At 69.3% G+C, this 219,947-nt stretch carries 215 protein-coding genes and 1 tRNA gene (2 of these 216 only partly in view); 112 read left to right on the forward strand and 104 right to left on the reverse strand.

The window, feature by feature from the left end; all coding sequences use genetic code 11:
• Both epsC and ACG01O_RS11950 read right to left on the reverse strand, forming a co-directional pair.
• Positions 1–221: the start of a serine O-acetyltransferase EpsC gene (gene epsC, locus ACG01O_RS11945; protein ID WP_394384803.1), read on the reverse strand. Its footprint begins 712 nt before the window's first position; only the first 221 of its 933 coding nucleotides appear in the window; the start codon lies at positions 219–221; its stop codon lies beyond the left edge, outside the window.
• Positions 222–293: 72 nt separating this feature from the next.
• Positions 294–785 (reverse strand): MOSC domain-containing protein, encoded by a 492-nt coding sequence (locus tag ACG01O_RS11950; RefSeq protein ID WP_394384804.1) that lies wholly within the window; start codon positions 783–785, stop codon positions 294–296.
• A gap of 117 nt (positions 786–902) precedes the next feature.
• On the opposite strand from ACG01O_RS11950, the gene ACG01O_RS11955 reads away from it, so the two are divergent.
• The 6 genes from ACG01O_RS11955 (at position 903) to ACG01O_RS11980 (ending at position 5,658) form a co-directional block, all read left to right on the forward strand.
• Entirely contained in the window at positions 903–1,748 is an 846-nt protein-coding gene (locus tag ACG01O_RS11955; protein ID WP_394384806.1) for an SOS response-associated peptidase family protein, read from the forward strand.
• Between the two features lie 212 nt (positions 1,749–1,960).
• Complete coding sequence (udk, locus tag ACG01O_RS11960; protein ID WP_394384808.1) at positions 1,961–2,602, forward strand: uridine kinase; 642 nt, start codon at positions 1,961–1,963, stop codon at positions 2,600–2,602.
• 58 nt (positions 2,603–2,660) lie between these two features.
• Positions 2,661–3,206 carry a hypothetical protein gene (locus ACG01O_RS11965; RefSeq protein ID WP_394384810.1) on the forward strand — a complete coding sequence of 182 codons (546 nt, stop codon included), beginning with the start codon at positions 2,661–2,663 and terminating at the stop codon, positions 3,204–3,206.
• Between the two features lie 339 nt (positions 3,207–3,545).
• Positions 3,546–4,187: an MBL fold metallo-hydrolase gene (locus ACG01O_RS11970; RefSeq protein WP_394384812.1), complete on the forward strand. Its 642-nt coding sequence runs from the start codon at positions 3,546–3,548 to the stop codon at positions 4,185–4,187.
• A 118-nt stretch (positions 4,188–4,305) separates the two neighbouring features.
• Entirely contained in the window at positions 4,306–4,983 is a 678-nt protein-coding gene (locus ACG01O_RS11975) for a helix-turn-helix transcriptional regulator (protein ID WP_394384814.1), read from the forward strand.
• Positions 4,984–5,025: 42 nt separating this feature from the next.
• Positions 5,026–5,658, forward strand: a complete 633-nt coding sequence (locus ACG01O_RS11980) for a Crp/Fnr family transcriptional regulator (RefSeq protein ID WP_394384816.1) — start codon at positions 5,026–5,028, stop codon at positions 5,656–5,658.
• A 4-nt stretch (positions 5,659–5,662) separates the two neighbouring features.
• Here the strand turns inward: ACG01O_RS11980 and ACG01O_RS11985 are convergent, their stop codons facing one another.
• Positions 5,663–6,637: a M48 family metallopeptidase gene (locus tag ACG01O_RS11985; RefSeq protein ID WP_394384818.1), complete on the reverse strand. Its 975-nt coding sequence runs from the start codon at positions 6,635–6,637 to the stop codon at positions 5,663–5,665.
• A gap of 121 nt (positions 6,638–6,758) precedes the next feature.
• On the opposite strand from ACG01O_RS11985, the gene ACG01O_RS11990 reads away from it, so the two are divergent.
• Together ACG01O_RS11990 and ACG01O_RS11995 are read left to right on the forward strand one after the other, a co-directional pair.
• A complete protein-coding gene (locus tag ACG01O_RS11990; protein WP_394384820.1) occupies positions 6,759–7,235 on the forward strand; it encodes a flavin reductase family protein in 477 nt (158 codons plus the stop codon).
• Positions 7,236–7,306: 71 nt separating this feature from the next.
• Positions 7,307–7,756 (forward strand): SRPBCC family protein, encoded by a 450-nt coding sequence (locus ACG01O_RS11995; protein WP_394384822.1) that lies wholly within the window; start codon positions 7,307–7,309, stop codon positions 7,754–7,756.
• 7 nt (positions 7,757–7,763) lie between these two features.
• Here the strand turns inward: ACG01O_RS11995 and ACG01O_RS12000 are convergent, their stop codons facing one another.
• The 3 genes from ACG01O_RS12000 to ACG01O_RS12010 are packed head-to-tail and all read right to left on the reverse strand — an operon-like array spanning position 7,764 to position 10,503.
• Entirely contained in the window at positions 7,764–9,224 is a 1,461-nt protein-coding gene (locus ACG01O_RS12000) for a hypothetical protein (RefSeq protein WP_394384825.1), read from the reverse strand.
• Complete coding sequence (locus ACG01O_RS12005; protein ID WP_394384827.1) at positions 9,224–10,111, reverse strand: ABC transporter ATP-binding protein; 888 nt, start codon at positions 10,109–10,111, stop codon at positions 9,224–9,226. The genes ACG01O_RS12000 and ACG01O_RS12005 overlap by 1 nt, the downstream gene beginning before the upstream one ends.
• Entirely contained in the window at positions 10,108–10,503 is a 396-nt protein-coding gene (locus ACG01O_RS12010; RefSeq protein WP_394384829.1) for a GntR family transcriptional regulator, read from the reverse strand. Before ACG01O_RS12010 ends, ACG01O_RS12005 begins: the two co-directional genes overlap by 4 nt.
• A gap of 99 nt (positions 10,504–10,602) precedes the next feature.
• Here ACG01O_RS12010 and ACG01O_RS12015 point away from each other — a divergent pair, with 99 nt between their 5' ends.
• Both ACG01O_RS12015 and ACG01O_RS12020 read left to right on the forward strand, forming a co-directional pair.
• Positions 10,603–11,043: a copper chaperone PCu(A)C gene (locus ACG01O_RS12015; protein ID WP_394384831.1), complete on the forward strand. Its 441-nt coding sequence runs from the start codon at positions 10,603–10,605 to the stop codon at positions 11,041–11,043.
• A 70-nt stretch (positions 11,044–11,113) separates the two neighbouring features.
• Complete coding sequence (locus ACG01O_RS12020) at positions 11,114–11,722, forward strand: hypothetical protein (RefSeq protein ID WP_394384833.1); 609 nt, start codon at positions 11,114–11,116, stop codon at positions 11,720–11,722.
• A 42-nt stretch (positions 11,723–11,764) separates the two neighbouring features.
• Here the strand turns inward: ACG01O_RS12020 and ACG01O_RS12025 are convergent, their stop codons facing one another.
• On the reverse strand, positions 11,765–12,664 hold the full coding sequence (locus ACG01O_RS12025; RefSeq protein WP_394384835.1) for an alpha/beta fold hydrolase: 900 nt from the start codon (positions 12,662–12,664) through the stop codon (positions 11,765–11,767).
• A gap of 5 nt (positions 12,665–12,669) precedes the next feature.
• Complete coding sequence (locus ACG01O_RS12030; RefSeq protein ID WP_394384837.1) at positions 12,670–13,263, reverse strand: ATP-dependent Clp protease proteolytic subunit; 594 nt, start codon at positions 13,261–13,263, stop codon at positions 12,670–12,672.
• 64 nt (positions 13,264–13,327) lie between these two features.
• Here ACG01O_RS12030 and ACG01O_RS12035 point away from each other — a divergent pair, with 64 nt between their 5' ends.
• Positions 13,328–13,924: a type II secretion system protein GspG gene (locus ACG01O_RS12035; protein ID WP_394384839.1), complete on the forward strand. Its 597-nt coding sequence runs from the start codon at positions 13,328–13,330 to the stop codon at positions 13,922–13,924.
• Positions 13,925–13,949: 25 nt separating this feature from the next.
• Here ACG01O_RS12035 and ACG01O_RS12040 read toward each other — a convergent pair whose 3' ends face one another.
• The 5 genes from ACG01O_RS12040 to ACG01O_RS12060 all read right to left on the reverse strand — a co-directional run bounded on the left by ACG01O_RS12040 (position 13,950) and on the right by ACG01O_RS12060 (position 20,794).
• Positions 13,950–14,786, reverse strand: a complete 837-nt coding sequence (locus ACG01O_RS12040; protein ID WP_394384841.1) for an esterase/lipase family protein — start codon at positions 14,784–14,786, stop codon at positions 13,950–13,952.
• A gap of 72 nt (positions 14,787–14,858) precedes the next feature.
• A complete protein-coding gene (locus ACG01O_RS12045) occupies positions 14,859–16,559 on the reverse strand; it encodes a wax ester/triacylglycerol synthase family O-acyltransferase (protein WP_394384843.1) in 1,701 nt (566 codons plus the stop codon).
• A gap of 153 nt (positions 16,560–16,712) precedes the next feature.
• Positions 16,713–17,039 carry a PspC domain-containing protein gene (locus ACG01O_RS12050; protein WP_394384845.1) on the reverse strand — a complete coding sequence of 109 codons (327 nt, stop codon included), beginning with the start codon at positions 17,037–17,039 and terminating at the stop codon, positions 16,713–16,715.
• A gap of 135 nt (positions 17,040–17,174) precedes the next feature.
• Positions 17,175–18,986 carry an ABC transporter substrate-binding protein gene (locus ACG01O_RS12055; RefSeq protein ID WP_394384846.1) on the reverse strand — a complete coding sequence of 604 codons (1,812 nt, stop codon included), beginning with the start codon at positions 18,984–18,986 and terminating at the stop codon, positions 17,175–17,177.
• Complete coding sequence (locus tag ACG01O_RS12060) at positions 18,986–20,794, reverse strand: ABC transporter substrate-binding protein (protein WP_394384848.1); 1,809 nt, start codon at positions 20,792–20,794, stop codon at positions 18,986–18,988. The genes ACG01O_RS12055 and ACG01O_RS12060 overlap by 1 nt, the downstream gene beginning before the upstream one ends.
• Positions 20,795–20,945: 151 nt before the next feature.
• Here ACG01O_RS12060 and ACG01O_RS12065 point away from each other — a divergent pair, with 151 nt between their 5' ends.
• The 9 genes from ACG01O_RS12065 to ACG01O_RS12105 all read left to right on the forward strand — a co-directional run bounded on the left by ACG01O_RS12065 (position 20,946) and on the right by ACG01O_RS12105 (position 33,951).
• Positions 20,946–21,884: an ABC transporter permease gene (locus tag ACG01O_RS12065; RefSeq protein WP_394384850.1), complete on the forward strand. Its 939-nt coding sequence runs from the start codon at positions 20,946–20,948 to the stop codon at positions 21,882–21,884.
• Positions 21,881–22,906 (forward strand): ABC transporter permease, encoded by a 1,026-nt coding sequence (locus tag ACG01O_RS12070; protein WP_394384852.1) that lies wholly within the window; start codon positions 21,881–21,883, stop codon positions 22,904–22,906. Before ACG01O_RS12065 ends, ACG01O_RS12070 begins: the two co-directional genes overlap by 4 nt.
• Before the next feature lie 2 nt (positions 22,907–22,908).
• Positions 22,909–24,594, forward strand: a complete 1,686-nt coding sequence (locus ACG01O_RS12075) for an ABC transporter ATP-binding protein (protein ID WP_394384854.1) — start codon at positions 22,909–22,911, stop codon at positions 24,592–24,594.
• 118 nt (positions 24,595–24,712) lie between these two features.
• On the forward strand, positions 24,713–26,776 hold the full coding sequence (locus ACG01O_RS12080; RefSeq protein ID WP_394384856.1) for a GGDEF domain-containing protein: 2,064 nt from the start codon (positions 24,713–24,715) through the stop codon (positions 26,774–26,776).
• The gene (locus ACG01O_RS12085; RefSeq protein ID WP_394384858.1) at positions 26,773–28,815 is read left to right on the forward strand and encodes a GGDEF domain-containing protein; all 2,043 of its coding nucleotides are present in this window, start codon (positions 26,773–26,775) and stop codon (positions 28,813–28,815) included. The genes ACG01O_RS12080 and ACG01O_RS12085 overlap by 4 nt, the downstream gene beginning before the upstream one ends.
• Before the next feature lie 116 nt (positions 28,816–28,931).
• Positions 28,932–29,834 carry a Bug family tripartite tricarboxylate transporter substrate binding protein gene (locus tag ACG01O_RS12090; protein WP_394384859.1) on the forward strand — a complete coding sequence of 301 codons (903 nt, stop codon included), beginning with the start codon at positions 28,932–28,934 and terminating at the stop codon, positions 29,832–29,834.
• 27 nt (positions 29,835–29,861) lie between these two features.
• Positions 29,862–31,535 (forward strand): SulP family inorganic anion transporter, encoded by a 1,674-nt coding sequence (locus ACG01O_RS12095; protein ID WP_394384861.1) that lies wholly within the window; start codon positions 29,862–29,864, stop codon positions 31,533–31,535.
• A 47-nt stretch (positions 31,536–31,582) separates the two neighbouring features.
• Positions 31,583–33,076: a glutamate--cysteine ligase gene (gshA, locus tag ACG01O_RS12100; RefSeq protein WP_394384863.1), complete on the forward strand. Its 1,494-nt coding sequence runs from the start codon at positions 31,583–31,585 to the stop codon at positions 33,074–33,076.
• Positions 33,077–33,279: 203 nt separating this feature from the next.
• On the forward strand, positions 33,280–33,951 hold the full coding sequence (locus tag ACG01O_RS12105) for a YecA/YgfB family protein (protein WP_394384866.1): 672 nt from the start codon (positions 33,280–33,282) through the stop codon (positions 33,949–33,951).
• 199 nt (positions 33,952–34,150) lie between these two features.
• Here the strand turns inward: ACG01O_RS12105 and ACG01O_RS12110 are convergent, their stop codons facing one another.
• Positions 34,151–36,565, reverse strand: coding sequence for an alpha/beta hydrolase family protein (locus ACG01O_RS12110; RefSeq protein WP_394384868.1), 2,415 nt, complete (start codon positions 36,563–36,565; stop codon positions 34,151–34,153).
• A gap of 65 nt (positions 36,566–36,630) precedes the next feature.
• The gene (locus ACG01O_RS12115; protein WP_394384869.1) at positions 36,631–37,911 is read right to left on the reverse strand and encodes a heat-shock protein; all 1,281 of its coding nucleotides are present in this window, start codon (positions 37,909–37,911) and stop codon (positions 36,631–36,633) included.
• Positions 37,912–37,993: 82 nt separating this feature from the next.
• Between ACG01O_RS12115 and prsT the strand changes: the two genes are divergently transcribed.
• Positions 37,994–40,786 (forward strand): XrtA/PEP-CTERM system TPR-repeat protein PrsT, encoded by a 2,793-nt coding sequence (gene prsT, locus ACG01O_RS12120; RefSeq protein ID WP_394384871.1) that lies wholly within the window; start codon positions 37,994–37,996, stop codon positions 40,784–40,786.
• 46 nt (positions 40,787–40,832) lie between these two features.
• Here the strand turns inward: prsT and ACG01O_RS12125 are convergent, their stop codons facing one another.
• The gene (locus tag ACG01O_RS12125; protein ID WP_394384873.1) at positions 40,833–42,110 is read right to left on the reverse strand and encodes a D-amino acid dehydrogenase; all 1,278 of its coding nucleotides are present in this window, start codon (positions 42,108–42,110) and stop codon (positions 40,833–40,835) included.
• 20 nt (positions 42,111–42,130) lie between these two features.
• On the reverse strand, positions 42,131–42,769 hold the full coding sequence (locus ACG01O_RS12130) for a LysE/ArgO family amino acid transporter (RefSeq protein ID WP_394384875.1): 639 nt from the start codon (positions 42,767–42,769) through the stop codon (positions 42,131–42,133).
• Positions 42,770–42,842: 73 nt separating this feature from the next.
• Here ACG01O_RS12130 and ACG01O_RS12135 point away from each other — a divergent pair, with 73 nt between their 5' ends.
• The gene (locus tag ACG01O_RS12135) at positions 42,843–43,748 is read left to right on the forward strand and encodes a LysR family transcriptional regulator ArgP (RefSeq protein ID WP_394384877.1); all 906 of its coding nucleotides are present in this window, start codon (positions 42,843–42,845) and stop codon (positions 43,746–43,748) included.
• Between the two features lie 5 nt (positions 43,749–43,753).
• On the opposite strand, the gene ACG01O_RS12140 is transcribed toward ACG01O_RS12135, so the two are convergent.
• Entirely contained in the window at positions 43,754–43,924 is a 171-nt protein-coding gene (locus tag ACG01O_RS12140) for a hypothetical protein (protein ID WP_394384879.1), read from the reverse strand.
• A 295-nt stretch (positions 43,925–44,219) separates the two neighbouring features.
• On the opposite strand from ACG01O_RS12140, the gene ACG01O_RS12145 reads away from it, so the two are divergent.
• A complete protein-coding gene (locus tag ACG01O_RS12145; RefSeq protein ID WP_394384881.1) occupies positions 44,220–44,441 on the forward strand; it encodes a hypothetical protein in 222 nt (73 codons plus the stop codon).
• Here the strand turns inward: ACG01O_RS12145 and pssA are convergent.
• From pssA to ACG01O_RS12170, 5 genes are read right to left on the reverse strand one after another with little or no spacing between them, the layout of a single operon-like run.
• A complete protein-coding gene (pssA, locus tag ACG01O_RS12150) occupies positions 44,438–45,055 on the reverse strand; it encodes a CDP-diacylglycerol--serine O-phosphatidyltransferase (protein WP_394384882.1) in 618 nt (205 codons plus the stop codon). The two genes, ACG01O_RS12145 and pssA, sit on opposite strands and share 4 nt — an antisense overlap.
• A gap of 23 nt (positions 45,056–45,078) precedes the next feature.
• A complete protein-coding gene (locus tag ACG01O_RS12155) occupies positions 45,079–46,164 on the reverse strand; it encodes a nucleotidyltransferase domain-containing protein (RefSeq protein ID WP_394384883.1) in 1,086 nt (361 codons plus the stop codon).
• On the reverse strand, positions 46,161–47,093 hold the full coding sequence (locus ACG01O_RS12160) for an HprK-related kinase A (RefSeq protein WP_394384885.1): 933 nt from the start codon (positions 47,091–47,093) through the stop codon (positions 46,161–46,163). Before ACG01O_RS12160 ends, ACG01O_RS12155 begins: the two co-directional genes overlap by 4 nt.
• A complete protein-coding gene (locus ACG01O_RS12165) occupies positions 47,090–47,335 on the reverse strand; it encodes an HPr-rel-A system PqqD family peptide chaperone (RefSeq protein ID WP_394384887.1) in 246 nt (81 codons plus the stop codon). The genes ACG01O_RS12160 and ACG01O_RS12165 overlap by 4 nt, the downstream gene beginning before the upstream one ends.
• A gap of 58 nt (positions 47,336–47,393) precedes the next feature.
• A complete protein-coding gene (locus ACG01O_RS12170) occupies positions 47,394–48,137 on the reverse strand; it encodes a hypothetical protein (protein ID WP_394384889.1) in 744 nt (247 codons plus the stop codon).
• A gap of 326 nt (positions 48,138–48,463) precedes the next feature.
• Here ACG01O_RS12170 and ACG01O_RS12175 point away from each other — a divergent pair, with 326 nt between their 5' ends.
• Positions 48,464–49,261, forward strand: a complete 798-nt coding sequence (locus ACG01O_RS12175; RefSeq protein WP_394384891.1) for a head GIN domain-containing protein — start codon at positions 48,464–48,466, stop codon at positions 49,259–49,261.
• 32 nt (positions 49,262–49,293) lie between these two features.
• A complete protein-coding gene (locus ACG01O_RS12180; protein ID WP_394384893.1) occupies positions 49,294–49,935 on the forward strand; it encodes a PleD family two-component system response regulator in 642 nt (213 codons plus the stop codon).
• Here ACG01O_RS12180 and ACG01O_RS12185 read toward each other — a convergent pair.
• Positions 49,925–51,589 (reverse strand): alkaline phosphatase family protein, encoded by a 1,665-nt coding sequence (locus ACG01O_RS12185; RefSeq protein WP_394384894.1) that lies wholly within the window; start codon positions 51,587–51,589, stop codon positions 49,925–49,927. The genes ACG01O_RS12180 and ACG01O_RS12185 overlap by 11 nt on opposite strands.
• A gap of 62 nt (positions 51,590–51,651) precedes the next feature.
• Here ACG01O_RS12185 and ACG01O_RS12190 point away from each other — a divergent pair, with 62 nt between their 5' ends.
• Together ACG01O_RS12190 and ACG01O_RS12195 are read left to right on the forward strand one after the other, a co-directional pair.
• Positions 51,652–52,452, forward strand: coding sequence for an enoyl-CoA hydratase/isomerase family protein (locus tag ACG01O_RS12190; RefSeq protein ID WP_394384896.1), 801 nt, complete (start codon positions 51,652–51,654; stop codon positions 52,450–52,452).
• 95 nt (positions 52,453–52,547) lie between these two features.
• Positions 52,548–52,784 (forward strand): hypothetical protein, encoded by a 237-nt coding sequence (locus tag ACG01O_RS12195; protein ID WP_056266878.1) that lies wholly within the window; start codon positions 52,548–52,550, stop codon positions 52,782–52,784.
• A gap of 117 nt (positions 52,785–52,901) precedes the next feature.
• Here the strand turns inward: ACG01O_RS12195 and ACG01O_RS12200 are convergent, their stop codons facing one another.
• On the reverse strand, positions 52,902–53,462 hold the full coding sequence (locus ACG01O_RS12200; RefSeq protein WP_394384899.1) for a thymidine kinase: 561 nt from the start codon (positions 53,460–53,462) through the stop codon (positions 52,902–52,904).
• A 168-nt stretch (positions 53,463–53,630) separates the two neighbouring features.
• On the opposite strand from ACG01O_RS12200, the gene ACG01O_RS12205 reads away from it, so the two are divergent.
• The 3 genes from ACG01O_RS12205 (at position 53,631) to ACG01O_RS12215 (ending at position 55,152) form a co-directional block, all read left to right on the forward strand.
• Complete coding sequence (locus ACG01O_RS12205; protein WP_394384901.1) at positions 53,631–53,834, forward strand: hypothetical protein; 204 nt, start codon at positions 53,631–53,633, stop codon at positions 53,832–53,834.
• Between the two features lie 155 nt (positions 53,835–53,989).
• Positions 53,990–54,481, forward strand: coding sequence for a MarR family winged helix-turn-helix transcriptional regulator (locus ACG01O_RS12210; RefSeq protein ID WP_394384903.1), 492 nt, complete (start codon positions 53,990–53,992; stop codon positions 54,479–54,481).
• A complete protein-coding gene (locus ACG01O_RS12215; RefSeq protein WP_394384905.1) occupies positions 54,478–55,152 on the forward strand; it encodes a GNAT family N-acetyltransferase in 675 nt (224 codons plus the stop codon). Before ACG01O_RS12210 ends, ACG01O_RS12215 begins: the two co-directional genes overlap by 4 nt.
• Here the strand turns inward: ACG01O_RS12215 and ACG01O_RS12220 are convergent.
• The 4 genes from ACG01O_RS12220 to ACG01O_RS12235 form a co-directional block, all read right to left on the reverse strand.
• Positions 55,133–56,533 carry an efflux transporter outer membrane subunit gene (locus tag ACG01O_RS12220; RefSeq protein ID WP_394384907.1) on the reverse strand — a complete coding sequence of 467 codons (1,401 nt, stop codon included), beginning with the start codon at positions 56,531–56,533 and terminating at the stop codon, positions 55,133–55,135. The genes ACG01O_RS12215 and ACG01O_RS12220 overlap by 20 nt on opposite strands.
• Before the next feature lie 2 nt (positions 56,534–56,535).
• On the reverse strand, positions 56,536–59,760 hold the full coding sequence (locus tag ACG01O_RS12225; RefSeq protein WP_394384909.1) for an efflux RND transporter permease subunit: 3,225 nt from the start codon (positions 59,758–59,760) through the stop codon (positions 56,536–56,538).
• Positions 59,761–59,868: 108 nt separating this feature from the next.
• Entirely contained in the window at positions 59,869–61,077 is a 1,209-nt protein-coding gene (locus tag ACG01O_RS12230) for an efflux RND transporter periplasmic adaptor subunit (RefSeq protein WP_394384911.1), read from the reverse strand.
• A 19-nt stretch (positions 61,078–61,096) separates the two neighbouring features.
• Complete coding sequence (locus ACG01O_RS12235; RefSeq protein ID WP_394384913.1) at positions 61,097–61,882, reverse strand: alpha/beta hydrolase fold domain-containing protein; 786 nt, start codon at positions 61,880–61,882, stop codon at positions 61,097–61,099.
• Between the two features lie 127 nt (positions 61,883–62,009).
• On the opposite strand from ACG01O_RS12235, the gene ACG01O_RS12240 reads away from it, so the two are divergent.
• Entirely contained in the window at positions 62,010–62,942 is a 933-nt protein-coding gene (locus tag ACG01O_RS12240) for a LysR family transcriptional regulator (RefSeq protein WP_394384915.1), read from the forward strand.
• A gap of 45 nt (positions 62,943–62,987) precedes the next feature.
• Here ACG01O_RS12240 and ACG01O_RS12245 read toward each other — a convergent pair whose 3' ends face one another.
• The 10 genes from ACG01O_RS12245 to trpE all read right to left on the reverse strand — a co-directional run bounded on the left by ACG01O_RS12245 (position 62,988) and on the right by trpE (position 72,824).
• Positions 62,988–63,149: a hypothetical protein gene (locus ACG01O_RS12245; RefSeq protein ID WP_394384917.1), complete on the reverse strand. Its 162-nt coding sequence runs from the start codon at positions 63,147–63,149 to the stop codon at positions 62,988–62,990.
• A gap of 196 nt (positions 63,150–63,345) precedes the next feature.
• Positions 63,346–64,032 (reverse strand): uracil-DNA glycosylase, encoded by a 687-nt coding sequence (locus tag ACG01O_RS12250; RefSeq protein ID WP_394384918.1) that lies wholly within the window; start codon positions 64,030–64,032, stop codon positions 63,346–63,348.
• Between the two features lie 163 nt (positions 64,033–64,195).
• Positions 64,196–64,990 (reverse strand): indole-3-glycerol phosphate synthase TrpC, encoded by a 795-nt coding sequence (trpC, locus tag ACG01O_RS12255; protein ID WP_394384919.1) that lies wholly within the window; start codon positions 64,988–64,990, stop codon positions 64,196–64,198.
• Positions 64,987–66,024 (reverse strand): anthranilate phosphoribosyltransferase, encoded by a 1,038-nt coding sequence (trpD, locus tag ACG01O_RS12260; protein ID WP_394384921.1) that lies wholly within the window; start codon positions 66,022–66,024, stop codon positions 64,987–64,989. Before trpD ends, trpC begins: the two co-directional genes overlap by 4 nt.
• 4 nt (positions 66,025–66,028) lie before the next feature.
• Positions 66,029–67,081: a low-specificity L-threonine aldolase gene (gene ltaE, locus ACG01O_RS12265; protein ID WP_394384922.1), complete on the reverse strand. Its 1,053-nt coding sequence runs from the start codon at positions 67,079–67,081 to the stop codon at positions 66,029–66,031.
• Entirely contained in the window at positions 67,078–67,662 is a 585-nt protein-coding gene (locus tag ACG01O_RS12270; protein WP_394384924.1) for an anthranilate synthase component II, read from the reverse strand. The genes ltaE and ACG01O_RS12270 overlap by 4 nt, the downstream gene beginning before the upstream one ends.
• Positions 67,663–67,998: 336 nt before the next feature.
• Positions 67,999–68,409: a hypothetical protein gene (locus ACG01O_RS12275; RefSeq protein ID WP_394384926.1), complete on the reverse strand. Its 411-nt coding sequence runs from the start codon at positions 68,407–68,409 to the stop codon at positions 67,999–68,001.
• Positions 68,410–68,426: 17 nt separating this feature from the next.
• Positions 68,427–69,569 (reverse strand): porin, encoded by a 1,143-nt coding sequence (locus tag ACG01O_RS12280; RefSeq protein WP_394384927.1) that lies wholly within the window; start codon positions 69,567–69,569, stop codon positions 68,427–68,429.
• A 71-nt stretch (positions 69,570–69,640) separates the two neighbouring features.
• Positions 69,641–71,152, reverse strand: coding sequence for a methyl-accepting chemotaxis protein (locus ACG01O_RS12285; protein WP_394384929.1), 1,512 nt, complete (start codon positions 71,150–71,152; stop codon positions 69,641–69,643).
• Positions 71,153–71,336: 184 nt separating this feature from the next.
• Positions 71,337–72,824 (reverse strand): anthranilate synthase component I, encoded by a 1,488-nt coding sequence (gene trpE, locus ACG01O_RS12290; RefSeq protein ID WP_394384931.1) that lies wholly within the window; start codon positions 72,822–72,824, stop codon positions 71,337–71,339.
• 278 nt (positions 72,825–73,102) lie between these two features.
• Between trpE and ACG01O_RS12295 the strand changes: the two genes are divergently transcribed.
• Positions 73,103–73,708: a chalcone isomerase family protein gene (locus ACG01O_RS12295; protein WP_394384933.1), complete on the forward strand. Its 606-nt coding sequence runs from the start codon at positions 73,103–73,105 to the stop codon at positions 73,706–73,708.
• Positions 73,709–73,723: 15 nt separating this feature from the next.
• Here ACG01O_RS12295 and gph read toward each other — a convergent pair whose 3' ends face one another.
• Both gph and alaC read right to left on the reverse strand, forming a co-directional pair.
• Positions 73,724–74,380, reverse strand: coding sequence for a phosphoglycolate phosphatase (gph, locus tag ACG01O_RS12300; protein WP_394384935.1), 657 nt, complete (start codon positions 74,378–74,380; stop codon positions 73,724–73,726).
• Positions 74,377–75,594 (reverse strand): alanine transaminase, encoded by a 1,218-nt coding sequence (gene alaC, locus ACG01O_RS12305; protein WP_394384937.1) that lies wholly within the window; start codon positions 75,592–75,594, stop codon positions 74,377–74,379. The genes gph and alaC overlap by 4 nt, the downstream gene beginning before the upstream one ends.
• A 97-nt stretch (positions 75,595–75,691) precedes the next feature.
• Here alaC and ACG01O_RS12310 point away from each other — a divergent pair, with 97 nt between their 5' ends.
• The 4 genes from ACG01O_RS12310 to ACG01O_RS12325 all read left to right on the forward strand — a co-directional run bounded on the left by ACG01O_RS12310 (position 75,692) and on the right by ACG01O_RS12325 (position 81,937).
• Complete coding sequence (locus ACG01O_RS12310; protein WP_394384939.1) at positions 75,692–76,600, forward strand: carbohydrate kinase family protein; 909 nt, start codon at positions 75,692–75,694, stop codon at positions 76,598–76,600.
• Positions 76,597–77,529, forward strand: a complete 933-nt coding sequence (locus ACG01O_RS12315) for a pseudouridine-5'-phosphate glycosidase (RefSeq protein ID WP_394384941.1) — start codon at positions 76,597–76,599, stop codon at positions 77,527–77,529. Before ACG01O_RS12310 ends, ACG01O_RS12315 begins: the two co-directional genes overlap by 4 nt.
• Before the next feature lie 83 nt (positions 77,530–77,612).
• Positions 77,613–78,845 carry an efflux RND transporter periplasmic adaptor subunit gene (locus ACG01O_RS12320; RefSeq protein ID WP_394384943.1) on the forward strand — a complete coding sequence of 411 codons (1,233 nt, stop codon included), beginning with the start codon at positions 77,613–77,615 and terminating at the stop codon, positions 78,843–78,845.
• Entirely contained in the window at positions 78,842–81,937 is a 3,096-nt protein-coding gene (locus ACG01O_RS12325) for an efflux RND transporter permease subunit (RefSeq protein ID WP_394384945.1), read from the forward strand. The genes ACG01O_RS12320 and ACG01O_RS12325 overlap by 4 nt, the downstream gene beginning before the upstream one ends.
• A 10-nt stretch (positions 81,938–81,947) precedes the next feature.
• Here ACG01O_RS12325 and ACG01O_RS12330 read toward each other — a convergent pair whose 3' ends face one another.
• From ACG01O_RS12330 to ACG01O_RS12340, 3 genes are read right to left on the reverse strand one after another with little or no spacing between them, the layout of a single operon-like run.
• Positions 81,948–82,424: a low molecular weight protein-tyrosine-phosphatase gene (locus ACG01O_RS12330; RefSeq protein ID WP_394384947.1), complete on the reverse strand. Its 477-nt coding sequence runs from the start codon at positions 82,422–82,424 to the stop codon at positions 81,948–81,950.
• 5 nt (positions 82,425–82,429) lie between these two features.
• Positions 82,430–83,116 (reverse strand): ribulose-phosphate 3-epimerase, encoded by a 687-nt coding sequence (gene rpe / locus ACG01O_RS12335; RefSeq protein ID WP_394384949.1) that lies wholly within the window; start codon positions 83,114–83,116, stop codon positions 82,430–82,432.
• Between the two features lie 11 nt (positions 83,117–83,127).
• Positions 83,128–83,733: a TetR/AcrR family transcriptional regulator gene (locus tag ACG01O_RS12340; RefSeq protein WP_394384951.1), complete on the reverse strand. Its 606-nt coding sequence runs from the start codon at positions 83,731–83,733 to the stop codon at positions 83,128–83,130.
• Positions 83,734–83,876: 143 nt separating this feature from the next.
• Here ACG01O_RS12340 and ACG01O_RS12345 point away from each other — a divergent pair, with 143 nt between their 5' ends.
• From ACG01O_RS12345 to ACG01O_RS12360, 4 genes are all read left to right on the forward strand, one after another.
• Positions 83,877–84,737 (forward strand): fasciclin domain-containing protein, encoded by an 861-nt coding sequence (locus ACG01O_RS12345; RefSeq protein ID WP_394384953.1) that lies wholly within the window; start codon positions 83,877–83,879, stop codon positions 84,735–84,737.
• 91 nt (positions 84,738–84,828) lie between these two features.
• On the forward strand, positions 84,829–86,622 hold the full coding sequence (locus ACG01O_RS12350) for a fasciclin domain-containing protein (protein ID WP_394384955.1): 1,794 nt from the start codon (positions 84,829–84,831) through the stop codon (positions 86,620–86,622).
• A gap of 70 nt (positions 86,623–86,692) precedes the next feature.
• Entirely contained in the window at positions 86,693–87,145 is a 453-nt protein-coding gene (locus ACG01O_RS12355; protein WP_394384957.1) for a fasciclin domain-containing protein, read from the forward strand.
• A gap of 54 nt (positions 87,146–87,199) precedes the next feature.
• Entirely contained in the window at positions 87,200–87,853 is a 654-nt protein-coding gene (locus ACG01O_RS12360; RefSeq protein WP_394384959.1) for an SOUL family heme-binding protein, read from the forward strand.
• Between the two features lie 9 nt (positions 87,854–87,862).
• Here ACG01O_RS12360 and ACG01O_RS12365 read toward each other — a convergent pair whose 3' ends face one another.
• Together ACG01O_RS12365 and ACG01O_RS12370 are read right to left on the reverse strand one after the other, a co-directional pair.
• Positions 87,863–88,474, reverse strand: coding sequence for a DNA-3-methyladenine glycosylase I (locus tag ACG01O_RS12365; RefSeq protein ID WP_394384961.1), 612 nt, complete (start codon positions 88,472–88,474; stop codon positions 87,863–87,865).
• A complete protein-coding gene (locus ACG01O_RS12370; protein WP_394384963.1) occupies positions 88,471–89,235 on the reverse strand; it encodes a substrate-binding periplasmic protein in 765 nt (254 codons plus the stop codon). Before ACG01O_RS12370 ends, ACG01O_RS12365 begins: the two co-directional genes overlap by 4 nt.
• A 63-nt stretch (positions 89,236–89,298) precedes the next feature.
• Here ACG01O_RS12370 and apaG point away from each other — a divergent pair, with 63 nt between their 5' ends.
• The 3 genes from apaG to mltA all read left to right on the forward strand — a co-directional run bounded on the left by apaG (position 89,299) and on the right by mltA (position 93,082).
• Positions 89,299–89,673 carry a Co2+/Mg2+ efflux protein ApaG gene (gene apaG, locus ACG01O_RS12375; protein ID WP_394384965.1) on the forward strand — a complete coding sequence of 125 codons (375 nt, stop codon included), beginning with the start codon at positions 89,299–89,301 and terminating at the stop codon, positions 89,671–89,673.
• A 99-nt stretch (positions 89,674–89,772) separates the two neighbouring features.
• Positions 89,773–91,767, forward strand: coding sequence for a site-specific recombinase (locus tag ACG01O_RS12380; RefSeq protein ID WP_394384967.1), 1,995 nt, complete (start codon positions 89,773–89,775; stop codon positions 91,765–91,767).
• Positions 91,768–92,068: 301 nt separating this feature from the next.
• Entirely contained in the window at positions 92,069–93,082 is a 1,014-nt protein-coding gene (gene mltA / locus ACG01O_RS12385; protein WP_394384969.1) for a murein transglycosylase A, read from the forward strand.
• 12 nt (positions 93,083–93,094) lie between these two features.
• On the opposite strand, the gene ACG01O_RS12390 is transcribed toward mltA, so the two are convergent.
• The gene (locus ACG01O_RS12390) at positions 93,095–93,376 is read right to left on the reverse strand and encodes a DUF427 domain-containing protein (RefSeq protein ID WP_394384971.1); all 282 of its coding nucleotides are present in this window, start codon (positions 93,374–93,376) and stop codon (positions 93,095–93,097) included.
• A gap of 26 nt (positions 93,377–93,402) precedes the next feature.
• On the opposite strand from ACG01O_RS12390, the gene ACG01O_RS12395 reads away from it, so the two are divergent.
• On the forward strand, positions 93,403–93,654 hold the full coding sequence (locus tag ACG01O_RS12395; RefSeq protein ID WP_394384973.1) for a hypothetical protein: 252 nt from the start codon (positions 93,403–93,405) through the stop codon (positions 93,652–93,654).
• Positions 93,651–94,034 (forward strand): c-type cytochrome, encoded by a 384-nt coding sequence (locus ACG01O_RS12400; RefSeq protein ID WP_394384975.1) that lies wholly within the window; start codon positions 93,651–93,653, stop codon positions 94,032–94,034. Before ACG01O_RS12395 ends, ACG01O_RS12400 begins: the two co-directional genes overlap by 4 nt.
• 44 nt (positions 94,035–94,078) lie before the next feature.
• Here ACG01O_RS12400 and ACG01O_RS12405 read toward each other — a convergent pair whose 3' ends face one another.
• The 8 genes from ACG01O_RS12405 to ACG01O_RS12440 form a co-directional block, all read right to left on the reverse strand.
• Entirely contained in the window at positions 94,079–95,146 is a 1,068-nt protein-coding gene (locus ACG01O_RS12405) for a hypothetical protein (RefSeq protein ID WP_394384977.1), read from the reverse strand.
• Between the two features lie 229 nt (positions 95,147–95,375).
• A complete protein-coding gene (locus tag ACG01O_RS12410; RefSeq protein WP_394384979.1) occupies positions 95,376–97,076 on the reverse strand; it encodes an NAD(P)/FAD-dependent oxidoreductase in 1,701 nt (566 codons plus the stop codon).
• A gap of 165 nt (positions 97,077–97,241) precedes the next feature.
• A complete protein-coding gene (locus ACG01O_RS12415; protein ID WP_394384981.1) occupies positions 97,242–97,406 on the reverse strand; it encodes a hypothetical protein in 165 nt (54 codons plus the stop codon).
• Positions 97,407–97,512: 106 nt separating this feature from the next.
• A complete protein-coding gene (locus ACG01O_RS12420) occupies positions 97,513–97,881 on the reverse strand; it encodes a methylglyoxal synthase (protein ID WP_394384983.1) in 369 nt (122 codons plus the stop codon).
• A 169-nt stretch (positions 97,882–98,050) separates the two neighbouring features.
• Entirely contained in the window at positions 98,051–98,707 is a 657-nt protein-coding gene (locus tag ACG01O_RS12425) for a hypothetical protein (RefSeq protein WP_394384985.1), read from the reverse strand.
• A gap of 9 nt (positions 98,708–98,716) precedes the next feature.
• Positions 98,717–99,604 (reverse strand): EamA family transporter, encoded by an 888-nt coding sequence (locus ACG01O_RS12430; protein ID WP_394385647.1) that lies wholly within the window; start codon positions 99,602–99,604, stop codon positions 98,717–98,719.
• 31 nt (positions 99,605–99,635) lie between these two features.
• A complete protein-coding gene (locus ACG01O_RS12435) occupies positions 99,636–100,754 on the reverse strand; it encodes a diguanylate cyclase (RefSeq protein ID WP_394384987.1) in 1,119 nt (372 codons plus the stop codon).
• A gap of 28 nt (positions 100,755–100,782) precedes the next feature.
• Complete coding sequence (locus tag ACG01O_RS12440; RefSeq protein WP_394384989.1) at positions 100,783–101,283, reverse strand: Lrp/AsnC family transcriptional regulator; 501 nt, start codon at positions 101,281–101,283, stop codon at positions 100,783–100,785.
• Positions 101,284–101,500: 217 nt separating this feature from the next.
• Between ACG01O_RS12440 and ACG01O_RS12445 the strand changes: the two genes are divergently transcribed.
• The gene (locus ACG01O_RS12445; protein ID WP_394384991.1) at positions 101,501–105,043 is read left to right on the forward strand and encodes an indolepyruvate ferredoxin oxidoreductase family protein; all 3,543 of its coding nucleotides are present in this window, start codon (positions 101,501–101,503) and stop codon (positions 105,041–105,043) included.
• A 77-nt stretch (positions 105,044–105,120) separates the two neighbouring features.
• Here ACG01O_RS12445 and ACG01O_RS12450 read toward each other — a convergent pair whose 3' ends face one another.
• A complete protein-coding gene (locus tag ACG01O_RS12450; RefSeq protein ID WP_394384993.1) occupies positions 105,121–105,630 on the reverse strand; it encodes a YybH family protein in 510 nt (169 codons plus the stop codon).
• Between the two features lie 212 nt (positions 105,631–105,842).
• On the opposite strand from ACG01O_RS12450, the gene ACG01O_RS12455 reads away from it, so the two are divergent.
• The 8 genes from ACG01O_RS12455 to ACG01O_RS12490 all read left to right on the forward strand — a co-directional run bounded on the left by ACG01O_RS12455 (position 105,843) and on the right by ACG01O_RS12490 (position 112,646).
• The gene (locus ACG01O_RS12455) at positions 105,843–106,703 is read left to right on the forward strand and encodes a DMT family transporter (protein ID WP_394385648.1); all 861 of its coding nucleotides are present in this window, start codon (positions 105,843–105,845) and stop codon (positions 106,701–106,703) included.
• A gap of 96 nt (positions 106,704–106,799) precedes the next feature.
• Complete coding sequence (locus ACG01O_RS12460; RefSeq protein WP_394384995.1) at positions 106,800–107,342, forward strand: cytochrome b; 543 nt, start codon at positions 106,800–106,802, stop codon at positions 107,340–107,342.
• A 19-nt stretch (positions 107,343–107,361) separates the two neighbouring features.
• Complete coding sequence (locus tag ACG01O_RS12465; protein ID WP_394384997.1) at positions 107,362–107,895, forward strand: YceI family protein; 534 nt, start codon at positions 107,362–107,364, stop codon at positions 107,893–107,895.
• A 59-nt stretch (positions 107,896–107,954) separates the two neighbouring features.
• A complete protein-coding gene (locus ACG01O_RS12470) occupies positions 107,955–108,521 on the forward strand; it encodes a YceI family protein (protein ID WP_394384999.1) in 567 nt (188 codons plus the stop codon).
• A 261-nt stretch (positions 108,522–108,782) separates the two neighbouring features.
• The gene (locus ACG01O_RS12475) at positions 108,783–110,255 is read left to right on the forward strand and encodes a sensor histidine kinase (RefSeq protein ID WP_394385001.1); all 1,473 of its coding nucleotides are present in this window, start codon (positions 108,783–108,785) and stop codon (positions 110,253–110,255) included.
• The gene (locus ACG01O_RS12480; RefSeq protein ID WP_394385003.1) at positions 110,252–110,644 is read left to right on the forward strand and encodes a hypothetical protein; all 393 of its coding nucleotides are present in this window, start codon (positions 110,252–110,254) and stop codon (positions 110,642–110,644) included. The genes ACG01O_RS12475 and ACG01O_RS12480 overlap by 4 nt, the downstream gene beginning before the upstream one ends.
• A gap of 59 nt (positions 110,645–110,703) precedes the next feature.
• Positions 110,704–111,543 carry a LytR/AlgR family response regulator transcription factor gene (locus ACG01O_RS12485; protein ID WP_394385005.1) on the forward strand — a complete coding sequence of 280 codons (840 nt, stop codon included), beginning with the start codon at positions 110,704–110,706 and terminating at the stop codon, positions 111,541–111,543.
• 86 nt (positions 111,544–111,629) lie between these two features.
• Complete coding sequence (locus ACG01O_RS12490) at positions 111,630–112,646, forward strand: bile acid:sodium symporter family protein (protein WP_394385007.1); 1,017 nt, start codon at positions 111,630–111,632, stop codon at positions 112,644–112,646.
• A 4-nt stretch (positions 112,647–112,650) separates the two neighbouring features.
• Here the strand turns inward: ACG01O_RS12490 and ACG01O_RS12495 are convergent, their stop codons facing one another.
• Positions 112,651–113,427, reverse strand: a complete 777-nt coding sequence (locus ACG01O_RS12495) for a ferredoxin--NADP reductase (RefSeq protein WP_394385009.1) — start codon at positions 113,425–113,427, stop codon at positions 112,651–112,653.
• Positions 113,428–113,516: 89 nt separating this feature from the next.
• Entirely contained in the window at positions 113,517–113,951 is a 435-nt protein-coding gene (gene soxR / locus ACG01O_RS12500; RefSeq protein ID WP_394385011.1) for a redox-sensitive transcriptional activator SoxR, read from the reverse strand.
• A gap of 71 nt (positions 113,952–114,022) precedes the next feature.
• Here soxR and ACG01O_RS12505 point away from each other — a divergent pair, with 71 nt between their 5' ends.
• From ACG01O_RS12505 to ACG01O_RS12520, 4 genes are read left to right on the forward strand one after another with little or no spacing between them, the layout of a single operon-like run.
• Positions 114,023–115,063 carry a questin oxidase family protein gene (locus ACG01O_RS12505; RefSeq protein ID WP_394385013.1) on the forward strand — a complete coding sequence of 347 codons (1,041 nt, stop codon included), beginning with the start codon at positions 114,023–114,025 and terminating at the stop codon, positions 115,061–115,063.
• Positions 115,064–115,109: 46 nt separating this feature from the next.
• Positions 115,110–115,676, forward strand: coding sequence for a helix-turn-helix domain-containing protein (locus ACG01O_RS12510; protein ID WP_394385015.1), 567 nt, complete (start codon positions 115,110–115,112; stop codon positions 115,674–115,676).
• Positions 115,673–116,191, forward strand: a complete 519-nt coding sequence (locus ACG01O_RS12515; RefSeq protein ID WP_394385017.1) for a GNAT family N-acetyltransferase — start codon at positions 115,673–115,675, stop codon at positions 116,189–116,191. The genes ACG01O_RS12510 and ACG01O_RS12515 overlap by 4 nt, the downstream gene beginning before the upstream one ends.
• A gap of 15 nt (positions 116,192–116,206) precedes the next feature.
• Complete coding sequence (locus ACG01O_RS12520) at positions 116,207–116,419, forward strand: hypothetical protein (protein ID WP_394385018.1); 213 nt, start codon at positions 116,207–116,209, stop codon at positions 116,417–116,419.
• 12 nt (positions 116,420–116,431) lie between these two features.
• Here ACG01O_RS12520 and ACG01O_RS12525 read toward each other — a convergent pair whose 3' ends face one another.
• The 3 genes from ACG01O_RS12525 to ACG01O_RS12535 all read right to left on the reverse strand — a co-directional run bounded on the left by ACG01O_RS12525 (position 116,432) and on the right by ACG01O_RS12535 (position 120,411).
• Entirely contained in the window at positions 116,432–118,741 is a 2,310-nt protein-coding gene (locus ACG01O_RS12525) for an ATP-binding protein (protein ID WP_394385020.1), read from the reverse strand.
• 326 nt (positions 118,742–119,067) lie between these two features.
• Positions 119,068–119,352: a BTH_I0359 family protein gene (locus tag ACG01O_RS12530; RefSeq protein ID WP_394385022.1), complete on the reverse strand. Its 285-nt coding sequence runs from the start codon at positions 119,350–119,352 to the stop codon at positions 119,068–119,070.
• Between the two features lie 123 nt (positions 119,353–119,475).
• A complete protein-coding gene (locus ACG01O_RS12535) occupies positions 119,476–120,411 on the reverse strand; it encodes a DUF3108 domain-containing protein (protein WP_394385024.1) in 936 nt (311 codons plus the stop codon).
• Positions 120,412–120,444: 33 nt separating this feature from the next.
• Here ACG01O_RS12535 and ACG01O_RS12540 point away from each other — a divergent pair, with 33 nt between their 5' ends.
• Positions 120,445–121,230, forward strand: a complete 786-nt coding sequence (locus ACG01O_RS12540; protein ID WP_394385026.1) for a fumarylacetoacetate hydrolase — start codon at positions 120,445–120,447, stop codon at positions 121,228–121,230.
• A complete protein-coding gene (locus ACG01O_RS12545; protein WP_394385028.1) occupies positions 121,227–122,168 on the forward strand; it encodes a nucleoside hydrolase in 942 nt (313 codons plus the stop codon). The genes ACG01O_RS12540 and ACG01O_RS12545 overlap by 4 nt, the downstream gene beginning before the upstream one ends.
• Before the next feature lie 24 nt (positions 122,169–122,192).
• Here ACG01O_RS12545 and ACG01O_RS12550 read toward each other — a convergent pair whose 3' ends face one another.
• Both ACG01O_RS12550 and ACG01O_RS12555 read right to left on the reverse strand, forming a co-directional pair.
• Positions 122,193–124,901, reverse strand: coding sequence for a bifunctional acetate--CoA ligase family protein/GNAT family N-acetyltransferase (locus ACG01O_RS12550; RefSeq protein ID WP_394385030.1), 2,709 nt, complete (start codon positions 124,899–124,901; stop codon positions 122,193–122,195).
• Between the two features lie 61 nt (positions 124,902–124,962).
• Positions 124,963–125,901: a histone deacetylase family protein gene (locus ACG01O_RS12555; protein WP_394385032.1), complete on the reverse strand. Its 939-nt coding sequence runs from the start codon at positions 125,899–125,901 to the stop codon at positions 124,963–124,965.
• 114 nt (positions 125,902–126,015) lie between these two features.
• Here ACG01O_RS12555 and ACG01O_RS12560 point away from each other — a divergent pair, with 114 nt between their 5' ends.
• Positions 126,016–126,693, forward strand: a complete 678-nt coding sequence (locus tag ACG01O_RS12560; protein WP_394385034.1) for a DUF4197 domain-containing protein — start codon at positions 126,016–126,018, stop codon at positions 126,691–126,693.
• 35 nt (positions 126,694–126,728) lie between these two features.
• On the forward strand, positions 126,729–127,757 hold the full coding sequence (locus ACG01O_RS12565; RefSeq protein ID WP_394385036.1) for a ProQ/FINO family protein: 1,029 nt from the start codon (positions 126,729–126,731) through the stop codon (positions 127,755–127,757).
• A gap of 93 nt (positions 127,758–127,850) precedes the next feature.
• On the opposite strand, the gene ACG01O_RS12570 is transcribed toward ACG01O_RS12565, so the two are convergent.
• A complete protein-coding gene (locus tag ACG01O_RS12570) occupies positions 127,851–129,233 on the reverse strand; it encodes a leucyl aminopeptidase family protein (protein WP_394385038.1) in 1,383 nt (460 codons plus the stop codon).
• A gap of 150 nt (positions 129,234–129,383) precedes the next feature.
• On the opposite strand from ACG01O_RS12570, the gene ACG01O_RS12575 reads away from it, so the two are divergent.
• The 3 genes from ACG01O_RS12575 (at position 129,384) to ACG01O_RS12585 (ending at position 130,890) form a co-directional block, all read left to right on the forward strand.
• Positions 129,384–129,566 (forward strand): hypothetical protein, encoded by a 183-nt coding sequence (locus ACG01O_RS12575; protein WP_394385040.1) that lies wholly within the window; start codon positions 129,384–129,386, stop codon positions 129,564–129,566.
• 172 nt (positions 129,567–129,738) lie between these two features.
• Complete coding sequence (locus ACG01O_RS12580) at positions 129,739–130,311, forward strand: hypothetical protein (RefSeq protein WP_394385042.1); 573 nt, start codon at positions 129,739–129,741, stop codon at positions 130,309–130,311.
• A gap of 6 nt (positions 130,312–130,317) precedes the next feature.
• Positions 130,318–130,890 carry a tRNA-uridine aminocarboxypropyltransferase gene (locus tag ACG01O_RS12585; protein WP_394385044.1) on the forward strand — a complete coding sequence of 191 codons (573 nt, stop codon included), beginning with the start codon at positions 130,318–130,320 and terminating at the stop codon, positions 130,888–130,890.
• Here the strand turns inward: ACG01O_RS12585 and ACG01O_RS12590 are convergent.
• Positions 130,863–131,051, reverse strand: coding sequence for a hypothetical protein (locus tag ACG01O_RS12590; RefSeq protein WP_394385046.1), 189 nt, complete (start codon positions 131,049–131,051; stop codon positions 130,863–130,865). The two genes, ACG01O_RS12585 and ACG01O_RS12590, sit on opposite strands and share 28 nt — an antisense overlap.
• A 244-nt stretch (positions 131,052–131,295) precedes the next feature.
• Between ACG01O_RS12590 and ACG01O_RS12595 the strand changes: the two genes are divergently transcribed.
• Positions 131,296–133,401 (forward strand): protein-disulfide reductase DsbD family protein, encoded by a 2,106-nt coding sequence (locus ACG01O_RS12595; protein ID WP_394385048.1) that lies wholly within the window; start codon positions 131,296–131,298, stop codon positions 133,399–133,401.
• Between the two features lie 18 nt (positions 133,402–133,419).
• Entirely contained in the window at positions 133,420–134,031 is a 612-nt protein-coding gene (locus ACG01O_RS12600) for a redoxin domain-containing protein (RefSeq protein ID WP_394385050.1), read from the forward strand.
• Between the two features lie 44 nt (positions 134,032–134,075).
• Here ACG01O_RS12600 and ACG01O_RS12605 read toward each other — a convergent pair whose 3' ends face one another.
• The gene (locus ACG01O_RS12605) at positions 134,076–134,996 is read right to left on the reverse strand and encodes a glutaminase (protein ID WP_394385051.1); all 921 of its coding nucleotides are present in this window, start codon (positions 134,994–134,996) and stop codon (positions 134,076–134,078) included.
• 32 nt (positions 134,997–135,028) lie between these two features.
• Between ACG01O_RS12605 and ACG01O_RS12610 the strand changes: the two genes are divergently transcribed.
• Entirely contained in the window at positions 135,029–135,931 is a 903-nt protein-coding gene (locus ACG01O_RS12610) for a class I SAM-dependent methyltransferase (RefSeq protein WP_394385053.1), read from the forward strand.
• A gap of 74 nt (positions 135,932–136,005) precedes the next feature.
• Here the strand turns inward: ACG01O_RS12610 and ACG01O_RS12615 are convergent, their stop codons facing one another.
• Positions 136,006–137,520 (reverse strand): serine/threonine-protein kinase, encoded by a 1,515-nt coding sequence (locus ACG01O_RS12615; protein ID WP_394385055.1) that lies wholly within the window; start codon positions 137,518–137,520, stop codon positions 136,006–136,008.
• A gap of 102 nt (positions 137,521–137,622) precedes the next feature.
• The gene (locus tag ACG01O_RS12620; RefSeq protein ID WP_394385057.1) at positions 137,623–138,495 is read right to left on the reverse strand and encodes a c-type heme family protein; all 873 of its coding nucleotides are present in this window, start codon (positions 138,493–138,495) and stop codon (positions 137,623–137,625) included.
• A 113-nt stretch (positions 138,496–138,608) separates the two neighbouring features.
• Here ACG01O_RS12620 and ACG01O_RS12625 point away from each other — a divergent pair, with 113 nt between their 5' ends.
• A complete protein-coding gene (locus ACG01O_RS12625; protein ID WP_394385059.1) occupies positions 138,609–139,544 on the forward strand; it encodes an apurinic/apyrimidinic endonuclease family protein in 936 nt (311 codons plus the stop codon).
• A 17-nt stretch (positions 139,545–139,561) separates the two neighbouring features.
• Here the strand turns inward: ACG01O_RS12625 and ACG01O_RS12630 are convergent, their stop codons facing one another.
• Genes ACG01O_RS12630 through ACG01O_RS12640 form a run of 3 tightly spaced genes read right to left on the reverse strand, consistent with a single transcriptional unit; the run spans position 139,562 to position 141,862 of the window.
• Positions 139,562–140,782, reverse strand: a complete 1,221-nt coding sequence (locus ACG01O_RS12630; RefSeq protein ID WP_394385061.1) for a beta-ketoacyl-[acyl-carrier-protein] synthase family protein — start codon at positions 140,780–140,782, stop codon at positions 139,562–139,564.
• Positions 140,782–141,039 carry an acyl carrier protein gene (locus ACG01O_RS12635; protein ID WP_394385063.1) on the reverse strand — a complete coding sequence of 86 codons (258 nt, stop codon included), beginning with the start codon at positions 141,037–141,039 and terminating at the stop codon, positions 140,782–140,784. Before ACG01O_RS12635 ends, ACG01O_RS12630 begins: the two co-directional genes overlap by 1 nt.
• Positions 141,023–141,862, reverse strand: coding sequence for an alpha/beta hydrolase (locus ACG01O_RS12640; RefSeq protein ID WP_394385065.1), 840 nt, complete (start codon positions 141,860–141,862; stop codon positions 141,023–141,025). The genes ACG01O_RS12635 and ACG01O_RS12640 overlap by 17 nt, the downstream gene beginning before the upstream one ends.
• Before the next feature lie 119 nt (positions 141,863–141,981).
• Between ACG01O_RS12640 and ACG01O_RS12645 the strand changes: the two genes are divergently transcribed.
• A complete protein-coding gene (locus ACG01O_RS12645; RefSeq protein ID WP_394385067.1) occupies positions 141,982–142,650 on the forward strand; it encodes a response regulator in 669 nt (222 codons plus the stop codon).
• Between the two features lie 11 nt (positions 142,651–142,661).
• Complete coding sequence (locus ACG01O_RS12650; protein ID WP_394385068.1) at positions 142,662–144,053, forward strand: sensor histidine kinase; 1,392 nt, start codon at positions 142,662–142,664, stop codon at positions 144,051–144,053.
• On the opposite strand, the gene ACG01O_RS12655 is transcribed toward ACG01O_RS12650, so the two are convergent.
• Positions 144,013–144,612, reverse strand: a complete 600-nt coding sequence (locus ACG01O_RS12655; RefSeq protein WP_394385070.1) for a 2OG-Fe(II) oxygenase family protein — start codon at positions 144,610–144,612, stop codon at positions 144,013–144,015. The two genes, ACG01O_RS12650 and ACG01O_RS12655, sit on opposite strands and share 41 nt — an antisense overlap.
• A 293-nt stretch (positions 144,613–144,905) precedes the next feature.
• Between ACG01O_RS12655 and ACG01O_RS12660 the strand changes: the two genes are divergently transcribed.
• Entirely contained in the window at positions 144,906–145,388 is a 483-nt protein-coding gene (locus tag ACG01O_RS12660) for a hypothetical protein (protein WP_394385072.1), read from the forward strand.
• Positions 145,389–145,398: 10 nt separating this feature from the next.
• Positions 145,399–146,175, forward strand: coding sequence for a hypothetical protein (locus tag ACG01O_RS12665; protein ID WP_394385074.1), 777 nt, complete (start codon positions 145,399–145,401; stop codon positions 146,173–146,175).
• A 6-nt stretch (positions 146,176–146,181) separates the two neighbouring features.
• On the opposite strand, the gene ACG01O_RS12670 is transcribed toward ACG01O_RS12665, so the two are convergent.
• The 7 genes from ACG01O_RS12670 to ACG01O_RS12700 all read right to left on the reverse strand — a co-directional run bounded on the left by ACG01O_RS12670 (position 146,182) and on the right by ACG01O_RS12700 (position 153,692).
• On the reverse strand, positions 146,182–146,946 hold the full coding sequence (locus tag ACG01O_RS12670; protein ID WP_394385076.1) for a ParA family protein: 765 nt from the start codon (positions 146,944–146,946) through the stop codon (positions 146,182–146,184).
• A gap of 49 nt (positions 146,947–146,995) precedes the next feature.
• The gene (locus ACG01O_RS12675) at positions 146,996–147,574 is read right to left on the reverse strand and encodes a peptidylprolyl isomerase (protein WP_394385078.1); all 579 of its coding nucleotides are present in this window, start codon (positions 147,572–147,574) and stop codon (positions 146,996–146,998) included.
• A gap of 43 nt (positions 147,575–147,617) precedes the next feature.
• Positions 147,618–149,525 (reverse strand): B12-binding domain-containing radical SAM protein, encoded by a 1,908-nt coding sequence (locus ACG01O_RS12680; RefSeq protein WP_394385080.1) that lies wholly within the window; start codon positions 149,523–149,525, stop codon positions 147,618–147,620.
• Positions 149,526–149,560: 35 nt separating this feature from the next.
• A complete protein-coding gene (locus tag ACG01O_RS12685) occupies positions 149,561–151,219 on the reverse strand; it encodes a GMC family oxidoreductase (protein WP_394385082.1) in 1,659 nt (552 codons plus the stop codon).
• An 86-nt stretch (positions 151,220–151,305) separates the two neighbouring features.
• Complete coding sequence (locus tag ACG01O_RS12690; RefSeq protein WP_394385084.1) at positions 151,306–151,947, reverse strand: MarC family protein; 642 nt, start codon at positions 151,945–151,947, stop codon at positions 151,306–151,308.
• 18 nt (positions 151,948–151,965) lie between these two features.
• Positions 151,966–152,787 carry a helical backbone metal receptor gene (locus ACG01O_RS12695; protein ID WP_394385086.1) on the reverse strand — a complete coding sequence of 274 codons (822 nt, stop codon included), beginning with the start codon at positions 152,785–152,787 and terminating at the stop codon, positions 151,966–151,968.
• A complete protein-coding gene (locus ACG01O_RS12700) occupies positions 152,784–153,692 on the reverse strand; it encodes a hypothetical protein (RefSeq protein WP_394385087.1) in 909 nt (302 codons plus the stop codon). Before ACG01O_RS12700 ends, ACG01O_RS12695 begins: the two co-directional genes overlap by 4 nt.
• A 234-nt stretch (positions 153,693–153,926) precedes the next feature.
• On the opposite strand from ACG01O_RS12700, the gene ACG01O_RS12705 reads away from it, so the two are divergent.
• Complete coding sequence (locus tag ACG01O_RS12705; protein ID WP_394385089.1) at positions 153,927–154,436, forward strand: RNA recognition motif domain-containing protein; 510 nt, start codon at positions 153,927–153,929, stop codon at positions 154,434–154,436.
• Positions 154,437–154,571: 135 nt separating this feature from the next.
• Here ACG01O_RS12705 and ACG01O_RS12710 read toward each other — a convergent pair whose 3' ends face one another.
• The 5 genes from ACG01O_RS12710 to ACG01O_RS12730 all read right to left on the reverse strand — a co-directional run bounded on the left by ACG01O_RS12710 (position 154,572) and on the right by ACG01O_RS12730 (position 160,132).
• Positions 154,572–156,902, reverse strand: a complete 2,331-nt coding sequence (locus tag ACG01O_RS12710; protein WP_394385091.1) for a DUF5916 domain-containing protein — start codon at positions 156,900–156,902, stop codon at positions 154,572–154,574.
• A 239-nt stretch (positions 156,903–157,141) separates the two neighbouring features.
• On the reverse strand, positions 157,142–157,915 hold the full coding sequence (locus ACG01O_RS12715; RefSeq protein ID WP_394385093.1) for an SDR family oxidoreductase: 774 nt from the start codon (positions 157,913–157,915) through the stop codon (positions 157,142–157,144).
• Positions 157,912–158,571: an LPS export ABC transporter periplasmic protein LptC gene (gene lptC, locus ACG01O_RS12720; RefSeq protein WP_394385095.1), complete on the reverse strand. Its 660-nt coding sequence runs from the start codon at positions 158,569–158,571 to the stop codon at positions 157,912–157,914. Before lptC ends, ACG01O_RS12715 begins: the two co-directional genes overlap by 4 nt.
• Positions 158,568–159,146, reverse strand: coding sequence for a KdsC family phosphatase (locus tag ACG01O_RS12725; RefSeq protein WP_394385097.1), 579 nt, complete (start codon positions 159,144–159,146; stop codon positions 158,568–158,570). The genes lptC and ACG01O_RS12725 overlap by 4 nt, the downstream gene beginning before the upstream one ends.
• Complete coding sequence (locus ACG01O_RS12730; RefSeq protein ID WP_394385099.1) at positions 159,146–160,132, reverse strand: KpsF/GutQ family sugar-phosphate isomerase; 987 nt, start codon at positions 160,130–160,132, stop codon at positions 159,146–159,148. The genes ACG01O_RS12725 and ACG01O_RS12730 overlap by 1 nt, the downstream gene beginning before the upstream one ends.
• Positions 160,133–160,195: 63 nt before the next feature.
• Here ACG01O_RS12730 and ACG01O_RS12735 point away from each other — a divergent pair, with 63 nt between their 5' ends.
• Positions 160,196–160,837 (forward strand): phosphatase PAP2 family protein, encoded by a 642-nt coding sequence (locus ACG01O_RS12735; RefSeq protein ID WP_394385102.1) that lies wholly within the window; start codon positions 160,196–160,198, stop codon positions 160,835–160,837.
• A 4-nt stretch (positions 160,838–160,841) separates the two neighbouring features.
• Here the strand turns inward: ACG01O_RS12735 and ACG01O_RS12740 are convergent, their stop codons facing one another.
• Positions 160,842–161,837, reverse strand: coding sequence for a MerR family transcriptional regulator (locus ACG01O_RS12740; RefSeq protein WP_394385104.1), 996 nt, complete (start codon positions 161,835–161,837; stop codon positions 160,842–160,844).
• A gap of 156 nt (positions 161,838–161,993) precedes the next feature.
• On the opposite strand from ACG01O_RS12740, the gene ACG01O_RS12745 reads away from it, so the two are divergent.
• The gene (locus ACG01O_RS12745) at positions 161,994–162,752 is read left to right on the forward strand and encodes an SDR family NAD(P)-dependent oxidoreductase (protein ID WP_394385106.1); all 759 of its coding nucleotides are present in this window, start codon (positions 161,994–161,996) and stop codon (positions 162,750–162,752) included.
• A 53-nt stretch (positions 162,753–162,805) separates the two neighbouring features.
• Positions 162,806–163,321: a hypothetical protein gene (locus ACG01O_RS12750; protein WP_394385108.1), complete on the forward strand. Its 516-nt coding sequence runs from the start codon at positions 162,806–162,808 to the stop codon at positions 163,319–163,321.
• Between the two features lies 1 nt (position 163,322).
• On the opposite strand, the gene ACG01O_RS12755 is transcribed toward ACG01O_RS12750, so the two are convergent.
• Both ACG01O_RS12755 and ACG01O_RS12760 read right to left on the reverse strand, forming a co-directional pair.
• Positions 163,323–164,051 (reverse strand): Hcp family type VI secretion system effector, encoded by a 729-nt coding sequence (locus ACG01O_RS12755; protein ID WP_394385110.1) that lies wholly within the window; start codon positions 164,049–164,051, stop codon positions 163,323–163,325.
• 103 nt (positions 164,052–164,154) lie between these two features.
• Positions 164,155–164,763 (reverse strand): hemerythrin domain-containing protein, encoded by a 609-nt coding sequence (locus ACG01O_RS12760; protein WP_394385112.1) that lies wholly within the window; start codon positions 164,761–164,763, stop codon positions 164,155–164,157.
• A 113-nt stretch (positions 164,764–164,876) separates the two neighbouring features.
• Between ACG01O_RS12760 and tkt the strand changes: the two genes are divergently transcribed.
• From tkt to ACG01O_RS12780, 4 genes are all read left to right on the forward strand, one after another.
• The gene (gene tkt / locus ACG01O_RS12765) at positions 164,877–166,892 is read left to right on the forward strand and encodes a transketolase (RefSeq protein ID WP_394385114.1); all 2,016 of its coding nucleotides are present in this window, start codon (positions 164,877–164,879) and stop codon (positions 166,890–166,892) included.
• A 90-nt stretch (positions 166,893–166,982) separates the two neighbouring features.
• Complete coding sequence (locus ACG01O_RS12770) at positions 166,983–167,987, forward strand: hypothetical protein (RefSeq protein ID WP_394385115.1); 1,005 nt, start codon at positions 166,983–166,985, stop codon at positions 167,985–167,987.
• An 81-nt stretch (positions 167,988–168,068) separates the two neighbouring features.
• On the forward strand, positions 168,069–169,067 hold the full coding sequence (gene gap / locus ACG01O_RS12775; protein ID WP_394385117.1) for a type I glyceraldehyde-3-phosphate dehydrogenase: 999 nt from the start codon (positions 168,069–168,071) through the stop codon (positions 169,065–169,067).
• A 181-nt stretch (positions 169,068–169,248) separates the two neighbouring features.
• A complete protein-coding gene (locus tag ACG01O_RS12780) occupies positions 169,249–171,336 on the forward strand; it encodes a S8 family serine peptidase (RefSeq protein ID WP_394385119.1) in 2,088 nt (695 codons plus the stop codon).
• Here the strand turns inward: ACG01O_RS12780 and ACG01O_RS12785 are convergent.
• The 3 genes from ACG01O_RS12785 to ACG01O_RS12795 all read right to left on the reverse strand — a co-directional run bounded on the left by ACG01O_RS12785 (position 171,319) and on the right by ACG01O_RS12795 (position 173,373).
• On the reverse strand, positions 171,319–172,017 hold the full coding sequence (locus tag ACG01O_RS12785) for a hypothetical protein (RefSeq protein ID WP_394385121.1): 699 nt from the start codon (positions 172,015–172,017) through the stop codon (positions 171,319–171,321). The genes ACG01O_RS12780 and ACG01O_RS12785 overlap by 18 nt on opposite strands.
• Before the next feature lie 163 nt (positions 172,018–172,180).
• Entirely contained in the window at positions 172,181–172,903 is a 723-nt protein-coding gene (locus tag ACG01O_RS12790) for a biotin--[acetyl-CoA-carboxylase] ligase (protein WP_394385123.1), read from the reverse strand.
• A gap of 5 nt (positions 172,904–172,908) precedes the next feature.
• Positions 172,909–173,373 carry an SET domain-containing protein gene (locus tag ACG01O_RS12795; RefSeq protein WP_394385125.1) on the reverse strand — a complete coding sequence of 155 codons (465 nt, stop codon included), beginning with the start codon at positions 173,371–173,373 and terminating at the stop codon, positions 172,909–172,911.
• 117 nt (positions 173,374–173,490) lie between these two features.
• On the opposite strand from ACG01O_RS12795, the gene ACG01O_RS12800 reads away from it, so the two are divergent.
• The 8 genes from ACG01O_RS12800 to ACG01O_RS12835 all read left to right on the forward strand — a co-directional run bounded on the left by ACG01O_RS12800 (position 173,491) and on the right by ACG01O_RS12835 (position 184,801).
• Positions 173,491–176,088: a DNA topoisomerase III gene (locus ACG01O_RS12800; protein WP_394385127.1), complete on the forward strand. Its 2,598-nt coding sequence runs from the start codon at positions 173,491–173,493 to the stop codon at positions 176,086–176,088.
• Positions 176,089–176,177: 89 nt separating this feature from the next.
• Positions 176,178–178,046, forward strand: a complete 1,869-nt coding sequence (locus tag ACG01O_RS12805) for an ATP-binding protein (protein ID WP_394385129.1) — start codon at positions 176,178–176,180, stop codon at positions 178,044–178,046.
• Between the two features lie 12 nt (positions 178,047–178,058).
• Positions 178,059–179,042 carry an AEC family transporter gene (locus tag ACG01O_RS12810; protein ID WP_394385131.1) on the forward strand — a complete coding sequence of 328 codons (984 nt, stop codon included), beginning with the start codon at positions 178,059–178,061 and terminating at the stop codon, positions 179,040–179,042.
• 70 nt (positions 179,043–179,112) lie between these two features.
• Complete coding sequence (locus tag ACG01O_RS12815; protein ID WP_394385133.1) at positions 179,113–181,974, forward strand: M16 family metallopeptidase; 2,862 nt, start codon at positions 179,113–179,115, stop codon at positions 181,972–181,974.
• Between the two features lie 132 nt (positions 181,975–182,106).
• Positions 182,107–182,934 (forward strand): hypothetical protein, encoded by an 828-nt coding sequence (locus tag ACG01O_RS12820; protein WP_394385135.1) that lies wholly within the window; start codon positions 182,107–182,109, stop codon positions 182,932–182,934.
• A gap of 100 nt (positions 182,935–183,034) precedes the next feature.
• Positions 183,035–184,285: a glutamate-5-semialdehyde dehydrogenase gene (locus ACG01O_RS12825; RefSeq protein WP_394385137.1), complete on the forward strand. Its 1,251-nt coding sequence runs from the start codon at positions 183,035–183,037 to the stop codon at positions 184,283–184,285.
• Positions 184,286–184,330: 45 nt separating this feature from the next.
• Positions 184,331–184,591: a GNAT family N-acetyltransferase gene (locus ACG01O_RS12830; RefSeq protein WP_394385139.1), complete on the forward strand. Its 261-nt coding sequence runs from the start codon at positions 184,331–184,333 to the stop codon at positions 184,589–184,591.
• A 9-nt stretch (positions 184,592–184,600) separates the two neighbouring features.
• Entirely contained in the window at positions 184,601–184,801 is a 201-nt protein-coding gene (locus ACG01O_RS12835) for an N-acetyltransferase (RefSeq protein ID WP_394385649.1), read from the forward strand.
• An 817-nt stretch (positions 184,802–185,618) separates the two neighbouring features.
• Here the strand turns inward: ACG01O_RS12835 and ACG01O_RS12840 are convergent.
• Complete coding sequence (locus tag ACG01O_RS12840) at positions 185,619–187,196, reverse strand: DUF4139 domain-containing protein (protein WP_394385141.1); 1,578 nt, start codon at positions 187,194–187,196, stop codon at positions 185,619–185,621.
• Positions 187,197–187,241: 45 nt separating this feature from the next.
• Here ACG01O_RS12840 and queC point away from each other — a divergent pair, with 45 nt between their 5' ends.
• The 3 genes from queC to ACG01O_RS12855 are packed head-to-tail and all read left to right on the forward strand — an operon-like array spanning position 187,242 to position 189,074.
• Positions 187,242–187,958, forward strand: a complete 717-nt coding sequence (queC, locus tag ACG01O_RS12845) for a 7-cyano-7-deazaguanine synthase QueC (RefSeq protein WP_394385143.1) — start codon at positions 187,242–187,244, stop codon at positions 187,956–187,958.
• The gene (locus ACG01O_RS12850) at positions 187,955–188,500 is read left to right on the forward strand and encodes a LemA family protein (protein ID WP_394385145.1); all 546 of its coding nucleotides are present in this window, start codon (positions 187,955–187,957) and stop codon (positions 188,498–188,500) included. Before queC ends, ACG01O_RS12850 begins: the two co-directional genes overlap by 4 nt.
• 52 nt (positions 188,501–188,552) lie before the next feature.
• Positions 188,553–189,074, forward strand: a complete 522-nt coding sequence (locus ACG01O_RS12855; protein ID WP_394385147.1) for a TlpA family protein disulfide reductase — start codon at positions 188,553–188,555, stop codon at positions 189,072–189,074.
• A gap of 23 nt (positions 189,075–189,097) precedes the next feature.
• Here ACG01O_RS12855 and ACG01O_RS12860 read toward each other — a convergent pair whose 3' ends face one another.
• Positions 189,098–189,520: a BLUF domain-containing protein gene (locus tag ACG01O_RS12860; protein WP_394385149.1), complete on the reverse strand. Its 423-nt coding sequence runs from the start codon at positions 189,518–189,520 to the stop codon at positions 189,098–189,100.
• 3 nt (positions 189,521–189,523) lie between these two features.
• Entirely contained in the window at positions 189,524–190,216 is a 693-nt protein-coding gene (gene folE / locus ACG01O_RS12865; protein WP_394385151.1) for a GTP cyclohydrolase I, read from the reverse strand.
• A gap of 41 nt (positions 190,217–190,257) precedes the next feature.
• Here folE and rsmB point away from each other — a divergent pair, with 41 nt between their 5' ends.
• The 5 genes from rsmB to ACG01O_RS12890 all read left to right on the forward strand — a co-directional run bounded on the left by rsmB (position 190,258) and on the right by ACG01O_RS12890 (position 195,297).
• Complete coding sequence (gene rsmB, locus ACG01O_RS12870) at positions 190,258–191,598, forward strand: 16S rRNA (cytosine(967)-C(5))-methyltransferase RsmB (protein WP_394385153.1); 1,341 nt, start codon at positions 190,258–190,260, stop codon at positions 191,596–191,598.
• A gap of 1 nt (position 191,599) precedes the next feature.
• Positions 191,600–192,160 (forward strand): DUF4390 domain-containing protein, encoded by a 561-nt coding sequence (locus ACG01O_RS12875; RefSeq protein WP_394385155.1) that lies wholly within the window; start codon positions 191,600–191,602, stop codon positions 192,158–192,160.
• Entirely contained in the window at positions 192,157–194,442 is a 2,286-nt protein-coding gene (locus ACG01O_RS12880; protein ID WP_394385157.1) for a sensor histidine kinase, read from the forward strand. Before ACG01O_RS12875 ends, ACG01O_RS12880 begins: the two co-directional genes overlap by 4 nt.
• Before the next feature lie 6 nt (positions 194,443–194,448).
• Positions 194,449–195,153 carry a response regulator gene (locus tag ACG01O_RS12885; protein ID WP_394385159.1) on the forward strand — a complete coding sequence of 235 codons (705 nt, stop codon included), beginning with the start codon at positions 194,449–194,451 and terminating at the stop codon, positions 195,151–195,153.
• 68 nt (positions 195,154–195,221) lie between these two features.
• Positions 195,222–195,297: transfer RNA gene (locus tag ACG01O_RS12890), tRNA-Phe, on the forward strand.
• A 486-nt stretch (positions 195,298–195,783) separates the two neighbouring features.
• On the opposite strand, the gene ACG01O_RS12895 is transcribed toward ACG01O_RS12890, so the two are convergent.
• The 9 genes from ACG01O_RS12895 to ACG01O_RS12935 all read right to left on the reverse strand — a co-directional run bounded on the left by ACG01O_RS12895 (position 195,784) and on the right by ACG01O_RS12935 (position 204,623).
• Positions 195,784–196,035 (reverse strand): hypothetical protein, encoded by a 252-nt coding sequence (locus tag ACG01O_RS12895; protein ID WP_394385160.1) that lies wholly within the window; start codon positions 196,033–196,035, stop codon positions 195,784–195,786.
• A gap of 158 nt (positions 196,036–196,193) precedes the next feature.
• The gene (locus ACG01O_RS12900; RefSeq protein WP_394385162.1) at positions 196,194–196,730 is read right to left on the reverse strand and encodes a hypothetical protein; all 537 of its coding nucleotides are present in this window, start codon (positions 196,728–196,730) and stop codon (positions 196,194–196,196) included.
• 9 nt (positions 196,731–196,739) lie between these two features.
• Complete coding sequence (locus ACG01O_RS12905; protein WP_394385164.1) at positions 196,740–197,186, reverse strand: hypothetical protein; 447 nt, start codon at positions 197,184–197,186, stop codon at positions 196,740–196,742.
• A 1-nt stretch (position 197,187) separates the two neighbouring features.
• On the reverse strand, positions 197,188–197,652 hold the full coding sequence (locus tag ACG01O_RS12910; RefSeq protein WP_394385166.1) for a hypothetical protein: 465 nt from the start codon (positions 197,650–197,652) through the stop codon (positions 197,188–197,190).
• 209 nt (positions 197,653–197,861) lie between these two features.
• Positions 197,862–200,831 (reverse strand): LPD38 domain-containing protein, encoded by a 2,970-nt coding sequence (locus tag ACG01O_RS12915; protein ID WP_394385168.1) that lies wholly within the window; start codon positions 200,829–200,831, stop codon positions 197,862–197,864.
• Between the two features lie 17 nt (positions 200,832–200,848).
• Positions 200,849–202,105, reverse strand: coding sequence for a plasmid recombination protein (locus ACG01O_RS12920; RefSeq protein WP_394385170.1), 1,257 nt, complete (start codon positions 202,103–202,105; stop codon positions 200,849–200,851).
• A 115-nt stretch (positions 202,106–202,220) separates the two neighbouring features.
• A complete protein-coding gene (locus ACG01O_RS12925; protein ID WP_394385172.1) occupies positions 202,221–202,604 on the reverse strand; it encodes a hypothetical protein in 384 nt (127 codons plus the stop codon).
• Complete coding sequence (locus tag ACG01O_RS12930) at positions 202,601–202,789, reverse strand: hypothetical protein (protein ID WP_394385174.1); 189 nt, start codon at positions 202,787–202,789, stop codon at positions 202,601–202,603. Before ACG01O_RS12930 ends, ACG01O_RS12925 begins: the two co-directional genes overlap by 4 nt.
• A gap of 370 nt (positions 202,790–203,159) precedes the next feature.
• Complete coding sequence (locus ACG01O_RS12935; protein WP_394385176.1) at positions 203,160–204,623, reverse strand: tyrosine-type recombinase/integrase; 1,464 nt, start codon at positions 204,621–204,623, stop codon at positions 203,160–203,162.
• A gap of 302 nt (positions 204,624–204,925) precedes the next feature.
• On the opposite strand from ACG01O_RS12935, the gene ACG01O_RS12940 reads away from it, so the two are divergent.
• The 10 genes from ACG01O_RS12940 (at position 204,926) to ACG01O_RS12985 (ending at position 211,760) form a co-directional block, all read left to right on the forward strand.
• On the forward strand, positions 204,926–205,345 hold the full coding sequence (locus ACG01O_RS12940; protein WP_394385178.1) for a hypothetical protein: 420 nt from the start codon (positions 204,926–204,928) through the stop codon (positions 205,343–205,345).
• A gap of 1,091 nt (positions 205,346–206,436) precedes the next feature.
• Positions 206,437–206,658: a hypothetical protein gene (locus tag ACG01O_RS12945; protein WP_394385181.1), complete on the forward strand. Its 222-nt coding sequence runs from the start codon at positions 206,437–206,439 to the stop codon at positions 206,656–206,658.
• On the forward strand, positions 206,645–208,117 hold the full coding sequence (locus tag ACG01O_RS12950; protein WP_394385182.1) for an AAA family ATPase: 1,473 nt from the start codon (positions 206,645–206,647) through the stop codon (positions 208,115–208,117). Before ACG01O_RS12945 ends, ACG01O_RS12950 begins: the two co-directional genes overlap by 14 nt.
• Positions 208,095–208,991 carry a hypothetical protein gene (locus tag ACG01O_RS12955; protein ID WP_394385184.1) on the forward strand — a complete coding sequence of 299 codons (897 nt, stop codon included), beginning with the start codon at positions 208,095–208,097 and terminating at the stop codon, positions 208,989–208,991. The genes ACG01O_RS12950 and ACG01O_RS12955 overlap by 23 nt, the downstream gene beginning before the upstream one ends.
• A gap of 498 nt (positions 208,992–209,489) precedes the next feature.
• On the forward strand, positions 209,490–209,921 hold the full coding sequence (locus ACG01O_RS12960; protein WP_394385186.1) for a hypothetical protein: 432 nt from the start codon (positions 209,490–209,492) through the stop codon (positions 209,919–209,921).
• Between the two features lie 77 nt (positions 209,922–209,998).
• Positions 209,999–210,253 (forward strand): hypothetical protein, encoded by a 255-nt coding sequence (locus ACG01O_RS12965; RefSeq protein ID WP_394385188.1) that lies wholly within the window; start codon positions 209,999–210,001, stop codon positions 210,251–210,253.
• A gap of 77 nt (positions 210,254–210,330) precedes the next feature.
• On the forward strand, positions 210,331–210,753 hold the full coding sequence (locus ACG01O_RS12970) for a hypothetical protein (protein ID WP_394385190.1): 423 nt from the start codon (positions 210,331–210,333) through the stop codon (positions 210,751–210,753).
• 85 nt (positions 210,754–210,838) lie between these two features.
• On the forward strand, positions 210,839–211,027 hold the full coding sequence (locus ACG01O_RS12975) for a hypothetical protein (RefSeq protein ID WP_394385192.1): 189 nt from the start codon (positions 210,839–210,841) through the stop codon (positions 211,025–211,027).
• 79 nt (positions 211,028–211,106) lie between these two features.
• Positions 211,107–211,556, forward strand: a complete 450-nt coding sequence (locus ACG01O_RS12980) for a hypothetical protein (RefSeq protein ID WP_394385194.1) — start codon at positions 211,107–211,109, stop codon at positions 211,554–211,556.
• A 54-nt stretch (positions 211,557–211,610) separates the two neighbouring features.
• Positions 211,611–211,760, forward strand: a complete 150-nt coding sequence (locus tag ACG01O_RS12985; RefSeq protein ID WP_394385196.1) for a hypothetical protein — start codon at positions 211,611–211,613, stop codon at positions 211,758–211,760.
• Positions 211,761–211,972: 212 nt separating this feature from the next.
• Here ACG01O_RS12985 and ACG01O_RS12990 read toward each other — a convergent pair whose 3' ends face one another.
• Positions 211,973–212,512 carry a hypothetical protein gene (locus ACG01O_RS12990; protein WP_394385198.1) on the reverse strand — a complete coding sequence of 180 codons (540 nt, stop codon included), beginning with the start codon at positions 212,510–212,512 and terminating at the stop codon, positions 211,973–211,975.
• Positions 212,513–213,091: 579 nt separating this feature from the next.
• Between ACG01O_RS12990 and ACG01O_RS12995 the strand changes: the two genes are divergently transcribed.
• From ACG01O_RS12995 to ACG01O_RS13015, 5 genes are all read left to right on the forward strand, one after another.
• Positions 213,092–214,132 carry a bifunctional DNA primase/polymerase gene (locus tag ACG01O_RS12995; protein WP_394385200.1) on the forward strand — a complete coding sequence of 347 codons (1,041 nt, stop codon included), beginning with the start codon at positions 213,092–213,094 and terminating at the stop codon, positions 214,130–214,132.
• A gap of 23 nt (positions 214,133–214,155) precedes the next feature.
• Positions 214,156–215,676 (forward strand): DUF3631 domain-containing protein, encoded by a 1,521-nt coding sequence (locus ACG01O_RS13000; protein ID WP_394385202.1) that lies wholly within the window; start codon positions 214,156–214,158, stop codon positions 215,674–215,676.
• A 246-nt stretch (positions 215,677–215,922) separates the two neighbouring features.
• A complete protein-coding gene (locus ACG01O_RS13005) occupies positions 215,923–217,104 on the forward strand; it encodes a tyrosine-type recombinase/integrase (protein ID WP_394385203.1) in 1,182 nt (393 codons plus the stop codon).
• Between the two features lie 587 nt (positions 217,105–217,691).
• Positions 217,692–217,982 (forward strand): hypothetical protein, encoded by a 291-nt coding sequence (locus tag ACG01O_RS13010; protein WP_394385205.1) that lies wholly within the window; start codon positions 217,692–217,694, stop codon positions 217,980–217,982.
• Between the two features lie 179 nt (positions 217,983–218,161).
• Positions 218,162–219,181, forward strand: a complete 1,020-nt coding sequence (locus tag ACG01O_RS13015; RefSeq protein WP_394385207.1) for a DUF4886 domain-containing protein — start codon at positions 218,162–218,164, stop codon at positions 219,179–219,181.
• Here the strand turns inward: ACG01O_RS13015 and ACG01O_RS13020 are convergent.
• Positions 219,153–219,947: the 3' portion of an MFS transporter gene (locus ACG01O_RS13020; protein WP_394385209.1), read on the reverse strand. Its footprint extends 339 nt past the window's final position; the window shows 795 of its 1,134 coding nt (coding positions 340–1,134); its start codon lies off the right edge, out of view; its stop codon occupies positions 219,153–219,155. The two genes, ACG01O_RS13015 and ACG01O_RS13020, sit on opposite strands and share 29 nt — an antisense overlap.

The following is a 219,947-nucleotide window of genomic DNA, read 5'->3' on the forward strand; positions in this document are numbered from 1 at the left end:
CGCAGCGTGGGCGGGCCCAGCCGCATCGGGAACAGCGCGCCCGACAAACACTGCACCATGCCGGCCAGCAACTCGCGCGAGGGCAGTTCGCGGCCGTCCACACCGCGGCGGTGGGCGTCGCGCCACTGGCGGCGGGCGCTGCGCAGGGCGTCGACAACGGCGCTGAGTTCATCGCCAGGCGCCGGGGTGGGCGCGGGCGGAATGGCAGGGGCAGTGCTCATGGGAAACGAGTATAGGAAGCCCCCTGTGCCCCGGCCGTGCCAAGGCTTTCGTGGCGGGGGTCAGGGTGAGGCTCAGGCGAGCCGCACAACGTCGCCGCAGGCGATGGCGCCGGTTTGCAGCACCCGCGCTGTCATGCCGCCGTGGCCGCGCATCGCGGCATAGCCGCCCGGCCCCAGCACCTCTTCCATGCGCGAGCACGGCGCGCACGGCCCCACCAACTCCAGCACCGCGTCGCCCACGCGCAGCGGCACTTTCTTCAGCGACAGCAGGTTGATGCCCGACACCACCAGGTTGCGCCGCAGGTCCAGCGGGTCGACCGCTTCGCGGCGCACCCAGGCGGCAATCAGCGGCAGGTGCTCCCGCTGGATCAGCGTGACCTGGCGCGTGGACAGCTCCGCCTCGCCGCGCCGGCCCAGCCGGTCGTCCGCCAGGCCGATGCCCGCCAGCGCGACGGTGCGCTCCACCCGCCGGGCCGGGTCGCGCGGCGCGCCGCGCACGATGATGGTTTCAAGCCGCCCTTCGAGGTGGGCCGGGGGAATCATCAAGTCGCGCACACTTTTCATCGGCGCGAGGGTAGCGCGGCCGGGCGGTAAATTGGCAAAAAGCTGTGATTGCATACAGTATTATGCGCAGCGGTTTTCCCGCTCTCGCCTGGACCGATGCGCACCGAACCCTTCTCCGTGACGGACCCTGATGCCCTGCAGGCCTTGCGCGCGCTGGCGCCGTTCGCGCCGGGGGTTGTGCCTGGGGGGGATGAAGCTTGGGCCGCCGAGCCTGCGGAGGCTTGGGGCGCTGACTGGTCCCGCCGCCTGGAGGCCGGTCTGAGCCCGCTGCTGCGCCGCGCCGAGGGTGCCCCGGCCGGCGCGCCGCGTGACCTCGCCTTCGGCCGCGAGCACGCCCACGGCAACTGCGCGGTGGAGCGCATGAAGTCCACCCCGCGCTTTCGCGAGAGCTGGTGGGCCGGGCGCCGCGCCGTGGTGCTGGCACGGGCCGTGTCGGGCTGGACTTACGACGCCGGCCGGCCCGAGCACTGGGTCGTCCACGCACCCCACGGCCAGCCGTTGTGCCTGGCGGCGCTGTGGCAAGAACGCCCGGGCGCTGAGCTCGACAGTGAGCTCGACGTTCAGTTCGACGTTGAGGGCCGCGGGCCGTTGGAGTTCGCCTGGCTCACCCAGCCCGCCGGCGCCCACCCGGTGTTTGCCCGCTGGGGTGCGCCCGACGGCCCGCGCCGCATGCCCGCGCTGCTGGCGCCCGAGCATCTGGCCCTGTGGCTGGACGGCAGCCTGCAAGACGCCGAGCGCGCGCTGGCCCGCAGTGCCGGCCAGCCGTTGGTGGCCCACCCGCAAGCCCCGGCCACCCGCCCGCGCCGCGAACCGCGCAGCTGGGCCGCCGTGCCCGACATGTTTGCGTACGAATGGCACGTGACGGCCTGTGAGGCGCATCCGCCGCGCCGCAGCCGGCCGGCCCGCACCCCCACCGGCCCGGGCGCAGACGGCCCAGCCCCCATCTCCGGCTCGCTGTTCTAGCACGCTACCCCGGCAGTTGCCGTGGCCCCGTCGGGCCTCACGGCTTGGGGGGGCTGGCCGGCAGCGAGCCAGCCCCCATTTTTTGAGCTTTTTTGGGGGCAGGTGCGCACGCCTTGGCACCGCATGCGCCCTCGTGCGGTGGGGCGGTGCGCCCGCAGCCGCGCGCTGGCGGGAAAATACGCGGTTGTTCTCTCTGCCTGATGCACCGACCCATGCCCAAATCCCCTCAGAAGCCCTTCGTCATCGGTGTTGCAGGGGGCAGCGGCAGCGGCAAGTCGACCGTGACGCGCCAGGTGCTGGCCGCCATCGGCTCCGACAACGTGGCCGTGGTGATGCAGGACGACTACTACCGCGACCAATCCCACATGCCGCCGGAAGACCGGCGCAAGCAGAACTACGACCACCCGGACGCCTTCGACTGGCCACTGATGGCCCAACACCTGGCCGCGCTGCGCAAGGGTGAAGCCATCGAGATGCCGGTGTACGACTTCGCGGCCGACAACCGCTCCACGCAAACCATCACCGTCAAGCCCGCGCCGGTGATCGTGGTGGAAGGCCTGTTTGCCCTGTACGACACCAAGCTGCGCAACATGATGTCGCTGAAGATCTACGTGGACACCGCGTCCGACGTGCGCTTCATCCGCCGCCTGCAGCGCGACATCTCGGAGCGCGGCCGCAGCACCGAGTCGGTGGTGAACCAGTACCTGGAAACGGTGCGCCCCATGCACAAGCAGTTCATCGAGCCCACCAAGCGCAACGCCGACGTGATCCTGCCGCACGGCGCCAACGGCCCGGCGGTGGACATCATCACCACCAAGGTGCTGAGCCTGCTGGGCGACAAAGCGCGCGGTTGATGGGCGGGAATGGGAGAGGTGAGACCTACTTCGAGGCTGCGAACCAAGGACTGAGGGGATGAACCGACTCGCGCTGTGGCCCAGACTCGTTGTCGTCAGCTTCTTACTGGCAACTGCTACGCAAATACGGGCTGACGAGCCGGTTTCGATCATTCGAGAGGTGCTCTCCCTGTTCGAACACATGGTGGACCAGCGCACGGAAGCTTCCGCTGCTGGCATCGAACAGGCTTTGATTCAGAGCGAGCAAGCCAGTTGTACGGCCGAGGATGCGGAACATCGACGTAATTGCAGGATCACGTTGAGTAATCAGCGGGAGATTCTCATCCAGATCGACGTTGCCGCCGCGAATTCCCCGCGATCGTTCCTTTCGGCCACGGTGTATGTCGCCAGTGAAAAATTGAACATCAAGGAAGTGGCTGAATTGTTTTCCGATCGATGGAAGGATTTTGCGCCTGGGCGGTGCACGCGGTGTTCATTGGTATTGTCTGAAAAAGCCAAGCGGCATGTATTGGCGAAAATTGTCCTTGGCAGCCTTGATTCCCTTGTGCACTCCGTGACGTTCACATACCTTGAGGGGATTGCTCCTTCTTACCCAAAGTATTGAGAGCGATCGAGCGTCTGTCTGCATGAAACTCGATGGCACCTGGTTTCCGGTTGAGGCGTGCAACGAATTCTGTCGGCACTGAGTTCCGGAGCAGCTCCCGGTCTTTTCGTCGCTCTCGGTCGACCGGCGCAGTTTTTTTTCCAAGGGCTTGGCGAGCAAATCCAGCAGCGGGGGAACTCGACAGCTGAACCAATATTGCGGTTCACGACGTCAATAAGGTTGGCCGGGCGGATTTGATCTGCCCGGCCGTGCCGCGCCGCAAAAGGCAATGCACCATCGCCAGTCTGCCGTCGTGTGTCATCGGCATGGGGGCTGCGCTGCCAAAGCCACAATCGCTCCATGCTTCAGTACCTCATCCTGCCGGTTACCCAGTTCCAGCAAAACTGTTCGCTTGTGTGGTGCACGGCCACGAACGAGGCGGTGTTGATCGACCCGGGTGGCGAGTTGCCGCGCTTGCTGGCGGCGGTGAAGCAGCGGGGCCTGACGCTGAAGGCGATCTGGCTCACGCATGCCCACATCGACCATGCCGGCGGCACCGGCCAGTTGGCGCGCGAGCAGGGCCTGCCCATCGTGGGGCCGCACCCGGGTGACCAGTTCTGGATCGACGGGCTGCCGCAGCAGGCGCAGATGTTCGGGTTCCCGCCGGCCGAGGGCTTCAAGCCGGACCGCTGGCTCTCCGATGGCGACACCGTGCAGGTGGGCCACGAGACACTGACCGTGCGGCACTGCCCGGGCCACACGCCGGGGCATGTGGTGTTCCATTCGGCGTCGGCCCAGCGCGTGTTCGTGGGCGATGTGCTGTTCGTGGGCAGCATCGGCCGCACCGACTTCCCCGGCGGCAACCACCAGCACCTGCTGGACGCGATTCGCACCCGGCTGTGGCCGATGGGGGACGACACGGTGTTCATTCCCGGGCATGGGCCGGAAGGCACTCTCGGGCGCGAGCGAAAGAGCAATCCCTATGTTGCAGATGCCGCCTGACTGAGGGGTTCGGCGTAATTCGTTCACAACAGCCCCCCACAACATTCACGACCACGGCCGACGCTGCTCTCCTACGCTTTAAGGATGGCTCGCAAGGTGCGGGCAGAGGAGTGCAACGATGTGGATCCCCGAGGCTGTGCAGGCGGGCCAAACGCCCGGTTCCCGTCCCCGCGAGCGCCGCGCGGCGGCATCGCTGTCCAACCAATGGCTGGGTTTGGTGCTGGAAGAGTTGGACCACGGCGTGGTGCTGCTCAACGGCGCAGGCCGCGTGTTGCACACCAACCTGGCGGCGCGTGCGTCGCTGGACGACAACCACCCACTGGAGCTCGTGGGCCAGCACCTGCGCGCCCGGCTGCTGACCGACGCCGTGCCGCTGGCCGAAGCGCTGGAAGGTGCGGAAGCGAGCGGCCGCCGCTGCCTGCTGCGCCTGGGCGATGAACGCGCCGAGTGCGGTCGCGCCAACGTGGTGGTGGTGCCGCTGAACCGTGACGTCAGCCAGGCGGCGGTGCTGCTGATTCTTGAACGCCGCCAGCTGTGCGGTGACTTGGCCGCCCAGTGGTTCGCCCTGCGCTACCAGCTCACCCCGGCCGAGACGGAGGTGCTGAAAGCGCTGTCCAACGGCGTCAAGCCCAACGAGGTGGCGCAGCGCCAGGGCGTGGCCATCTCGACCGTGCGCAGCCAGATCCAGAGCATCCGTGCCAAGAGCGGGGCCGACAGCATTGGCGAGCTGATGCGCCAACTGGCGCTGCTGCCGCCGCTGGTGTCGTCGCTGCGGCCGGCCAAGGTGGTCAATTAACATCCGGCCGCGCCGCGGGCCACATGCCCCGGCGCTGCTTGGATGGCCGACGACGCACTCGACAACGAATTTCATGCCCTGCCGCCCGCATTGCGCCTGCTGGCGGCGCGCGGCATGCCACGCAGTTACCGCAAAGGGGTGGTGCTGATCGAGGAAGGCTCGGTCGGCGACAACCTCTACCTCATCCTGGCGGGTTCCCTGCGGGCGTACAGCAGCGATGTGCGCGGCCGCGAGATCACCTACGGCGTCTACGGCCCCGGTGAGTACGTGGGCGAGATGAGCCTGGACGGCGGGCCGCGTTCGGCCAGCGTCATCACCGAGGAAGCCAGCCGGCTGGTGATGGTGACCCGGGCCAGCCTGCTCACCCACATCAGCGAGCACCCCGAGTTCGCCTTTGAGCTGCTGACCAAGGTGATCCGCCGCGCGCGGGCCGCCACCTTGTCGACCAAGCAGCTGGCACTGAACGACGTGTACGGCCGCCTGAAGAACCTGGTGGATGAATCCACGGTGGACGGCCGGCAGCTGGAGCTGACCCACCAGGGCATGGCCCAGCGCCTGGGCTGCTCGCGCGAGATGGTCAGCAAGCTGATCAAGGACCTGGAGCTGGGCGGTTACCTGCAGCGCATCGCGGCCGGCAAGTACCAGCGCCTCAAGACCCTGCCGGCGCGCTGGTAAGCGCTCAGCCGTTGCCGTTGTTGCTGTTGCCCTTGCGCAGCGGCGGGGCGATAGGGAAGCGCGTGTCCGGCCGCGGTGCACGGTCGTACAGGCCCTGCACCTTGCCCAGGTTGGCCTCGATGTCGCGGATGCGCGTGCTGTTGGACGGGTGGGTGGACAGCCACTGCGGCGGCGCGCCCTTGTTGCTGGCCATCATCTTTTCCCACAGCCGCACGGCGGCGGCCGGGTCGTAGCCGGCACGGGCCGAGAGCTCGATGCCCACCAGGTCGGCCTCGCTCTCGTCACCGCGGCTGAAGCGCAGCGACAGCAGCTGGCCGCCCAGGTTGACTACGCCGCGGCTCAGGTTGCCCAGACCCAGCAGGGCCGAGAAGATTTCAATGCCGCCGTTGGTGAGGGTCGTCTTGCCCACGCGTTCACGGGCGTGTTCGCGCAGCGCATGGGCCACCTCATGGCCCATGATGGCCGCCACCTCGTCGTCCTCGAGCTTCAGCTTTTCCAGGATGCCGTAATAGAAGGCGATCTTGCCGCCGGGCATGCAGAAGGCGTTCAGCTGGTCGCTGCCGAGCAGGTTCACTTCCCATTTCCACTGGCGGGCGCGCTCGTTCCACTCGTAGCTGAACGGAATGATGCGTTTGGCGATGTAGCGCAGCCGTTGCACCTGCGGGTGGTCCATGGGCGCCAGGCCCCGCTGCTGGGCGGCCTGGCTCATCATTTGCGCGTACTGCTGGCCGCCGGCTTGTTCCAGCTGTTCGGCGGGCACCACCTGCGTGGCCCAGCTCTTGGGGCCCACGTCCACGCCTTCCCGCGCCCAGGCCGGCGTCAGCGCTGCGGCGCCCAGCAAGCCGGTGAACAGGCGCCGGCTGCGCTGCTGGGGCGGCGCGCAGCGGCCGGCGGCGCAGTCGGCACAGTGGCCGAACCCGCGCGGGGGCGTGTGGCTGAAGTGCAGGTCGTCGTGAACCTGGAAATCTCGGGCGTGCATGCCGGCATTTTGCGGTGAGGCGGGCGGCCGCGTCGTAGGACGAGGGCGGTGACAATCACCGGCATGAACCCGCTCACCCGCGCCTCCGGCCGGTTGCCTCGGCAACACCGGGCCTCCTGACATGGATTCCCAGCACTTCCGCGCGGCGCTCGGCATGTTTGCCACGGGCGTCACCATCGTCACCGCCCGTGGGGCGGACGGCAGCCTGGTCGGGCTCACGGCCAACTCGTTCAACTCCGTGTCGCTGGACCCGCCATTGGTGCTGTGGAGCCTGGCGCGCCGGGCGGGGTCCATGCCGGTGTTCAGCCAAGGGTCGCACTACGCGATCAACATCCTCGCGGCCGACCAGATGGCCCTGGCCCAGCGCTTCGCCACTCGCGACATCGACCGCTTTGCCGGCGTGCCCTGGCGCGAAGGCGCGGGCGGCGCGCCGGTGCTGGACGGCGTGGTGGCCGTGTTCGAGTGCGCCAACCGCAGCCAGTACGAGGAGGGCGACCACGTCATCTTCGTGGGCGAGGTGGAGCGCTGCGAGGCGCGCCCGGGCGCCCAGCCGCTGATCTTCCACGGCGGCCGTTACTTCACCGAACTGCCGCTGTGATGTCGAAGGCGGGCCGCGTGGCTCGTCGTGCACGCAGGGGCCGGGGCCCCGGTTTTTGAAAAAGGCTTGGCATGTCGTCCACCCACACCGTCACCTTCCACCGCGTGTTGCGCTGCCCGCCCGAGCGGCTGTGGCGCGCCTTCACCATGCCCGAGGCGTTCGCCAAGTGGTTGCCGCCGCACGGGTTTTTTGCCACGGTGCACGCCATGGACGTGCAAGTGGGCGGCGCCTGGCGCATGGCGTTCACCAACCTCACCACCGGCGGCAGCCACAGCTTTGGTGGCCGTTACCTGACGGTGGAGCCCGGCCGCCTGCTGAGCTACACCGCCACGTTTGATGACCCCCAGCTGCCGGGCGAGATGACCACCACCGTGCGCATGGAGCCGGTGTTTTGCGGCACCGAGCTGCATATTGAGCAGCGCGGTATTCCGGCCGTCATTCCGCCCCAGGCCTGCGTGATGGGCTGGCAGGAATCGCTGCAGCTGCTGGCGCAGCTGGCCGAGCCCGAGATCGCGCAGTAAGCGCGCTTCAGCCCAACCGGCCCGTCGGCAGCCCGACGGGCTCGTGCGCCAGCCGGCGCCAGCGCCACACGCCGAGCGCGGCTGAAGCCACCAGCACCGGCAGTGCCACCACCACGGGTGACCAGCCCAGCCACTGGCCGGCGAACTCCGCCACCGCGGCGGTGGGGAAGCACACCAGCATGGGCAGCGCCCCGGTCAGCGCGCTGGGGCTGCGCATGCGGGCGGTCGGGCGCGTAGCCGCCAGCACCGCCCAAGGCACGGCAGCCAGCACGGCCCAGGCAGCCAGTTGCTGGCCGGACGCCGCGGCCAGGGGCAGCAGCAGCGCCGCCAGCCCCAGGCACACCACGGCCGCTTGCCGCAGGCCCAGCCATGCCACGGCGCGGTTCAGGTCGGCCCCCTGGGGCGTGCCGGGCAGCAGGCGCAGCAGGGCTTGCTCGCGCCGGCTCTGCCACAGCGCCTGGTGGCGGGCCAGCACCGGTTGCAACAGGGCCGACAGCAGGCCGATGACGATGCCGTAATTGCCGTGCTTGAGCAGGTCGTCCCAGGTGGCCGCCGTCAGCAGCAGCACCAGGCCCAGCGCCACACCCAGAATCACGCAGGCCGCACCCAGGCCCATCAATTGGTAGGTCCAGTGCTGGTTGCCGTGCAGCACCAGTTCCAGCCGCTCGAGCACGCTGGCGCGGCGGCGGTTGTCGGCGCGCGTCACGACCCGTTCCCGCCAGGCCCACAGCACGGCGTCGAACGGGCGGGTGATGCGCCCCAGGCCGCCCAGCGCTTCGGCCGGCGTCACGGCCTTGCCTTGCAGCTGCAGGCGCTGGGCGTCGCGCATGAGGCGCTGGCGCGCATAGGCTTTGCGGTGCCGCGCGTCGCCGGTGCCGAACGCGGCCACGATCAGGCCCGCCATCGCCAACAGGGCCAGCGCCAGCATGGCGGTGGGGTGGGCGTGCCACAGGTCCAGCAGCGCCAGCCACGGGGGCTCCAGCAGCCCGCGCAGCGTGCTCACGGCCGGGCCGATGAAGGCCCCCACCACCCACATCCACCAAGCGCGCAGCGACCAGAACGTGAACACCGCCACGGCGGCGTTGCCGAACAACAGCGCTTGCCACGAGGCCGTCAGGCGCTCGGGGGGCAGCATGGCCGAGATCAGCAGCGTGCCCAGCAGCGAGGCCACGGCCCAGCCGGTGAGTGCGGCTGCCCGCAGCGCAGGCAGGTGCCCCGGCAGGTGCCGCGCGGCGTTGGGGTGGTTCTGCTCTTGCAGGTTGAAGCCCAGCACCATCCAGAAGCCGTGCACCGCCACCAGCAGGGCGCCCATGGGCAGAACCCAGCGCGCGGGCCCTTCCATCAGCACGAAGCCGATGGCCGCCAACAGCAGCAGCAGCGCGGCAATCACCCGCCGGCCCCAGGGGTGCTGGCGGTCGCGCTGGCGCCAGGCGGCCAGCAGGGTGTGGTTGAGTTGCGCGGCGGTCATCAGGTGAGCTCCGTGAACAGGTCGTCCAGGTTCAGCCGGTCCGCCGCCAGGCCCGTGGGCAGCGTGACGCCCGCTGGCAGCCGGGCCAGCAGCCGCTCGCGGCCGGCCTCCAGCGGCGTGCGCTTGAGCGGCTGCAGGCCCAGCCGGGCCATCAGGCCAGCCAGCTCGGTGACGCTGCCGGTGAAGGCGCGCACGTCGTCCAGCAGTTCGTCCAGCGGCGCCTGCAGCGCGATGCGGCCCTGGCTCAGGAAGGCCACGTTGAAGGCCACGCGCTCCAGGTCCGACAGGATGTGGGTGGAGAACACCACGGTGGCGCCGCGGTCCATCACGTCGCCCACCAGCTCGCGCAGGAAGTCGCGCCGGCCGGTGGGGTCGAGGCTGGCCACGGGCTCGTCCAGCACCAGCAGGTCGGGCTCGTGGGCCAGCGCGCGGATGATGGAGAGGCGCTGCTTCTGCCCGCCCGAGAGCTTGCGGATGATCTGGTCGCGCGGGATGGCCCAGCGCGACATCAGCCCCTCCACCTTGGCCGTGTTCCAGCGCGGGTAGAAGCTCTGGAAATACGCCAGCAGCTGCGGCGGCGTGAAGGCCTCGAACAGGTCGCTTTCCTGCGGCACGTAGCCGATGCGGGCGCGGGTGGCGTCGTCCAGGTGCTGGGCGTCCTGGCCGAACAGCGTCACCGTGCCGGCCTCGGGCTCGCGCAGCCCCAGCAGCGTTTCCAGCAGCGTGGTTTTGCCGGCGCCGTTGCGGCCCAGCAGGCCCACCACCTGACCCGGCAGCAGCTGCCAGTCCAGCGCGTTCAGCACGGTGGGGCCCTTGGGGTAGCGCAGCGTGACCTGGCTCAGTGCGGCGCTGGGGGTGTCGGTGGGGGGGAAGTGGGCGGGCGTCATGCGTTCGTCTCGTCAAGGAGTTGCGTGAGCAGGCCGATCACTTCGGCCGCCGGGAGTTGGAGCTGGCGGGCTTCGTCAGCCGCCTTTTGCAGCGTGGGGCGCAGCAGTTCGATGCGCGAGGCCCGCGGCTGGGCCTGCTGGTGCTGGGCCGCCACCACCATGGACAAGCCCCGGCGCCGCTCCAGCACCCCTTCCATTTCCAGCAGCGAATACGCCTTGGAGATGGTCATGGGGTGCACGGCCAGGGCCTGGGCCAGTTCGCGCACGGAAGGGATTTCGTCGCCCGCCATCAGCTGGCCGGCGGCCACGCGGCGGCGCACCTGTTCGACGAGCTGCCGGTAAATGGGCTCGGGCGAGCCGGTGTTGATCTGGACGAAGTGGTGGGGGTCCATGGGGTGCTGCCAATGTGTACTAGTACGATAGTACACGTAGACAGCAAAGGTCAAGCCTCGGTCGCACAATGGTCGTTTTCACCCCCCGATGTGTGTGCCATGCGCCTGCTGCTGACCGCTTCTGCCTTGTTCCTGTCTTTGGCCGCGCCCGTTCACGCCCAGGTGCAGGTGACCGACCCCTGGGTGCGCGCCACCGTGCCGGCGCAAAAGGCCACCGGCGCGTTCATGCAAATCACCTCGGCCAAAGCCGCGCAGGTGGTGGCGGTGAGTTCGCCCGTGGCCGCCGTGGTGGAAATCCATGAAATGAAGATGGACGGCGGCGTGATGAAGATGCGCGCCGTGGACGCGCTGGCCCTGCCGGCCGGCCAGGCCGTGGCGCTGAAGCCGGGCAGCTACCACGTCATGCTGATGGGCCTGAAGGCGCCCATCCAGGCCGGCGACAAGGTGCCGCTGACCCTCACGCTGCAGGGCGAGAACCAGCAGCGCACCACGCTGGAAGTGCAGGCCGAGGCCCGCAGCGGCGGCCACGCCGGTCACTGATCCGCACAACACCCCTTCAGCTGAACGCAGGTTTGGCCGAAAATAAGGGCATCTGCGCGAAAGCCCCGCCATGCTCAACACCCTGACCGCCATTTCCGGTGCCAGCCCAGCCCCCCAGGCTGCGGCGGAGCCGTCGGCGGCCAGCCCGGCGGTGACGGGGGCCGTCACGCCCGCGCCCAAGCCGGACGCGGTGGTGAGCATCTCGGCCGCCGCGGCCGAACGGGCCCAGGCGGAAGCCGCCCGCGCGGCGAGCCAGGCTGAGACTGCGACCACGGCTGAACCCGCCCAGACGGCTGACACGGCTGCTGCACTGTCGGCAGCTTCTGCAGCCTCCGCCCCCGCGCCGACGGCCACGTCCACCGCAACGGCGGAAGCGGCCCCGGCGCCGGCCCCTGCGGTCACGCTCACGCCGCCCGCCCGCACCGCCGCCACGGCCACCAAGGCTTTTGAGCCGGCCGATGCGAACGAAGACGGCTCGGTCAGCCCCAAGGAAGGGGCCGACTACACCTTGAAGCTGGTGGCCGCCAAAGCCGAGCAGCAGCGCCAGGCGCAGCTGCAAAACGAGGCCCAGCAAGCGCAAGTCCAGGCGCAGGCCCAGCAGGCGCAGCAGCAGCAATCGACGGCGGTGAACGCCGCGGCGGCACTGCAGTCCTACGCGTCCGTCAGCACCGCGCGCTGATCCACCCGGCGGCTCCCGCCGCCCCGACGGACGGCAGCGGGTTCAGTTTGCCCGGTTCGCGGCCGCGCACACCGCGCGGGTGAACTGCGGCCATAGGGGCTCGGGCAGGTCATGTCCCCAGCCCGGAATCACTTCGAGTGTGGCGCCCGGAATGCGGCGCGCCAGGTCGTGCGCTGCCGCCACCGGGATGAGCGGGTCGGCCTCGCCGTGGATCACGAGGGTGGGCGCCGTGATGCGGGGCAGCCGCTCGGCGCGGTGACGGTCGGCCGCAATCGCCACCAGCTGCCGGGCCACGGCCTGCGGACGAAACGCCCGCTTCACGCCGTGGGCGATGCGCTCGCGCAGCTGCCGCGGCTCGGCCGGGTAGCCCGGGCTGCCGATCACGCCGTACAGGCGCACGTAGTGGTCCAGCACGTTCTCGAACTTCTGTGCGGGCGTGCTGCCCGGTTTGGGGCGCGACAGCATCGCGCGGCGCACTTGCAGGCTTTCCTTGGGCAGGCTGCGGTGACCACTGGTGGTCATCATCAGCGTGAGGCTTTTGACCCGCTGGCCGTGCGCAAAGCCCAGGTGCTGGGCAATCATGCCGCCCATGGACGCGCCGCAGATGTGCGCGCGGGCAATGCCCAGTGCATCCAGCACGCCCACGGCGTCGCGCGCCAGGTCGGCAATCTGGTAGGGCGCCTGCAGGGGCAGCCGCAGGGTGTGCAGCAGCGCCGCCAGCGGGATGTTGGGCACGCCGAGCTGGTCAAACGGCTGGGACAGGCCCACGTCCCGGTTGTCGAACCGGATGACGCGAAAGCCCTGCGCCACCAGCTGTTCCACCCAGCCGTCGGGCCAGGCGATCAACTGCATGCCCAGGCCCATGATCAGCAGCAGGGGCTCGCCGTCGTCGGGCCCCTGGATGTCCACCTCGATGCGAACGCCGTTGGCGCTGACCTGCATGCGGGTCAGAGGTCGGACTGCTTCTCGATCACGCGCGACACCAGGCCGTACTCGATGGCCTCGCCGGTGCTCATCCAGAAATCGCGCTCGATGTCGGCCGCCACGCGCTCCAGCGGCTGGCCGGTGGCGGTGGCGATGGTGGCGGCGATGCGCTCACGGGTGCGGATGATTTCACGGGCCTGGATGGCGATGTCGCTGGCCTGGCCACCGGCGCCACCGGCCGGCTGGTGGATCATGAAGCGCGTGTTGGGCAGCGCCAGGCGGCGCTCTTTCGGCGCGGCCAGGTAGATGTGCGTGCCGGCGCTGGCCACCCAGCCCGTGCCCACCGTGGTGACCGGGGCGCGCACGAAGCGGATCATGTCGTGGATGGCGTCGCCGCTTTCCACGTGGCCGCCGGGGCTGGAGATCAGCAGCGTGATCGGCGCGTCCGACTCTTGCGACAGCGCCAGCAGGCGGCGGCAGGTGGCGTGCGCCATCTTGTCGTCGATCTCGCCAAAGATCATCACGTAGCGGCCCTTGAAGAGCAGCTGCTCTTCCATCTTCTCGGGGGCTTCTTTCTTGGCGGCCTTGTCTTCGGCGGCGAGGGTGTGGTGGTGCATGATCGAGTTCCGTTGAAGCCTCTACCTTACCGTGAGAACCGTGCCCCACTCGCATCGACGTGCCATGCCCCTGCTTCAAACGTTGGCCGTGCTCGCTGCGGCGGTGGCGTCGGTCGCCGCTGGCGCTGAACCTCCAAGCCCCAGCGTGCTCGGGGCTGCTGTGCAGCGCAACGACGTGGAGGCGGTCAAGGCCTACGTGGCCGCGGGTGGTGATGTGGATGCCGCAGGCTGCCGCGCGCTGTACCAGGCCTACCGCCGCCAACAGTTCGAGTTGGCGCGTTATCTGGAGAGTCAGGGCGCGCATGTCAACCCGAACCTGCTGCAGATGCACTACCTCAGTGTGAGGCAGGACCTGATCACGCTGCGCAGTGCCTTGGAAACGCACCGCTTGCAGACCCAGCGGTATCCGTCAGCAGCCGAGTTCAAGGCCGCGGTGGCCCAGGTTCTGAGCGCCGACGCGGCGAAGGACATGACCCAGGACTTCTGGGGGCGACCCGTGGTGTATCGCTTGGATGCCGGCGTGCCGACATTGATCAGCCTCGGCGCGGACGGCGCGCCCGGTGGACGCCTGTTCGGGCGTGACATTGCGGCGGACGACACGATCGAGGCGCTGGAGGCCGCCGCCAACGAGGCGGACCCGGCCGGGCGCTGCAACCGCTGAGCCGCGCGGCGGCAGGCGGTGCGGCTCAGCCGCTGTGCTGCGGCGTCTTGTAGAACCAGCGCCGCGCGCCCTTGGGCTCGAAGTGTTGCCACTGGCCTTCCGGTTGCGCCAGCCGGTCGGCCAGCGCGTACAGCGCCATGGGGTTGAAGCCCAGGCCGATGTGGCTGGCGTGCACCTCGATGTTCTCCGCCAGCGGAGAGGGCTCGTTGATGCTGCAGCGCCAGGCCACCACGCCGTCGGTCTTGGAGTAGATGGACGTGGTGGGCACGGGTGGGGGCTGGCGGATGGCTTCGATCAGCTCCGGGTCGTTGGACGCATGGCCGCTGACCATCTCGAAAAACCGCCACGCGTTGGTGGCGCGCGGGTGGCCGGTGAACGGCGTGCCCAGCGTCACCACGCAGCGCACGAGGTCCGGGCATTCCTTGGCCAGCTCGCGGGCGTAGATGCCGCCCAGGCTCCAGCCCAGCAGGCTGACCTTGCGGTGGTGGCGGCGGTAAAGGGCTTCCAGGTCGTGCTGGATGCGCTCCAGCACGCCGGCGCGCGGGCCGAAGTTGAAGCCCTGGCCCCAGGGCTGCGTGGCGTAGCCCAGCGAGTCGAGCAGGCTGCGCAGCGGCGCGGTGGTCAGGTCGTTCGCGCCCAGGCCGGGGAACACCAGCACCGGGTGGCCATCGCCCTGCGGCAGCTTGCGCAACCACGGCGTGGCGGCCAGCAGCGCGGCGTATTCCCACGGCGCGCGGCCTTCCAGCATCAGCAGCCAGGCGTTGGGGGCGCGCAGGTCCGACCAGTCAGGCGCGGTCAGGGCGGGGGCGTTTTGCCAGCGCGAGTAGCGGGACGACAGGCGCGGCGAGCGGGAGGCGGACATGCGGGTGAAACGGCAAACAACACAGCGGGCAACCCGGCAGGCCGAGGGGCCGGCCCGCCGAGACCCGAATTGTTAGGCAGCGGCCGTGCGCTTGCGGGCCGTGCTTGCCCGGGGCTGGGGTGTCGCCTTGGCGACGGGCTTGCGGGCCCGCGAGGGCTGGGCCGTTGCAGGGGCCTTCGAGGCTTGGGCGGGCGCGCGGGTCGGCTTGGAGGCCTTGGCCGCCGGCGGGGCCACGCGCTGCTTCCGGGCGGCAGGGGCACGGGCAGGGTCAGGGGTCTTAGGTGCTTCGGCCACCGGCAAGGCCTGGAATTCCAGGAAGGCGGCTTCCACGTAGGCGGCCAGTTCGGCCGTTTCGGGCAGGGCTTCGCCGCAGGCCATCAGGCCGATGTCCAGCGACTGGTTGTAGGTCTGCACCGTCACGTTCAGCGCCAGGCCGTGCACGGCAATCGACGTGGGGTAGTTCGTCAGCATCTGCGCGCCGGCCAGGTACAGCGGCACCTGCGGCCCCGGCACGTTGGAGATGACGACGTTGGCGATCACCGGCAGCTTCTCGGCCACCTTGGCGCGGCCGTAGAGCATGGCGCCGGCCTGCATCAGCCACGGGATGCCCAGGCTGGGGAAATCGGTGGGCATCAGGCTCTTGAGCTGGCTCATCTGCGCCTTCATGGCGGCGCTGGAGGCCATCACGTGGCTGAGCCGCTCGGCCGGCTGGGCGAGGTGCGTGCCCAGGCTCATGAAGGTCATGGTGGCCTGGTTGTTGGAGGTGGTGTCGCCCGCCGCGCGGGTGGACACCGGCACGGCGGCGATCAGGCTCTTGCGTGGCAGCGGGCCGTGCTTGGCAAAGTAGCGCCGCAGCGCACCGCCAATGACGAAGAGCACCGCGTCGTTCAGGCTCGCGCCATGGCGCTTGCGCGTGCGGTTGAGCTCGGCCAGCGGCAGCGTGACACCGGCAAACGAGCGCGTGGCCGACAGGCTCACGTTGAAGCGCGTGCGCGGCGCCGGGCCCAGGCTGGACACCGCCGTCTTGCCGCGCACCACCGCCGTGGTTTGCGAGGCCACGTCCGACAACAGCGTGCGCAACTTGTTGACCGAGGCCCCGGCAGCCGCGCCGCCCACGTAGCCCACCGCCATGCCGCCCAGGATGCCGGCCGCGTTGGGCAGCGAGCGCGCCAACTTGACAGTCTGCTTCCATTGCTGCGAGACGGCGGCGCGCAGCAGGCCCACGGTGCCCAACTGGCCGCGCTTCTTGCCGCGCGCGGCCAGGGTGTCGATGGCGCGCGGCTCGGGGCTCAGGTCCAGGATCACCTGGGCCAGCGCCACCGCGGCCTGGCCGTCCACGGCGGCGTGGTGCAGCTGGGTGTACAGCGCCACGCGCGGCTCACCTTCAGGGCCGGGCTCCAGGCCGGTGAACACGTGGAACTTCCACAGCGGCCGGGTGCGGTCCAGCAGCACCGGGTGCAGCGAGCCCACCTCGGCCTCCAGCGCCGCCATGCCGCTGCCTTCGGGCAGCGGGATCTCGACGATGTGCAGTTCCAGGTCGGGGTCGGCGTCCACCCAGCCCGGGTTGGACAAGCCCAGCGGCATCGCCAGCAGCTTGCGCCGCAACGCGGGCAGCAGCGGCAGCCGGGCGCGCATGTGTTCCCGCAGGTCCTCGACGAAATCGCCGTCGTAGCCCACCGGCAACTGCAGCAGGTGCAGGGCGCCGACATGCATCGGCATCTGCGGCGTTTCCAGATACAGGAAGCTGGCGTCCAGGCCGGCAAGCTGTTTCATGCGCTGTCTCCGAAGTTCTCGGACCAGCATACCCGCCGAACTACAGGAGGCCTTCAGGGCCGACCCCTCCAGCTACTGCCGTGGAACCGGCTTTGCCGGGCCACTGGCAGTGCCCCCTTGAGGGGGCGGCCGTCAGGCCGTAGGGGGGTGGGCTCACTCCTCCGGCACAAAGATCCACAGCAAGATGTACAGCAGCACGCCGCTGCCGAAGGCCAGGAACAGCACGGTGAAGATCAGCCGGCAGACCCAGGAATCCAGCCCCGTGGCGCGGGCCACGCCGCCGCACACGCCGCCCAGCCAGCGGTCCATGCGCGAGCGGCGCAGGCCGTTGAGGGTGTTCATGTTGGGGCCGCCCGTGCCGCTGGCGGGGGCCGCGCTGCCGCTCAACACGCGGGCCTTGGCCTTGGCGAATTCCTCGTCGTTCAGCACGCCGCGGGCGTGCAGGTCGGCCAGCTTGTTCAGTTCGTCGGCGTCATTCATCTCGAGCTCCTGTCGTTGTTGATGGGGTGAAGCCTACCGGCGCTGCGCGGCCTGCCCAGCGGTGTGCGACAGGCGGTGGATTTGGCGGGATGCGCCCGGGCGAATGCGCGGACAGGCTGCACGCGAGCGCGCCGCTCACGGGCGGTGCGGAGCGTGCTCGGGGTCGATGTCCACGAACTGCCAGAAGTCTTGCCAGAACAGCGGGCGGCGAAAGCCGGTCATCCAGCGCTGCTGGATGTCGGTCAGCGTGCGGTGCACGTGCAGCTTGAAGGGCATGTAGGCAATCGCCAGGCGCTTGGCCTCCTGGAACAGCGCCTCGCGCTCGGGGCCGTCGGGCAGCGACTGCATGCGCTCGTACAGCGCGTCGAAGCGCGGCTCCTTGAAGCGGGGCAGGTTTTGCGTGCCGCTGGCCGGGCCGTAGTAGCGCTGCAGGATGCCCTGGCCGTCGGGTTGCGCCGCGGTCGAGCCCACGGGCCACATCTGGTAGTTGCCGGCCTGCGCGGCCTTGAGGTTTTCGGGCCACTGCTGGATCTTGAGCTTGAGCCGGATGCCGATGGCCGCCAGCGCCTTGTCCCACAGTTCGTCGATGGCCCGGCTCAGCGAGTTGGGCTCGGTGTTGCGGGTCAGCACCAGCGGGCTGCCGTCGGGCAACTCGCGCCAGCCGTCGCCGTCGCGGTCCACGTAGCCGTAGAGGTCGAGCAGGGCTTTGGCGCGCGCCGGGTCGTAGTCGCTCATCTCGCTCTTGAACGCGGCGTCGTAGCCCGAGGTGTTGGGCTTGAGCGGGCTTTGCGCCGGCACGGCCTGGCCGCGGCGGGCGAGGCGAATTTCCTTGCGCACGTCGTAGGCCAGCGAGATGGCCCGGCGCAGCGCCACCTTCTCCGGGCTCAGGCCGCCCACCACCGGGTCTTCCATGTTGAAGCAGGTCATGGTCAGGTCCGGCGCGAGCGTCACGACCGCCTGCATGCCCCGCTTGGCGAGGTTGGGGGCCAGGTGCCCGCCCGGCGTGGCCTGGGTGATGAACTCCTCGGGCACGCGCTCGATGAAGTCGTGCTCGTTGTTCAGGAAGGCCAACCAGCGCGGCTGGTTTTCCACGATCACGTCCACCACCACGCGGTCCACCATGGGCAGGCGGCGGCCTTTCATGCGGGCGTAGATGGCCTGGGCCTCGGCGTCGTCCGGCGCGGGGTGGGCTTCGTAGTGCCGCTCGCGGTAGTCGGGGTTGCGTTCGAACACCATCTGCGAGCTGCGGCGCCAGGTCTTGAGCATGAAGGGGCCGGTGCCCACCGGGTGCTCCATGATCTTGTCGCCGTAGAACGCCACCACCTCGCGGGCCAGGGCGCCGCGCAGGTCGTTGCCGGCGAGGATGGATTCCACCAGCCGCGGCCGGGGCTCGCGGGTGCGCAGTTGCAGCGTGTAGCGGTCCAGCGCCTTCACGCCGTCGATCTCGGTGTCGTAGGGGAAGGGCTTCTTGGTCTTGATGGCCTGGGTGCGCAGCTCGGTCAGGCCCACCAGGCCCGCGTCTTCGTAGCTGCTCCAGTCTTGCGCGTTGTTGGCCGGGTCGGCGTAGCGCTTGATGCTGTAGACGAAGTCGGCCGCGGTCACCTCGCGGCGCTGGCCTTTGAAGGCCGGGTCGGCAGCGAAGTAGATGCCGGGGCGCAGCGTGATGCGAAAGGTCTTGAAATCGGCGCTGATCTCGGGCTCACCCGCGGCGATCAGCGGCACCACGCGGGCGGGGCGGGCCAGCGGGTCGTAGGTGTAAAGCGCTTCGAAGATGTGGGCGGTGATGCCGCGGGAGTAGATGTCGGACAGGCGCACCGGGTCGAACCCGGTCTCGGCCACGCGGAAGGCATACCGCAGCGTCTTGGGCGGCGTCTGACCCGGCTCGGCCGCCCGGGCCGGGGCCCACAGAGTGACGCAGACGGCGAGGGCGGCGAGCAGGGGTTTCATCAGTGGGCTTGCGGTTGGGCGGCGGGGTCGACGTCGACGTACTTCCAGAAGTCGCGCACGAAGATGTTGCGGCTGTAGCCCTTCACCCAGGGCTGGGCCATGTCCGTCCAGATGCGGTGCACGTGGAACTTGTACGGCGCGTAGGCCACCAGCAGGCGCTGGCCTTCGGTCATCAACGCCTGGCGCTCGGGGCCGTCGGGCAGGGCTTTTTGTTTGTCGTAGATGGCATCGAACGCGGCCAGCTCGAAGCGCGGCTTGTTGGCGTGGCCCTTGGCCTTGCCCGAGCCCATGGCCAGGAAAGTGTCGCCGTCCGGCGTGGTGCCCACCCAGCCGACGCCCCACATCTGCAGCTTGCCGGCGTTGGCGGCCTTGAGCTGCTCGGGAAACTTGCCGATCTTGAAGGTCATCTTGATGCCGATGGCCGCCATGTTCTTCTGCCACTGCTCGGCCAGCTGGCGGCGTTCGCCGTCGGCCAGCGTGGAGTACTCGATGGACAGCGGCTTGCCGTCGGGCAGCTCGCGCCAGCCGTCGCCGTCCACGTCCTTGTAGCCGTACATGTCCAGCAGCGCGCGGGCCTTGGCGGGGCTGTACTCGGTCATCTCGCTCTTGAAGGCCGGGTCGTGGCCGAACACGATGGTGGGGATGGGCCCCTGGCTCTTGATGGCCTGGCCGCGGCGCACCAGGCGGATCTCCTTGTCCAGGTCCACCGCGAGGTTGATCGCGCGGCGCAGCGCGATCTTCTCGGGCGTGTAGCCGCCCACCACCGGGTCTTCCATGTTGAAGTAGCTCACCGAGATGTCGGCGCGCGGGTAGCGCGTCATGGTGATGCCCTGCTTGGCGAGGTTGGGCGCGAGGTGGTTGCCGGGCATGGCCACACCGGCGAAGTCGATGGGCACTTCTTCGATGACATCGGCCTCGCCGCGCAGGAAGGACAGCCAGCGCGGCTGGGCCTCTTCGATGATGTCGATGACCACGCGGTCGGCCAGCGGCAGCTTGCGGCCTTGCAGCGCGGCCACCTGGGCCTTGAGCTGCTCGCTGGCGTCGGGTGGCGCCACCTCGGCGTAGCGCACGTCGCGGTAGCCGGGGTTCTTCTCCAGCACGATGCGCGAGCTGCGCCGCCACTCGGCCAGCCGGTAGGCGTTGGTGCCCACCGGGTGCTCCATGATCTTGTCGCCGTAGAACTCCACCACCTCGCGTGCCACCGCGCCCAGGAAGGCCGCGTCGCTGAACTGGTAGATGAAGCGCGGGTCGGGCACGCCCAGCTTGATTTGGAAGGTGTAGCGGTCCAGCGCCTTCAGGCCTTCCACCTCGCGGTCGTAGTCGAAGGGCTTCTTGGCCTTCATCAACTCGCGGCGCAGCTCCGAGAGGCCCAGGATCTTGGCGTTCTCCAGGATGTAGAGGTTGCCGCTTTTGAACTTCGGGTCGTAGTGGCGCTTGATGCTGTAGACGTAGTCGGCCGCGGTGAGTTCGCGCTTGGCGCCTTTGAAGGCGGCGTCGTCGGCGAAGTAGATGCCGGGCTTGACCCGCATCGTGATCGTCTTGAAGTCGTCGCTGACCTCGGGCATCGCGGTCAGCGTGGACGGACGCAGCTTGAACGGGCGGGCGCCGAAGTCGTACTCCAGCGGCGCATCGAAGATGCCCGCGGCGATGGCCTTGGAGTAGCTGTCGGTGATCTGCGCGGGGTCGAAGCCGGTCTCGGCCACCTTGAAGGCGTAGCGCAAGACCTTCTGAGGTGTGGGGCCTTGAGCCTGGCTTTCGGGCTGGGCGCAAGCCAGCAACAGGGCACACAGCAGGGCAGGGAACTTCATCGGTCAGGGCTTTGGCGGAGAAGTCGCGCAGTCTAGTGAAACCGGCATGCCGGCGGGGCTGGGGCTCGCATAGACTGCGCGCGGTTTCTTGGGTGACAACCCCGCGCCTGCCGCGGGGTTTGTGGTTTTTGGCGCCCCGCTGGAGTACTGAATGGCGGCCTATCTCATCCGACGCCTATGGCAAATGATCCCGACGCTGCTCGGGGTGGTGCTGCTGGTGTTCTTCCTTTTCAAATACTTCGGCAGCGACCCCGCGCTGGTGCTGGGTGGCTTGAACGCCAGCCCGGAGCAGATCGAGTCCATCCGCGAGCAGCTGGGCTTGAACAAGCCGGTGTGGGAGCAACTGTTCCTGTTCATCCAGCAAATCGTGACGTTCGACTGGGGCAAGAGCTGGGTGACCAACGAGTCGGTGGCCAACCTGTTCGCCACGCGGCTGCCGGCCACGCTGACCGTGACGGTGCCCATCCTGGTGCTGGAGGTGCTGCTGGCCATTCCGTTCGCGCTGGCCGTGGCCACGGTGCGCGGCAGCCTGACCGACCGTTCGGTGATGGTGGTGTCCACCGTGGCGGTGTCCATCTCGCTGCTGGTGTACGTGATCCTGGCGCAGTACGTGTTCGCGTTCCGGCTGGGCTGGTTCCCGGTGCAGGGCTGGACGGGCAGCACCTGGACCAACCTCACCACCTACGCCCCGCTGCCGGTGCTGGTGGCCGTGGCGGTGTCGCTGGCGCCGCAGATCCGCCTGTACCGCAGCTTCTTTCTGGACGAGATCGGGCACGACTACGTGCGCACCGCCCGCGCCAAGGGCATGACCGAGCGCACCGTGCTGCTCAAGCACGTGCTGCGCAACGCCATGATCCCCATCCTCACCAACGTGTCGGTGCTGCTGCCGGGCGTGCTGGTGGGCTCGTTCCTGTTGGAGGTGTTCTTCTCCATCCCGGGCCTGGGGCGTGAGCTGCTGCTGGCGGTGAACCGCAGCGACTACCCGGTCATCCAGGCCTTCGCCATCTACCTGGCGGCCATGACCATGACGGTCAACCTCCTGGTGGACCTGCTCTACAAGTGGGTCGACCCCCGCGTGGTTCTGAAATGAGTCCCATGTCCAACTCCTCCGGCGGCGTCTGGGCCGCATCCTGGCGGCGCTTGAAGACCGACCGCGTCGGCATGACCTGCATGGTCATCGTCGGCCTGTTCCTGGCCCTGGTGCTGGCGGCCGCCGGCAACCTGGTGGCCGCGGGTTGGCAGCGCGAGGTGGGCGTGCCCAACGCGCCGCCCACGCTGCTGGGCCCGCAGCCGGCCGAAGACACCGGCACCGTCACCGCGCCCAAGGGGCCGAACGTGGACCTGAGCGACATCGACCCGCTGGCGCCGCGCTACGCCGAATGGGCCGAACGCGCCAAGGCCTTCAAGACGGACGACATCGTGCGCGCCGAGACGCTGCCGCTGGGCGGCGACCGGCTGGGCCGCGATGTGCTGGCCAAGGTGGTCAAGGGGGCGGAGGTGTCCATCGTGGTGGGCCTGGCCGCAGCCCTCGTGGCCACGCTGATCGGCACCGTGCTGGGGGCCTTGTCGGGCTTCTTCGGCGGCAAGGTGGGTGACCTGCTGGAGTGGGTCTACAACGTGTTCACCGCCATTCCCAGCATCCTGCTGATCTTTGCGTTTGCGGCCATCTTTCCGCGCGGCATCGGGGCGGTGGTGTGCATCCTGGCCTTCACCGGCTGGACGGGCATTTACCGGCTGGTGCGGGCGGAGTTCATGAAGCACCGGGTGCGCGAGTACGTGCGCTCGGCCGAGGCCATCGGCGCGAGCCAGTTCTCGCGCATGTTCAAGCACATCCTGCCCAACGTGTCGCACGTGGCGCTGGTGCAGCTGTCGCTGCATGTGGTGAGCTTCATCAAGAGCGAGGTCATCCTGAGCTACCTGGGCCTGGGCGTGGGCGTCGATCAGGTCAGCTGGGGCACCATGCTGGCCGAGGCGCAGAACGAAATGATCCTGGGCTACTGGTGGCAGCTGGCCGCCGTGACCGCCTTCATGGCCGTGTTCGTGACGGCCTTCGCGTTGTTCACCGACGCGCTGCGCGATGCGCTGGACCCGAAGCTGCGGGGCCTGGAGTGACCATGCTGTTGTCGATTCAAGATCTCAAGGTCGCCTTCCGCATGGGCAAGCAAGGCGGCGTCATGCAGCGCCAGCTGGCCGTCAAGGGCGTGAGCTTCGACGTGCCCGAGAACAGCACGGTGGCGCTGGTGGGCGAGTCGGGCTCGGGCAAGAGCGTGACGGCCATGTCCGTGCTCAACCTGCTGCCCAGCAACGCCGAGCGCGAGGGCCGCATCCTGTTCCAGGGCCGCGACCTGCTGCAGACGGGCCTGAGCGAGTTGCAGTCGCTGCGCGGCAAAGACATCGCCTGCGTCTTCCAAGACCCGATGAGCTCGCTCAACCCTGTGCTCGACGTGGCCACGCAAATCTGCGAGCCGCTGATGAAGCACATGGGCATGACGCGCCGCCAGGCCCTGGTGCGCGCCGAAGAACTCCTGCACGAGGTGGGCATTCCCGAGCCCAAGCGGCGGCTCAAGGCCTACCCGCATGAGATGTCCGGCGGCCAGCAGCAGCGCGTGATGATCGCGGTGGCCCTGGCCTGCAGCCCGAAGCTGCTGATCGCCGACGAGCCCACCACGGCGCTGGACGTCACCATCCAGCGCCAGGTGATGGAGCTGATGGCCAAGCTCAAGCAAACCCACAAGATGAGCCTGCTGTTCATCTCACACGACCTGGGCGTGGTGGGCGAAATTTCGGACCACGTGGTGGTGATGCGCCACGGCCAGGTGCGCGAAACCGCGCCCGTGGCGCAAATCTTCAACGCGCCGCAAGACGCCTACACCAAGGCCTTGCTGGCCTGCCGCCCGTCGCTGGCCGAGAACCCGGCGCGGCTGATGGTGATCGACGATCACATCGCCGGCCGTGCTGCCGCCACCGAAGGCAGAGCCAAGGACGCGCAGGCGCCGGTGGTGCTGGAGGTGGCCGGCCTGCAAAAGAGCTTCTGGCTCAAGGAAGGCCTTTTCGGCAAGCGCGAGTTCAAGGCCGTCAAGGGTGTGAGCTTCAAGCTGAAGCGCGGCCACACGCTGGGCGTGGTGGGCGAATCGGGCTCGGGCAAAACCACCATGGGCCTCACGCTGCTGCGCCTGCACGAGCCCACCGGCGGCCAGGTGCTGTTCGAGGGGCGCGACCTGCTGAAGATGAGCGGGGCCGACTGGCAGCAGATGCGCCGGCGCATCCAGGTGGTGTTCCAGAACCCGTATGCGTCGCTGAACCCGCGCTTCACCATCGGCCAGACGCTGCGCGAGCCGATGGAAATCCACGGCATCGGCCGCGACACCGCCGAGCGTGAGGCCACGGCCATCGCCCTGCTGAAGCGCGTGGGCCTGGACGAAAGCGCCATGGCCAAGTACCCGCACGAGTTCTCGGGCGGCCAGCGCCAGCGCATTGCAATTGCGCGCTGCCTCACCTTGCAGCCCGAGGTGCTGGTGCTGGACGAAGCCGTGTCGGCGCTGGATGTGTCGGTGCAGGCCCAGGTGCTCAACCTGCTGAAAGACCTGCAGGACGAGTTCGGCCTGAGCTACATCTTCATCAGCCACGACCTCGCGGTGGTGCGCTTCATCTCCGACGAGGTGCTGGTGATGCAGAACGGCGATGTGGTGGAGCAGGCCCCCACCGAGGCCCTGATTGCTGCACCGCAGCAGGCCTACACCCAGCGTTTGTTGGGCGCGGTGCCGCGCGGTTACACCGCCAGTACGGCCCAGCCGGCCTGAGGGGGCGGGGCGGCGCCGTGCAAATTCGGCGGGCCGGCGCATCCCGATGAGCTTCCCGGTGCGAAATCGGAGTGAAATGCACGGGTTGCCACCTGTTCGAGGCGCCCGTCCCACGTCGATGCCCGCCCCCCTGGCTTTTCGCACCCTGCTCTGCACGCTCGGAACCGCGCTGTTCCTGCTGACCGGCTGTTCGCCCGGGGGCTCGGACGCGGGCGGCTCCGCCGCCTCGGCGGCGTCCGCGGTGCTGGACGAAGCCCTGGCGCAAGACCTGGTGCGGATCGAACGCGCGGCCGCTGCCAAGCCGGCGCAGCTCGAGCTGGAGTTGCGCGCGCGCGGCGAGAACCTGCCCGCAGGCAGCCCCGCCTTGCTGGAGGTGCTGGCCCTGCGCGGGCACCTGGCGGGCCTGGCACGTGACCGCAACGGGGTCGATCAGATCAACCAGCAACTGCAGGACTGGCCGGCCGGCCCCGGGCGGGCGTCCGCCGTGGTGGCGGCGGCCAGCGTGGGCGCCGATTTCCAGCGCGGGCAGGGCGACTTGCGCGAAGCCCGCAAGCTCTTGCTGGCGGTCGATCCGCAGGTGCTGGCCGCCAGCGGGCCGGTGTTCCAGTGGCGCCACCACCACCAGCTGGTGTCCATCCTGGGCGACTCCGGCGAACTCGACGCCGCGCTCACGCACGGCCACGCGGCTTTGCGCCTGGCCGAGCAACTGGCCCAGCCGTGGCGGGTGGCCCTCAGCCTGTGCGACCTGGCCTTCACGTCCGATCGGGCCGACACCCCGGCGCGTGCGCGCCAGCTCATCACGCAGGCTTTGGCCGAGGCGCAGCGCGACCCGGACCCGATGACCCTGAACCGCGTGCACACCATGCGCGGCATCATTTACGCCAACGACGCCGACCAGAGCATCACGCTGCAGTCCACCTTCGACGCGCTGGACTTCGCCACCCGCGCCGGGGCCGACTCGGTGCGCGCGCTGGGCCTGGCCAACTTTGCCGACTACCACCTGCGCCAAGGCCACCCGGCCCGGGCGCTGGAGCTGGCCGAACAGGCGCTGCCGCTGGCCCGGGCCACGCGCAACAGCAGCGCCGAGAGCCTGGCGCGCAGCAACATCGGCCTGGCCCGCATCGCCATGGGGCAGGTGGCCAAGGGCCGGGCCGACGTGCTGGCCGGCATCACGCTGGACGAGCAGCAGGGCGCGCTGGCCTATGCCTCGGCCGGTTGGGAAGAACTGGCCCAGTACCTGGAGCGTGCGGGCGACCTGAGCGGCGCGGTGTCGGCTTACCGGGAGCATCGCCGCGTCAGCGAGCGGGTGCTGCGCGACGAAACCCGCAAACTGCTGCTGGAAGCCCAGGAGCGCCAGGCCGCCGAGCAGCGGGCCCGCGAGATCGAACTGCTGAACCGCGACAACGCGCTCAAGGCCGAGCAGGTGCACCAGCGCAACCTCGCGCTCATGCTGTGGGTGGCGCTGGGCGGCTGCGTGCTGGTGTCGCTGGTGCTGCTGTGGCAGGCCTTCCGTCGCGTGCGCCGCACGAATGAGGCTCTGGCCCACAGCAACGCGTCGCTGAAGCGGCAAAGCGAAACCGACCCGCTCACCGGCCTGGCCAACCGGCGGCATTTCCAGGCGGTCATCAAGTCCATGCAGCAGGGCGACGGGCTGGCCGCGAGCCTGTTCCTGATTGACATCGACCACTTCAAGCGCATCAACGACAGCCAGGGCCATGCCGCCGGTGACGCGGTGCTCATCGACATTGCCGGCCGCCTGCGCCAGGCTGTGCGCGACGGCGACCTGGTGGTGCGCTGGGGCGGCGAGGAGTTCCTGGTGGTGGCCAACAGCCGCGACGGGCAGTTCGCCACGCAGCTGGCGCAGCGCCTGCTGGACCTCATCGGCACCCAGCCCGTGGTGCACGAGGGCCGCGCGATTGCGGTCACCGCCTCCATCGGCTTCGTCACCTTGCCCGTGCCACCCAATGCCTTGCGGCTGACCTGGGAGCGCGCCATCGACCTGGTGGACACCGTCATGTACCTGGCCAAGGCGCACGGCCGCAACAAGGCCTATGGCGTGGAGCGCATCGACGCGCCGGACGCGCTGGCGGCGGCGGAACTCACGGCGCAACTGGAAACCGCGTGGAGCGAAGGCCGCGTGGGCCTGCAGCTGCTGACCGGCCCGACGGGAGACCGCACATGACGGCCCGCCGGTGTTGGGCGATGGCCTGGGCCTGGGCAGGCGCCTTCGCGCTGGCCGTGGCGGCGCCGGCCGCGCGTGCCGACCTGGCCGCCGAAGAGCTGCAACTGGCCCAGATCAGCCGCCGGGCTTTTGATGCCCCCGAGGCCATGCTGGCCGAGTTGTCCCAACGCTGGCCTGCCGACTTTGCCGGCCAGACCCAGCGCGAATCCGCCTGGCTGATGGCGCGGGGGCGCGTGCTGCTGCAGGCCGGGCAAATCGAGGCGGTGGAGGCGGTGGCCGCCCAACTCATGGCCCGCGACGACGGCGTGGACCGCAGCTGGCTGCTGCGGGCGCTGGTGCAGGAGCGTGCGGGCAAGTCCGCCGGGGGCCTGGCCAGCCGTGCCTTCACCGGGCTGGACCGCCAATGCCCCACAGGCGACGAGGCCCGTGCCGTGGCCGCACGGCAGTGCGATTTCCGCAGTGCCTGGGAGGCCCTGCGCCTGCTGCAGCGTGACCAATACGCTCAAGGCGCTTTCGTCGATGCCGAGGCGAGTGCCCGACGCGCATTGGCCCTGGCCACGGCGGGCGACGACCGCCACCTGGTGGCGCTGAGCCACGGCATGCTGGCCGTGTCGCTGCAGGCCCTGGACCGCATGGACGCCGCCCGCGCCGAGCTGCAGCTGGGCTCGCAGGCCGCAGCGGGCGACCTGGTGGCGGCCGCACGGGTGCGCAACTTTGAGGGCGCCATCGAGCGGCGCGCCCGCGCGATGGCCGCATCCCGCGCTGCGGGCGAGGCCGCGCTGGCGCTGGCCGAGCAGGCCGATGCCCCGCACCTGGCGGCGCAGCTGCGCTCCAACCTCGTCAACGTCTACCTGCACCTGGGCCAGCTGGCCGAGGCCTTGGCGGTCGGCCGCAAGGCCTTGCCCGTGTTGCAGCGCTTTGGCGATCGGGTCTACGAGCGCAGCCTGCACCACAACCTGGCCGTCACCCACATCAAGCTGCGCCAGTTCGACGCGGCGCGCCAGGCGCTGGCCAAGGCGAGCGAGATGGGGGGCGACCCGGCCGACCTGGTGCACCGCGCCCGCGAGCTGCGTGAACTGGCCGACACCTGGGCCGATGCGGGCCAGTACCGCGAAGCCCTGGCCGCCCTGCACGACGAGCGTGAACTGAACGCACGGGCCAACGAGCGCAACCGCGCGGCAGCGCTGGAGGAACTGGGCCGCAAGTACGACAGCGCGGCCAAGCAGCGCGACCTGGAGCTGCTGGCCCGCGACGGTCAGCTTAAGGACCAGCAGCTGGCCAACCGCCAGTTGGCCCAGCAAGTGGCTGTGGCGGTGGGGGTGCTGCTGTTGCTGTCCGTGGTGCTCATCGTCGTCACGCTGCTGCGCATGCGCCGTGCGCAGGCCCGGCTCACGGCCAACCAGAGCCTGCTGCGGGCGCAAAGCGAGCGCGACCCGCTGACCGACCTCTCCAACCGCCGCCACTTCCTGGCGGTGATGGACCAGCGGGCCCGCGAAGCCGCCGGCGGGGTCTTCCGCGGCGCGTTGATGATGATCGACATCGATCACTTCAAGAACATCAACGACTGGCATGGCCATGCCGCGGGTGACGCGGTGATCGTGGAAGTGGCGCGGCGCATCCGCGCGGCGGTGCGCGACAGCGACCTCGTGGTGCGCTGGGGCGGCGAGGAGTTCCTGGTGTATTCGCCCAGCCTGGCGGCAGACGATCTGGCCCTGATGGCCGACCGGGTGCTGCGCAGCATCGGCAGTCAGCCGGTGGCCACCGCCGAGGGGCCGTTGCGGGTCACGGCCTCCATCGGCTTTGCCAGCTTCCCGCTGGGCAGCGAGGGTGGGCCGCAGCTGGACCTGCACTGGGAGCAGGCCGTGAACTGGGCCGACATGGTGCTCTACAAGGCCAAGGCCGAGGGCCGCAACCGGGGGGTGGGCATCAGCGCGGTGGACGCCCCGAACGCCGACCGTCTGGCCGTCATCCTGCAAGACTTCGACGCCGCCTGCCTGGCCGGCCAGGTGTCCCTGCGACAGTTGGCCGGGCCCGCATGAGCGCCGGTCTGCCGCGACGCACCTGGTTGGCGTGGCTGGGGGGCGTTGCAGCCCCTTCAGTCCCTTCCGCCGCTTTGGCGCAGCCGGTCAGCCCGCCGGCCTGGCCGGCGCGCGCGATGCGCATCGTTGTGCCCTATCCGGCCGGGGGCGCCAGCGACCTGGCCGCCCGCTTGCTGGCCCCGGAACTGCAGCGCAGCCTGGGCCAGCCCGTGACCGTGGACAACCGGCCGGGCGCCAACGGCAACATCGGCAGCGCCGAAGTGGCGGGCGCCAGCGACGGCCACACGCTGCTGATGGGCAGCGTGGGCACGCACGTCATCAACCCGCTGCTGTCCAGCCGCCTGCCGTACGACCCGGTGAAGGATTTCGCCCCCGTCTGCCTGGTGGGCACCGTGCCCTTGGTGCTGGTGATGAACCCCGGGTCGGCCCAGAGCCTGGGCGTGCGCAGCGTGGCCGAGCTGGTGCACGCCGCCACCGGCCAGCCGGGCCGGCTGAACATGGCATCCGGCGGCAATGGCTCGCCCACGCACCTGGCCGGCGAGCTGTTTCGCCGGCTCACGCATGCGTCGTTGCTGCACTTCCCTTACCGCAGCGCGGCCTCGGCGCTGGAGGATGTGCTGACCGGCACCATGGACCTGATGTTCGACGCCTTGCCCGCCGTGCTGCCGCACCTGCGCGCGGGGCGGCTGCTGCCGCTGGGCGTCACCAGCCTGCGCCGCAGCGCCATCCTGCCGGACCTGCCCACCGTGCACGAAGCCGGCGGGCCGGCCCTGCGCGGTTATGAAGCCAGCTCCTGGGTGGGCTTGTTTGCCCCGGCCAGCCTGCCGGCCGAGCCGCTGGCCCGGTTGCAGCGGGAGGCGAGTGCGGCACTGGTCGTGCCGGCCCTGCGCGACCGGCTCACGCAGTCGGGCCTGCTGGTGCAGGGCACCACGGCGGCCGCCCTGTCGGCACTGGTGACGGCGGAGTCCGCCAAGTGGGCGCGTGTGGTGCAACTGTCCGGGGTGAAGGTCGACCGCTGACCCGCCGGACGCAACCGATCGAGACGCATGCGAGTTGTTCTTCCCGCCACCTGGCGCGCCGACCTGATGGCCGGCGCGGTGGTGGCCGTGTTGTTGATTCCCCAGAGCCTGGCCTACGCCATGCTGGCCGGCCTGCCGCCGCAGGTGGGCCTGTACGCCAGCCTCTTGCCCCTGCTGGCGTATGCGGCGCTGGGCTCCAGCCCGGTGCTGGGCCTGGGGCCGGTGGCCGTGCTGGCGCTGATGATTGCGCAGGCCCTGGGCCAGCTGCCGCCCGAGGTGGGCCCGGTGGCCGGCGCCCTGGTGCTGGCGGCCGAGGTGGGCGGCGTGCTGGCCCTGGCCGCGCTGCTGCGGCTGGACGCGCTGGCGTCGCTGCTGTCGGTGCCCGCGCTGCGCGGCTTCGAGACCGGGGCGACGCTGATGATTGCGGCCGGCCAGCTGCCGGTGCTGCTGGGCAGCCGGGCTGCGGGCTTCACGCTGCCGGACCTGATCGCCTCGGCCCCACAAGGCGGCTGGCGGCCGGTGAGCGCCGCCTGGGGCGCGGTGGCGGTGCTGCTGCTGATGGGCGCACGCCGCCTGCCATCGCGCACCCTGGCGCGCCTGGCGCCGCTGCTGCTGTTGGTGGCGGCGATGGTGGTGTCCGCCTTCACGCCGGCCGCGCAGGGTGTGGCGCAGGTGGGGGCCCTGCCCACGCTGGCGCTGCCGCTGGGCCTGCCGATGCTGGACCCGGCCGTGTGGTGGCAGCTGCTGCCGTCGGCCGCGTTGGTGGGGCTGATGGGCTTCGTGTCCAGCCTGGCGGTGTCGGAGTCGCTCGCGCAGCGCCGTGGCGAGAAGCTTTCGCCCGCCGCAGAAATGCGCGGACTGGCGGCCGCCAACCTCGCGGCGGCTCTGAGCGGCGGCATGCCGGTGGCGGGCAGCTTCTCGCGCAGCATCCTGCTGCACGAGGCCGGTTCGCGCAGCCGCTGGAGCCTGGTGTTCGTGGCCGTGTTCATGGGCGGGGCCATGCTGATGCTGGCCGGGCCGCTGGCGCACCTGCCCAAGCCGGTGCTGGCGGCCACCATCCTGGTGGCGGTGCTGGGCGGCTTCTCGCTGCGCCCCTACCGCGAGGCCTGGGCCTATGCCCGTGCCGAGGGCCTGCTGATGGTGGCGGTGACGGTGGCGGTGCTGGGCTGGAGCATCGCGGCCGCGCTGGCCATTGGCGTGGTGGGGTCGGTGGCCTTGTTGATCCAGCGCACCGCGCAGCCGCACGTGGCCCGCATCGGCCGCGTGCCCGGCACCCAGCACTACCGCAACGTGGAGCGCTACGCGGTGGAGTGCATGCCCGAGGTGGTGGGGCTGCGGGTGGACGAGAGCCTGGTGTTCACCAACGCCCGCGGCCTGGCCGATGCGGTGCTGGCCCGCGTGCGCGAGCACCGCGAGCGGGTGGGCGAGCCCCGGCGGGTGCTGATGCTCATGGCGCCGGTCAACCACATCGACGTCTCCGGCCTGACTGCGTTGCAGGACCTGCACCACACGCTCGCGGCCGAAGGCCTGCGGCTGGAGTTCTCGGAGGTGAAGGGCCCCGTGCTGGACCGCCTGAAAGCCGTGGGCTGGCTGGAGAAGCACGACGTCTCGCTCTACCTCAGCCACCATGACGGCATCCAGGCCGGTGAACATGCCCTGAGACCCAGTCTGGCTGACCACGACGCCCCCGGGCAGCTGTAGCGCTTCTCTGCTACCGTTTCGGCCCAATCAGCGGCCCGCCAGATGCCATGAACAACAAAGAGACCCTGCTCGGCATCCGCCGCGGCATCGAAAAAGAGAGCCTGCGTGCACTGTCCGGCGGAGGCCTGGCGCTGACACCCCACCCCCTGGCGCTGGGGGCGGCGCTCACCCACCCGCACATCACCACCGACTACAGCGAGTCGCAGCTGGAGCTCATCACCGGCGTGCACGCCGGCGTGGAGGCCGTGCTGACCGAGCTGACCGAGATCCACCAAGCCGTGTACCGGGCCCTTGGCGACGAGCGGCTGTGGGTGGGCTCCATGCCCTGCGGCCTGCCGGCGGACGAAACCATTCCCATCGGCCGCTACGGGCACAGCAACGTGGGCCGCGCCAAGAGCGTCTACCGCATGGGCCTGGGCCAGCGTTACGGCCGGCGCATGCAGACGATTTCGGGCATCCACTACAACTGGTCCATCCCCGGTGTGGGCACCGAGGGCTACCTGGGCGCCATCCGCAACTTCCGCCGCGACGGCTGGCTGCTGCTGTACCTCTTCGGCGCCAGCCCGGCGCTGTGCGAGAGCTTTGTGGCCGGGCGTGAGCACGGCCTGCAGCGGCTGTCGGGCCACACGCTGTACCTGCCCCACGCCACCTCGCTGCGCATGGGGCGCCTGGGCTACCAAAGCGACGCGCAGGCCAGCATCGCCGTCAGCTACAACTGCCTGGAAAGCTACGCCGCCTCGCTGCAAGGCGCGCTGAGCACGCCGTATCCGGCGTACGAAGCCATCGGCGTGCAGACCCCGGGCGGCGACTACAACCAACTTTCCACCAGCCTGCTGCAGATCGAAAACGAGTTCTACAGCACCATCCGCGCCAAGCGCGTGATCCGCTCGGGCGAGCGCCCGCTGCACGCGCTGCGCGAGCGCGGCGTCGAGTACATCGAGGTGCGGCTGATGGACCTGGACCCCTTCGAGCCCGTGGGCATTGGCGCCGACACCATCCGCGTGCTCGACGCCTTCCTGCTGCACTGCCTGCACAGCGACAGCCCGCGCGACACCCCCGAGGAAATTGCCGCCAACGCCCGCAACCAGCACGCCGTGGCCGCGCGCGGCCGGGAGCCCGGCCTGGTGCTGGAGCACTGGCGCAGCGGCCCCAAGGCGCTGGCTGACTGGGCCGCCGACATCCTGGCCGGTTGTGCCGTGCAGGCCCAGGCGCTGGACGCCGCGCACGGGGGCAGCGCCTACAGCGACGCCCTGCGCCGCGTGGCGCAGCGCCTGCAGCACCCGGAGCAGTGCCCGTCCGCCCGCATGCTGACCGTGATGGCGCAAGACTTCGACGACAGCTACGTGGGCTTCATCCGCCGCCAAAGCGAAGCCACCCGCGAGGCGCTGCTGGCCCGGCCCTACCCGCCCGCCCTGCAACAGCGCTTCGAGCACCTGGCCGCCGAGTCGCTGGCCGAGCAGGCCCGCATCGAGGCGGCCGACACGCTGGACTTCGAGACCTTCCGCCGGCAGTACGTGTCGCCGGCCCGGATGGCCGTCTGACCCCTCCGGCTGCGCGCCTCGTCTCGCGCCGCATGGCGCGCTCGGCGCCGTGCCGGTGGAGGGACGAAAAAAAGACCCGGTCAGCAAGCTGATCGGGTCTGGAAGCCCTCAGGGTTGAGGGCGTCGTTGGGATGCAGGCACTGTAGGGGCGGCGTGCGCCGATGGGCGGGCAATATTTACAGGTGTCCACGGATAATCCCGTCATGCCCCATACCGCCTCGCGGCCTGCCGCCGACACCCTTTCCGAAGCCGACCTGGAGCGCCTGCAGGCGTTGCTGGACGCCTTGCCCGCGCCGCTGGAGCCGCTGGACGTGAGCATGCTGGACGGCTATCTGTGCGGTGTGCTGCTGCAGCCTGAGCCTGTGCCGCTCGCAGCCTGGCTGCCGCCGTTGCTGGACAGCGAGGGCCGGCCCACGCCCGCGCGGGTGAACGACGAGTTGCTGGCGCTGCTGCGCCGTCGCCACAAGGAATTGAACGTCGCGATTGCCGGCCGGCAGTGGTTCGACCCCTGGATCTTCGAACTCGACGACGACGCGGAGCCGAGCGAAACCGTGCTGCCCTGGGTGGCCGGCTTCGCCCATGCGCTGGACGCGCACCCGGCGTTGATGAAGCTGCCCGAGGAGCCCTTGCTGGAGCCGCTGGCGGCCATCTACCTGCACCTGGACCCGGACGACCTGGAAGACGCCGACACGCTGCTGGAGGAGATCGAGTCTCTGGAGCCGCCAGCCGACCTGGAGGAGGCCGTGGAAGGCTTGGTCAGCGCGGTGCTGATGCTGGCCGATGTGTCGCGCCCCTTGAAGGCGCCGCCGCGCCCAGCCGGGCGGACCGCGCCGCACGGCGCCCAGCGCCGCCGTGGCCCTCCGCCCCGCCGCTGATCTCGCTTTCGGGCCGAGCGCCGGGCCGCCCCAAGCCGGCCCGCCGGGGCGATGTTGACCGGGCTCGAAGCCCGGTCAATCGCCGTCCCCTCGGGGGCTGAGGCCGGACACGGGGAGCCCTGTGGGCTCGGCGTGCCTGCCGAAGGGCAGCGGGCTTGTCCGCTGCGCGGTCTGCAAGACCGGTCAGATGCGCCCGCGTTCAGCGTGGGGCGTCTGGACGAGGGGCTCGGGTCTGCCGCTTCATCCACCCGCTCATCTCCCACAGCGTGTGGCCGATGGACTCGCGCGCCGAGTAGCCGTGCGACTCGTGCGGCAGCACCACGTAGCGCACGTTGCCGCCGGTGCCGGCGAGTGCCTGGTAGAAGCGGGCGGACTGGATGGGGAAGGTGCCCGGGTTGTCGTCGCTTTCGCCGTGGATCAGCAGCAGCGGCTCCTTGAGCTTGTCCGCATAGTTGAACGGTGAGAGCTTGAGGTAGACGTCCTGCGCCTCCCAGAAGCTGCGGCGTTCGCTCTGGAAGCCAAACGGCGTGAGGGTGCGGTTGTAGGCGCCGCTGCGGGCAATGCCGGCCTTGAACAGGTCGGTGTGGGCCAGCAGGTTGGCCGTCATGAACGCGCCGTAGCTGTGGCCGCCCACCACCATGGCGTCGCGGTCGCTGGTGCCCAGCTCCACGGCCTTGTCGATGATGGCCTTCGCGTTGGCGGTGATCTGCTCCACGAAGCTGTCGTTCACGGTCTTGGGGTCGCCCACCACCGGCATGGTGGCGTCCATCAGCACCACGTAGCCGTCCAGCAGCAGCATCAGCGGGCTGGTGCCGGCAAAGGTGGTGAAGCGGCTGCTGGAGCCGCTGACCTGGCCGGCCGTGGAGGCGTCGGTGAACTCCAGCGGGTAGGCCCACACCAGCGTCGGGCGACGCTCGCCGGCCTTGTAGTCCGGCGGCAGGTAGCGCCAGAAGCTGAGCTCCACGCCGTCGGCCCGCTTGAACTTGATCAGCTCGCGCTGCACGCCGCGCAGCTGCGGCGTGGGGTCGGCCTGCGCGGTCAGGGCCACGGCCTGCTCGAAGCCGGCGCCGCTGCGCAGCATCAGGTTTGGCGGCTCGGTGGCGGTTTCGCGGCTGGTGAGCAGGCGGCCGTCGGCCAGCAGGGTGATGGGGCGCTCGTAGGCGCTCAGGCCGGACTGGAACAGCCGCGTGCTGCGGCGGTCGCGCAGGTTGAGGCGGTCGATGAAGGGGCGGTCGCCCTCGGGGCTGGCGCCGGCGCCGGCCAGCAGCAGGTGCTCGTCGTCCACGCGCACCACGCTGCGGCCGTTGGGCAGCATGTGGGTCAGCGGGGTGCCGAGGTCGCGGTAGCGGTCGCGCATGGAGCGGTCTTGCAGACGGGCGGGCGGCGTGCTGCCGTCCAGGGCCAGCAGGTCCACGCTGACCCACAGGCGGTCGCGGTCGAACTCGGTCACCAGCGCCCGCGGGCCGCCGTCCATGAAGGTCAGGCCGGCCAGGCGCCCGGCGGTGCGGTGCACCTCGCGCGCTTCGCCGCGGTAGGGGGCGTCCAGGCGCATCAGGCGGTCGCGGTGCGGCACCTTGGTGCGCTGATCGCCACCGTCCAGGGCTTCCACCCAGTAGACGGCGCCGTCGGCCAGCGGCGAGGCCCAGAAGCTGCGTGGGCCGGTGATGACGCCCTCGATGGGCACGCCGTCCTTGCGCTTGACGGCGCCCAGGTCGCGCACGCGCTGGCCTTGGGCGTCCAGCAGTTCCACCTGGCGGGCGAAGTCGTTCCAGGGCAGTTGGTAGCTGTAGGGCGCCACCAGCCGCTCGGTCAGCAGCAGCGGTGTGGCGCCGCCCACCACGTGCAGGTTGGCGTACAGGCCGGGCGTGCCGAACTGGCGCGAGGTGCCGGTCTTGAGGTTCACGCGGCGCAGGGCCGAGGTGGCGACGTGCGTGAACAGGGCGTCGTCCTGGCTGTTCTTCAGCAGGTCTTGCAGCGTGCGCTCAGGCGACACGCGGCCCATGGACTCCTGCACCACCGGGCCGTCCGGCGCGTCGAACACCGGCGCGGGGCCGCGGCCGTCGGGCACGGTCAGCACCACGAGTTCATCGGCCCCCAGCCAGGCCACGTCAGCCTCCAGGATGGTGTTGAGCTTCACGCCCGGCACGGGCTTGATCTGGCCGGTGGCGCTGTCGCCCACCCACAGCTCGGTGGCGTGGGCGGTGCGGCGGTTCAGCAGGAAGCGGCGGCCGTCGGGCGACCAGCGCAGCTGATGGAAGCCGCCACCCGCCGGCAGCTTGACCTCGCGCTCGGACGCGCCGGGCGTGGCCAGCGGGCGCAGGCTGAGGCGGTCGATCTGCGGGATGAGCTGCGGGCCGCTGGCGGCCGCGTCGATGCGCTTGCCGGCCAGGCGCAGGATGGGCCGCGCCAGCTCGGCCACGCTGCGGTAGCGCCGCAGGTCCATGCGGGCCAGCAGGCGCTCGTCGGGTGAGCGGCTGTACTGCGGCAGGCCGGGGGCGTCCAGCACGGCGCGCACCTCGGCAGAAGGCTGCTGGTAGGTTTGCGGCAGGTCGGCCGCGTGGGCCGGGGCGGTCAGGGCCAGCGCCAGGGCGGTGGCCAGGAGGGTTCGGATCATGGGGCGCAGGCTCCCGGTCAAGGCAAGCCGCGCAGGCTAGCAGGGGCCGCCCTGCATCCAGGAAGTCAGGCCGTGAAAACCCGGTGGGCGTGCAGGCCCAGGCCCGTGGCCACTGAGGCGAAGCGGTCGCCCGTGACGCGCGCCGCCTGCGGGAAGCCCGCCGCCATGCCGTCCACCAGCAGGCGCAGGCCGGTGGAGCCACCGGTGAAGTACAGCGCGTCGATCTGCTCGGGCTTCAGGCCGGCCAGCGTCACGGTCTCGTGGGCGGTGGCGATGATGCGGTCCAGGTCGGCCCGCAGCGCGTCCACGGCGGTCTGCTCGCTCAGCGGCAGCACCAGGCCGCGCTCGATGTGGTTCAGGTCCACCGTGGTGTCGGCCCCGCCGGCAATCGCGATCTTGGCGCCCTCGGCCCGCGCGGCGAGTTCGTGGCCCAGGCGCTCTTCCAGCACCGTCATCAGCCGCGCGTGCTGGCGCACGTCGCTGAACCAGCTTTTCATGCCGCGCCATTCGGCCACGCGCAGCGGGGCGTAGCAGCTGTTGATGAGGTGCCAGGTGGCCAGGTCGAAGTACAGCCCGCTGGGCAACTCGCGCCCGCTGGGGCCCGTGGCCCGGTAGCCGAAGGCCTGCAGCACGCCGGCAAGCTCGATGTGGCGGTCGAAGTCGGTGCCGGCAATGTGCACGCCGTGGCTGGCCAAGATGTCCTCGCGGCGCTCCAGGCGCTGCACGCGCTCGGGGCCCACGCGCACCACCGAGAAGTCGCTGGTGCCGCCGCCGATGTCGGCCACCAGCACGCGTTGCTCGCCCTTGCCCTGGCGGATGGCCTGCTGCTCAAAGTCGAACGCGGCGGCGATGGGCTCGAACTGGAACTGCACCTCGGTGAAGCCCACCGCGTGGGCGCAGGCCTCCAACTGGGCCTGGGCGGCGGCGTCGCGCTCGGGCTCGCCATCCACGAAAAACACCGGCCGGCCCAGCACCACGCGCTCGGGGTTGCCAGCCAGGCGGCGCAGGCGCTTCAAGTAGCCGGCCACGATGTCGGAGTATTTGGCGCCGCGGCCGCCGCCCACGTCGGTGGTTTGGTCGATCAGCGAGGAGCCCAGGATGCTTTTCATCGAGCGCATCAGCCGCCCGTCGTGGCCTTCCACGTAGGCGGCCACGGCGGCGCGGCCAAAGGCGCGTGGCGGGCCGTCGGCGTCGTGCGCGCCCTCGGTGAAATAGAACACCGCCGTGGGCATGGTGCGCTGGCCGGGCTCCAGCTCGACCAGGCGCATGCCACCGGTGTCGTCCGGCACGGCGACGGCGGAGTTGGAGGTGCCGAAGTCAATCGCGCAGAAAAGGGGGGCGGCCATCGTGCGTATTACCGGCGCTGGGGCCAGTCCTGAGAAGGGGCGCGGATTCTAGGAACACAATCCGCGCCGACAAGGAGAACGAATGAAATCTCGCCGCGCCCTCGCCCTGATCACGGTTGCCCTGCTGGCCGCCTGCAGCCAACGTTCCGAGCAAGACCTGCTCACCAGCGCCCAGAAGCGCCTGGAGCAGAAGGATGTGAATGGCGCGGTGATCGAGCTCAAGAACCTGCTGCAGCAAACCCCGGACAGCGCCAAGGCGCGCCAGATGCTGGGCAAGGCGCTGCTGGACAGCGGCGACATGGCGGGCGCGGAAATCGAACTGCGCCGCGCCTGGGAGCTGGGCGCGCCGCGCGATGAACTGGCCCCGATGCTGGCGCAGTCGCTGCTGCAGTCGGGCCAGGCCCGCAAGGTCATCGGCGAGTTCGGCGACCAAAGCCTGGCCGACCCCACCGCCATGGCCAGCCTGCAGCGCTCGCTGGCGCTGGCCTACCTGAGCCAAGGCAATGCCGCCCAGGCCAAGGGCGCCGCCGCCCGCGCGCTGCAGTTGCAGCCCGACGCCGAAGACTCCGTGGTGGTGGACGCCCGCGTGAAGCTGGCCGGCGGCGCCGCAGACGACGCCCTCGCCGCGCTCGACCGCTTCCTGCAGAAGGAACCCAAGTCGGCCAAGGCCGCGCTGCTGAAGGCTGAAGTGCTGATCAGCCGCCGCAAGGTCGACGAGGCCGAGCCGCTGCTGCGCCAGGTGCTGGCGCTGGAGCCGCAAAGCTTTGACGCGCGTGGCCTGCTGCTGCGCCTGGCCCTGGCCGAGAAGAAGGTGGACGTGGCCGCCAAGCTGGTGGAAGAGATGCCGGCCGACGTCGCCAAGAAGCCGCAGGGCCGCTACCTGCAGGCCCAGGTGGCCCTGGCCAAGGGCGACGCCGCCAAGGCCCGAGAGCTGGCGCTGCCGCTGCTCAAGGCCATGCCCAACTTCCTGCCGCTGCTGCGCTTGGCCTCGGGCGCGCACCAGCAGCTGGGCGAGCTGGCCGACGCCGAAAACCTGCTCAACCAGGCCGTGAAGCTGGCCCCGGACGATCTGGCACTGCGCCGCCAGTACGCCGGCCTGCAGTTGCAGCGCCGCGAAGCCGCCAAGGCGCTGGACACCCTGCGCCCGGTGCTGGAGGCCGCCAAGGGCGATGCCGAAACCCACCTGCTGGCCGGCAAGGCGCACCTGGTGCTGGGCAATTTCGAGGCGGCCGACCAGGCCTTCGCCACCGCCGCCAAGCTGCGCCCCGAGGACAGCAAGGCGGGTGCCGCGCTGGCGCTGTCGGCCATCGCGCGTGACGCCATGGCCCCCAGCGGCGCCAACCGCGCCAAGGCCGATGCCGCCGTCCAGCAGCTGCGCGACCTGGCCGCCAAAGACACGGCCGGCACCTACGACCTGATGGTGGTCAACACCCTGATGCGCCGGGGCGACCTGGCCGGAGCGGCAGCTGCCATCGACAAGCTCGCACCCAAGATGGCGGGTAGCCCGGTGCCTGACAACCTGCGCGGCCGGGTGGCCCTGGCCCGCAAGGACACCGCCGGTGCCCAGGCCGCCTTCGAGGCCGCCCTGAAGGCCGACGCCAGCTACCTGCCGGCCGCGCTCGGTCTGGTGGGCCTGGAGGTGCAGGCGGGCAAGTCTGAGGCCGGCGTGAAGCGCCTGGAGGCCTTCGTGGCCGCGCAGCCGCGTTCGGCCCAGGCCCGCCTGGCCCTGGCCGAGTTGCTGAACCAAACCCGCGCGCCGGCGGACCGCATCACCGAGGTGCTGGCCGCCGGGGTGCGCGAGGAGCCCACCGATGTGGGCCTGCGCCTGGCGCTGATCGACACCCAACTCCGCGCGGGCAATGCCGCCAAGGCCGGCCAAGCGGCCCAGGAGGCGGTGGCCGCACTGCCGCAGAACCCGGATGTGCTGGATCGCCTGGCGCGCACCCAGCTGCTGGCCGGGGACAAGGCGCAGGCCAGCAAGACCTTCACGCAACTCACGGTGCTGGCGCCCACGCGGGCCCAGGGCTGGTTGGGCCTGGCCCAGCTGCGCGTGGGTGACGGCGATTTCGCCGGGGCCGAGCGCGACGTCAAGCGTGCGCTGGAAGCCGAGCCGGGCTCGGTGATGGCGCAGCGCCTGTCCATCCAGCTGATGCTGCGCCAAGGGCGCACCGAGCAAGGCCTGGCGGCCCTGCGCGAGCGTCAGAAGGCCAACCCGCAGGAAGCGTTCGCCTGGGTGGCCGAGGCCGATGTGGAAGCGGGCCGCCAGCGTTTCGACGCCGCGATTGCCGCGCTGCGCAAGGCCACGGCCCTGGCCGACCCGGGCGAGGCCGCGCCGCGCTTGTTTGCCGTGCTGATGGCCGCCAAGAAGCGCGATGAAGCCCTGGCGTTTGAAAGCCAGTGGACGGCCTCGCACCCGCAAGACGTGCTGTTCCAGGGCGCGGTGGCCGACACCCTGCTCACCCGTGGCGAGATGGAGCCGGCGCTGAGCCGCTATGAGGCGTTGCTCAAGCGCAGCCCAGACGCGCTGCAGGTCATCAACAACGTGGCCTGGCTGCGCAGCAAGCTGGGCAAGGGCGGCGCGGTGGAACTGGCCGAACGGGGCCTGAAGCTGGCGGCCGACTACGGCCCGCTGCGCGACACCTACGCCACCGTCCTGGCCGGTGAGAAGCAATTCCCGAAGGCACTGAGCCTGCAGCGCCAGTTGGTGGCTGACCAGCCGGACCAGCCGGCCTACCGCGTGAGCCTGGCGGAAATCCTGATCCAGTCGGGCGACAAGGCCGCGGCCCGCACCGAGTTGGAAGCGCTGGCCAAGCAGGGCAGCAAGCTGCCGCAGCAGGCGCAGGTGCAGGCACTGCTGAAGTCCATCGGCGGTTGAAGCCGGGCCCGCCGTGGCGGGCCCTCGCGCACGTGCCGGCGCGGCTTCAGGCCATGCCGTAGAAGCCGAAGGCCAGGTCCGGGCGGCGCCCGGCCATCAGCTCGGCCATGGCCCGGCCGGAGCCAGCGCCATGCGTCCAGCCCAGCGTGCCGTGGCCGGCGTTCAGCCACAGGTTGCGCGCCTTGCGGCTGCGGCCGATGTACGGGATGTTGGTGGGCGTGCTGGGGCGCAGGCCGGTCCAGTAGTTCGGCTCGCTCGTGTCGGCCACGCCCGGGAAGAGTTCTTCGTAGCGCTTCACCAGCGCGGCGCAGCGCACCTGGGCGGTGGGCGAATTCAGGTTCAGGTCGAAGCCGGACAGCTCGGCCGTGCCGGCGATGCGGATGTGGTCGCCCAGGCGCGAAATCGCGATCTTGCGCGTGTCGTCCAGCAGGCTCACCACGCTGGCGGCTTCGGGCCGCTTCAGGCGCAGGGTGGCTGAGTAGCCCTTGGCCGGGTAGATGTTCAGGCACTCGCCCAGCGGCTTGACCAGCTCCGGCGTGTACGAGCCCATGGCGGCCACGAAGGCGTCAGCCTTCAGCGTCTGGCGCACGCCGGTGCGCACCTGGGCGATCTGCACCGACTCGATGCCATCCCCCGCCCGCTGCAGGCCCAGGATGTCGTGTTCGTACAGGAATTGCGCGCCGCGCTCGGCACAGCGCTGGGCGAGCTTTTGCGTGAAGTCCTTGGCGTCGCCGCTTTCGTCGCTGGGCGTGTAGGTGCCGCCGAACACGCGCGGGCCGAAGGTGGCCAGCGCGGGTTCCACCTTCAGCACCTCGTCACGCGACAGCACGCGCCGGTCCACGCCGTGGCGGCGCATGATCTCGGCGCCCGCCGCGCCGTTGTCGAAGTCGGCCTGGCTGGAGAAGAAATGCAGGATGCCGCGCTCCAGGCGGTCGTATTCGATGCCGGTCTGGCTCACCAGCGCCTTGAGCGATTCGTGCGAGTAGCGGCCCAGCTGCACCAGCTGTTCCACGTTGCGCTCGAAGGCGGCGTTCGTGCACTGGGTCAGGAAGGCCAGGCCCCAGCGCCATTGGTTGGGGTCCAGCCGCGGGCGGAACAGCAGCGGCGAGTCGTCGCGCAACAACCACTTGGCCACCTTGAACGGCGCGCCGGCGTTGGCCCAGGGCTCGCAGAAGCTCACCGAAATCTGCGCCCCGTTGGCGAAGCTGGTTTCCAGCGCGGCGTCGGGTTGGCGGTCCACCACCACCACCTCATGCCCCTCTTCGAGCAGGTACCAGGCCGTGGCGATCCCGATGATGCCGGCACCCAGGACGACGATCTTCATGGTGTTCCTTCGAGTTGTTGTCAGAGGGGTTGCAGAAGCAGTTGTAAACCCAGCGCCGCCATCAGCAAAGCCACCAGGCCATCGACGACGCGCCAGGTGTGGGGGCTGCGCAGGCGCGGTGCAGCGGCGGCGGCGCCGAAGCCCAGCAGGCTGAACCACATCGCCGAGGCCAGCCCGGCGCCGAGCGCGAAGGCGCCGCGCAGGTCTGCCGGCTGGCGCGCGCCCAGCCCGCCCAGCAGCACCACGGTGTCCAGGTAGACGTGCGGGTTGAGGTAGGTGAGGGCCAGCGCCGTGGTCAGGGTGGCACCCAAGCTGCTGCCGGGGCCGTCCGCCTGCAAGCTGCCGCCCGGTTGCCAGGCGCGCCGCGCCGCGCGGGCGGCGTAGGCCAGCAGGAAGGCCGCCCCGCCGAAGCGGAACACGTCCAGCAAGGCCGGGTGGGCCTGGATGAGCGCACCGAGCCCGAACACGCCCAGCGCGATCAGCAGCCAGTCGGACAGCGTGCACACCGCCACGACCGCCCCCACATGCTCGCGCCGCAACCCCTGGCGCAGCACCAGCGCGTTCTGCGCGCCGATGGCCAGGATGAGGCTCGCACCCAGCGTCCAGCCCTGTGCGAACACAGCGGCGGCAGACGGTGGGGGCAAGGCCTCGGCAATCATCCGCGGATTGTCTTCAGCACGGCTTCTTTCAAGAAGATTCATTCATATTCGTCGCAGTACATTAGTGGTGCTTATGAATGACCTGGACCCCGCCGCCCTGGATTGCCTGGCCGCCCTGGCCGATGAACTGGGCTTCGAGCGCGCGGCGCAGCGCCTGTCGATCACGCAAAGTGCGGTGTCACAGCGGCTGCGGGTGTTGGAGTCGCAGGTGGGCCAACCGCTGGTGGTGCGCTCGCGCCCCTTGCGACTGACGGAGGCCGGCAAGGTGCTGCTGCGGTTTGCGCGGCAGATGCAGGCCTTGCGCGTGGATGTGGCCCGGGAGCTGGGCGCCCAGGTGGCGCCGCAGTCCCGCCTGGCCATCGCCATCAATGCCGACAGCCTGGCCACCTGGGTGCTGCCGGCGCTGGACCGTCTCGTTCAACAAGGCTTGCACGAGGGCTACGGGCTGGAGTTGGTGGTGGATGACCAGGACTTCACCCACGACAGCCTGCGCCAAGGCGCGGTGCTGGGTTGCGTGTCCACCGTGGCGGAGGCGTTGCAGGGTTGCCGGGTCACGCCGCTGGGGGTGATGCGCTACGTGGCGGTGGCCAGCCCCGGGTTTCTGGCGCAGCACCTGCCCCAGGGCCTGCATGCCGGCAACTTTGCGGACACGCCGTTCCTGGTGTTCAACCGCAAGGACGACACGCAGGCGCAGTGGGTGTCGCAGGCTTTTGGTGTGCGCGCGCCACGCCTGCGGGAGCGCTTCGTGCCGTCCAGCGAGGCCTACGTGCGGGCGGCGGCCATGGGCTGGGGCGTGGGTGTGGCGCCGGAGGTGCAGGTGCGGCCGTGGGTGGCGTCAGGCGACTTGCAGGTGTTGCGGCCCGACGTCGGCGTGGATGTGGCGCTCTTCTGGCACCAGTGGCAGCTGATGGGACGCGACGCGTTGCTGGACCGCATCGGCCAGGCGCTTGCGGAGGGCGCGCGCCAGGCCTTGGCCTGACGCCGTCAGCGTGCCGCGGCCGGGGCGGAGGCGGCGTCCGCAGCCAGCGCCGCCTGGGCGACCAGCACGTGAGGCGCGGCTTGTTCGGGGTGGATGCGCAGGGCCATCCACAGTGTGCTGGCCAGCAACCCGGCAATCAGCGCACGCGCAATCCATTTCAACAGCAGGACGTTCATGCGAAGCAGGGACGGGTTGGCAGGGAGGTCAGCTTACGAGGTGCGAGGCCACACCCTATCCTCATCTTTAGGGAGTGAAGGCTAAGAATTGCAAAACACCGGGCGGTGTTGCTGGCAGCACGATTCGGGCGCAGGCCCACCGCTCAGTGGCCAAAACAGCCATCGGGCCTGTGCGGTATTGCCATCAGAGGCAATATTTACTCACAGTTGGGGCCTCCGGTTGTCACACGAATCCCGCACACTGCCTGGGCTCGTGCATGACTGTTCGCGCGAGTTCACGTCCAAGGGGTTGGCCATGCGATTCGTTCCTGCGCTGCGTTTCTTCCGCCGAGATGCTGCCGCGCGCAGCGCACCGGATCCGGCCGATTTGGGTACGGCCTTCGGGCTCGATGCCTGCCTGGATGGCGGCGTCATCGCCGAATACCGCAGCCAGCCGCCGGTGGATTTCCTGGAGTCCCAGTCGGGCCGTTCGCCGCAGGAATCGCCATTGAGCTGGTTGTCCCGTCGGTCGGCTTAAATCTTCGGAATCCGGATCCGGCTCACCATCAGCGAGCCGGACACCGCGAACATCAGCACCAGCGGGTGCAGCCGGTAGCCGCCCAGCCACCACACGCCGCCCCAGAGGCCGTCGGCCAAAGCACCCTGCGCTGCTGCAGCCCAAAGCACGGCGACGAGCACCATGGACGTTGGGATGGGCGTGCCCTCGAAGTAAGCCACCTTGTCCGATCCGGCGCTGAGCTTCTCGGCCGTCACGTTGAAGCGGGCCAAGCGGCTGACGCCGCAGGCCACGAAAAACACCAGCACGATGCGGTCGTACAGGCCCTGCATGCCGCAACCATAGGCAATCGCCGCAGGCGCCACCCCAAACGAGATCACATCGGCCAGCGAGTCCAGTTCGCGGCCCAGGGCTGAACTTTTCTGGCGCCAGCGGGCAATGCGGCCATCCAGCACGTCGAACGCCAGCGCCAACGGGATCAGGGCGCAGGCGTACTGCAGGTGCCGCGGGTCGCCGGTCTGCAGAAACGTCATCACCGAGAACAGGGCACCCATGCCCGAGCAGGCGTTGCCCAGCGTGAACCAGTCGGCGAGGTGGAACTCGCGGATCATAGAAAAGGGTTTGGGCTTGTTCATGGTCGGCCGGATTGTCCGTGGCCTCAGACCTTGAGCGCCTCGGCCGGCGGTTGCAGGCGCAGCCACGCCTTGCGCGCCAGATGCCGGGTGAGCAGGTGGGCCGGCATGCGCAGCCAGTGTGATCGCACATACAGGGCCGCGCGTGCTGCGGCGGTGAAGCGTTTGTCGCAGCTGGCGTGCACCGGCATCAGCGCGCGGTGGTAGCAGGCGTCCAGCAGGCCTTGTGCAGCCGGGGCGTCAGCGGCGGCGGCTTGCAGCACGGGGGCGGGCACGGGCGTGTCCAGCAACTGCGTAACGTAGCGCAAGGCGTGGTGCAGCGGCCGCGTCAGCCCCAGCGCCCGGGCGCGCGGCACCAGCGCAGTCCAGAAATCTGCATCCTGGCCGAAGTCGCGCAGCAGGGCGTCCAGGTCGAACAGGTCGCGCAGCCCGTTGTCGAGTTCGCCTTCATGGAACAGGTGGGCGGCGCTGTGCAGGAACATCGTGGTGGGGGCCAGCACCTTGAGCCCGGGCAGGTCGGGCACGTCCAGCAGGTCGTCGAACAGCGCCGCGGTGTTGACCTGCACCCGGGCGGTGGGCGGCAGGATGCTGTGGTGCAGGTCCAGGGCGGTGTCGCGCTGCTGGTGGTACAGCGGCGGGATCTCGTGCATCCACTCCCGGTAGTACCGGCTGTCGTACGCCGAAAGGCTGGCGTCGAAGGCCCATCCGGCGACCATCAGGCCCGCCTCGGCCGCAGCCATCTGCGACTTGGGCACCAGCAGGTCCACGTCCCCAAACAGGCGGCCCCGCGCAGCCGGAAGGTCCCGCAGCAGGTACGCCGCCCCTTTGAGCAGGATGGGCTCGATGCCCAGGGGCACCAGGGCACGGCGGATGCATTCCGCCTCCCAGCGCGTGGCCAGGCGCTGTCGCTGGGCGATCTTGAGTGCCGACGCGAGGTGCCGGGCCGGTGCGGGTGGCAGGGCGTCGAGCTGCGGCGCCAGCGCGGTGGCCAGCCGGGCGATCAGGTTCGCCCGCCGCGACTGGCGGATCAGCAAATCCCAATCGGCCGCGCTGAGCCGGGCGGCGTCATGCGGCGCGCGCAGGATCTGAAGCACCAAGGGCAGAGTCGTCATGCGGCGCCTGCCAAGTCATCGAAGACGCGGATCGCATCGTCCAGGTCGGTGTAGCTGAACGCCCAGCAGGCGGTGCGGTCCACGAGGTCGGCGGTGGCCTGGAAGCCGGCCACGCCGTGGATGTCGTAATTGAAGGCCTGGTCGGCCAGCAGCACATGGGCTTGGGCCTTGGGCAGGGGTTCCAGCGCTGCCGGTGAGCCGGGCTCGTAGCGGGGCACGACCACCCAGGTGGGCCGGGCGCCCTCACGCACGCGGGCGATGGCGTCGCCCGGCGCCTTCATCAGCGACAGCGTCCCTTTGAGGGTGTCGGGCACCGGGTCGGTCATCACGGCGTCGGGCGCGAAGGTGCGCATCAGGTCGATCGCCCGGTTCTTCAGGTTGACCGGGCGCGCCATGCCGTAGAGCAGGCCTGACCCGGCATCCAGCAGCGCCAGTTCGTCCGACAGCAAACGCCAGCCGCGGTGGGCGAGCGCTGCGGTGAGCGTGCTCTTGCCCGAGCCCGGCGGCGCCGGCAGCACCAGCGCTCGGCCGTCACGCTCCAGCACGGCGGCGTGATAGACGACGTATTGGTGGGCGTGGGCGGTCACCGCCCAGTTCAGACCCCACTCGATCATGTGGAAGGCCTGGGTGGCCCGCAAGGTGGTGAAGGCCGCCAGCCCATCGGTGGAAAAGCGGGCCTGGCGCCGGCCGGCCAGTCGGCGCCACAGCGCATGCCAGCCGCGGTCGTGGTGCACCGCGAGGTGAAAGTCGGCGAAATCCGTTTCGTCGCCCAGCTCGAACTCGCCGTACAGGCGCAGCAGGTCAGTGGCGACGCGCGGGATGTCGGACCGCAGGCGCGCCACGAAGGGCGGCAATTGCAGCGTGACGCCTGGCCCGGACAGCTGCCGCAGCAGTTCGCCGGGTTCGAGGCTGGCCAGCGGCCGGCTCATGCCGGCTTGACGAGTTCCAGCCTCGTCAACTGCTCCAGCTTGGCGGTCAACAGGCTCGGCATCTCGCCGACCGCCACGTCATCGGGCAGGCTGTGCTGCAGGTCGGTCACCAGCTCAGGCACGCTCCAGGGCCGCTGGCGCAACAAATCCAGCAGTTCGAGGGCGAGAGGATCGAGCAGGTGGGTGTTGCCGCTGATGGCGTCGTAGATCACGCCGCCATCTTCCCATTCCCGCACGTGCATGTCGTGTGGGCGGTTCAGCTGCCAGCGCGTGGCCACCGCAACGCTGCAGGCGCGCCGGTCAGGCGCAGGAATCGTCTGCGCAGGCGACGAAGTTCTTCTTCAGGTACGTGACGATCTTGGCTTGCGTCCAGGTGGCGCCGGCCGGATCGACATAGCTGGTGTTGCCGAACTTGACCAGCACGTTGGTCGCACCCGGGGCCAGGCACTTGTTCAGGGTGGAATTGAGCACCTTGAAGTTCAGCCAAGCCACCAACATCAGCTTCTGGAACTCACCGCAGGTCGACGAACCCGGGCCGTACACGCCGGGCGTGCCGGAAGGCTTCTTGGGCGAACCGTTGAGGATGCTCCAGACCGAATCGTCGGAACTCACGCCCGCAATCGTTGCGCCGGTGCCCGACAGCAACTGGCCCACCGTGTACGCCTTGTAATAGCTGGCGGTGCCGCTGGTCGCGCTGCGGCTCAGCGGCGCACGCGTCCACGGGCTCGTCGGCAGACCGGCGCGCGTGGAGTTGTTCAGCCAGCAAGCGGTGGTGTAAGTCTCGTCCGGGAACAGGCGGGTCACGTCCTGCGAGCGGGTGTACGAGCTGTTGGACATGCCCTGCGCCGAACCCCAGGTGGACGCGGTGTTGCAGTGCCAAGCCATCACCGGGCGGCTGGTCAGCGTCAGGGCGGTCGGCACCGCGGCGCCGCCGAGCTTGATGAAGCGGCGACGGCGCTCGGAGGCCAGCTGGCGTGCGGACGCATCGACGGAAGCCGGCGCTTGCGGCGTCGACTGGGAGTCGTGGAATTGGCGTTCGCTCATGACAGTGGCCTCGTGTAGGGGGTGGATTGCACCAGCATGGGGCGCAATTCCTTGTGTAACGGCAGTGCGCGGCATCTTATCGGGCGTCGCGTCGTTTGGGTGGGGAGTGTTCCACACAACGAGTTTTCAGGGGTGGCGCGGTCCCCCTTGATTGGGTGGCTCGGGGGCGTCGGGGAGGGGCTGAGCACCGCGGTTTTGGGCGGGCAGCGGCGTGAATCGCGGCCGGCGGCGGCCCATGCCGCTGTTTTTGCCGTCTGTCGCGCGGCGGCGGCGGCGCGGGCGTGAACTGCAGACACTGCGCGGCATCGACAAACCGGGAGATCGGCATGAAGCGTTGGCTGTTGTGGGTGTGTGCGGCATCGGTGTGCGCGGGCAGCGCGTGGGCGGGTGACAACGACTGGCGCCTGCGCATCAAGAAGGAAGCCGATGGCTGGACTGCCAGCTTTTCCGGCCCGATGGAGTACGGCAGCGGCAAGAACCGGGTGCGGGGCTCGGGCGTCAAGGTGGAAAAGGTGCGCGCGTTGTCCACCTTCACCAAGCTGCGCATCGACGGCCCGCTGGACGTGAAGCTGGCTCAGGGTTCCAGTGACCAGGCCACGGTGGTTGCCGACGACAACGTGGAGCCGTTGGTGGACACGGTCGTCGAGGGCGACGCGCTGGTGGTTCGGCTCAAGCGCGACGCGGGGTTTGTCACCCGGTCCGCACCGCAGGTGCGCGTCAGCGCGCGCAGCCTGCAGTCGGTGGCGATCCAGGGCTCGGGCGACTTGACGGTCGACAGCTTCAAGGGCGATGCCCTGGCGCTGAGCGTCGTGGGTTCGGGCGATGTGCGCCTGGGGTTGTTGGAGGTGAAGGACTTCAGCGTCAGCATCAGCGGGTCTGGCGACGTGCACGTGGCGGGGCGCGCGGATCAGCAGACCTGGCAGCTCAGTGGCTCGGGCGATGTGGACGCGCGCGCGCTGTCCGGCCGCGCGGCCAAGGTCAGCCTGCATGGCTCGGGCGACGTGGCTTTGGGCGTCACGGAGCAGCTCGACGCCCAGCTCAGCGGCTCGGGCGACCTGAGCTATGCCGGCCGGCCGCAGTTGCGCCAAAGCGTCAGCGGCTCGGGTGAGATTCACCGCCGGTAGGCGCTTGGGCAGCCTCGGCCCAGAATCGAGGCGTGACGGACGACAAGCTTTGGTGGGAGACGCTGCAGGGCGGGCCGGTGTTGCTGGCTCTGTTCGATGTGCACGACCAGGTGCAAAGCGCGAACGCCGCCTACCGCGAGGCTTGGGGCATGGCCCCCGGGGCCCTGCCCAGCTGGAGTGACCTGTGGGCCGCGGCCCAGGCGCAGGGACTGGGCCCGGTGGGGCCGCCGGAGCGGCGCGCCCGGTCCGGGCCGCGTGCGTTCGAGCAAGCCTGGCGAGACGGCCGCCGCTACTGGTGGGTGGAGCAACGCCTGCCGAATGGGCATTTGGCGGTGACCGGCATGGACATCACCGGCCAAGCCCGCCCACGGCCGGCGGGCGGACAGGTGCTGGACGCTCAGGTGGGCCTGGAGTTGCTGCAGTCCCTGCTGGCCGACAGTTCGGCGTGGCCGTTGTCGGTGGCCACGTTGCCCGCCACGACCGACACCGAGGCTTTGCTGGGCCGCATCCGCGGCGAGGACCGTTGCGCACGTCTGGCCGATGGCCGCTTGTTGCTGATCCTGCCGTCCACCGGGCCGGCCCAGGCCGTTGCGCTGGGTGAGCGGCTGGGCGCGGTGTCGCTGGTCGAAGCCGCCTGGGGCGACTCCGCCAGCACGCTGTTGGCTAGGGCTTGAGCTTCAGATCGCGACCCTGGGCTTGGGCCGGTGCGGGCAGCCCGGCGATGGCGGCGAGCGTGGGGGCCAGGTCAGCCACTTCCACGCGCTGCTTCATCTCACCCTGACCCACGCGGCTCGGACCCCAGAACAGCAGCGGCACGTGCGTGTCGTAGTCGTGCGGGCTGCCGTGGGTGCTGCCGCCGGGGCGGTAGCTGAAGATCCAGTGGCGCTTCAGCACGATCTGCAGCTGCGCGGCGCGGGTCGGGTCGAAGGACTTGCGCATGGCGTCCAGGTAGGGCGTGGCGGTGTCCGAGCCCAGCAGTTGCTCGCGCGTGAACACGGCGGCCACGCCGGGCAGCTTGAGCAGTTCGTCCCGTGCGGCAGCTTGCACTTCGGCGAACTTCAAGCCTTTCTCGTTCGCCAGCGCTTCATTCAGCAGCAGGCCGGAGGCGGAGAAGTCCCGCGCAAGGCGGTCCACGCCGAAGCGGGCCGACAACGCCGCATTCACCACGGCCAGCGACGGCGCGGTGTTGAAGCGGCCCGCGTCGCGGCCTTGCGTGGCGGCCCACTCCGGCGTGTCGGTGAAGCCGTGGTCGGCCGTCAGGGCCAGCACGTAGTTGCCGGCGCCCACCGTGCGGTCCAGGTGCTGGAAGAAGGCCTGCAGGTGCCGGTCCAGGTGCAGCAGGTGGTCGTGCGACAGGCGGGACTCGGGCCCGAACGCGTGGTTGATGTAGTCGTGGCTGGACAGGCTCACCGACAGGATGTCCGTCACTCCGCGCTGGCCGAGCTTCTCGTTCGTGATGGCCGCGCGGGCAAAGGCCAGCGTCAGCTCGTCACCGAAGGGCGAGGCCAGCAGGTTGCCGTAAAAGCGCGGGCCCGGGCCGTCCATCTTGTCGCCGATCACCGCGGGCAGCGTGTTCCCGTTGCCGCTGGCCACCTGCCAGGTCTGGCCGTCGGGCACCGAGCGGGCGTAGGCCGATTCGGGCAGCAGCGGGGCCCAGGTCTTCTTGAAGAAGCTGTCGGCCGGCTTGGCGGCGTTGAAGTCGGTCACCCACTGCGGGTGGCTGGGCATGTAGTAGGTGCTGGACGCGAAGCGGCCCGTCTCTGTCATGTACATGTAGGCCGTGCCCTTGTGCCCGGCCGGCAGGATGGCGCCGCGGTCTTTGCCCGAGATGCCGATGACCTTGGACGCTGGCGAGCGGGTGCGCAGCACGTCGCCCAGCGTTTCCACCTTCAGGTTGCGCGGGCTTGTGCCCGACAGAGGCGCCGTGGGGCTGTCGATGTACTGGTAGGCCGTGTCGCCGGTGTTGTAGACCTGGGCGCCGGTGGCGGGGTCGCGCCATTCGTTGCTGATGATGCCGCTGCGCTGCGGGTAGGCGCCGCTGAGCATCACCGAGTGGCCTGCGGCCGTGACGGTGTGGCCGTGGCCGTAGTGGGCGTCCGAGAACCAGCGGCCGTGGTCCAGGAAGCGCGCGAAGCCGTCGGGCGCGAGTTGGTCGCGGTAGCCGGTGACCTGCCGCATCGGCAGACCGTCGATGACGACCAGCACCACCAGTGGCGGCGCATTTGGGGTGGCAGGGGCGGGCGCGGAAGCCGGGGGCGGCGTGGTCGAGCAGGCGGTGAGGGCGCTGGCCAAAGCCAGGCCCAGCAGGTGGCGTCGGGTGGTCAACATGACGGATTCGTGACAGCGGGGTGCGCGAGCTTACGTCGTCACAATGTCTGGCTTGTAAAGCCATGCCGCCTGCCTTGACCGCGCCTGCCCCCGCTCCTTCGCTGCCGACCGGCCAGCCTCCGCGCCTCGACATCCACGGTGCCGTGGCGCGCATCACCTTGCGGCGGCCCCAACAAGCCAATCGCTTGTCTGCCGATGACCTGGAACACCTGCACGCCCACCTGGCGGCCGTTCAGGCGGACCTCGCGGTGCGCGTGCTGGTGCTGCAAGGGGAGGGGCGGTACTTTTGCAGCGGCTTCGACCTGGGCTCGCTCGGTGTGGTCGACGCCGGTGCGCGCTTCGGCGAACTGGCCGATGCCCTGGAGGCGGCGCGCCCCATCACCGTGGCCCGCCTGCACGGCGGGGTGTACGGCGGAGCGGCGGACCTGGCGCTGGCCTGCGACTTTCGCCTGGGCGTGCCGGCGGTGCAGATGTTCGTGCCGGCGGCGCGCATCGGCCTGCACTTCTATGCCGGCGGCCTGCGGCGCTTGGTCAGCCGGCTCGGGCTGGCCACGGCCAAGCAGGTCATGCTGGCGGGCCGAACGCTCGAGGCACCGGCCTTGCAGGCCTGCGGCTTTCTGGATGAACTGCTGGCGGATGAGGTGCAGCTGGACCTCGCCATTCAACAGCTGACCGACACATTGAGCGGCATGGCGCCGCTCGCACTGCTGCCGATGAAGCAGCACCTCAACGCGCTGGCGGCGGGGCAGCTGGACGCCGCACGGTTGGCCGACGACATCCGCCGGGCCCGAGATTCGGCCGATCTGGTCGAGGGCCAGGCGGCCTGGGCCCAGAAGCGAACCGCTCACTTCAAGGGGTGTTGAAAGCCCTAGGCTGAGCCGGGCGCGACATCGTGGAAAATACGGGGCCCGAACGCCTGCCCGGCGTCACCCTTACAACACTCTTCGACAGGACCAGCGTGGCCAAAGAAACCACCAAGACCACCATCGAAGCGGATGGTCTGCGCTACCGCTCCAAAGCTCCCGGCTCGCCTTTCGCGGCGACTTCCTCCTTCGGCGCGGCCACGATGTCGTGCTTCCTTTGCGGCAAGCATCGCCCCCGCGCGATGCTGAAGTCCAAGAAGTTGCTGGGCAAGTCGCAGCCGGTGTGCTCGCCGTCTTGCAAGGAACTGGACGCCCAGATCGCGGCCAAGTAACCGCCGACGCCAGTCCAAACCAAAACGCCGCTGGGGAGTGATCCTCAGCGGCGTTTGCTTTTTTGGAGCCGCCGGTTCACCCGGCCGTCACGGCGTCGCGGGCGGCCTGGCGGGTGCTCACCCCTGTCGGAAGCAGCGGCCGCACACCGAGCGGTAGCGCGCGTTGCCGCCGATTTCCACCTGCGCGCCTTCGGTCACCTTGCGGTTGTGGGCGTCCACGCGCATGTTCATGGTGGCTTTGCGGCCGCAGTCGCAGATGGTTTTCATCTCGTCCATCTCGTCGGCCAGCGCCAGCAACGTGGCCGAGCCCGGGAAGAGTTCGCCCTGGAAGTCGGTGCGCAGGCCGTAGCAGATGGCCGGCAGGTTGCGCAGGTGGGCCATCTCGTGCAGCTGCTGCACTTGTTGCTTGGACAGGAACTGCGCTTCGTCCACCAGGATGCAGGCGATGCCGGGCGTGGCGTCCATCAGGGCCACGAAGTCTGTGGTGGCGTCGAACTGTTCGACTTCCCGCTGCGGACCGAGGCGCGAGGTGACAAAGCCATGGCCGTAGCGGTCGTCCAGCCGCGCGGTGAAGATCCGCACGCGGTGGCCGCGTTCTTCGTAGTTGTGGGCCACCTGCAGCAGGGCGGTGGATTTGCCGGCATTCATCGCGGCGTAGCGGAAGAAGAGCTTGGCCATGGGGGTCTCGGGAACGGAGCGGCATTGTCCCCGCAGCCCGACCCCGCGGATCGGGGCCGGGTAAGCCCCCGATGCGCATCGATTGCAAGCCGAAACCGCGGGGTTGCGAGATGGCGCTGTCATTTTCGCCGTGCGTCAATGTCCCTTTCGCCTCGACCTGTCTGAAGAATGAGCAAAGACACCGTCACCGCGGTCCGCCAGGATGGCCTGCGCTATGCGTCGAAAGTGGGCGGATCGCCCTTCCTCGGCAGCGGCCACACCCGCTCCTGCTTCAAGTGCGGCAAGCACCGCGCGCCGGCCAGCCTGCAGTCCATCCGGCTGCTCGGTCGCAACGAGGTGGTCTGCAAGCCCAATTGCAAGGCCGAGCCCTGAGCGGCTGACGCCCCCGGCTGACGTGCCGCCGCCGTGGCGGCACGGCTCCTTCTTTCGATGCCCCCTGTGAGCCGCGGCGTGACGCCCCGGCCTGGCGTTGACGTCTCGGCATCAAATGCATAGCATGATATGTATTTGATGCCGAGGGGAGCGCCATGGTGCAGGACGTTGTCAGGGAGCTGGGCCACCTGAGCCTGGGCACGCGCTTGCGCCGCATCGGCGAGCTGCTGCAGGCCCAGACCCAGGCGGTGCTGGCGGCGCATGGCTTCGAGCAGCCGGCGGCCTACTTCCCGCTGCTGGCGGCGCTGGACCGCCTGGGCGACTTGAGCGTGGGAGAGCTCAGCCAGGCGGTGGGCGTCAGCCAGCCCGTCGTCACGCGATCATTGCGTGGGCTGGAGGCGGATGGGCTGGTCGAGTCCGCCGCCGTCGAGGGAGACCGGCGCGTGCGGCGCATCGTGCTGAGCCGCGCAGGCCGCAACCTGGTGCATCGGGCCCGGCAAGAGGCCTGGCCGGCCATCGAGGCTGCCGTGGCCCAGGCCTGCGAAGGGCTCAGTGGCCCGCTGCTCGCCCAGCTGGCAGGGCTGGAGGACGCGTTGGCCGAGGGGTCGCTGCACCACCGCGTGACGCAGGCCGGGGGCCGGGCATGACGCCGCTGGATCACCCCGTCTGGGCCAGCCTGGTGCATCAGCCCCACTGGGCCGAAGGCGGCCCGCTGGCCCGGCGCTTCAAGCCGGACATCAACCGTTTCGCCGCGGCGCTCGATGACAGCGCGGAGAGCCTCGCTGCGCTGGCCGACCTGGTGGGTGAGGGCGATGACGCGGTCTTCATCGCCCAGGTGCCGCCCGTCGTCGTGCCGACCGGCCTGGGCGTGGCCAAGGCGGCCCAGGGCGTTCAGATGCTGGCCGAACGGCTGCTGCCACCCGACGAGGATGTCCAACTGCTGGGCGAGGCGGACGCGGCGGACATGCTCGCCCTGGCCACGCTGACCGAGCCCGGGCCCTTCCTGCCGCGCACTCACACCATGGGCCGCTTCGTCGGCCTGCGCATCGACGGGCGGCTGGTGGCCATGGCCGGGCAGCGCATGCGCTTTCCCGGCCATGTGGAGGTGAGCGGCGTCTGCACTCACCCGGCTTTCCGCGGTCAGGGCCTGGCGCGGCGGTTGTCGGCGGCAGTGACGGCAGATCTGCAGGCCCGCGGCGAGCAGCCCTTTCTGCACGCTTGGGCGAGCAACACCGCCGCCATCGCCCTCTACGAAAGCCTGGGCTTCGTCACGCGGGCCACCCTGAACATCGCGGTGCTCAAACGCCTGCCAGTGTGAGCGCCGGGGTGGCACTCCAGCCGCCCCCCAGGGCGCGGATCAGGCCGACCGTCGCCTGGTACTGCGCCGACTTCACCTGCAGCGCGGCCCGCCGGTTGGCGAGCTCGCTGCGGCGGGCGTCCAGCAATTCCAGCTGGCTCACCAAGCCGTTGCGGTAGCGCGCGTCCGACAGCTTCAGCGCCTGACCGGCCGCGCTGACCGCGCGGGCGTTGGCCTCGCCTTGCGCCTGCAGCAGCGCCAGTGCGCCGAGCTGGTCTTCCACGTCCTTCAGCGCCAGCAGGAACTGCTCGCGGAACGCGATGGCGGTGCCGTCCAGCTGCGCCTGCGCGGCGTTGACGCCCGCCTCGCGCCGGCCGCCGTCGAACAGCGGCAGCGCACCCAGCAGGCCCACGCCCCAGCTGCTGGCGCCGCTCTTGAGCAGGTTGGACAGTTCGCTGGACACGCCACCGCCCTGCGCCGTCAGCGTGAGGCTGGGCCACCAGGCGGCGCGGGCCTCGCCCACGCGGGCCTGCGCGGCTTCGAGCTGGCTGCGGGCGGCGGCGAGATCCGGGCGGCGTTGCAGCAGTTCGGAGGGCAGGCCTGCCGGGACGGCGGGCAGCGCGGTCGTCCAGGTCACGGGCGCCAGGCGGAAGTTGGAGGCCGGCTCGCCCAGCAGCACGGCCAGCGCGGTTTCGAGTTCCACGCGGCGGCGGTCCAGGGACAGCGCTTCGGCCTCGTTCGCGGCCAGCTCGGCGCGCACGCGGGCCAGGTCGAGGTCGGCCACGTCACCGGCGCGGGCGCGCTTCTCGGTCAACGCCAGGGTCTCGGCGTAGGCCGCGACCGTGCCCTGCACGAGGTCGCGCTCGGCATCCAGCGCCCGCAGCGCGAGATACCCGCGGGCCACGTTGGCCTGCACCAGCAGGCGGGCATCGGCCAGCAGCTGCTCGCGGGCCTGCACGTCGAGTGCAGCGGCATTGCGCTCGTGCAGCAGGCGGCCGCCCAGGTCCAGCTCGTAGGCCAGGTTGAGGCCGGCGCTGTACTGCGTGGCGCCGGGGGCGCCCGGCGTGGGCGTGCTGCGGCTGGCGCCGGCCGAGGCGCCCAGCTGCGGCAGGCGTGCGGCCTGGGCCGAGCCCAGCGCGGCGCGGGCCTGCGCCAGCCGGTTGGCCGCCGCCTGCACGCTGGTGTTGGCGGCCATGGCGCGGGCGACGAGGTCGTCCAGCACCGGGTCGGCAAAGGGTTGCCACCAGCTGGCGGTCAGCGCAGTCGTGGCGTTGGCGACTTGGGCCGTGTGGGCCTTGTAGGTGGCCGGAGCCTGGGGCAGCTGGGCGGGGTCGACACGGCCGACCGAGGCGCAGCCGGCCAGCACCAGTGCGGCCACCAGGGAAGTCAGGGTTGCTTTCATGATCACTTTCCTCGTTGCGGCAGGGCGTCGATGACGGGGGCCGGGTGCGGGGCGGGCGCGCTCGGGGCGGCGGTCTGGCCGCCGTGGTGGCGCAGGGGCGCGTTGCCGGTCAGGCGGCGCACGATGACGTAGAACAGCGGCGTCAGGAACAGGCCGAAGAAGGTCACGCCGATCATTCCGGCGAACACCGCCACGCCCATGGCCTGGCGCATTTCGGCGCCGGCACCGGTGCTCAGCACCAGCGGCAGCACACCCATCACGAAGGCCATCGAGGTCATCAGGATGGGCCGCAGCCGCAGCCGTGCCGCCTCCAGCGCCGCCTGCACCGGCGTGCGGCCGGCGAACTCCAGCTCGCGGGCGAACTCGACGATCAGGATCGCGTTCTTCGCACTCAGGCCCACCAGCACGATGAGGCCGATCTGCGTGAACACGTTGTTGTCGCCGTGGCTGAGCCACACGCCGGTCATCGCCGCCAACAGGCCCATGGGCACGATCAGCAGGATGGCGATGGGCAGCGTCAAGCTCTCGTACTGCGCCGCCAGCACCAGGAACACCAGCAGGATGGCCAGCGGGAACACCCACACGGCGGAGTTGCCGGCGATCTTTTCCTGGTAGGTTAGGTCGGTCCACTCGTAGCCGATGCCCGGGGGCAGCGTCTCGGCGGCAATGCGCTCCACGGCGGCCTGCGCCTGGCCCGACGAGAAGCCGGGCGCGGCGCCGCCGTTGATGTCGGCGGACAGGAAGCCGTTGTAGCGCATGGCGCGTTCCGGGCCGAAGCTGGGCTGCACCTTCATCAGCGCCGACAGCGGCACCATCTCGCCCGACGACGAGCGCACCTTCAGCGCGCCGATGTCCTCGGCCCGGGCGCGGTAGGCGGCATCCGCCTGCACGCGGACCGAGTAGGTGCGGCCGAACTTGTTGAAGTCGTTCACGTACAGGCTGCCGAGGTAGATCTGCATGGTGTCGAACACGTCCGTCACGGCCACGCCCAGCTGGCGGGCGCGGGTGCGGTCGAGGTCAGCGAACAGCTGCGGCACGTTGACCTGGTAGCTCGAGAACAGACCGGCCAGTTCCGGCGTCTTGTAGGCCTTGGCCATGAAGGCCTTGGTGGCTGCGTCCAGCGCCTCGTAGCCCAGGCCGCCGCGGTCCTGCAGCTGCAGCTTGAAGCCGCCCGTCGTGCCCAGGCCCTGCACGGGCGGCGGCGGGAACATGACGATGAAGGCGTCTTCGATGGCGCCGTACTGCGCGTTCAGCTGGCCGGCAATGGCGCCGGCGGACAGGTCTTTGCTCTTGCGCTCTTCAAAGGGCTTGAGGGTCGCGAACACGATGCCCGAGCTGGAACTGTTGGTGAAACCGTTGATCGACAGGCCGGGGAAGGCCACCGCGTGTTCCACGCCCGGGGTCTTGAGCGTGATGTCGGTCATGCGGCGGATGACGTCTTCCGTGCGGTCCAGCGTGGCGCCGTCAGGCAGCTGGGCGAAGCCGATCAGGTACTGCTTGTCCTGCCCCGGCACGAAGCCGCCGGGCACGGCCTTGAACAGGCCCACCGTGGTGGCGACGAAGGCCAGGTAGATGACCATCATCACCGTCTTGCGCGACATCAGCGCTTTCACGCCGCCGCCGTACTTCTCGGAGCTGCTGGCGAAGAGCTGGTTGAAGCGACCGAAGAAGCCGCCCAGCACGCGGTCCATGGCGCGGGTCAGCGCGTCCTTCGGTGCGTGGTGGTCCTTCAGCAGCATCGCGGCCAGGGCCGGCGAGAGCGTCAGCGAGTTGATGGCCGAGATCACCGTCGAGATGGCGATGGTCAGCGCGAACTGCTTGTAGAACTGACCGGTCAGGCCGGTGATGAATGCCAGCGGCACGAACACCGAGATCAGCGTCAGCGCGATGGCGATGATGGGGCCCGAGACCTCGCGCATCGCCTGGTAGGTGGCGTCCCGTGGCGAGAGGCCGGCAGCGATGTTGCGCTCCACGTTCTCGACCACCACGATGGCGTCGTCCACCACGATGCCGATGGCCAGCACCAGGCCGAACAGGCTCAGCGCGTTGATGGAGAAGCCGAAGCCGTGCATCACCGCGAAGGTGCCGATGATGGACACCGGCACGGCCAGCAGCGGAATGATGGACGCGCGCCAGGTCTGCAGGAACAGGATGACGACCAGCACCACCAGCGCCACGGCTTCCAGCAGTGTGTGGATGACCGACTCGATGGACGCACGGACGAACTGCGTCGGGTCGTAGACGATGGTGTAGTCCACGCCTTCGGGCATGGCGGTCTTCAGGTCCGCCATCGCGGCGCGCACGTTGGTGGAGATGTCCAGTGCATTGCCACCAGGCGCCTGGAAGATGGGCACGGCGACGGCGGACTTGTTGTCCAGCAGCGAGCGCAGCGCGTATTCGCTGGCGCCCAGCTCGATGCGGCCCAGGTCACGCAGGCGCGTGACGGCACCGCCCGCGCCGGTCTTCACGATGATGTCGCCGAACTCCTCGACCGACTGCAGCCGGCCCTGGGCGTTGACCGACAGCTGCAGGTCCACACCGGCCAGGCCGGGCGAAGCGCCGACGACGCCGGCGGCGGCCTGCACGTTCTGGCCGCGGATGGCGGTCACCACGTCGCTGGCCGACAGGCCGTGCTCGGCCACCTTCTGCGGGTCCAGCCAGACGCGCATCGCGTAGTCGCCCGAACCGAACATCAGCACCTGGCCCACGCCCGGGATGCGCGCGAGGCGGTCCTTCACATTGAGCAGCGCGTAGTTGCGCAGGTAGGTCATGTCGTAGCGGCCGTTGGGCGAGGTCAGGTGCACGACCATGGTCAGGTCGGGGCTGCTCTTGACGGTCGTCACGCCCAGGCGCTTGACCTCTTCGGGCAGGCGCGCTTCGGCCTGGCTCACGCGGTTTTGCACCAGCTGCTGGGCCTTGTCGGGGTCGGTGCCGAGCTTGAAGCTGACGGTCAGCGTCATCAGGCCGTCGGTGGTGGCCTGGCTGCTCATGTAGAGCATGTCCTCGACGCCGTTGATGGCTTCTTCCAGCGGCGTGGCCACGGTTTCAGCAATCACCTTGGGGTTGGCGCCGGGGTACTGGGCGCGCACGACGACCGAGGGCGGCACGACGTCGGGGTATTCCGAGATCGGCAGCGCGCGGATCGACAGCAGGCCGCCGATGAAGATCAGCAGCGACAGCACGCCCGCGAAGATCGGGCGGTCGATGAAGAATTTGGAGAGATTCATGAGGGCTCCTGGCGCGAGCGCTGCGGTTTCAGGCGACAGCACGCCCCCCGCAGGCCGGTGATGCCGGCCCGCAGACAGCGCTCGCGGGTGGGGTTTAGGCTTCTTGGATCAGGAGGTTTTGGCGGCCGCCTGCTGGGCACTCAGCTCGGGCTTGGCGTCCATGGCGACGTCCTTGGGCGCGAGCACCGAGCCCGGTCGCACCCGCTGCACGCCACCGACGACGATGCGCTCGCCGCCCTTCAGGCCGCTGGTCACCACGCGCAGGCCGTTCACGCTGGCTCCGAGCGTCACCGGGCGCCACTCGGCCTGGTTGCCGGTGCCGACGACGATGACAAAACGCTTGTCCTGGTCGGTGCCCACAGCGCGCTCGTTCACCAGCAGCGCGGGTTCGTTCCTGGCCTGGCCCATGCGCAGCTTGGCGAACTGACCCGGAATCAGGCGGCCGTCCTTGTTGTCGAACACCGCGCGCACGCGCAGCGTGCCGCTCTTGGCGTCCACCTGGTTGTCCACCAGCTGCAGGCGGCCGGTGAGCGAATCGCTGCCGGTGGCCATCTCGACCGGGATCTTCTCCAGCCCGCGGCGGTCCCCCGGCAGCGCGGCCAGAGCGCCGGTGACGATCTTCTCGTCGGCGTCGAAGCTGGCGTAGATGGGGCTGACCGACACCAGCGTCGTCAGCACCGGCGCGCCTGCTCCCGCAGCGACGAGGTTGCCCGTCGTCACCTCGATCTTGCCGACGCGGCCGGCCACCGGGGCGCGCACTTGCGTGTAGCTCAGCGACAGCTGGGCCGTCTGCAGCGCGGCCTGGGCGGCACGCAGGTTGGCGGCGGACTCGCGGGCCGCGTTGTCCTTCTCGTCGAACTCACGCTTGGCCACGGCGCGGTCGTCCCACAGCGACTTGGCGCGCTGGGCCTCGCTCTGCGAGTAGATCACGCGGGCCTGGGCCGCAGCGACTTGCGCTTCCATGCGGGCCACCTCGGCCTGGTAGGGCGCGGGGTCGATGGTGACGAGCAGGTCGCCGGCCTTCACGAGGCTGCCCTCGCGAAAGTGCACGGCCTGCACGGCGCCCGACACGCGGGCCCGCACGTCCACGCGGTCCACGGCTTCCAGGCGGCCGGAGAACTCGTTCCAGGCGGCCACGTCCTGGCGCACGACTTGGGCGACGGAGACCGGCGTGGCGGGCGGCACGGCGGGGCCGGCGTCGGCGTCGGCTTGGGCCGGGTGGCTGAAGGGGCCGAAGCCGATGGCCGCGACAGCCACCAGCGCGGTGGCGCCGGCGATCAAGCTGAGGCGGCGGTTGAAGCGAGGGGGGGTGTTCATTTCGAGTTCTCTCCGAGGGTCATTCAGGCAGCGACAAGGCGCGGCGGGCCGCCTCGCGCAGGAAGTCGTGGATGGGGTTGAGCGTGTGTTCCGGCGCCAGCGTGGGCAGCGTCAGGTCGCGGGCACGGCCGCCGTGTTCGCGCAGGGCGGTGGCGTAGCGGCGGGCCTCGTCGTTCAGCGGGTGGCCCGTCACGCTCAGCACCAACGCGGGCGCCAGGCCGGCCAGGCGCGTGGCATTCAGTGGCGCGGCGTAGGGGTGGTCGGCGCGGATGCAGTCGCCCAGATACGCCTTCCAGCCCTTGGCGTAGTGGCACTCGCAGCCGCCGCACTCGCCCTGGCGCATGGAGGCGCTGCCGAGTTGCGGGTCCAGCATGGGTGACACGAGCAGCTGGCCGGCCAGCGCGGGGGCGTGTTGGTCCCGCGCCATCAGCGCCAGGGCGGCGGCGAGGTTGCCACCGGCTTCTTCACCGCCGACGAACAGCGCGGTGTGGGCCGAGCCGGTCAGCAGGGCGGGCCTGGCCGCCAGCGTCTGCAGGGCCTGGAACGCGGCGGTGAGACCGGTGGGGAAGGGGTGCTCCGGCGCGAGGGGGTAGTCCAGGGCCACCACGTCGGCGCCGGCCTCGGCCAGCAGCTCGTTGCGGTCCCGCGAGTCGGCCGCCGAACCCTCGGTGAAGCAGCCGGCGTGCAGCCACAGCAGCAGGGCACGGTCCTGTCCCTGCAGCGGTCTGCGGGCCTTGTAGATCTGGGCCACGCGGCCCGGCGCGGGGCCGAGGCGAACGGTGGCAGGGGTGGCGATCTTGTCCATGGCCTGAACGATAGAGATTGACGCCTTAGGGATAAACGCCCCAGAAAGTGACTCACTTTTCCTTAGCGTGGAACAATGAAGTCATCCCTTCTCGTCTTGGGGCCTTTCACGGCCCGCTGGAGCTGCCATGGACCGTCTCACCGCGATGCAAGCCTATGTCCGGGTCGTCGAGGCCGGCACCTTCACCAAGGCGGCCGACTCGCTGGACCTGCCCAAGGCCACGGTCACGCGCCTGATCCAGACGCTGGAAACCCACCTGCGCACCAAGCTGCTGAACCGCACGACGCGCCGGGTCACCGTCACGCCCGACGGGGCGGCCTACTACGAGCGCGCCACGCGCCTGCTGAGCGACCTGGAGGAACTGGAAGGCAGCATGAACCAGGCGCGGGTCACGCCGCGCGGGCGCATCCGCATCGACGTGCCCGGCGTGGTGGGGCGCGAAATGATCATTCCCCACCTGCCGGACTTCTACGCCAAGTACCCCGACATCCAGATCGAGCTGGGCGTGAGTGACCGCACGGTGGACCTCATCAGCGACAACATCGACTGCGTGATCCGCGGCGGCGAGCTGACCGACCAAAGCCTGGTGGCGCGGCGCATTGCCGAGTTCCGCTTCATCACCTGTGCCACGCCCGAGTACCTGCGTCGGCACGGCACGCCCACCCACCCCAGCCAGCTGATGGAGGCGCCGCACCGCATGGTGGGCTACTTCTCGGCGCGCACGGGCAAGGTGATGTCCGACACCTTCGTGAAGGGCGAGGAAACCGTGGAGGTGGCGGGCAACCACCTGCTGGCCGTGAACGACGCCAGCGCCTACATGAATGCGGGCCTGGCCCACCTGGGCGTGATGCAGCTGACCTGCTTCATGGCCGGGCCGCTGGTGCGCAGCGGCGCGCTGGTGCGCGTGCTGGAGGACTGGGATGCTGAAGCCATCCCGGTCTATGTGGTGTACCCGCCCAACCGCCACCTCAGCAGCAAGCTGCGGGTGTTCGTGGACTGGGTGGTGGAGTTGATCGGCCGCGAGTCACTTGGCGGCTTGAAGATGCGTTGCGCGGCCTGAGGCCGCGCGGGTGGCAGGGCGAACGGGTCGGTCGACTCGGGCGGCTCAGGCCGGCTCGCAAGCGGTGATGGCGCTGGAGCCCACCGCCGCCTGGCTGAGCTCGTCGGCACTGACCGGTGCGCTGAGCGCGAGCATCATGCCCGCCGCCAACGCCGTGACGGCCGTCGCGGCAGTGATCAGGGTGAAGAGGGATCGGGGGGTGTTCATGGTGACGCTCCTGGGCCGGCGCCTTCGCCCTCACGATGGGGACGGGGTGTGCCGACAGGTTGTCACTGTAGGAATTGCGCGCCCGGAGAAAAAGCCGGTGCCATAGAACGGCGAGTTGCTGCGGGCGGAACAATCGACCGCGCGAAGCGCCCGAAGAGGCGGCCGCAAAAGTGACCGCTCAGCCCCGTTCAGCCCCTCAGCCTCGAGCCGGCGCCCCGCGCCCGCGCGCTTCCAGCCAGGCCTTGGCCTCGGAGAAATGCCCACAGCCGATGAAGGGCCGCGGCGGCTTCAGCGCCGACAGCGGCGAGGGGTGGTTCGCCTTGAGCACCAGGTGGCCTTGGCCGGCGGCGTCGATCAGCGGCGCCTTGGCCTGCGCGTAGTTGCCCCACAGCATGAACACCTTGGGCGCCGGGTCTTCGGCCGCGGTGCGAATGAGCGCGTCGGTCAGCTGCTCCCAACCCTTGCCGGCGTGGCTGGCCGCCTGGCCGTCTTCCACGGTCAGCACCGCATTGAGCAGCAGCGTGCCGCCCTCGGCCCAACGCACCAGGCTGCCGGTGGGCGGGAAGGGCTTGCCGAGGTCGCGCTGGATCTCCTTGAAGATGTTGCGCAGGCTGGGCGGAAAGGGCACGCCCTCAGGCACGCTGAAGGACAGGCCCTCGGCTTGGCCGGGGCCGTGGTACGGGTCCTGGCCGAGGATGACGACGCGGGTTTGCGACAGCGGCGTCAGCGTCAACGCGCGCAGCGGCTCGGGCGGGTAGATGGTGGCGCCGGCGGCATGGCGCTCGGCCAGGTAGGCCAGCAGCTTCTGGCCGACGGGCGACGCCGCCCAGGCGTCCACGACGGGGCGCCAGTCGGTGTCGGGAAGTTGGAGAGGCAGCTTCATGTCGTTGGCGCCGTGAAATTTGCGGGCCGAGCGCCGGGCCGCTCCCAAGCCGGCCCACCATGGCGATGTGCTTGGCGGTCAATCCGCCAAGCGTCGCCGTCCCCTCGGGGGACCGACCAGACTCGCTCGCGTTCAGCGTAGCGAGTTTGGGCGAGGGGGCGCATCATGCGAACAGGGTCGCCAGGGCCAGGCCCGGGTCGGGCTGGCGCATGAAGGCCTCGCCCACCAGGAACGCGTTCACCTGCGCTTCGCGCATCCGCTTCACATCGGCCGCGCCCAGGATGCCGCTCTCGGTCACCAGCAGCCGGTCGGCTGGCACGCGGGGCAGCAGGTCGAGGGTCGTGTCCAGCGTCACGTCGAAGGTGCGCAGGTTGCGGTTGTTGATGCCCACCAGCGGGGTCTTGAGCTTCAGCGCCCGGTCCAGCTCGTCGCCGTCGTGCACTTCCACCAACACGTCCAGGCCGATGGCGTGGGCGGCGGCTTCGAGATCGGCCATTTGCGAGTCGGCCAGGCAGGCGGCGATCAGCAGGATGCAGTCCGCGCCCATCGCCCCGGCTTCCATCACCTGGTACTCGTCCACCATGAAGTCTTTGCGCAGCACCGGCAGCGCGCAGGCGGCACGGGCTTCTTGCAGGTAGGCGACGGAGCCTTGGAAGAAGCGCTCGTCAGTCAGCACCGAGAGGCAGGCCGCGCCATGGCGGGCGTAGCTGTCGGCGATGGCGGCGGGCCGGAAGTCGGCGCGGATCACGCCCTTGCTGGGGCTGGCCTTCTTGATCTCGGCAATGACACCGGCCTGGCCGGCCGCGAGCTTGGCGAGCAGCGCACGCTCGAAGCCGCGCTGCTCGCCTTTGCGGCCCTCGGCTTCGTCACGCAGCGAGGCCAGCGAGCGGCGCGCCTTGGCGGCGGCGATTTCTTCCCACTTGACCTCGACGATCTGCTTCAGGATGTCGGCGCTCATGCGGCACTCCCGAGGCCCTGGGTGGCCTTGACGAAGGCGTCCAGCTTGGCGCGGGCGGCGCCGCTGTCCAGCGCCTGGCGGGCGCGTTCGATGCCGTCGGGCAGGCTGCTGGCCACATTGGCCGCGTACAGCGTCGCGCCGGCGTTCAGCAGCACGATGTCGCGCGCCGGGCCGGCTTGCCCGTCGAGCACGCCAATCAGCATCTGGCGCGACTGCTCGGGGCCTTCCACCTTGAGGCTGCGGTTGCTGGCCATCTGAAAGCCGAAGTCCTCCGGGTGCACCTCGTACTCGCGGATGGCGCCGTCCTTCAACTCGCCGACCAGCGTGGTCGCGCCCAGCGAGATCTCGTCCATGCCGTCCTTGCCGTAGACGACGAGGGCATGCTCGGCGCCCAGGCGCTGCAGCACGCGCACCTGGATGCCGACGAGGTCGGGGTGGAACACGCCCATCAGGATGTTGGGTGCGCCGGCCGGGTTGGTCAGCGGGCCCAGGATGTTGAAGATGGTGCGCACGCCGAGCTCGCGGCGCACCGGGGCGATGTTCTTCATCGCCGGGTGGTGGTTGGGCGCGAACATGAAGCCGATGCCGCACTCGGCCACGCTGGCAGCCACCTGGCGCGGCGTGAGCTGGATGTTGGCGCCCAGCGCCTCCAGCACGTCGGCGCTGCCGGTCTTGCTGCTCACACTGCGGTTGCCGTGCTTGGCCACCTGCGCGCCGGCGGCGGCCGCCACGAACATCGAGCAGGTGGAGATGTTGAAGCTGTGCGCGCCGTCGCCGCCGGTGCCCACCACGTCCACGAGGTGGGGCAGGGGGCCGAGCGGCACCTTGTTGGAGAGTTCGCGCATCACCTGCGCGGCAGCGGTGATCTCGCCGATGGTTTCCTTCTTGACGCGCAGGCCGGTGATCAGCGCGGCGGCAATGACGGGCGACATCTCGCCGGCCATGATGCGGCGCATCAGCGTCAGCATCTCGTCGTGGAAGATCTCGCGGTGCTCGATGACGCGGGTGAGGGCTTCGTTGTCGGTGATCGGCATGGCTTCAGGTCTTCTCGAAGAATTCGCGGGCAGCCGCGATGGCACGGTCGATGCCGGCGGCATCGACATCCAGGTGGGTCACGAAACGCAGGCCGATGAGGCCGGTGGCCAACACGCCGCGGGCCTTCAGGTGCTCCAGCAGCGCGGCGCCCCGGCCGCCCTCGACCTGGGCGAACACGATATTCGTCTGCGGTGGCGTGACCGTGACGCCCGGCAGCGCGGCCAGGCCGTCCGCCAGCCGGCGGGCCAGCGTGTGGTCGTCGGCCAGGCGGTCCACGTGGTGGGTCAGCGCATGGTCGGCCGCGGCGGCCAGCACGCCCACCTGGCGCAGGCCCCCGCCCACCATCTTGCGGATGCGGTGGGCCCGCTGGATCAGCTCGCGCGAGCCCACCAGCATGGAGCCGATCGGCGCGCCCAGGCCCTTGCTGAAGCAGATGGACACCGAGTCGAACGGCCGGGTCAGGTCCGCCACCGTGCGGCCGGAGGCCACGGCAGCGTTGAACAGCCGGGCGCCGTCCAGGTGCGTGGCCAGGCCGCGGCTGTGGGCCAGGTCGCAGGCGGCTTCGGCATAGCCCGTGGGCAGCACGTTGCCGCCCCAGGTGTTCTCCAGCGCCAGCAGCCGCGTGCGGGCGAAGTGAGGGTCATCGGGCTTGATGGCGGCGGCGATGTCGTCGAGCTTGATCGTGCCGTCGGGCTGGTTGGGCAGGGGTTGGGGCTGGATGCTGCCCAGCACCGCCGCCCCGCCGCCCTCGTAGCGGTAGGTGTGAGCCAGTTGGCCGACGATGTACTCGTCGCCCCGGCCGCAGTGCGCGAGCAGCCCGCACAGGTTGCTCTGCGTGCCGCTGGGCATGAAGAGCGCGGCTTCCTTGCCCAGCAGCGCAGCGACGCGTTCCTGCAGCGCATTGACGGTGGGGTCGTCGCCAAAGACGTCGTCCCCCACAGCCGCGCGGGCGATGGCCTCGCGCATGGCGGCGGTGGGCTGGGTGACGGTGTCGCTGCGCAGGTCCACCACGGCACCTGTGGCGCGGCCGCCGGAGGACGGTGCGTAGTCCGTCATGCGCGCAGCTCCAGGAAGTTGCGCAGCATGGCGTGGCCGTGCTCGCTCAGGATGGATTCCGGGTGGAACTGCACACCTTCGCAGGGCGTGGCCGTGCCGGCCAGCTCGCGGTGGCGCACGCCCATGATCTCGCCGTCCTCGCTGCGGGCGGTGATGTCCAGTACGGCCGGGCAGCTCGCTTCCTCGATGACGAGGGAGTGGTAGCGGATCACCGAGAAGTCTTTCGGCAAGCCGCTGAACACGCCGCGCTGGTCAGTCGTGATGGTGCTGGCCTTGCCGTGCATCTGGCGCTGCGCGCGGATGATCTTGCCGCCCAGGGCCTGACCCATGGACTGGTGACCCAGGCACACGCCCAGCAGAGGCTTCTTGCCCAGAAAGTGCTGGATGGCCTCCACGCACACACCCGCTTCGTTGGGCGTGCAGGGGCCGGGCGAGAAGACGATGTGGTCGGGGTTCAGCGCCGCCATTTCGGCGACCGTGATTTCATCGTTGCGCACCACTTTCACATCGGCGCCCAGTTCACCGAAGTACTGGACGATGTTGAAGGTGAAGCTGTCGTAGTTGTCGATCATCAGCAGCATGAAGGCTCCAGATTTGGAAACTTGCTCGGTCCGGACCGCGGCGGGTGCGCGGCGTCCGGAAGATCCCCTCGGAGGGCCCTGGCGGTGGCGGCCCGACGGGGCTCGGGCGCGTGAGGGCGTGCGTGTCTGTTGGCGGCTAGCGCCACCAACGCTGGCGCCAGGCCAGTTGCGGTTCCGAGGTCTGCTGAGTGCGCATGGGCGCGGATTGTAGGGCGGTGATTTGCCCGGGCGCTTCGGCTCCGTGCAAGCCTGCATCCACCTTGAAAAACAGGCCGCGTGCCACGGTGGGTGGCAGGCGGCCTGAGCGCGGTGTGCAGAGCGCGGTGCGGGGGGGAGTCAGCGCTTGATGATGCGCACGCCGGCGCGCGTCTTGCCGGACTCGACGTAGCCGATGCCGCCCGGCGTTTCGGCCACGTACTTCAGCACCGCGTCGTCGCCGTCGAGTTCCTGCGGCGGCTTGGCGCCGCCGGTGAACACCTGCTGGGCCCAGTAGGCCTTGAGCTGCGAGGCGTTCTTCTTGAGCACCTGGCTGCGGAAGGCGTCGGTCACGGCGCTTTCCTTCTGGTTGACCGGGCTGGCGGGCGAGCCGTCCGGGAAGGTCTTGACCTGGCGCAGAAAGATTTTGGCGGCGGCCTCGTCGTCGATGCTCACGGTGGTGGCGGCGTTCACGGCCAGCACGGGGTCGGCCAACGTGGCGGTGGCGGCACCCGTCAGCAGGGCCGCAGCGATGAAGGGAATGAGCTTCATGGGTGGGGCCTCCGAGTTCAGAACACCGTGTCCAGCGACACGGACAGCAGGCGCGAATTGCCCACGTAGGACAGGTCGGCGCCCGACATGTCGCGGAACCGGTCCCACTGCAGCTTCACGGCGGTGGAGCCGTTGAGCTCATAACGCAGCGTGGCGGAGTAGCCGCTGTCGTGCTGCTGGCCGTTGGGCGCAAAGGTGTTGCGCTCGCGGTAGTTGGTGCGGGTGATGAGGCCGGTGAAGTCGCCCACGCGGCGGCCGATGCCCAGCATGTAGGCCTGCGAGCGGTAGCTGTAGCCGTGGCGGTCGAACACGCTGTATTCGCTGCGCACCATCCAGTCGTGCCAGTCGATGTTGGCGGACAGGCCGTAGATGCGCTGCTTCTCGGCGCTCTTGGGGCTGTCGGTGGCGGGCGTCACGCGCTCGCCGGTGCTGCGGTCCCACTGCTGCACGTCGGACTGGATGTAGGTGGCGCGGGTGGTCAGCACGCCGCGCGTGAGCACCAGGTCGCCGCCGACGATGTTCTTCCACTTCACGTTTTGCGGCGTGTCGTAGTAGATGCGCTGCATCAGGTTGTTGCGGCTGTTCTCACTGCCGAAGAAGAAGTTGGCCTTGGCGGCCCAGCCCGCCCAGTCGCCGCGGTAGGTGGCGTTGGCGCCGTTGTAGTTGACGATCTCCCAGCCGTAGAGGTCGGCCGGCGGGCGCACCCAGGTGTAGGCGAAGCCCACGTCCTGGAAGTCGGAGTAGTAGTAGATCGGCAGGCGCTTGCGGCCGACCTGCACGGTCCAGCTGTCGTTCACGTCGTAGGAGGCGTAGGCCCATTCCAGGTCGGCCTTCACGCCGTCCACGCCGCGGCCCACCACCTGCGCGGTGGCCGAGAGCTTGGGGCTGAAGGTGTAGGTGCCTTGCACGCCCACCTTGCTTTCCTGCTTGGCCTGCCAGCGCTCGCTGTAGAGCGCGCCGTGGCTGTAGTCGGCGATGAAGCAGGGGCAGTCGTAGCGGAAGTAGGGCTCGGTGCGGTCACCCGAGAGCACCTTGCCGGCCACGACCGAGGCGAAGCCGGAAAGTTGAAGGGCGTCATCCGCCAGGGCGGGCGCCGTGAAGGCCGCGGCTGCGAGGCCGACGAGGCCCGTCAGCGCAAAGCGCGAATGCAAAAGCGTCATGGAAGGGTCCAGGAAGAAAAAAGGAAGGGGCGCCGCTGCAGGCCGGGCAGCGCACGGGAACGGATGCCGGGTCAGGCGCGGGCGTCGTCCAGCCGGAAGCGGCCCACGGCCACGCCCAGTTGCTCGGCCACCTGCCGCAGCAGCTGCGAGGCTTCACCCGCCTCGGCCACCAGCTTGTGGTTGTCCTCGGTGTGGCCGCTGAGTTCGGCCACCATGGTGTTGACGTGTTCGATGCCGGAGCGCTGTTCCACCGAGGCGGTGGAGATCTGATCCACGTGGTGGCCGACCTGCTTGACCGACTCCACCAGGTGGCTCATCACGGCGCCGGCCGCATTCACGTGGCGCGAGCCGTCTTCGATGCGGTCGGCGGAGTCGTCGATCAGGGTCTTGATCTCTTTGGCTGCAGCACTGGCCCGCTGCGCGAGCGAGCGCACCTCGCCAGCCACCACGTTGAAGCCGCGGCCTTGCTCGCCAGCACGCGCCGCTTCCACGGCCGCGTTCAGCGCAAGGATGTTGGTCTGGAACGCAATGCCGTCGATCAGCGAGGTGATTTCGACGATCTTGCGGGCGCGGTCGGAAATCGCGGCCATGGCTTCCACGGCGTTGGCCACGGCCCGGCCGCCTTCGTCGGCGGCGGCGCTGGCGCGGTTGGCCAGGCGCCGGGCCTGTTCGGCGCTGTCGGCGTTGCTGCGCACCGAGGCGGTCAACTGGTCGATGCTGGCCGCGCTGGCGTGCAGGCTCTGGCGCTGGCGTTCGGAGCGCTCACTGAGCATGGCATTGCCGTCGCCGATGGCGCCGACCGCGTCGTGCACGCGGTGCACGGCGTCGCGCACTTCGCCGATCACCTCCGACAGCCGGCCCTGCATGCCGTGCATCGCAAACAGCAGGCTGCGTTGGTCCGGGGCCTTGAGTTGCACCGGCACGCTCAGGTCACCTCCAGCGATGCGCTGCACGATGTGCGTGGCCTCCTCCGGCCGACCGCCCAGTTGACGCGTCAGCGCTTTGATGGACGCCAGCGACACCCCCACCGACAGCGCCAGCATCAGCAGTGACGCCCCGAGGTTGGCCGCGAAGCCGCGCTGCACCAGGGTCTGGGTTTGGGTGATGTGGCCGTCCAGGTTGGCCTGAGCCTGGGTGATCTGGGTGTCCAGGTCTTTCTCCAGCGCAGCCAGCGCGGTTTGCATGGCCTGGGCGGAGTCGCCAATTTCGTCGGCCTTGCCGGCGATCAGAAGGCCGGCGACCTTGCTGGCGGTCTGGTGGTAGGTCTCGAACGCGCTGCTCAGTCGGGCTGCATCGTCGGTGTGACCGGGCACCTCGCCATAACTCTTCAGCCGCTGGCGCAGGCGCTGGGCCTTCTCGCGCACCGCGTCCAGCGCGGCCGCGTCGGCGGCGGCCGCCGCGCTCTTGAAGCCGTCAGCCACGCTGGTCAGGTCAAAGGCCAGGGCCTGGACCCGGCTCAAAGCCACCGAGTCGCTGCGCCCGAGGTCGTCCAGCATCTGGTTGGTGGCGCGGGAATAGACGTAACTGGTGATGGCTCCGAGGGCAATGGCCAGGAGCGGCAGCATCCACAAAAGACGTTTCATCGGGTTGGGGGTTCCTCGCCACCCCGCAAGCTCGATCCGGCCTCTGTCAGGTGTGCCGAAAAATTCTAGGAAGGCCTCTCTAACCGCCAGGCGTCAAGCAGGCCCAGGGCGCGCATTAGTTGGCGGCCCTGCCCACTTTGGAACCGGTTTCACACTTGGCGTGTCGCGCAGTGGCGACCGTCGCTCAGAAACCTTCTTCCACCAACTCGGCCGCGCGCAGCAGGGCGCGGGCCTTGGCTTCCGTTTCCTGCCATTCCAGCTCGGGCACCGAGTCGGCCACGATGCCGGCTGCCGCCTGCACGTACAGCATGCCGTTCTTCACGATGCCGGTGCGGATGGCAATCGCCAGGTCCATGTCGCCCGCAAAGCTGAGGTAGCCGCAGGCGCCGCCGTAGATGCCGCGCTGCACGGGCTCCAACTCATCGATGAGTTCCATCGCGCGCACCTTGGGCGCGCCGCTGAGCGTGCCGGCCGGAAAGGTAGCCTTGAGCACGTCGAGCTGCCCCACCTCGGGCCGCAGCGTGCCTTCCACGTTGCTGACGATGTGCATCACGTGCGAATAGCGCTCGACCTCGAACGCCTGCGTCACCTGCACGCTGCCCGTGCGGGCAATGCGGCCGATGTCGTTGCGGGCCAGGTCGATCAGCATCAGGTGCTCGGCGCGCTCCTTGGGGTCGGCCTTGAGCTCGGCCTCCAGCGCCACGTCGCGCTCGGGCGTGCCGCCGCGCGGCCGGGTGCCGGCCAGCGGGCGGATGGTGACCTTGCGGCTGCCGTCGTTGGCGTGCTCTTCGCGCACCAGGATTTCCGGGCTGGCGCCCACGACCTGGAAGTCGCCGAAGTCGTAGAAGTACATGTAGGGGCTGGGGTTCAGCGCCCGCAGCGCCCGGTACAGCGCAATCGGCTCGGCCTTGAAGGGCTTGGCCAGGCGCTGGCCGATGACGACCTGCATCAGGTCGCCGGCGGCGATGTATTCCTTGGCGCGCTCCACGGCGGCCATCAGCTCGGCCTTGGAGAAGTCGCGCTGCACCGGGTGCGATTCGCTGCGGGTCACGCGCGGCACGCTCACCGAGTAATGCAGCTTGTCGCGCAACACGCTCAGCCGCTTGGTGGCCTTGAAGTAGGCCTCGGGCTGGCGCGGGTCGGCCCAGACGATGAGGTAGAGCCGCCCGGAGAGGTTGTCGATGACGGCGACTTCCTCGCTCAGCAGCAGCAGGATGTCGGGCGTGCCCAGGCCGCCTTCCTTGCGGGTGTCGGCCAGGCGCTTTTCGATGGCGCGCACCGCCTCGTAGCCGAAGTAGCCTGCCAGGCCACCGCAAAACCGCGGCAGGCCGGCCGGGATCTTGGGCTTGATGCGCTCCTGGTAGGCCGCGATGAAGTCCAGCGGGTTGCCCTGGTGGGTCTCGACCACCTGGCCGTCCGTCACCACCTCGCACAGCGTGCCGGTGGCGCGGATGAGCGTGCGCGCGGGCAGCCCGATGAAGGAGTAGCGCCCGAAGCGCTCGCCGCCGACGACGGACTCCAGCAGGAAGCTGTTGCGGCTCTGGCCGGCGCCGGCGCAGAGCTTGAGGTACAGGGACAGCGGGGTTTCGAGATCCGCAAAGGCCTCGCTGATCAGCGGGATGCGGTTGTAGCCTTCGGCGGCCAGGCTCTGGAATTCGAGTTCAGTGATCACGACATCAAACCTTGAAACAGGGGAGTTCAGGGCTTGGCGTGCAACCCGAAGGGCTTCGGGCAACGCGGAAATTGCGCGTCAGGGCGCGCCAAGCGGCATCAGGCGGAAGCGGACCAGCGACGCCAGGGCCAGGCTCCCCGGTCACTCGACCCCGTGATGTACTTGCGCGTCACGAACATGATCGAATCAGTGTATCAGCCGGGTTTTGGGCGAGCCGCGCCATACTTCGGCACACGAAGACGCCGCCATCGCGGCACATGAACAACGGAGTGAGACACATGCGCGCTTTCATGGTGGCAGCCTGCTTGGCTGTGGCCGGCCTGGTTGGGGGAGAGGCAGCCGCCCAGACGGTTGAAGTGGCCAACGTCAAGTACGAGCCCACGGCCGACTTGGCCGGGCAGAAGTTGGTGCTCAACGGCGCCGGCATCCGCTACAAGTTCGTGGTCAAGGTCTACACGGCCGGCCTGTACCTGACGCACAAGGCCGGCTCGACGGCCGAGGTGCTGTCCACCCCGGGCCCGAAGCGCATCCACATCCAGATGCTGCGCGACATCGACGGCAACGAGCTGGGCAAGCTCTTCACCAAGGGCATGGAGTCCAACGCGCCGCGCGACGAGTTTGTGAAGTGCATCAACGGCGTGCTCAAGCTCAGCGAAGTGTTCGCGAGCCGCAAGCAGCTCAACACCGGCGACAGCTTCTCGGTGGACTACGTGCCGGGCATCGGCTCCACGCTGCTCGTCAACGGCAAGACCGCGATGCCCGAGCCCATCAAGGAGCCGGAGTTCTTCTCGGCCCTGCTGCGCATCTGGCTCGGCGACAAGCCGGCCGACGACGGGCTGAAGGATGCCCTGCTGGGCATCAAGCGCGAGCGCAGCAAGCGCTGAACCCCGGGGCGGGGCTCAGCCCTGCAGCCAGCGGAGGGCGTCCAGCCGGGCCACGTGCTCGGCCGCCGGCACCGCGAGGATGTCTTCGCCGTGGTTGTAGCCATAGGTCACCAGCACCACCGGGCAGCCGGCCGCGTGAGCGGCTTCGGCGTCATTGCGCGAGTCGCCCACCATCCAGGTTGCTGACGGCGCCGTGCCCAGCGCTTCGCAGGTCTTGAGCAGCGGCAGCGGGTCGGGCTTTTTGCGCTCGAAGCTGTCGCCGCCGAACACGTGGGTGAAAAAGCCGTCCAGGCCTTTGCGTTGCAAGAGCTCGCGGGCCGGGGCGACGGGTTTGTTGGTCAGCACAGCCAGCGGCACCCCGCGGGCGCGCAGCGCCTGCAGCCCTTCCAGCACGCCCGGGTAGACGGCGGCGTGTTCCCCGTTCACCACGGCGTAGTGCTGCTGGTAGAGCGCCCAGGCGCGGTCGAACAGCGCCGGTTCGGCGCCCACGTGCGCCAGCGTCTGCCGCACGAGGTTCTCGCCGCCGCGGCCGATGGTGTGTTCGACAAACGTGCGGCTCACCGTGGGCAGGCCCAGGTCGGCCAGGGTCACGTGCAGCACGGCGACGAAGTCGCCCAGCGTGTCGACGAGCGTGCCGTCCAGGTCGAGGATGCAAGCCTGCGGGGCGCTCACTTCAGCACCCCATCGGCCTTGAACATCGCCTTGATGCCCCGCACCGCCTGGCGGATGCGCGCTTCGTTCTCGATCAGCGCGAAGCGCACGTGGCCGTCGCCGTGGTCGCCGAAGCCGATGCCGGGCGACACGCAGACCTTGGCCTTTTCCAGCAGCTGGCGCGCGAACTCCAGCGAGCCCAGTTCGCGGTAGGGCTCGGGAATGCGCGCCCAGATGTACATGCTGGCCTTGGGGCAGTCCACCTGCCAGCCGGCTTCGGTGAGGCCCTTGTAGAGCACGTCGCGGCGGCGCTGGTAGCTGGCGGCGATGTCTTTCACGCACTGCTGGTCGCCTTCCAGCGCCGCAATCGCGGCCACTTGCAGCGGCGTGAAGGTGCCGTAGTCGTGGTAGCTCTTGATGCGGGCGAGTGCGGCGACGAGGTCGGGGTTGCCCACCATGAAGCCCACGCGCCAGCCGGCCATGTTGTAGCTCTTGCTGAGCGTGAAGAACTCCACCGCCACGTCCTTGGCGCCGGGCACCTGCATGATGGACGGGGCCTCGTAGCCGTCGAACACGATGTCGGCGTAGGCCAGGTCGTGCACGACGAGGATGTCGTGCTTCTTGGCCAGGGCCACCACGCGTTCGAAGAAGCTCAGCTCCACACACTGCGCCGTCGGGTTGGACGGGAAGCCGAACACCATCATCTTGGGCTTGGGGTAGCTGCCGCGGATGGTCTTCTCCAGCTCCGCGAAGAAGTCCACCTCGCTGCTGACCGGGATGGCGCGGATGTCGGCGCCGGCAATCACCGCGCCGTAGATGTGAATGGGGTAGCTCGGGTCGGGCACGAGCACGGTGTCGCCGCGGTCCAGCGTGGCGAGCATCAGGTGGGCCAGGCCCTCCTTGGAGCCGATCGTGACGATGGCCTCGGTGTCGGGGTTGATGTCCACGCCGTAGCGGCGCTGGTACCAGTGCGAAATGGCGCGGCGCAGGCGCGGGATGCCCTTGCTGGCCGAGTAGCCGTGGGTGTCGGGCCGCTGCGCGACCTCGGCGAGCTTGGCGACGATGTGCGGTGGCGTGGCCCCGTCGGGGTTGCCCATGCTCATGTCGATGATGTCTTCCCCGCGGCGGCGGGCGGCGAGCTTGAGCTCGGCCGTGATGTTAAAGACGTAGGGCGGGAGGCGGTCGATGCGCGCGAAGCGGCGCTTGCCGCCGGAAGCGGAAGACGGAGAAGTCATTGGCTGTGTACGTCAGCGCCCGGAACCGTCCGAGCGACGTGGGCGGCGTGGCGCCGCACCGAGGCGGAAGTTAGCACGTGTTTCCTAGAATCAGGGGATGAGTTCCCTTGCCGCCCCTATCGTCTGCATCGGCGGCTTCAACATCGACCGCAAGCTCAAGCTGCTGGCTCGACCGCTGCCCGGATCGTCCAACCCCTGCGAAGCGCATGAAACGCCCGGTGGCGTGGTGCGCAACGTGGCCGAAAACCTGGCCCGCCTGGGCCTGCCCGTCTCCCTGATCGCCGCCGTGGGCGATGACGCGGGCGGCCGCATGCTGCTCGACCAGGCGGCCACCGTGGGCATCGACACCCAGGCGGTGCTGCGCCTGCGCCGCCAGTCCAGCGACAGCTACACCGCCGTGCTGGCGCCCGACGGCAGCCTGGAGCTGGGGCTGGCGGCCATGCCGCTCGTGGAGCGGCTGAACCCCTGGGCGCTGGAGGCCAGCAAGGCGCTGCGGGCCCGGGCCGCGTTGCTGGTGGCGGATGGCAACCTGCCGCATGACGCCTGGCCGCTGCTGCTGGGCGAAGCCCGGGCGGGCGGCGCGCCGCTGGTGGGCGTGGCGGTGTCTGAGGCCAAGATGGAACGGCTGCCCCACGACCTGGCCGGGCTGCACCTGCTGATCTTGAACGCCGGTGAACTGGCCTGCGTGGCGCCCGAGCCGCTGGATGCCTTTGCCGCCTTGCACGCCCGGGGCGTGGCGCGGGTGCTGGTGTCCAAGGGCGCCGAAGGCCTGCTGCTCAGCGAGCCCGAGCGTGCGCCGCGGCACTGGCCGGCGCCGGATGTGCCGGTGGTGGATGTGACCGGCGCGGGGGACGCGCTGTCGGCCGGCGTGTGTGCGGCCCTGCTGCGCAATCCGACCGACTTCGATGCCGCCGCCCGGCTGGGCCTGGACCTGGCGGCCCTGACGCTTCAAACCGTGGACAGCGTCCACGCGGAACTGACCCCTGATTTCCTGTTGAACCGATGAACGAACTGATCGAGTTTTCGCCCGAAGTGGCGGCAGCGCGGGCGCAAGGCCTGCCGGTGGTGGCCCTGGAGTCCACCATCATTGCCCACGGCATGCCGTGGCCGCAGAACCTGGACACCGCCCGCGAGGTGGAGGCCGTGATCCGCGCCGAGGGCGCGGTGCCGGCCACGATTGCGGTGATGAACGGCCGCATCCGCGTGGGCTTGAGCGACGCCGACCTGCAGCAACTGGCGCAGGCGCCGGACGCCATGAAGCTCAGCCGCCGAGACCTGCCCTACGCCATCGCCACCGGTCGGCTGGGTGCCACCACCGTGGCGGCCACCATGATCTGCGCGCAACTGGCGGGCATCGAGGTGTTCGTGACAGGCGGCATTGGCGGCGTGCACCGGGGCGGGCACGAGAGCTTCGACATCTCGGCCGACCTGCAGGAACTGGCGCGCACCCCGGTGGCGGTGGTGTGCGCGGGGGCCAAGTCCATCCTGGACCTGGGCCTGACGCTGGAGTACCTGGAGACGCACGGCGTGCCCGTGCTCTCCATCGGGCAAGACAACTTCGCCGCCTTCTTCACGCCGGACAGCGGCTTGAAGGCCGATTTCCGCATGGACGACGCCGAAGCCCAGGCGCGCTTCATTCGTGCCAAGTGGGCGCTGGGCCTGTCGGGCGGGGTGGTGGTCAGCAACCCGGTGCCGGCGGCCCAGGCGATGCCGCGTGAAGAGATCGATGCGATCACGGCCCAGGCCCTGGCGGAGGCCGAGGCGCAGGGCATTGTGGGCAAGGCGATCACGCCCTTCCTGCTCGGTCGCATCAAGGCACTGACCGGCGGGCGCAGCCTGGCCACCAACATCGCGCTGGTCAAGCACAACGCGCAGGCCGGCGCGCGTTTGGCCCGTGCCTTGCACGCTTCTGCACGGAATACGCCCAAGCCTTGAAGGGCCAGCAACCTGCGAGCAAAACACGGCGGTTAAGCTGATCTGTTTTTTCAGTCAACCCCTATTACTTTCGGCAGGCTTGCATGCGCGCAACCCCCTCTTGGATCCTTGGCGGCCTGGTGCTGGCCGTGTTGAGTGTGTTGGCGGGATGCGGTCGCAAGGACGAAACCGGCGCGCCAGCGGCGGCCGCTTCGGCGCCGGCCGGTGCCGCCAGCGCGCTGCCGCCGCAGAACGTGGGCGTGGTGAAGGTGCGGCAGGCCGATGTGCCCATCACGCTGGAAGCCAGCGGCACCGTGACCGCATTGCAAAGCGTGGACTTGCGGGCGCAAACCACCAGCACGGTGGCGCAGGTGCTGGTGAAGGACGGCCAGAACGTCAAGAAGGGCGAGCTGTTGTTCCGCTTCGACGACCGGGCCGACCGGGCCTCGCTCGACAAAGCCCGCGCGCAACTCGCGCGTGACCGCGCCAGCCTGCTGGACCTGGAACGTCAACTGAACCGCGCCAAGGAACTGAAGGCCCAGAACTTCATCGCGCAAAACGCGGTGGACACCGCCCAGGCCAACTTCGACGCCGGCCAAGCGCTGGTGCGCAGCGACGAAGCAGCCGTGCAGGCGGCGCAGGTCAGCGCCAGCTACAACGAGCTGCGCGCGCCCATCAGCGGCCGCGCGGGCATCGTGAACGTCTACCCCGGCAGCCTGGTGCAGGCCAACGCCAGCGCCACGCCGCTGGTGAACATCGCGCAGCTGGACCCGATCGGCATCAGCTTCACCGTGCCGGAAACCCAACTGGGCGCCTTGCTGGCCGCCACGCGTGCCGGCGCGCTGGACGTGGAGGCCCTGCCGCCGCCAGGCTCGCCCAAGGGCGCGCCGTCCATCAAGGGCCGCGTCTCGGCGGTGGACAACCTCGTGGACAGCAGCACCGGCACGCTGAAGGTCAAGGCCGAGTTCGACAACAAGGCCCAGTCCCTGTGGCCCGGGCAGTACCTGCGGGTGCGTGTCACGCTGCGCACACTGCAGGGCGTGACGGTGGTGCCGCAAGCGGCCGTCATCATGCGCGGCAACGACCGCTCGGTGTACGTGGTGGGCCCGGACAACACCGCCAAGCTCGTGCCGGTGCAGCTGCGCGCGAGCCTCGGTGAGCAGGTGGTGGTGGAGGGGCTGGACGCCACCGCGCAGGTGGTGCTGGAAGGCAAGCAGAACCTGCGCCCGGGCACGCCGCTGAAGCTGCAACCCAGTGGTGGAAGTGGTGCCAGCGCGGCGGGGGCCGCCTCCGCGGCCTCGGCCGCATCGGCTGCTGCAGCAGGCGCCAGCAAATGAGGTTGACCGAGCTGTTCATCCGGCGGCCGGTCATGACCGTGCTGCTGAACCTGTCTCTGGTCATCGCCGGTCTGGCGGCCTGGAGCAAGATCCCGGTGGCGGCGCTGCCGTCGTACAACACGCCGGTCATCAATGTCGGCGCCTCGCTGCCCGGCGCGTCGCCGGAGACCATGGCGTCGTCGGTCGCGCTGCCGCTGGAAAAGCAGTTCGCCACCATCGCCGGGCTGCAAACCATCTCGTCCACCAGCACGCTGGGCAGCACTTCGCTCACGCTGGAGTTCGATCCGTCCCGCAACATCGATGCCGCCGCGGTGGACGTGCAGGCCGCGCTGTTCCGGTCTTTGCGCGCGCTGCCGGCCGAGATGACCTCGCCGCCCAGCTACCGCAAGGTGAACCCGGCGGATGCGCCGGTGCTGCTGGTGGCGCTGACCTCGCCGTCCATCGACCTGACGGAGCTGAACGACTACGCGGAGAACCTGCTGTCGCCGGGGCTGTCCACCATCGACGGCGTGGCCCAGGTGTCCATCTTTGGCCAGAAGCGTTACGCCGTGCGCATCAAGGTGCGCACCGACCTGCTCAACCAGCGCAACATCACGCTGGACGAATTGCAGACGGCCGTGAAGGCCGCCAACGCCAACACCCCGGTGGGCACGCTGGACGGCGCCCGCCAGACGCTCACCATCCAGGCCAACCGCCAGCTCAAGAACGCGGCGGAGTTTGGCCGCATCGTCGTGGCCTCTCGCAACGGCGCGCCGGTGCTGCTGCGCGATGTGGCCGAGGTGCAGGACAGCGTCGAGACGAGCAAGACCTACTCCACCTACAACGGCGAGCGTTCCATCGTGCTGGCCATCCAGCGCCAGCCCGACGCCAACACCGTGCAGGTGGTGGACAAGGTGAAGGCCTTGCTGCCGCGCTACGCCGCGCAGATGCCGGCCTCCATCAAGATGGAGACGCTGAACGACCGCTCGGTGTCCATCCGCGAATCGCTGCACGACGTCTACATGACGTTGGCCCTCACCGTGGGCCTGGTGGTGCTGGTGATCTTCATCTTCCTGCGCCGCGCGGTGGCCACGCTCATTCCCACCGCCTCGCTGCCCATCTCGCTGATCGGCGCGCTCACGCTGTTGTTCGCGCTGGGCTATTCCCTCGACAACATCTCGCTGCTGGGCATCACGCTGGCCGTTGGCCTGGTGGTGGACGACGCGATCGTGATGCTGGAGAACATCGTGCGCCACGTCGAAGACGGCATGAAGCCCTTCGACGCGGCCGTGCGCGGTGCGCGAGAGATGGCGTTCACCATCCTGTCCATCTCGATCTCGCTGGTGGCGGTGCTCATCCCCATCTTCTTCATGCCGGGCGTGATCGGCCTGCTGTTCCACGAGTTCGCGGTGGTGGTGGGGCTGTCCATCCTGGTGTCGGCGGTGGTGTCGCTGACCCTCGTGCCCATGCTGTGCAGCCGTCTGCTCAAGGCCGACGAGCACCATGAAGACGGCCCGTTGGGCCGCCTGTTCGAGCGCGGCTTCACGGCCACGCTCAATGCCTACACCCGCACGCTGGACCTGGCGCTGCGCCACCGGGTGTGGGTGCTGGGCGTTGCGGGCTTGAGCTTTGTGGCCACCGTGTGGTTCTACATGGCGATCCCGAAGGGCTTCTTCCCGGAAGAGGACATCGGCCAGATCCAGGCCAGCACCGAAGCCCCGGAAGACACCTCGTTTGCGGCCATGACCCTGCTGCAGGAGCGCGTGGCCGCCATCGTGCGCAACGACCCCAACGTCAAGGCGCTGAGTTCGGCCGTGGGTGGCGGCGGGGGCGGTGGCACCAACACCGGCCGCATGTTCATCAACCTCAAGCCCCGCGGGGACCGCGAGGCCATGCCCAAGGTGCTGGAGGGCCTGCGCAAGAAGCTGCGCGCGGTGCCCGGCATCCAGGTCTACCTGCGCCCGGTGCAGAACCTGCAGCTCGGCGGCCGCCAGAGCAAGAGCCGCTACCAGTACACGCTGCAGTCGGTGTCGGCTGGCGAGCTCAACACCTGGGCCAGCAAGCTGCAGGAAAAGCTGCGCGGCGACGAACGCTTCCGCGACGTGACCAGCGACTCCCAGATGCGCGGCCTGCAGGCCAGCCTGGTGATCGACCGCGAACGCGCGGCGCTGCTGGGCGTGCAGATGCAGGACTTGCGCAACGCGCTGTACGGCGCGTTCGGGGAGCGGCAGGTGTCCAGCATCTTTGCTGAGAGCAACACCTACCAGGTCATCATGGAAGCGGGCGACGACGACCGCAACAGCGAGACCGCATTCGACAAGATCTACCTGCGTGGCAAGAACGGCGCGCAGGTGCCGCTGACGGCCTTTGCCACGGTGCAGCGCACCTTGGGCCCCACGGCCGTGAACCACCAGGGCCAATTGCAGGCGGTCACGATCAGCTTCAACCTGGCCCCCAACGTGCCGCTGGGTGACGCCACCAAGCAGATCGACGCATTCACGCAGGAGATCAAGCTGCCCTCCAGCATCATCACCAGCTACGGCGGCGATGCGGCGGTGTTCCAGGACTCGCAAAGCGGCCAGCTGCTGCTGATCGGCCTGGCCGTGGCGGTGATCTACGTGCTGCTGGGCGTGCTGTACGAGAGCTACATCCATCCGCTGACCATCCTGGCCGGCTTGCCCTCGGCGGCGGTGGGCGCGCTCATCACGCTGCAGCTGTTCGGCATGGAGCTGACCATCATCGCCACCATCGGCATCGTGATGCTGATCGGCATCGTCAAGAAGAACGCGATCATGATGATCGACTTCGCGCTGGACGTGCAGCGCAGCCACGGCATGGCGCCGGCCGAGGCCATCCGCCAGGCCTGCATCCTGCGCTTCCGCCCCATCATGATGACGACGCTGGCCGCCTTGATGGGTGCGCTGCCCATCGCGCTGGGGCTGGGGGCGGGTGCGGAGTTGCGCCAGCCGCTGGGCCTGGCGGTGGTGGGTGGGCTGATCCTGTCGCAGGCCGTGACGCTGTACATCACGCCGGTCATCTACCTGGCGCTGGACCGCTTCAGCGGCACGGGGCCGGACGAGCGCGAGGTGGCCGAGTTCGCCACCAAGGCCTGAGCGGAAGCGGTCAGGCGCGCGGCAGCAACTGCCCGTTGCGGTGCGCTTGCAGCACGCCCGACGCGGCGCGCTCGATCATGACTATGACGGCATCGAAACCGTTCACCGGGCCGAAGTAGGGGTCCGGGATGTCCTCGCCCACCAGGTCGGGCAGGAAGTCGCTCAGCAAGCGGATGCGCCCGTGCAGCTCGGGCGCAGCCTTCTTGCGCAGGCTGGCCACGTGGTCGGCCTCCATGGCCAGCACCAGGTCATGCGCCCCCAGGCGCTCGGGCTCCACGCGCCGCGAGCGCCAGCGGCGGGGCAGTTCGTACTGGTGGCGCGCCAGCGCCGCCGCGGCGCGGGCGTCCACCGGCGCGCCGCGCGGGTCGGCATGCACGCCGGCCGAGGCCACGGTCTGGAACACCTCGGTGAGCTTCTTCTTGAAGATCGCCTCCGCCATGGGCGAGCGGCAGATGTTGGCCGTGCAGACCAGCAGGACGGAGGCCATCGCGATCAGGCCGCGAGCTGCTGGCGCATGGCGTCGATGACGGCCTTGTAGTCGGGCTTGCCGAAGATGGCCGAGCCGGCGACGAAGGTGTCGGCGCCCGCTTCGGCGATTTCGCGGATGTTGTCCACCTTCACGCCGCCGTCGATCTCCAGGCGGATGTCGCGGCCGCTCGCATCGATGATCTCGCGGACCTTCTTGAGCTTGGCCAGCGACGACGGGATGAAGCTCTGGCCGCCGAAGCCGGGGTTCACGCTCATCAGCATGATCACGTCGACCTTGTCGATCACCCACTCCAGCACGTCCAGCGGCGTGGCGGGGTTGAACACCAGGCCGGCTTGCTTGCCCTCGCTGCGGATGAGCTGCAGCGTGCGGTCCACGTGGGTGCTGGCGTCGGGGTGGAAGGTGACGATGTCGGCACCCGCGCGGCAAAACGCCTGGGCCAGGCTGTCCACGGGCTGCACCATCAGGTGCACGTCCAGCACGGCGGGCGAACCGTCGGGCTTGACCGCGTGCTTGCGCAGCGCTTCGCAAATCATCGGCCCGAAGGTCAGGTTGGGCACGTAATGGTTGTCCATCACGTCGAAGTGAATCCAGTCGGCGCCGGCCGCAAGCACGTTGCGGACCTCTTCACCCAGGCGGGCGAAATCGGCGGAGAGAAGGCTGGGAGCGATGCGGTAGTGAGGTGCGGCCATGGCCGCGGATTTTAGGAGCCGAGGCCGCGGAAGCAGGTGCGCACCAGCCAATCCACGATCTGGGCGTCGCTGTAGGCGCCGCCGGCCCGCATCACGCCCAGCACCGGGTCGCAGGCGCGGGCGAACAGGGTGTAGAGCACCAGCTCGGGCGGCAGCGTGGCGTCCAGCGCCCCTTGGCCTTGCGCCTCCACGATCCACGCGCCCAGCCCATCGGTCAGCTGCATCAGCCGCTCCATGTAGGCCTTGTCGGTGGTGAGGGCGGTGCGCAGCGTGGAGTTTTGTGCCGGCAGCGAGGGCATCTGCCCGGCCAGTTGCTGGGCGTAGGTCCACCGGGCCACGGCTTGCAGGCGGCCCAGGGCGTCCAGCGGCTCGGCCTGCAGACGCGTGATTTCATCCAGCGCCCGGTCCAGCACCTTGACCATCGCCGCCGCGGCCAGTTCTTCCTTGGACGTGAAGTGCTTGTAGAGGCTCGCCTTGGCGATGCCCACATCGGCCACCACCTCGTCCACGGTCATGGCCTCGAAGCCCTTTTCGGCCAGCAGGCGGTTGACGGACGCCACGATGGCGTCTTCCCGGGCTTGCAGGACTTGTTCTCGGAAACGGGGGCGGGCTGACATGTATGAAGTTTAGGCGCTGCGCCTGCGGCCCGTACTTGTGGGTCTACTCAAGAACTTGGAAATGCGGAAATAGACCACACAGTTGACTATGTGAACTGATGAGTTCACATTTCATCCGTTCAAGTTTTGAGCGGAGTTTCTGCATGCGCCACCTGCTGTCCCCCTGGCTGCCCCGCTGGTCGGCGGCCCTGATGCCGCCGCAGCCCAGCGCTTCCGCACCTGCACCGGCGTGCAGCTGGCTGGAGCCGCTGCTGACCCGCGCCGACCTGGGCGTGTTGCTGCAGGCGCCAGCCGGCACCACCTTGCTCGCGCCCACCGACGCCGCCCTGCAGCATGCCGGCGTGCTGCCGGGCAGCGCCAGCGCGCCGGTGTTGCAGCGTTGGTTGTTGGGCCACTTGACGCTGGGCTCGCCGCGGGACGACGGGCTGCTGCCCCTGCTCGACGGCAGCCTGCTGCGCCGGGCCGAGGGCGCCGCCGCCTGGGTGGACGCCGCCGGCCACGCGGTGCAACTGCAGGGGCGCGCGTGGTGGCGCGGCACGCTGCGGGTGCAGGCGGTGGACCGCGTGCTCAGCCCGGCCCAGTTGAGCCTCTGGGAGCAGTTGCAGGCCGATCCCACCTTGGCCCGTTGGGCCGATGCGCTCACGCGCGCCGGCCTGGAGCCGGTGTTGCGCAGCGCCGGCCCGTTCACGCTGTTCGCGCCCAGCGCGGCAGGGTTGGACCGCGCTGCCGCCCGGCTGGGTTTGCCGGCTGGCGCCCTCTGGCGCGACACCGACTCGTTGCGCGCATTGCTGCTTCGGCACATCGTGCCGGGCCGTTGGACCAGCAGTGAACTGCCCTGGCCCGGGCGACTGCGCACGCTGGCAGAGGGCGAGCTGACCTTGGACGCCGTGGGCCGCCTGCGCAGCGGCGACCTGGGCGTGCCCCTGGCCCCGGGCAGCGACACGCCGTGCACGAACGGCGTGCTGCACCGCGTGCCTGAGGTGCTGCTGCCCGCCACGGGCTGACACCGCCCGTCACCTTCCCCGTTTGCCCTGAAGCCCGCCCCCCGCTGGGGGGCGCGGATGAACTCGTCCCTGAAACCTCACGGAGACCTTGATGCAACTCTTGAACTGGCTGAAATCCTGGGGCGCTTTCGCCCTGCTGGCGGGCCTGGTGGCCTGCGGTGGCGGCAGTGGGTCGTCCCCGAACGTCGTCGATCTGACCCGCAGTGACGCGCGCTTCAGCGTGCTGGCCGAGGCCGTGGCTGCGGCCGACCTGGGCGCCACGCTCAGCGGCCCGGGCCCCTTCACGGTGCTGGCACCCACCGATGCGGCGTTTGCAGCGCTGCTGGCGGAGTTGAACCTCAGCAAAGCGCAGTTGCTGGCGGACAAGGCCCTGCTGCGCGCGGTGTTGCAGTACCACGTGCTGGGCAGCCAGGTGGCGGCCAGCCAGGTGCCGTTGGGCAAGGCCATCACGCCCTTGGCCGGCGGCATTTTCAAGATCGATGCCAATGCCGGCGCGCTGGTTGTGACCGACGGCCGCAACCGCAAGGCGACTGTCACCCAGACCGACCTGGTGGCCACCAACGGCCTGCTGCACGTGGTGGACAAGGTGCTGCTGCCGGCCAACCTCAACCTGGTGCAGACCGCACAGGCCGTGCCGGCGTTCAGCACGCTGGTGGAGGCGGTGGTGGCGGCCAACCTGCAGGGCACCCTCGCAGGCACCGGGCCGTTCACGGTCTTCGCGCCCACCAACGCCGCGTTCGCGGCAGCCCTGAGTGAACTCGGCGTCAGCAAGGCCGCGCTGTTGGCCGACACCGCGCTGCTGTCCAAGATCCTCACCTACCACGTGCTGCCGAGCCGCGTGCTCAAGGCCGAGGTGCCCGTGGGCGCGGCCATCACCACGGTCGAGGGGCAGAGCTTCAGCGTGGACGCCAGCCTGGCCATCACCGACCGGCTGGGCCGCAAGGCCCAGATCACCGGCACCGATGTGCTGGCCAGCAACGGGGTGGTGCACACGATCGACAAGGTCCTCCTGCCCAGCGACGTGACCTTGCCGGGTCAGCGCACCCTGGTGCAGCAACTGCAAGGCATGCCGCAGTTCAGCGTGCTGGTGGAGGCGGTGCTGGCCGCCAATCTGCAAGACGCCCTGTCGGGCGCCGGCCCGCTGACCGTGTTCGCCCCGACCAATGCCGCCTTCACCGCGCTGCTGGCCGAGCTGGGCGTGACCAAGGACCAGCTGCTGGCCAACAAGCCGCTGCTCACCGCGGTGCTGCAGTACCACGTGCTGGGCAGCCAGGTGCTGTCGGGCCAGGTGCCGGTGGGCAAGGCCATCACGCCGTTGGCCGGGGGCATCTTCAAGATCGACGCCAACGCCGGTGCGCTGGTCGTGACCGACGGCCGCAACCGCCGCGCCAACATCGGCTTCACCGACCTGCGGGTGAAGAACGGCGTCATCCACGCGCTGGACAAGGTGCTGCTGCCGGCCAACCAGACCGTTGTGCAAACCGCGGTGGCGCTGCCGCAGTTCAGCATCCTCGTGGAAGCCGTGGTGGCGGCAGGCCTGCAAGACGCGCTGTCTGCCCCGGGCCCGCTGACGGTCTTTGCCCCCACCAACGATGCGTTCGCCGCACTGCTGGCAGAGCTGGGCGTGACCAAGGAAGCCCTGCTGGCCAACAAGTCGCTGCTGACCCAGGTGCTGACCTACCACGTGGTCTCGGGTCGCGTGCTCAAGGCCGACGTGCCGCTGAACACGCCGATTGCCACGTTGCAGGGCGACACCTTCACGGTCAACAGCAGCCTGGCCCTCACCGACCAGCGCAACCGCCGCGCCAACCTGACCGCCACCGACGTGCTGGCCAGCAATGGCGTGATCCACGTGCTCGACAAGGTCATCTTGCCGCGCCCCTGAGGTGCCTCTCCCCGGGGCGGCCGATGTCCGGTGGCCCCGGTTTCTTCCCCTCCTTTGAAGGAACCCTGACATGAAGAAGCTGATCGCACTCGTCGCCCTGGCCGCCGCTGCCGTGGGCGCCCAGGCCAAAGACCTGGTGGACACCGCCGTGGCGGCGGGCAATTTCAAGACCCTCGCCACGGCCCTGCAGGCCGCCGGCTTGGTGGACACCCTCAAGAGCAAAGGCCCGTTCACCGTGTTCGCGCCCACCGACGCGGCCTTCGCCAAGGTGCCCAAGGCCGACCTGGACGCGCTGCTGAAGGACAAGGCCAAGCTGACCGCCGTGCTGACCTACCACGTGGTGGCCGGCCAGGTCATGGCCAAAGACGTGAAGGCCGGCAAGGTCAAGACCGTGCAGGGCAGCGAGCTCACCATCGGCACGACCGGCGGCGTGACGGTGGACAACGCCAAGGTCACGGCAACCGACATCGTGGCCGACAACGGCGTCATCCACGTCATCGACACCGTGGTCCTTCCGAAGTGAGGCCTGGGCAGCCGCTGCGCCCGATGCAGCGGCTGCACCGACTGGAGACCTGCCATGAACCGACGACACCTGATGCTGGGCGCGGCCGCCTTGGGCGCCGCCCCGGCGGTGCAGGCCATCGAGCAGCCCGCCTACGAGGTGCTGCTGCAAGACGGCGCGTTCGAGCTGCGCCAGTACGAGCCCATGTTGCTGGCCCAAGTGGAGGTGGACGGCGACGCCAGCACCGCCCGCACCGCGGGCTTTCGGCTGCTGGCGGGCTACATCTTTGGTGGCAACCAGGGGCAGCGCAAGATCGCGATGATGGCGCCCGTGACCCAGGCGCCGGCGGGCGAGAAGATCGCCATGACCGCACCGGTCACGCAGGCTGCCGTGCCACGCGACGGGCGACGCGAGGGGCAGGGTGACAGCGGCGAACCCGAACGCTGGCAGGTGACCTTCATGATGCCGCGCGCCTACACGCTGGACACCCTGCCCGTGCCGCAAGACCCGCGGGTTCGCTTCGTGATGGCGCCGGCCGAGAAGCGGGCGGTGGTGCGCTTTGCCGGGCTGTCCAGCGAATCCAACCTGGGCCAGCACCGCGCCCAACTGCAGGCCTGGGTGCAGCAGCGCGGCTTGCAGGCCGTGGGCGGCTACACCAGCGCCTTCTACAACGACCCCTTCACCCTGCCCTGGAACCGCCGCAACGAGTGGTGGGTGAGCGTCCAGTAATGTTGACCGTCAGGTGGGCCGCTGGAACGCGTCGCGGTCGCGCTGGGCGGCCGCCCAGTGGTGGCAGCCGGGCTGGTGGTCGTTGATCAGGCCCATGGCCTGCATCAGCGCGTGCATGGTCGTCGGGCCCACGAACTTCCAGCCGCGCTTCTTCAAGTCCTTGGACAGGGCTTCGGACGCCGGCGACTGCGACAGGTTGTGCGCCACCGAGTTCTTCGGCGGCTCGAAGCGCCACAGGTAAGCCGCCAGCGAGCCCTCGGCCGCCACCAACTCCACGCAGCGGGCCGCGTTGTGGATGGCAGCTTCGATCTTGCCGCGGTGCCGCACGATGCCTGGGTCGGCCAGCAGGCGGGCCACGTCGGCGGGGCCGAACTGCGCCACCTGGTGGAAGTCGAAGCCCGCGAAGGCCGCGCGAAAGGCGTCGCGCTTGTTCAGGATGGTGCGCCACGACAAGCCGCTCTGGAAGCCTTCCAGGCAAAGCTTCTCGAACAGGCGCACATCGTCGGCCACCGGGCGGCCCCATTCCTCGTCGTGATAACGCAGGTAATGAGCGTCGCCCGGTGCGGCGGCGCACCAGGCGCAGCGGGGCAGGCCGTCGGGGGGCAGGTACAGCGGTTTCATCGGTATTTGTCGGCCAGTTGGCGCAGTTGGCCGTCGCGCTCCAGTCGCTTCAAGGCTTGCAGCAGCCGCTCTTCGTGCGCGGCGGGCAGGTCGGCGCGCAAGGCGACGTACTGGGGCTCTTCATGGAAGGCATTGCGGCCCACGCGCACCTTGTCGGCCAGCCGGGTTTCGGCCACCTGGCGCTGCAGGTTGATGTCTTGCCCGTAGATCGCGTCGGCGCGGCCGCGGGTCAGCATTTCCAGCGCCTCCCGCTCGGAGCCCACCTCGTTGATGACCACGTTGGCGGCCGTCAAGCGGCGGGCCAGCGCGGTGCCGCGCATCACCAGCACGGGCTTGGTGCGGCTGGCCGCGGCCAGTTCGGTCAGGGTCTCCATGCGGCGCGTGTCGTCGCTGCGCTGCACCACCACATGCCGCACCACGTACAGCGGCACCGGCACATAGCGCCACTGTCGCTCCCGCTCGGGCGAGCGCAGCAGGCAGAAGAACACGTCCACCAGGCCGTCGGCCAGCAGGCGTTCCACGCGCTTGAGCGGCACTTGCTGGTCCAGGCCTGTGAACCGCAGCCCGGGGTCCACTTTCTCGACCGCCCGCAGGATTTCCAGGCACAAGCCCGGTCGGCTGGGGCTGCCGTCGGGGTCGTACTTCACGAGCGACCCGCTTTGCTGAACGGTGCGCAACTGCAGGGCGGGCGCCGGCGCCTGGGCCAGGGCAGGCAGCACCGTGCCGAGCAGCGGGCTCAGCAGGCAGGCACGGCGCAGCACTTAGGATCACGCTTCCCGAGGAACATGCGGCAAGCATAGCCCTCGACACCTGAGAATCCTCTGATGGCGAACCCCCGATTCAGCTGCAGCGTCACCGTCCAGGCCCTGCCCGAGCAGACCCATCTGGAACAAGGCCTGTACGCCTTCAGCTACACGATCAGTATCGAGAACACCGGCGATGTGCTGTCGCAGCTCATCGGCCGGCATTGGGAAATCACCGACGCACGCGGCCAGGTGCAAACGGTGGACGGCCTGGCCGTGGTGGGGCACCAGCCGGTGCTCGCACCCGGGCAGACCTTCCAGTACAGCTCGTGGGCGCAGATCAGCACCCCGCAAGGCACGATGCGCGGCCGCTTCTTGTGTGTGACCGAGGCCTGCGAGGTGTTCTACACCGATGTGCCCGAATTCCTGCTGGCCGACAGCGCCTCGCTGCATTGACGTCCTTCGAGTGCCTCGTCTGCGGCCTGCTGCCGCCGGGTGCGCGAAGCGACCGTCATGCGGGCGGGGCCGGCCCAGCGTGTGCCATGGACGATTGATTTGACGAACCGACACTGGGACCTTACCGCCCTGCTCAACGCCGCCGATCCCCAGGCGGCGCTTGCCGAGCGCAACCTGTGGCTGGTGCGCTTGCTGGAGTGGCTGCGACACGCACCCCCGGCCAGCCTGGCCGGCAAAGAGACGCGGGACGACAGCACCGCCGCCACGCCCCAGCCGCTGGTGCGTCTGAAGCACCTGCTCAACGTGCTGGAGCGCCACCCCGAACATGCCCGCGCGTTTGCCGAGGTCATCGGCGGCGTGTGGAACGAGGTGGACGCGGTGGCCCTGTTCGCCGAAGTGGGCTTTGCGCCGCGCATGGCGCTGTGGCACGAGGCCTTTCACCGCGTGCGCCGCCGGCTGCTGCCCGCCACCACCGACACGCGCGACCTGGCGGAACTGTTCGAGCTGCTGTTCGGCAGCGCGGCCGATGAGGATTGGATTGCCGCCATTGACGACGCGCTGCTGGCGCGGCTGAGCCTGCTCTTCGCCGCCACGCCGGACGACGGCTGGCGCGTGGAGGCCCGCGCGGCCATCACGGTGCTCATCAGCCAGGTGCATGCCGCCGGTCTCGGCAGTGCGATGCGGGTGCGCATGGATCCCACACTGTTGCAAGACCAGCCCTTCCATCAGCTGCCCGCTGCGTGGGCGGCCGTGGAGCGGGCCCTGGCAGACGGCGCCGCCGCCGGGGCACCGGCCACCGCCTACCTGCATGCGCTGCTGGACCGCTGCCGCGCCGCCGCGCAGACCGTGCCCGAGCACCTGGAGGCGCACGGCGTGTCGGTGGACCTGATGTTCTCGGTGGAGCAGCTCACCGCGCGCCTGGACCGCATCGACGCACTGCTGGCCTGCCTGCTGTCGCCCCAGCCGCCGCGCGAGCTGCTGCGCCTGGTGGCGGGCCTGGTGCGCGGCGTGCACGAGCGCCGCAGCCTGCGCACGCTGTTCGGCCGCCACTACTCGCTGCTGGCGCGCAAGGTGGCCGAGCGCAGTGCCGAAACCGGCGAGCACTACATCACCCGCAACCCTGGCGAGTACCGCGACATGCTGCGGCGCGCGGCCGGCGGCGGCGCGGTCATTGCCGGCACCACGCTGCTCAAGTTCAGCATCGCCTGGCTGGGGTTCACCGCGTTCTGGGGCGGCTTCTGGGCCGGCATGAACTACGCGGCCAGTTTCGTGCTCATCCACCTGCTGCACTGGACGGTGGCCACCAAGCAGCCCGCCATGACGGCGCCGGCCATGGCGGCCAAGCTGCAGCACATCGACCGCGAGGACGGCGTGGAGGGCTTTGTGGACGAGGTCACGCACCTCGTGCGCTCGCAGGTGGCCGGCATCGTGGGCAACCTCGCGCTGGCCGCGCCGCTGGTGCTGCTGGTGCAAGGGCTGTGCTGGTGGACGCTGGGCGCGCCGTGGGTGGGCGAGAAGGAGGCGCACTACGTGCTGCACTCGCTGAGCCTGGCCGGCCCATCGCTGCTGTTCGCTGCGTTCACCGGCACCTTGCTGTTCGCGTCCAGCCTGATCGCCGGCTGGGTGGAAAACGGCTTCGTGCTGCACCGGCTGGACAGTGCCATCGCGTGGAACCCGCGCATCGTGGCCATGCTGGGCCGCACGCGGGCGGCGGCCTGGTCGCGCTGGTGGCGGGCCAACATCTCGGGCCTCACGGCCAACATCAGCCTGGGTTTGATGTTGGGCCTGGTGCCGGCGTTGAGCAGCTTCTTCGGCCTGGGGCTGGAGGTGCGCCACGTCACGCTGTCCACCGGCCAGCTGGCCGCTGCCGTGGGCGCGCTCGGCGTGGGCGTAATGGCCACGTGGGCGTTCTGGTCCTGCGTGCTGTGCATCGCCGGCATTGGCGTGCTCAACGTGGGCGTGAGCTTTTTCTGCGCGTTTCGTGTGGCGATGCGCTCGCGCGGCATTCGCCTGGCCGACCGCCGGCGCGTCTATGCCGCCATCCGTGCGCGGCTGCGGCGCGAGCCGCTCAGCTTCCTGGTTCCACCGAAATGAATTCCCCAGCGGCCGCCGTGGAACCGGCTTTGCCGGGCCACCAGCGGCGCCCCCTTGAGGGGGCCGGCGAAGCCGGTAGGGGGCGGTCTAGTCCTTTCGTTCGCCCTTGTTGCGGCCGGCGAACATGGTCCACCAGATGATGAACACAAAGATCAGCAGCGCGCCGAGGGCTTCGAGGGCAAGGAGCAGCATGGCAGGGTGGTGGGCGCGGGGTGTGGTGGCCGCGATTCTAGGAAGCCTGGCTGCCTGCTCATCGCCGCCGGTGCAGCCGCCCGAAGCGCCACGGGCCCCGCCAACGCGGGTGACCGAGCCGGCGCGCCCCGCGCCCAGTGGCCCCCGCTGGCAGGCTGTGGACTGGCGCGAGTTGCCCGGCTGGGGCAGCGACGACCTGCTGGCGGCCTGGCCCGCCTTGCGGGCCGGCTGCCAGCGCCCTGCGCCCGGTTGGGCCGAGTTTTGCGCCCGCGTGGCCTTGCAGGCGCCGGCCGATGCGATGGAGCTGACCCTGCTGCTGATGAAGCACCTGCGCCCCTGGCGCCTGGCGGCAGACAACGGCGACACCACGGGCCTGCTCACTGGTTATTTCGAGCCCCAGCTTGCGGCCAGCCGCACCCGGCAGGGCGCGTTCCAGTGGCCGGTGCATGCGCTGCCCACCGACCCGGCCCTGCGCCGCCTGCCGCGCCGCGAGGTCGACGCCCACCCGCGCTTCGCGGCCCTGGAACTGGCCTACCTGGACGACCCCTTCGGACTGCTGCAGTTGCAGGTGCAGGGTTCGGGGCGGTTGGTGCTGCGGGACGCGAACGGCGCCGAGCGCACCAGCCGCGTGGCCTGGGCGGGCCACAACGACCAACCCTTCCTGTCGGTCGCCCGCGCCCTGCTGGACCGCGGCGAAGTGGCCGACGCCACCCCCCGCACCCTGAGCGACTGGGCGCGCCGCAACCCTTCCAAGGTGCGTGAGGCGCTGGCGGTGAACCCGCGCGTGGTGTTCTTCCGGGAAGAGCCGCTGGCCGACCCGAACGTGGGCCCGCGCGGGGCGCAAGGCGTGCCGCTCACGCCGGGCCGCTCGGTGGCGGTGGACCGCAGCGTCATCGCGCTGGGCACGCCGCTTTGGATGGACAGCACCGAGCCCTGGGCCCCCGGCGCCGCCGCCACGCCGCTGCGGCGGCTGGTGCTGGCGCAAGACACCGGCAGTGCCATCGCCGGCGCGGTGCGGGCCGATCTGTTCTGGGGCTGGGGGGAGGACGCCGCGCAGCGCGCCAGCCGCACCAAGCAACCGTTGCGGCTGTGGGCGCTGTGGCCTGAGGGCGTCAGGCCCTGATCAGGCCCGTGATCACTCGGTGACCTTCACGCCCTTCCAGAACGCGTAGCGGCCCTTGATCTCGGCGGCGGCGGGCAGCGGGTCGGGGTAGGTCCAGACGGCATCCGGGTTCATCTCGCCGTTCACCAGCAGGCTCAGGTACTTGGCCTCGCCCTTCCAGGCACAGCGGCTCACGTGGTTGGAAAAGGTCGTGTACTGCGTGTTCAGCGACGCGGCCGGGAAGTAGTGGTTGCCTTCCACCACCACGGTGTCATCGCTTTCGGCCAGGGTGATGCCGTTCCAGACTGCCTTCATGGCGGGTCTCCTTGAAAATGGGTTGGATGAAACGCTACCACTCCCACCTTGGCCGCGACATCGTGCTCACCGGCGGCAGCGCGCGCGACCTGGCGCCGGGCCAGTTCGGCGTGCTGGCCATCGACGGCGGCGCGGGCGGCTGGTCGGTCGTGCACAAGGGGCCGGACGGTGATGTGATGGAGCTCAACAACGAGATGCACTTCGAACTGCCCGAAGACGCCCTGGCGTTTGTGAAGGAGTTGATCGAGTTGATGCCGCCCGAGGCGCCCGCCGCATGAAGGCCTGGGCCTGCGCATGGCTCGGGGCCGCCGCCCTGACCGCCCACGCCGGCGGCGACCCGGTGGCGGGCCGCAAGCTGTTCTCGTCCTGCGCGAATTGCCATGCGGTTGGCCCGGCCGCGCGCCATGGGTTTGGCCCCCACCTCAACGCCCTGGTCGGCCGCCCGGCAGGCAGCTTGCCCGGTTATGCGTACTCGGCCGGCATGAAGGCGTCGGGCTTGAAGTGGGACGAGGCCACATTGACCGCGTTCCTGCGCGCCCCGAGCGACCTCGTCCCCGGCACCAAGATGCGCTACTGGGGCGTCGGGGTGAACGAGCAGAAGGTGCGTGACTTGCTGGCCTACCTGGCGCAGCAGGATGCGGCGCCCGCCCCACGCTGAGGCCCTCGCAGGGGGCTTGGGGCGCTTGGCGCAGGCCGTTCGGGTCAGCGCACGGCGGCGGTCTGGCTGCGCAGCCAGCGCAGCAAGGACTGCAGTTCCGCCTTGCTGATGGCCAGGTCCCCGATCACGATTTCCTGCGTCTCGGCATTGCCCAGCACCACCTGGTGGCTGCGGCTGGCCACCGCGCCGTGGCCCACCACCACGACGTTGTCGACGGCAGGCGCTTGGCTGGCGCCCGTCCCGGCGGTGCCGCCGATGAAGATGGAGCGCGTCAGGCTCTGCGTGCCCGCGCCGGCGTTCATGCCCACGGCCACGTTGCTGGAGCCGGTGACACCCTCCAGCGCCATGGCGCCCACCGCGACGTTGTCGTTGCCCGCGCCGGCCGACGCCATGGCGTGGGCGCCCACCACGGTGTTGTAGTCGCCCTGCGGCAGGTTCTTGGCTGCCGCCGTGCCCAGCAGCGTGTTGTGAGAACCGGCTTTGAGGTATTCCGCCGTCGTGTAGCCCAGGGCGCAGTTGGCCCAGCCGGCCTGCAGGAAGCGCAGCGTGCTGTCGCCGACGCCCGTGTTGTTGTTGGCCGAGGTGATGCTGCTGCAGGACAGCCGGCCGATGGCGGTGCCGCCCACGCCGTCGACGGCGCTGGCCAAGGCCTCCACGCCCACGGCGGTGCAGTCGATGGTGTTCACCGCGGCCATCAGGGCCAAGGAGCCCACGCCCACGTTGTCGATGCCCTCGGTCAGCCGGCCCATCACCTGGTCGCCCACGGCGGTGTTCCAGGAGCCGGTGGTGCTCAGGCTCAACACGTTTTCGCCCACACCCACGTTGGCCTTGCCCACCATGAAGTACGCGATGGCCGGGCTGAACAGGTAGTTGCGCCGGGGGTTGGCCTCGACCAGCGGGTTGCCGTAAGCGATGGCGCTGACCGCGCTGGCGGCCGAGGCCGCAGGAGTCGCAGCCGCGGCGGCCGCCCGTCGGGCGGTGTTGTCGGCCAACGCCTTGCGCAGACCATCGGCCGGCGTGGGTGCCGGGCTGCCGCCGCCACAGCCGGCCAGGTTGGCAGAGATGCCCAGGCCTGCGCACAGGAGGTTGCGGCGCCGTACAGCTTCAGTCATGCATGCCTTTCAGAAGATCGGCGCCAGCATGCGGGTTTTCCGAAGCGGGCGCGAGACCTAACAGCGTAGGCAGCAGGAAGAGGGGACTCAAGGAAAAGAACACCCCGTCACGCTTGAGGGCGCGGCGTTGAACCTTCTGCACAACGGTTCACGCACGGAAACGTTCGGGACACCCGGGCTTCACGCCGGTGCCGCAAGGCGCACGGGGCAGGGCGCGCGCGCCCGTGGGTCAGACCTGTCCGCCGGCCTTGGAGCCCTTGCCCTTCAGCACCGCGGCATCCGGCAAGCCCAGCAGGTCGGCGGCCAGGGCTTCAGCCACCTCGATGCCGTCCACGCCCGCGCTCATGATGCCGCCGGCATAGCCCGCGCCTTCACCGGCCGGGAACAGGCCGCGCACGTTGAGGCTTTGGTAGTCGCGGCCGCGGTTGATGCGCAGCGGGCTGGAGGTGCGGGTCTCCACACCCGTCAGCACCGCGTCGGCGCGGTCGAAGCCGCGGATCTGGCGGGCAAACGCGGGCAGGGCTTCGCGGATCGCCTCCAGGCAATACGTGGGCAGCGAGCCATGGCCCTTGGCTTGCAGGTTGGTCAGCGTCACGCCGGGCTTGTAGCTCGGCAGCACGTCGCCGAACTCTTTGCTGACCTGGCGCTTGATGAAGTCGCCCACCAGCGAGCCCGGCGCCAGGTAGCCGCCGCCGCCCAGTTCGTAGGCGCGGCTTTCCCAGATGCGCTGGAAGGCCATGCCGTCCAGCGGGTTCACGGGGCTGCCGTCCTTCTTGCCGTCTTGCCGGTAGTCCTCGGGCGTGAGGCCCACCACGATGCCGGCGTTGGCGTTGCGTTCATTGCGCGAGTACTGGCTCATGCCGTTGGTGACGACACGGTTCTCTTCGCTCGTGGCCGCCACCACCGTGCCGCCCGGGCACATGCAGAAGCTGTAGACCGAGCGGCCGTTCTTCGCGTGGTGCACCAGCTTGTAGTCGGCTGCGCCGAGGATCTTGTTGCCGGCGTTCGGGCCGAAGCGGGCGGCGTCGATCAGGCTTTGCGGGTGCTCGATGCGGTAGCCGATGGAGAAGGGCTTGGCCTCCATGTGCACGCCGCGCGCGTGCAGCATCTGGAAGGTGTCGCGGGCGCTGTGGCCCAGTGCGATGACCACGTGGGTGGCGGCGATTTGTTCGCCCGATTCCAGCGTCACGCCGCGCACGGCGCCGTCTTCAATCTGCAGGTCGGACACCTTCTGCTGGAAGCGGATCTCGCCGCCCAGCGCCTCGATCTCGGCACGCATCTTGATGATCATGCTCACCAGGCGGAAGGTGCCGATGTGCGGCTTGCTGACGTAGAGGATTTCTTCTGGCGCGCCCGCCTTCACGAACTCGGTCAGCACCTTGCGGGTGAGGTGGCGCGGGTCGGAGATCTGACTCCAGAGCTTGCCGTCGGAGAAGGTGCCGGCGCCGCCCTCGCCGAACTGCACGTTGCTCTCGGGGTGGAGCTTTTGCTCGCGCCACAGGCCCCAGGTGTCTTGCGTGCGCTCGCGCACGGCCTTGCCGCGCTCCAGCACCAGGGGGCGCAGGCCCATTTGCGCCAGGATGAGCGCCGCAAACAGGCCGCAGGGCCCGAAGCCGACGACGACGGGGCGCGGGCCGGTGAATTCGCCCACCTTCGCGAGGAAGTGGTAGCCCGTGTCCGGCGTGGGGCGCACGTGCGGGTCGCCGTTGAAGCGGGCCAGCACCGCGGCCTCGTCCACGCCGGTGCTGAGCGTGCAGTCCAGCGTGTAGACGAGCTGGATGTCGCTTTTCTTGCGCGCGTCGTAGCCGCGGCGGAACACATGCACGTCGGCCAGTTCGGCGTCGGCCAGCTTCAGGCGGGCCAGCACGGCCGGGCGCAGCGCGTCCTCGGCGTGGTTCAGGGGCAGGCGGAGTTCGGTGATGCGGATCATGGTCAGCGGTGCCCGGCCGCCCGAAACCGCTGACGCGCCCCCTCGGGGGGAGCGAGCGGATGCGAGCGTGGGGGCCTCATCTTTTTGGTCAGTGTCGAGCCGACAAAAACAAACAGGCCCCTGAGGGCCTGTGTGCGTGGATCGTTCAGGGCTTCAGCCCGGAAATCAACCCGAGTGCGGGCGCTTGCCCGGGTTCTTCTTGGAACGGGTGTGCGAACCGCGCTCCAGGCTGCACTTCTGGCCACGGCCAGTCGTGAAGGTGACGCCCTTGGGGGCGGCGGGACGGGGAGTGGCCTTGCGGTCCGCTTCGGTGACGATCTTGTTGCCCATGAATGGCTCTCCAGTGAAACAAAGCCCGCTTGCAGGGGCAAAACGACGAAAGCTGTGGATTTTAGCGCGGCTGGCCCGGCTGGGGGCGAAGTCGTGGTGAAGCGCGTCAGGCCTGGCTCCAGCGCTCCAGCAACAACCGGGCGGTGGACACGTTGGTGGCGCAGGGCACGTCGTGCACGTCGCAGGCACGCACCAGGGCATTGATGTCGGGCTCGTGGGGCTGCGGGGTCATGGGGTCGCGCAGGAAGATGACGCCGTCCAGGTCGCCCACGGCCAGGCGCGCGCCGATTTGCAGGTCACCGCCCATGGGGCCGCTGAGCATGCGTTCGATGGTCAGGCCGTGCGCGGCGTGCAGGCGGCCGCCGGTGGTGCCGGTGGCCATGATCTGGCAGCGGCGCAGCAGCGGCAGGAATTCAGCGGCGAGGGCGATGATGGCGTCCTTCTTGCCATCGTGAGCGATCAAGGCGAGTTTCATGGGCAGGGTCCGCGCGCTGACACCAGCGCGGCCTCACCTTACACGCTGGCCGGCGGGCTGCCCACGGTGGCACCAGAAGGGTGTGGGCGGTTTGGCACAGGCGTCGAGATGTTCTTGCGCCGTACCCGCCGGCCGTGGAAGGCGGCGCGCAGCCCGAGGTCTGGCCCGCTCAGGGCAGCACGGTCACCCGCAGCTGCAACTCGCGCTCGGTGTGGCGGGCGGCGTCCTGGCTGCTGAGCGTGCCTTTCGGGGCGGCGTCGGGCGCGGCCTCGCCGGTGCGGGCCACGGTCACCCATTGGCCGGGCGGCAGGTCCAGCGTGGACTCCAGCGCCGTGCGGTCGTCTTGCACGCTGAAGCTCACGCGCACCTGCGTGTCCTCGCCCACCCAGGTGGCCTGCACGTTGAACGACTGCGTGCTGCGCCGCTCGGTGGTTTGCGGCTTGGCGAAGGCGCCGCGCACCTTGCCGTCGGGCGCCACGTCGTAGACCGTTTCCACCGTTTGCAGCGGCTCGCGGCTGATGAGCTGGGCCCGGGCCTGCTGGCCGTTGAGCACACGCAGCTGGTGCAGCACGCGCGGCTCGGCCGTCGGTGCGCTGGAGACGGTGACGCCCGCCCCCCGAGGCGACACGGTGCCGCCCGTGCCCACCACAAACGCGCCGTCGCGCACGCCGGCCTTGGCCGCGCCGGTCAGGGGCTGCTCCACCCAGCGCAGTTCCACCAGTAGCGTGACCGGTGGCAGACGGGATGCAGCCTGGGCCTGGGCGGGTGCCTGGACTTGGGCGCAGGCGGCAGCAGCCAGCCAGACGAGCAGGGAGCGGCGTTGCATGGGGCCAGCTTAGCGCGCCGCGGCGGCTGAGCGAAGCCGCAACAGCTGGGCGCCGAACAGGTTGATCGCCAGACCCGACAGCACCAGCGCGGCCGCTGCCAGCTTCCACCCCGGCAGCGGCTCGCCCATCAGCAGGCTGGCCGAGCCCATGCCGAACACCGGCACCAGCAGCGCCATGGGCACGATGCGCCCGGCCGGGTGGCGGGCCAGCAGCCAGCTCCAGGCGCCATAGCCGAACAGCGTGTTGCCCACCGACTGCCACAGCACCGCGGCCCAGGTGCCGGCGTCCGACGCCGCCAGCCCGCTGGCCACCGCCGCCGGCCCGTCGATCAGCAGCGCCAGCACCAGCAAGGGCGGCACCGCGAAGGCGCTGCTCCACACCACGTAGGCCAGCATGTCGATGCGGCCGGCGCGCTGCGTGAGCAGGTTGGCGCAGGCCCAGCAGAACGCGGCCGTGAGCACCAGGCCCAGGCCCAGCGCGGTGGTGGTGCCGTCGGTGTGCGAGGCGATCACGCCCACGCCGCCGGCCGCCAGCGCCAGCCCCAGCCATTGCGTGGCCTGCACCCGCTCGCCGCGCACGCGCACCGCCAGCAGCAGCGTGAAGAACACCTGCGTCTGCACCACCAGCGACGCCAGCCCCGGCGAGATGTGGCTGCGCATGGCCAGGTACAGCAGGCCGAACTGGCCCACGCCGATGAAGAGCCCGTAGCCGCCGAGGTTGCGCCAGCCCACTGCCGGCCGCTTCAGGAACAGGCAGGCCGGCAGGAAGGCAAAGCTGAAGCGCAGCACTGCCAGCGTCAGCGGCGGCAGGGTGTGCAGCGCGTACTTGATGACGACGAAGTTGCTGCCCCAGATCGCCACCACGGCCAGGGCAAGCAGGAAGTGGCGCATCGGCAAAGGGGCGTGGTGCATGGGGAGGGGGATGGGTTCAGTCAGTGCAGGTGCGGTCGCGGCCTTGGTGCTTGGCCTCGTAGAGCAGCCGGTCGGCGCGCTCCAGCGTGTCGGCCAGGGCGTCGCCCGGGCGGTGGTCGGTCAGGCCGATGGACACGGTCACGCGCAGCGGGGCGCCGTCGGTCGGGGCCGGCAGGGCCTGCGCGCCGATCTGCTGGCGCAGCCGCTCCATGCCCACCAGCGCCAAGGGCATGGCGGTGTCGGGCAGCAGCACGAGGAACTCTTCGCCGCCCCAGCGGGCCAGCACATCGCTGGCGCGCAGCGCGGCCTGCCCCACCTCGGCCACGGCGCGCAGCACGGTGTCGCCCACCGCGTGGCCGTGGGTGTCGTTCACGTCCTTGAAGTGGTCCAGGTCCAGGATGGCCACGCAGAAGGCATGGCCGTGCCGCTGCGAGCGCTGCAGTTCCTGGTCCATCAGCGCCTGCATCTGGCGCCGGTTGGGCAGGCCGGTGAGCTCATCACGCGTGGCGATGGCCTGCAGCTGGGCCAGCGCCCGCGCCAGGTCTTGCTTCTGCTGCGACAGCCGGCGCCGGATGCGGCTGAGCCGCGCCGTGAGCACGGCCACCGCGGGCAGCATGCAGGCCAGCATCAGGAAGTGGCCGACCTCCACCGAGGGCGGGTAGGCCGCCGGGGCGAGCGTCGCCATCACGCCCATGACGAATGCGAACAGCACCAGCGCGAACAGGCACAGTGCGTTGGCGCTGCGGGCGCGCAGCTGGAACATGCCGAACATCAGGATCAGGTTCAGCACCGGGAACACCGCCCCCCGCAGCGCGCCGGCCTGCGCGTAGCCGAACGCGGCCGAGGTGATGGCGAAGGCGATCTGCGCGGTGGTGAGCGACGGGTCCGCCAGGCGGCGGGACCACCCGCTGCGGATGGCGGCATAGAACGCCCCCATGCCGCCCAGCGACACGGCCGTCCACACCCAGAGCAGCGCTCCGCGCTCGCCGCCGGAAATGGCCACGCAGTAGTGCAGCATGGGCGCGCACAGGGCCATCAAGGCCATGGCCAGCGAGGTCTGCCTCAGCCTCAGCCGTTGGGCCGGGTCGGTGCCCAGCCAGAGTCGCTCGAATCGCCGCACGCCTCGTCCTGTCATGCCACGAGCCTAACCCCGCCGCACGGGCTCAACCTTTCAGATGCGTCAAAGGAAGTGCGCCGCCGGCCTTGACCTCGCCCAGCGAGAAGCTGGTGTGGATGTCTTTCACGTTGGGCAGCTTGAGCAGCGTGTTGATGGAAAAGCGCGAGAACGCGTCCAGGTCGGTGGCCATGACCTGCAGCTCGAACGTGCCGGTGCCCGAGATGTAGTGGCAGGCGATGACCTCGGGCAGGCGGCGGATTTCGTCTTCCAGCGCCTTGGTGGCGGCGCCCGCGCTGCGCTCGGCGTCCACCCGCACAAAGGCCAGCACGCCCAGGCCCACCTTGCGGCGGTCCAGCTCGGCGCGGTAGCCGGTGATGTAGCCCTGGTCTTCCAGCCACTTCACCCGCCGCCACGTGGGCGCGGCGGACAGCCCGATGCGCTGCGCCAGCTCGGCGTTGGACTGCCGCGCGTCGCGTTGCAGCTCGTCCAGGATGGCGATGTGATAGCGGTCCAGCGCGCCGGGGTCGGCACTGTCATCAGCACTCATGGTTTGCCCTGATCGGCGAGTTTGCGATCAATTTCAATTGAAGTGGGGATTTTCGCGCAAGGAAATTGCTGAAGTGAGATGAATTCGGCGTGAATGAGAAAGCACCCCGCGCAGGCCTTTTCCTACACTGCCCGGTCCGGCCATACTGGCCCGACGCCCGCGCGCCCGCTTCACAAGGGTGGCCCGCGCCGGCTCCCCCGATTCAGGAGCACCCCCGATGAACGCCCCGCTGCCCGACCACATCCTGCGCGCCCTCCAAACGGTCACGCTGGATGACAAATACGCCCTCGACACCGGGCGTGCCTTCATGAGCGGCGTGCAAGCGCTGGTGCGCTTGCCCATGTTGCAACGCACACGCGATGCGATGGCGGGGCTGAACACGGCGGGCTTCATCAGCGGCTACCGCGGCTCGCCGCTGGGCGGGTACGACCAGGCCCTGTTTGCCGCCAAGAAGCACCTGGCCAAGCAGAACATCGTGTTCCAGCCGGGCGTGAACGAGGAACTCGGCGCGACGGCCGTGTGGGGCACGCAGCAACTGGACCTCTTCCCCGAGAAGGCCAAGTTCGACGGCGTCTTCGGCCTCTGGTACGGCAAGGGCCCGGGCGTGGACCGCTGCATCGACGTGTTCAAGCACGCCAACATGGCCGGCACCTCCAAGCACGGCGGCGTGATCGCCATCGCGGGTGACGACCACATCGCCAAGAGCTCTACCGCGGCCCACCAGAGCGACCACGTGTTCAAGGCGGTCGGCTTCCCGACCTTCTTCCCGAGCAGCGTCCAGGACATCCTGGACATGGGCCTGCACGCCTTCGCCATGAGCCGCTTCTCCGGCCTGTGGGCGGGCATGAAGACCATCCAGGAAATCGTCGAGTCGTCGGCCAGCATCAGCGTGGACCCGGACCGCGTGAACATCGTGCTGCCGGAAGACTTCGTCGTGCCCGAGGGCGGCCTGCACATCCGCTGGCCCGATCCGCCGCTGGAGCAAGAGTCGCGGATGATGAATTTCAAGTGGTACGCGGCGCTGGCCTACATCCGCGCCAACCGCCTGAACTACAACGTCATCGAAGGCCCGAACGACCGCTTCGGCATCATCACCAGCGGCAAGGCCTACAACGACACCCGCCAGGCGCTGCACGACCTGGGCCTGGACGACGACACCTGCCGCCGCCTGGGTATCCGCCTGCACAAGGTCAACGTGGTGTGGCCGCTGGAGGCGCAGGTGGCGCGCGAGTTCGCCAAGGGCCTGCAGGAAATTCTGGTGGTGGAAGAGAAGCGCCAGATCATCGAGTACCAGGTCAAGGAAGAGCTCTACAACTGGCGCTCGGACGTGCGGCCCAACGTGCTGGGCAAGTTCGACGCGGGTGACGGCGAGGGCGGCGAGTGGAGCGTGCCCAACCCGAGCGACCACTGGCTGCTGCGCCCGCAGGCCGACCTCACGCCGGCCATCATCGCCCGCGCCATCAGCAAGCGCCTGAAGCGCCTGGGCGTGGACGCCGACATCGTGGCCCGCCTGGACGCCCGCATGGCCATCATCGACGCCAAGGAGGCGTCGCTGAAGGCCGAGGAAAAGACGGCCGGTGGCGCCGACCGCACGCCCTGGTTCTGCTCGGGCTGCCCGCACAACACCAGCACCCGCGTGCCCGACGGCTCGCGCGCGGTGGGCGGCATCGGCTGCCACTACATGGTGACCTGGATGCCCGGCCGCAACACGGCCACCTTCACGCAGATGGGCGGCGAGGGCGTGCCTTGGGTGGGCCAGGCGCCGTTCACGAACGAGAAGCACATCTTCAGCAACCTCGGTGACGGCACCTACTTCCACAGCGGCAGCCTGGCCATCCGCCAGAGCATCGCCGCGGGCGTGAACATCACCTACAAGATCCTCTACAACGACGCCGTCGCCATGACCGGCGGCCAGCAGGTGGGCGAGCGCCCCGAGGGCCACACCGTCATCCAGATCATGAACAGCGTGATCTCGGAAGGCGTGAAGAAGCTGGTCATCGTGACCGACGAGCCCGCCAAGTACACGGGCGTGGCCCTGGCCCCGGGCGTCACGGTGCACCACCGCGACGAGCTCGACGAGATCCAGCGCCAGTTCCGCGAGATCGAGGGCGTCACGGCCATCATCTACGACCAGACCTGCGCCACCGAGAAGCGCCGCCGCCGCAAGCGCGGCAAGCTGGTGGACCCGGCCAAGCGCGTGGTCATCAACGAGCTGGTGTGCGAAGGCTGCGGCGATTGCTCGGTGCAGTCCAACTGCCTGTCCATCGAGCCGCTGGAGACCGACTTCGGCCGCAAGCGCCAGATCAACCAGAACACCTGCAACAAGGACTTCTCCTGCGTGAAGGGCTTCTGCCCCAGCTTCGTCACCGTGGAAGGCGGTGAGCTGAAGAAGCCCAAGAAGGACAGCCGCAAGAGCCCCTTCGACGCGAGCCTGGGCGCGCTGCCGCGGCCGGTGATCCCGAACGCGGAAAGCGCGTGGGGCATCGTCGTGGCCGGCGTGGGCGGCACGGGCGTCATCACCATCGGCCAGCTGCTGGGCATGGCGGCGCACCTGGAAGGCAAGGGCGTCATCACGCAAGACGCGGCGGGCCTGGCCCAGAAGGGCGGCGCCACCTGGAGCCACATCCAGATCGCCAACACGCCGGAAGCCATCCACTGCACCAAGGTCGGCACGGCCGAGGCCGACCTCGTCATCGCCTGCGACGCCATCGTGGCCGCCAACAAGGCGACTCTCGCCGTGATGCGCGAAGGCCGCACCTTCGTCGCGCTGAACACGCACGGTTCGCCCACCGCCACGCTGGTGAACAACCCCGACTGGACCTTCCCCGGCACCGCCTGCGAGCAGGCCCTGGGCAAGGCCGTGGGCGCCGGGCACCTTGGCGCGTTCGATGCCGAAGACGTGGCCGTCAAGCTGGTGGGCGACTCGCTGTACACCAACCCGCTGATGCTGGGCTACGCGTGGCAGCAGGGCCGCATCCCGCTGAGCTACGACGCGCTGATGCGCGCCATCGAACTCAACGGCGTGCAGATCGACAACAACAAGGCCGCCTTCGAGTGGGGCCGCCGCTGCGCGCACGACCTCAAGGCCGTGCAGGCCCTGTTCGCGGCCCAGGCGGTGATCCAGCTCGTCAAGCGCCAGAGCCTGGACGAGATGCTGGCCCAGCGCGTGGAGTTCCTGACGGGCTACCAGAACGCCGCCTACGCGGCCGAGTACCAGGCCTTCGTCGAGAAGGTGCGCGCGGCGGAAACCAAGCTCGGCACCAAGACGACGCTGACTGAAGCCGTGGCCCGCTACCTGTTCAAGCTCATGGCCTACAAGGACGAGTACGAGGTGGCCCGCCTGCACACCGATGCGGCCTTCACCGCCAAGATCGCCAGCCAGTTCGAGGGCAACTACAAGCTGGTGCACCACCTGGCCCCGCCGCTGCTGGCCAAGACCAACGCCAAGGGCGAACTGGTCAAGCGCCCGTTCGGCAGCTGGATCCGCCCGGCCTTTGGCCTGCTGGCCAAGATGAAGGGCCTGCGTGGCACGGCGTTCGACGTGTTCGGCCACACCGAAGAGCGCAAGATGGAGCGCCGCTGGATTGCCGACTACCGCGCCGGCGTGGAGAAGGCGCTGGCCCGCCTGACGGCCGAGTCGTTGCCCACGGCGATCGAGTTGGCCCGCGTGCCGGAAGAGATTCGCGGCTATGGCCACGTGAAGGCCCGCCACGAGAAGGCCGCCAAGGCCAAGTGGGACGCGCTGATCGCGAAGGTCTGACGTGGCCGGGCGCCGCGCGCCCGCCCTTGCATCGCCCCACCCGCCGGCTTGTCGCCGGTGCGTGGGGCGGTTTCTTTTCAGGGCCGCCGCGTGAGGTGCTGCAACACGATCAGCCAGCGCCCGTCGATGCGCTGGTAGGCCAGGCTGTAGCGCACAGCTTGTGGGTTCGGGGCCGCGGTGGCGCCGTCGACGTCGAACTCGCATTCGCCCGAGCGCACGGCCGTGTCGCCGAAGAACTGCAGGTTGCCCATCACCCAGCGCATCCGCGCGGTGGGGCGGCGGGCCATCTCGTCGAAGAACTCCGGCACCGCCTCGCCGCCCTGCGGCACGGCCACGTATTCGTCGTCGGTGATCAGCGCGCCAGGGGCGTACAGCGGCTTCAGCTGCGCGGGGTCGCGGGCGTTGTAGGCGTCTTGCCAGGCCTGCAGCGCGCGCATCAGGTCGGCCCGGCAGTCACTGTCCGGCGCGTCGCACGGGCGCGGGGGCGACACCACCACGGTGCGTGTGGCGCAGCCGCTGCCCAGCAGCGCCGTCGACAGGCTGAGGGCGATCACCCATGCCGTGCGACGCGGCAATAACGAAACCATGGCTGGAACCTCCTGAGGCGGTGCCGGCATTTCACGCGATCACGCGGGCGCCCCGCACGCGGGAAAACGCGGCGGTGCGGCGGTCGGGATTTGGCGGCTCGTCACACGACGGCCCGCTTCGCGGCACACGCAGCCGCGCCGGCCTAGACTGGCTGCATGCAGTTTCTCTCCTCGGTCCGGTGACCCCGCGCCCCCTCTGGTCCGGCCTGGTGATGGCGATGCTGGGCGCCGTCGGGTTCTCGGGCAAGGCCATCATCGTCAAGCTGGCCTACCGCTACGGCGTGGATGCCGTCACGCTGCTGATGTGGCGCATGTTGCTGGCCTTGCCGTTCTTTCTGGCGCTGGCCTGGTGGGCCGGGCGCGGGCAGCCGGCGCTGACGCGGCGGGACTGGCGCGACATCGCGGTGCTGGGCTTCACCGGCTACTACCTGGCCAGTTACCTGGACTTTGCCGGCCTGGCCTACATCTCGGCCAGCCTGGAGCGGCTCATCCTGTACCTCAACCCCACGCTGGTGCTGCTGATCTCGGTGGTGTGCTTCCACCACCGGCTGCAGGCGCGCCAGGTGCTGGCCATGGCGGTGAGCTATGCGGGCGTGGTGGCGGTGTTCGCGCACGAGTTGCACTTCGACGGCGCCAACACTGCGCTGGGCGCGGCGCTGGTGTTCGGCAGTGCGGTGAGTTACGCCATCTACCTGGCCCTCAGCGGCCGTGTGGTGCAGCGCCTGGGCGCGCTGCGCCTCACGGGCCTGGCCAGCAGCGTGGCCGGGGCGTTGTGCGTCGCGCAATTCCTGGTGTGGCGCCCGTTGGACGCGGCCTGGGTGCCGGCCCCGGTGATGGCGCTGTCGCTGCTCAACGCCACGGCCTGCACGGTGGCGCCGGTGTTGATGGTGATGCTGGCGATTGCGCGCATCGGGGCGCCGCTGTCGTCGCAGGTGGGCATGGTGGGCCCCATGAGCACGCTGCTGATGGGCTACCTCATCCTGGGCGAACCGCTGAATGGCTGGATCGCGGTGGGCACGGTGCTGGTGCTGTCCGGCGTGTTTCTGGTGGGCCGCGGGCGCGCGGCTCGATGAACGGGATTGACCCCAGCCCCGGGTCGCTGTTCAAAATCGCTGAACATTGGCATCAAGGCCCATGAACCGCCCCGGGCCGCACCCCGCACACACTCCATGTCCATGAACCGCCCTGACCGCTACACCCCCGTCGCCATCGTCCTGCACTGGCTGCTGGCCCTGGCCATCGTCGGCGCCTTCGGCGTGGGGCTGTACATGACCGAGCTGCCGTTCTCGCCGACGCGGGTCAAGCTCTACAACTGGCACAAGTGGGCGGGTGTCACCATCCTGGCGCTGTCGGCGCTGCGCCTGCTGTGGCGCCTGACGCACCGGCCGCCGGCTGACTTGCCCATGCCCGCGTGGCAGGCGCGCGTGGCCCACGGCGTGCATGTGCTGCTGTACCTCGTGTTCTTCGCGGTGCCGCTGACCGGTTGGGCCATGAGCTCGGCCAAGGGCTACCCCATCGTGTGGTTCGGCGTGCTGCCGCTGCCCGACTTCGTGCCCAAGCACGAGGGCCTGGCCGAAGTGATGGAAGAAGCCCACGAGCTGCTGGCCTGGGGCCTGGCCCTGCTGGTGCTGGCCCACGTGGCCGGCGCGCTCAAACACCATTTCGTCGACCGCGACGGGCTGCTGGCCCGCATGTCGCTGCGTCGTTCCTGAACCCACCCTGGAGTTCCCCATGACCCGATTCCTCGCGGCCCTGAGCCTGGCCGTGGCTCTGCTGCCGGCCCGCGCGGCCACGCTGCAGGCCGACAAGAGCGACCTGGCCTTCACCTTCAAGCAAATGGGCGTGCCGCTGGACGGCAAGTTCAAGAAGTTCGACGCCCAGTTGGACTTCGACACCAAGAAGCCCGAGGCCGGCAAGATCAGCTTCAGCGTGGACCTGGGCAGCGTGTCGCTGGGCGACCCGAGCTACGACAAGGAACTGGCCGCCGCCACCTGGTTCGACACCAAGCGCAACGGCCGCGCCACCTTCGTGTCCAGCAGCATCAAGCCCACCGGCGCGGGCAAGTACGACGTGGCCGGCAAGCTCACCATCAAGGGCAACAGCCACGACGTGGTGGTGCCCATCACGCTGGCCGCCGGCGTGGCCAGCGGCAGCGTGGCCATCAAGCGGCTGGATTTCAAGATCGGTGACGGCGAATGGGCCGACACCTCCATCGTCGCCAACGACGTGACCGTCAAGTTCAAGCTGGCGTTCTCGGGTCTGTGACCCGGCACCGGCCTGCCACCCCCCGTTTGTTCCTCACCCCACCCCTGGAGACCCTCCCCATGAAGAAAGCCCTGCTGCTGACCGCCCTGCTCGCCGCCGTTGGTGCTGCGCAGGCCCAAAGCGCCACCTACGCCCTGGAGCCCACGCACACCACCGTGTTCTTCGAGGCCAAGCACTTCGGCACCAGCACCAACCGCGGCCGCTGGGACAAGAAGGAAGGCACCATCGTCTACGACAAGGCCGCCAAGACCGGCAAGGTCGACGTGACGCTGGACATGAACTCCATCTCCACCGGCGTGGGCCCGTTCGACGGCCACCTCAAGAGCAAGGACTTCTTCGCCGCCGCCGAGTTCCCCACCGCCAAGTTCGTGGGCGACAAGTTCAACTTCAACGGCGACAAGCTGGTCAGCGTCAGCGGCGAGCTGACCCTGCGCGGCAAGACCAACCCGGTCACGCTCACCGCCAACGGCTTCAACTGCTACGACAACCCCATGCTCAAGCGTGAGGTGTGCGGTGGCGACTTCGAAACCACCATCCAGCGCAGCCAGTGGGGCATCACCTACGGCGTGCCGGGCATCCCGGACAGCGTGCGCATCGTGATCCAGATCGAAGCCGTCAAGCAGTAAGCGGCCGGCCTCGCGCCTGGCCTTGTGCTCGGCGTACCGCCCCCGAAAGCCCGCCTCTGGCGGGCTTTTTCGTGCGCGCTGGCTGGCGATCCGTGATCTATTGCCGCCTGCGCCGGCAGCCCCCGGGCCGACCCTGCGGTGGCCCGATGCGGCCTGTCGCCCCCCCATGCAGTTCGTCACCCGGCTCGGCCAGCGCGTCGCCTGCGCCGCGCCCGGGGCGCCGGCCCTGCGTACAGTGGGCTCCAACGACGAAAAACGGCCATGAGCACCTCCTTCACCCCCAGCCCCCAGCAAAAGCTCTGGATCGAGCGCTGGCAGCGCTTTGCCAGCACCGTGGTGCGCTACTTCCACCTGTACGCCGGCTGGCTGGTCACCATCAGCTGGCGGCGGTTTGCGCTGCTGTCGGTGGCGCTGCTGATCGGCGTGAACGTGCTCAAGGACCTGCCACCCTTCACCTGGAAGATCTCGGAGCAGATCGAGGAACCCGACCGCAAGACCCAGCGCCGCCAGGCCAAGCTGGAGGCTGACGCCAAGAAGGCCGCCGAGCAGGCCCGCAAGGCCGTGGACAAGGCCGCCGAGAAGATCGCCCGCAAGGCCGGGGGCGACTCCGGCGTGCACTACGAGGTGAAGGTGGACGAGCGCGGCATCCGCATCGTGCCGGTGCGCCCGGCGGGTGCGGCCAGTGCAGCCCCGGCCGAGGCACCCGATGTGCCGGGCGCCCCCGACGGCCCGGGCGAGCCGCCGTCGCCCCCGTCCATCCAGCTCGATTTCCCCAAGAGCGCCAAGCCCGAGGACATCCGCGCCGCCGTCGAGCAGGCCAAAGAGCAGATCGGCCAGCTCAAGCAGGAAACCGACGAGCTCAAGGAAGCCCAGCAAGCTGCCGAGGAAGCCCGCCAGGCGCTGGAAGAAGCCACCGCCGAGATGGGCAGCGCCGAAAGCCGCCGCCGCGTGACCGTGGTGCACGCCGGTGACTCGCTGATGGACCTGGCGGTGCTGTGGATCCTGGCGTCGGCCGTGATCAAGGCCATGTACAAGGGGCGCATCCAGGCCGAGGTGAAGGCCGCGCAGGCCGCCGAGAACGCCGAGAGCGAGGCCTTGAAGCGCCAGGTCGTCGAAGCCCGCATGGCCGCCATGCAGGCCCAGGTGGAGCCGCACTTCCTGTTCAACACGCTGGCCAGCATCGACCACCTGATCGAGGTCGACCCGCCCCGCGCCAGCCAGATGCAGAAGAACCTGATCGCGCTGCTGCGGGCCTCCATGCCCACCATGCGCGAGGCCAACGCCAACGGCGCGGTGCGCGACCTGGGCCGCGAGCTGGCGGTCATCCGCCCCTACCTCGAGATCCTGAAGATGCGCATGGAAGAGCGCCTGCAGACCGAGATCGACGTGCCCGAGGGCCTGATGTCGGCCGAGTTCCCGCCCATGATGATCCAGGGCCTGGTGGAGAACGCCATCAAGCACGGCCTGGAGCCCAAGGCCGAGGGTGGCTCGCTCAAGGTCAAGGCCGAGATCGTGCACGGCAAGCTGGCCGTCACCGTGGCCGACACGGGCCTGGGCTTCGGCCGCGCCGCCACCAGCGGCACCGGGGTGGGCCTGGCCAACATCCGCGAACGCCTGCAACTGCTGCATGGCCCCAAGGCCAGCGTCACCGTCACCGAGAACCAACCCTCGGGCACCGTGGTCACCATCACCGTGCCTTACCGCAGCCGCAACGACGAAGGAGCGTCAGCATGAAGACCCTGTTCAAGATCCTGTTCATCGGCACCGCGCTGATGGTGGTGATGGCGATGTTTGGCGGCTTTGCCCTGCTGAACCACCACGGCTCCGACATGCACATCGTGCTCAACGACGAGGAACTCTTCCTCGGCAGCAGCGACTTCGGCGACTGGCTGGGCGCCAGCATCGGGCTCTTCGTGGCCGGTGCGGTGTGCGTGGTGGTGGTGCCGCTGGTGTTCCTGCTGGGCGTGGCGCTGCCGCTGTTGATCGTGGGCGGCGTCATGGCCGTGGTGGTGGCCAGCCTGCTGGGCGTGGGCGCCGTGCTCGGCTCGCCGCTGATCCTGCTGTGCCTGCTGGCTTTCATCGTGCTGCGCAACCGCAGCCGGGCCCAGGCGCCTCGCGCCTGAGTCCCCCTCGCGTTTGACTCGGGTCTGCCCGCCTCGCGCTTGAACTAGCATCGCCGGCCATGAACACCGCCACCCCCATCCGTGCCGTTCTGGCCGACGACGAACGCCTGATGCGCGAGCAACTGCGCAGCCGCCTCACCGAGGTGTGGCCCGAGTTGCAGATCGTGGCCGAGGCCAAGAACGGCCTCGAGGCCGTGGAGCTCACCAAGGAGCACAAGCCCGACCTCGTGTTCCTGGACATCCGCATGCCCGGCCTCACCGGCGTGGAAGCCGCCCGCCAGATCGCCCAGCTGCCGGGCGACCTGCCGGACGACGACGACTGGGCCGTGCCCGAGATCGTGTTCATCACCGCGTACGACCAGTACGCCGTGGAAGCCTTCGAGCAGGGTGTGGCCGACTACGTGCTCAAGCCCGCCGAGCGGGACCGCCTGCAGCTGACCGTGGCCCGCATCAAAAAGCGCCTGGCCCAGCGCGAGGCCCCCACGTCGGACTTCAGCGACAGCGCGCCCGCGCCGCTGCAGCAGCTGCTGCACAAGCTGGCCGGCCAGATGAACCCGGCCGGTGCCGCGCCGCAGTACCTGCAGTGGATCCAGGCCAGCGTGGGCCAGGCCATCCAGATGATTCCGGTGGAGGACGTGCTGTTCTTCATCAGCGACGAGAAATACACCCGCGTGCAGACGGCCAAGCTCGAGGCGCTCATCCGCAAGCCCATCAAGGAGCTGGTGGACGAGCTGGACCCGCAGCTGTTTTGGCAAATCCACCGCTCCACGCTGGTGAACGCCCGGGCCATCGACGGCATCACGCGCGACTTCCGCGGCCGCCAGCTCGTGGGCGTGAAGGGCCTGACCGAAAAGCTCGAAGTCAGCCGCAGCTACACGCACCTGTTCAAGGGTATGTAAAGCCGCCGCCGCATGGGGCGTGGTGAGCGGGCCTCAGCGCCCGCGCGGTGCATGATGTGGGGCTTCGTTCGCATCGACTCCGCCCCATGACCCGCCCCGCCTGGCTGCCTGACAACTTCGTGCTTTCCTTGCTGGGCGTGGTGGGCCTGGCCTTGTTGCTGCCGGTGCAAGGGCAGGGCGTGCCGGTGCTGGATGCGCTCACGCAGGCGGCGGTGGCGCTGCTGTTCTTCCTGCACGGCAGCAAGCTCTCGCGCCGCGTGGTCTGGGAGGGGCTGCTGCACTGGCGGCTGCATGCGCTGGTGTTTGCCGCCACGTTTGTGCTGTTCCCGGTGCTGGGCCTGTTGCTGCGGCCCTGGCTGGAGCCGCTGGTGGGGCACACGCTCTACCTGGGCGTGCTGTTCATCTGCGCGCTGCCGTCCACGGTGCAGTCGTCCATCGCCTTCACGTCAGTGGCGCGCGGCAACGTGGCCGCGGCGCTGTGCAGCGCGTCCACCTCCAACATCCTCGGCATGGCCGTCACGCCGCTGCTGATGGCGGCCCTGGCGCAGTGGGCGGGCGGCGCGGCCGATGCCGGCGCGGTGAAGCTGAGCTGGCACACCTTCGAGGGCATCGTGTTCACGCTGCTGCTGCCCTTCGTGGCGGGCCAGGTGCTGCAGGGCTGGACGGGCGGCTGGGTGGCCCGCCACAAGGCGTGGATCCGCATGTCGGACCAGGGCACCATCTTGCTGGTGGTGTACGGCGCGTTCAGCGCGGCCACGGTGCAGGGGCTGTACCGGCAGCTCCCGCCGCTCACGCTGCTGGCGCTGGTGGGCATCAGCGCGCTGCTGCTGGCCCTCGTCATGCCGCTGCTGACGGTGCTGAGCCGGGTGCTGGGCTTCTCGCGCGAGGACGAGATCGCCATCGTGTTCTGCGGCTCCAAGAAGACCCTGGCCAGTGGCGTGCCCATGGCCCAGATTCTTTTTGCCGGGCAGGCCGTGGGCCTGCTGGTGCTGCCGCTGATGGTGTTCCACCAGCTGCAGCTCATGGTGTGCGCGCCGCTGGCGCGGCACTATGCAGATCGGCCGGCCGACGCGGGGGCGCCGCCGGCCACCCGCTCGACCTGACGGATCACTGCTCGACGAAAGCGCGTTCGATCACGTAGTCGCCCGGCGTCGTGGTGCTGCCTTCCTTGAAGTTGCGCAGCTCCAGCATCTGCTTCATGTCCTTCAGCAGCGCGGGGCTGCCGCACAGCATGATGCGGTCGTTCTCGGGGTTCAGCGGCGGCAGGCCCAGGTCGGCTTGCAGCTTGCCGGTCTGGATCAGGTCGGTGATGCGGCCCATGTTCTTGTACGACTCGCGGGTCACCGTCGGGTAGTACAGCAGCTGCTGGCTGGCGTATTCGCCCAGGAACTCGTGCTTGGGCAGGTCCACGGTGAGGTGGTCGTGGTAGGCCAGCTCGGCCACTTCGCGCACGCCGTGCACGATGATGACCTTCTCAAAGCGCTCGTACGTTTCCGGGTCGCGCACGATGCTGATGAACGGCGCCAGGCCCGTGCCGCTGCCCAGCAGGTACAGGTTCTTGCCCGGCAGCAGGTAGTCGATCAGCAGCGTGCCCGTGGGCTTGCGGCCGACGATGATCTTGTCGCCCGGCTTGATGTGCTGCAGCTTGGAGGTCAGCGGGCCGTCCGGCACCTTGATGCTCAGGAACTCCAGGTTCTCTTCGTAGTTCGCGCTGACGATGGAGTACGCCCGCAGCAGCGGCTTGCCGTTGTCGCCCTTCAGGCCAATCATCGTGAAATGACCGTTGGAAAAACGCAGGGCCTGGTCACGTGTCGTGGTGAAGCTGAACAGGCGGTCAGTCCAGTGATGGACGGTCAGGACGGTCTCTTCGTTGAAGGCACTCATGGGCGCTCGCTGAGGTTCGGGTGACGGGTTAACCCGACATTTTCGCCGGGAATCGAAAGGCGGCTGTCGCCCAAGGTTCAAGCTTCAGGTCAACGCTCGGTTTCGATGCGCAGAAGCCTGGGCCCGGGGCCGGTGGCGCGGGCCTCGTCCTGCGGGTTGTACAGGGCGCACGCCTTCAGCGACAGGCAGCCGCAGCCGATGCAACTCGTCAGCTGCCCGCGCAGCTTTTGCAGCGCGGCGATGCGTGCGTCCAGCAGCGGTGCCCAGGCGGCCGACAGCCGGGCCCAATCGGCCTTGGTCGGGGTTCGACTGTCCGGCAGCGTGGCCAGGGCCGCCTTGATCTGCGGCAAGCTCAGGCCCACCGCCTGCGCTGCGCGAATGAACGCCACCCGCCGCAACGCATGCCGCGGGTACTGCCGGTGCCCGCCCGCGCTGCGGCTGCCGGCCAGCAGCCCCTCAGCCTCGTAAAACCGCAAGGCGCTGGCCGCCACGCCCGCGCGCCGAGCCAGCTGGCCGATCGTCATCGGGGCAGCGCTTGACTTCAAGTTCACTTCAACTTCGACCATGGCGCCATGTTCCCATGAACGGACTCGCCATGCACCTGAACACTGCCACGCCAGACGCCCCCCGCGGCATTCCGCACGCCCCTTACCGGTTGGCCACCCCAGCCACCCGGCCCCAACTGCACCGCCTGCTGGACGCCGGCCAAGCCTGGTCGGCCACCTACGGCGGCCGCATGAGCAACCACCTGCCCATGGCGCAGCAGGCCCTGCTGGAACTGGGCGCCTCGGCCGAGCAACTGCAAGCCTTCACCGAGGCCCACGAGACCGTGCTGGAACCCCGGGCCGCCGAGCCGCCGGCGCGCATCGTGCTCGCGCGCGACCTGGGCCGCCCGGCCAGCGATGCCGCCTGGCGCGCGCACTTCACCGCACGCATGGCCGTGGCCGGCACGCCCACAGCACTGCGTGAAGCCCTGGCCCTGCTGCTGCCCGGCGCGGGCACCATCGCCTTTCATGGCCTGATCCGCACCGGCCACGCCGTGCTGGCCGGGCACGACGCCGAACTGGCCGCCGGCCTGGCGCACTGGGCCTCGCACTTCATGCCCCTGCCGGTGCTGCCGGCCGAGGAGCCGCTGCCTTGGCCTGACGCGCTGCAGGCCTTGCAGCAACTGCCCCGCCCGGCAGACGTGACCGGCCGCTTCATCGCCTGCCGCATGGAGGCCTGGGGTGCTGTGCCGGGCTTTGCGGCGGCTGCGGCGCGCCTGCCTGCCGGGCCTGACGCCTTGCGTGACCTGGCCCTGCTGGCGGCGCGCACCTACGCGGCCACCGGCAACTTCACGGTGCTGCACCTGCTCACCGCCTGCCATGCGCTCGCCGTGCTGGAGCCCTGGTGGCCCACGCCCGCCTTGGCGCCTGGTTTTGTGGTGGCCGCTGCGGCCGGTCTGCTGGCCAGCGGCGCCACGCCCGCCCTGGTGCTGGATACGCCGCCCACCCGCCCCTGGCCCACCCTCATCTCGGCCGCCTGCGCGCAGCACGATGCCCACGTCATCAAGCTCACCCACGCCGCCTGGCGCCTGGGCCGCCGCTGGCCCGACCCCGCCTGGCGCCGGGCCGTGGAGCGAGCCATTCCAGTTTGATGGAGAAGTTGTCCATAAAACCGGAAATTCCAGTAAGCTGGCGCCCATGGACCTCACCGAACGCATCGGCCGGCGCCTGCACGCGCTGCGCACCCAGGCCGGCCTGTCGCTGGACGCCCTCGCCCACAAAAGTGGCGTCAGCCGCTCCAACATCTCGCTGATCGAGCGCGGCCAAAGCAGCCCCACCGCCGTGGTGCTGGACAAGCTCTCGTCAGCGCTGGGCGTCAGCGTGGCCACGCTGTTTGAAGCCGGTGAAAGTGCGGCGCCGCCGTCGCCCCTGGCCCGCGTGGCCGATCAACCCGTGTGGAGCGACCCGGCCTCCGGCTACCGGCGCCGCAACGTGTCGCCCCCGGGCGTGTCGCCACTGCAACTCGTGGATGTGATCTTTCCGCCAGGGCAGCGCGTGCAGTTTGAAACCTCCGCCCGCGATGCCGACATCCACCAACTCGTCTGGATGATCGACGGCAGCATGGACATCACCCACGGCACCACCCAGTGGCAACTCGCCGCCGGTGACTGCCTGGCCGTGCGGCTGGACGCGCCCATCACCTTCCACAACCCCGGCCCCCGCGCCGCCCGCTACGCCGTGGCCCTGACCGGAGCCCGCGCATGACAGCCATCCGAGAACTCAACGGCGCCGAGGCCCTGGCCCGCGTGCCCGAACTGGCCGAGGTGCTGCGCGATTGCGTGGAGGGCGGCGCCTCGGTCGGCTTCATGCTGCCATTGGCCGAGGGGCGGCCGGAGGCCTTCTGGCGCAAGGTCGCGGCCGGCGTGGCCGCTGGTGAGCGCCACCTGTTCGTGGCGGAAGATGCCGCCGGCCGCCTCTGCGGCACGCTGTCCCTCGTCATCGACCTGCCGGACAACCAGCCCCACCGGGCCGATGTGTCCAAGATGCTCGTCCACCGCCGCGCCCGCCGCCAGGGCGTGGCCGAGCGGCTGCTGCGCGCGCTGGAGGTCAAGGCGCGTGAACTGGGCAAAACGACGTTGGTGCTGGACACCGTGACCGGCAGCGACGCGTCACGGCTCTACGAGCGGCTGGGGTGGCAGCGCGCCGGCGACATTCCGACCTACGCGCTGATGCCGGACGGCGAGCCGTGTTCGACGACGTATTACTTCAGGCTGTTGTGAGAGACGATGGGGGCCATGAAACCGGCGGGGTCATCGCGCTGGCACGCACTGGCAATCTTTTGGGTCGCAGTGTTGGCCTTTGCTGCCTTATTCGCCTGGTGGACCGGGATGTCCTTTTGGATTTCCGGCCTGATCTGGGTGGCGGCGATCGCAGTCAACGGCTTCGTTGCAGCCGTTGAAGACGGTGATTTCAGGCGCGACAAGACGCCGGACACCTCGGACGACTGACCCTCTGCGGATCTACCGAAACCCAATCCCCCGCCGCTCCCGCACCTCCGGCTTGGCCCGGTGCTCGCTCTCCAGCTGCGCCAGGAACTCATCCGGCGTGAAGGCTTCGCCCAGGATCTCGACCTGGTGACGCACGGCGGCGAAGTCGCCGTGGCTCAGGCAGTCCATGGCGGCCAGGCGTGAGCGCTGTTCGTCGGTCGGCACCGCGCCGGCCTCGCGTTCGAACATCGCGATGCGCTGCTCAGGCTTGAGCGCCTTGAAGCGGATCTTGAAGGCGAAGCGGCGCAGGGCGGCTTCGTCCAGGTCGTCGAAGAGGTTGGTGGTGCAGATGAACAGGCCGTTGAAGCGCTCCATGCCGGCCAGCATTTCGTTCACCTCGCTCACCTCGTAGTTCCGCTCGGCGTGCTTGCGGCTGCGCAGGAAGCTGTCGGCCTCGTCCAGCAGCAGCACGGCGCCTTCGGTTTGCGCGGCCTCGAACATCTTGGCCATGTTCTGCTCGGTCTCGCCGACGAACTTGCTGGCGATGTCGCTGGCGCGCTTGACCATCAGCGGCCGGCCCAGCGCTTGGGCGATGTGCTCGGCCAGCGCGGTCTTGCCGGTGCCGGGCGGGCCGTAGAAGCACAGCTGCCCGCGGCCGGTGCGGCGCAGGGCCTCGACGATGCGCGGAATCTCGAACCGGCTTTCGCAGTTCAGCAGGTCCAGCGTGTACTGGGTGACGCAGGGGCGGGCGAGGCTGGCGCCGTCGTCGCGGCCCAGGGCTTTGTCGGCGTTCAGCAGCTGGCGCTCGATCAGCTTTTCGGCGTCGGCCGGGTCGCCGGCCAGTTGGGCGAAGCGCACGGCGGTGCGGATCTGCGCGGGCGTCAGGCCCGGGCGCTCGGCCAGCTTGGCCACGAAGGCGTCGCTCACCGGCACATCGCCCAGCGCGCGCGACACCAGTCCGTGGCGCGCACCCGGCGGGGGCGACTTGAGTTCCAGGTGGTACTGGAAGCGCCGGCGGAAGGCGGGGTCGATCTGCTCGATGCGGTTGGTGACCCAGATCACCGGCACCGGGTTGGTTTCCAGGATCTGGTTCACCCAGGCCTTGCCGCTGACGGAGTTGCTCAAGCCGCCTTCGGCGCTGGCGTCCAGCCGGTTCAGCAGCGAGGCGGTGTCGCTGGACAGGGGCGGGAACACGTCTTCCACCTCGTCGAACAGCAGGGCCACGTTGGCGCTGGCTTTGAGGAACACCTGGCTGATCTGCAGCGAGCGGTAGCGGTCGCGCCCCGACAGGGAGTTGCCGTCGCGGTCGGCGTATTCCACCTCGTACAGGTCCAGCCCGGCGGCGGCGGCGGCCACCTTGGCCAGCTCGGTTTTGCCGGTGCCGGGCGGGCCGTAGAGCAGCACGTTCACGCCGGTGGCGTGGGTGGCCACCGCGCGGCGCAGCAGGCCTTGCAGCAGGCCCAGGTCGTCGCTGGCGAATTGGAAGTCCGAGGTGCTGAGGGTGCTGGGCGTGGCGGGCCGCGTGAACACGGCCATCAGGTCGTGCGGGCCCTGGTACTCGCGCATCAGCACCGGGGGCAGCTGGTCGCTGACCTTCATCAGGTCGGCCAGGTCGGTGATGTTGTGCTCGGAGATCAGGTTCTCCACCATGCCGATGCGTTCCAGCCGCGAGCCGGCGCGCAGCGCCTCGGCCACTTCGCGCTCGTCCACCCCGGCCACGGCGGCAATCGCTGCGAAGGCTTCCTGCGCGGTGTTCACCTTGAACTCCACCAGCGCACCGCGCAGTTCGCGCTGGTAGCGCGCCAGCGTGCCGTACAGCAGGATGGCGCGCTCGGCCGGATTCAGCTGCAGCAGCTGGCCCAGCGCGTCGATGTTTTTCTCCACCAGCGTGGACTCGCGCTTGAGCTGGCGGTCCAGGTGCTCGCAGGTGGTGGCCAGCAGGGCCATCATGTCCTTGGGCGCGTCCTTGACGTATTCGTCCAGGTAGAAGAACACGGTGGCTTCCGAGAACGGGCCGCTCCACTGGCCGAAGCGGGCCAGGAAGGCTTCGTCACTCAGCGCCTCATGGCCGCGCCACAGCTCGTTGCCGGCGCAGCGTTGCGTCAGGTAGGCGCGCAGGCGCTGCAGCACGCGGGCGGGCCACACCAGGTGGCGGCCGGTGAAGGAGAGCAGGCCGTTGAAATCGCGCCGCAGGTTGAACCGGCCGGCGTGCTTGACGGTCAGCGTCAGCACGAACTGCGAGCACATCCGGTCCAGCACCGGGGCACTGTCCAGCCCGGGCGAGGGCAGCACGCGCGCGGCGGACGCCCGGGGGGCTGTCTCTGCGGCAATTCGCTTCACCATCGATGGGCTCCTTGCGCGGTCGTCCGTGACCGGCGTTGACCCATCTTGTATCAGGCTTGGCGGCAGATCAATGCGACTTCTTGCGCGTTTACCGTCAATGCGCAAGGGCGAACCCGCTGTGCACCCGCCAAGGGTGAGGATGTGCCGGTCTGCGCCCTGGCGGCCTGTTTCAGCGGCAGGTGCGCCCGCTGGGGAAACGGGTTCGGGCGCCGACGGCCAAAGGTGGCCAGGCGCCCGAGGTGCCACTCAGCGTGTGGGCCGAGCGGTGTGGTGCGGTGTGTGGACGTCGAGAACCGGCGTGCGCTGCGGGGCGGGGCCGGTGGGCCTCAGTGCATCACCACCGGTTGCTGGCCCATCAGGGCGTAGGGCTCGATGAACGCGTCCAACTCGTCTTCCGACGGCTCGCCGTCATTGATCAGCGCTTGCACGCCTTGCTGGAACGATTCGGCCAGCGCGCCCTCGATGAAGATTTCCTTGCGGGCGAACTTGTCGACGATCTCGAACCCGCCGCGTTGCAGCTGCGGGCCTGACGCCACTGCGTGCACCTCGGCCGTGCTGGGCACGTCGAACTGGACGACGATGAAGCTGTCGGAGTTGTAGAGCATGTGCATGGTGTTCTCCTCGGGGCTTCAACTGCGGGTGAGGCTGGGGGTTTCAAGCCTCGCTCGGTACAGATACTGGCAGAAGCCCTGGCTGTTCGGGTCATCCCCGAGGCGTTCAACGTGTAGGAAGCGTCAGGAGTTCACAGCGTTGAGAACGATTTCGTAACCTCGCGTCTCCGGGTCGCCCTGGCGCAGCCGCACCGGCCAGTAGCCGCGTGCCGGGTCCAGCCACAGCTCCACGCCGGGGTCGCGCTCGCCCAGGGGCACGCGGCGCACGTGCAGGGTGCCGGCGTCGTCGGGGGCGGCGTCCACGGTTTCAAACACCCATTCGCGCAGCTCGCCGCGCAGGCCCGCCACCCACACCCGCCAGCGGCCGCCTGGGGCGGGGGCGGCCTGCACCAGGGCGGCCAGTTGCAGCCACCAGCTCAGGCGGTCTTGTGTGCCTTCGGGCAGGTCCAGGTGCGCCGGGCTGGCGGAAAAACTCACGCGGCGCTCATCGGTGTCGAAATTGATGGCCTGGCGGTCCTGTCCGCCCCGTTGCAGGGCAAAGCGCTCCGGTGCCAGGCCGGTGCTGCCGGTGCGGCCCAGGCTTTCCCAGGCGGGCAGGGTGCGTTCACCCACGCGGCGCGTCAGGCGCAGGGTGTAGCGGCCGTCGGCCTCGGGGCGCCAGTCCAGCACGGCCTCGCCGTCTTGGCCGCCCTGGCGCAGCCGGTATTGCCAGGCGGCGGGGCCGGCCAGGCGCAGCAGCGGTGTGGGGAGGGCGGCCGTGGGGGCCTCCACGGCGGGCTGGGGCGGGCGGCTGCTGTCGCGCGGCGACCTGCCCGGTGTGGCCTGCGGCGCCAGCGGCTCGGCGGGTTCCGGCAGGGCCACGGGTTGCTGCGGCAGCTGCGGCGGCGCCAACACCGCCACGCTCACCGCCCGGCTGGGTTGCGTCGGGTGGGTGCGTGGCAGGCCGGGCCACACCAGCCACCCATGCACCAGCGCACTGCCGGCCAGGGCGGCCCACGCCAGCCGGGGCAGCTTGGGCAGCCGGAGCGGGGTGAGAAGCGGTGTGAGCCGGGCGCGCATCGCACAATGCTGCCACTGCTTCCGATTGCCCCCATGAAACTCGCCAGCTACGCCGACGGCTCGCGCGACGGCCACCTCGTCGTCGTCTCGCGCGATCTGACCCAGGCGCACTTCGCCACCGGCATCGCCACCCGCCTGCAACAGGTGCTCGACGACTGGGGCTTCCTCGCCCCGCAACTCGAAGACCTGGCCGTGCAGCTCAACCACGGCAAGCTGCGCCACGCCTTTCCGTTCGACCCCGACAAATGCCTGGCCCCGCTGCCCCGCGCCAGCGGCTGGGCCGTGGTGATGGCCGACGGCGCGGTGCGCCGCGACGCCGGCCAGTTCGCCGGCCCGCACCAGCCGCTGCGCGCACCCGCCGTGGGCGAGGTGGCGCTGGCCGCCATCGCCGGAGACTTGTCCCCCGCCAGCGACACCGCCGCGTCGCTGGACGCGCTGCGCCTGTTGACCTTGGCCGTGGACTGGCGGCTGGACGATGAACTCATCGCCACCCAGGCCGCGCCGCTGGCCGTGACGCCCGATGAACTGGGCACCGCCTGGCGCACCGGCCGCGTGCAGGCCCGGCTGCATGCGCTGCACAACGGCAGCAAGCAGCCGGCGCGCGACGTCGACGCCCAGCCCGGCGCCGCGCTGGCCCGCGTGGCCCGGCTGCGGGCGCTGCGCGCCGGCCAGGTGGTGGGCGCGTCGCTCGGCGCGCTGGACCTGACGCTCACCGCGGGCGACAGCCTGCACCTGGACCTCAAAACCGCCGAAGGCAGCAGCCTCTTCGGCGCCCTCGACCTCGACATCGCGCCCCTGGCGCCCACTGACCTCTCATGACCCGCCACGCCATCATCATCGACACCGACCCCGGCCAGGACGACGCCGTAGCCCTGCTGCTGGCCGCCGCCTCGCCCGAGCTCGACCTGCTGGGCGTGACCACCGTGGCCGGCAACGTGCCGCTGTCGCTGACCACGCTGAATGCCCGCAAGGTGCTGGAATTGGCCGGCCGCAGCGACGTGCCCGTCTGCGCCGGCGCCGACCGCCCGCTGGACGTGCCGCTGGTGACGGCCGAGCACGTGCACGGTGACACCGGCCTGAACGGCGTGGACCTGCCCGAGCCCACGCTGCCCGTGGACCCGCGCCACGCGGTGGATTTCATCATCCAGACGCTGCGGGAACGCGAGCCCGGCACCGTCACCCTGTGCCCACTGGGCCCGCTGACCAACATCGCGCTGGCGCTGCGGCAGGCGCCGGACATCGCCTCGCGCATCCAGCGCATCGTGCTCATGGGCGGAGGCTTCTTCGAGGGCGGCAACGTCACGCCGGCGGCCGAGTTCAACATCTACGTGGACCCGCAGGCGGCGCACGAGGTGTTCACCAGCGGCGTGCCCATCACCATGGCGCCGCTGGACGTCACGCACGAGGTGCTCACCACCGCGAAGCGCATCGACGCCATCCGCGCGCTGCCCAACCGCGTGGGCGCCGTGGTGGCCGCGTGGATGGAGTTCTTTGAGCGCTACGACGAAGAGAAATACGGCCAGGACGGCGGCCCGCTGCACGACCCCTGCGTCATCGCCTTCCTGCTCAAGCCCGAACTCTTCACCAGCCGCGAGTGCAACGTGCGCATCGAGACGCAAAGCGAACTCACGCGCGGCATGACCGTCATCGACTGGTGGGCCGTGACCGGCCTGCCCGCCAACGCCCAGGTGCTGCGGCACGCGGACGCCGACGGGTTCTTTGCGTTGCTGACGGAGCGCTTGGCGCGCTTGAACTGAACGCGGCCTCCGCTCGTGCGTGGGTCAACTGTGCAGTGACCGCACCACCAGCTTGAAGTCCGGGTCTTCCGGGAAGGGCTTCACCGTGAAGCCCAGGCCGCGCATCAGCTTGAGCATGTCGCTGTTGTTGGTCAGCACCAGGCCTTCGATGTCGCTCAGGCCCATTTCGCGGGCCGCGTCGGTGATGCCCTCCATCAGCCGCGAGCCCAGGCCCTTGCCGCCGAAGTCGTCGGCCACCAGCAGGCTGAATTCGCAACTGGTCTGGTCGGGGTTGGTGATGATGCGGCTCACGCCGACGATGCGCTCGGCCTCGTCGAAGCCGCCGTCGTCGCGCGCGGTGCGCTGGGTGTACACGGCCACCAGGGCCATCTCGCGGTCGTAGTCGATCAGCGTGAGCCGCGCCAGCAGCCCGGGCGGCAACTCTTTGATGGCGCTGGCGAAGCGGAAGTAGCGGCTCTCGGGCTTCAGGCCGCGCACCAGGTCTTGCAGCATCTGGGCGTCGTCCGGGCGCACCGGGCGCACCGTCACCTCGCCGCCACCGGCCAGCGGCCACACCTGCTCGAAGCGGGCCGGGTAGGGCAGGATGGCCAGGTGCGGGTAGTCGAACGCCCGCGGCATGCCGGTCTGCGGGCCGGGTTGCAGCACCACGCGTGCGTCCACGGCCACGGCGCCGGTCTCATCCACGATCAGCGGGTTGATGTCCATCTCGCGCAGCTGCGGGAACTCGCACACCATTTCGCTGACGCGCAGCAGCACGCGTTCCAGCGCTTCCAGGTCGGCCGGCGGGCCGCCGGCGCGGCCTTCGGTGAGGGCTTCTGACACGCGGGCCCGTTCCACCAGGCGGCGGGCCAGGAACTGGTTCAGCGGCGGCAGCTCCATCGCACGGTCGGCGATGAGTTCGATCATGGTGCCGCCGGCGCCGAAGACGATGGTGGGCCCGAAGGCTTCGTCCGTCACCAGCCCCACGCACACCTCCTGCCCGCCGCGGCCGCGTTGGGCGCGGGCCATCTTCTGCACGGTCACGCCGTTGATGCGGGCCTGCGGCTGCAGCCGCTTCACGCGGGCCACCATCTCGTTGTAGGTGTCGCGCGCGGCCGAGCCGCTCTGGATGTTAAGCGCCACGCCCTGAACGTCGCTCTTGTGGGCGATGTCGGGCGAGTCGATCTTCAGCGCCACCGGAAAGCCCATCTGTGTGGCCAGCATCATGGCCTCGTTGGCGCTGCGGGCCAGCACGGTTTGCGTGACCGGGATGTGGAAGGCCGCCAGCAGCGCCTTGCTCTCCATTTCGGTCATGGTGCGGCGGCGCTCGGCCAGCACGCTTTCGATCAGCAGCCGCGCAGCCTCCACATCCGGCTGCGCCAGCGTGGACATGGGCGGCGGCGTTTGCAGCAGCAGCTGCTGGTTGGCGTAGAAGCTGGCGATGTTGCCGAAGGCGCCCACGGCGGCCTCGGGGGTGCGGAAGTTGGCGATGCCGGCGTCGTTCAGCACGCGGCGTGCGTCCAGCACCGAGGCGTCGCCCATCCAGCAGCCCAGCAGCGGCTTGGCCGTGGCGGCCTTAGCGGCGCCCACGGCCCGGGCGATCTCGGTGGCGTCGGAGCCGATCTGCGGGGCGTACACCACCAGCAGCCCATCCACCGCGCCGTCTTGCGCGGCGGCCTCCACGGCGGCGCGGAAGTGCTCGGGCGTGGCCGCGGCCGAGAGGTCGATGAGGTCGGACAGCGAGGCCAGGTCCGCCAGCTTTGGCGCGAGCGCGCGGGCGGTGTCGGCCGAGAGCTTGGCCAGCTGCAGCCCGATCTCGCTGACCCAGTCGGCCGCCAGCACGCCGGGGCCGCCGCCGTTGGTGATGATGGCCAGGCGCTTGCCCACCGGGCGGTAGCGCGCGGCCAGGCACTTCGCGGCCGAAAACAGCTCCACGAAGCTGCGCACCCGCACCGCACCGGCGCGGCGCAAGGCGGCGTCGAACACATCGTCGCTGCCGACGATGGCGCGGCTGTGGGTCAGCGCCGCCTCATTGCCAGCACTGCGCCGGCCGGCTTTGAGCACCACCACCGGCTTGGCGTGGGCGGCCGAGCGCAGCGCGCTCATGAAGCGGCGCGAGTTGGAGATGCCTTCCAGGTACACCACGATGCTCTGCGTGCGGGTGTCCGAGGCCAGGAAGTCCAGCACCTGCGCCAGGTCCACCGCCGCGTTGGGGCCCAGCGACACCACCTGGCTGAAGCCCACGCCGTTTTGCCGCGCCCAGTCCAGCATGGCTGAGGTCAACGCGCCGGACTGCGACACCAGCGCCAGCGACCCCTCGGCCGCCAGCGGACCGGCAGCACTCGCGTTCAGGTTCAGGTGCGGGCGCTGAAAGCCCAGGCAGTTGGGGCCGAGCAGGTGCACCCCCTCGCGGCGGGCGATGCGCTTGAGCTGCGCGGCCTCGGCCGGCTCGATGCCGTCGCTCACGATCAGCACCGAGCGGCAGGCGATGCGGCAGGCCACTTCCAGCGCCGCCGTGATTTCGTCCGCCGGCAGGGCAATGACGGCCAGGTCCGCCCGCGACCGGGCCAGCTCGCCCAGCGTGCCGGTGGTTTCGCCGTGCAGGAACTGCGGCGGGTGCGGCCCGGGGGCGGCGGCCAGTGCGGCGCGCAGCACGCGGGCCTGGCGGGTCTGGCGCTCGGGTTCGTCCGGCGGCCCGGCGAAGACGACCACGGAGCCAGGGGTGAACAGGGGGGTCAGGAAGTGGTTGTCCATGCGGGAACTCTAGAGCCTGGGGTCACAGGGAGGAAAGGGTGCGGCCCGGGTGGGGCCGGCTTCAGTCGGCGCCGATCAGCACCTTGACATGGGCCGCGGCGCTGCGGGCCAGCGGGTTGAGCACATAACCGCCTTCCAGGCAGGAAATCACGCGGCCGCGGCAGTGCCGCCAGGCCAGGTCCATCAGCTGGCGCGTCACCCAGGCGTAGTCGCCGTCCACCAGGCCAAGGTTGCCCATGTCGTCTTCGCGGTGGGCGTCGAAGCCGGCGCTGATGTAGATCAGCTCCGGCCGGAAGGCCTCCAGCGCCGGCAGCCAGTGCTGGGTGACGGCGGCGCGGAACGCCTCGCTGCCTGAGCGCGGCGGCAGGCCGACGTTGACCATGTTGGGCGCGTCCTTCAGCGAGCGGGCGTCGGGCCCGTTGAAGGGGTAGAGCCCCGTCTCGAAGATGCTGCACATCAGCACGCGCTCGTCGCCGGCCAGGATGTCTTCGCTGCCGTTGCCGTGGTGCACGTCAAAGTCGATCAGCGCCACGCGTTGCAGGCCGTGCACGTCCAGCGCGTGGCGGATGCCCACCGCCACGTTGTTGAAGAAGCAAAAGCCCATGGGCGCGTCGTGCTCGGCATGGTGGCCAGGCGGGCGCACCGCGCAGAAGGCCGACGGCGCCTCGCCGCGCAGCACCAGGTCGGTGGCCAGCACGGCCGCGCCCGCGGCGCGCAGGGCGGCGGGCACGGTGAAGCGGTTCATGCGGGTGTCCGGGTCCACCTGCGCGTAGCCCTCGCGTGGGGCGGCGTCCAGCACGCGCTGCACGTGCAGGGCCGAATGCGCGCGTTGCAGCTGGGCCGGCGTGGCGGCCGGGGCGTCGTGCGGCAGCATGTAGTCCAGCAGGCCCTGGATGAGCAGCATGTCGGCAATGGCGCCCAGCCGCTCGGGACACTCGGGGTGGCCCGGCCCCATCTCGTGGCGGGCGCAGTCGGGGTGGCTGATGTAGACGGGCAGCATGGTCTTGTCTCCTCCGGTCAGCTTAAGAAGCGCGGCTGACGCCGCCTTGACCCAGCGCAAGCGGTGGCGGTGGCAACATCACCCGTCTGCCCGCCCAGCCTCACGGAGCCCGCCATGCAACGCCGCCTTGTTCTTGCCGCCCTGCCTGCTCTCGCGTGGAGGCCGGCCCAGGCCCTCAGCCTGACCGAGGGGGATGCCAACGCCGGCATCCGCACTGCGCTGGAGCGCGGCGCCACGGCGGCGGTGTCCTTGCTCGGGCGGCCGGACGGCTTCCTGGGCAACCCGCTCGTGAAGATCGAGCTGCCCGGCCACCTGAAGGACGCCGCCAAGCTGTTGCGTGCCACCGGCCAGGGCGCGAAGCTGGATGAACTCGTGACCGCCATGAACCGCGCCGCCGAGGCCGCCGTGCCGGCCGCCAAGCCGCTGCTGGTGAAGGCCGTGAAGGACATGAGCCTGGAAGACGGCCTCAAGATCCTGCGCGGCGGGGACGACGCGGCCACGCAGTTCTTTGCGGCCAAAACGCGCGAGCCGCTGCACGCGCAGTTCCTGCCCATCGTGACGCAGGCCACCGAGAAGGTGGCGCTGGCCGACAAGTACAACGCCGTGGCGAAGAAGGCCGGCAGCTTCGGGCTGGTGAAGGGCGATGAGGCCAACCTCCAGCAGTACGTGACCGGCCGGGCGCTGGACGGGCTGTACCGCCTGATCGGCGAAGAGGAAAAGAAGATCCGCCAGGACCCGATCGGCACCGGCAGCGCCATCCTCAAGAAGGTGTTCGGGGGTTTGGGCGGCTGACGGACAATCGCGGGTTCCGCAAGCCGGCCTTTTTCATGAATTCCGATCTTCCCGAATCCGTTCCCGCACCCGCTCCTGTGGACGCTGCGCCCCTGGCTGAGGTGTCCGCTGAAGTGCCCGCTGAGGTGCCCGCCGAGGTGGCTGCTCAAGTGCCCGCCGAAACGCCGGCCGAGCTCGCGACCGCTGCGCCTGCTGCGGCGTCTGCCCCGGCTGTTGACGTGACGGCCGAACTCAAGGCCTTGTTCCCGGCGCTGTTCGGTGGCCGCGCCAAGCCGGTGAAGCTGCGCATCCAGGCCGACATCCAGGAACGCGCCCCGGGCAAGTTCAGCAAGGCGCAGCTCAGCGCCTTCCTGCGCCGCCACACCGGTGGCACGGGCTACTTGATTGCGCTGACCCAGTCCAAGACCCGCTTCGACCTGGACGGCAACCCCGCCGGCGAGATCAGCGAAGAGCACCTGGCCGTGGCCAAGGAAGAACTGGCCCGCCGCAAGGGGCTGCGCCAGGAGCGCGAGCAGCAGGTGCAGCAGCGCGAACAGCTGGAAGTGCAGCAGCGCCGCAATCGCGCCCAGCTGCTGTGGGATTTCGAGCGCACCACGCTGACCGAAGCCAACTTCTGCGTGCTCAAGGGCACCACACCCGAAGAACTGCCGGGTCTGTTGGAACTGGCCCGCAAGGAGCGCGCCGAGGCGCCGCCGGCCCCGCCGCGCGGCGAGCGCGAAGGCGGCCGCCGGGAAGCCCGGCGAGACGACCGCCGCGGCGACCGCCAAGGTGCGGGCCGTCCGGGCGGCGCGCGCCCGGCCCAGGGTCGCTCTGAAGGCCGTTCTGATGGTCGGCCCGAAGGCCGCGGCCCCCGCAACGCCGACGCCCGTCCGCAAGGCCGTGGCGACCGCCCACGCGGTGACCGCCCGGCCCGCAGCGACGCCGGCCGCAAGCCCGCCGTCGCACCGCAGGCCGATCAGCCGATGCAAAGCCAGATGGCTCAGGCCCTGCAAGCGGCAACCCGCAGCGCCAAGGCCGAGCCGGCCGTGGAGCCGACGGCCGTGAAGGATCCGGCGGCCGATTGAGTCTGCCGATGAAGCCGGCCGACTGATTCGACCGGTTGATTCGACCGGTTGAGCGCCTGATGGGCTGGCCGGGAGGTCAGCCCCCCCCCGGCGTCAGGCGGCGCTGTAGCGCTGCTCCAGGTAAGCGAGCAGGGTGCGGATGGTTTGCGCCTCGCCGCCCACCGGCCGACCGGCGCGGGGTGCGTCGTTCCAGGCGAACAGGTCCACGTGCAGCCAGTCCTGCTGCGGGGGCAGGAAGTCTTCCAGGAACAACGCAGCGTTGATGGCCCCAGCCAGCGCGCTTTTTCCGGTGTTGACGATGTCGCCCAGCGAGCTCTCGATGCCGGCGTGGTACGGCGCCCACAGGGGCATGTGCCACAGCGGGTCGTCCAGCTTCAGGCCCAGGTCCACCAGGTCGCGGGCGGTGTCCATGTGCTTGGCAAACAGCGCCGGCAACTGGGCACCCAGGGCGACGCGGGCCGCGCCGGTCAGCGTGGCCAGGTCGATGACGAGATCGGGGTTGCTCTCGGCAGCGTAGGCCAGCGCGTCGCTCAGCACCACGCGGCCTTCGGCATCGGTGTTGCCGATCTCGATGTGCAGGCCCTTGCGGGTCTTGATGACGTCGCCCGGGCGGTAGGCGTTGCCCGAGATCGAGTTCTCCACCGCGGGGATCAGCAACTGCAGGCGCACCGGCAGCTTGAAGGCCATGATCAGCGTGGCCAGGCCCAGCGCGTTGGCGGCGCCGCCCATGTCCTTCTTCATCTGGCGCATGCTCTCGCCGGGCTTGATGTTCAGGCCGCCGGTGTCAAAACACACGCCCTTGCCCACCAGGGCGAGCTTGGGGTGCTTGGGGTTGCCCCAGGTCACTTCAATCAAGCGAGGTGAGCGCGTGCTTGCGCGGCCCACCGCATGGATGCTGGGGAAGTTCTTCTTCAGCAGCGCGTCGCCGACGATTTCGGTGAACCGCGCGTCGTACTGTTTGGCCAGGGCCTTGGCGGCGCCGGCCAGTTCGGCCGGGCCCATGTGCTCGGCCGGGGTGTTGACCAGGTCGCGCGTGGCGGCGATGGCGGCCGCCAGGGCCAGGCCGCGCTCGGCGTCAGCGCCCGGCTTGAGCACCAGGGTGGCGGGTTCGCGCTTGGCGGGCTTGTAGAGGTCGAACCGGTAGCCGCCCAGCTCCCACGACATGGCGGCGGCCTCGGCGTGCAGGGCCAGGCCGGCGTCGTCGAGCTTGTAGGTGCCTTCCGGCAGGGCCAGCGGCAGCGCGCTCAGCGCGAACGGGTGCGCGGCGTGGGCCACGCCGGCGAACACCTGGGCCAGCCGGCCGTCGGCCCCCGGCAGCAGGGCGTGGCTGTCGGCCGCACCCACGAAACCGACGGTGGCGAGCCAGTTGCGGGTGGCCTCCGGCAGGCGGGCGGCCAGGGCGGGCCAGGCGGCGCGGTCCACCACCGTGATCGGGACGGCCTTGGCCGGGAGGGTCTTCTTGAGCTGGACGGTCATCGCAAGTCCTGGAATCGGAAAGCCGGCATTGTCTGTAATGCGCCTGCGCAAAGAAATGTGATCGGACTTGTCAACCGAGCAGAAATGAGCCGCGTTGTGGACCCAATCGCGCCGGTTTCCGGGCCGCGAGACAGGCAAAAGAGTGCCACCATGAAAATCCAGTCCCGTTCCGAATCGCAGACCCGCCGCCTCCCGATGCCCGAAATGGGCCTGGCCTGGAGCGCTGGCGAATCGGTCGACAAGGGTCGCAAGCACGAAGCGTTCGACACCGGTTTCTACAGCGGCGAGCGCCGCGGCCTGGCCCGCGCCCTGCGTCTGGACCGCAAGCGCTGATCGCGCCGGTCGCCGCCCGCACCACCGGCGCGCGCGGCCCCCTTGGACTCTGTCGGGGTAAACTCGGCATCTCGCACCCACGGCAGGGCACCCCCCTCGTCCGTGGGTTTTGTTTGGGCGCTGGGAATCCTTCCGCGCCACGGCGCACTGGCTGCGCTGAGAATGCGGCCCCATGAAAGCCGCCCGCCGCTCCATCGCCTTTTTCTCTGGCGTTTTGCTGTACTGCTTCGGCGCCGGCCTGGCCATGAAGTACGCCAACACCGGCCTGCCCCGCCAGATGTATGTGCAGCTCGGCGGGCGAAACAGCCTGCAGGTCATGCTGGGCGAGGCAGTGGTTCTGATGGTGCTGCTGTTTCTGATCGCCGCCGTGTGGGCCTATTTCACCCTGCGCCCCCAGCGCCGCCGGCACCGCCCGTATGTCGCCTGGATGATGTCCGGCGTGGGCACAGCCTGGGCGGGGTGGTTGATTTTTGGCGCCTTCAGCTTCGCGCTGAAGCCGCGGGCGTACTCGGCGCCGCTGCAGAACATGTTGCTGTCGTCCAACGCGGCGCCGCTGTTCGGGGCACTGAACATCTTCGGCGTGATCGCCGGGGTGTGGCTCGCGGGTTACTGGGCCAAGAAGCGTCAGCTGGCGTTGCCCAGCTCGCGCAGCCGCACGCGGCCGGCGCCGCTGTCGGGTGAGGACGCGCCGGACAGCCTGCCCCCGCTGGGTTCGCCCACGCTGACGCCGCCCAGCGGCTCCTGAAGCGCCATGGCGCGCGCGGTGTGCCCGCGCTGTGAGCGCCCGGCGCGTACCTGCCTGTGCGCCGACCTGCCACCGCCGGTGGCGACCGCCACGGAACTGCTGGTGTTGCAGCACCCGGCCGAGGCGGGCCACGCGAAGAACACGGTCCCTTTGTTGACGCTGGGCCTGCAGCGCGCCCGCTGCCTGCGGGGCGAAGTGTTCCCCGCGGCCGTGGCATCGCCCGGCGCTGCGCTGCTGTATCCCGGTGAAGGGCCGGGTGGAGACCTGGGCGCGGTGCGCCAGCTCATCCTGCTGGATGGCAGCTGGCGCCAGAGCCGGCGTTTGTTGTCCGGCAACCCGTGGCTCTTGGCCTTGCCGCGCGTGAGCCTGCCGGTGCAGCCGTCACGCTATTGCATGCGGCGGGCGCACCGGCCGGGCGAGTTGTCGACGCTGGAGGCGGGCTTGCTGGCCTTGGCCAGCCTGGAAGGTCAGCCCGAGCGCTTTGCGCCTTTGTGGGCCGCGTTCGACCGCTTTGTTGCGCGGGAACTGGCCCGCCGCCCTCAGGCTCAGGTTCAGGCGCCCTTGCCGCAGACCTGCTGATACACCAGGCTGCCGTTGGGCTGCAGCACGTAGGTGTAGTAGCACTTGATGCCGCCGCCGATGGAGCGGCTGCTGCTGCCTTCGCGGGCTTGGGCCGACGGAGCGGCCAGGGTGGCGGCGAGGACGCCAGCGGCGATGAGGGTGTGGGCGAGGTTGCGCATGGGGAGTTCCGGTCGTGGTGAACGGCGGGGCGGGTGCCGCGCCTGCACCGCTGGCACGCAGCGGGCGTGCCAGGCCCAAAATGACGGCCGATCAACGACTTGCCTGTTTTGCCGGGTGAGGGTGGGGGCAATTCGCCCATTCCGGGCCGGTGGGGTGGGGCAAATCGCCCAGTCGGTGGGCCCGCGGTGCCGCGGCATGGCCATGACCAAGCGCTGGATGCGGGCCGTGGCCTAGCATGGCGGGATGAATCAAGTTCTTCTTCGCGCGGCGGGCTGGCTCGCGGCCGCGGGCCTGTGTGCGTCGGTCGCCCAGGCGGCGCCGGCGCCGTCCGAGGCCCGCACCGAGCACGTGCAGGCCCGCCTTGTGGCCAACCAGGCCACGGTCGCCCCAGGGCAGCGCCTCACGGTGGCTTTGGAGCAGGTCATCCAGCCGCACTGGCACACCTACTGGAAAAACCCGGGCGACTCCGGCCAGGCCACCAGCCTGGACTGGCAGGGCGCGCAGGCCGAGCCCATCCAGTGGCCCACGCCTTCCATCCAGGCCATCGGCCCCATCGTCAACTACGGTTACGAAGGCCGGCCGGCGCTGCTGATGGACCTGACCGTGCCGGCCGACGCCAAGCCTGGCAGCCGCTTCAAGCCCACCGCCGAGGTGCGCTGGTTGGTGTGCAAGGACGTGTGCATTCCCGAGCAGGTGACGCTGGGCCTGGACCTGCCGGTGGGCGCCGCGGCCCAGCCGGGTGCGGACGCCGCGCAGATCGAGGAATGGCGCCGTGCCATCCCGCAGCCGGCACCGTTCGCGGTGAAGCTGACCGCCGCGCCGCAGGGTGTGCGCTGGAGCGGCCCGGGCGAGCGGGTGACCAAGGCTTATTTCTTTGCCGACACCTGGGGCGCCGTGGCGCACAGCGCGCCGCAGCCGCTGAAGGCCGACGGCGCCGGCTGGGCGCTGGACGTTCCGGCCGGCGACGAGCCGGTGAAGGCCGGCCAGCCGTTGTCGGGCGTGCTGGTGCTGACCGGCCCCGAGGGCGAGAAGGCCTGGACCGTGTCGGCGCCCATGCCGGAAGGTGCAGGCAAGGGGCCGGGGCCGGCGGATCTGTCGGCGCCTGCCGCGGAAGCCGGCGCCGCTGCACCGGCTGCGAAGGCGGACGCCGCCGGCGAACTCGGCCTGCTGCCCGCGCTGGCGCTGGCCTTGCTGGGCGGCCTGATCCTGAACCTCATGCCCTGTGTGTTCCCGGTGCTGTCCATCAAGGCGCTGGCCCTGGTGAAACAAGGCGACCACAAGGCGGAGGGTCTGGCCTACACGGCCGGCGTGCTGCTGAGCTTTGCGGCGCTGGCGGCAGTGTTGATTGCGCTGCGTGCCGGCGGCCAGCAGGTGGGCTGGGGCTTCCAGTTCCATTCGCCGGTGTTCGTGCTGGTGGTGGCGTACCTGCTGTTCCTGGTGGGCCTGAACCTGTCGGGCCTGTTCGACATCGGCGGCGGCTTCACCGGCCTGGGCTCCAGCCTGGCGGCCCAGCAGGGGCTGGCGGGCAGCTTCTTCACCGGCGTGCTGGCGGCCGTGGTGGCCACGCCGTGCACGGCGCCGTTCATGGGCGCAGCGCTGGCGTTCGCGCTGGCCCAGCCGGCGGTGGTGATGTTGGCGGTGTTCCTGGCACTCGGCCTGGGTCTGGCGCTGCCCTTCCTGGTGCTGGCCTTCTGGCCGGCGGCGCAGCGCTGGCTGCCGCGCCCGGGCGCGTGGATGGAGACCTTCAAGCAGGCGCTGGCCTTCCCGATGTACGCCGCCGTCGTGTGGCTGCTGTGGGTGCTGGCCCAGCAAACCGGGCCGGACGGCGTGGCCCTGGCCCTGGTGGGCGCGGTGCTGCTGGCGTTTGGCCTGTGGGCCCAGCGGGTCAGCCGCGGCCGGGTGGGCGCGGTGCTGCTGGGGGTGAGCGTGGCGCTGGCGGGCGCCGTGGCGTCGCGCATCCAGCCGGTGGCGGCCGATGTGCCAGCCGGCCCGGGTGCGGGGGCTGCCGCGGCCATCGAGCCCTACAGCGCCGAGCGCCTGGCGGAGCTGCGCGCGCAGAACCAGCCGGTGTTCGTGAACCTCACGGCGTCGTGGTGCATCTCGTGCCTCGTCAACGAGCGCGTGGCCCTGTCGCGCCCCGAGGTGAAGGACGCGTTTGCCAAGGCGGGCGTGGCCTACCTCAAGGGCGACTGGACGCGCGAAGACCCCAAGATCACCGCGGTGCTGAAGGCCCATGGCCGATCCGGTGTGCCGCTGTACCTCTACTACGCACCGGGCGCTGCGGACGCAGTGGTGCTGCCGCAAATCCTCACCCCCGGCCTCGTCATCGAGGCGGTTGCTTCCCGCTGACCGACCCTGGAGTTCGCCATGACCTGGATGTTCCGTCGTTCCCTGCTGGTTGCGGCGCTGGCCGTGCCCGTGCTGGCCTGGGCCAACGCGGCGCTGGACGCGCCTGCACCCGCCTTCACCGCCACCACGGCGGAGGGCCGCGCCGTGCAGCTGTCCGACTTCAAGGGCAAGACCGTGGTGCTGGAATGGACCAACCATGACTGCCCCTTCGTGAAGAAGCACTACGGCAGCGGCAACATGCAGGCCCAGCAAAAGGCGGCCACGGCGCAGGGCGTGGTGTGGCTGCAGGTGATCTCGTCGGCCCCGGGCCAGCAGGGCCATGTGGACGGCGCCACCGCGCTCAAGCTCAACGCCGAGCGCGGCGCTGCGCCGACCGCCACGCTGCTGGACCCGGCCGGTGACCTCGGCCGGCTGTACGGCGCACAGACCACGCCGCACCTGTTCGTGATTCGCGCAGACGGCACGCTGGCCTACAAGGGCGGCATCGACAGCATCCCGTCCGCCAAGGTCGAGGACATCGCCAAGGCCGAGCCGTATGTGAAGCTGGCGCTGGCCGATGTCGCGGCGGGCAAAAAGGTCGAGAAAGCCAGCACGCGGCCCTATGGCTGCAGCGTGAAGTACGGCAGCTGAACGGGGCCGGGCGACGGCCTGAATCCGGCCGCGGCCCCGAGCCCTCAGAACACCGAGAGCCCCGTCTTGGCCACGAACAGCTCCAGCGCCTGGCGGCCCAGGTAGGAGTTGCCCGTGGCGTCCAGCGCGGGCGACCACACGCACAGCGAGAGGTGGTCGGGCACCACGGCCACGATGCCGCCGCCCACGCCGCTCTTGCACGGCAGCCCGATGCGGAAGGCGAATTCGCCGGCCGCGTCGTAGGTGCCGCAGGTCAGCATCAGCGCATTCACGCGCCGGGTTTGCGCCGCGCTGAGCACCGGCGTGCCGGCCAGCGGGTGGGCGCCGTCGCGGCACAGGTAGCCGGCGGCGCAGGCCATTTGCTCGCAGGTCATGGCGATGGCGCACTGCCGGAAGTACACGTCCAGCACCGTGGTCACCTCGTTGTCCAGCGTGCCGAAGCCCTTCATGAAGTTGGCCAGCGCCGCGTTGCGAAACCCCGTGTCGGCCTCGGACTGCGCCACCTCGGCGTCGATGCCGATCGGCTCACCGCACAGGCGGCTCAGCAGGGCCAGCAACTCGGCGTTGGCGTCGCCCAGGCTCACCAGCCGGTCGGCCACCGCGATTGCGCCGGCATTGATGAACGGGTTGCGCGGAATGCCGCGTTCGGTTTCCAGCTGCACCAGCGAGTTGAACGGGCTGCCCGAGGGCTCGCGGCCGATGCGCGTCCACAGCGCCTCGTCCAGCGCGCGGATGGCCAGCGTGAGCGAGAACACCTTGGAAATGCTCTGGATGGAGAACGGCACCGCGCTGTCCCCGGCTTGCGCGGTGGTGCCGTCGCAGGTGCGCAGCGCGATGCCGAACTGGCGTGGTGACACCCGGGCCAGCGCCGGGATGTAGCGGGCCACTTGCGCGCCCGTGCCGGCCTGGTCGAGCCGGGGGCGCAGTTCGGCGTGGATCTCGTCGAGGATGAGCTGGAAGTCCATGGCGCCGATTCTGGCGCCCGGACAATCGCGGCATGCAAGCTTTGCTCGACGCCATCGCCACGATGGCCCTTCCTTTGAACGCCGCCTCCGACGCCCAGCGCCTGTTCCACGGCCGCGGCGGTCGCTTTCCCGGCTGCGAGCACCTGGCGCTGGATGCCTTCCCGCCGGTGCTGCTGCTCACGTCCTTCAGGCCGCTGGACGAGGCCGCGCTTCAGGCGGTGGACCAGGCCCTGCGGGCGCGCTGCGGCGACGCGCTGAACTGGGTGTACCAGTGCCGCGGCGAGGGGGCCGAAACCCGGCTCATGGCCGGCGCCGTGCCCGAGCCGCATGTGGTGACGGAGGCCGGCACGCGCTACCTCGTGCACCTGATGCGCGGCCAGAACCACGGGCTGTTCCTGGACATGGCCGAGGGCCGGCGCTGGGTGCGCGAGCAGGTCAAGCCCGGCGCCAAGGTGCTGAACCTGTTCGCGTACAGCTGCGCGTTTTCGGTGGTGGCGCTGCAGGCCGGCGCGGCAGAGGTGGTCAACGTGGACATGGCGTCAGGCGCCTTGAGCACCGGCCGCACCAACCATGAGCTCAACGGCGTGAAGGCCGGGGCCAAGTTCCTGGCGCACGACATCTTCAACTCCTGGGGCAAGCTGACGCGCGGCGGGCCCTACGACCTGGTGGTGTGCGACCCGCCGAGCTTCCAGAAAGGCAGCTTCGTCGCCACCAAGGACTACGCCCGCCTGGCCAAGCGCCTGCCGGCGTTGCTGGCACCGGGCGGCCTGGCCCTGCTGTGTCTGAACGCGCCGGAATTGACCGAAGACTTCCTGCGCCAGGTGGTGGCCGAGCAGGCGCCCGAGCTGACCTGCGTGGGCCGCGTGGCCAACCCTGCGGTGTTTGAGGACGTTTCGCCCGACCGCAGCCTGAAGGTGCTGGCCTACCGGGCCTGAGCGTGCGGGCCTGAGCGCCCGGCCTGGGCGTGCAGGCCTGAGCTTGCTGGGCCTGAACGCACCGGGCGCCGCGCTCAGGGCAGGCGCGCCAGATCCTGCAGCAGCCGGGTGCGGGCGGCGGCGTCGCTCACCGACTCGGCCAGCCGGTTGAAGAACACGGCGCGGCTGTCGATGCCCTGGGCCGCGCGCTTGACCAGCACCTTGGCGATGGGCCCCACGTGCTGCGCCAGCAGGACTTGCGCTTTCTCCACCACCGCCTCGGTCAGCGGGCCGCCCATGGTGGTGCCCAGGCCCGCGGAGCCGTTGGAGCCGGCCGTGCCAGTCGCGCCAGCCGTGCTGGCTCCCGCGGCGGTGGGCGGCGTGCCCGCGGTGGCGCCGCGCGTGCTGCCGGCCGTGCGGCTGGCGCCGCCGGTCAGCACGCTGGCCTGGCCCAGAAAGGCGTCGCGGGCGCGGGGGTCGGTCACTTGGTCGGCCAGCCGGGCGTAGAGCTCGGGCAGGTCGCTGCATTCCCGCGCGGCGCGGCGCACTAGCACGCTGGCCAGCGGGCCCACGTGGCGTGCCAGGGTCTGCTCGGCCTGGGCGAGTTGGCTCGCGTCCCAGTGCGATGGCGGCGGCGCGGTGCCGCCGGTGGAGCCCGGCGTGCTGCGGCCAGCCAGCGATACCGGCGCCTGCGTGGGCGCCTGCAGCGGCTGGGGCGGGCGTGCCCGGGGCGGCGCCATCATCACGGTCTTGTCCCAGGCGGTGTCGTCCAGGTCCTGGCCGGCACCGTCCAGCAGGGCCTGCTTGAAGGCCTCGGCCGTGGGGTAGCGATCGTCGGGCCGCTTGGCCAGCGCGCGGGCCACGATGGCGTCGAACCACGCCGGCCGGTTGGCGCCGTCCAAGGTGGACGGCGGCGCGGGCATGTCGTTCACCACCTTGTACATGAGCGCCTCGGTGGTGCCGGCAAACGGCGGGCGGCCGGTGAGCAGCTGGTACAGCACCACGCCCGCGCCGTAGATGTCGACCCGCCGGTCCATGGTGCTGCCCAGGAACTGCTCGGGCGCCATGTGGCTGGGCGTGCCCACCATGTAGTGGGTTTGCGTGAGGTGCTGCGAGTCGATGCGGGCGATGCCGAAGTCGGCCACCTTCAGGCGGCCGGCGGTGGTCATGATGATGTTGGCCGGCTTCACGTCGCGGTGCCACACGCCCTTGTCGTGGGCATGGCCGAGCGCGTCCAGCAGCTGGCTCATGATGCCGGGAATGTCGGTGTCGGTGAACCGCAGCTTGGCGCTCAGATAGCTCGCCAGCGAACGGCCCTCGACGAACTCCATCGCGATGTAGGCGGTGTGCTGGTCGCGGCCGAAGTCGTACACCGCCACGATGCCCGGGTGCATCAGCCGGCCGGCGGCCTGGGCTTCGTTGCGAAACCGCGAGGCCGGCGCGCCGGGGCTGTCGTCGCCCGCGTCCAGCCCGGTGCGGATGGTCTTGAGCGCCACCGTGCGCTGGATGTCGGGGTCGAAGCCCTTGTAGACGACGCCCATCGCGCCCTCGCCGAGCACTTCGGTGATGCGGTACTTGCCGAGCTGGGCCGGGTGCTTCTTGTCGCTCATGCGATCACGCGGGGCATTCCCAAGCGGCTGCCGTGGATCTGGCTTTGCAAGGCCACTGGCAGCGCCCCCTTGAGGGGCCGGCGAAGCCGGTCAGGGGAAATCTCATGACTCCAGCAGCTTCATGGCCTGCACGACGCTGGTGCGCATGCGGCTGAAGGAATCGGACAGCGTGGCGATTTCGTCCTTGCTGCGGGCCTGGAACTCCGGCGCGTCCAGCTCGCCTTGGCTCACGCGGTCGGCCAGGGCCGACAGCTGCGTCACCGGGCGCACCACCAGCAGCCACACCATCAGGTTCAGCACCACGCCCACGGCGACGAACACCGCCACCAGCGAGGTGATGAAGACCTTGAAGGTCTGGTCGGCCCGCTGCAGCGGCACGCCCAGCGGCACCGACACGATCTGCGCGCCAATCACCTCGTTCAGATTCCAGCCGAAGCCGTTGGCCGGGCCGTACTTGGCCACCATGGTGGCGGGCGCGGCGTCCACGCTGCTGTGGCAGGCCAGGCAAGCTGGGTCGGTGATGCGCAGCGGGCGGGCGATGTACAGCGACGGGCCGGCCGGCGTGTCACGGGTGCCCACGGTTTCCTTCAGTTCGGCGTTGCTGCGGAACTGGCCCACGATGTCCACCTCCCAGCTGGTGGCCCGGTCGCGCGGGTTGGTGGGGTTGAGCGTGGCTTCCTTGTAGGCGAACTCGGGGTGCTTGGCCAGCAGCGTGCCCAGCACCTCGGTGGCGGAAAAGCTCGGCACCGTCTCGGGCAGGAACTTCTCGCTCATCTGCGCCACCAGCAGCGGCTTGATCTTGGTGTTGGTGTAGTTGCGCACCGCCAGGGCCTTCTCCATCAGCATCTGCGCGGTGGCGACGGTTTCCTGCGTCGCGTTGTCCTGCAGCAGGTTGCGGGCGATGTAGCCGCTCAGCGCAATGCCCAGGCTCATGACCAGCAGGTAGACGAGGTTGAATTTGGCCAGCAGTTTCATGGGGGCGCCTTCCGAAGGACGGCAATGGTAGTGCGTGGCCCCTGCGCTGCGTGGGGCGGTGGTGCGGCGGCGGGCGGTGAATCTGCCCCTGGCCGGCGCGGCATGATGGCGGCATGACTGCACCCATCGACCGCTGCAACGACGGCAGCACCCGCGCGCCCCGCCTGCGCCGTGACATGAACCTGGGCACCCTGGCCGAACTGCCGCGCGGCTCGCGGGGTTGGCGGGCCACGCCGGCCGAACAGCTGGCCCTGTTGAAGACCGACGGCCACGAGGCCGTGCAACTGTGGCAACCCACGGCCGACGCCGTGAAACTCGCGCGCGACGCGGGTCTGGGCGTGACTGGCATTTGCCGCGCCCTGACGCCTCCAGACGTGGACGCCATCGTGCGCGAACAGCGCGACCTGGGCTGCGAGATCACCACGCTGCATGTGGGCCACTCCTTCGAGACCGACGCCGAGATGGACGCCCTGGCGGCCGCCGTGCTGGAGACCTCGGCCCGGCACAGCCACCCGCTGTACGTGGAGACCCACCGCGGCACCATGACGCAAGACCTGCGCCGCACGCTGGACCTGGTGGCCCGCTTCCCGGCGCTGCGCTTCAACGCCGACCTGTCGCACTGGTACACCGGGCACGAGCTGACCTACGGCGGTGAGTTCCTGGAGCGCGCCGGCCGCCTGGCGCCGGTGTTCGAGCGCGTGCGCTTCCTGCACGCGCGGGTGGGCAATCCGGGGTGCATCCAGACTGCGCTGGACGAGCCGGGCGACAGCCTCGCGCACTTTCGCTGGATGTGGCAGCGCTGCTTCGAGGGGTTTCTGCGCGGCGCGCAGCCGGGCGACTTCCTGAGCTTCAACGCCGAGCTGCTGCCGCAGAAGATGGGGGCCGACTTCTGGCTGCACTACGCCCAGCCCCGGGCGGACCTGGCCGGCGACGCGCTGGGCGGTGAGCCCAGCGACCGTTACGCCGATGCCGAGCGGCTGTGGCAGATCGCGACCGAGTGCTTCGAGGCAGCGCGCGCCGCCGTGGCGGCCACCCCGACGGCGGGCTGAGCGGCTCGGCCGCGGGGTCAGGCCGCCGTCACCACCAGTGACACGTTGCTGCCACCGAAGGCGAAGGAGTTGGACATGGCCGCCCGCAGCGTGGCCGGGCGGGCGCCGTCGGTGATCAGGTCCAGCTGCGCGGCCAGCGGGCTGTCGTGCACGTGGGCGCTGGGCGGCAGGCACTGGCGGCGCAGGGCCTGCACCGTGGCCACGAGCTCCAGCGCGCCCCCGGCCCCGATCAGGTGGCCGTGCAGCGCCTTGGTGGCCGACACCGGCACCGCCCGGGCGCCGAACGCCGCCGCCACCGACTCCGCCTCCACCGCATCGCCCACTTCGGTGGCGGTGCCGTGGGCGTTCACGTAGCCGATCTCGGCCGGGCTGAGGCCGGCGTCGCGCAGCGCGGCCTGCATGGCGCGCACCTGGCCGGCAGCATCCGGCCGCGACAGGTGCACCGCGTCCACGCTGTGGCCATAACCCGCCAAGCGGGCGAGAGGCACGGCGCCACGGGCCCGCGCGTGCTCGGCGGTCTCCAGCACCAGGGCCGCGGCCCCCTCACCCAGCACCAGGCCCCGGCGGCGTTCGTCGAAGGGGCGGCAGGTGTGCTCGGGTTGGTCCGCGTCCAGCGGCGCCATCACGCCCATGGCTTGCCAGCCCAGGGCGCTGCCGGTGTTGAGCATGGCCTCCGACCCCCCCACCAGCGCCACGTCAGCCCGGCCATTGCGCAGCAGCCACAGGGCTTCGCCAATGGCTTGTGCCGACGAGGCGCAGGCGTTGGACACGGCCAGCTGGGCAGCGCGCAGCTGGTGCCGCATCGCCAGGTGGGAGCCGGCCGAGTTGGCCATCACTCGCACCACGGTGTACGGGTGCACGCGCGGCGGCTGGGCCGTGAACATCTGCTGGTACGAGGCTTCCAGCGAGGCCGAGCCCCCCAGGCCCGTGCCCCAGGCCACGGCGGCGCGTTCCGGTTGGGGCGCAGTGGCGGGCAGGCCGGCTTGGGCCCAGGCCTCGGCCGCGGCTTCCAGCGCCATCAGGCTGTGGCGGTCGTACAGGTTGCGCTGGGCGGGCGGCATGCCCGGGGCCAGCGGCACCGTCACCTGTGCGGCGGCGAAGGGCCTGAGCCCGTGCGCGGGGCTGCCGGGGTGGGCGGTCACGCCCGATCGGCCCGCCTGCAGCGCATCGGCCAGCGTGTCGGCGCCCGCGCCGAGCGCGCTCAAGGCGCCCAGCCCGGTGATCCAGACGTCGGTCATCAGGCCGCAGCCGGCTGCGGTGCGGCCGCGCGCAACTCGTCCACCAGGGTGGCCAGGCCTTGCAGCGTGGGCTGTTGCAGCGCGCGGTCGTGTTCGATGCTGACGTGGAAGTGGTCTTCCACCGAGAACATGAAGTCCACCAGGCCCAGGGAGTCCAGGCCCAGTTCCGCGAACGGGGTGTCCAGCTTGGCGCTCAGGTCGTCGGTGCCCAGCTCACGTTGAGCCAGGGCGCACAGTTGTTCAAGCGTAGTGCTCATCACGAAGTTCCAAAGTGGGAAGGGTGGGACGGGCCGGCGGCAGCTGGCCCAGGAGGAAGTCGCGCACGGTGCGCGCCACGGCAATGCGCTCGTTGTCCAGCGTCAGCATGTGATAGCTGTCGTGGAACCAATGCACCTCGGGCGCACGGCCCAGGTTGCGCTGCAGTTCATGCACGCTGCGCGGCCCGGCGACGTCGTCTTCGGTGGCGTGCAGCACCACGGCCGGCGCCGTCAGCCGGGGCAGGCGGGCGCGCACGTGGCGGATCAGCCGGGTGGCCTCGAACAGTGCCGCGGCCGACAGCTGCGCCGCGCCCACGGCCGACACCTGTTGCGACGCCATGGCCTGCGCCACCCAGGTGCGCAGCCGTTCGTTCTTCAGGCCGAAGGGTGCGGTTTCCTTGAAGCTCATGCGCCGGCGCAGCACGGGCAGGTAGGCCAGCGGCAGCAGGCGGCGCCAGGGCGACACGTTCCAGCCGTCGAAATGCAAGGTGGTGGAAATGAGCACCAGGGCGGCGGCCGGGCGGCGCGCGGCCAGCGCCATCGACAGCACGGCGCCCATGCACAGCCCGCCCACCGCCACCTGGCCGTGGGCGGCGGCCAGGCGGTCAAAGCAGGCCTCGGCCTCGGCCAGCCATTGTTCAAAGGGCGGCACGGGCAGCGGCTGGCCGGTGTGGTGGCTCACGCCATAACCCGCAAGGGCGGGCACCTCGACGACATAGCCCGCGGCGCGCAGCGATGTGGCCACGGGGGCCAGCTCCAGCGGATTGGCGCACAGCCCGTGAAGCAGCAGCACCGCCGGCGGGCGGTTGGGAGAAGCATCCATGCCGGGCAGTGTGCAAACCGGTGCCGTCATCGCCTTGTCGCGCGGCTTGCCGTGAGCTTGCGTGGCGAGACAGTCCCGCGTCAGCCGTTGGGCCGCGGCCGCGCCATACTTCAGGCACCATGCGAATCCTGCTCGTTGAAGACGACGAACACCTCGTGGAGACCACGGCCCGGGCCTTGCGTTCGCAAGGGTGGGTGGTGGACTGCACCGCCCGCGGCGAGCCCGTGGCGCGGTCTCTGCGCGAGGATGCCTACGACCTGCTCATCCTGGACATTGGCCTGGCGGGCATCGACGGCTTCGAAACCTTGCGACGCGTGCGGGCCGAGGGCCTGCCGGTGCCGGTGCTCATCCTGACCGCACGGGATGCGGTGGAAGACCGCGTTCGGGGCCTGGAGGGCGGGGCGGACGACTACCTCGTCAAGCCTTTCGCGCTGACCGAGCTGGTGGCCCGTGCGCGCGCCCTGGTGCGGCGCAGCCAGGCGCGCACCAGCAACCAGCTGCACCTCGCGCGCCTGCGCATCGACCAGGAGGCGCGCCGCGCCTACATCGGCGACGAGCCGCTGGCGCTGTCGGCCCGCGAGTGGGATGTGCTGGGCTTCCTGATGGCCCGTGCGGGCAAGGTCGTGCCCAAGGAGCACATCGCGCTGGCCAGCAATGCGTGGGACCAGGGCGTCAGCGACAACGCGATCGAGGTGTGCCTGTCGCGCCTGCGCGCCAAGATCGAGCCGGGCGGTGTGCAGTTGCGCACCGTGCGCGGCCTGGGCTACCTGCTCGAAGAAGTGGCCTGACGCCCGTGGCCGTGGCCGGGCTTTTGAGCTTCAGCCTGCAGCGCCGCCTGCTGGCATGGTTGTTGTTGCCGCTGTTGGTGGCGCTGCCGCTGTTGGGCATGGGCCTGTACCAGCAGGTGCAGCGCGATGCGCAGGGGTGGCTGGATGAAGGCCTGGAAGACACCGCGCTGACGCTGGCCGGTCAGATCGACCTGCGCGGCGGGGCGCCCCGCATCGACATCAGCGCCACCATGGACCGCGCGCTGCGCTTTGACCGGCAGGACGATGTGTTCTACCTCGTCCAGTCGCCGGACGGCGAGGCCATGCAGGGCGATGCCGGCCTGGCCGACCTCCAGCCGCGTCCGGCCCAGCAGCCGGCGGGGCACAGCTGGTACGGCGACGTGAAGCTGCGGGGGCGTGACCTGCGGCTGGTGCAGCTGGGGCACGACTGCGGGGCGGGCAGCTGCCAGATCCTGGTGGCCGAAACCCTGCACAAACGCGACGCCTTGCAGAGCCAGATCGGCAGCCTCGTGGCGCTCAATGGGTTGGGTCTGGCCGTGCTGTTGGCGCTGGCGGGCTGGTGGGCCATCCGGCAGGGTCTGGCGCCGCTGACCGAACTCAGCGCCGAACTGGAGCACCGCGACCTGCACCGCCTCAACCCGCTGGCGGCGCGGCTGCCGCGCGAGCTGGTGCCGCTGCAGTCGGCCTTCAACCGCTTGTTCGAGCGCCTGGACCGGGCGGCCGGCGCGCAGCGCGAATTCCTGGCCGATGCGGCCCACCAGCTGCGCACGCCGTTGACCTCGCTCCAGACCGAGATCGAGCTGGCCTTGCTGGAGCCGCACGACCAGCGCCTGGACCCCGTGCTGCAGCGCTTGCGCCACCGCGTGGTGCGCAGCGCCCGCCTGGCGCAACAGCTGTTGTCGCTGGCGCGGGCCGAAGACCGCAGCGTGAACGTGGGCCAGCGCATCGACCTGCGCGACATTGCCGCCGAAAGCGGGCAGGACTGGGCCCACCGCGACCTGCCCGCCGGCGTCGACCTCGGATTCGAGCTTGCCGACGCGCCCACGCTGGGGCATGCGTTCTTGCTGCGCGAGGCGCTGGAGAACCTCATCCACAACGCGGTGAGCTATGCCGGCTCGGGCGCGCGCATCACGGTGCGCACCGGGCGGGATGCCGACGGCACCTGGCTGGAAGTGGAAGACAACGGCCCGGGCATTCCCGTGGCTGAACGCGCCGCGGCCTTGCAGCGTTTCCGCCGCGGCAGCAGCGCCACCGGCGCGGGCAGCGGGCTGGGCCTGGCGATTGCGGCCGACATCGCGGCGCGCCACGGTGGGCAGCTCGAACTGCTGGACGCGCAGGCCGGCCCGGGGCTGCGGGCGCGGCTCAGTCTGCCTGCACTTCCGGGGTCAGTGCCAGCTGCTTGAACAGGTTCATCGCCACCACCACGCGGCGGCCGGCCGTGGCCGGCACCTCGTGGCGTGCGATGCCCGGGAACATCACCATGGTGGCCGGCTTGGGCTGGTAGGCGCTGGTGCCGGAGAACACCAGCGGCGCGCAGTTGTCCTCGGCCTCCAGGTAGATGACGCAGCTCAGGTCGGACGGCCAGTGGTTGTGCGGCGCGGTGTAGTCGGCCTGCTCGTAGATGGCGCCCCAGCAGTGGGTGACGAGCATGTCCAGACCCAGCCCGCCCACGTCGGCCGACCACACATGCGGCGCGGCGCGCTTGGCAATGTCGGCCACGCTGGCGCACAGCGGCAGGAGCTTGGGGTTGAGCAGGTGGCTCTTCCACGGGCTCATGTAGGTGGCCTTGACGTTGGACTCGGGCGACTGCGGATGGCTCAGGCGCAGTTCCTCGATCGCCTCGCGCGCCAGCTGCAGGCGGTCGGCAATGGGGCCGAGTTCGGCCACGATGATGGGCAACTCGGTCTCGATCTTGGCGCCAAGGATGCGCACGGATTCGGTGGCGGTGGCGGGCGTGCTCATGCAGACATTCTGGTGGGCTCGCGCGGCTTGAAAACGCGGGAAAAGCCGGGCGAGACGGGCTCAAAGCACGCTGCAACGCCGGTGCGACCGTGGCCGCCGGGGCCAAGTCAAGCCGGGTGGCGCGCGGGGTTGTCCCTTGTTGCGGGGCCGTGATGTCACGGGGACGCAATGCCTCGGCGGCAGGCTAGCGTGCGCGTGGCAGTTCACCGGTGGCCCTGTGCGGCGGGCCGGCGCACTGCGCGCCACCTCGGCGCCCACGGGCCCGAGCCCACCCCACCCACCAAGGAACCGACTTGAAGACCGTCCTCATCGCCTCCCTGCTCCTGGGCCTGGCTGCTGCTGCTTCGGCGAGCGAGCAAAGCACCTGCACCGCCGCCAAGGGCACCTTCCTGACCGGCACCGTCACGAGCGCGCCGAAGTTCGCCGCCGCCACGCAAACCATCCAGGGCATCAAGCTCTCGCACACCAAGCTGAGCCTGCGTGCCGACCAGGACGGCAAGACCTACGACGTGGCCATCGACAACGTGTTCGCCATCGACTACGTGAAGAACGCCAGCACCGTGCCGGCGTCGCTGGCCGCCATCAAGGTCAACGACCGGCTGGAGCTGTGCGGCGCCAAGTACACCAGCGGCGTGGGCATCCACTGGGTGCACACCAATTGCGGCGATGTGCCCACCACCAGCGCGCCCAATGGCTGGGTCAAGCGCTTCTCGGCCAGCGGCACGGTGGGCAGCAACATCGAGCGCAGCCAGACCTACTGCTACCTCTGGAACTGAGCGGGGCGGCATGAAGGCATGGGCTGCGGGTTTGGGCCTGGCCGCGTTGGCGGCCGGGCTGGGCCTGGCCCTGCCCGCGTGGTGGGAGGGCGATGCACCCGCCACGCCCCCGGTGCCGAGCGCGGCGCGGCCCGAGGGCGAGCGGGGCGCGCGGGTGGTGACGTTCACGCCCTTGTCGGTGGTGTCGACGCCTGCGCCCCCCGGGCCGCTGGCGTCCGCGCCCAGCGCTCGATCCCGTTTCACGCCTCAGAGGCCGCCCGCGCCGTCCGAGCTGGATCGCCTGGTGGCTGCTGCGCGGCAGGGCGATGTGCGCGCCAGCCATGCCGCCTACCGGGCGCTGGCGGCCTGTGTGCCGCCGGCTGGCGCGCCGTGCCCGGGCGTGCCGGCGTCCTTGGTGCAGGAGCGGTTGCGCTTTCTGGCCGAGGCGGTGCAGGCCGGCCTGCCGCAAGCGCAGGTGGACTTCTACATGGAAGGCCCCAGCCCCTTGCAGGCCCTGGACGAGCCGGCGCTGCAGGCCTGGCGTGCCCAGGCGCTGACCGGTTTGCAGGCCGCCGCGGCCCAGTGCGACCCGTTTGCCGCGGGCCTGCTGGCCACCTTGCAAGACAGCGGCGAGCTGGCCCCGCGCAGCAGCACCCTGGCGGTGGCCTACGCGGTGGCCGAGGGCGAGTGGCGCCGCCGCCCGCCGTCGGACGCGGCCCTGCGCGACCGGCTGGCCGAGCCGATCAGCGATGCGGCGCTGGCCGCCGCGCGGCAGCAGGGCCTGCGGCTGGCTGCGGCCTGCCGCTGAGGGCGTTCAGCCCAGGGCGGCGTACAGCGCCTGCAGCTCTTGCGAGAGCTTGTGCCGGGCGTCCAGGTGCACCATGGGCCGGCTGAGCTCGTGGGATTCCTTCATCTTCACGCTGCTGCTGAGGTAGGGCTCCAGCACGGGCAGGCCTTCGTCCAACAGCTCCTGCACCACGCGCTGCGGCAGCGCAGCGCGGGCCTGGAACTGGTTGACGACGATGCCCTCCACGCTCAGCTCGGGCGCGTGGTCGGCGCGAATCTCTTCCACCGCTTCCAGCAGGCCGTACAGCGCGCGGCGCGAAAAGTCGTCGCAGTCGAACGGAATCAGGCAGCCCTGCGCGGCGATCAGCGCCGAGCGTGTGTAGAAGTTCAGCGCCGGCGGCGTGTCGATCCAGATCTCGTCGTACTGGTCGGCCAGCGGCAGCAGTGCATCGCGCAGCTTGTAGATCTTGTAGCGGCTTTCCAGCTTGCCGTGCAGTTCGTCCAGCGCGGGGCTGGCGGCCATCACGTGCAGGTTCTCCCACGGGGTTTCGGTGACGAACTCGGTGGCGGCCAGCGGGCGCACGCTGAACTTCAGCGTGGACTCGAAGAAGTCGGCTGAGCCGGCTTCCACCTCGTCGGCCGCGTCACCCAGCAGGTAGCGCGTGGTGTTGCCCTGGCAGTCCAGGTCGATCACCAGCACACGCTGGCCCTGGGCTGCAGCAATCGCTGCCAGGTTGCTGGTGATCGTGGACTTGCCCACGCCACCCTTTTGGTTGAACACCACTCGCCGCATCGTGCACCTCCGCCGGAATGCGGCCATTGTGCACTGCAGCAAATCTTCGTCAAACCCGCGTGACGGGGCCGATGGCCAGGGGTTGCTTCAGCCACTGCCCGGGGCCGGCCTCGGCGTGCAGGGCGCGCACCACGTCCATGCCCTGCACCACCTGGCCAAAGGCGGCAAAGCCCTGGCCGTCCGGGTTGCGCCGGCCGCCGAAGTCCAGTTCGGGTTGGTCGCCGATGCAGATGAAGAACTCCGCCGTCGCCGTGCCCGGCGCGCCGCGCGCCATCGAGACCGTGCCGTCGCGGTGGCGCAGGCCAGTCTGCTGCGTGGTTTCGTGCGCAATCGCGGGGCGCAGTGGCGGTGCGTCGTCCTTGAGGTTCAGGCCCCACTGCACCACCTCGATCTTGTGGGCGCTTTGCGGCTGGTTGGCCAGCGACACGAGGCGGTAGACCCAGGCGCGGTCCAACTGGTGGGCATCCACATAGGCCAGGTAATTGGCCACGGTGCGGGGGGCGACGCTCGGGTTCACCTCGATGACGAAGGCGCCGCCCGGGGTTGTCACGCGGGTGCGCACGGCGCTGCCGGCGGCAGACGCCAGCAGGGGCAGGGCAGCCAGGGCGAGCAAGGGGCGGCGTTGCATGGGGGTGTGGTGGAGGTGTGCGGGGTGGGTGGTGGGGAGGGCGTCAAGAGCCGGCCAGCGCCCGCTCGACAAAGCGCCGCGGCACGGTGGTCTTGGGCACGCGCACGGGGAACCAGCTGCGGATGTCGTGGTCGATGCCGATGCCGTGCATGAAGTTGTACAAGCCCTTCTTCAGGCCCTGGCCCAGGCCGTCGTGGTCGGTGGGCGTGGGGTCGATGAAGGCGATGTCGTTCTTCGCAAATCGCCCGTCCGCCGGCAGCGGCTGCAGCGTCACGCCGTATTCCGCCGGGTTCAGGCCCACGGGCGAATGCACCGTGCAGGCGAAGCGGTGGAAGAAGCCGCTGTGGATGCAGCCGTGCTCGAACAGCTGGCGCACGTACTCCAGCGCGTCCACGGTGTCCTGCGTGGTCTGCGTCGGGAAGCCGTACATCAGGTAGGCGTGCACCAGCACGCCGGCATCGGCAAACGCCTTGGTCACGCGCGCCACCTGCTCCACGCTCACGCCCTTCTTCATCAGCTTCAGCAGCCGGTCGCTCGCCACCTCCAGCCCACCGGAGATGGCGATGCAGCCGCTGTCGGCCAGCAACTGGCACAGCTCGGGCGTGAAGGTCTTCTCGAAGCGGATGTTGCCCCACCAGCTGATGGCCACGCCGCGGCGGATCAGCTCCTCGGCCAGGGCCTTGAGCGCCTTGGGCGGGGCGGCTTCGTCCACGAAGTGAAAGCCGGTTTGCCCGGTTTCCTTCACGATGGCCTCGATGCGGTCCACCAGCACTTCGGCGCTCGCGGCCTCGTAGCGCGAGATGTAGTCCAGGCTCACATCGCAGAAGCTGCACTTCTTCCAGTAGCAGCCGTGCGCCACGGTCAGCTTGTTCCAGCGCCCGTCGCTCCACAGCCGGTTCATGGGGTTGAGCATGTCCAGCAGCGACAGGTACCGGTTCAGCGGCAGGCCGTCCCAGGTCGGCGTGCCGACGTCGTCGAAGGGCACGTCGGGCTCGACGAAGTTGGTGTACCTGACTTCATGACCTTCTCGCCAGAACGTGCGGACCAGCCGGGTCTTGGAGCGCTTGCCCGCCACGTGCTCCAGCAGTGCCAGCAGCGGCCGCTCGCCGGCGTCCAGCGTCACGTAATCGACGAAGTCGAACAGTCGGGGCTCGGCCAGTTCGCGCAGCTCGGTATTCACGTAGCCGCCGCCCAGCACGCACACCACCTCCGGCCGCGCGGCCTTGATCGCCTGGGCGATGCGCAGCGCCGCGTACACCGAGCCGGGGAAGGGCACGGACAGCAGCACGACGTCGGGCCGGTGCTGTTCCAGCGCCTGCAGCGTCAGGCGTTGCAGCGTGGCGTCGATGAGGTGGGGCGCCTCGGCCAGCGCCTCCGCCAGCGGGTCGAAGTGGGCCTGGGCGGCGGCCAGCTTCTCGGCGTAGCGCACGAACTCGAAGCGCGGGTCGATCGCGTCACGCAGCACGTCGGCCAGGTCGTTGAGGAACAGCGTGGCCAGGTGGCGGGCGCGGTCTTGCAGGCCCAGGGCACCGAAGGCCCAGGCCAGCGGGTCTTCGCCTTCCTCGCCGACGTAGTGGTCCAGCGACGCGAAGCGCGCGCCCTCGGGCAGGAAGCTGCGGGTGTTGATGCGGTGGGCCAGCGTCGGGTCGTTGCCTTGCAGGAAGCGCAGCACGCGCGGCGTGGCGGCGGCGATCGCGGGGAATTCGCCGTCGAACCAGGCGGTTTGCGGCGTTTGCCGTTCGGGCGGCAGGGCCTGGACGGCGGCGCGGATCTGCGTGAGCCCGGCGGGCGAGAACAGCTCCAGCACCAGCGCCAGCGCCAGGTCCACCTGGTGGGCATCGACCTGCCGCGAGCGCAGGAAGCCGGTCAGGTAGGCGGTGGACGGGTAGGGCGTGTTCAGCTGCGTCATCGGCGGGATGACGGCCAGCACGCGGGGAGACGGGGCGGACATGCCCCGGATTGTCGCGGCCCGGCCGGCCGCTGCGCTCAGCCGACCAGCCAGCCGGCCAGCTTCTCGGCAATCATCAGCGTGGGCGAGTTGGTGTTGCCGCTGGTGATGGTGGGCATCACGCTCGCATCGGCCACGCGCAGGCCGCGCACGCCCAGCACCCGCAGGCGCGAGTCCACCACGGCGCCGGGGTCCTCGCGGCGGCCCATGCGGCAGGTGCCCACGGGATGGAAGATGGTGGTGCCGATCTCGCCGGCCATGCGGGCCAGGTCTTCTTCGGTCTGGTACTGCGGGCCGGGCTTGTATTCCTCGGGCTTGAACGGGGCCAGCGCCGGCTGCGCCAGGATGTTGCGCGTGACGCGCAGGCTTTGCGCCGCCACGTGCCGATCTTCAGCGGTGGAGAGGTAGTTGGGCTTGATGGCCGGTGCCACGGTGGCGTCGGGCGAGGTGGCAGCCACCCAGCCGCGACTGGTGGGGTTGAGGTTGCACACGCTGGCCGTGATGGCGTTGAAGCGGTGCAGCGGCTCGCCGAATGCGTCCAGGGACAGGGGTTGCACGTGGTACTGCAGGTCGGGCCAGGTCTTGTCGGGGCTGCTGCGGGTGAAGGCGCCGAGCTGGCTGGGCGCCATGCTCATGGGCCCGCTGCGCCGCACCGCGTACTCCAGCCCGATCAGCGCCTTGCCCAGCAGCGACGCAGCGCGGGTGTTGAGCGTGCGGGCGCCCTGCACCTTGTAGACCGTGCGGATCTGCAGATGGTCTTGCAGGTTGCCGCCCACGCCGGGCAGGTCCAGCACCATCGGGATGCCCACCTTCTGCAGCAGCGCGGCCGGGCCGATGCCCGACAGCTGCAAGAGGTGCGGCGAGCCGATGGCGCCCGCCGACAGGATGACTTCGCCCCCCGCGTTCAGCCAGGGCCGCTCCAGGCCGTGCGGCGTCAGCACCTCCACGCCGGCACACCGCAGGCCGGTGTCGTCGTGCAGCAGCCGCAGCTTCTGCACCTGCGCGCCGGTCCAGAGTTCGAAGTTGGGCCGGCCGTAGGTGGTGGGGCGCAGAAAGGCCTTGGCGGTGTTCCAGCGCCAGCCCTTGCGCTGGTTCACCTCGAAGTAGCCGACGCCTTCGTTGGTTCCGGCGTTGAAGTCGCCCGTGGCCGGAATGCCGGCTTGGTTCGCCGCGGCGGCAAAGGCGTCGAGGATGGGCCAGCGCAGGCGCTGCTGCTCCACGCGCCACTCGCCCTTGCGGCCGGGCAGCGGGCCGTGCAGCGCGGCGAAGCCCGCCGGGGCGGTGTCGGGCTTGTCGAGTCGCCAGTGGCTCTCGTGCTTGCGAAAGGCCTTGAGCACCCGCTCCCAGCGCCAGGTGTCGTCGCCGGTGATGTCGGCCCAGTGGTCGTAATCGCGACTTTGGCCGCGCATGTAGATCATGCCGTTGATGCTGGAGCAGCCGCCCAGCACCTTGCCGCGCGGGTAGCGCAGGCTGCGGTCGTTCAGGCCCGCTTCGGCCTCGGTTTTGAAGCACCAGTCGGTGCGCGGGTTGCCGATGCAGTGCAGGTAGCCCACCGGGATGTGGATCCAGTGGTAGTCGTCCTTGCCGCCGGCCTCGATCAGCAGCACGCGCTTGTGCGGGTCGGCGCTGAGGCGGTTCGCCAGCAGGCAGCCGGCGGTGCCGGCGCCCACGATGATGTAGTCGAAGCCTTGGGACATGGGCCTAGCGTAAATCACCCGCCCCGCATGCGGCTGACGCCGACGCGATAGCGCCGCGGCGCGCGGTCGTCCGCAGCAGTTCGGGCTCAGCCCACCGTGCGGGCGGCCAGCACCGGGAAGAGCTTGATCAGCCCGTCGGCCAGCAACTCCACCGCCAGCGCGGCCAGGATCAGACCCATCAGCCGGGTCATGATGTTGATGCCGGTCTGCCCCAGCACCTTGGCGATCTTGCTGGACGCCGAGAACACCGCGAACGTGACCACTGCCACCACCACGCCGTAGCCACACAGCACGGCCAGCTCCCACCACACGCGGGTCTTGTCGGCATAGATCACCATGGTGGAGATGGTGGCCGGGCCGGTCAGCAGCGGGATGGCCAGCGGCACGACCGCGATGCTGGCGCCGGCGTCCGCTTTGCTGTTGCCCTCGGAGACGTCTTCCTTGCGCGCCTCGGCCGGCTGGGCGTTCAGCATCTGCAGCGAGCTGATCAACAGCAGGCAGCCGCCGCCCACCTGAAAGCTGGCCAGCGAGATGCCGAAGAACTCGATGATCTTCAGCCCGAACAGCGCCGACAGCGCGATCACGATGCCTGCCGTGCAGGCGCTGACCAGAATCGTCTTGCGCCGCTGCTGGCGGGTGAATGCCGACGTGAAGTGGATGAAGAACGGCACCACGCCGACCGGGTTGACGATGGCCAGCAGGGCAACGAGGGGCTTGTAGATGTCCATGGCGGCAGATTGTGCGGGTCAGTGAGGGGGGCAGTGCGTCGGGCCGTCTTGGTCAGGCGCTGGCGGGTGGGCCAGCTCGCGCAGGTAGTCCAGCCCGGCGGCACCGCGGGCGCCCCACCAGCTGAGGCGCTCGCCGTCCACCAGCTGCACGGTGGCCTGGGGGCACAGGGCCTGCGCTTCGGTCACATGCGCCGGGCCGAAGCGGTAGGGCTCGGAGCTGAGCAGCACGCGCTGCACGTCGGCCAGCCCGGGCTCGTCGCCGCGCAGAGCGGGGTAGCGGCCCGCGCCGTGCGCGCCGCCCTGCACATCGGGCCAGGTGTGCCAGCCGGCTTCGGCCAGCAGGCGCGAGATGTAGGTGTCGCGGGCCACGGTCATCCAGGGCTCGCGCCAGATCAGGTACAGCACCGAGGTGGCCGGGGCCGGGGTCGCGCGGCAGCGCGCCAGCGCTGCATCGAAGGTGTGCGTGAGCTGGGCCGCGCGGGCGTCCACCCCCGGCAGCTCGGTGAACGCCGCGCGCAGCTGCTCGAACAGCCCCCGGTTGTCCTCCGGGCCGCAGGGGTGGGTGACGATCACATGCGGCACGAAGCTGCGCAGTGCGTCGGCCGTCTCGCGGCGGTTTTCGTCGACGTTGACAACGACGTGCGTGGGGGCGAGGCGGCGCAGCTTGTCGAGGTTCACATCCTTGGTTCCGCCCACCTTGGGCACCTGGCGCACCACCTCCGCCGGGTGGATGCAAAACCCCGTGCGCGCCACCAGCCAGGGCGCCAGCCCCAGCGCCACCAGGGTCTCGGTGGCGCTGGGCACGAGGCTGGCGATGCGCGGCGTCATGTGCTGCGTCATGGGGCGTCGCCGGCCGGCGGGTTCAGTGCCAGATAGACCGCGCAGCAGCCGCGCAGCCACACCAGCGTGGGCAGCACCAGGGCCAGTGCAAACACCACGCCGCCGCCCGCCAGCGCCGCGGTGCCCAGGCTGCCGTCGGGGGCGGCACCGCTGGCCGCCATCGCCCGGGGCCCCAGGCCCAGCACGCCGGCCAGCAGCTGCGCGGCGGGCAGCTCCACGCCGGCGCCCAGGATGGCCAGGCCCGCCGTCAGCCGGGCGCCGCTCAACACGATGAAGCTGACCGCAGCCGTGGTCAGTGCCGTCAACAGGTACACGCCGCCCATCAGCAGGGCGGTTTCGGGTAATTTGCGGCGCAGTTGCGTGCGCAGGAAGGCCAGCACCGCGCGGCTGGACTGTCCGGCCCACACGGCCGGGCCTGTCAGGGGGCCCACCAGCACCGCCACCACCAACGCCAGGCTGCCCAGCAGCACCACGGTCAGCGGCAGCACCACCGCCAGCAGTGCCGGCCCCACCCCCGGCCAACGCGTGGCCCAGAGCAGGGCCGCCAGCCCCGCCACCACGGCGCTGCCCAGCAACACACACGCAGCCAGTGCCAGCAGCACCCGGGGCGTGGCGTGCAGGGCGTCGGCCAAGGCGTCCTGCGGGTCGCGCACCGGCTGGCCGCGCGCCTGGTCCATCAGCATCAGGCCGGTGGCATTGACGCCCAAAACAGTGACAACCAGCGCGGCCGCCAGCCAGGCTGTGCCGGACAGGGTCTGGTCGCGCAGCAGCGCCGCCTGGGCCGAGGCCAGCATCAAGCCCCCCAGGCAGAACGTCGCCATCAAGGCATACAGGGCGCGGAGATTGCGCAGCGCGTCCACGCTGGACAGCACACGGGTCAGGGCAGGTAGCAAGCTGGTCTGCATCAGGAATCAGGTGGGCTGGCGATGGTATCGATGACCACCCCATGACGGCGGTGACTCGCGAGGGTTTGTGCTAGCTCGGAAAAACAACACTTGCCGAAGTGCCCTTCTGCAATCCGGACACCCGGCCACCATAATCAATTGCCTGTGTCTGGACGCCGCACCTTCGCTTGAATGGTTCACGATGGGTTGAAGCACCACACGGTTTTTTGGTTTTGAGAAGAGAAGGGCTTCCCCATGGGAAACAAGCTTTATGTGGGCAACCTGGCCTACAGCGTGCGTGACGAATCGCTGCAAGAGGCGTTCGGTCAGTTCGGTACCGTGACCTCCGCAAAGGTCATGATGGATCGCGAAACGGGCCGTTCCAAGGGTTTCGGTTTCGTCGAAATGGGTTCCGACGCGGAAGCCCAAGCGGCCATCAACGGCATGAACGGCCAAGCTCTGGAAGGTCGCGCCATCGTGGTGAACGAAGCCCGTCCTCGTGAAGAGCGTCCGGGCGGCTTCGGCGGCGGTCGCTCCGGCGGCGGCGGCTACGGCGGCGGTGGCCGTTCGGGTGGCGGCGGCTACGGTGGTGGCGGCGGTGGCTACGGCGGTGGTGGCGGCGGCTACGGCGGCGGCGGCCGTTCGGGCGGCGGCGGCTACGGTGGTGGCGGCGGCGGCTACGGCGGCGGTGGCCGTTCGGGTGGCGGCGGCTACGGCGGTGGCGGTGGTGGCTACGGCGGCGGTGGCCGTTCGGGCGGCTACTGAGCCCTGAGCCTCACGGCACATGCATGAAACAAGGCGCCTTCGGGCGCCTTGTTCGTTTTTGCGGCGGCCCTCGTGCTGCCGGCGGGGAGGCGGTGCAGCCGCGGGTCCGCCCGCCTCGCCCCGCCTCGCTTCGCCTCAATAGCCCAGCGTGGCTTTGGCGAACACCTCATGCGAGCGCTGCCGGCCCGGCTGCGCTTCGGCGCGGTTCCAGCCCACGCTCAGCACCCGGCTCAGCCCCACGCGGTGCTGCAGCATGCAAGCCAGCGCCTGAGTGCGCTCATCGGCGCCCGGCAAGCCCGCTTGGGCCTCGCCCTGCCGGGTGAAGCGGGTGTGCTGGTGGATCACCCGCAAGGAGTCGCGCGGGCTCAGGTGCAGCACCGCCAGGCTGCGGGCGCTGCGGTCGGTGAAGGCGCGGCGGCCGTCGGCGCCATCGACCCAGCCCAGCCCCAGGCGCTGGTCCAGCTCCAACCACCAGCCGTTGGGCAGCGGCAGGCGCACTTGAGCCTGCATTTGCCCCTGGGCGCCCAGGCCCACGCGGTCGGCGTCCACGTCCAGGCGGCGGCCCCACTCCCACTCGGCATTCACAAAATTGAGGATCTCGCCGGGGTTGGACTCCGCCCCCAGCAGCAGCGTGCGCGTGGGGTGCAGGGCGCCGCCCGAGCGCGCGCGGTGGCTGTCTAGGCCCACGTGGCCCCACACGCCGGTGTTGCGCGCGGCGGCGAACCAGAAGCCGGGCTGCACCAGGCGCTCCACCACCTGGCCGGCGGCCACGCCCAGCAGCGGGTCGGCCTGGGTGCGGGTCTCCTGCAGCTTGAGTTGCAGTTCGCGGTCGTGCAGGTCCAGCCCCAGCCAGCGGCCGGGCCCACGGCGCAGGTAACCGAAGGCGGACACCCGGCGGATGCCGCTCTGGCTGACGAAGCCGTTGTCGTTGGCAAAGCGCGGGCTCACGTCTTCCACATTCAGGTTGGCCACCCAATCGGCCTCGCGGTGGCGCCAGGCCAACCAGGCCCGGTGCCCCTGTTCGCGGGCGATGCGCTGCACCTCGCCTTGCGGGCTCAGGCCCAGCGTGGTGCCCGACAGCAGCAGGTGGCCGCGCCATTGGGTGCGCTCGTCGCTGCGCCAGACGCCGTCGCCGCCCACCACCTCGGTGGCCAGCCCGTGGCCGAAGTCCCGGTGCGACACGAGGCCGGCCAGCCCCAGGTCGCCCCACTGCAGGCGGCCGCGGGCGAAGCTGGCTTGCGAGTCGCGCGGCTGCGTGCCGGTGCGGGTGGCAAAGGCACCGGCGCGCAGCAGGGCGCCGCCTCCGGCATCGCGCAGGTGCAGGGCCGTGGCCTCGGCGCCGGCCCCGCGCCAGGTGGCGCGCAGGCCCCAGTCGGGGTCGGTAATCGCGCGGCTGTAGAAGGCTGCGAGGCTGCGGTTCTCGCCCGATTCATCGGGCTGCGTTGGCCCCACCACGTCGGCGCTTTCCAGGAAGAACGGCCGCTTCTCCGGCACGCTCAGCGCGAAGCGGGTGTTGCCGGCCAGCTGCGGTGCGTCCAGTTCCACCTGCGAAAAGTCGGGGTTGAGCGTGGCGTCCAGCACCCAGTCGGCGCGCGGGCGCCACTTCAGCTCGGCGCCGAGCGCGGTGCGGCGCGTGCGCTGGGGGCTGTCGGCCTCGCTGCTGCTGCGGCTGCTGCGTAGCGTCAGCTCGGGGCGCCAGCTGAGGAAGCTGCGCTCGCGCACCGACTCCACCAGGTCGCCCAGGCCGTCCAGCACCTGCAGTTCGGCGATGAAGCTGAGCGCGTCTTTGGTGAGTGCCGCGGCGCTCACGTTCACCGTGCGGTTCTCGCGCGGGATGTTGCGCGTGACCATCACGCGCCAGGGGGCGCCGTCGCTGTGCGGAAACCGCAGGGCGGCCAGCGGCCAGCGCAGCTCGATGCTGTAGCCATCGGGCAGCCGCACGGCCGCGGCCTGCACGTCGAAGTCGGGGGCAGCGTCTTCCGTGTCTTCTTCTGCCGAGAACAGGCCGTCTTCCACGGTGCCGGCGGCGCTGACGCGCACGTATTGCGCGCTGCGGCGCTGGCCGACCGGGTCGATGAACACGCCGATGAAGTCCTGATCGGCCTTGACCTGGTCGCGCCGCGTCCAAGGCGCGCGGATGCGTTCGGGCGCCGGGTCCCAGGCGCGCAAGCCGAACACGAGGGCATCGTCGGTCACGAGGATTTGCACCTGGGTGCGCCAGGCCGCCGGTTGTTTGTCGGCCGGCAGGAACTGCACGAAGCGGTCGAACACCGGGGCACGCTGCCAGGCCGGATCGTCCAGGCGGCCGTCGAGCACGGGCGGGGCTTCACCGGCGGGCAGGCGCCAGGCGGTGGGTTGGGTGAGGGCAGTGGCGGTGGCGTGCGTGCCTTGAAGGGGCGATTGCGCCCATGCACACCAAGGAGTGGCCAGGGCGAGCAGGCCCAGCCGCAAACGGTGGAGGTTCATGAAAAGCGAGCGAAGACGACCGGCGAGTGCGGTCGTGGAACTTGGGAAGCGCAGGCGCCGCCTGGGGGCGGCCGCAGCACGGGTCAGCGCAGGGCTGTCAGCAGGGGTGAAGCACCAAAGCCATGGGAACCTCCTTCGCCGCTTCGCGGTCGGCATGGGGACTGTGGGCGCGCAGTGTAGTCAGCGACCTTGGCGCTTGCCAAGGCGTGACTTCAGTCAGGGGCGCCCGCGCGCAGGCGTCAGTCCGCGGCGCGTTGTTTGCGGCCGCGTTTGCTCAGCAGCCGGTCGTACAAGGCGTTAGGCAGCAGGCGCAGCACTTTGGCCAGCACGCCCATCTGCCACGGAATCACGCGGTAGCTGACCTGGGCGCGGATGGCCCGCACCGCTTGGTCGGCAAACGCCTCCACCGGCATCAGGAACGGCATGCTGTAGCGGTTGCCGCGGGTCAACGGGGTGTCGATGTAGCCGGGCAGCAGCGTCACCACCCGCACGCCGTGGGCACGGCACTCGCCGCGCAGGCTTTCGCAGTAGGCCACCACGGCCGACTTGCTGGCGCAGTAGGCGCCGTGGCCGGGCAGGCCGCGGATGGCGGCCACGCTGGCCACGCCCACCAGCGTGCCCGAGCCGCGCGCGTTCATGGCGGCCACGAAGGGGTGGAAGGTGGCGGCCAAGCCGAGGTTGTTGGTCTCGAACACGCGGCGCATCACCTCCAGGTCCGCGAAGACGGTGGTGTCCATGCCCACGCTGATGCCGGCGTTGGCGATCACCACATCGGGCAGGCCCTGGGCTTGCAGGCACTCTTGGCCGGTGCGGGCCATGGCGGCGAAGTCGGCCACATCGGCGCCGTAGACGCGAAACCGCGCGGGGTCGAGCTGCTGCTCGGCCGCCCAGCGCTCCACCTCGCCGGTGCGGCGGGCCACCAGGGCCAGGCGTGCGCCGTCGCGGTAGTACCGCAGGGCCAGGGCCTGGCCGATGCCGCTGGAGGCGCCGGTGATGAAGACCAACTCGCTCATTTCGCGGCCTTCGTGGCGATCTGGCCTTGGGCCTTGCCGGTGAAGCTGACCTGGCCGGTCAGGTGCCGGTACTCGAAGTTCTGGGCGTTCAGCGTGGTGCTGCCCTGGCGGATGCTGACCGGCAGGTGCGAGCGCAGGATCTCGCTCTGCGACAGGGCCTGCAGGAACTCGCCGCGCACCTCCAGCTGGGCCGGCGCGTTCTCGCCCGAGCCCGGCGGCAGGCGGCGCAGGCGCACGTCGCCCATCAGCTGCATGTCGCTGCCGTCGCCGTTGCTGATGGCGCGCCGCGCCTCGGCAATGGCCAGGCTGCCGTCCGGCGCGATGGCGCGCACGCGGGCGTGGTCGATCTCGACGGTGTCGGTGTCGGGGTAGTGGCGCAGCTCATCGCCGGCGATCTGCACGCGCAGCCGGCCGTCGGCGCCGATGCGCTGGATCTCGAAGCGCGACATGCGGTAGTCCGGCACGTGGCGCGGTGGCGGGGTTTCGGTGGGGCCGTCCAGCAGCGGCGTGTTCTTCACCAGCCACCAGGTGCCGCTGGCCAGCAGGGCCATCAGCAGCAGCGGCAGGTAGTTGGACACCAGGCTCTGCGCCTGCCACAGCCACGGGCGTGACTGGGGGCGGCTGGGCGCCGGGGCGGGCAGCGTGGCGGGGCTCACGCGGGGCTCCCGCCGTCCAACGTGGCGTGGTGGGCTTGCAGCAGGCGCTCGTAATGGCCGCCGGCCATCAGCAGCAGGTCGCAGCATTCGCGCGCGGCGCCGTGGCCGCCGGGAGCGCGGGTCACGTGGTGCGCGATCGCCAGCACCTCAGCGTGGGCTCCCGGGGGCGCGCAGGCGAAGCCGGCGCGGGTCATCAGGGGCAGGTCGGGCCAGTCGTCGCCCATGGCGGCCACTTCGCCCCAGGCCACGCCCAGCGAGGCCAGCAGCGGCTCGGCCACGGCCAGCTTGTCGCGGGCGCCGTAGACGGCGTGCTGCAGGCCGAGGTCGGCCACGCGGCGGCGCACGGCGGGGCTGTCGCGCCCAGTGATGATGATGGGCACGATGCCCACCTGCTGCAGCGATTTCAGGCCGTGGCCGTCCAGCGTGTGGAAGGCTTTGAAGTCTTCGCCGGTTTCGCTGATGTAGATGCGGCCGTCGGTCAGCACGCCGTCCACATCAAAGATGGCAGCTTTGATGCACAGGCCGGTGCCTTGGGCCTGCACCAGCAGTTCGGGAGGGAAGCGCAGCGCCGCCATCAGATCACCTTGGCGCGCATCAGGTCGTTGATGCTGATGGCGCCCAGCAGGCGCTGGTCGGCGTCCACCACCAGCACCACGGTGATGCGGGCGGCTTCCATCAGGTCGGCGGCATCCACCGCGAGGGCGTCCGGGCCCACGGTGCGAGGGCGCGGGTGGGCCACCTCGGCAGCGGTGAGGGCACGCAGGTCGCGGCCCTGCTCGATCAGGCGGCGCAGGTCGCCGTCGGTGAAGATGCCTTGCACGCGGTCGTCCGCGTCCACCACCACGGCCATGCCGAGGGCCTTGGCGCTCATCTCGCGCATCAGGTCGGTGAAGGTCGTGCCGGCCGCCACGCGGGGCAGGGCGTCGCCGCTGCGCATCAGGTCGCGCACATGGGTCAGCAGCTTGCGGCCCAGGGCGCCGCCCGGGTGCGAGCGAGCGAAGTCTTCCGCCTTGAAGCCGCGGGCATCCAGCAGCGCCACGGCCAGCGCGTCGCCCAGGGCCATTTGCGCGGTGGTGCTGGCGGTGGGGGCCAGTTGCAGCGGGCAGGCCTCTTCGGCCACGGCGCTGTCCAGCACCACATCAGCGTGGGCCGCCAGGCTGGAGCCGGCGCGGCCGGTCATGGCGAGGATGGGCACGCCCAGGCGCTTGAGCACCGGCAGGATGGCATTGAGCTCGTCGCTCTCGCCGGAGTTGGACAGGGCCAGCACCACGTCGCTGGCGGTCACCATGCCCAGGTCACCGTGCGCGGCTTCGGCCGGGTGCACGAACAGGGCCGGCGTGCCGGTGGAGGCCAGCGTGGCGGCGATCTTGCGGCCCACGTGGCCGCTCTTGCCCATGCCCATCACGGCCACCCGGCCAGAGCAGGCCAGCACGCGTTGCACGGCGTGGGCAAAGGCGTCGCCCAGGCGGGGCGCCAGGTCGGCCAGGGCGCGCGATTCCACGTCAAGCGCGGCACGGCCGATGGCAATCGCGCGATCGGCGGCGAAGGGTTTGGAAAGCATGCGTTCAGTGTAGACAAGCCGCCCCGTGCGGCGGGCGCTGGCGGCTGACGACAATCGCGCCCCATGCAAACACTTCTGCCTTTCCGCTGGGCCTTGCTGGCCCTGGTGCTGCTGCTGGCCTGGGACGCCAGCCCGGGCGACCTGTGGGCCATGCAGGCCGTGGGCACGCCGCAGGGCTTTGCCTGGCGCGAGGTGTGGCTGACCCGTGGGCTCATCCACGAAGGCGGCCGCTGGGTGTCGTACGCCGCGATGGCGTTCATCGTGGCGGTGAACCTGTCACCCCGGCTGTTGCCCGCCCTCACGCGGCGCGAGCGCACCTGGTGGCTGGTGACGACGCTGGTGTGCCTGGCTGTCATCTCGCTCATCAAGCGCGTCAGCCTGACCAGCTGCCCGTGGGACTTGGCCATGTTCGGCGGGGCGGCGCAGTACGTGTCGCATTGGTCCTTCGGCGTGCAGGACGGCGGCGGCGGGCACTGCTTCCCGTCGGGCCACGCCAGCGCGGCCTTTGCCTACCTGGCCGGTGCGTGGGCCCTGGCGCGGGCGTACCCGCGCGCCGCCCGCCGCTGGGCCGTGGCGGTGGTGGTGCTGGGCGTCGTCTACGGCGCGGGCCAGATGGTGCGCGGTGCGCACTACCCCAGCCACACGCTGTGGACGGGCTGGATCTGCTGGGCCGTGACGCTGCTGGCGGCGCGCTGGCGCACCTGAGCGCTCAGTGCGCCGGTGGGCGGGCCAGGGCCTGCTCGTGGTCGGCCAGCAGTTGCAGGCCGCGTTCGAACAGCATGCGGGCGGTGCCTGCAAGGTGGTGCAGCTGCTCGTGCAACTGGCGGTCGGCGTCGTCGCGGTGCTCACAGTCGGCGCTGTAGGCCTCGAACTGTTGCAGCCGCATCAGCAGCTCGGCCACATGGGCGGGGCATTCGCAGGCCACGGCGGTGGTGCGGGCGGCCCAGTCGGCCAGTGTGGCTTCGTCGTACTGGGGCGGCGCGATGCGCGCGGGCAGCAGGTCGGCGGGCGAGGGGGCGGCAGGCGACCCGCGGGCGGCTGCAGGGCCTGGTGACGTGGCGCCCAAGCTGTCCTGCAGCCAGCTGACGAGGCTGCGGTCGTTGTGCGTGTCGCGCCAGGGCTGGATGTCCAGCTCGGTGCAGCGGCGCAGCGCCTGCGAGTTGCTGTAGCCGTACACCGCCAGCACCCGGGCCACGCCCAAGGCGCGGGCGGCCGCGGCCAGCTCTTCCACCTGCGTCACGTGCATGGACGGCAGGTGCAGCACCAGCGCATCGGGCCGGCCTTCGCCCTCGGGCAGCCGGGCCTGGGCGAGCGTGTCCACAGTGGCGGTGATGCGCAGCTGTCGGCGCGGCGCCGCACGGCGGATGCGCGTGGCCAGCGCCGCCCCCACCAGCAGCAGCTGGCGCGCCGGCCGCACGGGCTGGGCCAGGGCCTGCGCCACCTCCCGCACCTCGTCCTGGGTGGACAGCAGCGCGCGCAGCTCCTCTTGATTCAACCCGGCCAGGGCGCCGATGGCGTGGCCTTGCAGCGTCAACTGCCGCAGGGCGGCGATGCGCTGCACGTCTTCGGGCGAGTACAGCCGGTGGCCGTGCTCGTCCTGCTGCTGGCACTGCAGGCCATAGCGGCGTTCCCACACCCGCAGCGTGTTGGCAGGCATGCCCACGATGTGGGCCGCAACTCCGGTCTTGAACAGGCTTTGAACCATGAACCAACCCCTTTGACTTGGCATTGAGCCGTACAAACGCGATTCTTGAACCGAATTTGAAATCGAGCGCGACACCTGGACATCGCCCTGCGCCGCGCAAGCCCTTTCGGTCGTCCACCGCGCTTTGCGTCGCGTGGCACGCTTTGGAGATTCGCCATGACAGCTTCCGTTCTCGACACAGCCCTCATCACCGGCGGCGCCGGCGGCATTGGCCGCGCGTTGGCCGCCCGCCTGCGCGCCCGTGGCGTGCGCGTGGCCATCACCAGCCGCGACGCCGCCCGCGCGGCGGAGGTGGACGCAGACCTCCACCTCGCCGTGGATGCGACCACGCCCGAGGGCATCGCCCAGGCGCTGGCCGCGTGCCGCGAGGCCTGGGGTGAGGCGCCGGCGAGGGTGGCGCACTGCGTGGGCAGCACCTTGATTGCGCCGCTGCACCGCAGCCAGCCGGCCCAGGCGCGCGAGGTGCTGCGCGTCAATCTGGAAAGCGCGGTGCACCTGCTGGCCGCGTGGGTGGAGGCGCGCCGCACGGTGCCTGGGGGCGGGGCCGCGGTGCTGATGAGTTCGGTGGTGGCGGGCATTGGCGTGAGCAACCACGAGGTCATTGCCGCGGCCAAGGCCGGCGTGGAGGGCCTGGCGCGCAGCGTAGCGGCCACCTACGCCCCGCAAAGCCTGCGCTTCAACGTGGTGGCGCCGGGCCTGACCGAAACCGCGCTGAGCGCCGGGCTCACGCGGCAGCCGGAGATGCGGGCGGCCGCCGCCCGCCAGTACCCCCTGCCGCATGCCGAAGGCGTGCAGACGGCCGACGATGTGGCCGCCGTGATCGACTGGCTGCTCTCGCCCCAGGCCCACCGCATCACCGGCCAGGTGCTGCCGGTGGATGGCGGCTTCACGGCGATCCGGCCGCTGGTGCGCTGACCCCGTTGCCGGGGATGGAGCCGGGGTCGGCGCGCTGCGATGATGGTCCCACCATGCGTATTGCCTTGTTCGCCCCGCCCGTGGCCCTCGCTGCCGCGCTGTCCGTCGCGCTGCTGTCGGCGTGTTCTTCCACCGACACCCGCAAGGTGTCCAACGCGGCCACCACGCCGCTGAGCGATCTGAACGTCGTGCGGGCCGAGATCCCCGACGTGCTGAAGGCCGCGGCGGCGGCGCCCTACGCGGCGCCGGTTGACGGCCGCTGCCCCGCGCTGCTGGCCGACATCCGCGCGCTGGACGAGGTGCTGGGCCCGGACCTGGACGCGCCCCACACCGGCAACAACCCCGGCCTGCTGGAGCGGGGCGAAGACGCCGCCACCGGCGCGCTGCAGCGCACGGCAGAGGGCGTCATTCCCTTCCGCGGCTGGGTGCGCAAGCTCACGGGGGCCGAGCGTTATGCCCGGCAGGTGACTGCGGCCATCACCGCGGGCGGCGTGCGTCGTGGTTTCCTGCGGGGCCTGGCGGCGGCGCAAGGCTGTCTGGCACAGCCAGGGGGCGCCGCTCGTCCCTGAGTCAGCCGCGCCGGCGGCGCAGGTTCAGAGCGCCCACCGCAGCCAGGCCGGCCAGCAACAGGGTGGCACTGGCGGGCTCCGGCACAGCCGCGACGGCACCCGGGGCGATGTTGATCAGACCGCCCGACGCGAACAAGCCCGTCAAGACCGTCGGATCGCCCTCAAACACCGCATTGGCGGTGTTGTTCTTGATGCTGAAGCTGCCTTCCACCCAGTTCTTCAAGGTGCCCTTGCTGTCCGCGGCGCGGTAGCGCAATTTGACGGTTTCGCCCGAGGTCATTGCGGCGTTGACGTCGATGCCCTGGCCGGTCGATCCGCCCATCTTCAACATCGTCGCCGCCGTGTTGGTGAAGATCAACTGAAAGAATGACTCGGGACTGCCACCACCGAATGTGGCTGTGACGTCCAAGGTCACTGTTGACAGGATCCTGCCTGTGGCGAGATTGACGAACAAAGGGGGCGTGGTGCTGTCGGCAAACTGTGTCCAGGCGAAGTCATTGAAGCTGGCCTTGCCGGGCGCGCCGCCCGTGCCGACGCTGCGTTGAACGCCCCAAGAGAAACTCTCCAGGTCGATCGCCCCCTTGTGGCTGGCATCTCGGGAGTCTCCGGTCAGGCCGGCGATGGTCAGGAAATAACTTGGCGAGCCGGCGGCGTGCGCGAGGTGTCCGCCCACCACGCCGAGGACAAATAGGGCCAAGCGCAGGTAGCGCAGCAGGTTTGAAGTTTTCATGGGGTAGCTCGTGGAACCCGCGATCCGGGCGAGTTCGATGTTCGTGGACGACGTCCGCAAAGGCCATCCACAAAGGAGCTACGGGGGTGTTCTAGGGGGGGCGTCAACCGAGACTGGGCCCCCAACCGAACGGCGCCGGCAGAGCGGCCAGGATGCGTTCGCGCAGCGGCGCGTAGGCCTCGTCCACGGCTTGCCCGGCGCGGAGGGCGAGTGGGTCGCGGTGGCTGCCGAAGGCTTCGTCCAGCTCCGCCCAGTCGGCATCGCTCAAGGCGGCCAGCGCGCGCGGCAGGATTTCGGTTTCTTCGCGCCGCATGTGGCGCAGGTAGCGGGTGGTGTAGACCTGGACCTGCTGCGCGAACTTGTCGCGCCGGGCCTCGCCCATCTGCTCCCAGGCCAGCAGGCTGTGCTGCAACTCGCGGATGGCGCGCTCCCCGTGGTTGTGGTCGGCTTCCAGGTCGTCCAGCACGCCGCGCAGGTCGGGCGCCAGCGCCCGCAGCCGCGGGAAGAGCAGGTCGCTTTCTTTTTTGTGATGTAGCCGTTCTGGAAATTCGTCCACATAGAACAGCATCGCCCGCAGCGCGCCGAAATCAGGCGCGGCGCCCGTGCGGTGCTGGGCGTCCAGCAGCAGCGGCACCGTGCGCAGCATGGCGGCCAGGGCGTCGTGCTCGGCGCGGATGACGCGCACGGCCAAGGGCAGGGTTGAAGGGGCCATGACGCGGAGCGTCGCGCGGGTGCCGTGCGTCGGCCTTGCGCTGGATCAACTGCGGCACAGGCACCCCCGTAAAATCCCTGGTTTTTGCCACCCGCCCAAGGAAAGCCCCGGCCATGACTGCTACGCCCGCCTCCCCCACCCTGATGGCCCACGCGATCCGCGCGCTGGCGATGGACGCCGTGCAGGCCGCCAACTCGGGCCACCCGGGCGCCCCCATGGGCATGGCCGAGATCGGTGTGGCGCTGTGGGCGCGTCACCTCAAGCACAACCCGGCCAACCCGCACTGGGCCGACCGCGACCGCTTCGTGCTGTCCAACGGCCACGGCTCGATGCTGATCTACGCGCTGCTGCACCTGACCGGCTACGACCTGCCGATCGAGGAGCTGAAGGCCTTCCGCCAGCTGCACAGCAAGACCCCCGGCCACCCGGAAGTGGGCATCACCGCCGGCGTGGAAACGACCACCGGCCCGCTGGGCCAAGGCATCACCAACGCCGTGGGCCTGGCCCTGGCCGAGAAGCTGCTGGCGCGTGACTTCAATCGCGACGCGCACCAGATCGTCAACCACCACACCTACGTGTTCCTGGGTGACGGCTGCCTGATGGAAGGCATCTCGCACGAAGCCGCCGCGCTGGCCGCCTCGTGGAAGCTGAACAAGCTGATCGCCATCTACGACGACAACGGCATCTCCATCGACGGCCAGGTCGCCCCGTGGTTCGCCGACGACACCGCCAAGCGCTTCCAGGCCTACGGCTGGAACGTGGTGGGCCCGGTGGACGGCCATGACGTGGCCGCCGTGGACGCCGCCATTGCCGAAGCCAAGAAGAGCGCCGACAAGCCCACGCTGGTCATCGCCAAGACCCACATCGGCAAGGGCTCGCCCAACCGCGCCAACACCAGCAAGGCCCACGGCGAACCGCTGGGCGCCGAGGAAATCAAGCTGACCCGTGAGGCCCTGGGCTGGTCGCACGAGCCCTTCGTCATCCCGGCCGACGTGTACGCCGCCTGGGACGCCAAGGCCGCCGGCGAGAAGGCCGAAGCCGCCTGGGACGAGCGCTTCGATGCCTACGCCGAAGCCCACCCCGAACTGGCCGCCGAGTTCCAGCGCCGCATGGCCGGCGTGCTGCCGGCTGACTTCGCGCAGATCGCGGTCGACGCCGTGGTCAAGGCCCACGCCGACGCCGCCACGGTCGCCAGCCGCAAGGCCAGCCAGATCGCGCTGGAAGCCTTCACCGCCAAGCTGCCCGAAATGCTGGGCGGCAGCGCCGACCTGACCGGCTCCAACCTGACCAACACCTCGTCCACGCCCAACCTGCGTTTCGAGGCCGATGGCACGCCGAACAACGGCCGCCACATCAACTACGGCGTGCGCGAGTTCGGCATGGCCGCCATCATGAACGGCGTGGCCCTGCACGGCGGCTTCATCCCCTACGGCGGCACCTTCCTGACCTTCAGCGACTACAGCCGCAACGCCATCCGCATGGCCGCGCTGATGAAGCAGCGCGTCATCCACGTGATGACGCACGACTCCATCGGCCTGGGTGAAGACGGCCCGACGCACCAGTCCATCGAGCACGTCGCCAGCCTGCGCCTGATCCCGGGTCTGGACGTCTGGCGCCCGGCCGACACGACCGAAACCGTGGTCGCCTGGACCATGGCCCTGGGCAACGCCCAGCGCCCCAGCCTGCTGGCGCTCTCCCGCCAGAACCTGGCCTACTCGCCCAAGACCAACGTCGACGAGATCGCCAAGGGCGCCTACGTGCTGGCCGAGCCCGCCAAGGGCAAGGCCAAGGCCGTCATCATCGCCACCGGCTCGGAAGTGCAACTGGCCCTGGCCGCGCAGAAGCTGCTGGCCGACGAAGGCGTGAAGGTGCGCGTGGTGTCCATGCCGTCCACCAACGTGTTCGACCGCCAGGACAAGGACTACAAGAAGAGCGTGCTGCCCAAGGGCCTGCCGCGCGTGGCCGTGGAAATGGGCGTCAGCGACTTCTGGTGGAAGTACGGCTGCGACGCCGTGGTCGGCATCGACACCTTCGGCGAATCGGCCCCGGCGCCGGTGCTGTTCAAGCACTTCGGCTTCACGCCGGAAAACGTGGCGGCCACCGTCAAGGCCGTGCTGAAGAAGAAGTGAAGCTGGGGGGGCCCGCGTGAATCTTTCCGGCGGGCCCACCACCTTCGCGTTTGACACTCCCGCGGCTGCCAACACCGCGGGAGAGAACGCATGAGATTCAGTTCGGTGGCCACCAGCCTGCTGGTGGCGTCGGTCACCCTGGCCGCCACGCCGACTTCAGCCCAGACCGAGCGCCGGGAGGCGTCGCCGGCCCAGTCGCTGGCCTGTCTGGTGAAACCCGAACGCGCACCGCGCTATCCCGTCAAGCACAAGCTGGACCGCGCCTTCGGCGGCATGCGGGTGAAGCTGTCGTTCACGCGGCCGGATGCCGCGCCGCAGGTCGAGGTGCTGTTCAACTCGGCCCGCGAAGACATGCAGGACGAGGCGATGGACTACCTGCGCCGCTACCGCCTGCCCTGCCTGACGCCAGCGGACGGCACGGTGACCGCCGTGCAGGAATTCAGCTTCAGCAACACCGACCGCGACGCCACGCCGCTGCCGGCCGAACGGGCGCCGGGCGAGGCGCCGTTTTGCCTGGTCATGCCGCGCCAGGACATGCGGCCCTGGAACACCTTCGGCAACGAGATCGAGCACCTGGTCGTGGCGGCCACCTTCTCGGGCAACGGCCAACAGCCACCCGAGGTCAAGGTCATCCACTCCACCGGTTCCAAGCGGATGGAAGACGCCGTGCGTGAGCGGCTGGCCGAGTACCGCATGCCTTGCCGCACCGGGGCCGAGCCGCCGCAAGGCTTCCAGCAGCAGTTCAGCTATGTGCCGCCCGGGCACCGCCGCTACGGCTTCAAGCGCGAGGCCTTCGGGCTGGTGGAGTTCCTGCGCATGACCCGGCACCCGCAGGCCCTGCGCGCCGCGTTCGATTTCGGCACCATGGCCTGCCCGTTCAAGGTGAAGTACACCCTGTACGGTGGCGCGGTGCCCAACGAGGCGGTGGAGCAGGGCCGGCGCGGCCCGCCGGATCTGAACAAGTTGCCCTTCCTGACCTGGCTGGCGGGGTTGGAGCTGGGGTTCAAGAATGAATCCCAGGCCAACGACCTGTTCGGCAGCGTCTTGCAGATCGACGTGCCCTGCGGGACGCTGAATCTCGGCAACAGCGACTGAAATCGACCCGAAACCCGCCGGCCGCCGGATCACCGAGAATCCGGCCCGATCCGAATTTTTCATCCTCCTGGAGACTCTCCCATGACCATCAAGATCGGCATCAACGGCTTCGGCCGCATCGGGCGCATGGTGTTCCGTGCCGCCATCGCGAACTTCAAAGACATCGAAGTCGTCGCGATCAACGACCTGCTGGAACCCGACTACCTCGCCTACATGCTCAAGTACGACAGCGTGCACGGCAAGTTCGACGGTGAGGTTTCGGTCGACGGCAACACCCTGGTCGTGAACGGCAAGAAGATCCGCCTGACCGCGGTGAAGGACCCGTCCGAGCTGAAGTGGGGCGAGGTCGGCGCCGACGTGGTGGTCGAGTCCACCGGCATCTTCCTGGACAAGGCCGGCGCCGAGAAGCACCTGGCCGCAGGCGCCAAGAAGGTCATCATGTCCGCCCCGTCCAAGGACGAGACGCCCATGTTCGTCTACGGCGTGAACCACACCAAGTACGCCGGCGAAGCCATCATCTCCAACGCCTCGTGCACCACCAACTGCCTGGCTCCGCTGGCCAAGGTGCTGAACGACAAGTGGGGCATCAAGCGCGGCCTGATGACCACCGTGCACGCTGCCACCGCCACGCAAAAGACCGTGGACGGCCCGAGCAACAAGGACTGGCGCGGCGGTCGCGGCATCCTGGAAAACATCATCCCCAGCAGCACCGGTGCCGCCAAGGCCGTGGGCAAGGTCATTCCTGAGCTGAACAAGAAGCTCACCGGCATGAGCTTCCGCGTGCCGACGTCCGACGTGTCGGTGGTCGACCTGACGGTGGAACTGCTGAAGGACGCTTCGTACGAAGAAATCTGCGCCGAAATGAAGGCCCAGAGCGAAGGCGCGCTCAAGGGCGTGCTGGGCTACACCACCGACAAGGTCGTGGCCACCGACTTCCGTGGCGACCCGCGCACCTCCATCTTCGACGCCGAAGCCGGCATCGCCCTGGACGGCACCTTCGTGAAGCTGGTGTCCTGGTACGACAACGAGTGGGGCTACTCGAACAAGTGCCTGGAAATGGTTCGCGTGGTCCACGGCTGAGCCTGGCGACCGGGTGACCGGTCGAATCGCTGACCGGAAACCTTCCGAAACGCAAATGCCCCGCACCGCGGGGCTTTTTTTCGTCTGCGCCGTCGTTGTCGATGGGAACATCGGGGGCCGGGCGCGGTGCAAGGCCGCGCGCCACCGACTTGCCCTGCAACTCCTTTTTGTCGAGCCCGTCATGACGCTTCCTCGCCCCCTCCTGCTCGCCGCGGCCCTGCTGTCGGCAGCCTTGGCCCCGCTGGCCGCGCACGCCCAGACCGACGCCACCGAAGCCCGCGTCATCGTGCGCTTCAAGGCGCAGGCGGACAGCGTGCGGGCCAAGGCCTTGGCGGTGCGTGCCAGCCGGGGCGAGGCGCGCGAGGTGGCGCAGACGCGGGCCACCGCCCTGGGTTTGCGGGCCGGGCGCAGCCTGGCGGCCGGTTTGAGCCTGGACGAGCGCACCCACGTCATCACCGCGCGGGGCCTGAGCAGCGCGCAGCTGGCCCGCCAGCTGGCGGCCGATGCCGAGGTCGAGTTTGTGGCCGTGGACCAGCGCCGCAAGCACACCAAGCTGCCCAACGACCCCTTGTTCGGCGGGGCCGAGGTGAACCCCGAATCCACGGTCAGCGGTGGGCAGGCGCGCACTATCGACCAGTGGTACCTCAAGAAGCCCAGCAGCACGCCGGGGCAGGTGGTGTCCAGCATCAACGCGCCGGCTGCGTGGGATGTGACCACCGGCGCCAGCAGCGTGATCGTCGCGGTGCTCGACACCGGCGTGCGCCCGGACCACCCGGACCTGGCCGGCCAGATCGTGGGCGGCTACGACATGATCGGCTACGGCTCGCCCGGCAATGCCTCCACGGTGATCGCCAACGACGGCAACGGCCCCGACGCCGATGCCTCGGACCCCGGCGACTGGGTCAGCCAGGCCGACATCAACGCCGGCACGATTTCCGGCTGCACCAGCAGCGACATCGGCAGCAGCTCCTGGCACGGCACGCGCGTGGCGGGCCTGATCGCCGCAGCCAGCAACAACGGCACCGGCATGGCGGGTGTGGGCTGGGGCCTCAAGATCCTGCCGGTGCGGGTGCTGGGCAAGTGCGGCGGGTATGACAGCGACATCATTGCCGGCATGAAATGGGCCGCGGGCCTGAACGTGCCGGGCCTGCCCTTGAACTCGAACAAGGCGAAGGTGCTGAACCTGAGCCTGGGCGGCACCGGGACCTGCGGCGCCACGGGCACCGGCGCGCTGTACCGCGAGGCCATCACTCAGGTGAATGCGGTGGGCGGCACGGTCGTCGTGGCGGCCGGCAACTCCGAGGGCCTGGCCGTGGAGATGCCGGGCAACTGCCCCGGCGTGGTGACGGTGGCCGCGCTACGCCACGTGGGCACCAAGGTCGGCTTTTCCAGCCTGGGCCCGGATGTGACCATCGCCGCGCCCGGCGGCAACTGCATCAACACCGGCGCGGGTCAGCCCTGCCTGTACCCCATGGTCAGCACCACCAACTCGGGCGCGACCTCGCCGGTGGCCAACGACGCGGCGTACACCGGCAGCGCGGCCTCGGTGGGCACCAGCTTCTCGGCGCCCATCGTCAGCGGCATCGTGGGCCTGATGGCCTCGGTGCGGCCGGGGCTGACCTCCGTGGAGGCCACGCAGATTCTCAAGAGCACGGCGCGCCCCTTCCCCACCACAGGGGGCGGCAGTGCCGCCGATGGCAACCCGCCGCAGTGCAAGGCGCCCAGCGCCACGGTGCAGGACGAGTGCTACTGCACCACCAGCACCTGCGGCGCGGGCATGGTGGATGCCGCGGCCGCCGTGACGGCCACGGTGGCGCTGAACGGCGTGAGCATTGGCATCGCGGCCAGTCCCACGGCCACGCCTGCGGCGGGCCAAACCGTCACGCTGACGGCCACGGCCACCGGCCTGCCCAGCGGCCGCACCGTGGCGTCCACGGCCTGGACGGTGGTGGATGCGGGCGGCATCGTCACCGGCTTTGCTTCGGGCGCCAACACGGCCACGGCCACCATCACGCCCAGCGCCGCAGGCAGCTTCACGGTGCGCGCCGATGTGACCGACAGTGCCGGCGTGGTCTACAGCCAGACGCTGCAGATCACCGTGTCGGCTGTGACACCGGTCGACCCCGTGCCGGTGCCGACGGGTTCGAGCGGCAGCGGTGGTGGTGGCGGTGCCAGCAGTGCGCTGTGGCTGGCGGGTTTGCTGACGGCGGCGCTGGCCCTGCGGCGCACCGCGGGCCGTGCCGCCGTCCGCTCAGCTCGACGCGGCTGAGGCGGCTGCCGATGCGGCGGCGGCCGCTGCCGCCGCTGAAGCTGCGCTGCAAGCGCGCCAGCCGGTGGCCAGGGCCGCGTCCTTGCTGGACTTGAGCTTGCCGGCCAGCTGGCCATCGGCTTGCGGCACCACCAGGGTGTGGCGGCTGCTGGCGGCGCGCAGGGCCAGCACGCGCAGGCCCTTCAGGCCGCGCTTGTCAAAACTGGCCAGTTCGGCCTGCGCCTCGGCCGCGCTGGCGTGGCGGGTCAGCACAAAGGCCGGCTGCTCGGCCGGTAGGCCTTCCAGCGGCTCGAACGCGAGCTTGAGCTGCTTGTAGGTGGCTTCCTTGCGGGCCCGGAAGTCGGGGTCGGCCAGCTTGATGGTGGCCACCACCCACACGCCGGCCTGTTCGGTGCTGCGCACCTGCGCTTCGGCGCCGAGCGCGCGCACGGCGGCTTGGGCGGCGTTCAAGGCCGGCTCGCCCTCCAGCGGGCCAAGTTCCAGGCAGCTGCGGCGGGTGAGGGCCGCCAGCGCCGGGCCGTCCAGCGGCTGGATGCGCTCCGGGTGCTGCTGCAAAGCCAGGCGCTGCGGCTCGCGGCCGCCGTCGGCCGGCACGCCGGTGACGGTGTCCAGCCAGCCGCGCGACCAGGCGAAGAACAGGGCATTGGCTGCCAGCATCAGGATCACGACGATGCGCATCACGGGGAGGACTCCGGAAGGTATGAATGGACTCGGCGCGCCCGAGCGGGGCGCGTCCGACGGCTCCAATCTAGGCGCAAAGCGCAGCCGTAGCGGCGTCTACGGCGAGCATTGGCAACGACGAGTGGGGTCGTTGGCGTGCCACGAGCGGGTGTGCCGGGTTCGTTCATGCCATCCTCAGGCTGAGTTCGCCGCCGCTGCAGGGCACGAGGCCGTGGTCGGTGTCCAGCAGCAGTTCGCCCCGCACCGACACGCCGCGTGCGGTGCCGGTCTGGTCGCCGATGCGCACACGCTGGCCGGCGGTGAGGTCACGGCGGCTGAAGGCCGCTTGCCAGGGGCCGAAGCCCAGCTCGGCGAAATCGGCCAGCAGGCCGCGCAGCGCCAGGGCCAGCCGGTCCAGCGTGCTCGCTGGGGTGGCAGCGGGGTCCAGGATATGCAGGGCGGCGTGGCCGCTGGCGAAGGCGCTGCGGTCGGCGTCGGGCGGCAGCGGGCGCAGGTTCAGCCCGATGCCGATCACCACGCCCCGCTGGCCGTCGGGCAGCGGCACGGCTTCAATCAGGATGCCGCCGAGCTTGGCGCCGTCCAGCACCAGGTCGTTCGGCCATTTCAGGCGGATGCGGTTGCCGTTGGGCTCCAGCGCGTCGGCCACGGTGCAGCCCACAGCCAGCGACAGGCCGGAGAGGTCCAGCGTGGCCGGCAGCGGCTGGGCCACCGAGAACGTGAGCGCGGCGTCGGCACCGGCGGCCTCACTGTGCCAGGCGCGCCCCAGGCGGCCGCGGCCGGCGGTTTGCCGCGAGGCCGACAGCAGCAGCGGCCCGCCGCCTTGGCGCAGGTGGGCCAGGGCTTCGGTGTTGGTGGAGCCGCATTCGGCGAGGTGGCGCCGCTCCATGGGCATCAGCGCTTCTTGGGCGCGAGCATGGTGCCGCGGCAGGTGGCGGCGCCGCACCAGCAGGCGAACTGCTTCTTCACCTTGGCGGTGTGGCGCTCGTCCAGCACCAGGCCGTAGTCGTAGAACAGCTCTTCGCCGGGCTCGATGTCGCGCAGCGCCTGGATGAACACGCGGCCGTCGGTCTCGTCGGCTTCGCAGTTGGGCTCGCAGGCGTGGTTGATCCAGCGGGCGTCGTTGCCGCCGTACAGCGCGTCGATCACCTGCCCGCCTTCGATGTGGAAATAGAAGGTGTGGTTGGGTTGCTCGGGGTCGTGCGGGTGGCGGCGCACGGCCTCCTCCCAGCTGATGCGTTCACCCGTGTATTCGATGATCTGCGCGCCCGCCGCGATCGGGGCGGTGGCGTACACGCCGCGTCCGTGCACGCCGGAGTCACGAACCTCGATCTTGCGGCGTGGGGTTTTGGCGGTCATCGGCGCTGTGGTACGGTGATTTCATGGGTGCGCGCGTGCGTGGGCATGCGCGCGAGGCCCGGATTGTAGGCAGGGGTTCCTGAGCCCCCGTCGCAGGGAAGACCTAGAGATACACCGATGAGCAAGACTCTGATCATTGCCGAGAAGCCTTCCGTTGCGCAGGACATCGTCCGCGCGCTGACGCCCGTGGCCGGCAAGTTCGACAAGCAAGACGACTACTTCGAGAACGACACCTACGTCGTCAGCTCGGCCGTGGGTCACCTCGTGGAGATCGCAGCGCCGGAGGAGTTCGACGTCAAGCGCGGCAAGTGGAGCTTTGCCAACCTGCCGGTGATCCCGCCGCACTTCGACCTCAACCCCATCGACAAGAACAAGGGCCGGCTCACGGCGCTGTCCAAGTTGATCCGCCGCAAGGACGTGACCGCGCTGATCAACGCCTGTGACGCGGGGCGCGAGGGGGAGCTGATCTTCCGCCTGATCGTGCAATATGCGCAGCCGGCCAAGGGCAAGTTCGACAAGCCCGTGCAGCGGCTGTGGCTGCAGTCAATGACGCCCGCGGCCATCCGCGAAGGCTTCGAGAAGCTGCGCTCCGACGCGCAGATGCTGCCGCTGGCCGACGCCGCGCGCTGCCGCTCCGAGGCCGACTGGCTGGTGGGCATCAACGGCACGCGCGCCATGACGGCCTTCAACTCGCGCGACGGCGGCTTCTTCCTGACCACGGTCGGCCGGGTGCAAACGCCCACGCTGTCGGTGGTGGTGGAGCGGGAAGAAAAGATCCGCAAGCACGTGGCCCGCGACTACTGGGAGTTGCGCGCCAACTTCGACGCGCAGGCTGGCCAGTACGAAGGCAAATGGTTCGACCCCACGTTCAAGAAGAACGACGACGCCGAGCGCCGTGCCGACCGGCTGTGGAACCAGGCCGAGGCCGACGCCATTGCCAAGGCGGTGCTGGGCCAACCTGCCACCGTCACAGAAGAAAGCAAGCCCAGCACCACCAGCTGCGGCGCGCTGTACGACCTGACCACGCTGCAGCGCGAGGCCAACTCGCGCTTCGGCTTCTCGGCCAAGACGACGCTGTCCATCGCCCAGGCGCTGTATGAAAAGCACAAGGTGCTGACCTACCCCCGGACGGACTCGCGCTTCCTGCCCGAGGACTACCTGGCCGTGGCCAAGCAGACCGCCGAGATGATTGCCGGCGAGGACCTGCCCGGCCCGCTGCAAGCCCTGGCCGCGCACGCCCGCGTGGCGCTGAACCACGGCTACATCAAGCCCACCAAGAAGGTGTTCGACAACAGCAAGGTGTCGGACCACTTCGCCATCATCCCCACGCTGCAGGCGCCCAAGGCACTGACCGAGGTGGAAGCCAAGCTGTACGACATGGTCGTGAAGCGCTTCCTGGCGGTGTTCTTCCCGCCGGCCGAGTTCCTGGTCACCACGCGCACCAGCAAGGTCGAGGCCGCCGGCAAGACCCACCACTTCCAGACCAACGGCAAGGTGCTGGTGAAGCCGGGCTGGCTGGCCGTGTACGGCAAGGACGTGGACGACGAAGACGCCAACCTCGTGCCGGTGCAGCCGGGCGAGGTGGTGCGCACTGAAAGCGTGGACGTGAAGGCGCTGCAGACCAAGCCGCCGGCGCGCTACACCGAAGCCACGCTGCTGAGCGCCATGGAAGGCGCGGGCAAGCTCATTGACGACGACGAACTGCGCGAGGCCATGGCCGAGAAGGGCCTGGGCACGCCAGCCACGCGCGCGGCCACCATCGAAGGCCTGATCACTGAAAAGTACATGCTGCGCGAAGGCCGCGAGCTGATTCCCACGGCCAAGGCCTTCCAGCTGATGACGCTGCTGCGCGGCCTGGGCGTGGAAGACCTCACCAAGCCTGAACTCACCGGCGACTGGGAGCACAAGCTCGCCGAGATGGAGAAGGGGCGCTTGAAGCGCGAGCAGTTCATGGCCGAGATCGCGGCCATGACGGAACAGATGGTCGCCAAGGCCAAGGGCTACGACCGCGACACCATCCCGGGCGACTACGCCACGCTCAAGACGCCGTGCCCCAAGTGCGGCGGTGTCGTGAAGGAGAACTACCGCCGCTTCACCTGCACCGGCAAGGACGGCGCGGCCGAGGGCTGCGGCTTCTCCATCGGCAAGATCCCGGGCGGCCGCAGCTTCGAGCTGCACGAGGTGGAGCAGTTCTTGCGCGACAAGAAGATCGGCCCGCTGGAAGGCTTCCGCTCCAAGGCGGGTTGGCCGTTCACGGCGGAGCTGGCCCTGGTGTACGACGACGAGATCGCCAACTGGAAGCTGGAGTTCGACTTCGGCGAAGACGCCAAGAAGGCCGAAGGCGATGGCGAGCCAGTGGACTTCTCCGGCCAGACCTCGCTCGGGGCCTGCCCCAAGTGCCGCGGCCATGTGTACGAGCACGGCGCCAACTACGTGTGCGAGCACGCGGTGGGCGAGACCGTGACCTGCGACTTCAAGACCGGCAAGGTCATCCTGACCCAGCCCATCGAGCCCGCGCAGGTGACCAAGTTGCTGGCCGACGGCAAGACCGACCTGCTGGAGAACTTCGTGTCCAACAAGACGCGTCGCAAGTTCAAGGCCTTCCTGGCGTATGACAAGAAGGAAGGCAAGGTCATCTTCGAGTTCGAGCCCCGCGCCGGCAAGCCTGCCCCCGCGCGCAAGGCGCCGGCACGCAAGGCCGCGGCCAAGGCGTGACCGCGTGCCGCGCAAACAACGTTGCGCCGGCCGCTGCGGGCCGTATGCTCGCAGCTTGACCCTAACGGCGTGACAGAGGGAGCCCGACCATGGCCTTGCCGCCGATCACCCTCGGCATCCAGACGCGGCTGACCGCGGGCATCGCCCTGGTGGCCAGCGTGCTGGTGCTGGCCGTGGCCTGGTACTGGACGGCGCACGAGCAGACCGAGCTGGCGGCGCAGCTGCGCCAGCGTGAGATGCGCATGGCCGGGCTGATCGAGCGCGGCTTTGCCGGGCCGATCTGGAACCTGGACCATGTCGCCATCGAGAACCTGCTCGACGCGGTGATGGCCGACCCCGAGGTGCACGCCATCGAACTCCAGGCCACGGGACTGAAAGGGGGCCGGGCCGGGCGCGTGCGCGAGGGCGAGGCGCGGGGGCCGCTGCGGCGCGAGTTCACGATCACGTATCAACCCACCATCGGCGCGCCGGGGGCGCCGGTGGCGCAGGCGGTGCTGGTGTTCACCACCGACCTGGTGGACGAGCAGATCCGCCGCACCCGTCAGTTCGTGATGCAGGTGTTGGCCGGGGTGCTGGTTGGCGTGGTGGCCACCAGCTTCCTGCTGGTGCGCTGGCTGGTGCGTCGCCCGGTGGAGCGGCTGGGGGCCCTGGCGCAGCGCGTGGCCAAGGGGGACCTGGGCGCGCAGGCACAGGTGGAGCGGGCCGATGAGATCGGCGAGCTGACGATGCGCTTCAACGCCATGAGCCTGAAGCTGCGCAGCGCGGCGGACCAGGTGCAGCTGACGGCGGAAGGCCTGCGCGCCAGCGAGGCCCGCTACCGCAGCCTGTTCGAGAACGCCACCGAGGGCATCTTCCAGACCGACGGCCAGGGCCGCGTGCTGACCATGAACCGCGCGCTGTCTCAGATGCTGGGCGTGAGCGGCACCGCCGCCGTGGGGCGCCGCGTGCGGGACGTGGCGGGCATCGACCGCCGCGAGCTGCGCCGCGTGGCCCAGGTGCTCAAGCGTGAGGGCAAGATCCGGCAGGCCCCGCTGCAACTGCGCGGTGCCGGCGGCCAGCCCTTGTGGGTGGAGCTGAATGCGCACTGGGTGGAGGCCGAAGGCCCGGGCCGCCAGCGGCGCATCGAGGGCATGGTGAGCGACATCTCGCGCCGGCGGCAGGCCGAGGACGAACTCAACCGCCACCGCGACCACCTCGAAGACCTGGTGGCCGAGCGCACGGCCGAGCTGGTGGAGGCCAAGCAGCGCGCCGAGGCGGCGAACTTCGCCAAGGGCCGCTTCCTGGCGACCATGAGCCATGAGTTCCGCACGCCGCTCAATGCCATCCTGGGCTTCACGCAGCTGATGCAAATGGACTCGCAGATCCCGGCCGGCCAGCAGGGGCGGCTGCAGCTGATGCGCGACTCGGGCCTGCACCTGCTGGAGCTCATCAACGATGTGCTGGACATGGCCAGCATCGAAGCCGGCAAGGTGGGCCTCAAGCCCAGCGCCGTGGACCTGCGGGCCTTGCTGGACATGGCCAGCGACAGCGTGCGGCTGCGTGCCGAGCAAAAGGGCCTGACCTTCGGGCTGGATGTGGACCCGGCGCTGCCGCACCGCGTGATGCTGGACGGCCAGCGCCTGCGCCAGGTGCTGCTGAACCTGCTGTCCAACGCGGTGAAGTTCACCGACACGGGCACGGTGCAACTCTCGGCCGAGGTGCTGGCGCAGGACGACACGCAGGTGAGCCTGGCGCTCGCGGTGACGGACAGCGGCATCGGGCTGACCGAGGCGCAGCAGGGGCGTTTGTTCCAGGCGTTCGAGCAGGTGTCCGAGTCCTCTCGGCAGCTGGGCGGCACGGGACTGGGCCTGTCCATCAGCCAACAGCTGGTGCGCTTGATGGGCAGCCAGATCGTGGTGCAGAGCACGCCGGGGCAGGGCAGCCGGTTCGCGTTCGAGTTGCGCGTGCCGCTGGCCTGACCTGACGTACGCATGACCTGGGCGATTGCGGCGAAGTTGCTGGCCATCCTGGTGGCCGTGGCCATCGGCTGGGCCGTGGGGCGCATGCGCTGGCTGGGCGGTGGCGCGGCCGGCAGTGACAGCGACCCCGCCCGCGTGCTGGCCAACGCGGCCTTCTACATCTTCGTGCCGGCCTTGCTGTTCCGCACCACCGCGCGGCTGGACACGGCCACGCTGCCCTGGGCCTTCCTGCTGGCCTTCTTTGTGCCGGCGCTGCTGCTCATCGCTGCGCTGTACCTGTGGGAGCGCTGGCGCCGCCAGCCGGTCGATCCGGTGGTGGCCCCCAGCGTGCGCGCCATCACCGCCGGCTTTGGCAACACGCTGCAGGTGGGGCTGCCGGTGGCGGCCGGCGTGTTCGGCGAGAAGGGGCTGGCAATCCACATCGCCGTGGTCAGCCTGCATGCGCTGTCCATCCTGACCCTGCTCACCTCCATCGTGGAGCTGGACCTGGCGCGTGAGCGCCGCAGCGGCAACCTGCGGGCCACGCTGCTGCAAACCGTGCGCAACACCGTCATCCACCCGGTGGTGCTGCCGGTGCTGGCCGGCCTGGGCTGGAACGCCACGGGCCTGCCGCTGCCCGCCGTGGCGGACGAGGCCCTGCAGAGCCTGGGCACGGCCGTGGTGCCCTTGTGCCTGACGCTGATCGGCATGTCGCTGGCGTACTACGGCTGGCCCCGCACCTGGCACGGCCTGGCCGGGCTGGTGGCGGCCAAGCTGCTGCTGATGCCGGCGGTGGTGCTGGTGGCCGCGCACTGGGGCCTGGGGCTGAACGGCATGCCGCTGGCGGTCATCGTGATGATTGCCGCGCTGCCCACTGGGTCCAACGCGCTCATCTTTGCCCAGCGCTACCGCGCGCTGGAGGCCGATGTGACCGCGGCCACCGTGCTGTCCACCGTGCTTTACGTGGCCACCGCGCCCGGGTGGCTGGCGCTGCTGGCCTGGCTCTCGCCGTGGTGACTCCCGGCACTTGCTGCCGCCGGAGCCGGGCCGCCCAATCGTTCCCACGCTCACCCGTTAATACCCCGCCATGACGCAGCCTGCCCCTCGCCGCCGCCCGCTCCCCTGGGCCACCCTGGCTTTGTCGGTGGCGCTGGCGCTGCCCCTGAGCGCCAGGGCCGCCGCCGACCTCGAACCCGCCCCCATGGGTGCAGTCAGCCTCGCCGGTGGGCAGTTCAACATCCGCCATGAAAAGCTCACGCTGGCCAACGGCTTCGAGCTCATCCTGGTGGAAGACCACCGCCTGCCGCTGGTGGCCTTCAACCTGTGGGTGCATGCCGGCCCGCGCAACGAGGCGGCGGGCCAGACCGGCTTTGCGCACCTGTTCGAGCACCTGATGTTCGCCGGCAGCCGTCATGTGCCGCGCGGGGCGTTCGACCAATTCATCGACGCTGCCGGCGGTACCGACAGCAACGGCTCCACCAACTTCGACCGCACCAACTACTTCTTCACGCTGCCCGCGCACCAGCTGGAGCTGGGCCTGTGGCTGAAGTCGGACATGCTGGGCTGGATGATCGACGAGGTGGACTCCATCGCGTTGGCCAACCAGCAGGACGTGGTGCGCAACGAGCGCCGCCAGAGCTTCGAGAACCGGCCTTACGGCATCGTCGAGGAAGCCACCTACCAAGCGCTGTACCCCGAGGGTCACCCGTACCGGGCGGCCGTCATCGGCTCGCACGCCGACATCCAGCGCATCCGCCTGGCCGACGTGAAGGCCTTTGCCCGCACCTACTACCGACCCAACAACGCCACGCTGGTGCTGGCCGGCGACTTCGACCCCGCCCAGGCCAAGGCCCTGGTGCAGAAGTACTTCGGCACCCTGCAGCCGGGCCCCAAGCCGCCCGAGGTGAAGGTCGCCATGCCCGAGATCACGAAGGAGCGCCGCCTGGTGGTGACCGACCGCGTGGAGCTGCGCCGGCTGAACTTCGTGTGGCACACGCCGGCCATGTTCGCCGCTGGCGACGCCGAGCTGGACGTGGCCGCCCACGTGCTGGGCGGCGGCAAGGCCAGCCGCCTGCATGCGCTGCTGGTGCGCGACCGCCAGCTCGCGCAAAGCGTGCAGGTGGGGCAAGACTCGCAAAGCCTCAGCTCACTGTTCAGCGTCGAGATCGTGGCTCGCCCGGGCGCATCGCTGGACGAGATCGAGGCGCTGGCCGACGCCGAACTCACCCGCCTGGCCGCCGAGCCGCCCACCGACGCGGAGCTGGCCCAGGCCCGCGCCACCATCCAGACCCAGCTGCTGCAGCGCATGGAGCGCGTCACCACGCTGGCCGACCTCGTGAACCACTACAACCAGATGGCCGGTGACCCGGGCTATGCCGGGGCCGACCTGGCCCGCTACGCTGCCGTCACGCCCGCCAGCGTCAGCGCCACGGTGGCGCGCTGGTTGCGGCCGGACCACCGCGTCGTGGTGCAGGCCCTGCCCGGTGAACCGGTGCTGCCGCCCGAGGTGCCCACGCCGCCGGCCCCCACGCGCGCGGCCAAGGGCGAGCGGGAGTCGCTCAACGCCGCCGAAGCCTGGCGTCGCCAGCCGCCGCGCCCGGGCCGCGCCGCACCGCTCACGCTGCCGGCGTCCCACAGCTTCACATTGCCCAACGGCCTGACCGTCATCCATGCGCCCAAGCCCGGGCTGCCGCTGGTCAGCGCCAGCCTGGTGCTGCGGGCCGGGCAGGCCGCCAACCCGGCAGACCGGCCGGGCCTGGCCAGCTTTGTGGCGGCCATGCTGCCCGAGGGCACGGCCACGCGCAGCGGGCAGCAGCTGGCCGAAAGCCTGGCCAGCCTCGGCGCCACGCTGCAGGCCCAGGCCGGCGCGGAGGACGCGCGGCTGGAGTTCTCCAGCCTCAAGGCCAGCGCCCGCGAGGGCCTGGCCCTGCTGGCCGATGTGGTGCAGCACCCCGCGTTTGCGGAAGCCGAGGTCACCCGCAAGCGCGCGCAGCGCCTCACCGCGCTGGCGCAGACGCGCGAGCAGGCCGACGAGCTGGCCAGCACCGTGGCCCAGCGCGTGCTGTACGGCGAGGGCCACCCGCTGGCCTCGCCATCGCTGGGCACCGAGGCCAGCCTGCAAGCGATCGACGCCGCCGCGCTGCGGGCGTTCTGGCAAGGCCACTACCGACCGGAACGGGCGGCGCTCGTCGTGGCGGGTGACGTGACCGAGGCCGAACTGCGCGACTGGGTGCAGCCCCTGTTCGGCGCCTGGCAACCCACCGGCCCCGCAGCGGCTGAGCAGCCCCTGCCGCCCGCCCAACCCGCGCCCCGTCAGGCCGCGCGCACCGTGCTGGTCGACAAGCCCGGCGCCCCGCAAACCGCGCTGACCCTTGTCGCGCCCGGCCCGAAGGCTGGCCTGCCGGATGCGGCCTCCGTCAAGGTCATGAACGCGGCGTTGGGCGGTTTGTTCACCTCGCGCATCAACCACCAGCTGCGCGAGGTCAAGGGCTACACCTACGGCATGTTCTCGGGCTACAGCCTGGGCCGCGAGCGCGGGCAGTTCACCCTCAGCGGCAGCGTGCGCACCGATGTGACCGGCCCGGCGCTGGCCGACCTTCAACGCGAGATCACCGCCATGCGCGCCCGCCCGCTGGGCGCGGCCGAGTTGCAACGCGTGCGCAACGCGCAGCTGTTGTCGTTGCCCGGCCTGTTCGACACCAACGGCGCGGTCGTTGCGGGCTATGCCGCCAACTGGGCGGTGGGGCGCCCGCTGAACGCCATCACCGAGCTGCCCGCGCAGTACGGCGCCGTCACGGCCGCGAGTGCCTTCCAGGCAGCGAAGCAGCACCTGCAGCCCGCCCAGCTCATCACCGTGGCCGTGGGCGATGCCGCCCAGGTGCTGCCGCAGCTGCGCAAGCTGGGGCGCACGGTGGAGCCGCGCGATGCCGACGGCCGCGTGCAGCGTTGAGCGTTGAGCGTTGAGCATTGCGGCCAAGCCCTGCCCGACCCGGCGGCAAGGTTGGGGCCGCGCCTGTAGCATCGGCGCGTCTTGTTTGATGTGGCATCGGCGCCCGCTGCGCCCGTGCTGCGTGCGCCTCTGATGACCGTGCCCGGTACCCGACGGCAGATCCTGCAGGCCTGGCTGGCCGGAGCGGCTGCATGGGCGCAGCCGGTCGGCGCGCAGCCCGCTGCCTTGCGCTACATCGTGCCGACACCGCACGACCGCTTTGGCCATTACGTGGTGGCGCTGCTGGCTCGTGTGGCCGAACTCACCGCCCAGCCCTACACCTTCCGTGCGTTGGGCGACCGCCGCATGACCCAGCGCCGCCTGGAGCTGGAAGTGGGCAGCCCGCAAGGCACGGTGGACCTGATGTGGGGCATGACCAGCGACGCCCGCCGCCGCGAGCTGCGGCGCCTGGACGTGAAGCTGGACCAAGGCCTCATCGGCTGGCGCGTGCTGGTGGTGCGGCGTGACGACCTGGCCCGCTGGCCCCGTCAACTGCCGGTGGCCGAGTTGCAGCGGCGCCGGGCCGGCCAGGGGCTGCACTGGCCCGATGTCGACATCCTGCGCAACAACGGCTACCTCGTGGACACCGCGGCCGACACCGCCACGCTGTACGACATGCTGCGCCACGGCCGGCTGGACTACTTCCCCCGCTCGGTGATGGAAGTGCTGGACGAACTGGCCGGGCTGGACACGCGGGACGTGGCCATCGTGCCCGACCTGGCGCTGCGCTATGACACCGGCAACTACATCTTCATTGGCCCCCACCAGGCGGCCGTGGCGGCTGACCTGGAGACTGCCCTGAGCCGCTTGCAGGCCCAGGGCGAACTGCGCAAGCGCTTCAACGCTGCGTTCGATGCTGAACTGCGCACGCTGCGCCTGGCCCAGCGCCGCGTGATCGATCTGCAGGCGCCACCGCCCTGAGGCCCGCCGCCGGGCCTACGGCGCCCGAGAAGCGGGCTTGTGCGGGCTGCGAAGCCGGCCCGCCCCGCCTGGCGTGCGGCCCTGCGGCGAAAATCGGGGCATGTCTCTCACCGCCTACATGGACGACCTCGGCCGCGCCGCCCGCGCCGCCGCCACGCAGATGGCCGCCGCCTCCACGGCCGCCAAGAACACCGCGCTGCTGGCCCTGGCCCGCCGCCTGCGCGAGGCCGGCCCAGCGCTGGCCGAGGCGAACGCCCGCGACCTGGCCTGTTCCGCCGAACTGAGCGGCCCGCTGCGCGACCGTCTGAAGCTCGACGCCAAGACGCTGGCGACCGTGGCCGAAGGCTGCGAGCAGATCGCCGCCATGCCCGACCCCATCGGCGAAATCACCGGCGTGAAGCGCCGCCCCACCGGCATCAGCGTGGGCCAGATGCGCGTGCCGCTGGGCGTGTTCGGCATGATCTACGAGAGCCGCCCGAACGTGACCATCGAGGCCGCGTCGTTGGCCATCAAGAGCGGCAACGCCTGCATCCTGCGCGGCGGCTCCGAGGCCATCCACTCCAACCTCGCGCTGGCCGAGATCGTCAGCGCGTCGCTCGAAGAAGCCGGCCTGCCGCGCGCCGCCGTGCAGCTCGTCAACACGACCGACCGCGCCGCCGTGGGCCTGCTCATCAGCCGCCCGCAGTGGGTGGACGTCATCATTCCTCGCGGCGGCAAGGGCCTGATCGAGCGCATCAGCGCCGAGGCCAAGGTGCCGGTCATCAAGCACCTGGACGGCAACTGCCACAGCTATGTCGACGCCGAGGTGGACCTCGACCTGGCCGTGAAGGTGGTGGACAACGCCAAGACGCAGAAGTACAGCCCCTGCAACGCCACTGAGTCGCTGCTGGTGCATGCGGCGCAGGCGGCGGCTTTCTTGCCGCGCATCGCGGCCGTGTTCAAGGTCAAGGGCGTGGAGATGCGCGGCTGCCTGCGCACGCTGGCCCTGGTGCCGGGCGCGGTGGCGGCTGTCGAGGAGGACTGGTCCACCGAGTACCTGGCGCCCATCATCAGCATCAAGGTGGTGGAGTCGCTGGACGAGGCCATCGCGCACATCAACCGCTACGGATCGCACCACACGGACGCGATCGTGACGACGAACCACCCGAACGCGATGCGCTTTCTGCGGGAGGTGGATTCGGCCAGCGTGATGGTGAATGCCAGCACGCGGTTCGCGGATGGTTTCGAGTACGGCCTGGGCGCCGAGATCGGCATCTCCACCGACAAGTTTCATGCGCGCGGGCCGGTGGGGTTGGAGGGGCTGACGTCGATGAAGTGGGTGGTGTTGGGGCAGGGAGAGGTGCGGGGCTGACGGTGACGGGCTGATGAGTTGCCGGCGCTACGACGAAAACTCGCCATGAACATCAGCTTTCGCCCCGCCACTGCCGCCGACGCCCCAGCCTGCGTGACCCTCCGTGGCCTCACCCGCGAGAACGCCATCTCGGTCGCGCAACTGGCGGCCATGGGCATCACGGCAGAGTCCTGGGCGAGGGCCGTCGCAGCCGGTGATCTGCCGGGTTTTGTCTGCATCGACGACAAATCCACCCTCGTCGGCTACTGCTTTGGCGACAAGACCTCGGGTGAAGTGGTCGTGCTGGCATTGCTGCCGCAATACTAAGGCCAGGGCATCGGCAAGCGGTTGCTACGCTTGGTGGTGGATGTTCTCTTCACGGCGGGCCATCGGCGCCTCTTCCTGGGTTGCTCACCCGACCCCGCCGTGCGCTCCTACAGCTTCTATCGCCGGCAGGGTTGGGTGTCGACTGGCAGCTTTGACCGGGCGGGGGATGAAGTGCTCGAATTCGTCCTCCGGCGCGAGGCGGCCACCTAGCCCGTGCAGCCTCAGCGCAGCCCCGTCACCTGCGCCTCCTTCGGCGCGCTGATCACGTACTCGGCCCTGAAGCCGTGTAGGGCGGGTCGTTGACCCGGCTATTTCCTTGGTCTATCCGGCATTTGGCAAGTTCGTGAGTCCCCGCCGGGAGTTCTGGCTTGCCGCTTGCAAGCGGCAAGCCCTTCGCCAGGCACGGGGCAGCCCGCAGTGGGCTGCCCCGTGTCCGGGCTCAGCCCCGGCGGGCGACCTTCTTTTTGAGCGACCAAAAAGAAGGCAAAAAGTCGCCCCTGCTCCGTCGCCCCTCGCTGCGCGAGGGGTGCCCTGCGATGCTCGGAACCCGAGGACCGCGCGGAACTCCCTTCGCTACGCTCCGGTCAAACAGCCGCGCGGAGTCAGTTGACGATGCGGGCTTCGCCCGCACCTCGGGCTCCTGCGCGTCTCGGCTCCTCCAAAGGGGTCAGCGGGAACAGCCAAAAGCCAAACCCGCAATCCGTTCGCATCGAGGTATTCCTCTTACCCCCTTTAGCGCCGCCGAGGAGCGGAAGACCTTGAGGCCGCGTGCGCAGCACGCTGCGAGAACTGACTCCGTGCAGTTGTTTGACCGAAGCGTAGCGAAGGGAGTTCTGCGCGGGGCCTCAAGGGCTGAGTACCGCAGGGAACCCCTCGCAACGCGAGGGGCGGTGCGGTCGGGGGGGCGCTTCTTTGCCTACTTTCTTGTCGACACAAGAAAGTAGGTCGCCCGCCGGGGCGAACTCCCGGCACGGTGCAACGGGTCACGCCGCTCGTCGCAAAAGCACACGGAGCTGCGTGGCCACCGTCACCGCAACCCCGTCACCACCGCCTCCTTCGGCGCACTGATCACATACTCCGCCGTGAACCGCTGGCTCGCCCCCGCCGCCAGCGGCTGCTCCCACAGCACCAGCCCCGGCTGCTTGCGCCACGCCTGCGTGGCGGGCGCCGGGCTGAACTGGCTCTGCACCTTGATGTCCTCGTGCTGCGACACCGGCGCGGCTTCCACCAGTTGCAGCGTCAGCGAACCCGACGTGTGCCGGTTCTCCACCACCCAGCCGCGTGCGTACCGGTGTTCGGCCCGTGCGCCGATGAAACCGGTGTTGCCGGCATTGCGCTGCTCAGGCTCCACCTGCACGCGCACCGCGTCGTCACGGCCGAAGGGCAGTTCCAGCCGTTCCTCGCTGCTGGCGATGTTGAGCGTGCTGCTGCCCACCAGCGCGCCGTCGCGCAGCAGCTGCATGGTGCCGCGCGGCCAGGTGCCGGCCGGGCGGGCGGCGTCGGCCACCAGGTAGGCCGCAGCCTCGCTTTGCGGTTGCACGCGGGCGATCAGCTGGGCTTGCAGCTTCTCGGTGCCCAGCGCCAGGCTGGCGCGCTGCGTGCTGCTGTCGATGGTCACGCGCAGCGGCAGCACGAACTCGGTGGCGTAGGCGCTTTGGAAGACGCTCAGGTCGAAGCGGTCCAGCGCCGGCTCGGCAGCGCGCGAGCCGGTCACCTCCACCTTGGCGGCCAGGGCCGGGGCGGGTGCTGCGGGGGCGTACATCAAGGCCGCTTCGGCCTGCGGCTGCGGGCGGCGCAGGTCCAGCGACCACGGCGGCGGCAGGTTCACGCCCACGCGGGGCGTGACCTGCGCGGTGGACAGCCGCAGCGTCACGTTCTTCCAGTCCTCGCCGCTTTGCTGCGACACCTGGGCCAGCCGCTCCAGGGCCACCGCGCCGGTGGGGGTGTCCAGCAGCGCGCGGTAGCTGGGCGCCCAGCCGGCTTGCGTGATGCGGTAGCTGAGCTTGACCTCGGCCGCCTGGGCGGTGGAGAGCCGCACGCGCAGGCTGCGCCACTGCGGGTTGGCGGCGGCCAGTCGGTCGCGTTCGGCCTTGAGCGGGGTGATCTGGCGGTCCAGGTCGTCCAGCTGGCGGCGCAGCACGGCCTGGCGTTGCAGCGCGTCCAGCGCGGTTTTGCGGATGCTGTCGGCCGTGGCGGCGATGCCGGTGGCCGGCGTGGCGCGGGCTTCGCCCGAGCCCAGGGCCTTGAGGTAGCCCAGGCTGGTGTCCAGCGCGGTGGATTCGGCGGCGAGGGTGTCGCGCTGGGTTTCGAGCTTGCGCACCTGCTCGTCCAGCGGGCTGGTGGCGCACTCGGGCACGCGTTCGCGCGGCAAGGTTTCCACCTGCACCGGGCCCAGGTTCACGCCCGCGGGTGCGGTGATTTGCAGCGTGTCGGGGTCAAAGCGGGCGGTCAGGCAGTTCAACACCAGCTCGCGGGCGCCGGCCGCCACCGGCGCCAGGCGCCTGACCTGCGCCCCACCGGGGTAGACGAGCACCTCGTCGATACGGGATTGGGCCGCCGCCAGGGTGGGCAGCAGGGCGGCCAGGAGCAGGGTGGGGTGATGCATGGCGCGGCAGGGGGTGGAGGGAAGCGCAAAGGTAGCATTCCGCCCATGAACGACCCCCGCAAAGCGCTCGTGCTTTTTTCCGGCGGGCAGGACTCGACGACCTGCCTGGCCTGGGCCCTGGACCGCTATGCCGAGGTGGAGACCCTGGCCTTCGACTACGGCCAGCGCCACCGCATCGAACTGGACTGCCGCACCACGGTGCGCGAGAAGCTGGCCACGCAGTTCCCCGCCTGGGCGGGCAAGCTGGGGGCCGACCACCTGCTGGACCTGGCCGTGCTGGGCCAGATCAGCGACACCGCACTGACCAGCGAACGCGCCATTGAGCTGCAGGCCAACGGTTTGCCCAACACCTTTGTGCCCGGGCGCAACCTGCTGTTCCTGACCTTCGCCGCCACGCTGGCTTACCGGCGCGGCGCCAGCGTGCTGGTGGGCGGCATGTGTGAGACCGATTTCTCGGGCTACCCCGACTGCCGGGACAACACCCTCAAGGCCATGCAGGTGGCGCTGAGCCTGGGCCTGGACACGCCCATGACGCTGGAAACCCCGCTGATGTTCATCGACAAGGCGGCCACCTGGCGCCTGGCCGAGCAACTGGGCGGCGACGCGCTGGTGAAGCTGATCGTGGAAGACACGCACACCTGCTACCTGGGCGAGCGCGGCGCGCTGCACGACTGGGGCCACGGCTGCGGCCACTGCCCGGCGTGCGCGCTGCGGGCCAAGGGCCACGCGGGCTACCGGGCCGCGGGGCCGCAATCCTCATGACGCCCTGGCAGTGGGCCGGTGTGGCCTGCGGGGCGTCGCTGTTCTTCTGGGGCGTGGGGGCCTACAACCGGCTGATGTCGCTTCGCAATGCCATCGGCGACGCGTTCGCCCAGCTGGACACGCACCTGAAAGAGCGCGCCGAGGTGTGCGAGAAGCTGCTGGCCGCGGTGGCCCCGCGCCTGCCGAGCGAGCAGGCCACGTTCGACGCACTGGCCAGTGCCCAGGCCGAGGCCCAGACGGCGGCGCAGGCCTCGCGCGCCAAGCCCTGGGCGCCCGACCCGGTGGGCACGTTGGCGGTGGCCAGCGCGCTGCACGCGGCGGCGCTCACGCGGCTGCTGTCGCTGCTGGACCACCAGGCCGAGCTGCGCAGCGAGGCCGAGATCGACGCGCTGGTGAGTGAACTCAAGCTGATCGAGCGCCAGCGCGCCTTCACCCGCCAGGTGTTCAACCAGGCGGTGGGCCAGTACAACGAGGCGCTGAACCAGTTCCCCACGCGCGTCCTGGCCAACCTGTACGGCTTCAAGGAGGCGCGCTCGCTGTAAGGCTGCGCGGGCCGGGGTGTAAGGCCCGGGCCGGTCAGCGCGACGCAAGGGCATGCGTGCCTTCTCTGCCCTATCTGCCTTTCCTGCCTTGATGCTGGCCCTGGCCGGCCTGTTCACCCCCCTTGCCCTGCTGGCAGCGCCGCCCGCGGCGCAGGCGTTGCAACTGAGCGGCCCGACGCTGGAGGGCCGCGCGTTCGACCTGCAGGCGCTGCGCGGCCAGGTGGTGATGCTGGTGTTCTGGAACACCGCGTGCGTGCCCTGCGTGCAGCGCATGCCGGAGCTGCGTGCCAATGCGCGGGGCTGGCGGGGCCAGCCGTTCCGCTTGGTGCTCGTCAGCACCGACCGTGACCGTGACGCCGTGCAGGCCTATGTGCGCACGCTGCGGCAGGTGGAGGGTGAACCGGTGGACACGCCCTTCCTGTGGGCGGGCGAGCAGCACCTGGCCGGCGGGCTGCGGGTGCCGGCGCGCGTGCCGTTGACGCTGGTGCTCAACCCCCGCGGCGAGGTGGTGGCGCGGCACGAGGGGCGCATCGCGCCCGAGGCTTGGGACGATGTGGCGGCCGCGCTGCCCTGAGTGGGCGGCACGGCCTGAACGGCTCAGCTGACGGCGATCGCGCCCGACGCGCACATTTCCTGGAACAGCGAGGCCATGGCGCCGCCGCTCATGGTGTACGGGTCGAGCTTGCCAGTCTCGGAATACTTCAGCACCAGCGCCGGGTTCAAGCGGTGCAGGTTGACCTGCCCCATGGTCCAGCCCGGGAAGCCGCGCTCGGTGATTTCCTCGTAGCCCAGCAGGATGACGTCGCGGTGGCGGCGGTCGCTCACGATGTGCTTGTAGCGAGCGTTGACCGCGTCGCGGCCGCCTTCCAGCACCTGAACGTACACGCCGTCGGTGAAGCACAGCAGGCCGGTGATGCCCTCGGCCGGGTTGTGCTCCCGCGAGATCTTCAAGATGGCCGAGAGGTCGGCGTCGGCCGGCGTGGACGTCGCGCGGCTGGCGTACATGAGTCGGACGAGCATGGTTCAGCCTTTGGCAATCAGAGACAGGAATTCGCGGCGCAGGTTGGCGTCCTTCAGGAACGCGCCGCGCATCACGCTGTTGGTCATCTTGGACTCGCTGTCCTTCACGCCCCGCCAGTGCATGCAGAAATGGTCGGCCTCCATCACCAGCGCCAGGCCGTCGGGCTGCACGCGCTCCTGCAGCTCGTTGGCGAGCATCGTGACGGCCTCCTCCTGGATTTGCGGGCGGCTCATGATCCAGTCGCACAGCCGCGCGTACTTGGACAGGCCGATCAGGTTGGAGTGCTCGTTGGGCAGCAGGCCGATCCAGACCTTGCCCATGATGGGGCACAGGTGGTGCGAGCAGGCGCTGCGCACGGTGATGGGGCCGACGATCATCAACTCGTTGAGGCGGCTGACGTTCGGGAACTCGGTGACCGAGGGCGCCGCGGCGTAGCGGCCGGCGAACACCTCGCGCAGGAACATCTTGGCCACGCGCTTGGCGGTTTCCTGGGTGTTGTGGTCGCTGTCGGTGTCGATGACGAGGCTTTTCAGCACCTCCTGCATCTTGGACTGCACCTCGGCCTGCAGGGCGTCCAGTTCGCCGGGCTCGATGAACGCGGCGATGTTGTCGTTCGCATGGTGGCGGCAGCCGGCCGACACCAGGCGGTAGCGGATGCGCTCGGAGACGGGCGCGTCTTGGGCAGGTGCATTCATGCGAAGCATTGTGAAGCGGTTGCCACTTCTACACTGGCCGCATGTCTCAAAGCCCCCAAGCTGCTGCCAAATCCGCCCCGCTGCACCGGTTGTTGATGCAGGCGGCCGATGCGGTGCAGGGCGTGCGCGAGGGCAAGTCCCTGACCGACCTGCTGGCCCGCGTGCCGGCCGACCTGCGCCCCGGCACCCAGGCGCTCACCTTCGCTGCGCTGCGCCGCCTGGGCAGCGCCGAGGCCACGCGCCAGCAACTCGCCCCCAAGGCGCCGCCGCCCCGGGTGGACGCGCTGCTGCTGCTGGCCCTGGCCCTGCTGTGGCCCGAGCCCGCCGGCGGCCCGGCCCCCATGTACGCCGACCACACCCTGGTGGACCAGGCCGTGGCTGCCGCCAAGACCCGCGCGCCGGCCAGCGCCAATTTCGTGAACGCCGTGCTGCGCCGGTTCCTGCGCGAGCGCGACGGGCTGGTGGCCGCAGCCCAGCGCAGCCCGCTGGGCGCCTTCAACCACCCGCTGTGGTGGATTGAAAAGCTCAAGCAGGACTGGCCGACGCAGTGGCAGGCCATCCTGGCCGCCAACAACCGGCCGCCGCCGATGACGCTGCGGGTGCATGCCCAACGCAGCACGCCCGCACAGTACGTGCAGCGGCTGGCCGAGGCCGGCATTGCCGCCCGCGTGCTGGGCGCGCCGGCCGCGCAGGCCGTGGTGCTGGCGCAGCCGGTGCCGGTGTCGGCCTTGCCAGGCTTTGCCGAGGGCCTCGTGTCGGTGCAAGACGCCGCCGCCCAGTTGGCTGCGCCGCTGGTGGTGGGCACGGGGCTGCGCCCCGGCGCCCGCGTGCTGGACGCCTGCGCCGCCCCCGGCGGCAAGACCGCGCACCTGCTGGAGCTGCAACCCGACCTGCAGCTCACCGCGCTGGACGCCGACGCCCAGCGCCTGCGCCGCGTGCAAGAGAACCTGCAGCGCCTGGGCCAGACGGCCACGCTGCAGGCCACCGACGCGCGCCAGACCTCCGGTTGGTGGAACGGCCAGCCCTTCGACGCCATCTTGCTGGACGCCCCCTGCAGCGCCTCCGGCATCGTGCGCCGCCACCCGGACGTGCGCTGGCTGCGCCGGCCCGACGACATCGCCGCGCTGGCCCGCATCCAGGCCGAGCTGTTGGACGCCCTGTGGCCCCTGCTGGCCCCGGGCGGCCGGCTGGTGTACGCCACCTGCTCGGTGTTCCGTGCCGAGGGGCAGGCCCAGCTCGACGCGTTTTTGCAACGCCAAGCTGACGCGAAGTCCCACGCCGTGCCTGGGTTCACGGGGCACCTGCTGCCCGTGGCAGAGAATGCCTCGGACGCAGAGCCGCCCCTGGACGGCTTCTTCTACGCCCTGATCACCAAACCCTGATTTGTTCGCCCGGCTCGTCATCGCTGCCTTCTTCGCCGTGCTGCTGGCCCTGGTGCCGGGCGGCGCGCGGGCCGAGGGCATCGAGCTGGCGCAACTGGCCACCCGCAAGGCCGACGACGGGCTGGAGCTGAGCTTCACCACCCGCTTCGAACTCGGCCACGCGGCCGACGACGCGCTGCACAAGGGCGTGCCGCTGTACTTCGTGGCCGAGGCCACCGTGCTGCGCAACCGCTGGTACTGGCGCGATGCCCGCGTGGCGCGTGCCGAGCGCACCTGGCGCCTGGCCTGGCAGCCGCTGACCCGGCAGTACCGCGTCTCCAACGGCGGGCTGCATCAAAGCTTCAACTCGCTGGAAGAAGCCATGACGGTGCTGCGCGGGCAGAGCGCCTGGCGCATTGCCGAGCCCAAGGACATCGACGACGGCGGCAGCTACTACCTCGAATTCAGCTACCGGCTGGACGTGAGCCAGTTGCCCCGGCCGATGCAGATCGGGCTGCAGTCGGGCTTCGCCCTCAGCCTTGAGCAACGGCGCAACTTCGCGCCGGACTTCAGCCTGCGATGACCCGCGCCGCTCGCTGGGGCTGGGTCATCACGCTGGTGACCCTCACGGGTGTGGCCGGCGTGCTGGGCTTCCTGCTGAGCGTGGGCACCACGTCCGAGCGCGGCTTCTTCGAGCGGCACTACCACTGGCTGTACTGGGTGAATGTGGCCGTGGCGGTGGTGCTGGCCCTGGTCATCGTGACGGCAGCCGTGCGCCTGGCCGTGCGGGTGCGCCAGGGGCGGTTCGGCAGCCGCTTGCTGTTCAAGCTCGCGTCCATCTTTGCGCTGGTGGGCGTGATTCCGGGCTTGATGATTTACGCGGTGTCCTACCAGTTCGTGAACCGCAGCATCGAGACCTGGTTCGACGTGAAACTGGCCAGCGCGCTGGAAGCCGGCCTGAACCTCGGACGCGGCACGCTGGACGCCATGGTCAGCGACCTGGGCGCCAAAACCCGCGACGCCGCCGAGCAGCTGGCCGAGAACAACGCGCCGCAACTGCTGGCCCTGGAGCGCCTGCGCGACAAGCTGGGCGCCCGCACCGTGGCCCTGGTGGGTGGCAATGGCCAGATCGTGCTGGAAAGCGGCGGCGATGCCCGCCAGCTCACGCCCGACCGCCCCAGCGGCAGCATGCTGCGCCAGGCGCGCGGCGGCAGCGTGGCCAGCCAACTCGAAGGCTTGGAAGACGAGGCCGCTGCCCTGCAAGGCCGCGCCCAGATCCGCAGCCTGGCCCTGCTGCCCAACACCGAACTGCGCCTGGGCCTGGGCGAGCGCTACCTGATGGTGGTGCAGCGCATCCCGGCGTCCATGCTCACCAACGCGCTGGCCGTGCAAGCCGCCAACAACGAGTACCAGCAACGCTCGCTGGAGCGTGACGGCCTGCGGCGCATGTACCTGGGCACGCTGACGCTGGTGCTCATCCTGGCCACGTTCGGCGCCCTGCTGCTGGCCGTGACGCTGGGCAACCAGCTCGCGCGGCCGCTGCTGCTGCTGGCCGACGGCGTGCGCCAGGTGGCGCAGGGCGACCTGTCGGTGCGGCCGGCTCTGGCCTCACGCGATGAACTCGGCGGCCTGACCCGCTCGTTTGCCGACATGACCGGCCAGCTGGCCGACGCCCGAGCGCAGGTCACCCGCACCGTGGCTGAACTGGACGCCGCCCGCACCCACCTGCAGACCATCCTCGACAACCTCACGGCCGGCGTGCTGGTGTTCGACGCCCGCGGGCACCTGGAAACCGTCAACCCCGGCGCCACGCGCATCCTGCGGCTGCCCTTGTCGGCCTTCGTCGGCCGGCCGCTGGCCGATGTGGCCGGCTTGGCCGAGTTCTCGGCCGCGCTGGATCGCCGCTTCGAGCAGAGTTCCAGCGCCGACGGCGAGCGCGACATGGACCGCGAGCTCTGGCAAGAGTCCTTCGAGCTGCAGCTCGACCCCAAGCAAGACCCGCTCACCCTGCTCGTGCGCGGCGCGCCGCTGCCGCAGGGCGCGCGGCTGGTGGTGTTTGACGACATCTCCGAGGTCGTTTCGGCCCAGCGCTCGGCCGCCTGGAGCGAAGTGGCCCGCCGGCTGGCGCACGAAATCAAGAACCCGCTCACGCCCATTCAGCTGTCGGCCGAGCGCCTGCAGCACAAGCTCGAAGCCAAGCTCGAAGGCACCGACCAGGCCATGCTCGTGCGCTCGGTGGCCACCATCGTCAACCAGGTGCAGGCGATGAAGCAGCTGGTCAACGAGTTCCGCGACTACGCCCGCCTGCCCTCGGCCCAGCTGAAAGCCCTGGACCTCAACGCCCTCATCCAGGAAGTGCTCAGCCTCTACGCCGAGCCGCAGGATCGCGGCCGCCTCACGGCCGACCTCGGCGCGCGCCTGCCGCACATCAAGGGCGACGCGAGCCAGCTGCGCCAGGTCATCCACAACCTCGTGCAAAACGCGCTCGACGCGGTGCACGACCGCGCCGACGGCCACGTCACCGTGCGCTCCGTGCTCACCTACACCGACACCGGCACGCCCCGCTCGGTGCGGCTGGTCATCATCGACAACGGCCCCGGCTTCGCCGAGAAAGTGCTCAAGCGCGCCTTCGAGCCCTACGTCACCACCAAGGCCAAAGGCACCGGCCTCGGGCTGGCCGTGGTCAAGAAAATTGCCGATGAACACGGCGCCCGCATCGCACTGCGCAACCTGCATCCGGCTTCCGATGCGGGTTCTCCCCCGGAGGGGGCACCCGATGCGGTCGTGATCGGCGCCCAAGTTTCGCTATCATTTTCGAATCTGACCCCCGCCACCGAGCCCGGTGTGCCGGGTGCCAAGACCTAAGGATTCATGGCCACCATTCTTGTTGTCGACGACGAGCTCGGCATTCGCGCCCTGCTGTCAGAAATCCTCAGCGACGAGGGGCACACCATCGAGTTGGCCGAGAACGCCACGCAGGCGCGATCGGTGCGCGAGCGCATGCGGCCCGACCTCGTGCTGCTCGACATCTGGATGCCCGATGTCGACGGCGTGACCCTGCTCAAAGAGTGGGGCAGTGCCGGCCTGCTGACCATGCCCGTCATCATGATGAGCGGCCACGGCACCATCGACACCGCGGTGGAAGCCACCAAGTTCGGCGCCATCGCCTTCCTGGAAAAACCCATCACGCTGCAAAAGCTGCTGCGCGCGGTGGAACAAGCCCTCGTCAAAACCGCCCCGCCGCGCCCCGCGCCCGCCGTGCCCGGCCTGCCCAGCTACACCCGCGTGGCCGATGTCGGCAGCCTGCCAGTGGCCAGCAGCCACAGCATGGCGCTGTCCAGCCACATGCCGGTCAGCAACGCGCTCGCGTCGGAGCAGACCTTCGAACTCGACCGCCCGCTCCGCGAGGCGCGCGACGCCTTCGAGAAGAGCTACTTCGAGTTCCACCTCGCCAAGGAAAACGGCTCCATGACCCGCGTGGCCGAGAAGACTGGCCTGGAGCGCACCCACCTGTACCGCAAGCTCAAGCAACTCGGCGTTGACCTCAGCCGCAACAAACGCGGCGCCGGCGGCTGACCACAGCACAGAAATCTGTGCTACAGTCACGGACTTCGCTGATCGGCTCAACGCCGTGACGTGCGAAAGGCCTGGTAGCTCAGTTGGTAGAGCAGCGGATTGAAAATCCGCGTGTCGGTGGTTCGATTCCGCCCCAGGCCACCAAGAAAATCAACGACTTAGCCCAGCCTCACCCGCTGGGCTTTGTTGTTTCTGGGGTTCATGTAGCCACCATGTAGCGGTCGGGGCAGCTAAGCGCCTCGTTGACGCGCACTCACCGAAGCATTCCGAAGCGTTCGCGGATGCGGGCACGAGCCCCACGCAGCAGGCCGCAGCATCCGGCAGCACGCCTGAGACATGCGCGGCGCAGCAGGAGTCAGCAGTTCGTCAGCACGCCAGCAGCGGCCCAGGTTGCGCGCCGGTTGCAGAAAGTTGCGCCGGGCGCCGTAGCTTTCGGCTCGGCTTTCACCGGCTTTCGATGCGGCCCGCGCAACAGCGCAACACAAAACGAAACAGCGCTGGGCGGTGCATTGCCTGTTGCGTGACAGAGGCACAGCCCGCGTGCATGAAGCGCGCTCGACTGGAAATGAAACAGGCCCGGGGGTGCCGGGCCTGGATGGCGTGAAGGCGCGGACAGGCCGCGCGCTCGGGTCAGTGCTGGGTCTGCGCCAGGTGGGCGAAGAAGGGGGCCACGAATTGGGCCTGGAAGTGACCCGCGTCCAGGCCCGCCAGGTCGGCCGCACCGCTCAGGCCGGCGACGGTGGCGCGGGCAATCTCGGTCGCGCTGGCGCCGCTGAAGCCGCGGGCGGCCGCCTTCCAGGCCTTGGGGTTGGCACGGTACAGCCAGTGCTGGAACTGGATGTTGGCGGTCAGGAGGGTGGCTTGCTGGGTGGTTGCGTTCATGTCGTTCTCCAGTGAGTTGCGCCGGGGTTGGCGTGGCTCAACTGTGCCGAGATGGTCCAAGGAAATCGACGCCCCTGGATGGTCAACTGTCTACCTGCGGAGTCGGTTTCAGGTAGACATCACCGAGTTCGTCTACCCATCGTTTACCGGGACTTTCCCTACCCGTCCCAGTGCCACCGGACAGGGCCGGCAGCCATCACCGTGATGTCACACAGTCCAAGCGAGCGAATGACGGAGCCGTCGCAATGCTCGGCGTCTGGGTGGCCATGGGGGGAGACGTAGATGCACAGCCTTTCATCGCGTCGAGCATCAACCAGCCTGCGAGCACTGCCCGGTAGCCAGCTCGACGGCCCGAGGCTGTTTCCGTCATGGACGGCCCGTGCCCAGGCGCCAGGGGCCGCCGCCGCTCCGGTCCCGTGCTCGGCCGGGTCGCACACTCCGTAGCTCACCCGCAGCGCCAGAGGCTCGCGCAGCCTGGTCAGCAGCCCTCTGCGGCGCCGTTCAGCCTGCGGGCTGCAGTCGATCACCCAGACGTGCCGGTACAGCCGCTTGGCCACTGCATTGATGCCAGCGACACACAGCGCCGTGGCAGCGCTCGCGGGCACGATGCACGGCTCCGGGTGCTGCTCCTTGGCCAGGCGCACCAGTTCCAGGCAGGCCCGTGAGTTCCAGATGGTCGGCGATGCTCTGTCCATGCCCCGGGCTCACAGTCCGATGATGGTGATGGACTTCCAGTGCCGGAGGGCAGCGGTAACCCAGTCGCTGACTGCATCCAGGTCTGCGGCAAGCTCGGCCGGCAGAGTGGGGAAGCCGCGCGCCAGTTCCCAGCGCAACGCCACAGGAAGCTCGGGCAGCAGCACATGCAGCATGGGCGCCTCATCGGCCTCTCGCAGGCGCTGCGCCACCTCGGCGAGATAGTCCAAGAAGGGCTCCCATGCAGACGCGTCAGCGTGCGTGCGCCGGTAGCGGTCGTAGTCCGGGACTCGACCCTCAATGAGGGGCTCCAGCATGCGCTCCCACTCGTCCATTCGGACGAAGGTACCGTCAGGCGCCCAATGCTTGCCGTCGTCCGGGCCGGGCGCCAGCTCATACCAATGACCTCGCGGCCAGTTGCTGGCATCCACCTCTGCCAAGGAGCACAGCTTCAGCATCTCACTCCTCCTGCAGCGCGCGGGCTGCGTCGAACTCTTCCTTCGTGGCCCTGTCAGCTAGGGCACGAGACAGCACCTGTGCCAGCGATGCCAGCTCTCTGGTTGTGAACTTCGTGCGCCCCTCATCCAGCGACTGGAGCGCAGCCAGCCGGTTGCGGCGATTCACCTCTACCTGATACAGGAACAAACTCGCCGCATGCGGCCCCTTGCCGGGTGGGTAGACGATCGGCTTGCGGTCCTGGGGTCGATCAAGCTCGGTCTCACCGCATGCGCGCAGAACGTCATCGATCAGCCAGCGCAGGCGCAAGAGTCCGTCCTTAGATAGGGTGGCTTGGAGCTTGCGGTGCGGTTCCGGCCGGCGTGCAGTCGGCACAAAGCTCCATAGCTCCAGGTTGTAGCCCTGCTCGTTGGCTCCGAGCTTGGCACCCAGCTCATAGGCTGGCGTGCTGATGAGGTTGGCTTCCATGTCATCTCCGTTCCCGCTGCTCTGAATCGTCAGGGCAGCGTGCGGGGAAGACGCGGCTCGACGCTTTAGCCGGTCATTTGTTGCGCGCCTCGGCAAGTGGTCGGATAAATCCGGCGCGATCAGGTGTCTACCTAATGGGTGGATCTTACGGTGTCGTGGCTGCCCTGTGTTGGACAGGATGCGTACAAGGTTGGACAGCCGCAACGCGGTCAGGTGCCAGCCTTGCGCGCATCGTTCGCGGCCGCCCGCTCGCGCACCAGCTCGACGTAGGACGTGTTCCAGTTCTGCAGCGCCAGCCGTACCTGCTCGCGGATGTCCTTCAGCTCGGCCAGCTTCTCCCGGTCGGTGGCATCGCTCTCGATCACCTCCAGCTCCCGGCGGCGCAGCTCGCCCAGGCGCTGGCGCACATGCCGCACTTGGGTGCCAGCCCATGCCATACCGCCGTGCCTCTGCTCGATCGCATCGATGGCCTCGGCGTCACCGGCCTTGCGTGCGGCCTCCATCGGCTGGGTCGCCTCCTCACCCTTCTTCAGAAGGTCGTAGCCGATGCGGTCGGTCTCGGCGTTGATGCGGCCCAGCAGCTGCCGAGCGAAGGGCAGCCGGCCCGCGTCCATCTCCTCGCGCTCCAGGTGCTGCCGGGCGTAGAAGGCGTTGGCCAGGTCCAGACTGAAGGAAGCGATGCCGCCGCCGTAGAAGCGCACAGCGTTCTCCAGCGCGCCGGGGCTCACGTCGATCAGGCCCTTCTCGTACTTGCTGCCGCCCGTGGCCGTATTCAAGGCCTTGGCTGTGCGGTCGAACACCGTGCCGGCCTGGCCGGCGAACACCTTGGACGAGTCGGGCAGGTCGCGCGTCTGGGCGTTCTCGGGGTGCAACGGAGACCCGAAACCTGACTTGTTGGCCAGGCCCTGGGCGATGGGGCCGAGGGCGTTGGAGAACGGCGCCAGGACGAGATTGCTGCCGTCCTCTACCGACTGGCCGATGGCGTTGGCCGGCTGGATGCTGTTCAGCAGCGCTGTGGCCACATGGGCGACGGACTCCGCGGGGCTGCGGCCGGCTGCCGGGTCAGCGCTGCGCCGGTACTGGTCGGCGATTTGCTCGGCCAGCACCTTGAGGGCGTTGTAGCCGTAGGGCATGGGCAGCTTGATGTAGTTCGCCTCCAGCTGGCCGGCGTCATTCCGGGTCGGGCCGAAGGGCGACATGATGACGATGTTGCGCTCCTTCACATCCTTGGGAACCTTGTCCCAGAAGGCAATGCCGTCGTCATCGTCGCCACCCATGTCGGCATTCATCAGGGCCAGCATGAACACGCCCACCATGGCCGTGCCGATGAGGGCCTGGACCTTGGGGTCAGACAGATTGCGCGCGATGCGGGCGGTGTCCTGGATGGCTGGATTCAGGAACAGCACGAAGGCAGACAGCCACGGCGTCTTGGTGCCCTTGCGGTTGAAGTTCACCGTGATGTTCTTGGCCAGGCTGGTTGCTTCGGCCTCGGTCTTGCCACGCTTGCGTGCGGCCTGGAAGGCAGCGAAGCGGGTCGCGTTCTCGATGGCGGTGTTGGTGCTCTCTACCAGCTCCAGTGCCTTGCGCGCGGCCTTGAGCGGCAGGTTCCGGCTTTTGGCCTGGCGCATCAGCTCCTTCAGCTCGTTCTCGGTGGCCTTCAGGTCGCCCATGGGTGCGTAGCCGGTCGTCCCGCCCAGCGCCTTGAACAGCTGGTACTCCGGCGAAGCCTTGCCGCCCAGCTCGGCGCGCATCGCGGCAGTGATGGCCGCCCGGTACTCGGCAGCCAGGCCGAAGGCGCCACCGAAGCCCAGCTCGCGCACCATGCCCACGGTCGCAGCCTGGTAGTCGCGCAGGCCGTTCATGACCGTGAACACCGGGTTGTAGGTCGTGAGCATGGCGCCCACCTTCCGGTTCGCCCAGAGCAGGGCGCCGATGACCCGGCCAACTTCGCCCTCGTTCACGGCCTTGAACTGGTTCAGCAGCGCCTCGTCCTTCACCAGCACGCGCACCGACTGGCCGCCGTCCATGATGGTGATGGTGTTGGAGGTCACGATGCGGTCGGCCAGCTCGACCACCTCGTCACCCTCGCTGTCACGGCGGATGACAGGCCGGGTCTCCACAGCGTCGACCTGCCACAGGTTCGGGCTCGGGTTGTCCAGCACGAAGGCCAGGAAGGAGCGCAGCACCTCGTTTTTGCCGGCCCGGGTGTAGGCCCGCACTCGGTCTTGAATGATCTGCTCGATGATCTGCTGGGCCTTGCTCTGCCGGCCCATCGCGCGGATGGCGTCCTTGCCCTTGAGGTTGAAGCCCTTGCTGCTGGCCCGCTTCTCGGTCATGCCCTCGCGGCCGCGCAGCGGGACGTAGTACCGGAAGGAGTCATCCCAGCTGCGGCGCTGCTCGGGGGTGATGAGCCCGCCTTGCTCCAGCACATCGCGGGTGCCGTCAATCCAGTCCCAGAGGGTCTGCGCGTGTCGGTCCAGCGCTTCATCCAGGCCCGCCTGCCCGGCCGCCGTCAGGATGGCGTCCGCCTCGTCGGTGGCCATGCCGGAGCCACCATCGGGCATGTCGGCGCGCAGCTTGGCAATGTGCCGGTTCCGCTCGGCGGCGTGTTTTGCGTAGGCGTAGAGGGCCACATCGTCCAGCTCCAGGCCATCGGCGTGCACGTCGCGGACGAAGCGCTGAATCTCCTTGCCGAACGCCTCGTTCTGCGCGCCCACCTTGCCCCAGAAGCGCTCCTCGGTGGCGTAGAAGTCGTTCACCTCGTTGACCGTGCCGCCCTGGCCGCGCACGGCCTCGATGGTCTGCTTCCAGCGGTTGTAACGGTCCTGCAGCGCCTCCTGGGCCTGGGCCAACGTGCCGAAGTCGGGCAGGGTGTGCTGGCCTCGGGAGTGGCGCAGCTCGGGCGTTGTGGCCTGGTCGTCAGCCGCGGGCGGTGCGGTGGCTGGCTCGTTGGCGGCGCGCATGGCGTCGGTCTGGATGAACAGGTCCGGGTGCTGTTCGCGCAACGCCGACTCGATCGCTTCCATCTCATCAATGGCCTCTTCGATCAGCGCCGACAGCGCGGCTTGATTCGCGTCCTGCTGAGCGACGCCGATTCTGATGAGGGTCTCGACCTTCTTGACCAGCTTGTCCTGGAATTCTTCAGGCAGGGACAGGATGTGTTTCAGGCAGGGCTTCATGGGTTAGTCCTCGGTGTTCAGCGGGTGGCGGCCTTGGCCGGCCGGTTCTGGCGCCTGGCCAGCTTGCGCTGCACCTCCTGGCGGAAGCGCCAGAGTTCGGCAGCCTCAAACTGCAGGTAGGCGGGGGATGGGTTCTTGGGCCGGTTCGGCAGGTCCAGCTCGGCCTGCAGCTCGGGCGTCATGGGCGGGTGCTCCGGCGGCTCGTCAGGCCGGGTCGGCGCGGGCGGCGTCGTCGGCGCGGATGGCGCAGCGGGCGTGCTGGGCACCAGCGACAGCGCCGGCCGGGGCGGCGGAGAGATGGGTGGCCGGGGCGGCGGTGTCATCGGAGTGGGCGCAACACCTAAGGAGTTGCGTTGCTCGACTGGCTCAACACCTAAGGAGTTCGCCGCGGGTGAGCCATGGGCCTGCGCCGCCCCCGAACTCCTATCCTGTGAAGGAGTTGCTCCTAAGGAGTTCACAGCCCCCACAGCAGCCCCTTCCACTCCGTGTTCGTGGGCCACCTTCGCGCTCCTGGCTGGCGCCTTGCGCTCGCTGCGGTGGCGGCCGGATTCATCACTGGCTGGCCGGGTCATGCGATCAGCCAGGCCGACGCGAGCCATGATGGCGTCGGCGTCCAGGCCGATCAGCTTGGCGCGTGGGAACGGATCCAGCCGAATCTCCGCTTCGGTGGCTGGCCAGGTCACGCACTCCATGGCCGGGCTCTGCTCCATCCACTCAAGCACCGCATGGACGACTGCCTCATGTTGCAGCCGTGTCGGGTTGGCCTTGCGTTTCAGGCCGAACTTCGCCGCGACGTTCTGGGCGTGATCCTTGTTGAGACGGGCCATCGCGTCACTGCAAAACAGGTCGCTTCCCTTCCAGGCCCTACCGTCGCTCGGCCGCCTCTCCTTCCCGACGTTCCACTCCTTGCCGGCTCCAGTGACAGGCACGACGATGGCATGCAGATGCGGCGTCGATTGATCTCGGTGAATCACGGCGCTGATGACCGGCGCCCCCGCCGCGCTGGCCAGCCAGTCAGCACAGGCCCGCAAGTAGCCGTCAGGGTCGCGCATGCCTGGGGACGTTCCGAACACGACTTCGATGGCAAGCCATGCATCCGCACGGGCTGGCTTGATGACGCCGCGGGCGGATAGCGCCTCGTCGAACAGCCGCATGGCCTCCTCGGGCGTGCTGCCGCCCATGACGACCTCATTTCGATGCGTCAACGTCGCGTCCACTCCCTTGGGTGACGGATGGCCTGGCATGCTGTGGCGCAGGTTGTGCCGCAGCGCCACGGCCAGGACTCCGCGCCCAAGAGACTTCCCGCGGCCAGGCCTTGCTGTGTAGCCCTGTCCCTTGATGCAGAAGAAGACTGCACCGGCAGGGGCAGGCGTGCAGGCGCCGTCCGCCTCAGTCATACGCCAGCTCGTAGACCGTCGTCGGCCGAGCGTTGCCAAGCTCGTCGATGCGGGTGGCCGGGGTCGAATGGATCATGACCCCGTGGTGCCGCAGCCGATCGTTGGCCAGCCTGACGATTTCCGAAGGGTTCGGCATGCCCATGTACGTGCGGCACTCGTGCGGGATCAGCGGCCCCAGCACGATGGCGTCGATGAGCATGCTCACCTGAGTCTCGTGGCTGTGGGTGCGCCAGACCTCACGGATGGCCTGCAGCTGCTCGATACGCTCTGGCGTGGTGGCCGGGTACACCTCGCGCACCTTGCGGGCCTTGTGAGCTGCGATGGCGCGGCTGTCAGCGGCGTAGCGCTCGACGTGCTGCTCGAAGCTCTCGCTCATCGCTGCACCTCTTTGCGGTCGGCGTCAGCGGGCGGCTTCCAAGGCCATGCCGGCGTCTCGTTGGCAGCCGGGTCGGTGGCCTCGTCCATCAGCCTGGCCGACTCCTTGGCCATGCAGACCTTGGCCCAGCGACACGCCTCGCGGCAGTCGCAGCCGGCGCAGTGGGTGAAGCGCGGCGTGGTCATTGCGCGCCGCCTTGTGTGCTGCCTCCGCACTCCAGCAGCCGGCGCAGCTCGGCGGTCGGCCAGGCCAGCCGGCCGTGAACGCGAATTGGCCGAATCGGACCGTTCTCCTTGCAAGCCCACAGGCGCAAGGTCTGCGGCCGGCGACTCAGGTGCGCTGCAGCTGTCTCGGTGTCGACGGCGGTGCGCGTCTCAGCGTGCAGCGGCGTGGCAGGCGTGACCAGCTGGCGCGATGTTGATTGATGTGGTGAGGATTGCGGAACCATGCTTCTGCCCTCCGGGCCGTTGAACACAGTTCCGCATTAATTAGCATCAACCAAACAAAGTCACGCTCGGCATACCAAATGACGGCCGCCGTCTACCTGTGGGGTAGTTAGGTGACGGCGCGCAGCTGCGTCGGATTCACTGACGCGGCCTCGAACTGCACGCCGGCCTGTTCAAGAATCCAGGCCTCGATGCGCTCATGGTGGACGCGCAGCAAGTCCAGCGGGCGACGGATGTAGTTCTGCTCTCGAACCCCCTGCGGTGCATGTCCCTGAATCTGCGCGCTGATGCCGCCCGGGATGTCAAGCCACTCGCAGAGACTGGCGAATGAGCGGCGCAGGCCATGCAGCGTCAGCCCCTCAAGGCCAGCCGCAGCGCAGGCGCGGCGGTGGGCAATGTCGGGCGCCGTGATGCGGCCCGATTCGCTCGTGGTCGTCACGTCGCCAGCGGGGGCGAGCGTGCCAGCCTTGGCATGGCGAAGCTCGCGGCGCTTGGTGTTCTTGGGGTCAAGAGCCAGGGTGCGAGCGCTTGAGAACACCCACTCGTTCCGGCGCGGCAGCCTTGCCAGCAGGTGAGCGACGTAGGGGGTCAGCGGCACAGCTCGGCGGCCTTCGATCTTGTCCTTCATGTCAATGCCTCGCCACTGGGTGTTCACCTCCTCCCAGCGCAGCGCGGCCAGCTCTTCCCGGCGAGCGCCAGTCAGCAGCAGGCATTGCAGGTAAGCAGAAATGACAGGGTTCGGGATGGCCTGAACATGCTTGAACCAGGTGGCCAGCTGCTCGCGCTGCAGGTAGTCATTGCGCACCTTCGGGCGGCCTGCAGCCTCGCGGGCCTTCTTCGCGCTGGCGGCGGCCGGATTGGCGCGGCCCTTCAGGTCGGGCTCTTCAGCGGCCCAGCGCAGGAAGGCCTTCATCAGCCGTAGCGCGAGCCTCACTCGGGCCGGTCGGTCTGGCGCCTCACGCTTCGCCCAGGCCTCTACGGCGGCGGCGTCAAGGTCAACCAGACGCATTGCCATCAAGGGAGCAAGCGGCCCGGGTTTGGTCAGCACGCCTGGCCGGCGCTTGCGTTCGTCCCCGCCTGCCTGCGCTGCCTTGAGGTGATCCGCATAGGTGCGCGCTCCCCAATGCGGCCGGCGCTCAGCGAGGTAGCGCGCCCAAGCCTGGCCAACGGTCAGGGCCATGGCTGCAGCTTCCGCCTCTGCGGCCTTTGCTTCGGCCAGCGCTTGGGCTTCCCGCCGTGCGGCTTCCTCTGCCTGCTGCTTCTCCAGCTCGCGGGGGTCTTGCTTCTGGTCGACCAGCACGCGCAGGCGGTTGGCCTCAATGCGGGCATCCTTGATGCTCCAGGCCTTGGCGTCTCCGATGGTGCGGCGGAGCGTTTTCCCGTTCACCTTGGACTCGAAGACGAAGGCCTTCGCGCCGGCTGCCGTCACACGCACCCGCAGCCCTTTGGTCTCCGAGTCGCGGAGGAACGCCTGCTGCATGCCGGCGGGGCAGGCAAGCCCGTCGATCAGCCCCGCGGTGAGGTCATGCGGTTTGCTCAGGTCGATGTCAGCGCCTGCCTTGCGTCGTGCCATGGGTTCCCCTTGGTGTAGCCGCCATGTAGCCAACGGATAGGCATTTTGGCGAATGGGTGTCAACGCAAAAGCTGGATGGGTCGCCAGTGTATGTGCGCTAACGTGTTGATTCGCATTGAGTATACGAATGCGGCTCAACAATGCAAAACACGATTACAGGGGGATTGAAAATCCGCGTGTCGGTGGTTCGATTCCGCCCCAGGCCACCAAGATTGCAGGCCCCTGATTCCCAACGGAGTTAGGGGCCTTTTGCTTTCTGCGGTCGACCGTCCGCCCATGGGCTCCCGAAGGATTGAGTTTCCATGGGTGATCGATATAGCGAGGAGCCACACGTCGTTGCTGAAAACTCGCATGACGAACTGTTGAAGCCCGTCGCCGAGAGCCTCTGCACCCGCGCGCTGACGCGCTTCGCCGAAGAAGCTCGGCTGGACGGCGAGAGCCGGATGGACGCCGTGGAACGCTATGAAGTCGATTGTGTCTGGCATGTCTTGGGCTCGGACCGCATGCGAAACGAGACAGTCGCGCTGCTTGATGCCAAGCTCAAGCATCCGGCGACCGACGTGCAGAAGACGTGCGTGGCTGAAGTCCTGAGGACCGCCGCGGTTGGGCAGTCTCCTGACCTGCTGATGAGCTTTGACAGCGACGCGCCTAACAGTTGGCTGCGATGCTGTGCACCCCAGCATGGGCTTGGTGTGCGTGCAGAGGTTGAGGCGGTGAGTTGAGGCGGATCAGCCTTGGTTCGGCGACGGTTCGGTGCCAGCGTGCCCTCAAAGGGGTGCCGTTGGGCGTCGTGCGTAGTCGGGGAGACTTTGGCCGGCATGCGAGCTCCGTGGCAGGCCATAGGACTGTTAATCCGTAGGACGCTGATTCGAGCCCAGGTCGCGGAGCCACATCAAAGCCTCACATGCGAAAGCGTGTGGGGTTCCTACTTTGGCCCAACTCGCTGCTCGGCCGAATGACACACGGGCTTGCGCGTTTCTCGGGTACCTCTTCAACCAAGTTCTGCGCCGTGGCTTGTTGCACTTGCTACTCGGTAGTAGGTCAGGCCTTTGCTCAGCGGCCGAAGGGGCAAGACTACGGAGCACACGCTGCCCCAACCAACCGATGGCAATTTGCGCGCCGGCACTGAAGATCGGCCAACCGTGTCCCGTTTCCCTCTTCCATGTCTGCTTCATGCGCTTTCGAGTAGTGGAATTCGATGCATCACTCCGCTGCTGCTCGACCGTAGGGCTCGACCGGGTCAATACCACATCGCTCGCATAAGAGTCGCCCGTTCAAGAGGGTGGGAGGCTCGGCATAAGGCCTCAAGATCGCGCTCCTTGAGGCGCTCGCCAGCGAACTCCATCTCAACCGCGGCGGATCGACCCTCTTCCAACTAGTAAGGCCTCGCGAAATGCTCGCACCTGCGCCCCATACGCTTGCCCCAGTTCTCACCTGGTTCGGCCGGGGACTTCTCGGACGTAGCTGGGCATTCCCCTAACGGCACAAGCGCTGGCCCGCGTCTACCATCTCCCAATATCAATAGGCACGGAGAACGGGGTGAAGACTGCGCCCACAGCAGCCGTGGCCATTTGCCGTTCAATGTTGGCCTCTACCGCAGCTCAGGCCGAACTCAGACTGAACACCAAAGCAGCATCACCGACAAACCTGACTACAGCACAAACTATTTGGCTGGTCTGCAAGCTATGTCGACTCAATAAGCGACCCGATTAACGCGGCAAATGTCAGGCACAACCCAGGCCAAGGCAGTTCGACAGACACTTGAGCGCTTTCCCCATAACCTAGCTGATGAGCTCTGGGTTGCGAGCCAAGTTTGGCTCGACTCGCAGGTTTGAATGCAACTGAAAATCCAGAGGCGAATTTTATTGCCGACCAGATCGATGCCTTCATTATGGATGGCCCCCACCAAGAGAGCCAAAATCGATTGTCCCGGCTGCACAATTCGGGTTTTCCGAGTAAACCAAAAATTCCGCAATCACTAGTTATGAAAATCAGCCACTTCGAACACCTGAAGGCGCACGATGCACATCTCTGAACTGCGATTAAAAAACTTTAAACGATTTGGCGAAGTCACAATTTCACTAGATCGCGCAATCACCCTACTGCTCGGGCCCAACAGTTCCGGCAAGTCCTCGGCGATCAAAGCAATTCTTGCACTGAAGCAAACCGCTTCACCCACCAATGAAAATGAATCACTCGCAACCCAAGGCGAGTATGTTGATCTTGGTGTCTACAAGGATTATGTCCATGGCCACGACACATCAAAGAATATAGAAATATCAACCACGTTTACATCAGCATCGGATGGCTTTTTAATGCCGGAGGGCTCCAACGGTAAAATAAACCTGCGACTAGAGTATTCGCACGATCACATTACACAGCAAGCCCGACTGCAGGAGCTCACAGTGTGCGACGGCGGATCCGGCGATCAGATTCTGCACATTACCAAGAAGAAAACGCGCGACACTTATTATCTCGAATTGCCGCGCGAAGCAATCGCAAAACACTTTCCTATCCTGAATAGGGGGCCGAAGGGCAGCGAAGATCCTCTCAGGGAAGCGTCACACAAGGTGTCGGTGCGCATTGATGACCGTTTCTCGATCGTTCCGGACATACATGGCAATGATTCATTATCAGGTTCCAAGAGGGAGTTGTCCACGTATGGGTTGCCGGCATATATTGCCAAATTCATCATCGACGAATTTTTTAGAGGCCTAGATAAAGAGTTCTTCTATCTTGGACCATTGCGAAAGAGTCCGTCCCGCTCGTACGCAAGAACTGGTCACCTGCTTTCTGTGGGAGCCGCTGGAGAACATACCCCGAGCGTACTTGCCAACCTTAAGGCGCGCGCCTCTAAAGAGCGATCTTCGAGGCCAGTGCAAAGACAAAGGCTTGAGCAACTGAACTCTTGGATAGATCTGCTATTTCCCGGAAAAATCGTCTCTACCGAGAGTATTGACGAACTGATAAAGCTAAAAGTTTACAACGGGAGCGGAGACGTTGATGCGATATCTGACGTTGGGTTTGGAGTTTCCCAAATACTGCCTATCCTAGTGCAAATCGCAGTCATGCCGGATGGGAGCACGCTCATAATTGAGCAGCCTGAATTGCACTTACATCCCAGTGTGCAAACGCGCCTTGCTGAGATCGTAGCGATTGCGAGCTTAAGTGGGCGACGCTTCTTGATAGAAACCCATAGTGAACACTTTGTTCGTGGCCTTCAACTCGCTGTCGCCGCCGCCCCCGATACTGATGGCCATCAAGGAATCAGCACTAGTGACGTCAGCTTTATCTATGTTCCAGACGCACCGCACCCCCCATTGCTGCTTGAATTGAATGAATGGGGCGAGTTCGAACAGGAGTGGCCGCCCGGCTTCTTTGACGAAGCCTATCGACTAGCAATGAAATTATTGCAAAAGAAGATGCAAGCGCTGTCCAAATCCTCCAACTCCAACAATGACGGAGAAATTAGTGAGATTCGCCGCCCACGTTGATGCATTGCGAATAATTTTCGAAGGAGGCGCACATCCAACGGCTTTTGCATACGTCAACTCGGGCCGCGCTGCTGTGACACCCCAGATCATTTCCGATTACCAAGGAACTCTCGCAGGAAATAAATACTTTCAAACTTGGATTCAATATTTCCAGGCACACGGTCGTTTCCAAATTTGCTCTGTAAATGACGCGCCAAAAGTTTTTACCGCATTTGCAGCGCCAGCAGTGGACTATGGAGCGGCAGCCTATTTTAGCGGTGGGATTCTGTTTCATGATCCAACGGCCCCTTCTGCAGGCACAATTGGTGCACTTGCAGCCTTAGGATTAATCCATCTGGACCCTCGTGCGGCGCCGCCCGAGGAGTCACAGGGCGACAATCCGATATTGACCCTTTTACTTGATTCGGCGAAGCATTTCCATCCTTCGGTGCTTGATAAGTACATTCTTCCAGAGGATAAGATAGTTATATACGACAAGTACATAAACTTGAAGTCGATGCATTTCCTGGAGCGCATAGCTGGAATCATGAGGCCTGGAAGTAGCCTACATATTCGGACCACAGACTTGGGTGCGAATTGCTTTAATGACGCTCAAATAGCTTCACACCTGCAGCCGATTAATCCGGCGATAACTATCGACTGCCAGCTTGTGACCGTTGCATTCCGTCAGGCTCACCACGATAGATACATATTTTTGGGGGACAGAATGCAAATAGAGCTTACGGCAGGACTCGAAAGTTTTGGGTTGCCAGATGCGACGGGGCAGTATGCAAACAAGAAGTCAAAGATAATCTTGTATGTATTGCAAAACTGGCGCCTTCTCACCATCCCCGACATGAATGGCGGAAGCATAATGGTTCGCGAGGCAGTTTGATTCCATTCCATTTTGGGCTTCCAATTCAATGTATGGGTGAGCTGTGTCACGGCTTCTGCCAAATAGGTTAATTTCGAATGCGAATATATGGATGTAAACAAGCGCTGAAGGCTATGCAGGCTCGGTAAGCAGTCGAAGCCGTCAGATCTTTCGAGAACTATCGCAATTGCCGGTATCCCAGGGCGCTACTGGCGCAATCGCCTCGACCTTGCCCACGTTGATCGCCGAGGAGGCGCGTGGGCGCAACGTCCTAACTTCAGATCTTGCTCAGGGATCACCTGTGCCAGTGGAGACCGGCTTGGCCGTCACCGCAGCCGACATCGGCCGGATTTGCAGCTCGCCCCAATGGATCGCAGTCGCTTAGAAGAAGGCCGAGAAGTTGTTGGCCCCGATGTTCTTGGCTGCCGGCTGGTCCGCCACGTTCGTTTGGCGGTGGCCCCGCCTCCTTCTTTCACCGCATCTGCCCGTCCTGCGCCACCAACCTGTGGGAGATCTAACTTGAAGTCACGCCCGTCCATCGTGTCGATGCTCTTCGTGGCCTGCTTCGCCGCAGGTTGTGGAACGAGCCCGACGCCCTTGCATGAAGCCCGCGAGGTTCCGCCTGCACGGGTCTTCGAGCGTCCTGTCGTTAAGTCCACCAATCCGGCCAAGGTCACGATCGTCCGGGATCAGGGTCTGCATGGTGCCGAGCATGTGTTCACGATCCTCGTCAACGGCCGGCAGGTTGCCGAGCTGCGGCAAGGCGAGAAGGTGATCGTCTCGGCTGACCCCGGGACGGTGTTCATCGAGGCCCGGATGTTCAACATCACCGGCAGGGTGCCGCCCGTGCAGGTGGAAACCAATGTCCAGGAGGGCAAGACCTACACCTACCGCGTCGGCCTGGATGAGCTGACCTTGCGGCTGCTGCGAGACCTGTCCGCATCGAACTGACCGAACCCGAACCCTTTCGCCAGGCGCCCCGTGGAGCAATCCCGGGGCGCCTTTTCTATGGCCATCACAGGAGCTTCATGACCAATAAAAAGCCAACGTCCCGCCCTTCCCGTTCCCTGTCCGAGCTGAGCCGCGACCTGGATCGCGCCATCGATGCGATGCACGACTTCCACGCCGATGACCACAGCTGGCCTGGTCGTGTCCGCTACTGGATGCGCCGCGCCTGGCGCGAGGTCGTGTATGCCTTCATGGCCACGATCAAGACCACACTCATCCTGATCATCAACGTCCTGGCGTTCTACGCCCTCTTGTATCTGGCTTTCGGCCGGTAGCCCGCTGTCCCTGTCCATCCACCGCAAGCGCCCTCGGAGCGATCCCTGGGCGCTTTTGCATTTCTGAAGGAGTCGCTATGTATGTGTTGCGAGATGCGGCGGCAGTGCGCGCATTCCTGTCGGCCGGCGTCGATGCCGAGCTGCAGGGACTGATCGATGGTCGGACCGGCGAACTGGCCGAGTACACCGATGAGATTGGCGAGCTGGTCACGTTCATCGTGGTCCAGGCCGGCGATGCGGTCGAGCAGATCGACGCCGCCCTCGGCTTTGGCATCTTGAGCAATCGCTTTGATGCCGTGCCGTTCGGTGCGCCGGGCTTCACACCCTCGTGGGACAGCCTGACCGAGCACACGGGCTGGTTCGAGCTGACCTATGTGCTCAGCGATGACGGCTTCGGCATCGTGGTCTATGTGCCCAAGGCTGAGGCCCAGGCCTCTGAGCTACTGGCGATGTGCTCGCGGTATGCCGCAGCCGATGCGCAACGGGAGGTCCAGCCGTGAGGCTCTATCTGCGCCCGATCGAAGTCCCCATTCGCAGCCACCTTCGGGTGGCTTTTCTTTCGCCCATTTCTGACCGGGAGGTCCGATGAACAGCAGCAATCCCACCGTCGCCGCTCTGGTGGCCCAGCTCGATGCCGATCTGCGCGAAGCCTGGGAGGAACGCGCCGCCGTCATTGAGTTCGCTGGCGGCATGGCCCGTGAGCTGGCCGAGTGCATGGCCTTGCTGGAGCTGATCCGGCAGCGCCCGGCTGAAGTCTTCGCGTGCCTGCGCTGAAGGCACTGCGGGAATTTCAGCACCTTATATGGACAGCCTGAAGGTCGTCCCAACCCACCCCAAACGAAAGGAACTACTCATGACAGAAATCGAAGTCGAAGCACCCACCGAGATTGACCCGATCGAGCCCGTGTACGAGGGCGAATGCCCGTCAATCTCAGGCCGGTCAACGCTGACGTTCGTCGTCGGCCGGCATCAAGAAGACCACACCCTGCACCTTCGCATCGCCGACAACAGCGGCAAGGGCATGTGGTTCGACGGCTGGGCATCCGCCGAAGCCATCGACCAGATCGCAAAGGGCGCGACCAAGTTGACGGCGAAGTCTTTTCATTCGCTGCACCCGGGCCGGTCCATCAACACCAGCGGCTTCGTGCTGGCTGCGCTGAAGGAGCTGGGGTTGATCAGGGCTAACGAAGAAAACACGCGCATCCACGAGCACGTCCCCACGATGACCTTCGAGAAGGTCGTCATGGCCCTCATTGATCCCAGCACGACCAAGAAGTCGAAGGCAGCCAAGGCCAAGCAATAGGCCATCGCCGCCGCCTCCCGGAATCCCCCTCCATATCCATTGAAAGGAAACCCCATGACCTACATCGACTCCATCACCATCGCTGCGCAACACGCCCAAGACTGGGACTTGCCCGCTGAACTGCTTCCGTTGGTCATCACCAGCGAAGCGGTCTTGCTTTCGGGCCACGAAGCGGGCCATAGGGGCCACGCGGCCTGGGATTGACTACCGGGGCCATCCTCCGCCTTCGACTGGCCCGCCTGGGGCCATATCGCCGCTCCATCGGGCACAGCCCGTGCGTCTCACCCTCCCGACCACCGACTCCATCAGCGATGCTGAGGGTTGCGTGCGTCGGGAGGGGCGAGCCGACGAACTATTTTTTGCTGTCACGCTTGCCGCGCAGGCCCGCATCCGAACGGCCGTGCTCTGCGCACAGCCTAGAAAATCGTGAACATGTACGGCGAATAACCAATCCGTTCAGTGGACAGCAGCTTCGGGTTCACTGGCGAGTTGAGCTTGCTTCCGTAATACGCGACAAGGCGCGCGACCTCCGCTGGGTCTACGGCCCGGTGGACGCCAACGCACCAGACGCTACGAATGTCGTACTTGGCGCTCTTGATGCCATCAATCTTCTTCTTGTCTCGAATCATTCCTTGAACGCATGCCGTCGGCGAGTTGACCTGCTTTAGCTCTAGAGCCATGTGGGACTGCTTCCACTTCTGATGAACAAGGAAGTCGACGGCGCATCGCTTCCTCGACTCCACCAGCCGCTTGTCCATTTCGTAGGAGGACTCCCGCCACCAAGCCTTGATGTCATCTCGGGCTTCGAGAAAAGCAGCCAATTCGATCTGCAGCCACTTCTCCCATCCGGTCATTTCGCTATCGTTGATGGCCTTGAGCGTCTTCTTGATGTGAGCTCGCTGGAAGAAATCAGACGAGAGCGAAGCAATGAATTCAAAGTCCTTCTTGAGTGCCACAGAGTCTCCCTGCAATACGTAGCGCTTGATGGCTGATGCTCATTTCTTGAGCACGAAGTGATCGATGCTAGATCGTCGTTCATGTGTCCAGGAGACGACTGCTAGCCAGCGACAGGTCTTGGCCGAGAGCGTTAAATTTTGGGCCGGATGTCGGCGACGCAATCCGCAACTGCCGCAACAGCGAAACACCGGCAGCTCCTTCCAGAACGTTGCGGCGTTGCGGCAACTTCGCTCCCCTTGACCGTGGCCTGGGTTGCACCGCAGAATCCGCGCCCGATGTTCCCAAGGTCTTCCGGCACCAGCGCCCCACCTCCCGGAAGGCGAACATCTGCCAGTGGGAAACTCGTATGTGCGCGGCGCGTACGAGCTGCAAATCCGCCCTCCACCATGGTGGCTTAGAGGCGGATCGGCCATAGACGCCGTCAGCAGATGCCATAGCTGCTGATCGGTAGTCCGGTTCAGATGACATAGCTCCCGGCGGGAGGCTACCCAAGCGGGTATATGGGCGCACACGCAGAGTCGTTCGTCGTCTGACGAGTGCTGCCGCATCAGACGGACATCCTTGAATTCGGATGTTCCATGAAAGCCAAACCTTCTCCGCATCCCACGTCGGATGCACCCGCTGCTGTGCCCTCGTTGAGCTCGGCAGTCTTCCCATCACCGGAAAACGCAGCATCCGATCCGCCCGATCGCGATGACCGCAAAAGCACCCTCCCGAAGCTCGCGAGCTCCTACCGCGCCAACGCGTTGTATTGGTTCGGCCTGGGCTTCAACGTCATTCCCGTACTGCCGGACACCAAGAAGACGGCGGTCAAGTGGGATCTGTGGCTGCAACGCCGATCGCCACATCGGATCGTCCATCATTGGGCGGCGAACCCGGCCCACGAAATCGGCTTCATCGTCGGCGACGGCTTGATCGTCCTTGATGCGGACAGCCCCAAGGCAGTGGCTGCGTTGATCGAAGCCGAGTGCCGATGCGGCGCACTGCCGTCCATGATCGTGCAGACGCGGCGCGGCGAGCACCACTACTTTGCAAAGCCCGTGGGCCTGCCCTGCAAGACCACCAGCATGATCGTCGGCGAGGCTCACGACCGCATCGACGTCAAGACCGGGCGCACGATGGTGATCCTGCCGCCCAGCACCGGCAAGTTCCTCGTGAAGTTCTCCGGTCAACACGCCAGTGAGATGGCCGTCGCGCCGCTGAAGCTCTTGGAGCACTTCGGTACGTTTGTCCGTCCTACTGAGCCTGACGCTGGTGGCCGCAAAGTGGTGGAAGCGCCCACCGAGCGCACCATGCGCCTGCTGGCCACGGGCCTCAAGTACCTGCCAGCCGACTGCGGCTACGACACTTGGCTGCGCATCGGCGCCATCATTTTCAACGTCTCCGGAGGATCGGAGGCGGGCCTCGAACTGTTCGATGCCTGGAGCGCGTCGGGTGCGAAGTACAAGGGCACCTGCGATGTCCTCGCCAAGTGGAAGACCTTCCGCCTGGACCACCAGCGCCCACTCAGGATGGCGACGCTGCGCTACATGCTCGCTGAGCAAGACCGTGACTGGATGGACATCTGTGCTGAGGCGGAAGGTGATGCATTTCAGATCGTTGCGGAGGGGACCCAGTGATGGCGGCCTCTGAGGGTGATTGCGTGAATCCCGCCATCGTGAGCGCCGAACCGGAGAACGGAGCGACAACTGCACTCGCCCCGTCGGTCGATTCCGTGGGCGACGTGGTGGCGCGCCTGGCGGCAATGACAGCCGTGGAGTACGACAAGGTCCGCCGTGAGGAGGCCAAGAAGCTGGGGGTGCAGCTCAAGACCCTGGATGACATGGTGAAGTCCGCGCGCTCCAGCGCTGGTGCCAGTAGCCGCCTGCCGTTCATGGAGCACGAGCCTGCCGATGAGCCGGTCAATCCCGCTGAACTCCTCGACGCGATTGCAACGGTCATCAAGACGTACATCATCTTGGAGCCCGAGCAGGCCGACGCGGCGGCGCTCTGGGTGGTGCACACCCACCTGACCGATGTTGCAGATGTTTCGCCAATTGCGATCATCAATGCGCCCGAGCGAGCCTGCGCAAAAACGCTGTTCCAGACCATCCTGGGGCGCTTGGCCTATCGCCCGCTGTTTGCCTCCAATGCGTCGCTCTCGGCGCTCTTCCGGTCGATCGAACTCTGGGGTGCCACGCTGCTGATCGACGAAGCTGACACCTTCTTTCGCGAGAACGCCGAACTTCACGGCATGGTGAATGCTGGCTACAAGCGCGGTGGCTTCGTACTGCGCAGCGAGGTCAGTCCGGAAAGCATCGAACCAAAGATGTTCTCGGTGTACGGCGCAAAGTCCATCGCTGGCATTGCCTTGGAGAAGCACCTGCCGGACGCCACCATGAGTCGCGGCATCGTGTTCGGCATGCGCCGCAAGTTGACCCACGAGAAGGTCGAGCGCTTCCGCAACGCCGATGATGTGGTCTTCAATCGCTTGGCATCGAAGGTGGCGCGCTTCGCGCTGGACCACGCTGAGCAGGTCCGTCTTGCACGCCCCGCGTTGCCCGACGATATGAGCGACCGTGCGCAGGACAACTGGGAGCCGCTGCTGGCAATCGCGATGTGCGCTGGCGATGCCTGGCTGCAGCGAGCAACCCATGCGGCGCTCAAGATGTCGGCGGCCAGTGAATCGCAGTCGAGCGCCGGCAACGATCTCTTGGCGGACATCAAAGAGATCCTGTCGAAGTGGGCCAAGCCGACCATCAAGACGGCCGACCTCATTCAGAAGCTGATCGAGGACGACGACATGGGCTGGGACACGTACAACCGTGGCAAGCCTCTGACGCCCCGCCAATTGGCCAAGCTGCTGGATGCCTATCAGATCAAGCCGAAGACAGTGCGCCAGCCGAAGACCTTGGCTGAGCCCAACGGCAGCACGCCCAAGGGTTATGAGGTAGCGGACTTCAAGGACGCGTTCACGCGTTACCTGAAGCCCGAGGCCATCAAGACGCCATCCGAGCCGGACGCTGCGACAGCACCGCCTACGGTTCCCCCCGATGTTGCCGCAACGGAGAAACAGGGTGACGTGCGCAGCGATCGCGAGAGCGGCTCAAGTGCCACCTCTGACGAGCAGCTCAGCACCCCATCGACGGCGTCACTGATGCCTCGTTTGCCGCCGCTGTTCTGACAGCACGCCGCGCCGTCGTTGACCTCGGCGGCGCCTTTTCAAAGCCCCAGTAACGGGCGCCCAGCACGTGCCGTTGCGCGTGCCGCTACTGCCATGTCACCCAAGGATTTTCACAAGTCTTGTGGCCGTCTGGCCCCTATCGCGATGGGACCTTGCCGCTCGGCATTCCCGTCGGTCATCCACCCAGCAATGCGTGCTGCCTTTCGGAGCGCCCGCGCAGATTGTTCTCACCACAGAGGAGATTGAATGCCCACCAAAACCTTTACGCCCGCCTTCATGGCGACCGGCCTGGTGTGTCCCGCCGGCATGAAGAAGATCGAGTACGGCGTTGACGGCGATCCCGGCCTGTTCGTCGAATGCCGCGCATCCCAAAAGTCGGTGCCGACCTGGTACCTGCGCCTGAAAAACGAGAAGGGAACAAACATCTACAAGAAACTCGGCACCATCAAGGACCTGAGCCTGACCCAAGCCCAGAAGCTCGCGAAGATGCTGCGCGCCGAACACGCGTCGGCCGCCAAGCAAGGTGACGCTGCAGCGGCAGCACCGGCAGAAATGACCCTGGATGTGTTCGTTCGCGACCACGTCAACCCGCACAACGCGATGCGCAAGAGAAGTCATGGCCGCGACCTGCAGCTGTACCACCGCATTGGCCCGAAGTTCGGCCACCTGAAGCTGACCGAGATTCGTCGCCGCGAGGTGCAGGTGTTCCACAACGAGCTGGTGCAAGTCGACAAGCTCGCGCCGGCCTCGGCGGACCACCACATCGTGTACTTGAAGCGCATCCTCAACCTCGCCCAGCAGTGGGAGTTCCTGGAGAAGAACGTGCTCGCCAAGGTGCCGCTGATGAAGGTCGACAACAAGGTCGAGCGTTATCTGTCGGCCGAAGAGACCCAGCGGCTGGTGGCCGTCCTGACCACCGACTTGGCCTATGGCGCGTCCTATGCGCTGCTGTTCTTGCTCAGCACGGGCGCACGGCTGAATGAGGCACTGCAGGCCAAGTGGGAACAGGTCGATCTTGAAAACGCCATCTGGCGCATTCCGGCCAGCAACAGCAAGAGCAAGAAGTCCCGGGCCGTGCCGCTGAACGATTCGGCCATGTGGGTGCTCAGCCAGCTCTGGACCAAAGGCAAGCACGACTACCTCTTCGTCAACGAGGCGACCAACAAGCCCTGGGTCACGCTGACCCGCGCTTGGTACCGCCTGCGCGCGAAGGCGGGGATCGAGAACCTGCGTGTGCATGATCTGCGCCACAGCTTCGCGTCCTTCCTCGCCAACGCGGGTCAAAGTCTGCTGCTGATCCAACAGCTGCTGGGCCATGCCGATCCGCGCACGACGCTGCGTTACGCCCACCTGTCGGGCGAGAAGTTGAAGGAGGCGGCCAACGAGGCGTCAGTGATCGTCAGGCCCTCGGGCTCGAAGGCGGCATAGGCGCAGAGGCGGCGGTCTGCCGGGAGCAAGGGCATGCTCCCGCGCAGATCGACCGACCCACCGGCACAGGTTCGGTAGTTCGGTTCGGAGGGCGGTGGCGCTATGCCGTTGAGCCGCTTGAGGAAAGGCGTATGGGCATCAGGCGCCAGGCTCAGAAAAGTTCGGCGGGAGGTTCGGTAGGTCGGCGGAGCAGGGGGAGAGAAAGCGAAAAACGCGTTGCAAATCTTCGGCTTGGACGCGTGGATTTCACGTTGTGGGATGTGTTGAAAATCCGCGTGTCGGTGGTTCGATTCCGCCCCAGGCCACCAAATCAAGAACGGCACCCTTTGGGGTGCCGTTTGCCTTTGGGGCTCAGATTCTTGAGTGGGCAAACGCAGGAGCGACGCCCACTGCGGCCCTGCAGGCGCCATGCGGGCTGCGGCGGCGCTGGCTGTTGTGGAGATCCTGACTCGATGTTGTCCGATGAACACCGGACGCTCCCGACCGTGAACCGGCGGATCCGCCAGTGCGCAATCAGCAAGCTTCTAACGCGCTGACTGAGCTAACCTCCACCCGTCCGATCAGGACTCAAAAAAAGGAGGAAGACCATGAACTTGAAGCACGTGGTGTGCGGTGCCGCGGTGGCGGTGCTGGCGTGTGGGGTGGCGCAGGCCAAGGGCGGCAGCAAGGGCGGGACGCACACGTCCACGCACAGCTCGGCGGCGTCCAGCGGTGGCAACCATTCGGTGAGCGGGTACACGAAGAAAGACGGCACCTACGTGGCGCCGCACCACGCCACCAACCCCAACGACAGCAAGCGCGACAACTACAGCACCAAGGGCAACACCAACCCCTACACGGGCAAGGACGGCACGGTGGACCCGGCCAAGAAGCCTTGACTTGCGGCGCCGGGGCGGTGGCGGAGACGACCTGCTGACCCGGGCTTCACCGTCGTTCCATGCCGCCGCATTCGCGCGCCGCGCCCATGGAACGGCACCCCTCGGGGTGCCGTTGTGCTTTACGCGCTCGCAGCATCGCGCCATCGGCGCGCGCGGCGCCGGCGGACATACTCGGGCGCATGACTTGGCACCGTTTCATCACCCCTGGCATCTCGGCTTGCATCACCGCCTGCATCGCCGCTGGTGCGGCCTTAGCGCCGGGCAGCGGCGCCTGGGCCGCGTGCGACATGCGCCTGCCGCCGCCCCCGGCGCTCGTTGCGACGGCGGCCGCGCCCTTGCGCCTGCTGTTCGTGGGCAACAGCTTCTTGCACGGCCATGCGCCGCCGGTTCAGTTTCACAACGCGGCGGCGGTGACGGACCTGAACGGCACCGGCTACGGCGGCGTGCCGGGCCTGTTCAAGCAGCTGGCGGACGAGTCGGGCGTGCCGGTGGAGGTGGCCAGTGAATTGGTGAGCGGGCAGACGCTGCACTTCCACCTCACGCACAAGCGCGAGCTGATCACATCGCGGCCCTGGGACGTGGTGGTGCTGCAGGAGCAAAGCACGCTGAGCCCGCAGCGGCCGGGGGATGCGCGGCTGTTCGTCGAGGCCGCGGGCGCGCTGGAAGCCGCCGTGCACGCGGTGAACCCGGCGGCCACGGTGGTGTTGATGGAGACCTGGGCGCGGGCCGATCAGGTCTACCGCACGCCGGGCGGGCGCTGGGCCGGCCAGACGCTGGAGGCCATGCAGGCCGACCTGCGCAGCGCCTACGCCCAGGCCCAGTCGGCGGCGGCGTGCATTGCCGAGGTGGTGCCGGTGGGGGACGTGGCCTTGCGGGCGGTGCAGGAGGGGCTGGCCGACCGCAATCCGTACGACGGCATCACGCCCGGCCAGTGGGCCTTGTGGGGGCCGGACCACTTTCACTTCAGCGCCTGGGGCAGCTACCTGGAGGCGCTGGTGCTGTACGGCCGCCTGCTGGGGCGCGACCCGGCGGGCGTGGGGGCCGAGACAGCCACGGGCCGCGCCTTGGGGCTCAGCGCGGCGCAGATGCGCGATGCGCAGGGCCTGGCATCGCGCGAGTGGAAAGAATGGCAGGAGGCGCAGGCGAGGCTGGCCGTGCACCCGGCCGCGGTCAAGCCCGCATCGCCCGCCGTGCGCTGAGCGCCATGAAGCCGGCGAACACCACCACCACCCACAGCCCGGCCGCGAGGCTGGCGTGCTCGGCCACCAGGCCGATCAGCGGCGGGCCGGCCATCATGCCGAGGTAGCCCACGCCCGACACCGCGGCAATGCCGTGGGCCGATGAGATGCCGGGCACCTTGGACGCGGCGCTGAACAGCACCGGCACCACGTTGCTCAGGCCCAGCCCCACCAGCGCAAAGCCCAGCAGTGCCACCGCGGGCGACGGCACCAGCAGGCCCAGCGCCATGCCGGACGCCGCCAGCACGCCGCTGAAGCGCATCAGCACCGCACCACTGAGCCGGGCGCGCACCCAGTCGCCGGCGAAGCGCCCCGCGGCCATCGCGCCGCTGAAGCTGGCGTAAGCCAGCGCGGCGTGGCTGGCGCTGCTGCCGCGCTCCTGCTTCATGAACAGCACGCTCCAGTCGTACATCGCACCCTCGGCCACCAGGCCCATGGCGGCCAGCACGCCCAGCAGCAGCAGCGGGCCGCGCGGCAGGCTCAGCGGGTGCTTTTCTTCGGCGGCCCGCTCGGGCACGGGCAGCATGGCCCGGCTGGCCAGCAGCGTGAGGGCCGCGCCCAGCCCGGTGGCCAGCAGCAGGTGCCCCTGCGCCGACAGGCCCAGGCCCGGCGCCACGCTGCCAAAGCTCGCGCCCGCCATGCCGCCCAGGCTGAACATGCCGTGAAAGCCGCTCATCAGCGGCCGGCCGCTCTGGTGCTCCACCTCGGTGGCCTCGGTGTTGATGGC

Source organism: Pelomonas baiyunensis, from assembly GCF_043555935.1.
In the GTDB taxonomy this organism is placed as follows: domain Bacteria; phylum Pseudomonadota; class Gammaproteobacteria; order Burkholderiales; family Burkholderiaceae_C; genus Pelomonas; species Pelomonas baiyunensis.

Excerpts from the sequence above, each read along its gene's own strand:
- ACG01O_RS11950 (WP_394384804.1), bottom strand. The coding sequence starts at position 785 with ATGAAAAGTGTGCGCGACTTGATGATTCCCCCGGCCCACCTCGAAGGG.
- udk (WP_394384808.1), top strand. The coding sequence starts at position 1,961 with ATGCCCAAATCCCCTCAGAAGCCCTTCGTCATCGGTGTTGCAGGGGGC.
- ACG01O_RS11965 (WP_394384810.1), top strand. The coding sequence starts at position 2,661 with ATGAACCGACTCGCGCTGTGGCCCAGACTCGTTGTCGTCAGCTTCTTA.
- ACG01O_RS11970 (WP_394384812.1), top strand. The coding sequence starts at position 3,546 with ATGCTTCAGTACCTCATCCTGCCGGTTACCCAGTTCCAGCAAAACTGT.
- ACG01O_RS11975 (WP_394384814.1), top strand. The coding sequence starts at position 4,306 with ATGTGGATCCCCGAGGCTGTGCAGGCGGGCCAAACGCCCGGTTCCCGT.
- ACG01O_RS11980 (WP_394384816.1), top strand. The coding sequence starts at position 5,026 with ATGGCCGACGACGCACTCGACAACGAATTTCATGCCCTGCCGCCCGCA.
- ACG01O_RS11985 (WP_394384818.1), bottom strand. The coding sequence starts at position 6,637 with ATGCACGCCCGAGATTTCCAGGTTCACGACGACCTGCACTTCAGCCAC.
- ACG01O_RS11990 (WP_394384820.1), top strand. The coding sequence starts at position 6,759 with ATGGATTCCCAGCACTTCCGCGCGGCGCTCGGCATGTTTGCCACGGGC.
- ACG01O_RS11995 (WP_394384822.1), top strand. The coding sequence starts at position 7,307 with ATGTCGTCCACCCACACCGTCACCTTCCACCGCGTGTTGCGCTGCCCG.
- ACG01O_RS12000 (WP_394384825.1), bottom strand. The coding sequence starts at position 9,224 with ATGACCGCCGCGCAACTCAACCACACCCTGCTGGCCGCCTGGCGCCAG.
- ACG01O_RS12005 (WP_394384827.1), bottom strand. The coding sequence starts at position 10,111 with ATGACGCCCGCCCACTTCCCCCCCACCGACACCCCCAGCGCCGCACTG.
- ACG01O_RS12010 (WP_394384829.1), bottom strand. The coding sequence starts at position 10,503 with ATGGACCCCCACCACTTCGTCCAGATCAACACCGGCTCGCCCGAGCCC.
- ACG01O_RS12015 (WP_394384831.1), top strand. The coding sequence starts at position 10,603 with ATGCGCCTGCTGCTGACCGCTTCTGCCTTGTTCCTGTCTTTGGCCGCG.
- ACG01O_RS12020 (WP_394384833.1), top strand. The coding sequence starts at position 11,114 with ATGCTCAACACCCTGACCGCCATTTCCGGTGCCAGCCCAGCCCCCCAG.
- ACG01O_RS12025 (WP_394384835.1), bottom strand. The coding sequence starts at position 12,664 with ATGCAGGTCAGCGCCAACGGCGTTCGCATCGAGGTGGACATCCAGGGG.
- ACG01O_RS12030 (WP_394384837.1), bottom strand. The coding sequence starts at position 13,263 with ATGCACCACCACACCCTCGCCGCCGAAGACAAGGCCGCCAAGAAAGAA.
- ACG01O_RS12035 (WP_394384839.1), top strand. The coding sequence starts at position 13,328 with ATGCCCCTGCTTCAAACGTTGGCCGTGCTCGCTGCGGCGGTGGCGTCG.
- ACG01O_RS12040 (WP_394384841.1), bottom strand. The coding sequence starts at position 14,786 with ATGTCCGCCTCCCGCTCGCCGCGCCTGTCGTCCCGCTACTCGCGCTGG.
- ACG01O_RS12045 (WP_394384843.1), bottom strand. The coding sequence starts at position 16,559 with ATGAAACAGCTTGCCGGCCTGGACGCCAGCTTCCTGTATCTGGAAACG.
- ACG01O_RS12050 (WP_394384845.1), bottom strand. The coding sequence starts at position 17,039 with ATGAATGACGCCGACGAACTGAACAAGCTGGCCGACCTGCACGCCCGC.
- ACG01O_RS12055 (WP_394384846.1), bottom strand. The coding sequence starts at position 18,986 with ATGAAACCCCTGCTCGCCGCCCTCGCCGTCTGCGTCACTCTGTGGGCC.
- ACG01O_RS12060 (WP_394384848.1), bottom strand. The coding sequence starts at position 20,794 with ATGAAGTTCCCTGCCCTGCTGTGTGCCCTGTTGCTGGCTTGCGCCCAG.
- ACG01O_RS12065 (WP_394384850.1), top strand. The coding sequence starts at position 20,946 with ATGGCGGCCTATCTCATCCGACGCCTATGGCAAATGATCCCGACGCTG.
- ACG01O_RS12070 (WP_394384852.1), top strand. The coding sequence starts at position 21,881 with ATGAGTCCCATGTCCAACTCCTCCGGCGGCGTCTGGGCCGCATCCTGG.
- ACG01O_RS12075 (WP_394384854.1), top strand. The coding sequence starts at position 22,909 with ATGCTGTTGTCGATTCAAGATCTCAAGGTCGCCTTCCGCATGGGCAAG.
- ACG01O_RS12080 (WP_394384856.1), top strand. The coding sequence starts at position 24,713 with ATGCCCGCCCCCCTGGCTTTTCGCACCCTGCTCTGCACGCTCGGAACC.
- ACG01O_RS12085 (WP_394384858.1), top strand. The coding sequence starts at position 26,773 with ATGACGGCCCGCCGGTGTTGGGCGATGGCCTGGGCCTGGGCAGGCGCC.
- ACG01O_RS12090 (WP_394384859.1), top strand. The coding sequence starts at position 28,932 with ATGCGCATCGTTGTGCCCTATCCGGCCGGGGGCGCCAGCGACCTGGCC.
- ACG01O_RS12095 (WP_394384861.1), top strand. The coding sequence starts at position 29,862 with ATGCGAGTTGTTCTTCCCGCCACCTGGCGCGCCGACCTGATGGCCGGC.
- gshA (WP_394384863.1), top strand. The coding sequence starts at position 31,583 with ATGAACAACAAAGAGACCCTGCTCGGCATCCGCCGCGGCATCGAAAAA.
- ACG01O_RS12105 (WP_394384866.1), top strand. The coding sequence starts at position 33,280 with ATGCCCCATACCGCCTCGCGGCCTGCCGCCGACACCCTTTCCGAAGCC.
- ACG01O_RS12110 (WP_394384868.1), bottom strand. The coding sequence starts at position 36,565 with ATGATCCGAACCCTCCTGGCCACCGCCCTGGCGCTGGCCCTGACCGCC.
- ACG01O_RS12115 (WP_394384869.1), bottom strand. The coding sequence starts at position 37,911 with ATGGCCGCCCCCCTTTTCTGCGCGATTGACTTCGGCACCTCCAACTCC.
- prsT (WP_394384871.1), top strand. The coding sequence starts at position 37,994 with ATGAAATCTCGCCGCGCCCTCGCCCTGATCACGGTTGCCCTGCTGGCC.
- ACG01O_RS12125 (WP_394384873.1), bottom strand. The coding sequence starts at position 42,110 with ATGAAGATCGTCGTCCTGGGTGCCGGCATCATCGGGATCGCCACGGCC.
- ACG01O_RS12130 (WP_394384875.1), bottom strand. The coding sequence starts at position 42,769 with ATGATTGCCGAGGCCTTGCCCCCACCGTCTGCCGCCGCTGTGTTCGCA.
- ACG01O_RS12135 (WP_394384877.1), top strand. The coding sequence starts at position 42,843 with ATGAATGACCTGGACCCCGCCGCCCTGGATTGCCTGGCCGCCCTGGCC.
- ACG01O_RS12140 (WP_394384879.1), bottom strand. The coding sequence starts at position 43,924 with ATGAACGTCCTGCTGTTGAAATGGATTGCGCGTGCGCTGATTGCCGGG.
- ACG01O_RS12145 (WP_394384881.1), top strand. The coding sequence starts at position 44,220 with ATGCGATTCGTTCCTGCGCTGCGTTTCTTCCGCCGAGATGCTGCCGCG.
- pssA (WP_394384882.1), bottom strand. The coding sequence starts at position 45,055 with ATGAACAAGCCCAAACCCTTTTCTATGATCCGCGAGTTCCACCTCGCC.
- ACG01O_RS12155 (WP_394384883.1), bottom strand. The coding sequence starts at position 46,164 with ATGACGACTCTGCCCTTGGTGCTTCAGATCCTGCGCGCGCCGCATGAC.
- ACG01O_RS12160 (WP_394384885.1), bottom strand. The coding sequence starts at position 47,093 with ATGAGCCGGCCGCTGGCCAGCCTCGAACCCGGCGAACTGCTGCGGCAG.
- ACG01O_RS12165 (WP_394384887.1), bottom strand. The coding sequence starts at position 47,335 with ATGCACGTGCGGGAATGGGAAGATGGCGGCGTGATCTACGACGCCATC.
- ACG01O_RS12170 (WP_394384889.1), bottom strand. The coding sequence starts at position 48,137 with ATGAGCGAACGCCAATTCCACGACTCCCAGTCGACGCCGCAAGCGCCG.
- ACG01O_RS12175 (WP_394384891.1), top strand. The coding sequence starts at position 48,464 with ATGAAGCGTTGGCTGTTGTGGGTGTGTGCGGCATCGGTGTGCGCGGGC.
- ACG01O_RS12185 (WP_394384894.1), bottom strand. The coding sequence starts at position 51,589 with ATGTTGACCACCCGACGCCACCTGCTGGGCCTGGCTTTGGCCAGCGCC.
- ACG01O_RS12190 (WP_394384896.1), top strand. The coding sequence starts at position 51,652 with ATGCCGCCTGCCTTGACCGCGCCTGCCCCCGCTCCTTCGCTGCCGACC.
- ACG01O_RS12200 (WP_394384899.1), bottom strand. The coding sequence starts at position 53,462 with ATGGCCAAGCTCTTCTTCCGCTACGCCGCGATGAATGCCGGCAAATCC.
- ACG01O_RS12205 (WP_394384901.1), top strand. The coding sequence starts at position 53,631 with ATGAGCAAAGACACCGTCACCGCGGTCCGCCAGGATGGCCTGCGCTAT.
- ACG01O_RS12210 (WP_394384903.1), top strand. The coding sequence starts at position 53,990 with ATGGTGCAGGACGTTGTCAGGGAGCTGGGCCACCTGAGCCTGGGCACG.
- ACG01O_RS12215 (WP_394384905.1), top strand. The coding sequence starts at position 54,478 with ATGACGCCGCTGGATCACCCCGTCTGGGCCAGCCTGGTGCATCAGCCC.
- ACG01O_RS12220 (WP_394384907.1), bottom strand. The coding sequence starts at position 56,533 with ATGAAAGCAACCCTGACTTCCCTGGTGGCCGCACTGGTGCTGGCCGGC.
- ACG01O_RS12225 (WP_394384909.1), bottom strand. The coding sequence starts at position 59,760 with ATGAATCTCTCCAAATTCTTCATCGACCGCCCGATCTTCGCGGGCGTG.
- ACG01O_RS12230 (WP_394384911.1), bottom strand. The coding sequence starts at position 61,077 with ATGAACACCCCCCCTCGCTTCAACCGCCGCCTCAGCTTGATCGCCGGC.
- ACG01O_RS12235 (WP_394384913.1), bottom strand. The coding sequence starts at position 61,882 with ATGGACAAGATCGCCACCCCTGCCACCGTTCGCCTCGGCCCCGCGCCG.
- ACG01O_RS12240 (WP_394384915.1), top strand. The coding sequence starts at position 62,010 with ATGGACCGTCTCACCGCGATGCAAGCCTATGTCCGGGTCGTCGAGGCC.
- ACG01O_RS12245 (WP_394384917.1), bottom strand. The coding sequence starts at position 63,149 with ATGAACACCCCCCGATCCCTCTTCACCCTGATCACTGCCGCGACGGCC.
- ACG01O_RS12250 (WP_394384918.1), bottom strand. The coding sequence starts at position 64,032 with ATGAAGCTGCCTCTCCAACTTCCCGACACCGACTGGCGCCCCGTCGTG.
- trpC (WP_394384919.1), bottom strand. The coding sequence starts at position 64,990 with ATGAGCGCCGACATCCTGAAGCAGATCGTCGAGGTCAAGTGGGAAGAA.
- trpD (WP_394384921.1), bottom strand. The coding sequence starts at position 66,024 with ATGCCGATCACCGACAACGAAGCCCTCACCCGCGTCATCGAGCACCGC.
- ltaE (WP_394384922.1), bottom strand. The coding sequence starts at position 67,081 with ATGACGGACTACGCACCGTCCTCCGGCGGCCGCGCCACAGGTGCCGTG.
- ACG01O_RS12270 (WP_394384924.1), bottom strand. The coding sequence starts at position 67,662 with ATGCTGCTGATGATCGACAACTACGACAGCTTCACCTTCAACATCGTC.
- ACG01O_RS12275 (WP_394384926.1), bottom strand. The coding sequence starts at position 68,409 with ATGAAGCTCATTCCCTTCATCGCTGCGGCCCTGCTGACGGGTGCCGCC.
- ACG01O_RS12280 (WP_394384927.1), bottom strand. The coding sequence starts at position 69,569 with ATGACGCTTTTGCATTCGCGCTTTGCGCTGACGGGCCTCGTCGGCCTC.
- ACG01O_RS12285 (WP_394384929.1), bottom strand. The coding sequence starts at position 71,152 with ATGAAACGTCTTTTGTGGATGCTGCCGCTCCTGGCCATTGCCCTCGGA.
- ACG01O_RS12295 (WP_394384933.1), top strand. The coding sequence starts at position 73,103 with ATGCGCGCTTTCATGGTGGCAGCCTGCTTGGCTGTGGCCGGCCTGGTT.
- alaC (WP_394384937.1), bottom strand. The coding sequence starts at position 75,594 with ATGACTTCTCCGTCTTCCGCTTCCGGCGGCAAGCGCCGCTTCGCGCGC.
- ACG01O_RS12310 (WP_394384939.1), top strand. The coding sequence starts at position 75,692 with ATGAGTTCCCTTGCCGCCCCTATCGTCTGCATCGGCGGCTTCAACATC.
- ACG01O_RS12315 (WP_394384941.1), top strand. The coding sequence starts at position 76,597 with ATGAACGAACTGATCGAGTTTTCGCCCGAAGTGGCGGCAGCGCGGGCG.
- ACG01O_RS12320 (WP_394384943.1), top strand. The coding sequence starts at position 77,613 with ATGCGCGCAACCCCCTCTTGGATCCTTGGCGGCCTGGTGCTGGCCGTG.
- ACG01O_RS12325 (WP_394384945.1), top strand. The coding sequence starts at position 78,842 with ATGAGGTTGACCGAGCTGTTCATCCGGCGGCCGGTCATGACCGTGCTG.
- ACG01O_RS12330 (WP_394384947.1), bottom strand. The coding sequence starts at position 82,424 with ATGGCCTCCGTCCTGCTGGTCTGCACGGCCAACATCTGCCGCTCGCCC.
- rpe (WP_394384949.1), bottom strand. The coding sequence starts at position 83,116 with ATGGCCGCACCTCACTACCGCATCGCTCCCAGCCTTCTCTCCGCCGAT.
- ACG01O_RS12340 (WP_394384951.1), bottom strand. The coding sequence starts at position 83,733 with ATGTCAGCCCGCCCCCGTTTCCGAGAACAAGTCCTGCAAGCCCGGGAA.
- ACG01O_RS12345 (WP_394384953.1), top strand. The coding sequence starts at position 83,877 with ATGCGCCACCTGCTGTCCCCCTGGCTGCCCCGCTGGTCGGCGGCCCTG.
- ACG01O_RS12350 (WP_394384955.1), top strand. The coding sequence starts at position 84,829 with ATGCAACTCTTGAACTGGCTGAAATCCTGGGGCGCTTTCGCCCTGCTG.
- ACG01O_RS12355 (WP_394384957.1), top strand. The coding sequence starts at position 86,693 with ATGAAGAAGCTGATCGCACTCGTCGCCCTGGCCGCCGCTGCCGTGGGC.
- ACG01O_RS12360 (WP_394384959.1), top strand. The coding sequence starts at position 87,200 with ATGAACCGACGACACCTGATGCTGGGCGCGGCCGCCTTGGGCGCCGCC.
- ACG01O_RS12365 (WP_394384961.1), bottom strand. The coding sequence starts at position 88,474 with ATGAAACCGCTGTACCTGCCCCCCGACGGCCTGCCCCGCTGCGCCTGG.
- apaG (WP_394384965.1), top strand. The coding sequence starts at position 89,299 with ATGGCGAACCCCCGATTCAGCTGCAGCGTCACCGTCCAGGCCCTGCCC.
- ACG01O_RS12390 (WP_394384971.1), bottom strand. The coding sequence starts at position 93,376 with ATGAAGGCAGTCTGGAACGGCATCACCCTGGCCGAAAGCGATGACACC.
- ACG01O_RS12395 (WP_394384973.1), top strand. The coding sequence starts at position 93,403 with ATGAAACGCTACCACTCCCACCTTGGCCGCGACATCGTGCTCACCGGC.
- ACG01O_RS12400 (WP_394384975.1), top strand. The coding sequence starts at position 93,651 with ATGAAGGCCTGGGCCTGCGCATGGCTCGGGGCCGCCGCCCTGACCGCC.
- ACG01O_RS12405 (WP_394384977.1), bottom strand. The coding sequence starts at position 95,146 with ATGACTGAAGCTGTACGGCGCCGCAACCTCCTGTGCGCAGGCCTGGGC.
- ACG01O_RS12410 (WP_394384979.1), bottom strand. The coding sequence starts at position 97,076 with ATGATCCGCATCACCGAACTCCGCCTGCCCCTGAACCACGCCGAGGAC.
- ACG01O_RS12415 (WP_394384981.1), bottom strand. The coding sequence starts at position 97,406 with ATGGGCAACAAGATCGTCACCGAAGCGGACCGCAAGGCCACTCCCCGT.
- ACG01O_RS12420 (WP_394384983.1), bottom strand. The coding sequence starts at position 97,881 with ATGAAACTCGCCTTGATCGCTCACGATGGCAAGAAGGACGCCATCATC.
- ACG01O_RS12425 (WP_394384985.1), bottom strand. The coding sequence starts at position 98,707 with ATGCAACGCCGCTCCCTGCTCGTCTGGCTGGCTGCTGCCGCCTGCGCC.
- ACG01O_RS12435 (WP_394384987.1), bottom strand. The coding sequence starts at position 100,754 with ATGACAGGACGAGGCGTGCGGCGATTCGAGCGACTCTGGCTGGGCACC.
- ACG01O_RS12440 (WP_394384989.1), bottom strand. The coding sequence starts at position 101,283 with ATGAGTGCTGATGACAGTGCCGACCCCGGCGCGCTGGACCGCTATCAC.
- ACG01O_RS12445 (WP_394384991.1), top strand. The coding sequence starts at position 101,501 with ATGAACGCCCCGCTGCCCGACCACATCCTGCGCGCCCTCCAAACGGTC.
- ACG01O_RS12450 (WP_394384993.1), bottom strand. The coding sequence starts at position 105,630 with ATGGTTTCGTTATTGCCGCGTCGCACGGCATGGGTGATCGCCCTCAGC.
- ACG01O_RS12455 (WP_394385648.1), top strand. The coding sequence starts at position 105,843 with ATGGCGATGCTGGGCGCCGTCGGGTTCTCGGGCAAGGCCATCATCGTC.
- ACG01O_RS12460 (WP_394384995.1), top strand. The coding sequence starts at position 106,800 with ATGTCCATGAACCGCCCTGACCGCTACACCCCCGTCGCCATCGTCCTG.
- ACG01O_RS12465 (WP_394384997.1), top strand. The coding sequence starts at position 107,362 with ATGACCCGATTCCTCGCGGCCCTGAGCCTGGCCGTGGCTCTGCTGCCG.
- ACG01O_RS12470 (WP_394384999.1), top strand. The coding sequence starts at position 107,955 with ATGAAGAAAGCCCTGCTGCTGACCGCCCTGCTCGCCGCCGTTGGTGCT.
- ACG01O_RS12475 (WP_394385001.1), top strand. The coding sequence starts at position 108,783 with ATGAGCACCTCCTTCACCCCCAGCCCCCAGCAAAAGCTCTGGATCGAG.
- ACG01O_RS12480 (WP_394385003.1), top strand. The coding sequence starts at position 110,252 with ATGAAGACCCTGTTCAAGATCCTGTTCATCGGCACCGCGCTGATGGTG.
- ACG01O_RS12485 (WP_394385005.1), top strand. The coding sequence starts at position 110,704 with ATGAACACCGCCACCCCCATCCGTGCCGTTCTGGCCGACGACGAACGC.
- ACG01O_RS12490 (WP_394385007.1), top strand. The coding sequence starts at position 111,630 with ATGACCCGCCCCGCCTGGCTGCCTGACAACTTCGTGCTTTCCTTGCTG.
- ACG01O_RS12495 (WP_394385009.1), bottom strand. The coding sequence starts at position 113,427 with ATGAGTGCCTTCAACGAAGAGACCGTCCTGACCGTCCATCACTGGACT.
- soxR (WP_394385011.1), bottom strand. The coding sequence starts at position 113,951 with ATGACGATCGGCCAGCTGGCTCGGCGCGCGGGCGTGGCGGCCAGCGCC.
- ACG01O_RS12505 (WP_394385013.1), top strand. The coding sequence starts at position 114,023 with ATGCACCTGAACACTGCCACGCCAGACGCCCCCCGCGGCATTCCGCAC.
- ACG01O_RS12510 (WP_394385015.1), top strand. The coding sequence starts at position 115,110 with ATGGACCTCACCGAACGCATCGGCCGGCGCCTGCACGCGCTGCGCACC.
- ACG01O_RS12515 (WP_394385017.1), top strand. The coding sequence starts at position 115,673 with ATGACAGCCATCCGAGAACTCAACGGCGCCGAGGCCCTGGCCCGCGTG.
- ACG01O_RS12520 (WP_394385018.1), top strand. The coding sequence starts at position 116,207 with ATGAAACCGGCGGGGTCATCGCGCTGGCACGCACTGGCAATCTTTTGG.
- ACG01O_RS12525 (WP_394385020.1), bottom strand. The coding sequence starts at position 118,741 with ATGGTGAAGCGAATTGCCGCAGAGACAGCCCCCCGGGCGTCCGCCGCG.
- ACG01O_RS12530 (WP_394385022.1), bottom strand. The coding sequence starts at position 119,352 with ATGCACATGCTCTACAACTCCGACAGCTTCATCGTCGTCCAGTTCGAC.
- ACG01O_RS12535 (WP_394385024.1), bottom strand. The coding sequence starts at position 120,411 with ATGCGCGCCCGGCTCACACCGCTTCTCACCCCGCTCCGGCTGCCCAAG.
- ACG01O_RS12540 (WP_394385026.1), top strand. The coding sequence starts at position 120,445 with ATGAAACTCGCCAGCTACGCCGACGGCTCGCGCGACGGCCACCTCGTC.
- ACG01O_RS12545 (WP_394385028.1), top strand. The coding sequence starts at position 121,227 with ATGACCCGCCACGCCATCATCATCGACACCGACCCCGGCCAGGACGAC.
- ACG01O_RS12550 (WP_394385030.1), bottom strand. The coding sequence starts at position 124,901 with ATGGACAACCACTTCCTGACCCCCCTGTTCACCCCTGGCTCCGTGGTC.
- ACG01O_RS12555 (WP_394385032.1), bottom strand. The coding sequence starts at position 125,901 with ATGCTGCCCGTCTACATCAGCCACCCCGACTGCGCCCGCCACGAGATG.
- ACG01O_RS12560 (WP_394385034.1), top strand. The coding sequence starts at position 126,016 with ATGCAACGCCGCCTTGTTCTTGCCGCCCTGCCTGCTCTCGCGTGGAGG.
- ACG01O_RS12565 (WP_394385036.1), top strand. The coding sequence starts at position 126,729 with ATGAATTCCGATCTTCCCGAATCCGTTCCCGCACCCGCTCCTGTGGAC.
- ACG01O_RS12570 (WP_394385038.1), bottom strand. The coding sequence starts at position 129,233 with ATGACCGTCCAGCTCAAGAAGACCCTCCCGGCCAAGGCCGTCCCGATC.
- ACG01O_RS12575 (WP_394385040.1), top strand. The coding sequence starts at position 129,384 with ATGAAAATCCAGTCCCGTTCCGAATCGCAGACCCGCCGCCTCCCGATG.
- ACG01O_RS12580 (WP_394385042.1), top strand. The coding sequence starts at position 129,739 with ATGAAAGCCGCCCGCCGCTCCATCGCCTTTTTCTCTGGCGTTTTGCTG.
- ACG01O_RS12585 (WP_394385044.1), top strand. The coding sequence starts at position 130,318 with ATGGCGCGCGCGGTGTGCCCGCGCTGTGAGCGCCCGGCGCGTACCTGC.
- ACG01O_RS12590 (WP_394385046.1), bottom strand. The coding sequence starts at position 131,051 with ATGCGCAACCTCGCCCACACCCTCATCGCCGCTGGCGTCCTCGCCGCC.
- ACG01O_RS12595 (WP_394385048.1), top strand. The coding sequence starts at position 131,296 with ATGAATCAAGTTCTTCTTCGCGCGGCGGGCTGGCTCGCGGCCGCGGGC.
- ACG01O_RS12600 (WP_394385050.1), top strand. The coding sequence starts at position 133,420 with ATGACCTGGATGTTCCGTCGTTCCCTGCTGGTTGCGGCGCTGGCCGTG.
- ACG01O_RS12605 (WP_394385051.1), bottom strand. The coding sequence starts at position 134,996 with ATGGACTTCCAGCTCATCCTCGACGAGATCCACGCCGAACTGCGCCCC.
- ACG01O_RS12610 (WP_394385053.1), top strand. The coding sequence starts at position 135,029 with ATGCAAGCTTTGCTCGACGCCATCGCCACGATGGCCCTTCCTTTGAAC.
- ACG01O_RS12615 (WP_394385055.1), bottom strand. The coding sequence starts at position 137,520 with ATGAGCGACAAGAAGCACCCGGCCCAGCTCGGCAAGTACCGCATCACC.
- ACG01O_RS12620 (WP_394385057.1), bottom strand. The coding sequence starts at position 138,495 with ATGAAACTGCTGGCCAAATTCAACCTCGTCTACCTGCTGGTCATGAGC.
- ACG01O_RS12625 (WP_394385059.1), top strand. The coding sequence starts at position 138,609 with ATGACTGCACCCATCGACCGCTGCAACGACGGCAGCACCCGCGCGCCC.
- ACG01O_RS12630 (WP_394385061.1), bottom strand. The coding sequence starts at position 140,782 with ATGACCGACGTCTGGATCACCGGGCTGGGCGCCTTGAGCGCGCTCGGC.
- ACG01O_RS12635 (WP_394385063.1), bottom strand. The coding sequence starts at position 141,039 with ATGAGCACTACGCTTGAACAACTGTGCGCCCTGGCTCAACGTGAGCTG.
- ACG01O_RS12640 (WP_394385065.1), bottom strand. The coding sequence starts at position 141,862 with ATGGATGCTTCTCCCAACCGCCCGCCGGCGGTGCTGCTGCTTCACGGG.
- ACG01O_RS12645 (WP_394385067.1), top strand. The coding sequence starts at position 141,982 with ATGCGAATCCTGCTCGTTGAAGACGACGAACACCTCGTGGAGACCACG.
- ACG01O_RS12655 (WP_394385070.1), bottom strand. The coding sequence starts at position 144,612 with ATGAGCACGCCCGCCACCGCCACCGAATCCGTGCGCATCCTTGGCGCC.
- ACG01O_RS12665 (WP_394385074.1), top strand. The coding sequence starts at position 145,399 with ATGAAGGCATGGGCTGCGGGTTTGGGCCTGGCCGCGTTGGCGGCCGGG.
- ACG01O_RS12670 (WP_394385076.1), bottom strand. The coding sequence starts at position 146,946 with ATGCGGCGAGTGGTGTTCAACCAAAAGGGTGGCGTGGGCAAGTCCACG.
- ACG01O_RS12675 (WP_394385078.1), bottom strand. The coding sequence starts at position 147,574 with ATGCAACGCCGCCCCTTGCTCGCCCTGGCTGCCCTGCCCCTGCTGGCG.
- ACG01O_RS12680 (WP_394385080.1), bottom strand. The coding sequence starts at position 149,525 with ATGTCCGCCCCGTCTCCCCGCGTGCTGGCCGTCATCCCGCCGATGACG.
- ACG01O_RS12685 (WP_394385082.1), bottom strand. The coding sequence starts at position 151,219 with ATGTCCCAAGGCTTCGACTACATCATCGTGGGCGCCGGCACCGCCGGC.
- ACG01O_RS12690 (WP_394385084.1), bottom strand. The coding sequence starts at position 151,947 with ATGGACATCTACAAGCCCCTCGTTGCCCTGCTGGCCATCGTCAACCCG.
- ACG01O_RS12695 (WP_394385086.1), bottom strand. The coding sequence starts at position 152,787 with ATGACGCAGCACATGACGCCGCGCATCGCCAGCCTCGTGCCCAGCGCC.
- ACG01O_RS12700 (WP_394385087.1), bottom strand. The coding sequence starts at position 153,692 with ATGCAGACCAGCTTGCTACCTGCCCTGACCCGTGTGCTGTCCAGCGTG.
- ACG01O_RS12705 (WP_394385089.1), top strand. The coding sequence starts at position 153,927 with ATGGGAAACAAGCTTTATGTGGGCAACCTGGCCTACAGCGTGCGTGAC.
- ACG01O_RS12710 (WP_394385091.1), bottom strand. The coding sequence starts at position 156,902 with ATGAACCTCCACCGTTTGCGGCTGGGCCTGCTCGCCCTGGCCACTCCT.
- ACG01O_RS12715 (WP_394385093.1), bottom strand. The coding sequence starts at position 157,915 with ATGAGCGAGTTGGTCTTCATCACCGGCGCCTCCAGCGGCATCGGCCAG.
- ACG01O_RS12725 (WP_394385097.1), bottom strand. The coding sequence starts at position 159,146 with ATGGCGGCGCTGCGCTTCCCTCCCGAACTGCTGGTGCAGGCCCAAGGC.
- ACG01O_RS12730 (WP_394385099.1), bottom strand. The coding sequence starts at position 160,132 with ATGCTTTCCAAACCCTTCGCCGCCGATCGCGCGATTGCCATCGGCCGT.
- ACG01O_RS12735 (WP_394385102.1), top strand. The coding sequence starts at position 160,196 with ATGCAAACACTTCTGCCTTTCCGCTGGGCCTTGCTGGCCCTGGTGCTG.
- ACG01O_RS12740 (WP_394385104.1), bottom strand. The coding sequence starts at position 161,837 with ATGGTTCAAAGCCTGTTCAAGACCGGAGTTGCGGCCCACATCGTGGGC.
- ACG01O_RS12745 (WP_394385106.1), top strand. The coding sequence starts at position 161,994 with ATGACAGCTTCCGTTCTCGACACAGCCCTCATCACCGGCGGCGCCGGC.
- ACG01O_RS12750 (WP_394385108.1), top strand. The coding sequence starts at position 162,806 with ATGCGTATTGCCTTGTTCGCCCCGCCCGTGGCCCTCGCTGCCGCGCTG.
- ACG01O_RS12755 (WP_394385110.1), bottom strand. The coding sequence starts at position 164,051 with ATGAAAACTTCAAACCTGCTGCGCTACCTGCGCTTGGCCCTATTTGTC.
- ACG01O_RS12760 (WP_394385112.1), bottom strand. The coding sequence starts at position 164,763 with ATGGCCCCTTCAACCCTGCCCTTGGCCGTGCGCGTCATCCGCGCCGAG.
- tkt (WP_394385114.1), top strand. The coding sequence starts at position 164,877 with ATGACTGCTACGCCCGCCTCCCCCACCCTGATGGCCCACGCGATCCGC.
- ACG01O_RS12770 (WP_394385115.1), top strand. The coding sequence starts at position 166,983 with ATGAGATTCAGTTCGGTGGCCACCAGCCTGCTGGTGGCGTCGGTCACC.
- gap (WP_394385117.1), top strand. The coding sequence starts at position 168,069 with ATGACCATCAAGATCGGCATCAACGGCTTCGGCCGCATCGGGCGCATG.
- ACG01O_RS12780 (WP_394385119.1), top strand. The coding sequence starts at position 169,249 with ATGACGCTTCCTCGCCCCCTCCTGCTCGCCGCGGCCCTGCTGTCGGCA.
- ACG01O_RS12790 (WP_394385123.1), bottom strand. The coding sequence starts at position 172,903 with ATGGAGCGGCGCCACCTCGCCGAATGCGGCTCCACCAACACCGAAGCC.
- ACG01O_RS12795 (WP_394385125.1), bottom strand. The coding sequence starts at position 173,373 with ATGACCGCCAAAACCCCACGCCGCAAGATCGAGGTTCGTGACTCCGGC.
- ACG01O_RS12800 (WP_394385127.1), top strand. The coding sequence starts at position 173,491 with ATGAGCAAGACTCTGATCATTGCCGAGAAGCCTTCCGTTGCGCAGGAC.
- ACG01O_RS12805 (WP_394385129.1), top strand. The coding sequence starts at position 176,178 with ATGGCCTTGCCGCCGATCACCCTCGGCATCCAGACGCGGCTGACCGCG.
- ACG01O_RS12810 (WP_394385131.1), top strand. The coding sequence starts at position 178,059 with ATGACCTGGGCGATTGCGGCGAAGTTGCTGGCCATCCTGGTGGCCGTG.
- ACG01O_RS12815 (WP_394385133.1), top strand. The coding sequence starts at position 179,113 with ATGACGCAGCCTGCCCCTCGCCGCCGCCCGCTCCCCTGGGCCACCCTG.
- ACG01O_RS12820 (WP_394385135.1), top strand. The coding sequence starts at position 182,107 with ATGACCGTGCCCGGTACCCGACGGCAGATCCTGCAGGCCTGGCTGGCC.
- ACG01O_RS12825 (WP_394385137.1), top strand. The coding sequence starts at position 183,035 with ATGTCTCTCACCGCCTACATGGACGACCTCGGCCGCGCCGCCCGCGCC.
- ACG01O_RS12830 (WP_394385139.1), top strand. The coding sequence starts at position 184,331 with ATGAACATCAGCTTTCGCCCCGCCACTGCCGCCGACGCCCCAGCCTGC.
- ACG01O_RS12840 (WP_394385141.1), bottom strand. The coding sequence starts at position 187,196 with ATGCATCACCCCACCCTGCTCCTGGCCGCCCTGCTGCCCACCCTGGCG.
- queC (WP_394385143.1), top strand. The coding sequence starts at position 187,242 with ATGAACGACCCCCGCAAAGCGCTCGTGCTTTTTTCCGGCGGGCAGGAC.
- ACG01O_RS12850 (WP_394385145.1), top strand. The coding sequence starts at position 187,955 with ATGACGCCCTGGCAGTGGGCCGGTGTGGCCTGCGGGGCGTCGCTGTTC.
- ACG01O_RS12855 (WP_394385147.1), top strand. The coding sequence starts at position 188,553 with ATGCGTGCCTTCTCTGCCCTATCTGCCTTTCCTGCCTTGATGCTGGCC.
- ACG01O_RS12860 (WP_394385149.1), bottom strand. The coding sequence starts at position 189,520 with ATGCTCGTCCGACTCATGTACGCCAGCCGCGCGACGTCCACGCCGGCC.
- folE (WP_394385151.1), bottom strand. The coding sequence starts at position 190,216 with ATGAATGCACCTGCCCAAGACGCGCCCGTCTCCGAGCGCATCCGCTAC.
- rsmB (WP_394385153.1), top strand. The coding sequence starts at position 190,258 with ATGTCTCAAAGCCCCCAAGCTGCTGCCAAATCCGCCCCGCTGCACCGG.
- ACG01O_RS12880 (WP_394385157.1), top strand. The coding sequence starts at position 192,157 with ATGACCCGCGCCGCTCGCTGGGGCTGGGTCATCACGCTGGTGACCCTC.
- ACG01O_RS12885 (WP_394385159.1), top strand. The coding sequence starts at position 194,449 with ATGGCCACCATTCTTGTTGTCGACGACGAGCTCGGCATTCGCGCCCTG.
- ACG01O_RS12895 (WP_394385160.1), bottom strand. The coding sequence starts at position 196,035 with ATGAACGCAACCACCCAGCAAGCCACCCTCCTGACCGCCAACATCCAG.
- ACG01O_RS12900 (WP_394385162.1), bottom strand. The coding sequence starts at position 196,730 with ATGGACAGAGCATCGCCGACCATCTGGAACTCACGGGCCTGCCTGGAA.
- ACG01O_RS12905 (WP_394385164.1), bottom strand. The coding sequence starts at position 197,186 with ATGCTGAAGCTGTGCTCCTTGGCAGAGGTGGATGCCAGCAACTGGCCG.
- ACG01O_RS12910 (WP_394385166.1), bottom strand. The coding sequence starts at position 197,652 with ATGGAAGCCAACCTCATCAGCACGCCAGCCTATGAGCTGGGTGCCAAG.
- ACG01O_RS12915 (WP_394385168.1), bottom strand. The coding sequence starts at position 200,831 with ATGAAGCCCTGCCTGAAACACATCCTGTCCCTGCCTGAAGAATTCCAG.
- ACG01O_RS12925 (WP_394385172.1), bottom strand. The coding sequence starts at position 202,604 with ATGAGCGAGAGCTTCGAGCAGCACGTCGAGCGCTACGCCGCTGACAGC.
- ACG01O_RS12930 (WP_394385174.1), bottom strand. The coding sequence starts at position 202,789 with ATGACCACGCCGCGCTTCACCCACTGCGCCGGCTGCGACTGCCGCGAG.
- ACG01O_RS12935 (WP_394385176.1), bottom strand. The coding sequence starts at position 204,623 with ATGGCACGACGCAAGGCAGGCGCTGACATCGACCTGAGCAAACCGCAT.
- ACG01O_RS12940 (WP_394385178.1), top strand. The coding sequence starts at position 204,926 with ATGGGTGATCGATATAGCGAGGAGCCACACGTCGTTGCTGAAAACTCG.
- ACG01O_RS12950 (WP_394385182.1), top strand. The coding sequence starts at position 206,645 with ATGCACATCTCTGAACTGCGATTAAAAAACTTTAAACGATTTGGCGAA.
- ACG01O_RS12965 (WP_394385188.1), top strand. The coding sequence starts at position 209,999 with ATGACCAATAAAAAGCCAACGTCCCGCCCTTCCCGTTCCCTGTCCGAG.
- ACG01O_RS12970 (WP_394385190.1), top strand. The coding sequence starts at position 210,331 with ATGTATGTGTTGCGAGATGCGGCGGCAGTGCGCGCATTCCTGTCGGCC.
- ACG01O_RS12975 (WP_394385192.1), top strand. The coding sequence starts at position 210,839 with ATGAACAGCAGCAATCCCACCGTCGCCGCTCTGGTGGCCCAGCTCGAT.
- ACG01O_RS12980 (WP_394385194.1), top strand. The coding sequence starts at position 211,107 with ATGACAGAAATCGAAGTCGAAGCACCCACCGAGATTGACCCGATCGAG.
- ACG01O_RS12985 (WP_394385196.1), top strand. The coding sequence starts at position 211,611 with ATGACCTACATCGACTCCATCACCATCGCTGCGCAACACGCCCAAGAC.
- ACG01O_RS12995 (WP_394385200.1), top strand. The coding sequence starts at position 213,092 with ATGAAAGCCAAACCTTCTCCGCATCCCACGTCGGATGCACCCGCTGCT.
- ACG01O_RS13005 (WP_394385203.1), top strand. The coding sequence starts at position 215,923 with ATGCCCACCAAAACCTTTACGCCCGCCTTCATGGCGACCGGCCTGGTG.
- ACG01O_RS13010 (WP_394385205.1), top strand. The coding sequence starts at position 217,692 with ATGAACTTGAAGCACGTGGTGTGCGGTGCCGCGGTGGCGGTGCTGGCG.
- ACG01O_RS13015 (WP_394385207.1), top strand. The coding sequence starts at position 218,162 with ATGACTTGGCACCGTTTCATCACCCCTGGCATCTCGGCTTGCATCACC.